Consider the following 230,686-nt stretch of genomic DNA (forward strand, 5'->3'; position numbering starts at 1 on the left):
GTCAAGCGCGAGACTCTCGGTCGCGTCCTTGACCAGCACCGCGTTCGCGATCGGGAACGACTCGTAGCCGACGCCGGCCGCGTCCAGCTCGGCAGCGACCGTCGCCAGCGACTTCTCGGCGGTCTCGGTCAGCGCGTCGTAGACGAACTGACCGCGTTCGGTCCAGTCCGCGATGCGCGCGGCGGGCGCCAGGTCCGCCCTGTCCTCGAACCGGAGCCAGAGCTCGGCGGTCCGGTCGTTCCGGAGCGACGCCCGCAGCTCCGGCTGGATCTTGTCGGCGGACTCGACGGAGTCAGCAGTCGGCTCAGGTGGCGGCGTGGCCGCCCACGTCGGTGGCGCGGCACTCAGGCTGAGGCCCGCCACCAAGGTCAACGCTGCCGTGACGGCAGTCAGTCTCACTGGGGCATGGATCATGGGGCCTCATGCTCCGGTGGTCGTGCGTGTCGTCGCTATCCTGCGGATACGTCATTGTTCACGAAAAGTCGGCATATTGTTCACGACGCGTCGGCGACGGGCCGCTCCTGCGAGAGCACACCGCTCTCGACCGCCACGACCGCCAGCGCGGTCCGGGAGGTGACCTTCAGCTTGCGCATCGCCGCGCGCAGCTGCTGGTCCACGGTGGCCGGCGACTTCGCCAGGATCTTCCCGATCTCCCGGTTGGTGTGGCCCTCCACCACCAGGCGGACGACCTCGAGCTCGCGGGGCGAGAGGCTGTCGCCGTAGCCCCGCCGGCCGCCGCGCCACAGTCGCGGGACGTCCGCGCCGAGGTCGCGCAGGCGGCGCGCCACCCGGTCCGCGTCACCTCGCGCGCCGAGCCGGAAGAGGTCCTCGTACTGGCGCGCCATGAGCTGCTGGCCCTCGTGCGCTCGTCCCGCCGCGAGGAGCGCCTCGGACTGCTGCTCGCGGGCCCGCAGCGCGTCGTACGGTCGCGGCAGCGCGGCCCAGGCCCGGGCCGCTCGCGCGTACGCGGCCGCTGCCCGGTCGTGGTCCCCGGCCGTAGCGGCAAGGTGGGCGCGGCAGAGCGCGAGAGCTGCGCGCGGCCCAGGAGCGGAGCGGCCGCGAAGGCCTCTCGCGAGCTGAGCGGTCAGCCGTCGCGCCGCCGTGTGTTCCCCGACGGCGAGCTGCGCCTCGACCCGCGCGGGCACGATATCGGTCGCCCACACCCATACGCCCTTGCTCTCCAGGGCGTCCATCGGTCGGTTCGTCACCCGCAGCGCCCGGCCGGGGTCGCCGTCCGCCAGCCAGAGCCGGGCCAGCGCCGCGGCGGGCTCCATGGTGTCGTCGACGGCGCCGAGCCGAACGGCCTCCTCGAGAACCAGCCGGAACTGCTCTTCCGCGGCGCGCGGGCGTCCGGCCGCGGCAGCCAGCCGGGAGGCCAGCCGGACGCTGGCCAGATAGATGGTGGGCCGGTCCCGGTCGGCGTCCGCAAGAGCGGCACCACGTTCTGCCAGCCCGTCCCACCGACCGGTGTGCCAGTCCAGGTTGGCCTGTTCGATCTCGACGTTGTACCGCAGGCGGGCCGCCTGCTCGGTGTCGGCAAGCCGCAGGGCGACGTCCAGATGCTGCTCCGCGTCGGCGTACCGGCCCCAGATCAGGGCTCCGGTGCCGATGTTGGCGTGGATGCGGGCCAGGTCGAGCCGCTCGGCCGAGCCTGCCGCGTCGAGCGGCAGGTCGGTGATGACGTCCCAGGCGCTCTCCTCGCCGAGCATGAGGAGTGCGGCCGCGCGGTTGCCCGCGAGGTTCAGCCGGTCGGCCGGCGACGCGACCTGGGCCGTCATCTCGGCAGCGCGCTGCAACCATCGCAGGTGGGTCTGCGCCGGCCACGGTCCCGCATAGGCCCAGCCCAGGTACGTCATGGCCCGGGCAGCCTCGACCGGCTCGTGGTCGAGGCCGGCCACCGCCTGCTCGAGCTGGGCCAGTGCCGCGGTCGCCTCGCCGCCGAGGATCAGGAGCCTGCCGAGCGGGTTGCGGATCCCGGCCTTCTGCCGGTCGGACAGACCCGGGGAGCCGAGCACGGCGCGCAGGGTGCGGATCACCCGGTGGTAGAGCTCGTCCACCGGCTCGCGTCTGCTCAGCGCGGCGGTCGCGGCGGCTCGTGCGACGCGGGCCAGGTCGTGCGGTGGGAGCTCCATGGCCGACAGGACCTCGTCGAGCAGGACGGCCGCCGTGGTGTGGTCGCCCGAGGCCACGGCCTGCTCCGCGGCCTGCTCGGAGTACCGGAGCCACGGCTCGGCCTCGCCGGCCTGACGAAAATGGTGCGCGAGACGCGCGGCGGGCAGCGGATGGACGCCCTCCAGCACCCGACCGGCTCGCAGGTGCAGAGCCTGCCGGACGGCACGCGGGATCGCCTCGTAGACGGCCTCGGCGGCCAGCCTGTGCCGGTACCGCCAGCGGCCGCGCCCGTCACTGTCGAGCACTGCGGCGTCGGCAGCCTCCGCGATTCCGGCTCTGGCCACGTCCGGAGCCAGGTCGGCGGTGGTCGCGATCGTCGCATCGGACGACGGATCTGCCAGCGTCGCCGCAGCCCAGAGCACGTGTCGCGCCGGCGGTGAGAGCCGTCCCACCCGCTCCCGCGTGCAGTCACGCACCGTCGGCGGCATCGGCAGCTCACCCGAGGTCTGCCTGCCCCACTGCCCGTCGCGGACGACGAGGTCCGCGCGGTCGCACATGAGCCGCACCGACTCCTCCAGCGCGATCGGGATCCCGTCGGTCCGCTCGTGCAGAAAGGTGCTGAGCTCGGCCGGTACCGGATGACCGCCGAGCATCGACGACACCATTGCGGCTGTGTCCGCCGGGCGCAGCGGCGACAGGACGATCCGTGCCTTGGCCACACCGGCGGCCGTCCGCGACGTCAGACGCAGCAGGTGCGAGTCGGTGCCGACCTCGTCGGGCCGGTAGGAGATCACGAGGCTCGGTCCGAGCGTCTGCTGACGGGCAGCGACGAACAGGAGGAACTGCAGGGTCACGTCGTCGGCCCAGTGGGCGTCCTCCACGACGAGGAGGTCCACGCCGAGCGCCCGGATCACCTCGTCCAGGGCGCGAAACAGCCGATGCCGTGCTGATCTCGCGTCGGACAAGGGCTCCGGGGCCGGCGGCAGGGCGGCCGACCACTCCGGGAACAACGGGCGCAGTGCGCCGGCGAGCTCGGTCAGTACCAGGTCCTGGACCGGCACGTCGATCCCGCGGAACGCATCGACGACCGGGCCAAGGGTCAGCGGCTCCCGAAGCGGCGGGCACACCGAGAACAGGGTCTTGCCCGGGCGCTGCGAGTCCGTGGCGAGCCACTCCTCCAGCAAGCGGCTCTTGCCGATGCCCGCTTCGCCCTCCAGCAGCACGATCGCCGGTGGCCGGTGCAAGGCACCGCTGAGTGCCGCCAGCTCCCTCTCGCGCCCCACGAGCTGTGGCGCGGACACCGCCGGAGAAGATCCGTCGTCGGGTGGCGCGCGGTGGGGCATGGGTGATGATCTCGCTGTCGTCCGCCGAACACAAGCATCGGCCTTCGCCGGCACCCTGGCCGGGTCCGATCACGATGCGCACCCTCGCGTCGAGGTCACCGGCTCCCGTCCGGGTGGTCGACGTCGTCCCCGCCGCCCAGGTCCGTGCAGTCGACGGCGAGGGCGCCGTGCGCACGTAGGTACGGCCCTGCGCCGGTGTCCCGGCGCACCGCAGCACCCAGGGGCTGCCAGTGCGCGCGGCCCACCAGCACGGGATGTCCGGGCCTGCCGTCGTAGGTGGCACGGGCGAGCGCGCGGCGGGCCTCCGGCTGCGGTGCGGAGTCCAGGACCCGGCGTACGGCGTCGGGCCGCAGGCCAGGAAGGTCCACCAGGGAGACGACGGCGACTTCCGCGCCCGCCCGGTCAGCGGCCGCGAGGCCGGTGCGCAGCGACGCAGCGATACCGCTGCGCCACCCCGCGGCGACCACCGGCCGGGCGTGGGCGGGGACCAGCTCCTCGGCCTCGTCGGCCCGGGCACCGAGCACGACGACGACCTCCCCGCAGCCGCCGGCGACCAGCGCCTGGCAGGCCAGCTCGAGCCACGAGGTTCCGGCATCGGTCCTGGCCAGCGCCTTGGGCATGCCGTAACGAGTACCGGCGCCGGCCGCGAGCACGAGCCCGACCGCTGTCGTGCCGCTCACCGACGTCTCAGCGCAGGGCCTGGGCGCCGATGACGGACAGGACCTGCAGCTTCTCGTAGCTCTCGGTGCCGGGCACTGCGGTGTAGACCATCAGCGAGTGGGCCTGGCCCGGGTCGACCAGCCGCTGGCAGTTGAGCTCAAGGGCCCCGACCTCCGGGTGGACGAAGTGCTTGACCTCGTGCGGGTGGATCCCGATCTCGTGGTCGTCCCACACGCGCCGGAACTCCTCGCTGCTGTCCAGCAACAGACCGGCCAGGTACGCGGCGCGGGACTCCGGACCCCGGAGAGTGACCAGCCCGCGCAGCCCTGCCGCGTACATCCTGGTCAGGAACGCATGCTCCTCCGGAGCGTAGAGGTCCCGCGCGGTCGGGTCGGTGAACCACCGGTAGCCCGTGCTCCGGGCAGGTCCCGTGTACCGGGTCGTGTCGCCGGTGAGCGCGACACCCATCGGCGTCTGCCGCAGCGTCTCGCCGACCTCGGTGACGATCTCAGCGGGCGTGTCCTCCAGCCGGTCCAGGATGCGCAGCAGCCCGGGGCTGATGTGCTCGCTGGAGGAACCCCGAGGCGGCGGGTTGTGCCCGGCCAGGCGGAACAGGTGGTCACGTTCGTCGATCGACAGGTGCAGCCCCTGCGCGATCGAGGCGAGCATCTGCGGCGAGGGCTGCGGTCCACGCTCCCGCTCCAGGCGGGAGTAGTAGTCGGCCGACATGTTGCACAGCGTCGCGACCTCCTCGCGGCGTAGCCCGCTGGTCCTGCGGCGTTGCCCGCGGGGCATGCCGACGTCTTCCGGCTGCAGTGCCTCACGCCGGTTGCGCAGAAAGCCGGCCAGCCCGGTGCGGTCGATCATGACGCTCCCCTTTCCTTCAGTACTGCCTCGTTTCTATCCCGTGCGGAAGAAACTAGCCACGGCCTGGCGATCCCCCCTTGTGGATCGCAGGCCTGACCTGACGAGCCTGTGATCGGGAGGTCCTGGATAGGTCTCGGCCGCCCACCAAGGATCGGTGCCATGGCCGGGCACTCGGCCCACCAGCCCGATCGCAAGGAGCAGAACGATGCCACGTACACCGATCGACATCACCCTCCCCGACCTGTCCGGAAAGCGCGCGCTGGTCACCGGCGCCAGCGACGGCATGGGCCTCGGCATCGCCGGGCGCCTGGCCGCCGCGGGCGCAGAGGTCCTCATGCCCGTACGCAACCCGGCCAAGGGCGAGGCCGCGCTCAGCAGGATCAACCGGGCCGCCCCCGGCGCGAACGTCTCGCTGCACAGCCTCGACCTGGCCTCGCTCGCGTCGGTGGAGGCCCTCGGCGACACCCTGCGCAAGGAAGGGCGCCCGATCCACCTCTTGATCAACAACGCGGGCGTCATGCGCCCGCCGCAGCGGCTGGCCACGGTCGACGGGTTCGAGGTGCAGCTCGGCACCAACCACCTGGGCCACTTCGCCCTGGTCGCCCACCTGCTGCCCCTGCTGCGCGCCGGACGGGCCCGGGTGACCTCCCAGGTCAGCATCGCCTCGTCCAGCGGCTCCATCAACTGGGGCGACCTGAACTGGGAGCGCAGCTACTCCGGGATGCGGGCCTACATCCAGTCGAAGATCGCGTTCGGGCTGTTCGGCCTGGAGCTGGAGCGGCGCAGCACGGCCAACGGGTGGGGCATCACCAGCAACGTCGCCCACCCCGGTATCGCCCCCACCAGTCTCATGGCCGCCCGTCCGGAGATCGGCCGCAGCCAGGACACGCCCAACATCCGCCTGACCCGTAGGCTCTCGGCCCGCGGCATCCTGGTGGGCACCGCCGAGACCGCCGGGCTGCCCGCCCTCATGGCCGCGACCGACCCGGCCGCCAAGCCCGCCACCCTCTACGGTCCCGGCGGCCCGGGCACCCTTGGCGGTGCGCCGGCCGAGCAGCGGATGCACCGACCGCTGCGCAGCCTCACGGAGGCCGTCCGCGTCTGGCAGGTCTCCGAAGAGCTGACCAAGACCTCCTTCCCGACCGCGTGACCGCACAGCCGACGACCGCGTGCCCCACGAGCCGAGCCGCAGGAGAAGCCACATGAGTTCTGTCACCCAGCCCGACCCCCGCCGCCGAAGCCCCTGGTGGGTGGTCATCGGTGCCGGCACGGCGAACGCCGTCGGCCCTCAGATGTACATGGCCACCACCGGCCTCTTCGTCCTGCCGATCGTCGAGGACACCGGGTTCAGCCGCACGACGGTCACCGGCGCGTACTCGGTCGCCGCGGTCGGGATGGTCATCGGCCTGATCATCGCCAGCCGGCTCGTCGACCGGTACGCCGCGCGCTACATCCTCGTCCCCGCGTTCGTGCTGTTCGCCGCCTCGATGGCCACGATCGGCCTGATGCCGCCCGTCGAGGCCATCTACTTCATCCCGTGCTTCTTCGTCGGGTTCTTCGGTGGCGGGACGGCGGTCCCCGCCACCCGCGCCGTCGTGAGCTGGTTCGACAACAACCGCGCGCTCGCCGTCGGCGTCGTCACGGGCATCATCGGCCTCGGTGCCGCCCTCGGCCCGATCCTGGCCGGCGCGCTCATCGAGAGCGTCGGCTGGCGGCAGACCTACGGCTACCTGGCCCTGATCGCCGTCCTCGTGTCCGTCACGATGATCACCCTGTTCGTCCGGGGACGGGCCGAGCGGCACGTCCGCGGGCGGCTGGTCCAGGCGACCCACGTCGGGGACCGCGACGTCAGCCTGGAGCTCCCGGGCCTGACCTTCGGCGAGGCGCTGCGCACCCGCCAGTTCTGGGGCATCGCGCTCGGCCTCGGCATGGTCGGCCTCGTGATCATCGGGCTCCAGGTGCACCTCGTGCCGATGATGACCGACCGCGGGCTGAGCAACGACCAGGCGGGACAGCTGCTCGTCATCTTCGGTCTTGCCTCGCTCGTGGGCCGAGTCGTCGGCGGCTTCATCATCGACCGCGTCCACGGCTCGATCGTCGGCCCGATCGTGATGCTCGCCCCGATCGCCGGGATGTTCTTCCTCGAGCCGCCGTTCTCCACCGCCGCCCTCGCGGTCGCGTTCATCGGTGTCGCGTTCGGCATCGAGGGTGACCTGCTCGCCCTCCTCATCACCCGCTATCTCGGCATGCGCAGCTTCGGCCAGATCATCGGCCCGGTCCAGGCCATGTTCATCCTCGGCAGCGCCGTCGGGCCGCTGCTGCTCGGGTTCGGCTACGACCAGCTGGGCTCCTACGACCCTGTCATCCCGGTCCTGATGGGCATCCTCGTGATCGGCGCCGTCCTCATCGCGACGCTCGGACGCTACGTCTACCCGGCCGTCGACGGCTTCGACCGGCTCGCCGCCCGGGACGAGCTCGCCGCCGCCGAGGTGCTGAGCGGCATCGCCGAGAGCGACGACACCCGCGCCCCGTCAGCAGCGAGAACCTGATGCACGCGAACGAGCACGACACGGGCCCGGACCACAGGGCAACGGTCCACAAGGACACGTTCTACGTGAACGGGCGCTGGGCGCCGTCGCACGGCACGCGACAGGTGGTGGTGACCGACCCGGCCACCGAGGAGCCCCTCGGGTACGTGACGCTGGGTGACGTCACCGACGTCGAGGCGGCGGTCGACGCCGCCCGTCAGGCGGCACCGGGCTGGGCTCGGACACCCGTGCCCGAACGCGCGGCGCTGCTGCGTGCCGTCGCCGCCGAGCTGACCGCTCGTCATGACGAGATCGCGCAGCTGGAGACCGCGGAGATCGGCACTCCGATCGGCCTGTCCCGCCGAGCGCACGCCGGCAGCCCGATCCACTTCTTCGGCTCGGCCGCCCACCTCATCGAGCGGGCCGAGCCGGACCGGACGATCCCGGGCGCGACGATCCTGCGCGAGCCGTACGGGGTGGTCGGCGCGATCACACCGTGGAGCTACCCGCTGCACCAGAGCGCGGCCAAGATAGCGCCGGCGCTGGCGGCCGGGAACACGGTCGTCCACAAGCCCAGCGAGGTCACTCCCCTGGGCGCCTACGCGCTGGCCGAGGCGATCCACTCCGCCGGCCTGCCGCCCGGCGTGTTCAACATGGTCATGGGTGACGGGCCGACCGTCGGCGCGCGTATCGCCGGCCATCCCGACGTCGACCTGGTGTCGTTCACCGGTTCCACCCGCGCCGGTATCCAGGTCGCGACGGCGGCCGCGGCCACCGTGAAGAAGGTGTCCCTGGAGCTGGGCGGCAAGAGCCCCGCCGTGATCCTGCCCGGCGCACCGCTCGAGCCGGCCCTGCGGCAGGCCCTGCGATCGGGGTTCCTGAACTCCGGTCAGACCGGTATGGCCCTGACCCGGATCCTGGTGGAGCGCGGCCGCCTCGCCGAGGCCGAGGCGATCGTCCAGGAGGTGGTGGCCGGGTTCGTCGTGGGCGACCCGTCCGCCCCGGACACCGACTACGGGCCGCTGGTGTCGCGGGCACAGCAGGAGACCGTGCAGGGCTACATCCGCCGCGGCCGGAAGGAAGGGCTGCGGCTGCTGACCGGCGGCCCCGACCGCCCGGCGGCGCTGAGCCGCGGCTACTACCTGCCGCTCACGGTCTTCTCCGACGTCCCTTCGCACTCGGCCCTGGTGACGGACGAGATCTTTGGCCCGGTGCTGGTGATCCAGGCCTACGACACCGTCGACGACGCCGTCGGCCTGGCGAACCGGACTCCCTACGGGCTGTGCGCCGGCGTGTGGGGTGCCACCCGTGCCGAGGCCGTGGCCGTGGCCCGGCGGATCCGGGCCGGCCAGGTCTTCATCGACGGCGCCGGGTTCAACCCGCGTGTCCCGTTCGGCGGGTACAAGCGGTCCGGCACCGGCCGGGAGCACGGACGGTACGGCCTGGAGGAGTTCCAACAGGTCAAGGGACTGGTCTTCGACGACGGCGCGGGGCGAGCCCCGGCCGACGGCTGACGGCCACAAAGGGGGATCGACAGGCCCTGAATAACCGGCCGGAGATACACGACAGTGAGAAACAACAAAGCCAAGAACATTGTCACCATCAAGGAGCACGGAAAATGGCACGCACCCCGATCGACATCACCATCCCCGGACTTTCCGGCAAGCGCGCCGTGGTCACCGGGGCCAGCGACGGCATGGGCATCGTCATCGCCCGGCGTCTTGCCGCTGCTGGGGCCGAGGTCGTCATCCCCGTCCGGAACCCGACCAAGGGTGAGGCCGCTATCGCGAAGATCAAGCAGGACGTCCCGAACGCCAACGTCTCGCTGCGCAGCCTCGAGCTGTCCTCCCTCGCGTCCGTCGCCGCCCTCGGCGAGACCCTGCGCGCGGAGGGCGCGCCGATCCACCTTCTGATCAACAACGCTGGCGTCATGACCCCGCCCGACCACCAGACGACCGCCGACGGGTTCGAGCTCCAGTTCGGCACCAACCATCTGGGCCACTTCGCTCTCGTCGCGCACCTGATGCCGCTCCTGCGCGCCGGCGGCGCGCGGGTGACCTCTCAGATCAGCGTCGCCGCCCGCAGCGGCGCCATCAACTGGGACGACCTGAACTGGGACCGCTCGTACGCCGGGGGGCGCGCCTACAGCCAGTCGAAGATCGCGTTCGGCCTGTTCGGCCTGGAGCTGGAGCGGCGCAGCAAGGCCAACGGGTGGGGCATCACCAGCAACCTCTCCCACCCCGGCGTCGCACCGACCAACCTGCTCTCCGCCCGCCCCGAGCTGGGCCGCGCGCAGGAGACCGTCGGGCGAAGGATGATCGGCTGGCTCTCCACCCGCGGCATCCTGGCCGGGACGGTCGAGAGCGCGGCGCTGCCCGCGCTCATGGCGGCCACCGACCCGCAGGCCAAGCCGGGCGCCCTGTACAGCCCCAGCGGGTTCGGCAACACCAGCGGCGCGCCGACCGAGCAGCGGATGTACCCCACGCTGCGCAGCGCCGAGGAGGCCGCACGTGTCTGGGACGTCTCGGAGCAGCTGACCAGGACCGCCATCTCGGCCGCCTGACAACCTCACTCCGGTGTGAAGACTTCGTTGAGCGCGCTGCCGAAGTTGCCGCCCACCTCGGTCCCCCCGCCGAAGGTGTAGATGGCATCGCCGACGGTCGCGGCGCCGAGCCCGTGCCGCGGCGTGGGGAGGTTCCCCGCGGCGGCCCACTCGTCGGCCTCCGGGTCGTAGCGCCAGACGTCGTCGTAGACCAGCGGTTCGGGGTTGTGCTGCTCGCCGCCGAACACATAGATCGAGCCGTCGTGCACAGCGGCGGCCAGCCCGCCACGCGCCTCGGGGAGCGGGGCAACCGTCTCCCACGCGTCGGTGGCCGGGTCGTACACCTCGACCGTCGCGACGTTCTCCTGGACGGCGGAACCGTCCTCGGCGAGCGAGAACTCCCGGCCGCCGATCACGTAGATCCGGTCGTCCACGACGGCCGACGCGGCACTGTTCCGCAGGGTGGGAGCCGGGGCAAGCGTGGTCCACGTGCCGGTGGCCGGGTCGAACATCTCGTTCCTGTCGCTGTCGACGTGGGTCGTGAACGTCGTGGCGCCAGGTGTCTCACGGACCCTGCCGCCGATGACGAACAGCTGGTCACGCACGCTCTCGATCACGAACTCGGCGCGCGGTTCCGGCAGGTCGACGCCGGTGGACCAGGTGTCGTCGTCCGGCGAGTAGACGAAGGTGTCGGATTCTGCTCGCCACTGGGGAAACCCGCCGCTGAATCCGCCGGCGGCGTAGAGAGAACCGTCCGCTTCCGCAAGGCCGATGTGATGCCTGGCCTGCGGGAGCGTCGCCAGCCGTGCCCAGGCGTCGGCGACGGGGTCGTAGGCGTCGAAGTGTGCTGACACGCCGGTGTTGGGGTTGAGCAGTCCCCCGGCGACGTAGATCCGGTCGTCGACGACCTCGGGGTAGAGCTCCTGCCGTTCCAGAGCCATGGGCGCGCGCTCCTGCCAGGCGTCCACCTGCTCAGGGGTCGCTTCGGACGACGAGGCGGGCGCGGTGGTGCACGCCGTCGTCAGCATGGCGCCGACCGCGAGCGCGGCAACGGTCGCGCGGTGACGGGGGAAGACAGGATGTCTGGTCACGGTGGATCCTTCGTCTGTTCGGTGGGGGACTGCCCCCACGTTCCAGGACTCCGGGCACGTGAACCAGGGGATGCCGTCCCCTGTTCCCGCCTCGCCGCTCGCGCGACACTGATGGCATGAGAGCCTCCGGGTACGCCGAGCTGGGCGCATTCCTCCGCTCCCGCCGCGAACGAATCCGGCCAGAGGACGTCGGGCTGATTCCCGGTCCGCGGCGCCGGGTGCCCGGTCTGCGGCGAGACGAGGTCGCGCAGCTGGCGGGCGCTTCCGTGGACTACTACAACGAGCTCGAACGCGGTGCTGGCTCCCAGCCGTCCGAACAGATGCTGGCGGCGCTCGGCCGGGCGCTGCGGTTGACCGACGACGAGTGGAACCACCTCTACCACCTGGCCGAGCGGCCAGTGCCTCCCCCGGGCGGGGCGGCATCGCACGTGCAACCCGGGATGCTGGACCTGCTCACCCGCCTCGCCGCGACGCCCGCAAAGGTGATCACCGACCTGCACGTGACGCTGGTCCAGAACCCGCTCGCCGTCGCGTTGCTGGGCGATCAGTCGCACTTCACCGGCAGGCACGCCAGCTTTGCCTACCGCTGGTTCATGGACCCGACGGCTCGCGCCATCTACCCCGAGGCCGACCACGACGCCCAGTCACAGGCCTTCGTCGCCGACCTGCGCGCGGGGGCCGCCCGCCGGGGCAGCAGGGACACCGAGGCACGATCCATGATCGCCGAGCTGCAGGGGGGCTCTGCGGAGTTCTCCGAGATATGGGCAAGGCACGACGTGGCATTTCGCCGCCGTGACCGCAAGCGCATCAACCATCGCGACCTCGGCCTGCTCGACGTCAACTGTCTCAACCTGTTCAGCGAGGACGGCCGGCAACGACTGCTCTGGTTCACCCCCACGCCCGGCACAGGCAGTGCCGAGCTGCTCGAGCTGCTCGCCGTGATCGGCACGCAGGCGCTCACCGGGCGGCGCCCGCGGGCACGTACCACCGGATAGGCGACGAGCCGATGCGTCGTGGGTGGGCGTCCCAGCGTTGCCGCCTGTCGTAAGGATGTGGGCGATCAGATAGGGAACGCATGGCGATCGACCGGACCGGGCTCGCCGAGTTCCTCCGCCGGCGCCGCGAGTCGCTGCAGCCCGAGGACGTCGGCGTCCCGCGCGGACGGCAGCGTCGGACCAGCGGGCTGCGACGGGAGGAGGTCGCCACCCTCTGTCACATGTCGACCGACTACTACGCGCGGCTCGAACGCGCGCGCGGACCTCAACCATCCGACCAGATGGTCATCTCCATCGCGCAAGGCCTGCGCCTCTCCCCTGACGAACGCGACCACCTGTTCCGGCTCTCCGGGCACAACCCACCGGCACGCGGGGCAGCCGGCGAACACATCAGCCTCGGCCTGCTGCGGATCCTCGACCGCCTGGACGACACTCCCGCGGAGATCGTCACCGAGCTCGGGGAAACCCTCCGGCAGAGCCCGCTGGGCATCGCGCTCACCGGCGACCGGACCCGATACACCGGACCCGCCAGGAGCATCGGCTACCGCTGGTTCACCGACCCCGCCACGCGACAGCTCTACGACCCCGACGACCATCGGCTGCTCACCCGCAGGTTCACCTCTGGCCTTCGCGAGGTGGCGGCACTTCGCGGCCCCGGTTCCCGGGCGGCGCAGCTCGCTGACCTCCTCCTCGCCCGGAGCGAGGAGTTCCGCGAGGCGTGGAACCTGCACGAGGTCGGCGTGCCCCCGCTCGCCGTCAAGCGCCTGGTGCACCCAGAGGTCGGCGCCCTGGAGCTGACCAGTCAGTCCCTGCTCGACCCGGACCAGTCGCACCGCCTGCTCGTCTTCGCGGCAGCCCCGCACTCCGAGAGCCACAAGAAGCTGCAGCTGTTGTCCGTCAGCAGTCCGCAGACGCTTCGCTGACACCCGGCGACCTCAGCCCCTGACACCCGGACGGCCCCAGCCTCGGATCGTCAGGTCCTGGATGTCCCCCGCGGCAGTGTCCAACCTTGGAGCAGCACCGAGCCCGGAGACCACACGGATGGTCACGGCGCTGTCCTTCCCTGCCCGAACGTGCGATCAGCCAGGAGAGACCCGATGAATCCAGAGAACGATGCGGGACACGGCCGTTCGGGCGTGTCCCGGCGAAACTTCCTGGGCGGCGGCCTGGTCGCCGCCGCCGTGACCCCCCTGCTCACCGGACAGGCCGAGGCCGCGGCGGCCGCCTCGGCACCCACCATGGACGGCGTGACACCGGTGACGGTGCGGGCCGCCGTCAACGGCACCCCGGTCTCGCTGCGGGTGGACCCGCGGGCCACCCTGCTGGACACGCTGCGCGAGCGGCTCGACGACCTCAAGGGCACCAAGAAGGGCTGCGACCGCGGCCAGTGCGGGGCCTGCACCGTGCACGTCGACGGGCGGCGCGTGCTGTCGTGCCTCACGCTGGCCGCCACCGTGACCGGCCGGGAGGTCACCACGATCGAGGGCCTCGCCGACGGTGAGCGGCTGCACCCCATGCAGCAGGCGTTCGTCGAGCACGACGGCCTGCAGTGCGGCTTCTGCACCCCCGGCCAGATCATGTCGGCAGTCGCCATGGTCGACGACGAGGGCGGCGCGGACTCGGACGACGAGATCCGCGAGCGCATGTCCGGCAACATCTGCCGGTGCAGCGCCTACCCCCGCATCGTCGACGCGATCCGCGACGCGCAGCAGGTGATGCGCTGATGCGTCCCTACACCTACGCCCAGGCCCGCACGATCCGCGAGGCGGTCCGGGGCACCGGCGAGGAGACCGCGTTCCTGGCCGGTGGCACCACCCTGGTCGACCTGATGAAGCTGGAGGTGATGAGCCCCGACCGCGTCCTGGACATCAACCGGCTCCCGCTGGACGGCATCACCCTGGACAACAAGGGCCTGCACATCGGCGCTCTGGAGCGGATGAGCGACGTCGCCGCGAACCCCCTCGTGCGGGAGCACTACCCGGTCATCGCCCAGGCGCTGGAGCTCAGTGCGTCGGCCCAGCTGCGCAACATGGCGAGCATCGGCGGCAACCTGCTGCAGCGCACCCGCTGCGGGTACTTCCGCGACGTCAGCACCCCCTGCAACAAGCGCGAGCCTGGCAGCGGCTGCTCCGCGCTGGAGGGCATCAACCGCGGCCACGCCGTCCTCGGCACGAGCGACGCCTGCATCGCCACCCACCCCAGCGACCTCGCCGTGCCGCTGGTCGCACTCAGCGCCGTGGTGCACCTGGCCTCGGCGCGGGGCAACCGCAGCGTGCCGCTGGACGGGTTCTACACCCTGCCGGGTGCCACGCCCGACGTCGAGAACGTGCTGCGGCCGGGCGAGCTCATCACCGGCATCACCGTGCCTCGTGCCCCCTACACGGCGCGCTCGCTCTACGTGAAGGTCCGCGACCGGCAGTCGTACGAGTTCGCGCTCACCTCGGCGGCCGTCGCGCTTCAGCTGCGCGGCGGCACCATCACCCAGGCGCGGATCGCCGCCGGCGGCGTGGGGACCCGGCCGTGGCGGCTCCCCGCCGTCGAACGCGCGCTGGCCGGGCGGCCCGCGACCGCCGCCACGTTCGAGGCCGCCGTCACCCGCGCGGCGGACGGTGCCCAGCCGCGCGAGTACAACGGGTTCAAGCCCGCGCTGCTGCGCCGCACCCTGGTGCGGACCCTGACCGAGCTGGTGGAGGGCCGATGAGCGACCGGTCCGACGGCGCGGGGGCGGGCGGCCGCCGTGCTTGAGCTCGCCGCCCAGCTGCTCGGACGCGCCCGCGGCGGCACCCCGTTCGTGACCGCCACCGTCACGGGCGTGGCCGGCAGCGCGCCCCGCCAGCCCGGCTCGTCGCTGGTCGTCGACGCCGACGGGGCGGTGCTGGGCAACGTGTCCGGCGGGTGTGTCGACGCGGCCGTGCACGAGGCCTGCCAGCAGATGCTGGCCGGGGACCGCACGCCGCAGGCCCTGCGGTTCGGGTACTCCGACGCCGACGGGCTCGGCGTCGGCCTGACCTGCGGCGGCACCATCGAGCTGCTCCTGCGCCACCACGACCCGGGCGCCGAACCGGAGCTCGAACCGGCCCTCGCCGACGCCGCGAGCGGCCAGGCGGTGGCCGTGGCCACGATCGTGCGCGGCCCGGACGCCCATCTCGGGCGGACCATCGTCGTGCGCCCGGGCCGGCCGCCGCAGGGATCCCTCGGCGACGAGCTGCTCGACCGGGTGGCCGAGGCGCACACGATCGACCTGCTGCACGCCGGGCAGACCAGCACCGTCAAGGTCGGGGTGGCCGACAGCTACTGCCGCGAACCCATGACGCTGCTGGTGGAGTGCAACGTCCCGGCGCCACGGATGCTCGTGTTCGGCGCCATCGACCACGCCGCCGCGCTGGCGCGCGTCGCCGCGTTCCTCGGTTACCGGGTCACGGTCTGCGATGCCCGGACCACGTTCGCCACCCCGGAGCGGTTCCCGGACGCCGAGGTGGTTGTCGACTGGCCGCACCGTTATCTCGGTTCCCAGGCCGAGGCCGGGCTGCTCGACCAGCGCACCGTCGTCTGCGTGCTGACCCACGACCCCAAGTTCGACCTGCCGCTCCTGACCGCCGCCCTGCGGCTGCCCGTGGCGTACGTCGGGGCCATGGGGTCACGCCGCACCCACGAGGAACGCCTGACCCGGCTCCGCGAGGCGGGCCTGAGCGATCACGAGCTGGATCGGCTCCACTCACCGATCGGGCTCGACCTCGGGGCCCGCACGCCGCACGAGACGGCCCTGTCGATCGCCGCGGAAATCGTCGGCGACCGGCACGGCGGCACCGGTGCGCCGTTGAGCACCGGGGTCCCCATCCACCGCGGCATCCGGTCGCCGCACCCACTCACGTACAGCAGCTAGAGGAGTCACGATGCCCCGTTCCCCCGTAGGACGCGAGACCGACCGCGTCGACGGCAGACTGAAGGTCACCGGCGCCGCCGAGTACTCCGGCGACTACCTGGCCCCCAACCTGGCGCACGCGCACCTCGTCACCAGCACCATCGCCCGAGGCAAGGTCACCGGGTTCGACACGGCGGCCGCGCTCGCCTCACCCGGGGTGCTGCACGTGCACACCGCGCCGAACAACCCGCTCAGGCTGTACGAGACCACCGGCCAGGCCGCCGCCTTCTCCGAGAACTACATCCCGCTGAAGACCGACGTGGTCCACTTTCACGGCCAGGCCATCGCGATGGTCGTCGCCGAGACCCCCGAGCAGGCACGCGATGCCGCCGCGCTCGTCACCGCCACCTACGAGGTCCAGCAGCCCCGCACCTCGGTCACCGACGAGCCACGCGTGCCGGCCGGCCCCACCATCAGCGGCGCACCGAGCAGCCTCAACATCCTGGCTCCCGGTGTCGGGTCCATCGACGCGGCGCTGGCCGCCAGCGACGTCGTCGTGGAGGCCGAGTTCCACCAGAACGTGCAGCACCACGCCGCGATGGAGCCGCACGCGGTCCTCGCCGTCTGGGAGGGCGACGACCGGGTGACCCTCCATGCCGGCGCGCAGATCCCCGCGGCGTACGCGCTCGGCATGGCCCAGCGGCTCGGCGTGCCCGCCCCGAACGTCCGGCTGATCACGAAGTACGTGGGCGGCGGCTTCGGCGCCCGCGTCGTCCTGTGGAGCGACACGCCCCTGGCCGCCGCGGCGGCCCGCGAGCTCGGCCGGCCGGTCCGACTGGTCCTCACCCGGGAGCAGATGTTCACCCTGACCGGCCACCGTTCGCACCTCACGCAGACCGTCCGGCTGGGCGCCTCCCGCGACGGGGTCCTCAACGCGCTCAGCCACCGGAGCGTCGCCGAGCGGCCCACCACCATGTCGTTCACCATGACTCCGGCCCACTCGATGTCGGACGCGCTCTACCGCACGCCGAACCTGCACGTCGACGCGCAGCTGGCCGTCCTCGACATCCCCGGGAGCCGGGCGATGCGTGGCCCCAACGAGGCTCCAGGGGGCTTCGCCCTGGAGACGGCGATGGACGAGCTGGCCGTCGCCACCGGCGTAGACCCCGTGGAGCTGCGGCTGCGCAACTACGCCGCCACCAGCCCCTCCACGAACCTGCCCTGGTCGAGCAAGCACCTGGACGAGTGCTACCGCGTCGGGGCGGAACGCTTCGGCTGGGCGGACCGCAGCGCCACACCCCGCGCACGCGTCGACGGGCAGTGGCTCTACGGCACCGGCATGGCCACCGCCATCTACCCCGCGGCCCGCCGGGCCGGGTTCGCCGTCGGGATCCGGCTGCGCGAGGACGACACCGCGGTGGTGTCCACCGGCGTCTCGGACCTCGGCACCGGCGGCGGGACCGTGGTGGCGATCTCCGGCGCCGACGCCCTGGGCATCCCCATGCAGCGGATCACCCCGGAGATCGGTGACACGTACCTGCCCCCGGGCGCACCCGCGGTGGGCTCGAGCAACACGCACGCGACCGTACCGCTGGTCGTGGACGCCGCCAGGAACGTGATCGCCGAGCTCAAGCGGGTGGCCGTCACCGCGAACAGGTCCCCCTGGCAGGGTGCGGAGGTCTCGGACCTGCGCTACGAGCGCGGCATCCTGCACGGGCTCGGCCGCTCGATGACCTTTGGCCGCCTGCTGGCCGCCATCGGGTCGCCGGGCATCTACATGGAGTCCTCACCTCTCGGCGCCCCCATCCCGGGGGTCGTGCACCACAGCTTCGGCGCCCACTTCTGCGAGGTCCGGGTCAACCGGTTCACCGGCGAGGCCCGCATCACCCGGTTCACCACCGTCGCCGACGTCGGCCGCGTCATCAACGCCAAGGCCGCCCGCAGCCAGCTCGTCGGCGGCGTCATCTTCGGCATCGGCCATGCCCTCCTGGAGGAGAACCACCTGGAGCTCGCCACCGGACGCCTGGCGAACAGCACGCTGGCCGACTACCTCGTACCCGTCAACGCCGACATCCCCGACATCGACGTGCACATGCTCGACCGGCCCGACCCCCTGCTCACCGGGCCGCTCGGCGACGGCACCGAGGAGGTCGGCACCGCCAGCCTCGGCGCCCGAGGCCTCGGCGAGATCGGCACCGTCGGCTCGGCCGCCGCCGTCGGCAACGCCGTCTACAACGCCACCGGCATCCGGGTGCACAACGTGCCCATCACCCCCGACAAGCTGATCGAGCACCTGTAGCCGCCGACGCGCGGAACCTGCCGGTCACGACGTCGCCCGCGGCGCGGGCGAGCAAGGCCAGCAGGATCCGCCGGAGCTCCGTGCGGTCGCGAGGCGCGATCAGCGCCAGCCTCCGGTCGAACTCCTTCGCGAGCGCGGCGAGCGCGCGATCCGCGCCGCCGCGCCCGTCGGAGGTCAGCACGAGGCGGTGCCGCCGCGGTCGAGCGGCCGGCTTCTGCTCAGCGCACCTGTAGCCGGCTCACGGGGCCGTGACGTGGTCCTGGTAGGCGGCGCTGGCGCCGCCGAGGGCCGCGATGATGCCGCGGAACGCACGCGTACCGTCCTCCACGGCTTCCGCTACGGCACCGGGAACCTGCAGCTGGTAACGACGCGCCTTCGCCTCCCCCGCCGCGAGCAGCGGAAGCACGGCCGTGACGGGCGACTCCTCGATGCCGAGCGCAGGGGCGGCCTCGCCGTGGTAGCGGCCGGCCAGGGCGTTCAGCAGGTCGCGCCAGCCCGACGCGTTCATCGGCGACTGCGGCACAGCGGCGAGATTGGTGGCTGCCGCGTCGAACAAGGCCCCGACCAGGGCCCGGCTGTTCTCGTCCGGCGCGGCGGAGGTCGAGTCGAGCAGGTCGAGCAGCTCACCGGCCTGCACGTGGTCCTCGATCCCGACAAAGAACTCCTCGTCCAGACCCAACAGGTGACCCACGTACCACCAGTAGCGGTACAGGCGGGACTGTTCCTCCTCGGTGAGCCGGTAGCCGACGCCCTGCAAGAACGTGAACGGCACGACCGTGAAGTCGAGCCAGGTGCGCGCGACGTCGGCCTGGTTGATCGGGACGCCCCACCGGTCGGCGTCCCATCCGTGCGCCATCGCCGACGCCCGCACGCGCGCGTGCAGCAACCGGACCTGCACGGTCTGCACGTAGCCGGGGGCACCCTGGCGCAGGCCGCCGGGCAGGACCACCGATGCGTTCCACAGCCCGGTCTCGGCCAGCCGGCGCGGCGCGGTCGAGGTCAGCCGACCGGTACCGACGAGCAGCCTCGCGATCGCCGGCGACCGGTAGGTGTGAGCGAGCGAGCCTCCCGCAAAGGCGAGGCCGCGCCAGTGCGGCGGCACGGCGAGCGACGTCCGGTCCCCCTCGTCCAGCAGCTCGGGCGAGACCCAGCCGGGCACGGCCTCGGCATGGGCGAGCAGCGCGTCGACGGCCGGCGGGGCCTCCGGCACGCTCGCCCTGCCCTCGGTGAGACCACGCTGGAGCGCGGTGCGGGCAGAGCGGCCGAGGGCGTCGAACTCGGCGATCACGGCGTCGGCGACGGGGTCCCCCACCTGCAGCGCCCGCAGCATGAGGTCGACACGGTCACCGTGCCGGGTCCGGGCCGCAGCAAGGTTGACGGCCCGGTCGGGCACCAGCGAGGAAAGGTTCGAATCGTTCATGAAGCCATCCAAGCGGCCTCACCGAGCAAGAACCACGGCCTACCGATCCCCCTCTAGGGCCACGGGAACGCGCAGTGCGCCCGTGAGATCACGCCTTGTCGCGGCCAGCGAGGTGACCTGATCCGGGGGGCACAGCCTCCTCAGCCGACGTTGTAGACGACCATCAGGGCGAGCCACGCGCTGACCGTCGAGACCGCGGTCCACGCGATGATCGCGATTCCCTGCCAGAGCAGCACCCAGGACTTGGACACGCCACCAGCGACCAGCAGCGCGGCGGTGAACTGGGTCGGCATCGCGAGGGGACCGAGAAGGCTCGCCCCGGGCACCCCGAACCGAGTGAGATAGCGCCTGAAACGCTCCTTACCCTTCGACTCCGGCTTCGACTCCGGCTTTGCCTTCGCCGGTTCCTCAGCGACCGCATCGCCGCCCGGCTCCGCCGAGCCCACCGGCACACGCACCGCCTCCCGCCGCGCCCGCCGCGCAAGGGTCGCCGTACGCGCACGGCTGCTGAGGGTGACGATCAGGAAGACGCAGAGAAAGTTGCCGCCCGCTGCGGCGATCCCGGCGACGATGGGGTTGAGGCCACCGAGCACACCGACCGTCGTCGCGAGCTCGCCCTCGACGAAGGGCACGGCTCCGGCCAGCGCGATGATCAGTGGTTGGACCACGTCTGGAACGTTTGCGACAAGGTCTCGGAATCCCTCGACCAGTGGTTCGACCGGATTCATGGTGTTCTCTCTTTCAGCGATGATCTGCGCGCTCGTCGTCCGGACGCGTGGTCCGGGCGCACCGAATGCGCGTGGGTCGTGACGGGTGGTCTGCGCAGGTCGCTCGAGGGCGCTGCGACTCTTCCGACTGCGGGGGTGATCAGTCGGGCTGCGCGAGCGTCGCCAGGGTCGTCGCGAACGCGGTCCCGACGACCTGCACGACCAGGGTGCTCAGGATGGCGTCGGAGGCGGCCTTCGCGCCCCAGTCGCCGCGCTCGAACTTCTTGCCGCGGGTATAGATCTCACCGGACCAGGGGATGTCGGCATGCATCGCGGCCAGGTTCTTGCTTGCCGAGAGCAGCGCAACGAGTGTGGCGGTCCGGGCATCGGGATCGACGCCGTCCACCAGCGCCGACCGAACTGGCCTGAGCAGCCGGTCGCGCGTGCCGGTGTCTCCGCCCCTGAGGGCGTGTGTCGGGATGAAGCCGAGGAGACGGCGTGGCTCCTGACGGATATCGCCTCGCGCAACGAGCCGGTTCAAGGTGCTTTCTCGGGACCGGACACCGATATCGATCGTGAGCCCCCTGATTCCTGTCGCGGTCTCCGGGACCCGTTCCCATGCTCCACGTAGCAGCAGGTCTTCAGGAGCGTGGCCGACGGCGCGAACGCGGCGCTGCTTGTCGTCGAGCTCGAGGTGTCCTCGCGCGGCGAGCTCGATGAGCATCGCTCCGCCGAGCGTGTACAACAGCGACTGGCCCTCGCCTGCGATGGTGCCGCTGCGGGGATCGAAGAGGAGAAGCATGACGGCCTCCGGTAGCGTCACGTCCGCCCTGCGGGCGTCGGCCGCGCCCGTCGAAGCACCTTCCGCTGCGTCCGTCACTTTTCTCCTCCGCCAGTCGTAGCGATCTCGTGTGCTCGACGCAGCACCTCGAGCTGAGCGAGGTGGTACAGATCGCCGAGCGCCTGGGAGACCGTGCTGGCCGTGCGCTCGGGGCTGTGCGTCGAGAACTGGGCGACGTCGTCGACCACCGGAAATGCGGCCTGTGCCGCGGCGAGCGGACCTGCCATGCGTTCGGCAAGGTCTTGTATCGCCGCTTCGTCCGCGTCCACCGGGAGCGCGTCGAACTCGTCGTCAATGGGATCTCGCCGGCTCAGTAGTGCACGGAGCTCGCCCATCGCGTTCTCGTCGAGGACCTGGCCATAGACGAGGAGCATCGCGCGGTCCCTGTCCGAGAGGTTCTGCATGACCGACTCAAATCCACGGGGAACATCTATCGGAGCGCGATGACGCAGGATGACTGCCAGCTCTGCCCGAACCCGCTGCAGCCGATCGACCGTCGCTGCGAGTTCCGCATCGATCAGCCGAATCGCTTCGTCCGGCATCTGATCGGCGCGATCCATGGTGGCGATCTGTGAGAGCGGAAGCCCGAGATCGCTCAGCCTCTTGATCTGCAGCAGCCGGATGAGGTGCGACGTCTCGTACTGCTTGTAGCCGTTCCCCGTGCGGTGCGGCTCATCGAGCAGTCCCAGCGCGTGATAGTGCCGTACAGCCTTGATCGTCGTTCCTGCGAGCTCCGCGAGCTGCCGTGTGCTCCAGGCCATCGTCCCACCGCCGTTCCGTTGAGAACCAGTGAAAACCATGCCCTTGGGGCACAGTCAACCGGAACTCTGGAACTTCCGCCGTTCGAGGGTCGGCGCGGCCGCGCGAGGGTCGCACCGCCAAGCTGCTCGAGCGTGTTCCACGGCCTGGCCGCGACCCGCCGCGTGGACATCCAGGACCTCACGACCCGTGGACGGCCGGGCGCGTCACAATCGGCCGAGCTTGTCCGGGCCGGCGACCAGCCAGACCTGCCTGACCGATTCCTGTAGCACCTCAGCGGCAAGGAAGCCGACAGTGAGCTGGTCGTACCGTCCGACGAGCCAGGGCACTCGATCGACGAACGTCAGTTCCAGTGCCGGCGGCTCGTCACCCACGATGTCGTTCAGGAGGGCTGCGACCTCCCTCGGTCCGTGGACAGGTACACGCAGGCGCCCTGAGTCCGGGCCGCCGTTCGTGAAGATCTCGACGTCGGACGAGAAGAGCTCGGCAACAGCGGCGCCTCGGTCCCCATCGAGCCATGCCGACCGCAGACGCCTGAGCGCTCTGATCGGCTCTGTCACCGTCGCGGCACGGTCGCGTCGCAGCCTCGTACGAGCGGTGGCGAGCAACCCCGGCAGGTCGCTCTCCGAGCAGCCCACGAACTTTGCCACGAAGCCTGTGTCGTGGGGGAAGGCACCGTGCAGGATCAGTGCGGCAGTCTCCCGGGGCTCCAGCGACTGCATCGCGGCACGTACCACGTACTCGAGGATCGCCATGTCGTGGCCGCCATCTCCTCCACCGGGGGCGGTCATGGGTTTGCCGGCGAACCGACGTCGGCCGTGGCGCCTGCTGCGCGTCGGTCCCGGGCCGCTGTGAGCAGGATGACCCCGATCCCCAGGAGCGCGACCACACCGTTGGCGATGTTCAGCGCGATCGCCTCGCCGAGGGTGAAGTTCTCCATGTTGTTCAGGTGAAAGAAGAAGTGCGGCACGGCGAAGATCGAGTAGGCGAGCGCGGCGGGGACCACGAAGTGGGCCTTCGGCCGGACCATGGCGATCCCGAGCAGCAGGGCGATGCCAAGAGTGGCGCCGCCGAAGTCCGTCGCGTAGTGCTCGCTGAACGGTGGGGTCAGGTCCGCCGTCGGGAAGTGGGTGTAGAAGGTCTCCGGCGAGACGAGATTCCACCCTCCGACGATCAGCTCGTCGAGGAACAGCACGGCCAGTGCAATGCGAATGATCAACGTCACAGTTCAAGGCTCCTTGGTTGGCCTGTCTCGCCCGCACATCACCGAGATGCCGCCGTCTTCGGCGCCTCCGGGGCACGAACTTGCATCGAAGACCACGCAGCGGCCCCGGTTCGTGACAGAGCGGGTGTCACGAACCGAGGCCGCTGCGTGGTCTGGGTTGGGAGACCTGCCGCCACTGCGGCCTACGACAACAGCCACCTACGGGGGACGGACCGATGAGCGAGCGGATACCTGTCGGGCTCGGCCTGCTGGCCCTCGTCGCCCTGTCGGTTCCACTGCTGGGCGCAGTGCCGGCCTCGGCGCACTCGTCCGTCGCCTCGGCGCAACCGTCGTACAACCAGGCCCTCGACGGGCCGCCGGCCTCGGTGGTGCTCGCCTTCACGTCCGAGATCCGGACGGACGCCGTCACCGCGACCGTCGTGGTCCAGGACGAGGATGACCACGACTGGGCCGACGGCGCCCTGGAGGTCACCACGACGGGGGTCGGCCAAGCCGTCGACCCTGCGATGCCCGACGGGCGTTACCAGGTGCGCTGGAGCGTGGTGTCCGCCGACGGCGCCCCGCTCGAGGGGAGCTACCGGTTCACGGTCGGTGACTTCCCGCCCGAGTCGAACCCCCTGAACGCCCCATTGACCGAGCGCCGATCGGACTGGTTCCGAGCCGTGACCCACGCACTGGTGGGTGCGTTGCTCGGCCTGACCACCTACGCCCTCTGGACGACGTATGGCCGCAAGGCTCCCACCGGCCCGGCGCCCGCATCGGCAAACGCCCCACCAACGAACAACGAGGACAACTCATGACTATCAGAGCCCTGGTCGCCGCTCTCGGGTCGACCGCGCTTCTTGTCGGCCTCAGTGCTTGTGGCAGCCCGTCCGAGGCCGCCTCCCCGACCGAAGGCCAGGCCCAGCCGATGCAGGCCGACACCGTCCGGACCAGAGATCTGTGGGTCAAGGCCGTCGACGGCGGAATGAGTGCGGGCTTCGGCAGGCTGACGAACACCGGCTCCGCCGACGTCGTACTCACCTCCACGGCGTCGAACATCTCCAGCGACATGGAGCTGCACGTGACCGGCCCCGACGAGGAAGGGCAGATGGTGATGTCGCCCCACGAGGCCGGCTTCCTCATCGCTCCGGGCGACACGCTGGTGCTCGAGCCAGGTGGCGACCACCTCATGTTCATGGAGGTCCAGAAGCCGGTCGGTCCGGGCGACACGGTCGACCTCACGCTCACCTTCGAGGACGGATCGGCGGTGGACGTCACCGCCCCGGCCAAGGACTTCACAGGCGCGGACGAGGAGTACGTGCCCGGGACCCACGAATGAGACGACCGGCGGACCGCGGCGTGTCACGGCGCGGCTTTCTGATGGGCGGCGCCGCCGCCGGCGTCGGTGCGGTGGGCGGCATGAGCCTCAGCCTGCTCACCGACCCGCACGCGTCCGGTCCCGCACCTGCCGACGCCCCGCCTCCCACGCCGCCCACCGCGGCGACGCCGGAGGGCAGGCGACGGGTCGCCTTCCACGGCCGGCACCAGCCCGGGATCACCACACCACCCCAGGCCGCCATCACCTACGTCGCGCTCGACCTGGACGAGACCACCGATCGCGCCGCCCTGCGCCAGCTCTTGCAGCTGCTGTCGGACGACGCGGAGCGGCTGATGCGGGGCGAACCGGCCTTGGCCGACCTCGAACCCGAGCTGGCCGCTCCCGAGGCGAGCCTGACGGTGACCTTCGGGTTCGGACCGGAGCTGGTCCGACGCGTCGCGGGTGACTCCGCGGTCCCAGGATGGCTACGTCCCTTGCCACGATTCGCGATCGATCGGCTCGAACCAGGGTGGTCTGGCGGCGACCTGCTGCTGCAGGTCGGGTCCGACGATTCCCTGACGCTGGCGCACGCCGTCCGCGTCCTGCTCAGGGATTCTCGTGCTTTCGCCCGACCACGATGGACGCAGCACGGCTTCCGCAGGCCGCCCACCACGGGGATGATCGGAACCAGGAACCACTTCGGTCAGGTCGACGGGACCAGCAACCCCGTACCTGGGACTGCGGACTTCGACGCCGCGGTCTGGACCCATGACGGCCCCGGCTGGCTGGCCGACGGCACGAGCCTGGTCCTGCGGCGCATCCGGATGGACATGGACGGGTGGGACAAGACCGACCGCCACTCCCGCGAGCAGTCGGTCGGGCGGTCCCTGGCCACCGGCGCGCCGCTGACCGGCGCCACGGAGATCGATGACCCAGACCTCGACGCGGTCGGCCCTACCGGGTTTCCCGTCATCCACGACCTGGCGCACGTGCGGAGTGCCCGCGTGAACGCAGCCGAGCGCCGCATCTTTCGACGTGCGTACAACTACGCGGAAGGTCCCGACAGCTCGTCCCCCGGCCAGCTGTTCGCTTCCTACCAGGCCGACGTCGACCGCCAGTTCGTGCCCATCCAGGAACGCCTGTCCGCAGCCGACCTGCTCAACCAGTGGACGACACCTGTCGGGTCTGGCGTCTACGCCCTTCCCGGGGGTTGCCGACCCGGCAGCTACGTCGGCGAACCGCTCTTCGCCACGGGCGTCTGACCGCGCACCGCTATGCACAACATGTCCACCGACCGCAGACTCGTCAATGACCTGCACGACCGGGATACTGCTGTCACGACGGAAAGGGCGACGGTGTCACAACTGAGCCAGGCGGCCGACGTTTTCCAGAGTCACCGGCGGCGGCTGTTCGGCATCGCGTACCGCATGCTCGGCACGGTGGCTGACGCCGAGGACGTCGTCCAGGACGCGTGGCTGCGCTGGCAGGCGGTCGACCGGTCGGTGGTGCTCAACACGGAGGCGTTCCTGGTCACCACCACCACCCGGCTGTCGATCAACGCCGCGACGTCTGCCAGGGTGCGCCGGGAGACCTACATCGGCCCGTGGCTTCCAGAGCCTGTCCCGTCCGGTGACGACCCGTCGCTGGGGGCCGAGCGCGCCGAGGCGCTCAGCGTCGCCATGCTGACCCTGATGGAGCGCCTCTCGCCCAACGAACGAGCCGTGTACGTGCTGCGTGAGGCGTTCGACTACCCCTTCCGGCAGATCGCCGAGGTCCTCGACACCACCGAGGCCAACGCCCGGCAGCTCGCGCGGCGCGCCCGCGACCACCTGGCGGGCGAACGGCGGGCGCCTGCCCGGCCGCAGGAGATCTCCCGCCTGCTGGACGCGTTTCTGTCCGCGGCCCGCTCGGGCAACCTCGACGAGCTCGAACAGCTCCTCGCGAAGGACGTCGTCAGCGTCTCCGACGGTGGGGGCAAGGTGACCGCGGCCCGGCACCCGGTGACCGGCCGCGATCACGTGGCTCGTTTCCTGCTCGGCGCCCTGCGCCAGTTCGGGCAGGACGCGACCTACGAGATCGCCGATGCCAACGGCGGCTCCTGCCTCGTCATCACCCGGGGCACCGAGGTGCTGTGCGTGGCCACCGTCAGCATCGACACTGATGGGATCAGTGGCATCTACCTGGTCCGCAACCCCGACAAGCTGGGGATGCGGCAATCTTCCTGAACCCGACGGCCTCATCGGGCGACGTCGTCGAGCCACACCTCGAAGGACTGCCGGCTCTGCCGCGTGCCCGGGGCCGGCAGGAACGTGCCGCTGCGCATGCCGCGCCCCCAGGCACCGGGGACGAACACCTCCAGCACCGGGCGGGACTTGCCGGTCGCGCGCAGGTAGCGGCGGACCATGTCGCTCACCCGTTCTTCGCGCGGGCCCGCGAGGTCTCGCACCAGCCCCCGGGGGGCACCCAGCGCGATGCTCACCAGCTCGGCCGCAACCTCGGCCGCTGCGATCGGCTGCGCCCGCATCTGCGGGACGACCCGGAGCGGGCCGACGTGGTAGTTGTCGACGAGGAACTCGGTGAGCTCGTGGAACTGAGCGACGCGCAACAGCGACCAACCACCTGGTTCCGCCATGATCACCCGCTCCTGGGCAGCCTTGCCCGCGTAGTAGCTGGCGCCGACCCTCTCCGCACCGATCACGGACAGCGCGACGTGGTGGCCCACGCCGGCCTCGCGCTCGGCTCCGAGCAGGTTGCGGGTGACGGTCTCGAAGAACCTCGTCGATCTCTTGGCCGACGCGGTGCTGGTGGACGAGACGTCGACCACGGCCTCGACGCCCTGGAGCGCGCCGGCCAGGTGGGTGCCGTCGAGCAGGTCGACGCCCGAAGCGCGGGTCAGCACGACCGGTTCGTGTCCCGCCGCACGCAGCAGGTCCACGACGTGACGTCCGACGGTGCCGCTGCCCCCGGCGACGGCGACCCTCAGCTCTCGGAAGGGAATGTTCATGCCTAGAAAGACGACGCGGCCCCCTGGGATGTCAGGCGTCTCCCTGACATCGTGTCGCGCTGTCCCCTCGTCGCCGGGAAGGACGCCGCGATGACCGACGACGAACCGGCCATCGCCCAGGTACTCGCCGAGCGGCGGCATCTGATGACGCTCGCGTTCCGGATGCTCGGCACGGTCGCCGAGGCCGAGGACGCGGTCCAGGAGACCTACGTGCGCTGGTGGCGCATGGGCAGGGTGGAACGCGAGGCCGTCCAGGCGCCGCACTTCTGGCTGCAGCGCGTCACGAGTCGCATCTGCCTGGACATGCTCGGCTCGGCGCGTGCCAGGCGCGAGCAGTACGTGGGGCCCTGGTTGCCCGAGCCCTTGCCGTCCCAGGTGTTCGCCCACCCTGACCCGGACCCGGCCGACCAGGTCACGCTCGACGACTCGGTGAGCTCCGCGCTGCTCGTGGTGCTCGAGACGATGACGCCCGCCGAACGAGTCGCCTTCGTGCTGCACGACGTGTTCGCGGTCCCGTTCGACGAGATCGCGGCCACGATAGGCCGCAACCCGGGCGCCTGCCGCCAGCTGGCCTCCTCCGCCCGGCACCGCGTCGAACAGGCACGAGACCGGCGCGCCACGCGACGCGAGCACGACGACGTCGTGCGGGCATTCGCCTCGGCCGCACGGAGCGGGGACGTCCAGGCGCTGATCACGGCGCTCGACCCCGACGTCGTCCTGAGATCCGACGGCGGTGGGATCGTCACCGCGGCCCGCAGGCCTGTCGTCGGTGCCGAACGGGTGGCCCGGTTCATAGCGGGCGTCGTGCACAAGTACCCCGGCCGCGACGTGCTGGAGCGGGAGACGCACGACGGGCTCGGCCTCGCCGTCCGGGACGAGGGCCACATCATCGGCGTCGTCACCCTCGACGTCTCCGACGGGGTGGTGACGGACGTGCGGATGGTGCTGAACCCGGAGAAGCTCTCGCTCTGGAACACCCCATAGTGTCCTGAGTACGCGGCCGGGGGGCCGAGGTGCGCCTGGACGAGCGCACCCCGGCCCCGGCTGAGGACCTTCCCGGTCAGTGCTGGGCGTTCACCGCCTCCAGCGCGTCCTTGTACTCCTTGAGGTCGGCCTTCGTCGCGCCCGCGTCGAGGCGTGCGGCCTCGATGGCGTACAGCAGGTCGCCGACCGTGCCGCCCCCGACGACCGGGTCCTCCAGGGACACCGAGCCCGCCGCGACGTTGAGCCACACACCGAGCAGCTGCCGGTCGAAGACGTCGACCCACTCGTCGTGGTTGGCCGCCCACAGCACCTGCACGGCGTCGTCCAGCGTGGCCAGGTCGACCACCTCGTCGAACACGTCGCTCTGCGTGCGCGTGCTGATGAGGAAGCACAGCAGCTCGTCGGTCGTGTGGTCCGGGTTGCTGACCTGTCGGTACTCCGACGACCAGTACCCGGCGCCGCGAGCCACGGGCTCCGGTGTCGGCTGTCCGCCGCTCGGCGTGCCGTAGATCTCGAGCTCGTAGAGGGAGAAGCCCCACTGCGTCGCGCGCTCGGTGGCGTAGAGGCGCACGTGCCGGCCCGTGCCTGAGAGGTCGATGTCGTCGAAGAGGCCGTCACCGTCGGTGACGGTATGCACCGTGGTCCAGGTCTCGCCGTCCGGTGAGGTCTGGATCTCGTACCCCGACGCGAACGCGGTCTCCCAGTCGATCACGACGCGGCTGAGGTCGTAGCTCGCGCCGAGGTCCACCGCGATCCATTCCGGCTCGCTCCACCGGCTGCCCCACCGGGTGCCTGCGTTGCCGTCCACCGCCATCTCGCCGGTGCGAGCGGGGTCGTCGATGCTGGACGTCGTCACCGGCCGGCCCAGCGCCAGCGACTCCCCGTCCTCGACGCCGCACTGGTCGTCGCCCTCGTCCTCGGACAAGTAGCAGCGCAGGTACTGGTAGGACTCCGCAGAGGACTCGAACGACGGCGCGTAGTCCCACTCGTAGGTGTAGTACTCCACGTACGGCTCGGCTGCGGCGATGATCGCCGGTAGGTCGAGCTCACCGTTGCCGAGGGCGACCTGCCTCGCGTCGCCCTCTGCGTTGACGTTCACGGCGTCCTTGATGTGGAGGAGCTCGATGCGGTCCCCGTACTCCTCGATCCATGCCGGGACGTCGATGCCGGCGTCCGCGGCCCAGCCGACGTCGAGCTGGAACGTGACGTAGCGCGGGTCGGTGTTCGCCTCGATGACCTGCCAGGGGCTGACCATCTCACCCGTCTCCGGGTGGGGGTAGCGCGTGGTGAACTCGCTCTGGTGGTTGTGCAGCACGATCTTGTTCGCGCCGTTCTCGTGCGCGTACCGGCCGAGCCGGTTGACGTACGCCGCGGTCGCGAGCGCTTCCTCGTAGGTGCCGTAGTTGCCGGCCATCCCGCCGGTCCCGATGTAGTCCTGACCCAGTGCGACGGCGTAGTCGACCGTCTCGGGCCACGTGTCCCAGTCCGTGCTGCCGTGGCTCGAGGACACCTCGAGGCCGTGCCTGTCGAGGATCGCCTGGTACTCGTCGACGGGCATCGAATAGGGCTGGCTGAAGGGCTCGATGTTGGTGAAGCCGGCGTCGGCCACCTCGCCGAGCACGCGGTCGATCGTCTCGGGGGCCGGTGTCCCGGACCCGAGCTCGTTGACGTGCGTGTACAGCTGGATGGAGATCTTGGAGTCGGGCAGCCCGTCGTCCTCTCCACATGCTCCGGCTGCCGTGGTGGTCGGTGCGGGGGCTGCGACGGTGGAAGGGGCGGCGACGGCCGGGCCTGCGGCGAGCGTGCCCACGAGGAGCGCGCCGCCCGTCAACGCTGCGCTGAGGCGCCGCGCGCCAGGCGAATGTCGTGAGATCTGCATGGGTGCTCCGATTGACGACTCTGTCGGTTGATAGCGGCAACCATGCGACTTATGCCGCCATGTGATCAAAAGTAGGATGCTGGTCGACCGATGCCATGTCAAGAGCGGACAAGCCTTGGCGTTCTGGTGTTCGCTTCGCCAGTTTTGTTCAGATATTCGGCGAGTCGTTCGAGGACCTCGTCGCAACGGCCTGTGTGACGAGCGCGACTGCCAGATCCGCTCCTCGGCCCTGACACCTTGGTGAACCACGTCGTCCTTATATGTGAGGCGCACTCCTGCCTCACCGAGACGAAGGGTCGCCCATGAAGAAGCCGCTGAGCCCGCAGGGCCACGCGGACGTCGACGGCATCACGGTGGACGCCGCGCTCGACGCACAGGTGCGCCCCTGGCGCCCCGAGGTCGCCCGGATCTCGGGCCGGCTCGCCGCTGCAGGGGCCCCCGGCGCCGCCCTCGGACTCCTGCACGTCGCCTGACGGCAACGATCCACACCAGGCAGTACCCGAAAGGAATGCCCATGCCGGCACCAGCCAGGTCGACCGTAGCGACCAGCACACGTCGACGGACCTCGCGCACCAGCGAGGCACAACGAGCCAAGCTCGAGAACTACTACCGGCAGATGCTCCTCATCCGCCGGTTCGAGGAGCGGGCCCAACGGTCCTACCTGCAGGCGTACATCGGTGGCTACTGCCACCTGAACCTCGGCGAGGAGGCCGCGATCGTAGGCCTGCTGGACGCGCTCGACCCACAGGACTACCTGTTCACGAACTACCGCGAGCACGGGTACGCGATCGCCAAGGGCATCGAGCCCGAACGGGTCATGGCCGAGCTCTACGGTCGCACCGACGGCGTCTCCAAGGGCTGGGGCGGCTCGATGCACATGTTCGATGTCGAACACCGACTGCTCGGCGGCTACGGCATCGTGGGCGGCCAGCTGCCGATCGCCACCGGCACAGCCCTCGCCCTGCAGTACCAGGACCGCTCCGAGGTGGTCATGTGCACCATGGGCGACGGGACCACGGCCATCGGCGCCTTCCACGAGTCGCTCAACCTCGCGGCGCTGTGGGAGCTGCCGATCGTCTACGTGATCATCAACAACGGCCTGGGCATGGGCACCGACGTGGCGCACGCGTCTGCCGAGCCCGAGCTGTACAAGCGGGCCGCCGCCTACCGCATGCTGTCGGCGCGCGTCGACGGCGCTGACCCCGAGGCGACCGCCTCAGCTGCGCTCCAGGCCGTCGAGGCGGCCCGGGGCGGCAAGCCTTACCTGCTCGAGGTCATGACCGAGCGGCTGCGGGGTCACTCCGTCGTCGACCCGGCCAGGTACCGCTCCGCCGACGAGACGGCACGACTCAAGGGCGCCGACCCCGTGGCCCTGTTCGCCGCACGACTGCTCGAACGTGGCGTGCTCGACCAGGCCGCGCTCGACTCGATGGACGCCGAGGCCACGACTCGCATCGACGCCGTCGCCCAGTTCGCGGAGGCGAGCCCGGAGCCCGACGTCTCCACCCTGTTCGACCACACCTACGCGACCCCGGTACCCAACGACTCCCGCCGGCTGCCGGGCCGCCCTCTCTTCGCACCGGCACCGTTCCCGGGGAGGCCCTCATGAGCGTCATCACCTACCGTCAGGCTCTGCACGACACGCTCCGGGCCGAGCTGGCACGCGACGACAACGTGTTCCTCATGGGCGAAGAGATCGGCCTCTTCGAGGGGTCCTACAAGATCACGGCGGGCCTGCTCGACGAGTTCGGCCCCCGGCGCGTACGCGACACCCCCATTGCCGAGGAGGGGTTCACGGGCGCCGCGATCGGTGCCGCGATGCTCGGGCTGCGTCCCGTCGTGGAAATCATGACCATCAACTTCTCGCTGCTGGCGTTGGACCAGATCGTCAACCACGCGGCCAAGATCCACGGGATGTTCGGCGGGCAGCTGGCCGTGCCCATGGTCATCCGCACCCCGGGTGGCGGAGGACAGCAGCTCGGCGCCTCGCACTCCCAGAACATCGAGCTCTACTACTCCTTCGTCCCCGGACTGAAGGTCGTGGCGCCCTCCACCCCTGCCGATGCCAAGGCCCTGCTCCTTGCGGCGATCCGTGACGACGACCCTGTCCTGTTCCTGGAGAACCTCGCCCTGTACAACACCAAGGGCGAGGTACCGGAGGACTGTGCTCCCGCCACCATCGGCAAGGCACACGTCAGCCGCGAGGGCACCGACCTGACCCTCATCGGCTACTCCCGGATGGCTCATGTCGCCCGACAGGTGGCCGAAGAGCTCGCGGCTTCCGATGGCCTCGACATCGAGGTCGTCGACCTGCGCAGCCTGCGCCCGCTCGACCGCGACACGGTGATCGCGTCGGTGCGCAAGACCAGCGCCGCCGTCGTGCTCGAGGACGACTGGCTCACCTACGGCATCGGCGCAGAGATCGCCGCGTCCATCTCCGACGGTGCCTTCGACCATCTCGACGCCCCCGTGCGTCGCGTCGCGATGGCCGAGGTGCCGCTGCCCTACGCCAAGTCGCTCGAGACCGCCGCGCTGCCGTCCCACGACGACGTCGTCACCGCCGTGCACGAGACGCTCGCCGCTGTCGGGCGCCGGCGCTGACGTGACGAAGAAAGGGATCCGATGATCCAGATCACCATGCCGCGCCTGTCCGACACCATGTCCGAAGGCGCCATCTCAGCCTGGTTCAAGAAGCCGGGCGACCAGGTCGATGTCGGTGACCTCCTGGTCGAGATCGAGACCGACAAGACCACGATGGAGGTCGAGGCGTACGACGCCGGGCGGCTGACCGCGATCCTCCAGCCCGAAGGCGCCGTGGTACCCATCGGCGCACCCATCGCCGAGCTCGACGGCACCGACGCGCCCACGCCCGGCGCCGCGGAACCAGCACCGGTGCCCGCATCGGCGGCGAGCGCCACCGACGACGAGCCCCCGGCGAAGCCGAAGGCCGTCGACCACGCGGTCGAACCACGGCCGGACGGTGAACGCGTCCTGGCCACACCTCTCGTGCGCTCGATCGCACGTGAGCACGACATCGACCTGAGGACCGTCGCCGGCTCGGGGCCGGGCGGCCGCATCACCAAGGTGGACCTGACCGGGCTGCTCGACACCGGCGCACCACGCAAGACCGTCCCGACGACGCCGGATGTCGCCGCCCCGGCCCCAGAGCCCCGGTCGGCGCCGGCCTCCGGCGACACGGACCGCAGGGACCCGCAGGAGGTGCCGCTCAGCCAGGTACGGCGTGTCATCGCGCGCCGCCTCGCCGAGAGCTCCCGTAGCATCCCCCACTTCACCGTGACAGCCGTCGCCGACGTCGAAGAACTCACCTCGCTACGAGCCCAGCTCAACGCGCGGCTCGCCGCCTCCGGCCGCGGGAAGGTCAGCGTGAACGACCTCGTCGTCCGAGCGACCGGGCTCGCACTGCGCCGGCACCCCGACGTGAACGCGAGCTACCGGGGAGACGACGCGACAACCAGCTACATCCACCGTCGCGTCAACATCGGGGTGGCCGTCGCGTCGCCGCACGGTCTCGTCGTCCCGGTCATCGAGGACGCCGACCTCAAGACCGTCACCCAGCTCGGCGCCGAGACGAAGCAGCTCGTCGCGCTCGCCGACGACCGCGCGCTCACCCCGGCGCAGATGAGCGGCGGGACGTTCACGATCAGCAACCTCGGCATGTTCGGCGTCGAGGAGTTCACGGCCATCATCAACCCGCCCGAAGGCGCGATCCTGGCCGTCGGAGCCACGCGCCGCGAGGCCGTGGTCGTCGGCGACGAGGTGACCGTGCGTCACCGGATGCGGCTCACGCTCTCGGCGGACCACCGCATCATCGACGGCGCCCTGGCCGCCCAGTTCCTGCAGACGCTCACGGGCCTGCTCAAGGATCCCTGGACCGTCCTCGCATGAATCTTCGAGCGGGCCGACCTCGATCACACCAAAACAGCCAATCCAGCAACACAGAGAGCAGCAGATGAACATCACTGAACGACGCATCTCGACCACCGTGCTCGTGATCGGCACCGGCGGGTCGGGCCTGCGCGCCGCGATCGAGCTCGCCGAACAGGGAGTCAGCGTCCTGGCGGTCGGCAAGCGGCCGCGCATCGACACACACACCTCCCTGGCCGCAGGCGGCATCAACGCCGCCCTTGGCACGATGGATGCCGAGGACTCCTGGCAGCAGCATGCCGCCGACACGATCAAGGAGAGCTACGGTCTGGCCAACCCGCACACCGCCCAGATCGTCGCGAAGGGGGCAGCACAGGGTATCGCCGACCTCGAGCGGTACGGCATGGCCTTCGCGCGAGAGGACGACGGGCGCATCTCCCAGCGGTTCTTCGGCGCGCACACGTACCGCCGTACCGCGTTCGCCGGCGACTACACCGGCCTGGAGATCCAGCGCTCCCTCGTGAACCGGGCGGCTCAGCTCGACGTCCCGATCCTCGATTCCCTGTACATCACGCGGATCCTGGTGCGCGACGGCGTCGTGTTCGGTGCGTACGGGTTCGACCTGGCTGATGGGACGCCGCATCTGATCCACGCCGACGCCGTGATCCTCGCGGCGGGCGGCCACAACCGGATCTGGCGGCGCACGTCGTCGCGGCGCGACGAGAACACCGGCGACTCCTTCCGGCTCGCCGTCGAGGCCGGCGCACGACTGCGCGACCCGGAGCTGGTCCAGTTCCACCCGTCCGGCATCATCGAGCCCGAGAACGCGGCGGGCACCCTGATCTCAGAGGCGGCCCGCGGCGAGGGCGGCATCCTGCGCAACGGTCTGGGCGAGCGGTTCATGAAGAACTACGACCCCGAGCGGATGGAGCTGTCCACCCGCGACCGGGTCGCCCTGGCCGCCTACACCGAGATCACCGAAGGACGGGGCACCGCCAACGGCGGCGTCTGGCTCGACGTCTCCCACCTGCCCCGGGAGACGATCATGACGCGCCTGCCGCGCGTCTACCAGACGATGCTCGAGCTGCAGATGCTCGACATCACCGCCGAGCCCATCGAGATCGCCCCCACCGCCCACTACTCCATGGGCGGCGTGTGGGTCCGACCGGAAGATCACAGCACCGAAGTGGCAGGCCTGTACGCGATCGGTGAGGCATCTTCCGGCCTGCACGGTGCCAACAGGCTCGGTGGCAACTCGCTGATCGAGCTGCTGGTGTTCGGCCGGATCGTGGGACGGGCGGCGGCAGAGTACTCAGCGGGTCTGGAGACGCAGCGGCGTTCGCGCGACGCCGAGGCGCAGGCACGTCACGAGATCAGCGAGCTGCTGGCTGCCGACGGACCCGAGAACGTGCGCGCTCTGCAGCGCGCTGTCCGCAATACGATGACCGAGCATGCAGGGGTCGCTCGCGACGAGGCCGGGCTGTTGACCGGATTGCGGGAGCTGGACGAGATCACCGAGCGCACCGACAAGGTCGGGATCCATCCCGACATCGCCGGCTTCGGCGATCTCGCGCACGCCTTCGACCTCAAGGCGTCCCTGATCGCCGCTCGCGCCACGCTCGAAGCGGCCCGCGAGCGCCGCGAGACCCGCGGGTGCCACAACCGCTCGGACTACCCCGACCTGGACCCGGCTCTGCAGGTGAACCTGGTCTGGTCCCCGACCGACGGTGTGGTGCGCGAGGAGATCCCGCCGGTGCCGGACGAGATCGCCGAGCTCATGGTCGACGTCTCCGCCGACGGCAAGCTCGTCGAGTAGCCGGCAGGCCTCCAGCCCTACTGAACAGCCCGTCACGACCCTCCGCGAACAGCGCGGCACCCAGGCATTCCTGGGTGCCGCGCTTTCGTGACGAGCGCCATATCACGTCTGCTCGCGCTGGGCGGTCTACCTGATGAGAGCAACTGGAGGCTGACATGCGAATTCTCATCATCGGCGGCGGGTACGCAGGGTTCTACACGGCGTGGCGGCTGGAGAAGCGGCTACGTCCGGGCGAGGCGGAGGTCACCGTCGTCGACCCCCGCGGGTACATGACCTACCAACCGTTCCTGCCCGAGGTCACGGCAGGGTCGGTCGAGGCGCGGCACGTGATCGTCTCCCTACGCAGTCACCTGCGTACCACTCGCATGATCGCCGGGCACGCCACCGCCGTCGACCACGCCCACCGGACCGCCACCGTCCGGACGAACGCCGGTTCCATGCTGTCCATCGGGTACGACATGCTCGTGATCACCGCGGGCGCTGTGACACGCCGGTTGCCGATCCCCGGGGTAGCCGAGGAAGCCATCGGCCTCAAGCAGGTCGAGGAGGCTGTCGCGATCCGCGACCGGCTCCTGGCCGCGTTCGACGAGGCTGCCGCGCTCCCGCCGGGCCCTGAGCGCACCCGCTTGCTGACCGTCACCGTCGTCGGTGGTGGCTTCACCGGAGTCGAGACGTTCGGCGAGCTGCTCTCCCTGGCGACCTCGCTCCTGCGTTCCTACCCCGAGATCACCTTCCCGGACCTCTCGTTCCATCTTGTCGAGGCGCAGGCACGGATCCTGCCCGAGGTCACCGACGGGCCCGGACGCTGGGTCGTCCGCCATCTCGAGCAGCGTGGTGCTCAGGTGCACACCGAGGCACGAGTCACCTCCGCACGAGGCGGCCGCATCGAGCTGTCCACCGGGGAAGCTTTCGACACCAACCTGCTGATCTGGTCCGCGGGCAACGGGAGCAATCCCGTGATCGCCCAGCACACCGACCTACCCGTGGACGACCGGGGCCTGCTGCGTGTCCGCGCCGACCTGCGCGTCGGTACCGACGAGACACCCGTACCGGACGCCTGGGCCGCCGGCGACAACGCGGCCGTCCCGGACCTTGCCTCCACCGCTCCCGGGGCGTTGACCGTACCCAACGCCCAGCACGCCGTCCGGCAGGGCAAGCACCTGGCCGCCAACGTCGTCGCACACCTGCGGGGCAAGACGGTGCGCCCCTACGTCCATCACAGTCTCGGCACCGTCGCGACCCTTGGCATGGGCAAGGGCATCTTCCAGTACCGCCGGCTGGTGATCAGGGGCCCGTTGGCGTGGTTGATGCACCGCGGCTACCACGTCCTGGCCATCCCCACCTGGGAACGCAAGCTGCGCGTCCTGCTCGTCTGGATCAGCGCCGTGCTGTTCGGGCGGGACATCGTTGCCCTGCCCGGCGTGGAGCGGCCTCGGGCCGCGTTCCTGGCTGCCGGCGACCCCGACCTGATCCAGTCCTCGCGTGGACCCATCGGGTCCGAGACCGGCACCGGTGCGCGTGAGCTGATCGGAGCCGGCCATGCCCGTTGACCGCCGCCACCGCACCACCGCACGCCACCGCGCCAAGGTGTTCGTCGCGCAGGTCGACCGGAGACTGCGCCGGACGCTCGGGCAGCAGCGTGTCCACCTGCACTGGGCGAACCTGTTCGGCGTCGTGTCGGTCGCCTGCATGCTGGTCCTCGCGATCACCGGCATCCTGCTGACGTTCACCTACACCCCGTCGAGCGAGCTGGTCACCTACGACGGGCCGCATCAGCCGCTTGTCGGGACCCGGGTCAGCAAAGCCTTCGACTCCACGATGGAGATCTCGTTCGAGCAGGCCGGCGGCATGCTGATTCGCCAGACCCACCACTGGGCAGCGCTCGTCCTGCCCGCCGCGATGATCGTGCAGATCCTGGCCCTGTTCTTCACCGGAGCATTCCGTCGCCCACGGCGTGCAAGCTGGGTGCTGCTGACGCTCGCGTTCATCGCGGTCCTCCTGGCCGGCTGGAGCGGGTACGCCCTGCCTGACGACATGCTGTCGGGAACCGGGCTACGCATCGTCGAAGGCGTCATGCTCGGCATCCCTGTGATCGGCACCTGGCTCGTGTCCTGGATGTTCGGCGGCCGGTTCCCCGGCGAGATCATCGAGAACCTCTACCCGGTCCACGTAGTGATCGCCCCGATCCTGGTCGTCGTCCTGCTCCTGGTCCGAGCCCGGCTCGGATATCGGCACGGGTCGCCCGGGCCCGCAGGCACAGGGACCGCGATCCAGCCCGCGCTCGGCCTACGGTTGTGGCCCGACGCCGTAGTACGCGCCGCCGGAATGACAGCGATCACCAGCGCCGTCCTGGTGCTGCTCGGCGCCACCTCCACCATCAGCCCCATCTGGGCCTACGGCCCCACCGCCGCCGGAGATGTCGGCGCCGGCAGCCAACCCGACTGGTACATCGGGTTCCTCGACGGTGCACTGCGTCTCGTCCCGGTCGGCTGGGAGACCGAATGGTTCGGCTGGACGTGGACCTTCGCCATCCTTGCCCCGCTCGCCATCATCGGCGTCTACTTCGTCCTGGTCATCGTCTACCCGTTCCTCGAGTCCTGGATCACGAACGACACCACCGAGCACCACGTGCTCGACCGGCCCCGGAACGTCCCGGCCCGCACCGGGATCGGCGTGGCCGGCGCGCTCTTCTACGGGATCCTGTGGGGCGCGGCGAGCGCCGACATCGTCTCGACAGAGTTCAGCATCAGCTTCGAGACGATCATCACGACGCTCCAGGTGGCACTGATCGTCGGCCCGGCCCTCGCGTTCGAGGTCACGCGCCGGATCTGCGTGGGGCTGCAACGCAAGGACCGTGAGGTCCTGCTGCACGGGCACGAGACCGGACGGATCGTGCGGATGCCGAACGGCGGCTACGTCGAGGTCCACCAGCCGGCCGACGCCGCCGAACGCGCCCGCCTAGCCGTGGTCCCTGACCCCACCAGGCCCGCACGACCCGACCAGGACGGCCGTCTGACCGGCAGCGAGCGGCTGCGTGGCGTCCTTGCGAGGCAGTTCGGGACCGGGCGGGTCTCGATCGCACCACCCCAGGCAGAACTGCCACCAGGCGAAGACCAGTCACCCGCACAGGACGTCAGTGGGCCCCAGATGATCGTCCCGCCCACGGCCAAGGACTCACCCACCGAGCATGCACACACCACGGACGGCGTCGCGCGCCGGCCCTGATCGCCCTCGATGACCGCCGCAGGTCCGAGGCGGCGTCGACGAGCAACGGCCGTCGGGTGGATCGCCCGCCGACCGGGACGGAGCGCCGAGGATCTCACGGCACTGCATCCACGAGTCGACAACGATCTGCTCGCCAGTGGTCGCGACACGGTGAGCATGAACGACCTGATGGTGCGCGCAACCGCATTTGCCTTGCGTTCCATTCCCGACGTGAACATCTGGTGATCGCCATGAAACCTTCCGCACCGACAATGCCGAGCATCCGGTGGCGCACGACCATTGTCGTGGAGCTGTCGCCTCGGTATCAAACCCCCGGACTCGACGAACAAGCCGGGCCGCCGAGATTGTCGGCGAGCCCGGCCTGTGGTCCCGGGTCATCGTCCCCGGGTGGCGGATCGTGCTTTCGTTCAGGCCGGAGCCCGCACGTCGCGGAGCGCCTCGCCCCACGACACGAGATCAGTCAGCATGGCCGACATCATGGGCTCGTGCTTGGCCCGGGGAGCGAATCCCGTGTGGTCCTGGAAGTCGTCCGCCAGGGTGAGTGCGACCTGGGGACCGACCGTAGCCACCCGCACCATCGACAGGACGCCGCGCATGTGCTCTACCGAGCGCACGCCGCCATCGGAGCCGTAGCCGACGAACCCGGCCGCCTTGTTGTTCCACTCGGTGTAGAGGTAGTCGATCGCGTTCTTCAGCGAGGCCGGGATCCCGCGGTTGTACTCGGGCGTGACGAAGACAAAGCCATCGAACCCCGCGATCTGCTCCGCCCACCTCACGGTGTGCGGCTTGGTGCCCGCCGCCATCATCGGCACAGCCGTCTCGTCGAGGATCGGCAGGGCGAAGTCCTCGAGGTCGACGAGCCTGAACTCTGCCCCGCCGTGGTCCAACGCCTTCTTGTACACCCACTCCCCGACTCCTCGACCCACGCGTCCGGGACGGGTAGATCCGATGATGATTCCGATTGTGAGCATTTCCATCCTCCATTCGTGCAGGTGCTTTGACTCATTAAGGATGTGCGATGCCGGGGGCGCCGGTCGATGCCTGAAAATCCCGTCGTGATGCGTAATCGTCTTCGCTTGCCAAACGAAATGCCGAGGCTCGAAATGGACGTTCTCACTCAGATGGTCGCTGCCATGACGACCGGAAGGCCGCGGTCCTTCCTGGTCGAGGGACACCCGCCCTGGGGCCGGCGCTTTTCCTCAGCGCCCGGGGCAGGAGTACACGTGATGCTCGAGGGCCGCACGACGCTGCTCCCACCAGGAGGCGAGCCCGTGCGCCTTGATGTCGGCGACGTACTCCTTCTTCCGCGCGGCGCCGGGCACGGTCTGGCCAGCGGTCCAGACGTGCCACTGATCGATGTGGAGCATCCCGGCCAGCGCTACGTCTCCGGCCCGGTGACCATCGGACCGGACCGACTGTCCGCGCATGGTCCCCGTTCTCGCATGCTCTGCGGAACCTACCGCCTCGACACGTCCCGGCAGGCCCCGCTCCTGCGCCGGCTGCCGGCATCGGTCGTCCTGGAGACAGGCGCTGGGCGTCACCCCGAACTGTCAGCAGTCGTCGCTCTGCTGGTCCGCGAACTCACACAATCTGCGCCCGGTGGGCCTCTGGCCGTCGGGTCGCTGCTCGACCTTCTCCTTGTCGAGACGTTGCGAGCATGGTTCCGCCAGCACCCCTACGAGAACTGGGCGGCCGAGCCGTCGGACCCGCTGATCACGGACGCACTGCGGCATCTGCACGACTACCCACAACGCTCGTGGACCGTCGCGGAGCTGGCGGAAGCAGTCGGGCTGTCTCGTGCGGCGTTCGCCCGCCGATTCACCGACCGGGTCGGGCAGCCACCCCTCGCCTATCTCACCTCCTGGCGCATGTCGATGGCCAGCAGACTGCTCAGAGACGAGAACCGCGTGCTCGCGGACATCGCACACTCGGTCGGATACTCCTCGTCCTACGCGTTCTCAAACGCCTTCAAGCGTGTGCACGGCGTTGCGCCAGGTACCTACCGGCAGAACTCGGCGATCTATGCACGGCCGAGCTGAGGTGCCGGTCAGGCTCCGACCAATCTCGGCACCACGTACTTCCGCAGCCATCAGCGTTGTGTCACGAATCGGGGGTCCTGTGTGGTCTCCCCAGTGAGCCACAGCCGTCGCGGGCACCGAAGGGGCCTCGCTGCCCCGGCCTGCGAAAGCTCAGAGAGCAAGGAGCCCCGAACAGTGACATGGATCGTCCGCATCCCGTTGACGCTGTCGTCGATCGACGAGCTCGCCGTAGGCGGGTGGAAAGCCGTCTCGCCATCGACGTTCTTCACGCACTTCCCCACCGATGAGGCCTCGCCCGTCACGACGGCGGCCCACGCATGAGCGCCGCGAGCACCGCGCGCGGCGCCCCTCTGGTCAGGGTGCTGGTCCTGGGCGGCGGATACAGCGGGATCATGGCAGCCAACAGGCTCGCCGGGAAGGTCGGCAAGCGGGTCTCGATCACGATGATCAGCCCGAACGACTCGTTCGTCGAACGCATCCGCCTGCACGAGGTCGCCGCACGACACGACACGGAGACCGCCTCCCGGTGGGCGCTGCGCGACCTGGTGCACCACGACGTACGTCTTCGCACCGGCACGGTGACACGGATCGACCCGGACGCCCGCGTGGTGCACGCGCACGACTCCATAGCCAACGAGCCGTGGTCCGAGTCGTATGACCGCCTCGTCTACGCGGTCGGTAGCGGTACTGCGGTCACGGCTGTCCCGGGATCGGAAAGCTACGCCCACTCGATCACCAACCTTGCCGCAGCCCGTGACCTGCGTGCCAGGTTGGACGACCTGTCAGACAGCGGCTCGGTGCTGATCGTCGGCGGTGGGACCACGGCAATCGAGCTCTCCACGGAGCTCGCAGTGGCCCGGCCGCACCTGCGCCTGCGCCTGGTCACCTCTGGACTCGTCGGCCCGACCCTGTCGGAGCGAGGACGCGACTACCTCCGTAGATCCCGGGCGTTTGCCGGCATCGAGCTGCACGAGAACACTCGCGTCGCCGAGGTGACCCAGGAGGGTGTCGTCACGCAGGACGGCCGAACGATCCAAGCCGACTGCGTGGTGTGGGCGGCGTCGTTCGCCGTGCCCTCACTTGCCCGAGACAGTGGCCTCGACGTGGACAGGGCCGGGCGGCTCGTCGTCGACGACACCATGCGCTCCACGATCGATCCCGAGATCCTCGGCGCCGGCGACGGGTGCGTCATCACGTCGCCCAGCAACAGTCACCTGCGCATGGCGTGCGCGACCGCGGCGCCCCAGGGCGCCCATGCCGCTGCCACCATCGTCGCCGAGATCACCGGCCGACCGGCGCCATCGTTCCGGCTTGCCTACCTGGTCATCGCGATGAGCCTCGGACCCGACGACGGCCTTGTCCAGCGCACCCGACCGGACGACACCGCCAGCGACGCCGTCATCACCGGGAGGCTGGGAGCCTGGTTCAACGAGCTCAACAACAGGTACGCCCGCCAGATCCTCGCGTGGGAGCGGCAGCGCGCCGGTGCATACCACTGGGCCAAGCCACCCAAGCGGCAGGCAGAACGGGTCGGATGAGCACACAGCCCGCGGTGCTTGGCATCGTCGACCTCGCTCGCGACTACCAGCCACGCGGCGCCAGACCCCGGACATGACAATGGCCCGAACCCATATTTCATGGGTTCGGGCCATTCCGATGTCTTGCGACATCTACTTGTAGCGGGGGCAGGATTTGAACCTGCGACCTCTGGGTTATGAGCCCAGCGAGCTACCGAACTGCTCCACCCCGCGGCGGTAACCCCTACTTTACGCACGCCCGGGGGCTGAGTGCAAACCGGGTCGGGCGGTAGAGATGCAGGTCACAAGCGATCGAACCGATCCGGCCGTGGAACGATCGTACTCATGACGACGGAGCTGAGCGATACCACCCTGACCGCCGACAGGATCGTCCACCTCACCGACCAGCTGTCCGCCCTTTCCCACCTGCGGCCGGACCCACGCACGAACGCACTCTTCGGCGATCTGGTGCAGGCGATCCTCTCGGCGCCCGACCGCCAGTCCCGCGAGATCCTGGCGCACCCGGGGGTCGACGACCGCCGGGGCGCCATCCGGGACCTCTCCGCGCGCGGCGAGACCGCACTCGAGCACGCCTGGGCCGAGCACATCGCCACCGCGCACGACCCGGTGGCCACGCTGGCCACGTTCCCGTACCTCGACAACTATGACCGGCTCACGGCCCTCGAGGCGCGGCTCCTCGTCCACGCGGGCGGCACGCCGAAGTCGGTGGCGGTGCTCGGCTGCGGACCACTCCCCCTGAGCACCCTTGGCTACGCCGACGCGCTGAGCTGCCCCGTCGTCGGCCTGGACCGGGATCCCACGGCAGTCGCGCTGGCCCGACGCGTCGCCGCCCGGATCGGGCCCACCGCGGTGCGGTTCGAGGAGGCCGACGCCGCCGACGTCGGCCTCACGGGATACGACGCCGTGGTGCTCGCGGCACTGGTCGGCGAGACGCCGTCGGCCAAGGCCGCGATCCTGCACCAGGTGGCCGGCGCCATGCGGCCCGGCGCCATGCTGCTCGCGCGGAGCGCGCGCGGCCTGCGCACCCTCCTGTACCCACCGGTGGACCTCGGCGCGATGCAGGGCTTCGAGGTGCTGGAGGTCGTGCACCCCACTGACGACGTCATCAACTCGGTCGTGGTGGCCCGCAGGCGCGCCTGAACGCGGTCGTCGGCCGGCACGTTCCTCGTACGACAAGGCTCCCCGGTGCGAACACCGGGGAGCCTTGTCTGACATGTACCGCGCGCTCAGCGCACGACGGGCGAGCTAGCCCGCCGAGCCGCCCTGCGCCTGCTCGGCCGCGATCGCGTCCTCCAGCGCCTGCTGGAGACGGTCCTGCGCCTCGCCGTAGGCGGCCCAGTCACCCTCCCGCTGGGCGGCGTTGGCGTCCTCCATGGCGGTAGCCGCCTCCTGCAGCGCGGCGTCCAGCTCCGTGGACCCCGTGTCGCCCGGCTCTTCCGTCGCCGGCTCGGAGGGCGCACCTGACGGCTCCGTGCCCGGGTCGGTACCCGGCTCCGTGCCCGCCTCGCCGTCGGGCGGGGTGATCGGCGCCTGATCCTCTGCCGTGCCCGCGTCACCGGCCTCGATGCCCGAGTCTCCACCGAACACCTGGTCCAGGGCCTCGTCGAGAGTGTCGGCGAAGCCGATGTTGTCACCGAAGGCCACCAGCACCTTGCGCAGCAGCGGGAACTGCGTGCCACCGGTCGACTGGATGTACACCGGCTGCACGTACAGCAGACCACCGCCGACCGGCAGGGTGAGCTGGTTGCCGCGCCGCACCGTGGAGGCACCGATCTGCAGGATGTTCAGCTGCTCGGAGATCGTCGGGTTCGAGTCGAAGTTGTTCTGCACCTGGCCGGGGCCCGGCACCGTCGTATCTCGTGGCAGCTCCAGCAGGCGTAGCTTGCCGTAGTCCTCGGCCACCTCGCCGTCCTTGTTGCCCGCATCGGCGTCCGCGGCGAGGAAGCCGGTGAGCACCTCACGGTCCGTGTTACCGCCGGGGATGAAGGTGGACGTCAACGAGAACGCCGACTCCTCCTGTCCAGGCATCTGCAGCGTCAGGTAGTACGGCGGCTGCAGCGGCGCGGTGGCCGCGTCCGAGGTGGGGTCCGTCGGGTTGTTCCAGAAGTCCTGGCCCGAGAAGAACTCCGCTGAGTCCGTCACGTGGTACTGGCTGAGCAGGGTGCGCTGCACCTTGAACAGGTCCTCCGGGTAGCGCACGTGGCTCATCAGGTCACCGGAGATCTCCTCCATCGGCTTGACCGACGTCGGGAAGACGTTGGTCCAAGCCTTGAGGATCGGGTCCTCGGCGTCCCACGCGTACAGGTCGACCGACCCGTCATAGGCGTCGACGGTCGCCTTCACCGAGTTGCGGATGTAGTTGACTTCTTCCGGCAGCTCGATGGGAGCGCCACCCTGCTGCTGGGTGAGCGTGTCCGCCACCGCCTCGTCGAGCGGTGTCGACGACGAGTACGGGAAGGCGTCGGTCGTGGTGTACGCGTCGACGATCCACTTCACGCGGCCGTCCACGACGGCCGGGTAGACCTTGTTGTCGAGCGTGAGCCACGGCGCGACCTTGCTGACGCGCTGCTGCGGGTCGCGGTCGTACAGGATCTGCGACTCGCTCGTCACGCGGTCGGAGAACAGGAGCTGCTCCTCGCCGAACTTCAGCGCGTACAGCAGCTTGCTCCCGAACGTACCGACATCCGGCCCGGCGTCACCGGTGAAGGTCGTGTTGACCTGACCACCGTTCTCCTGGTCGTCGGCCTGGTAGTCGAGCTCCCACGCCTCCGTGCCCTCAGGCGCCCCCACGATCGAGTAGGTGTCGGTGCTCGGGCTGAAGTAGATGCGCGGCTCGTACCCGTCCTCGATGTCGCTGATGGCTCCCTGCGACGGGATGCCACCCTCGAAGAAGGCCGGGCGTCCGTCCGGGCCCGGCTGCTCGCCGAACGCGGCCACGACGCCATAGCCGTGCGTGTACACGGTGTGGTCGTTGACCCAGTTGCGCTGGTCCTGACCCAGGCCGTCGAGGTTCAGCTCACGCACCGCGATCACGGTGTCGCGGGACTCGCCGTCGATCTCGTAGCGGTCCACCGACAGGGAGTCGTCGAAGTTGTAGTACTGCTTGTTCTGCTGCAGCTGGCGGAACGACGGCGACACGATCTGCGGGTCCAGCAGGCGGATCGACGCGGCGGTCTCGGCATCCGACCGCAGGGCGCCTTCCTGCGCCTCGGTCGTGGCGTCGTACTGTTCCTTCTCGACGTCGTCGATGCCGAACGCCGACAAGGTCGCGTCGATGTTGCGCTGGATGAACTCGCTCTCCAGCTCCTGCGCGTTCGGGTTCACCTGGAAACGCTGCACGACCGCGGGGTAGATACCGCCGATCGCGATGGCGGAGACCACCATGAGCCCGACGCCGATGGCCGGCAGGCGCCAGTCGCCGCGGAACGCGGTGACGATGAACAGCGCGGCGACGAAGATCGCGACGACCGTGAGGATCCCCTTGGCCGGGATCACCGCGTGCACGTCGGAGTACGAGGCACCGTCGAACCGGGCACCCGTGTTCGTCAGCAGCGAGTACCGGTCCAGCCAGTAGTTCGCGGCGATCAGCAGCAGACCCACCGCGCCGACGACGGCCAGGTGGATGCGGGCGGCAGAGGTCGTGCGAGGACCGCCGGCTGCCGCGGGGCCGACCCGGAGCCCGCCGTACAGGTAGTGCGTGATCAGCCCGGCGATACCGGCGATCACGACCACCGAGATGAGGAACCCGACGCTGAACCGCAGCATGGGCAGCGTGAAGACGAAGAACCCGAGGTCCATGTTGAACTCGGGGTCGGTCTCACCGAAGGACTCGCCGTTGAACGCCAGCAGCACCGTGCGCCACTGCGCCGACGCCGCGAGGCCAGCGAAGAAGCCGACGAGCACCGGTGCGGCGATCATCACGACCCGGCGCAACGGCTCGACGGCCTCGCGGTACTGGTCGAGCGTCGCCTGCTCGGGCGTGCTCGGCGCGTAGATGGGGCGGGACCGGTAGGCGGCGGTGAAGGACCAGAACACGGCGCCTGCCATGATCAGGAACCCGGCGGCGAACAGGGCTGCGCGTGTGCCCCACTCGGTCCAGATCACCCGGGAGAACCCGAGCTGCCCGAACCACATCACCTCGGTCCAGAACTGGGCTAGGAGAAGCAGCGCCGCGATGACGACGGCGACCGCGACTACCGCCACCCCCAGCGGACTGCGTCGTCGGGCTCGGGGGGCGCCGCCGCCGGAAGGGCGACGAGGTGCTGCGGCGAAGGACACGACTGCGTTACCTCACGTCATCAAATGGTTGGGCCGTACCAAGATGGAACGGCCGGGCTCTGCTCAAGGTTCCCAGCACAAGGTTCCCACATCCTCCAGATGTGCAACACACGGTCAACAGCAGCACCGGGAGGTCAGGAACACGTCGGGAGGTCGTCGCCCTCGCCGCGCCCGATCTGCTCGACGGCGTCACGGGCCTCGGCGAGGGTCGCCACCCGGACCACGTTGAGCCCGTCGGGCACGTTCCCCACCACCTGCGCACAGTTGTCCGCCGGGGCGAGGAACCAGCCGGCCTCGTCCCGGACGGCCCCGTACAGCTTCTGCTCGATGCCGCCGATGGGCCCCACCGTGCCCTCGGGGCTCATGGTCCCCGTACCGGCGATGACCTGCCCGTTCGCCTCGTCCTCCGGGGTGAGCTTGTCGATGATGCCGAGCGCGAACATCGTGCCGGCGCTCGGTCCGCCGATGTTCTCGATCTCGATCGAGACGTCCACCGGGAAGTCGTAGTGCGGGTCGATGAAGACGCCGAGGACCGCACGCTCCCCGTTGCCCGACGTGGTGATGTCGACATCCATCGAGCGCTTGCCGCGCTGCACGCCGAGCGTCACGTCGTCGCCGGGGCTCGTCTCGGCGAGCCCGTCGATGAGGTCCGCATAGGTGCCGACCGGCGCGCCCTGGAAGCCGGTGATGACGTCGCCCTCGCTGAGCTTTCCCTCGGCCCCGGAGCCCGGCTCCGTCCCTGCGACGTCGAGGACGGCCGGCACGTCGTAGCCCAGCTCGGTCAGTGCCGCCGCCGTCGCCGACTCCTGCGACGACACCATCTCGGCCTGGCTGACCTCCTGCTGCTGCTCCTTGGTGGTCGCCTCCGGGAAGATGGCCTCCACCGGGAGCACGGATCGCTGCGGGTCCAGCCAGCCCTGGATCACCTGCCCGGAGAGCATCGGGTAGCCCGGCCCGCCCAGCACGGAGACCGTCGTCAGGCGCAGCTCGCCCGTCGACTCGTACGTCCGGGCGCCGTCGATCTGGATGAGGTTGCTCTGCAGCGTGTCCTCGGTGGGCCCGGGCGAGCGCATCGCGTAGGGCGTAGGCACCACCAGCGCCACGGCGGCGAGCACGGCCGTGGCCAGCAGAGAAACGCCCAGCGTCACGGTGCGGCGCGTAATCGGTGCAACGGCCGGCGCGTCACCGAAGGGCGACGGCTCGGGCTGCGGGGCGTGCTGGAGGTCGCGCATATCGGTCACCGGCCCATCATTCCTCACTTGGCTGGAGGTTCGGTGAAAGCAGCCCGACGGCGACGTAGGCGCCTGCTCGCACCAGCCCAAGCACTACGCCGTCGGGCAAAGAATTTCCACTTGAACGGTGTGTTATAGCCCACGTCACGCCGATAACACGCTACGGTCGTGCCGTGGCCCACGACGCCCTGACGTCCGTGGAGGTGCGCCGGAGCCGCCGTCGCACCGCCACGGTGAGCGCATATCGCGACGGTGGACGAACCATCGTCGCCATTCCCGCGCGCTTCTCTCGGGCACAGGAACGAGAGTGGGTGGCCAAGATGGTAGCCCGGCTCGAGGACAAGGAACGGCGCCGCCGTCCGTCCGACCAAGAGCTGATGGACCGTGCCTGCGAGCTCTCCGTCAAGTACCTCGACGGCAGGGCCAAGCCGTCGAGCGTGCGCTGGTCGTCGAACCAGGGCCGGCGCTGGGGGTCGTGCACGCTGCTCGACGGATCCATCCGGATCTCCACCCGGGTCCAGGGCATGCCGTCGTGGGTGCTCGACTACGTGCTGCTGCACGAGCTGGCCCACCTGCTGCACGCGGGCCACGGCCCGGAGTTCTGGAAGATCCTTGAGGTCTACCCCAGGACCGACCGGGCGCGCGGCTTCCTGGAGGGTGCGTCGTTCGCGCAGGACGACCCCGGCCAGATCACCTCCGACGACGAGGACGAGTGACGAGTCGCGACGGGCGAGCCGCCGATACGACGGAGGCCGCTGCGCAGCTCTGACCGCCGCGCAACGGCCTCAGCCGATGGTGGGCGGCCGGCGCCCCTGCGGTGCAGACGGCGCTCGACACCGGCCGGGTCAGGCCTGTCCCTCGCCCTTCGCCCCGCCAGCAGGTCCGTCCTCGTCGGCAGGGCCGTCCTCTGCGGCAGGACCGTCCTCTGCGGCAGGGCCGTCCTCGTCGGCGGGCGTATCGCCGGAGCCCGTGTCGCCGGTGGGCCGGTCGTCGCCCACCGTCTCCTCGCCGAAGATCTCCTTCAGCGCCGCGTCCACGTCGGCGTGCTCGTTCTCCGCGGCCTCACGGCGGACCAGGTAGCCCGACGGGTCGTCGAGGTCCTGGGTACCGGGCAGCAGGTCTGGGTGGTCCCACACGGCGTCCCGCCCCGTGGTGCCCTGGGCACGCGCCACTATCGAGAACAGGGTCGCCGCGTCGCGTGACCGGCGCGGCCGCAGCTCCAGCCCGACCAGGGTCGAGAACGTCTGCTCGGCGGGCCCGCCGGCGGCGCGCCGGCGTCGGATCATCTCCCGCAGCGGGATGGCGTGCGGCAGGTGCGGCAGGGTGGCGACGGCGCTGACCTCGTCGACCCAGCCCTCCACCAGCGCGAGCGTGGTCTCCAGGTTGAGCAGCACGGCCTTCTGCTCGTCCGTGTTCTGCAGTCCGAACACCCCACCGGAGAGTGCGCTGCGCAGCGCGTCGGAGTCGGCGAGATCGATGTCTCGCACCTGCGACTCGAGCGCGTCGAGGTCGATGGTGATGCCGCGCGCATAGCGCTCCACGATCGACAGCAGGTGCGACCGGAGCCACGGGACGTGGGTGAACAGCCGGGCGTGGGCGGACTCGCGGACCGCCAGGAACTGCCGGACCTCCTCGATCGGAGCATCCAGCCCCTCCGCGAACGCGGTCACGTTGGTGGGCAGCAGCACGGTGTCAGGGCTGTCCAGCAGCGGCAGACCGACGTCGGTGGCGCCGAACACCTCGTGCGAGAGAGTGCCAGCGGCCTGGCCGACCTGCATGCCGAACACCGCCGAACCGAGCCGGCGCATCATCTGGGCCGGGTCGATCGAGCCGCCGAGGCCGTGCAGCACGCCGGCGGGCATCCCCGGGATGGCCTCCCCGTCGTCGATGCCTTCGGGGAGCTGGTCACGCAGCACGGTGGCCAGCGCGTCCGAGACGGAGGAGGCGACGGGCGCCGCCAGCTCGTTCCACACCGGCAGCGTGGCCTCGACCCACTCGGACCGGTTCCAGGCACGCCTGGTCCCGCCGGCGGGCGGCAGGTCCGTGACCGCGTCGAGCCAGAGCTCTGCCACGGCCAGCGCGTCCGTCGCGTCCTTTGCCTGCCTGCCCGTCAGGGACGGGTCGCCCTCGCTGACGGCCACCTGCCGGGCGACGTCGTGCGCGACGTCCGCGTTGACCGGCCCGGTGCCCTCGGCCGAGAGCATCTTCTGCACCTGGGCCAGCGCGTACTGCATCATCACCGGGTCGGGCGGTCCGCCGAGGGCGGTCGGGTCGATACCCCGCTCGCGCATCTCGGCCATCACTTCGTCTGCGCCGTCGCCGAGCATGGAGCGCAGCATCTCCTCCCACGACTGGGGAGTCTCGCCGGGCTGGTGCTGGTCGCTCATAGAGTCACCGTAACCGGGTCGGCAAGATCTGCGCCGTCCATTTGGCTCTGGGCGCACACGGGAACTTCCGGCTCCCGCGATGCTTTGGATATACCTCTGGAACTGTGGACGAGCGACCACGGCGACCGGCGCCGTCGGGCATCGTTGTGGGCATGAAGCCCCCACCCCTCCTCCGGCTGCGGCCGGGCACGCCGGTGCTCAGCCGCGGCGGCGGCCAGATGCAGTGCGGCTCCGACCCGCGCTGGTCGTTCGTCCTGTCGGGGCTCACCCCCGCAGAAGAGACGTGGCTGGAGGAGCTGGCCGAGCGCCGGCACGTGACGGTGGAGCAGTCTGCGGCACGGTGCGGTGTGCCCGCCGAACGGCGCGACGAGATCATGACCACCCTGGTCCGCGCGGGCGTGCTCGTCCCCGTGCAGGGCACCGTCGGTGCGGTGACCGCCCCGGCGGACGGCGCTGCCGACGCGACGGTGCTCGGCATGCTGCGTCCCGACGGCGCGGGCCTCGCGACCCTGGCCGACCGTGCGCAACGCATGGTCGGCGTGGTCGGTCTCGGGCGGCTGGGGACGGCCGTCGCCCTGCACCTGGCCACGGCCGGCGTCGGCAGGCTCCTTCTGCACGACCCCCTGCCGGTGCAGATCACCGACGTCGGGCTGGGTGGCCTGCGGACGGTCGACGTGGGGCAGACGCGCGACGCCGCTGTGCAATCGCTCCTGGCCGAGCGCTCACCACGCGTAGCCGTGCGGGTGGACGACAGCGGGGCCGGCGGCATCGGCCTGGACCCGACGGCTCTCGACGTCGTGGTGGTCACCGAGCCGCACGCCGCCCACCCCGCGCGGTACCAGCGGCTGCTCGGCCTCGGGGTGCCGCACCTGCCGGTGGTGGTGCGGGAGGCCGACGTGGTGGTGGGGCCGTTCGTCCGGCCGGGCCGGTCGGCGTGCGTGACCTGCGTGGATCTTGCTCATGCCGACGCCGACCGCGAGTGGCCGGCGCTGGCGACCCAGCTGCGCGAGACGGCGGAGCCGACGCACGAGGCGACGCTCGCCGCCGTGGCAGCGGCGACGGCCGCCGGCCAGGTGCTCGCCCAGCTGGACGGGCACCGGCCGGCGGCCGTCGGTGCGTGCCTGGAGATCTCGCTCCCGGCCGGGCTCCCCCGAGCCAGGCCGGCGGACCCGCACCCGCGCTGCGGCTGCGTGGTCCTGCCTGCCTGAGCCGGAGCGGAACCGCAGGCTCAGGCAGTACGAGTAGAGCCTGAGTCCCCCGTTGAGTGCTGGGTATCTGTTGGTTCAGGGCTGCTTGCCCGACACATACCCAGCACTCAACGCGGCGGCTTGGTCAGGCCGCGGTTGCGTTCTCCGACTTGCGGGGCCTGCCACGGCCACGCTTCCGAGCGACGACGGCGCCGTCGACGAAGACCTCGCCGCCCCAGACGCCCCAGGGCTCGTTGCGCTCGAGGGCACCGGCGAGGCAGCCCTCCACCAGCGGGCAGGTGCGGCACAGGGCCTTGGCCTGCTCCACCTGGGTGCTGTGCTCGGCGAACCACAGCTCCGGGTCGTTGGTACGGCACGGCAGCAGTGTGTCCATCAGCCGGTTGAACTCCGCCGAGTCCGAACCGGTCCCGCTCGTGGCGGGGTGTTGAGGCGGGTCCCAGGGGCCCGAGCCGCCCTGGGGAAGAGTGTCGAGGAGCGCAGTGAGGCGCACGGTTGTCTCCTGTGTCCTGTAAGGATGAACGTTTCGTCGGTGAACGTCTGGGGGAACAGGACCCCGGGCTAGATCTCTGCCGGCCGACCCCTGGCGGGGCCGGGTCTCCGGGCAAAAACTAAGGCCGCGGGTCCTAGGTGGACTCCGCGGCCTGGATGACTCGGTCGTTAGACCGGCGAGTCTCCTGGAGATGCGGAGTCGGGTGCGAGAGCGGACGGCTTGCTGCCTCCGCGGTGAGTGCGCGCGCGGAAGGACAGAGCTGCGCCGGTTGCCGGGACGTGCTTGTTGCCGAGCACGTACGCGCACACCTGCAGATCTGCCTGTGAAATCTGGTTCATCTCCAAGACACCCACCTCCTCACTCGAATCCGGGCCAGACCTTAAGGTCTCGCCCACTGCCGTCAGGGACATGTGAACACTATGCCGGGCCGCCGTGGCGAGCCAACTCTTTTTCCAAACTTTCTTGAGAAGTTTTTCGGACCGGTCGGGAGGGCTCGCTGGACTGCCATCCCGGACGAGCCGAAACCACTCGAAAGTTCCTCGTCCGACCGTCCGACGAGCCGCTCAGCGACTCGGCTCGGCCGGTGCGCTCGCCACGATCGCGAGGATCGTGGCGCCGTACTTGTCGATCTTCGCGGGACCGATCCCGTCCACGCGAGCCAGTTCGGCTATGGCCGAAGGTCGGATCTCCGCGATGGCCGCGAGCGTCGCGTCCGTGAGCACCGTGTAGGCGGGCTTGTCCGTCTCCCTGGCCACCTCGAGGCGCCAGTCGCGTAGGGCGTCGAAGAGCACGGCGTCGTGCACACCCGTCAGGAGCGCGCGCGCCCGGCCCTTCGGAACGCTGCGGACCCGCTGTGCGCGCGGCTCGTCCGGCCACAGGCCGTCGAGGAACCTCGTGCGCTTGCGCGTCGCCCGCCCGCCCGGGTTGCGCGCGCGGCCGAACGACAGCTCCAGGTGCTCGCGGGCGCGAGTGATCCCCACGTACAGCAGGCGACGTTCCTCGTGCACCGCGTCGTCGGTCTCCGCGAGCGAGATCGGCATGAGCCCCTCGCTCATACCGGCGAGGAAGACGGCGTCCCACTCCAGGCCCTTCGCCGCGTGCAGCGAGGCGAGCGTGACGCCCTCGACGGTCGGCGCGTGCTGCGCGGAGGCGCGCTCGTCGAGCTCTGCGACGAGCCCTGCGATCGTGGCCGGGGTATCCGGGGTCGCCGCGGCGGCCAGGTCGTCGGCGAGCGAGACGAGCGCCTGCATGGCGTCCCACCGCTCCCGGGCGGCGCCGCGTGCGGCGGGCGGCTGGTCGGCCCAGCCTGCGGTGGCGAGGACATCGCGCACCTGGTCGGGCATGGGCAGCTCCGGGTCGGCCGACCGGGCGGCACCGCGCAGCAGCAGGATCGCGTCGCGTACCTCCTTGCGCTGGAAGAACCGCTGCCCGCCACGCACCAGGTAGCCCACACCGGCGTCGGCGAACGCCGCCTCGAAGGCCTCCGACTGGGCGTTGGTGCGGTACAGCACCGCGATCTCGCTCGGCTTCACGCCCGACTGGATCAGACGCGCGGCCCGGGTGGCGACGCCCTTGGCCTCGGCCTCGTCGTCGTCATAGGCCGTGAAGGCGGCCGCGGGACCTGGGTCTCGCTGTGCGACGAGCTCCAGCGCCTGGTGGGCACCGCCCGCGCGGCCCGCCCGCTTGAGCACCTCGTTGGCGAGGTTCACCACCTGGGGCGTCGAGCGGTAGTCGCGCACGAGGCGGATCTCCTGCGCCTCCGGGTAGGTACGCCGGAACTCCAGCAGGTGGCGCGGCGAGGCGCCGGTGAAGGAGTAGATGGTCTGCGACGGGTCGCCCACCACGCAGAGCTCCTTGCGGCCGCCGAGCCACTGGTCAAGGAGGAACTGCTGCAGAGGCGACACGTCCTGGTATTCGTCCACGACGAAGCGCCGGTACTGCGAGCGCACCTCGTCCGCCACGTTCTTGTGGCTGTTCAGCATGTCCCCGAGCATGAGGAGCACGTCCTCGAAGTCGATGACCTCGCGTTCCGTCTTCACGTCCTCGTACGCCGTGATGAGACGCGACACCGTCTGCGCGTCGTAGCCCGACGGCGCCTCACGGCCGGTCGCGGACGCCGCCTTCTCGTAGTCGTCCGCCGTGATCAGCGAGACCTTCGCCCACTCCACCTCGCTGCTCAGGTCGCGGACGGCCACGCGGTCCACGCTGAGACCGAGCCGCCGTGCCGCCTCAGCGATGATCTGTGCCTTGTGCTCCTGCAGCCGGGGTGGGGCGCCGCCCACGACGCGCGGCCAGAAGTACCCGAGCTGGCGCAGCGCCGCGGAGTGGAACGTACGGGCCTGTACGCCCTGGACGCCGAGCTCACGCAGGCGGGTGCGCATCTCTCCGGCCGCGCGCGCCGTGAAGGTCACGGCCAGCACGCTGGTCGGCTTGTAGGCGCCGATGCGGACGCCGTACGCGATGCGGTGCGTGATGGCGCGCGTCTTGCCGGTACCCGCTCCGGCGAGCACCACCACCGGCCCGTTGAGGGCGAGGGCAACCTCGCGCTGCTCGGGGTCGAGGGCGGTCAGGATCGCGTCGGGGCTCATCGGTCCAGGATGATTCGAACCGGCGGCGGAGTTGGTCTGGGTGAGCATCGTCTGCGATTCTCGCAGCAACCACTGACAAGGAGTACAGATGTCCGAGTCGACCACGCTTGTCCCCGAGGACGGCACCGTCCTGATGTACTCGACCACCTGGTGCGGGTACTGCCGTCGGCTGCGTACGCAGCTCGACTCGGAGGGCATCGGCTACACCGTCATCGACATCGAGCAGCAGCCCGAGGCGGCCGCCTATGTGGAGCAGGTCAACGGCGGCAACCAGACGGTACCCACCGTGGTGTACCCGGACGGCTCCGCAGCGACGAACCCGAGCCTCGCGGCCGTGAAGCTCGCGCTGGCGAACTGATCCCAGAACCGGCCCCTGCCTGGTGATCGGTAGAACGTCAGATGGTCGGTAGAACGTCAGGTGATCGGTACCCCGGGGGTGCCGATCACCTGACGTTCTACCGACCATCTGACCCTGTCAGTCCTCCAGCCGGCCGCCGAACCACTCCTCGATCAGGGAACGCGCGATCGAGGCGCGCCCGGGCAGGCCGAGGTCACCGTCGGCCACCGCCGCGGCCACCTCGTCACGGGTGAACCAGTCGGCCTCGGCGATCTCGTCCTCCTGCCGCACCAGCCGCGTGGTGGACGCACGGGCGCGGAACCCGAGCATCAGGGACGCGGGCAACGGCCAGGACTGGCTGCCGCGGTACTCGACCGAGCCGGGGTCGACGACGACGGCCACCTCCTCCATGGTCTCGCGCACCACCGCCTGCTCAAGCCCTTCACCCGGCTCCACGAACCCCGCCAGCACCGACCGGCGGCCCGGTCCCCACTGCGTCCCGCGGGCCAGGAGCAGCCTGTCGTCCACGTCGGTGATGGCCATGATCACGGCGGGGTCCGTCCGCGGGAACTGGTTCGTGCCGTCGGCCGGGCAGTGCCGGACCCAGCCGCCCTGCGTCACCTCTGTCCTCGTGCCGCACCGAGGGCAGTGGGTGTGCACGGCGTGCCACTGGGACAGTGCGATGGCCTCGACCACGAGCCCCTGAGCCAGGTCGGGCTCGTCGATGGTGCGCAGGCCTGCCCACTCGACGTCGAGGTCCGGCTCCGCGTCGGCGTCGGCAAGGGCCGCCGCGAGGTAGGCGACGCCGTCGGCCTCCCCGAGGAAGAGGTACGTGCCGACGGCGAGGTGCGCGACGGCGTCGGGTGCGAACAGCGCGACCTGCTGGCCGGCCATCGCCGCTCGGTTCCCGCGTATCACCAGGACCCGGGTGCCCGGCTCCGTGAGGAGGCCGTCGACGAGGCCGGGCTCGGCGCGTCGGTGCGCGGCTCGGTAGTGGGCGGCACGGGCGAGGGGGAGGTCGAGAACTGGCACAGGGCGACCCTAGTCGCCCGTCGCGACGCCCGATCCGGGCCGGACCGCCGGAGCACCGGGTCCACGCAGGACCTGGGACACACCACCGCCCTGTGCCATGGCGCCGTCGCACTGCAATACGGTGAGCACGTGTCCCGCACGCCCCTCGCTCTCGCCGCCCTCTCGACCGCCGCCGTGCCCGGTCTCGACGCCCAGTCGGTGCGCGTCGGTGAACTTGCCGGCGACTACGACGTCGCCGTCGTCACGGGTCAGGACGACCAGGAATGGGTAGTTCGTGCACCGCGGACCACGGTGGCCGGCGCGGCCCTGGAGGCGGAGATCGAGCTGCTCGACGCACTGCGCCTGTACATCGACACGGGCGTACTCCCGTTCGTCGTGCCGCAGGTCGCCGGCTACGCCCTGCTGCCGGAAGGTGGCCGGGCGGTGGTGCACCGGCGGATCATCGGGAGCAACCTCGACGTCGAGGCGCTGGAGCCCGGCCCCGGCCTGGCCGCCGACCTGGGCCGGGCCATCGCCGCCATCCACGAGCTGCCGATCTCCGTCGTGGAGACGTGCGGTCTGCCCAGCTACACGGCCACCGAGTACCGCGAGCGGCGGCTCACCGAGGTGGACGAGGCCGCGAAGACCGGGCGGGTGCCACCCACGCTCCTGCGCCGCTGGGAGGCGGCGCTCGAGGACGTGTCCCTCTGGAAGTTCAAGCCGGTCGTCGCGCACGGGGACCTGGCTCCCGACCAGCTGCTCGTGGACCGGCAGCGGGTCGTGGCGGTCTCGGGCTGGTCGGAGGCCCGTGTGGCCGACCCCGCCGACGACCTCGCCTGGCTCATCGCCGCCGCCCCGATCGAGGCTGTCGACTCGATCATGGAGGCCTACCAGCTGCGCCGCACCGAGCTGAGCGACTCACGCCTCGCGGAGCGCGCGATGCTCGTGGGCGAGCTGGCCCTCGCACGGTGGCTGCTGCACGGTGTGCGACACCGGCTGCCCGAGGTCGTCGAGGACGCGACCTCGATGCTGGAGGACCTGGACGAGGCGACCCTCGAAGAGGGCGCGTAGGCGTTCCGTCGGCCAGGCTCGCGTGGCCGACGGCGCGCACTACTCGCCCCGGATGAGCGCCTCCAGCTCCGCCTCGTCGAGCAGGCGATCTGGCCGGACCGTGGTGTCGGAGCCCACGTAGTAGAAGGCAGCGCTGACCTGGTCCAGCGGCAGCCCGGTCCAGCGCGACCATGCCAGCCGGTACACGGCGAGCTGGACCTCGCGGGCGGCCCGCGCCGCGGCATCGAGGGGCTCGCGACCCGTCTTCCAGTCCACGACCACCACGGCGTCCGGCCCGTTGGGCGGGTCCCGGAAGACGGCGTCCATGCGGCAGCGCAGCATGACGCCGGCTACCGGCGTCTCGACGTCGACCTCTACCGCCACCGGCGTGCGGGCCGACCACTCGGACCCGAGGAAGGTGTCGCGCAGCTTCTCGAGGTCCGTGTCCTCCGGGAGGTCCTCGTCCTCGGCGCTGGGTAGGTCGTCGACGTCGAGCAGCGTGGCCGACGTGAAGAACTGCTCCACCCACTCGTGGAACCTCGTGCCCCGCCGGGCGTGCACGGTGGGCTGCGTCGGTACGGGGCGGCGCAGCTGCAGCGCGAACGCTTCGCGGTCCGCGGCCAGCCGCACCAGTCCGGACGCCGACACGTGCGCGGGAAAGGCGACCTCCCGGTCCGCGTGCCGGTCGCGCTCGGCCAGGAGCATGCGGGCGAGGTCGACGAGGTCGTGGCCCGCCGCATCGGTGAGGGCACCCTGCGGCGCGGTGAGCGCGTCGGTGGGGAGCCGCATGGCGGCGAGCGCGACCAGACGCTCCTCCGCCGCCTCGTCGACCAGCTCGGCCGTGGCGCGCAGCACGTCCCTGGCGGCCCGTGGCTGGCCGCCTGCCGCGCCCTGGTCGGTCGCGGGCTGGTCGGCTCCGGACTGATCAGCACCGGACTGCTCGGAGCGCCCGTCCTGCGCGGGCCAGACCGCCGTGAGCTCTTCCGCGTTGCGGGGGTTCTCGGCGTCCGGGTCCGGCATGGGTGCCCAGAGGTCGGTCGCGACCAGGCCCGCCTCAGCCAGCTCGGCGAGGAACGGGGAGACGCCGCGCGGGCGGCTCGCGGTGCCCCACCACGAGGCCGTGAGGAAGAGCTCGCGCCGGGCGCGCGTGAACGCCACGTACGCCAGCCGGCGCTCCTCGGCGAGGCGGTGCTCGCCGCAGTCGAGCTTGAACTCGTCCCGCAGCGCGACGAGGTCCTTGGTGTCGGAGGCGTGCTCCCAGTCGAAGGTGGGCAGGTCGTCCGCGTCGCCGCGCAGGTGGTACGGCAGCTCGCCGAGGTCGGACAGCCAGCCCGACGACGACTCCCCCGACCGCGAACCCCTGTCCCACGTGGGAAAGGCTCCGTCGGCCAGGCCAGCCACCGCCACCGCGTCCCACTCCAGGCCCTTGGCGGCGTGCGCGGTGATCACCTGGACGGCGTCCGGGTCGGGCTCGCGCACGGGCATGTCGAGGCCGCGCTCCTTCTCGCCCGCGACGCCGAGCCAGGCGAGGAACGCACCGAGGGTCGCCGTGTCCGACGACTGCGCGAACGACGCGGCAACGTCCCGGAACGCGTCGAGGTGCTCGCGCCCGCGATCACTCACGGCACCCCCCACCCCAGCACCCGCCAGGGCGAGCGCAGTGGCTGCCTCGACGTCGAGCCCGAGCGCGTGCTCCGCCTGGACCACCAGCTCGGGGAGCGAGAGGTACGTGAGGCCGCGCAGGTCGCGCAGCAGCCGGGCCAGCGCGGCCAGCCGCTGGTGGGCGTCCTCGGACAGCACCCGCCCGTCACGGGCCGGCCTTCCTGGCACCGGAAGGTCGTCGAGCGCGTCGATGATCGAGCGGTGGTCGGAGACGTCGCCCTCTACCACTCGGGGATCCTCGTCCGCACCTCCGTCGGCAGCCTCCGCACCGTCGCTCACCGGGGCGGCGGCAGCCGCCGCCCGGCGCGGGTCGTCCATCCGCGCCAGGTCCGCCGCCCAGGAACCCAGCGCGTGCAGGTCCGCGGCGCCGAGGTTGAGGCGCGGGCCGGTGAGCAGGCGCAGCAGCGAGTCACCACGGGACGGGTCGTGGGCCGCCTGGAGCAGCGCGACGACGTCGACCACCTCTGGCGTGGACAGCAGGCCACCCAGGCCCACCACCTCGACCGGGAGTCCGCGGCGGCGCAGCGCCACCTCGATGGTGGCGAACTGGGCCCGCGCCCGGCAGAGGACCGCCGCGGTGGACCGGCCGTCCGGGTGCGCACCCGAGCGCCAGCGCGCCGCCACCCACTCGGCGACGGCGTCGGCCTCCTCCTCCAGGGTGGCGGCGACGTGCGCGGACACCACGCCCTCGCCCGCTCCTGGGCGCAGGTCCAGCGGGGGTACCAGGACGTTCATACCGGCACCAACGTTCGTGCCGGCGCCCGTCCGCGAGCGCAGCGGGCCGGACACGACGTTGGCGGCGGAGAGCACCGCGGCATCGTTGCGCCAGGACGTCGAGAGGTAGTGGACGGCTGCAGGGACGCCGTCGTCGCGCTGGAAGCGGCCGGGGAAGCGGGCGAGGCCCGCCGCGGAGGCGCCGCGCCACCCGTAGATGGACTGGTGGGGGTCGCCGACGGCGGTCACGGGATGCCCGCCGCCGAAGAGGCCGGACAGGAGCTCGACCTGGGCGTAGGACGTGTCCTGGTACTCGTCGAGCAGGACCACCTCGAACCGGGCGCGCTCGGCGGCTCCCACGAGAGGCACCTCGCGGGCGAGCTGTGCGGCGAACGCCACCTGGTCGCCGAAGTCGAGGGCCTCGGCGATGCGCTTGCGGCGCCGGTACTCGACGACGAGGTCCACGAACCGTGCCCGTTCGGCGACCGAGCCGATGAGCTTGTCGACGTCCTTCGTGCGCTTCTTCTGCCGTGGCGCGAGCGGGACGGACTCGAGGTGCTCGGCCATCTCGGTGAGCCGGTCGCGGGCATCGGCCGGGTCGACGAGGTGCTCGCCGAGCGCGCCGGACAGCGCGACGACGGCACCTGTGACGGTGCTGACCGCCTTGTCGGTGCCGAGGTCCTCGTCCCAGGACTCCACGACCTGGGAGGCGAGCTGCCACTGCTCGGCCTGGCCGAGGAGGCGGGCGCTGGGCTCGACGCCGAGACGCAGGCCGTGGTCGGCGACCAGGGAAGCGGCGTAGGCGTTGTAGGTGGCGACGGTGGGCCGGTCGAGGTCCAGGCCGGCCAGCGCCTCGCCCGACTCCTCACCGAGCGCCCGGTTGAGCTGCGCGAGCCGGGTCTGGACGCGCTGGGTGAGCTCGCCGGCGGCCTTGCGCGTGAACGTGAGTCCGAGCACCTGCTCGGGCTGGACCAGCTTGTTGGCGATGAGCCAGACGACGCGCGCGGCCATGGTCTCGGTCTTGCCCGAGCCAGCGCCTGCTACGACGAGCGCCGGCTCGAGGGGTGACTCGATGACGCGGACCTGCTCGTCGGTGGGTTCGTGACGGCCGAGCAGCCGTGCGATCGCTCGCGCGGACAACCGGATCTCCGGCTCGTGCCCGGTCACTCGACCACCTTCCGTCCTTCTGGCTGCAGCGGGCAGGATCGCCGCACCGGACACATCTCGCAGAGATCGTTGTTCTTCGCCGCGAACCGAGCGGCGGCCATCGTGTCGGCGGCACCCTCGACGGTGTCGCGCGCCCAGCTGTTGCCGTCGGGGTCCGGGACCAGGGCCGGCTGGTTCCGCACGCTCGCCGTCACCGTCTCGGTGCCGACGTAGACGAGGCTCGCGCCCTTGCTGACGGTGCCCTCCGGCAGGTCGAGCGCTCCCTGCTCCACCGCGAGCTGGTACGCACCGAGCTGCGGGTTCTCGGCCGCCTTGTCCTTGCTGGCCGCGGACTTGCCGGTCTTGAGGTCGGCAACCGTCACGGCGCCCTCCCCCGCGTCCTCGACGCGGTCGACCTGGCCGCGCAGCCGTGCGCGCCCCACCTCCAGGTCGAAGTCGGCCTCGACGAGGAGCGGCTCTCCCGAGTCGGCAAGGTAGCCCGCCAGCCGCTCCACCATGCGCTCGGCACGCTTGCGAAGCTGTAGCGACGGCCACCCGTCGGGCAGCGCGAGCTCCGGCCAGCGCCGGTCCAGCTCCTTCTTCAGGTCGGCGAGCGAACCCTTGGGGTGGCTCTGCGCTATCGAGTGCAGCAGCGTACCGAGCGTCTGGTGCGTGTCGTCCGGCTTGGTACCGCCCGCCGCCTCGAACGCCCAGCGCAGGGCACACGTGGTCACCGTCTCGACCTTCGACGGCGACACCGTCACAGTGTCCTGGGCCCCCCACAGCGGCACCTCGCTCGACACCCCTGCCACGCCGTACCAGGTGCTCGGTTCCGCCTCCGCGACCCCTGCGGCCGAGAGGTCTGCGAGGAGTGCGGCGGCGGGCTGGTTGCCCGGCACCGACAGTGCGGCCGCCCGCACCAGGTCCGAGCGGGCCGCGGCCACCACGCCACGCAGGTCCAGCGGCGGGCCGACCGGCACCCGCCGCGGGTCGGGCCCGTCGCCGCCGTCGTCCCGCGGGGACACCAGGTCGCAGAAGACGCTGGGGGCCTCCTCCGTGTCTTCGACCGCGGTGACCAGGAGGCGCCGCCGGGCACGGGAGACCGCCACCGCGAAGGCACGCAGCTCGTCCGTGAGGACCTGGCGCCGGGCCTCCGCACCGACCACCCGACCGTCCTCCGACCGGCCGGCGATGAGCTCGACGAGAGCCTGTGAGCCGAGCAGGGAGTCACGCAGGCGGAGGTCGGGCCAGACGCCGTCCTGCACACCGGCGACGACCACGACGTCCCACTCCCGCCCTGCGGCGCCCGGGGGCGTCAGTGCCTCCACCGCTCCCGCACCCTGGGCGGACGCGGCCAGGGAGTCGGCGGGGAGGTCCTGCGACGCGAGGTAGTCGACGAACGCGGCGACCGGCGCACCCGGCATCCGGTCCACGAACGTCTCGGCAGCGCGGAACAGGGCGAGCACGGCGTCGAGGTCGCGGTCGGCCCGCAGGCCCGCCGGGCCACCGGTGAGGGCGGCGGCACTCCACCGCTCGGCCAGACCGGTCGCCGCCCACACGGCCCAGAGCACCGTCTGCGCCGTGGCGCCGGGCTCACCGGCGGCCTCACGCCCGGCGGCGAGCACCCGGGCCACCGCGAGCGGCCCGCGTCGCACCTGGGTGGGGAGCAGCGCAGCGCGTGCCGGGTCGGCCAGGACCTCCACCAGCAGCGCGTCCGAGGTGCGGCCGCCGCCGGCCGACAGCTCGTCCGCCCGCAGGGCCCGGCGCAGCCGGCGGAGCGCCACGGCGTCGAGGCCACCGATCGGCGAGATGAGCAGCAATGCCGCTGTCTCGGGGTCCAGCACGGGCCCGTCTCCGTCGAGCTCCTCTGCGATCAGCGCCTCCAGGCTTCCCCTGGGCGCGCCGGCGCAGGTCTTCACGGCCGCCAGCAGCGGCGCCACGGCGGGCTCGTCACGCAGCGGCAGGTCCGACCCGAGCAACGCGACGGGCACCGACGCCGACACCAGCTCGCGTCGCAGCGCCGCGAGCCGCGTGCCGCTGCGGGCGACGACCGCCATCCGTTCCCAGGGCGTGCCCCGCAGCAGGTGCTCGGCGCGCAGCTCGCGCGCGATCCAGGCGGCCTCCTGTGCCGCGCCGGAGAGCACAGCCACCTGGACGGACGGTGCGCCGTCCGCCGGCGCGGCCGCTGCAGCGGGCGCCTTGCCCTCGGGCTCGGCCGGCTCGTCGACGGCCGGCACGTCGACGGACCGCTCGCCGACAGACGGGTCGCTGGCAGACCGCTCATCGGCAGACAGGTCGGCCGTGTACGCCGTCGCGCGCCGATGCAGCGCGCTCGCCGACACCGGGATCCGGTTCGTCACCGCACGGGTGACCGCACGCAGCTCCGACGACTGCCGCCAGACCGTATCCAGCACCACGGTCTCGGCGTCGAAAGCGCCGAAGGCACGGCCAGGGCCGGCCGGCGCGGCGGCCCGGCCGGTGAGGCCCGGTGCGGCGCCGCGGAAGGTCTGGACCGCGGAGTCAGGGTCGGACAGCAGGACCAGGCGCGCACCGTCGTCGTGCAGGACGCGCAGGAGGCGGACGGTCGCGGCCGTTGCCTCCTGGTAGTCGTCCACCACCACCAGGTCCCACGTCGGACGGGCCATGCCAGGCACCTCGTCCGACCAGGAACGCAGGGACTCGGCGGCCTCGTCGATCACGACCGCCGGGTCGTAGCGCGGCCCCGCGTCCGGCGTGGCGAGCCGCAGCGCCATGGTGTCGAGGTACTCCTCGTAGAGCTGCGCCGCCATGACCCACTCGGGGCGATCGTTGGTGCGCCCCATCTCGTCGAGCTCGACCGGGCCGAGGCCCCGCTCGGCGGCACGCATCAGCAGGTCACGCAGTTCCTGGCGGAGTCCGCGCAGACCGAGCGACTCCTCGGGCAGACCCGCCGGCAGCGCGAGCGGCCGCCCTTCCCCCGCCACATGGCCGGCGAGCAGCTCGGCCAGCACCAGGTCCTGCTCGGGGCCGGAGACCAAGGTGGGGGTGGGCTGCTCGAGCGCCGCCGCCCGCTTGTGAAGTACCGCGAACGCGGCCGACGACGCCGTCCGCACCATCGGCGCGCCGACCGTCCGCCCTGCCCGGGCCGCCACCTCGTCCCGCAGGCGTGCCGCCGCACGCCGCGACGACGCGAGGACCAGCACACGCTCCGGCCGCATCCCTGAGTCGAGCGCCCGCACGGCGACCTCGCAGGTCACGGTGGTCTTGCCCGAACCGGGAGCACCGAGAACCAGCGTCGCACGGTGGCTCAGCGCAGCCTCGACGGCGGCCGCCTGGGTGTCGTCGAGCGGTACGGGGACGGCCGCGTCGGGACGGGTCCCTGGCGACGTCAGCCGAGGTACGAGAGCAAGGGTCGGTGTCACGCGGACGATCGAACCACGAGCCACTGACACTCCCCGACGCCCCGCGCGGAGGCGTCACGAATGCCCGGTTCGTCCGCTGAGGGTGTCCTCAACCCGCGTCGGGCGCCGGCCACGGCTCCGGGATGCACCCGCTCGTCGTGGTGGTCTGCTGCACCATGACCGTCGCGTGCTCCCCCTCGCCGGCGCACAGGTCGTGCCGGTACCCGATGACGTGGCCCACCTCGTGGTTCACGAGGTACTGCCGGTAGCGGGCGGTGTTCTCCCACGCCTGGGACCCCTTGGCCCAGCGCTTGAAGTTGAGGACAGCGGTGTCCTCGATGCCGCACGAGAGCTCGCCGATCGTGTCCAGCGGGAGGCAGAGCTCGTCGGTGGTGTCGGGGCTCGCGAGCACGACCCGGGCGTCATAACGCTCCGAGTCGGTCCAGGCGAAGGTGGAGCCGTCGGCCGCATTCCAGCCGCGCGGGTCGTTCAGGGTGGCCAGCACCGCCTCCGCGAACACCTCCGGATCCACCGGCAGCCCCTCCTCGACGGCGATCTGGACCCGCCAGACCTTCCCGTCGGCGGGCGCGGGGCGGGACCCGCTCGCCACGACGAGCTTGCCCGACAGCTTCTGCTCGACGGCGAACTTCGCACCGACCAGGCCGGAACCAGGCTCCGGCGTCGGCCCATCACCGGAGCTGGGGCTGGGACTCGGGCTGGGGCCGGGCGACGGCGGCGTCGACTTCTCGGGGGACGAACCGCCCGCCGACGCCGAGGCCACGGGCTCCGGCAGCCCAGGTGGCTCCGGCTCCGGCAGCCCCTCCGAGCCGGCGGCGGCACCCACCCCGGCCCCCGTGCCCGAGGCGACGTCCGCCTCCGCGGCGGCCTCCGCGGACAGGGCCTGCGCAGGAGGAGCCGTGCGGTTGCCGGACCTGGCGGCCTCGTACACGTTCCGCACGGCCTCGCCCGCCTCGACGCCCAGGCTGTCCTCGACCGCGCCGGCCACGACGGCGGCGGACGCGTCCGGCTCGGTGCTCATGGTCGCCGCGATACCTCCGCCCAGCCCCACCGCAAGGCACAGACCGAGCGCGATCGCCGCGCGCCGGGGGTTCTGAGCGGGGCGGCTGGAGCGCCGAGCCGCGGAGCGACCGACGCCCTCCGACCAGGGACCGGCAGGCACGCCTCCAGTGGCGTGCCTGCCGGCGCGCCGGGGGGAGGACGGACTACTCACGTCGTCCATGGTGCCACGCACACGCCCGCGAGCCCATGCCTGTGTCCACAGGGAGTCCCGCGACCGCGCGCGTCCGTCCGGTCAGGTGGACCACCGTGCGCACATCCTGTCGGCTCACGGCGAAACCGCGGGCCGACGGCGCCGGAGCGTGACTAGGATCGTCAGGCCGGGTCCCCGGACCACCGGGCATCCGGCGCAATCCCCGACCGAACTGGAGTAAACGTGGACGTCACCATCGGTGTGCAGCACCTGCCGCGCGAGGTCGTGGTCGAGACGGACGAGAGCGCGGACGCCGTCGCGACAGCCGTCAAGAAGGCCCTGGCCGGTGGCCCGCTCGAGCTCACCGACTCCCGTGGCCGCCAAGTGATCATTCCCGGCGCCGCGATCGGCTACGTCGAGATCGGCTCCGAGGAGCAGCGCAAGGTCGGCTTCGGCGCGGTCTGAGCGAGTTGTCCCCGACGCCAGGTGGCGGACGGCCCGCCCGCAGGGGCCGTCCGCCACGTGGCGTTCATTACTAACGGGTTAGTTGACGTGTTTCGCTAACCGCACGGAAACATCGTGCGCGTACCATGAAAGGCGTACATCGGTTGCCCGGTCGTCACGTTCCGACCCCCGAGCCTGTGCTTCGGTCTCCGCAGGAGGCCGCCCCGACAGGACGCGCAGCCTGGGTCAATCCCGGCGCGCGATGATTTTCACGATCGGCTGCCGCACGAAGGCGCGATCGCCGGGCCATGAGGGCCCACCGCGCCGCGAGAGATGAAGGCGCCAGTGACTACCACAGACACCCCGGCCGCAAGCGCGGCTACTGACACCAGCCCCGAGCCGATCACCGACTCGGGGCCCGACTACTCCAGCCCGTCCGCCATCCAGGCGCAGAACGTCACGTTCGCGGACTTCGGCGTCCGCCCCGAGATCGTCGCAGCGCTCAACGACTCGGGCATCACCCACCCGTTCCCCATCCAGGCGATGACCCTGCCCGTCGCGATGAGCGGGCACGACATCATCGGCCAGGCGAAGACCGGTACCGGCAAGACGCTGGGCTTCGGCGTTCCGCTGCTGCACCGCGTCGTCGCTCCGGGTGAGCCCGGCTACGACGAGCTCGTCGCCCCCGGGAAGCCGCAGGCCGTCGTCGTGGTCCCCACGCGCGAGCTCGCGGTGCAGGTCGCGAACGACCTGAGCACTGCGTCCTCCCACCGCAACGTCCGGATCGTCCAGGTCTACGGCGGCCGTGCGTACGAGCCGCAGATCGAGGCAATGAAGACCGGTGTCGACGTGGTGGTCGGTACGCCCGGCCGCATGATCGACCTGCTCAACCAGGGCCACCTGACGCTGCTCCGCGCGGCGACGGTCGTGCTCGACGAGGCCGACGAGATGCTCGACCTCGGGTTCCTGCCCGACGTCGAGAAGATCCTGGCCCGCACCCCCGCGCAGCGGCACACCATGCTGTTCAGCGCGACCATGCCCGGCGCGGTGGTGTCCATGGCCCGCCGCTACATGAAGCAGCCCACGCACATCCGGGCCGCCGAGCCGGACGACCAGGGCGCGACCGTCAAGAACATCAAGCAGGTCGTGTACCGGGCCCATGCCCTGGACAAGATCGAGGTGCTGGCCCGCCTCCTCCAGTCCGAGGGCCGCGGCCGCAGCATCGTGTTCGCACGCACCAAGCGAACGGCCGCCAAGGTGGCCGACGAGCTGCAGACCCGCGGCTTCGCCTCCGGCGCCATCCACGGCGACCTGGGTCAGGGCGCCCGCGAGCAGGCGCTGCGCGCGTTCCGCAACAACAAGATCGACGTGCTCGTCGCCACCGACGTCGCCGCCCGCGGCATCGACGTCGACGACGTCACCCACGTGGTGAACTACCAGTGCCCCGAGGACGAGCGGATCTACCTGCACCGCGTGGGCCGTACGGGCCGCGCAGGCAACACCGGTACCGCCGTCACCTTCGTGGACTGGGACGACGTGCCGCGCTGGTCGCTCATCGACAAGGCGCTCGAGGTCGGGTTCCCCGAGCCGGTCGAGACGTACTCCACGTCGCCGCACCTGTTCGCCGACCTGAACATCCCCGAGGGCACGAAGGGCCGCCTGCCGCGGTCCGCGCAGCACCTCGCGGGGCTGGACGCCGAGGACGTCGAGGACCTGGGCGAGACCGGCAAGCGCAACAGCGCTCCGCGCTCCGGCGGCGGACGCTCCGGCGCCCCTCGCTCCTCGAGCGCCCCTCGCTCCGGCGGGCGGCAGGGCGGCTCGCACAGCGAGCCGCGCACCACCACCCGGCACGACGGCGGTGCCCCGGCCGCCAGCAGCACCGCCTCGGGTGAGCACCCGGCGCCGAGCGGCGACGACGAGGCCGGCCAGCGCCGCCGTCGGAGCCGCAGCCGCCGCCGCACGCGTGGCGGCCAGGCACAGGACTGACACCTGCGGCTGACCAGCCGTGGTGACGAGTTCGGTCGGACGGGATGAGATCGGTCGGTTGATTGACCGATCTCATCCCGTCCGACCGAACTCGTTGGGGCGGTGTGCCTGCGGGTCACGGCGTAGGTTGCTGCCGTGCAGATCGAGTTCACGGCTCCCCTGTGGCAGTGGCAGGTGCGTACCGACTCCTGGTGGTTCGTCACCGTGCCGCCAGAGCATTCCGACGAGCTGGCCGACCTCCCGTTGCCCCCGCGCGGGTTCGGCTCGATCCGGGTGCGTGTGACGGTCGGGAAGACCACCTGGACCACGTCCGTCTTCCCCAGCGACCGCGACGGCGGCTATGTGCTGCCCATGAAGAAGAAGGTGCGGCAGGCGGAGGACCTGACTCCGGAGCGGCCGGTGACGGTGGTCCTGGAGACCATCGACATCTGAGGAGCCCGCCGTGCTCCGGGCGGAACCCGTCGACCATCAGGTCACCTGAGTACTTCGAGCGCTCCCTGCGCGGCGATCGCCTCGAGCACGTCCGGCTCGGTCGTGTTCTCGCCGAGGCGGTTCTTCTTGCCCTGCCCGTGGAAGTCGCTCGAGCCCGTGACCAGCAGGTCCAGCGACTCGGCGATGTCGCGCAGCCGACGGCGCCGGTCCGGGGTGTGGTCGCGGTGGTCGACCTCGAGACCCGCGAGGCCCGCCGCGGCGAGCTCCTCGATGGTCGAGTCGGGCACCACCCGGCCCCGCGCGTCGGCCCCGGGGTGCGCGAAGACCGGCACCCCGCCGGCGGCACGGATCGCCCGGACCGCGACGACGGCGTCGGGCGCATAGTGGCCCACGTAGTACCGGGTGCCTGGACGGAGCATCGTGGCGAACGCCTCGTCCCGGCTGGGCACCACGCCTGCTGCCACCAGCGCGTCCGCGATGTGCGGGCGGCCGATGGTGGTCCCCGACTTCGTCTGGGCGAGCAGGTCTTCCCAGGTGATCGGGTAGTCCTCACCGAGGAGGTCCACCATGCGCCGCGCCCGGGACGTCCGGTCGTCGCGCGTGCGGTCCGTCTCGGTCAGCAGGTCGGGATGCGTCGGGTCGTGCAGGTACGCGAGCAGGTGCACGCCCGTTCCCCACCCGGGGGTGCTGGCGAGCGCCGAGATCTCGGCACCGCGCACCAGGCCGATCTGGTGCCGGCCGGCCGACTCGGCGGCCTCCGGCCAGCCCGACGTCGTGTCGTGGTCGGTGATGGCCAGTGTGGTGACGCCGGCCAGTGCCGCGACCTCCACCAGGCGCGCTGGCGAGTCGGTGCCGTCTGACGCGGTGGAGTGCGTGTGGAGGTCGATCACTCCACCAGCGTAGAGATCCCCCGGCCGGGCCGTGGTCCCGGCGGGGTCGCGGCAGGCGTGAGGTGCGGCACCCCCGCCGGTACCCGACGCGCGGGCAACAAGCCCACACAGCACGTTCACGGGCTGTTCTGCCGTCGTACGCCGCCTGCCCCAGCCGATCGCGCATCATCGAAGGGATGAAGAGCTGCAACCAGAACCCGCAGGACGCTGCCACCAGCGTCGTCTTCGTGCACGGCGTGCGCAGCTCCGGCGCGATCTGGGAGAACCAGCTCGCGCACGTGCGCGCCGCCGGCCACGAGGCCGTCGCCGTCGACCTGCCCGCACACGGCTCGCGCCGGCACGACCGGTTCAGCATGGACGGCGCCTTCGAAGCGCTGGACGACGCCGTCGCCGGCCTCCCGCCGGGACCGGTCGCGATGGTCGGCCTGTCCCTCGGTGGCTACACGTCGCTCGCCTGGGCTGCCCGCCCCGACACCACCGACCGTCTGGTGGGCGTGCTCGCGGCCGGCTGTACCTCGGACCCGAAGGGCAAGCCTCTGCGGCTGTACCGGGACGTCGCCAAGAGCGTGGCGAACGCCGCCTACTTCACGCGCCGCGTGACCGGCCGGGTGGTGCACCCGCGCACCCACCGCGCACGCCTCTCCGTGCCCTCGCTCCGCCCGCTCCGCAGCGCCCCCGGTGGCGCTGACCTGCGACAGGTCGAGATCGCGCCGCACCAGGCCGCAGAGATGTACCGCCCGGCCTGGGACGTCGTCACGGACGCGCTGACCCACCTCGCCGGACGCTCCTCGATCGCCAACGTCCGTGCGGCGCGGGTCCCCCTCTGGTTCGTCAACGGAGCCCGCGACGCGATGCGGATCGAGGAGCAGCGGCACCTCGCCGCGGCACGCGACGGATCGCTCGTGGTCGTCCCCGGCGCCGGCCACGACGTCAACATGGAGGCGCCGTCGATCTTCAACCGCGTGCTCACCAGGGCGCTTGCGGACTTCCGGCGGCGTGCGTGAAACACTGGGGCGCATGAGCGAGCCCACCACCACTTCGCAGCCTGACGAGCAGGGAACCGCTGACCGCGGGTCCAACCGTTCACACCGTCCCGCCTCCACCGCGTTCAAGAACTTCGTGATGTCGCAGTGGGCCCCGCGCGCCGAGCTGGGCCTGACGGCGTCGCCCGCCGCGCCGTACACGGTCTCGCGGCGGACCGCGCTCTCCGAGCGCCTGCCCGGCGTGCGCCTCGTGATCCCGGCGGGCTCGCTCAAGACCCGATCCAACGACACCGACTACCGGTTCCGGCCGCACTCGGCGTTCGCGCACCTCACGGGGCTGGGCACCGACCGCGAGCCGGACGCCGTCCTGGTCCTGCACCCGGTCGAGAACGGCTCCGGCGACCACGGCGCGAACCATCACGCGGTGCTGTACGTGCGCCCCCTCGCGCCGCGCGACAACGAGGAGTTCTACGCCGACGCCCGCTACGGCGAGTTCTGGGTCGGCGCCCGCCCGTCGCTGGCCGACGTCGAGGCGCTCACCGGCATCGAGGCCCGGCACATCGACGAGCTGGGCGACGCCCTGGCGAAGGACGTCGGCGACGGCGGTGTGCACCTCCTCGTGGTCACCGGCGCCGACGACGCGATCGAGGCGCTCGTCGAGGAGCTGCGCCTCGAGGCCGGCGAGGACGAGGACGCGCTGACCGACGAGACGCTCGTCGAGGCGACCTCCGAGCTGCGCCTGATCAAGGACGAGTACGAGATCGAGCAGATGCGCGAGGCGGTGGCGCGCACCATCGAGGGCTTCGAGGCCGTCGTCCGCGCACTGCCCGCTGCGAAGGAGCACCGCCGCGGCGAGCGCGTCGTGGAGACCACCTTCGACGGGCACGCCCGTCTCGAGGGCAACGCGGTGGGCTACGAGACGATCGCGGCCTCGGGCGAGCACGCCACGACGCTGCACTGGATCCGGAACGACGGCGAGGTCCGTGCCGGCGACGTCCTGCTGCTCGACGGCGGCGTCGAGGTCGACTCGCTCTACACGGCCGACGTGACGCGCTCCCTGCCCGTCGACGGCGAGTACAGCGACGTGCAGCGCAAGATCTACCAGGCGGTGCTCGACGCGGCCGACGCGGCGTTCGCCGTCACCAAGCCGGGGGTCAAGTTCCGCGACGTCCACGCTGCGGCCATGGAGGTCATCGCGGCCCGCCTCGAGGAGTGGGGCTTCCTGCCCGACGGCGTCACCGCCGCCGACGCCCTGGCCGACGACGGTCAGCAGCACCGCCGCTGGATGGTGCACGGCACCTCGCACCACCTGGGCCTCGATGTCCACGACTGCGCTCAGGCCCGTCGCGAGCTCTACCTGGACGGTGTCCTGGAGCCGGGCATGGTGTTCACCATCGAGCCGGGCCTGTACTTCAAGGCCGACGACCTCGCCGTGCCCGAGGAGTTCCGCGGCATCGGCGTGCGCATCGAGGACGACGTGCTGGTCACCGCCGATGGCAACGAGAACCTCTCTGCGGCGCTCCCCCGCCGCCCGGAGGACGTAGAGGCCTGGATGGCGTCGCTGCGCTGAGCCCTTGTGGCATGGAAGTGAGTTCGGTCGGATGGGATGAGATCGGTCGGTTGACTGACCGATCTCATCCCATCCGACCGAACTCATGGGCGCTACGGGTCAGGTTGGGGGCAGGCGGGGGTCCATCCGGGCCGCCGCGACGATCTGCCGGGGCAGATGCTGGGTAAACCTGGCGAGCATCGCCGCGACGTCGCTCTTGTCGGAGGCGCTGGCCCGCTCGAGGGCGACACCGGACCGGCGGATGGCATCGGCACGGTCCTTCTCGTTCAGGTACTCCTGAGCAGGGTCGTGTCCGCGGCGAACGCCGTCAGGCCGGTACTTGACCCGGCCGTCGAACTCGATGCCGAGCGCCCACTGCTCGTACCCGAGGTCGGTGTGAAAGGTCCCGACGTCGGTACGGACCGGCATCTGAGCGGTCGGCCGGGGCAGGCCGGCCCGCAGCAGCTCGTACCGGACCCAGGTCTCCCAGGCCGACTGTGCTCCCGCCTCGGCCAGCTCGATCACCAGCCGCGCTCGCTGCTTGCCCCGGTGCCCGGGCTGGGCATCGAGAATCTCGAACAGGACCGCTCGTTCGACGCCAAGGGCCAGCGCGGAGTCGGCGATGACCAGCGCCTCCAGCGGGTGCATGGTGCGCGCGCAGTCGACGACGGCGCGGGCGAGCGAGGTGACCGGCAGCCCCGCCGCGACGTCGACCTCCTCGGGCGTCAGGGTCCAGGAGTGTCGCGCGACGTCGTCCGACGCGTGACCTGACGCGCGATAGCGCTGGTAGAGGTGGGTGTTCCTCGGCGCGGTCCAGACGAGGCACCCGTGGAGCAGCGCGGCGGTCGAGTGGCTGAACACGTGCTCGGCCCTGAGCTGGACGTGGAGCGCAGCAGCGCGGGCAAGAGCCCGCAAGCGCTTCTCGCGCGGGGCGCTGGACGGCCCGTCGACACGGAGATCACCGGGAACGCAGTAGGCGCCACGGCGGACGCGGAGCACATCGCCGGCGCGAGCGGCGGCGGACAGCTTGTTGCGACTCTGCTCGAGCGCGAGCGCGACGGCGGGGATGTCTACCTGGACCATGTACCGACGGTGCCCGACCAGCGGCGTGGCGGGTGCCTCGACGCCGCGGACCTGTGCACGGAGGTCGAACACACAGGTCTGTGGTCGTGCTCGGATCCCTGGGACGTCGCCGAGCGGGTCGGTGGGCGACACATACGCCTTGGCGCGGGAGATGCCGAGCATGACGTCGGTCGGCTGCGCTCCACGGAGGGTGACTTCGGTCGGCTGCCCGCTCCACGGAGGGTGGCTTCGGTCCGATGCACTCCATAGAAGGTGACTTCGGTCCGATGGGATGAGTTCGGTCGGTTGACTGACCGAACTCATCCCATCGGACCGAAGTCACTGCCGGCACCGTTCACATGACCGAAGTCAGTGCCGGCATGGGCACGCGGTGTGCTACTTCTGGTCGTCGTTCGGCGGCGCGTACGGGTTCGTGTAGCGGGTGCGCGACGTGGGCGAGTCGTCCGGGCTGCTCGTCGTGTCCTGGCCCTGGTCGCCCGGAGCGGGTGCTGCCTGGTCGGGCGAGGTCGGCGGTACCGCCTGCGGGTCTGCCGGAGCGTCCGGGGCCTGCGCCCCCGACGGCGGCGCGTCGACCGGCGCGTCAGCCGGTGCACCCGATGGAGCGCCGGGGGACGGCGCACCGGCAGGTGCACCCGACGGCGTCTCGGTCGGCGCCGCTGCACCCACACCCGGCCGCATCGCGCCGTACCGGGGCTCACCCGTCGACGTGACCCAGCGCGGGTCGGTCGGGCGGGCGGGCGGGCCGGCCGGCTGCGTGGGATCGGCACCCGGCGCCTGAGCACCGGGGCCCTGAGCGACCGGTGCGTGCGGGGCCGTGGGAGCCGGGACTCCCACCGTGGCGTTACCGCGCGACTTGCCCAGCCCGCTCGGCGAGCGCATCAGGAGCGCCCGCGCGTCGCTCGCGTGCTCGTGGCCACAGAGGATCGCGTAGGTAGCGGCCACGATCTGCGACGACGACGTGAAGTCCCGCCGCCCGCGGGTGAACGTGTACGACAGGATCGAGAACAGCAGGCCGAAGCCTGCACCGAGCGCGATACCGGCGAACATCACCTGGAAGCCCGCCTCGCCCGCGAACAGCGTGATCAGCAACCCCACGAAGAAACCGAACCAGGCGCCGGAGAGAGCGCCCGCGAGCGCCACCCGGCCGTACGTGAGGCGCCCCGTGACGCGCTCGACCATGCGCAGGTCGGTGCCCACGATGGTGACGTTCTCGACGGGGAACTTGTTGTCGGAGAGGTAGTCGACTGCTTTCTGCGCCTCCAGGTAGGTGGAGTACGCGGCGACCTCGTCGCCGGCCGGCAGGGTCGGGACCTTCGGGACGGCACCCGGGCGAGACATGCTCATACCCCATAGTCTCCCCTACCTTGTCGCTGGTGGCGAGGAGCGTGCCACAGGAGCGGGCCGTAGGCTGACCAGCGTGAGCGCCAGCACCAGGGTTTTCGTCGCACGCCTGGCAGGCACGGTGGTCTTCGACCCGATCGGTGACCAGGTGGGCCGGGTTCGTGATGTCGTCGTGCTGGTCCGGGCCAAGGGCGCGCCGCGTGCGGTGGGTCTGGTGGTCGAGGTCCCGGGCCGGCGCCGTGTCTTTCTCCCCCTGACTCGCGTGACCAGTATCGACGCGGGCCAGGTGATCAGCACCGGCCTCGTGAACCTGCGGCGGTTCGAGCAGCGGACCATGGAGTCGGTGGTGCTGGGCGAGCTGCTGGATCGGCGCGTCCAGCTCAAGGACGGCTCGGGCGAGGTGACCATCGAGGACGTCTCGATCGCGCAGCAGCGCACCGGTGACTGGCTGGTGGACCAGCTGTTCGTGCGCCGCCGGTCCGCGCGGGGCTCGACCCGGTTCCGCCGGGGTTCGACGCTGACGATCCCGGTCGACGCCGTGCAGGACCTCACCCGTACGTCGGTCGAGCAGGGCGCCGCTCGTCTGCTGGAGGCGTACGAGGACATGCGGGCGGCTGACCTCGCGGACGTGATTCACGAGCTGGGGACGGAGCGTCGGCTGGAGATCGCCAGCGCGCTGAACGACGAGCGCCTCGCCGACGTGCTGGAGGAGCTGCCGGAGGACGCTCAGGTGGCGATCCTGTCCGGCCTGGACCGGGACCGCGCGGCGGACGTGCTGGAGGCCATGGAGCCCGACGACGCGGCCGACCTCCTGAACGAGCTGCCCGACGAGCAGGCCGCCCAGCTCCTGAACCTCATGGAGCCGGAGGAGGCGGCCGACGTCCGGCGGCTGCTGGAGTACGCGGAGGACACGGCGGGCGGTCTGATGACCACGGAGCCGGTGATCCTCGGCGCGGACGACACCATCGCCACCGCTCTGGCGCAGATCAGGAGATCCGAGCTGCCCCCGGCGCTGGCATCCATGGTGTTCGTGGTGCGGCCCCCGCAGGAGACGCCGACCGGCCGGTTCCTCGGCGTCGCGCACTTCCAGCGGTTGCTGCGCGAACCGCCGCACGCCGCTGTCGCGTCGGTGCTGGACGCCGAGACCGAGTGGCTGACGCATGACGCATCGATCGGTCAGGTGACTCGCCTGCTCGCGGCCTACGACCTGCTCGCGCTGCCGGTGCTCGACGCGCAGCGCCGGCTGCTGGGGGTGGTCACCGTCGACGACGTCCTCGACCACATCCTCCCCGACGACTGGCGGGGGAGCGACGACGAGCATCTCGAGTCGATCGAGGCGCAGTCCGCCCCCGCGAAGCGGCACCAGGCCGGCCGACGGGAGGCAACCCGTGGCTGACCGCTTGGACACGCCGCTCGCGCAGCGCCGCAGCCTCGTACCCCGGTTCCGGATGGAGCAGGACGCCGTCGGCAAGGCCACTGAGGGCATCGCCCGGTTCCTTGGCACGCCACGGTTCCTGATCTACCTCACGGTGTTCTGCGTCCTCTGGCTCGTGTGGAACGCGTGGGGCCCGGAGGGTCTGCGGTTCGACAGTGCCGCGAACGGGTTCACCGCGCTCACCCTGATGCTGTCGCTCCAGGCCAGCTACGCGGCCCCGCTGATCCTGCTGGCGCAGAACCGGCAGGACGACCGCGACCGCGTCACGGCAGAACAGGACCGACGGCGGGGCGAGCGCAACCTCGCGGACACCGAGTACCTGGCGCGCGAGATGGCGGCGCTCCGGATCGCCCTCTCGGAGGTCGCCACCCGCGACTTCGTGCGGTCGGAGATCCGCAACCTCCTGGAGGAGCTGGAGGAGAAGGACCGCGGTGACGATTCCACCGAGCCTCAGTCGCAGCGACGGTCGTCCGGCACCTCGGACCCGCACAGGTAGAAGTCCCAGTCGTTCAGGTAGAAGTCCCAGTCGTTCCGGATGGCGCGCTGCTCCCCAGCTTGTCGTGGCAGGGGACGTCGACCATCAGACCGACAACGCCCTACCTGGTACGCAACGAAGCAAAGTCGCCCTTGCGTGTCGTGGTCAGGGCTCCACGTCGTCGTGGACCACAACGCGCGACAGCTCGTAGGTACCGCGCGGCAGCTTCCAGTAGTGCAGCCTGCGCGCCGACGGCGTGTTGACCTGGAGCGACACCCGCCAGCACGTGGCACCGTCGTCGCGCTGGCGGACCGGGTCGTCACCGCCCGATCCCGTGCGCAGGCGGTGCACCTGCAGGCCGTTCATCTCGGGCGCGTGGCCGGTGAGCACCATGACCAGCGTCCAGACCACCCGGTCCCTGCTCACTCCCTCGACGTCGGCGAGGGAGCCGAGGAACCGCGGGCCGAGCGTGTACTCGGCCAGGGGGCGGCCGGGCTTCTCAGCGGCCGGGATCGCGCGGGCCCACTCGGCCAGGACCTCGAACCGGAGCTGTTCCTCGTCGTCGAGGAAGTAGCGGTCCTCTGGCTCCTCGACCCCGGCGTCGCCGAGCCGACGGCGCAGGCGTGCGGCCTCCTGCCGTGCCTTGCGCAGGGCCGTCCCCTGCTGCTCTGCACGCCGCTCGCTGCGTTCGAGCCGTTCCGTGAGCTCGCCGACCCGCCCGAGCAGGCGGTCGACCTCCAGCTCGACCTGGTGCCGCTTGACCTTGTCGTCCAGCAGCTCCTTCGCGAGCGCCGTCACCTGGGCCTTCGCCGCGTCGAGGGAGAGGCTGAGGTCGCGTGCCGCCTTGCCCGCCGGTTCCGCAGGGGACTCGGACGCCGCGGGTGAGGGCAGGGCATCGTGCCCGCCGGCGTGCCACGCGGCGACGTCCCCTGGCGTCGGGGCGCGCTGGCCGCCCGGGAGTGTCGGGACGGGACCGGTGTCGCCGCTGGACGCGGGTCGCTCGGCGCGCGCCCGGTCGGGGCCCGGTTCGGCGGGGCGGACGCCGAACAGGTCGGCGGGGGTTGGCGGGGTGCCGTCGACCCTGGTCTCGTGAGGCTCGGCCAGCGAAGCAGGCCTGATCTCGACGGTGCCGACCAACGAGCGGCGGGCCTCGACGGGCTCTGCCACGGGGAGCGGCACGGCCGACGGCAGCGGCGGCTCGAGCCACGGCGGCCCACCGGCCAGCAGCGAGATGGCCGGGACTGGCCGGTCCTCGGACTCGTCGACGTCGTCCAGCCGCAGTGCCAGGCCGTCGAGGGGTGCGGGCATCCGGCGAGCCGCGACCACCTCGCCGGCGGTGAAGAGGTCGCTCAGCAGGTCGAGGTCGTTGCCGGTGATCTCCGCGCGACGCACTCGCACGAGGACGCCGGGCGCCAGGGCGATGCGGACGGCATCGTGCTCGACCGCCTCGACCCTGCCGAGGACGACCTGGCCCACGCGGTAGGCGGCGTTCACGGCCCGGCGCAGCGCGTCGACGTCGGGCAGCATGCAACGGATGTCGAGGAGGCGGCGCGCCGGGTCGAGCACCCCGGTGACCCGCATGCCCGGGGCGAGCACCTGCCCCAGTGCGACGTCGGCGAAGACGAGCTCCTCGGCGATCGTGGCCTGGCCGCCGTCGTCGGTGCTGATGAGGGCCCGCGTGCCGAGCACCCCCAGCACCTTCCCGTCGGTGGGGGCCGCGTCCGGAGCGGACCGCGCCGAGCCGACGGTCCCCGCCCGCACCGCGAACCGCATGACGTCGCCGACCAGGCGGTCGCGCACGCGCACGTCCTCGTCCGCGGAGTAGGCGAAGTGCAGCGGCGAACGACGGGGATGGTGCACCCACTCCAGGTCCGTCCCGTAGACGCGGGACGCGCCGCCGTAGACCTGGGTGTCCGGCGGCATGCCCGACGAGAACGCCCACGACACGTCGCCCGTGGGGATCACGACCACCTCGGCGAGCCCGGCGACGTCGTCGAGCACCCGCTGCGGGTCCACGAAGGGGGCGTCGTGCCCTGCGGGCGTCGAGATGACCACCACCGGGCTGTCGCGGCCCGGCCGCTGCAGCGCGGCGGCGAGCTCGCGGGCCTGGTCCTCTGAGGCGACACGGCGAACTCGCGTGGGAACGCGTGGCTCGGTCATGGGGCCTCCTCACCCTTGGTGGTGACGCAGCGTACCGTTTTCAACGGACCTTCATTGCAAAGTCATGAAAGACCCCTCTGATTCCGGAGCACCTGGACCTCCCCCATAGGATCGAATCATGACCCCAGTCGACTCCCCCACACTCGAGACTCGGGTGCGTGACGCACTGACCGGTGTGCTCGACCCCGAGATCCGGCGCCCCATCACCGACCTGGGCATGGTCCGGTCGGTGGACGTGTCGACAAGCGGGCACGTCGCGGTCGGCATCGACCTGACCGTTGCAGGCTGCCCGATGAAGTCGACGCTGATCAAGGAGGTGACGGCCGCCGCGACGGCTGTCGAGGGCGTTGCGGGAGTCGACGTCGAGCTGGGCGTCATGACACCCGAGCAGCGCTCCTCGCTGCGGTCGATGCTGCGCGGCGGCGCGGGCGACCCCGTCATCCCGTTCTCGCAGCCGGGTTCGATGACCAAGGTGTACGCGGTGGCGTCGGGCAAGGGAGGCGTGGGCAAGTCGTCGGTCACGGCGAACCTCGCGGTGGCGCTGGCGGCGGACGGCCTGTCGGTCGGCGTGATCGACGCCGACATCTACGGCTTCTCGATCCCCCGCATGCTGGGCGTGGACCGGCAGCCCACCCGCGTGGACAACATGCTGCTGCCGCCCATCGCGCACGGCGTCAAGGTGGTCTCGATCGGCATGTTCGTGCCGGCCGGGCAGCCCGTGGTCTGGCGCGGGCCCATGCTGCACCGTGCGCTGGAGCAGTTCCTGGCCGACGTGTTCTGGGGCGACCTGGACGTGCTGCTCCTCGACCTGCCGCCCGGCACCGGCGACATCGCCATCTCGGTGGCACAGCTGCTGCCGTCCTCCGAGATCCTCGTGGTCACGACGCCGCAGGCCGCCGCCGCCGAGGTCGCCGAGCGTGCCGGGTCCGTGGCCACCCAGACGCAGCAGGGCGTGGTCGGCGTGATCGAGAACATGTCGTGGCTGGAGCAGCCCGACGGCACGCGGCTGGAGATCTTCGGCGAGGGCGGTGGCGCACGGGTCTCCGCCCGGCTCACCGAGATCGTCGGCAAGGACGTGCCGCTGCTCGGCCAGGTGCCGCTCGACGTCGCCGTCCGCGAGGGCGGGGACGACGGCACCCCCGTGGTCCTGACCGCCCCGGACTCCCCCGGCGCACGGGTGCTGGCCGAGGTCGCCAGGGGGCTCGCGAAGCGCCGCCGCGGCCTGGCGGGTCGCAGCCTAGGGCTCGCGCCGGTCTGACGCGCGACCACGCAGGGCGGCGCGCGGCCTGACGGCGGCGGGCATAATCTCGACTTCGGCAGGGCCGCTCCGGTACACCACCGGTCGGCGGCAGGTGAAAATTCATCGAGTTGTACGGTGGGCAGCGCCCAGAGCCCTCGACGAAGGAAAACATGAGCACCCCGGCGAAGACCGAGCACCTGCCCGCAGCAGCCGACGGCCCGTCCGACGGGCGACGACGGCACAGCGGTATCAATCCAACGGTGTTCTTCGGGTCGGCGACGCTGATCCTCGTGGTCGGCCTGGTGGCGATCATCTGGCCGGCGCAGACCGAGCAGTACATCGGCGTCGTCGTCGCCGGGATCTCCGACTGGTTCGGTGCCTACTACTTCATCGCAGCCGCCGCGTTCCTGGTGTTCGTCATCGGTGTCGCCCTGTCGAGGGCGGGCCGCATCAAGCTCGGCCCGGAGCAGTCCAAGCCCCAGTTCGGGCTCTTCACCTGGTCCGCGATGCTGTTCGCCGCCGGCATCGGCACCGACCTGATGTTCTACTCGGTCGCCGAGCCCGCGTCGCAGTACCTGGCCCCGCCCGTCGGCGACGGCGGCACCGTCGAGGCCGCCCGGATGGCCGTCGTCTGGACGCTGTTCCACTACGGCGTCATCGGCTGGGGCATGTATGCCCTGATGGGCATGGCCATCGCCTACTTCGCGTACCGGCGCAACATGCCGCTGAGCATCCGCTCCGTGCTGCACCCCCTGTTCGGCGACCGCGTATGGGGCAAGCTCGGCGACGCCGTGGACATCGCCGCGGTGATCGGCACCATCTTCGGCCTCGCCACCACGCTCGGGATCGGCGTCGAGATGCTCAACCGCGGGCTCTCCGACCTGTTCGGGGTGCCGATCGGCATCGGCGCCCAGGTCGCGCTGCTCGCGCTCGCCGTGGTGATGGCGACGCTGTCGGTGATCTCCGGCGTGCAGCGTGGTGTGCGGCGCCTGTCCGAGCTCAACGTCGTGCTCGCCCTGCTGCTCGTGCTGTTCCTCGTCGTCACCGGCAAGACGACGTTCCTGTTCAACGCGCTGGTGATGAACGTCGGCGACTACGTGTCCCGGCTGCCGGGCATGACGCTGAACACGTACGCCTTCGACGCGCCCACCGACTGGATGAACGCCTGGACGCTGTTCTTCTGGGCCTGGTGGGTGGCCTGGGCGCCGTTCGTCGGCCTGTTCCTCGCGCGCATCTCGCGCGGCCGGACCATCCGCCAGTTCGTGGTCGGGACGCTCACGATCCCGTTCGTGTTCGTGCTGCTATGGGTGTCGATCTTCGGCAACAGCGCGCTCGACTACATCCGGAACGGCGGTGCCGAGGGCGCCGCGTTCGGCGATGCCGCGATGAACGACCCGGCGTCGGGCATCTATGCCCTGCTCCAGCAGTTCCCCGCTGCCCCAGCGACCATCGGCCTGGCGATCTTCATCGGCCTGCTCTTCTACGTGACGTCGGCCGACTCCGGCGCGCTCGTCCTGTCCAACCTCACCTCCAAGCTGCACCAGGCGGGCGACGACGGGCCGATCTGGCTCCGCGTCTTCTGGGCGGCGGCCACGGGCCTGCTCACCATGGGCATGCTGCTCGCGGGCGGCATCTCGACGCTGCAGTCCGGCACGATCATCATGGGGCTGCCGTTCTCACTCGTGATGATCTGCGTGATGTTCGCCCTCTACAAGGTGCTCCGCACCGAGGGACAGAAGTTCGACACCCTGCGCACGGCCCTGCCCTCGAGCCTGTCCGGCCGCATCGGGCACGCCGGAGCGCCCGGCTGGCGACAGCGCCTCACCCGGCTCGTCAGCTTCCCGGACCGTCGGCACGCCCTGCGCTTCATCGACAGGACGGTCCGCCCCGCCCTGACCGAGGTCTCCGCCGCGCTGGAGGAGCAGGGCATCTCGACCTCCTGCACCGAGGCCCCCGTCGGCGACAGCGGTCTGCCCGCCATCACGCTCACCGCAGAACATGGCGACGAGGACCAGTTCACCTACACGCTGTGGCCGCAGGCGCACCCCACGCCGACGTTCCGCATGAACACCTCGGACCAGGACGACACGTACTTCCGCGTCGAGGTGCTGCTCGCGGAGGGCACCCAGGGGTACGACGTCACCGACTACGCCAAGGAACAGCTCATCGCCGACGTCCTGGACCAGTACGAGCGGCACCTGCTCTTCCTGCACGCGAGCAGCTCGCCGACGCACGACACTGAACAGATCGAAGGCTGACGACCGCACACCCGCACGTCCCGACCGGAGCACCACCATGAGCACACCGACCACCCTGTACATCGACGGCATCTGGGCGGCAGCGGCTGCCGGCGGCACCCGTGAGATCCGTTGCCCGGCGGACGGCTCGCTCGTCGCGGAGGTGTCCGAGGCGACCGCCGCCGACACCGAGCGGGCGATCTCCGCGGCACGGCGCGCGTTCGACACCGGCCCGTGGCGCGCCACCACCGCGCCAGAGCGTGGCGAGCTGCTGCATCGAGTGGCGGAGCTGCTCACCGAGCGGGCGGAGGACTTCGCCCGCGCCGAGTCCCGCGACACGGGCAAGCGCCTGGTCGAGAGCCGCATCGACATCGACGACTGCATCGCCTGCTTCCGCTGGTACGCCAAGGTGGCCGGCGTCGACGCCGGCAGGGTCGTCGACGCGGGCAGCCCGGACGTGCTCAGCCGTGTGGTGCACGAGCCCGTGGGGGTCTGCGGCCTGATCTCGCCGTGGAACTACCCGCTGCTGCAGGCCGTGTGGAAGGTGGCCCCCTGCCTCGCCGCAGGCAACACCTTCGTGCTCAAGCCGAGCGAGCTCACCCCCCACACCGCGGTCCTCCTGATGGAGGTCCTGACCGACGCAGGGGTGCCCGCCGGTGTGGCCAACCTGGTGCTCGGCGCAGGACCAGAGGCGGGCGCTCCGCTGTCCTCGCACGCGGACGTCGACATGGTGTCGTTCACCGGCGGGCTCGCTACGGGCCGCATCATCGCGGCGAGCGCAGCGGCCACGGTCAAGAAGGTCGCGCTGGAGCTGGGCGGCAAGAACCCGAACATCATCTTCGCCGACGCCGACTTCGACGCCGCCGTGGACAACGCGCTCAACGGCGCGTTCGTCCACTCGGGCCAGGTGTGTTCCGCCGGGGCGCGGCTGCTGGTCGAGGAGTCCGTCCACGACCGCTTCGTCGACGAGCTGGTGCGCCGCGCCCGGCAGATCCGCCTGGGCGGCCCGCTGGACGAGTCGGCCGAGACCGGCCCGCTGATCTCCGCCGCGCACCGGGACAAGGTCACGGCGTACGTGGACAGGGCTGTCGAGGAGGGCGCCGTCGTCCGGTGCGGCGGCGAGTGGGGCACCGGCGAGCTGGAGAAGGGCTTCTTCTACCTGCCGACCGTGCTCGACGGCGTCCGGCGCGGCAGCTCCGCCGTCGTCGAGGAGGCGTTCGGTCCCGTCGTCACCGTCGAGACGTTCGGCACGGAGGACGAGGCCGTCGAGATCGCCAACGACACGATCTACGGCCTCGCCGGCGCCGTCTGGTCGCAGGACGCCGGCAAGGCCCAGCGGGTCGCGAACCAGCTGCGGCACGGCACGATCTGGATCAACGACTACCACCCCTACCTGCCGCAGGCGGAGTGGGGCGGCTACGGGCAGTCCGGGTTCGGGCGGGAGCTCGGTATGGCCGGCCTGGCCGAGTACCAGGAGTCCAAGCACATCTACCAGAACCTGCGCCCGGCGGTGACCGGGTGGTTCGGAGACACCGATGACTGAGCTGCCCGCGAAGCGACCGACCGAGCAGGCCACCGCACGGACCGACGAGCGCTCCTTCGACTACGTGGTGATCGGCGGCGGTTCCGCCGGCGCCGCCGTCGCGGCCCGGCTCAGCGAGGACCCTGCGGTCTCGGTCGCCCTGCTGGAGGCTGGCCCGTCCGACGTCGGCGACGACGCGATCCTGCGGCTCGACCGCTGGATGGGGCTGCTGGAGTCGGGCTACGACTGGGACTACCAGATCGAGCCGCAGGCCCGGGGCAACTCGTTCATGCGGCAGGCGCGCGCCAAGGTGCTCGGCGGGTGCTCGTCACACAACTCGTGCATAGCGTTCTGGGCGCCCGCGGAGGACCTGGACCAGTGGGAGGCGCTGGGCGCGACCGGCTGGCGTGCGCAGGAGTCTCGCCCGTACTACACGAAGCTCGAGAACAACGACCAGCCCGGCGTGCACCACGGCCAGGACGGCCCCGTGCGGATCCGGCAGGTCCCGTCGACCGACCCGTGCGGGGTCGCGGTGCTGGACGCCTGCGAGCAGGCGGGCATCCCCCGCGTGCAGTTCAACGACGGCTCCACCGTCGTCACCGGCGCGAGCTTCTTCCAGATCAACGCACGGGAGGACGGCGTCCGCTCGTCGTCGTCGGTGAGCTACCTGCACCCGATCCTCGACCGGCCGAACCTGACGATCCTCACCGAGCACCGCGCCAAGCGGCTGACCTTCGACGGCACGCGGTGCACCGGTGTCGAGGTGCTCGGCCCGGACCTGATCCACCACCGGACGTTCACCGCGCGGCAGGAGGTGATCCTGTCCGCCGGCGCCATCGACTCGCCCAAGCTGCTCATGCTGTCCGGCATCGGCCCGGCGGAGCACCTCGCGGAGGTGGGGATCGACGTCCTGGTCGACTCCCCCGGCGTCGGGTCGCACATGCAGGACCATCCCGAAGGGGTGATCCAGTGGGAGGCGAAGCAGCCGATGGTCACCTCCTCCACGCAGTGGTGGGAGCTCGGCATCTTCGCGGCGACCGAGCCGGGCCTGGACCGGCCGGACCTGATGATGCACTACGGCTCGGTCCCGTTCGACATGCACACGGCGCGGCAGGGCTACCCGACCACGGAGAACGGGTTCTGCCTCACCCCGAACGTGACGCACGCCCGGTCGCGTGGCACGGTCCGGCTGCGCTCCCTGGACTTCCGGGACAAGCCGATGGTGGACCCCCGCTACTTCACGGACCCGTACGACATGACGGTCATGGTCGAGGGCATCAAGCTCGCCCGGAAGATCGTGGCCCAGCCCGCGATGGCCGAGTGGGCCGGACCCGAGCTGTACCCGGGACCGGACGTGCAGACCGACGAGGAGATCGCTGACTACATCTCCCGCACCCACAACACCGTCTACCACCCGACCGGTTCGGTGCGGATGGGCGCCCCCGACGACGACAGCTCGCCCCTCGACCCGCGGCTGCGGGTCAAGGGCGTCACAGGGCTGCGCGTCGCGGACGCGTCGGTGATGCCGGAGATCACGACGGTCAACCCGAACATCACCGTGATGATGATCGGTGAGCGGTGCGCGGACTTCCTCAAGGAGGAGCGGGCGGCGCTGGTCGGCTGAGGCCGGCCGGGTGCAGCCGGTGACGGCTGAGGGCCAGCCGGTGACCGCCGAGTGAGCCGACGGCACCAGGGGAGCGTCAGACCATCCTGCTGCCCGTCCTACAGGCCCCGCGCGAACTGCGAGATCAAGGACGGGACCGCCGCGTCGAACCCCGCGACGTCGAGCATCCCCGGGTCGGACGGGTCCGCGATCGAGAACTCGGTGGCTGTCATGCCCACCACCACAAGCCGCGCCGGGATGCCCGTACGCTCCCGGTACTGCCGCAGCGCCTGGTGCGGGTGGACGTCACCGTGCCACGTCTCGTTGTCCGTGTAGACCACGAACGTGTCGACCTCCAGGCCGCGCTCGGCCGCGTACAGCATCGGCTGGGCGCAGTCCGTGCCGCCCATCGGCATCTCGTCGACCACGCGCAGGGCGTCGTCGAGCCGGCGCCGCGGCGAGATGCGCAGCGGCTTCAACGCCGACGACTGCCAGCTTCCGCCGGCGCCCGTCGTGAACCCGACCGCCGACGAGTCCGGTTCGGTCGCGAGCTGGACGAGTGCCAGTGCCGCCGATGCCTCGCGGGCCGTGAGCGGCATGCCTGCGACGGAGACGCCCATCGAGCCGGACACGTCCACAGCGAGCAGCATCCGCTTCCCGGCCGGCTCGATGGCACCGAACGCCGCGTAGAACGCGGCATCCAGGGCGTCGACGATGCGCTGCGTCGGCTCCCACGAGCCGGCACCACGGGCTGACCGCCCCGACGCATAGGTCCGCTGCGCCACCAGCACACTCACCGGGTGTACGCGGGCACGGCGCAGCCGTTCGGAGTCCGCGAGCAGGCTCACGACCTCATCGGTGCGTCCGCCGACAGCGGGCAGCAGCCCGAGCCGGGTGAGCCGCGGGAGCTGACGCATCAGCGCCGTCGCGGGCATGCCGACATCGAGCAGGGCGTCCCACACGGCGGGCTCGGCGAGCGCGGCGTCCGGAAGCATCTCCCAGGTCAGGCCTGCCTCGCGGACGAGCAGCGACCAGGTCGCGGGATCCGTGGCCTCCCGCGCCTTGAGGAACCCTTCGACCAGGGCGGGAATCTGCGCGCCCGTGGTACCGCGGACCACCCAGTCGAAGGTCGCCCGGAGCGCTGGGTCAGCCGTGACAGGGTGCGCCAGACGCAACAGGTCCCGGTGCGACCAGCCCTCACGCTGCCGGTACTTGACCGCCTGGTAGGCGACGGCGTCGGCAGCCTTGGCCGTGTACCAGCCGCCGACCGCGCGACGCAGCCCACGGCCCCAGCCGCGGAACTGCTCGACGTAGCCGGCGAACAGGAACAGGTGCGTGCCGGTGCGCGCTACCTGGGGCAGCGCGGCGAGCGCGAGCGCCGCGGACTCGGGGACCGACGCCGCGTACGCGAGCGCGAACAGGGCCGGGTTCTGCTTGGGAGCGACACCGCTGGTCGACACCTCGACGATCGTTTCGACCAGCGTCGCCGGATCCGCGGCCGCCATGCGGGCCACGACCTGGGCGTTGTCGCGCGCCAGCGTCCCCGCCGCGGCGTAGTACGTGCCGCCGTCGACGCCGAGCGTGAGGAAGCGGCGCAGGCGTGCGGTGTCGTCGAGCACGAAGATGTAGCCGCCGGCGGAGTTCGCCTCCTGGCGCGGGTCGGCGGGCTGGTTCTGGGGGGTCCGACGGCGGTTGATGGCGCGCAGGACGTCCATGGCGAAAGCTCCTCTCGGGCGGGTCGTACCGGCGACGGACAGAAGAGCGGTGGCGGGCGTGCCCGCCACCGCTCTCTCGCGTGGAAGCACAGGCGGGCGTGTGAGCGACGGCCGAGCAGTCTCATGCTCTATCCGCTGAGCTACACCGCCCGTGAGCAGTGGCGGGAGTTGAACCCGCACCTTGAGATCCGATAACCGACCGTCTCCGGCCCACCCGTGCTACCGCAGTTCTGTTGTCGAGTCAGGACCCTAGGGGGCTGGTCTCGGACTGACCAGGCAATATCCGGAGGAACGCCGATAGCGAGGTCAGTGCCGAACAGCCGCCAGCACCTCCTGCTCCTCTTCGCGGGTCAGGCCCGTGACCTTGGCGTCCGGTGTGGCGCTCAGCCACACGAGGGTGTCGCGGGCGGTCTCGGCGAACGGCCGGATCTGCAGGCCCGCCTCCAGGGAGGACGTGACGTCGTGCGCCATGAAGCCGGCGTCGACCAGGTCGGCGGCCCAGAACGGGATCGACCGGGGCCCCGACCACGGAACCACCTCGTGCTCGGCGAGGACCTCCGGAGCAACGGCGACCAGCTCGGGATCGGCCCCTGCGCCGACGGCCACCTGGGCGAGCAGCTCCGACCTGGGCATCGGCGGGCAGACGGCGTCGAAGTCCCCTGTGGTGCCCTGCTCGGCCGCGGTCACGATCCACTCGGCGAGGTCGCGGACGTCGACGAGCTGGACCGGGTCGTCCACCGGCTCCGGGACCAGGACCGGCAGGCCGTCTCGCGCTGCCTCCGCGAACCGGGCCGGCCAGTAGGCGAACCGGCCGCTCGGGTCGCCGGGCCCCACGATCAGGCCGGGCCGGATCACGAGCGCCGCCGCCGTACCGGAGCGGACGGTGTTCTCGCAGGCCACCTTCATGGCGCCGTAGACGTCGGGGTCGGACCCCGAGTCGTCGTCGGTCTCGATGGGGTCGAGCAGCGCAAGCGTCGCCGGCGTGCCGCCGAGGGTGGCGGTGTCCGCGTAGACGTTGATGGTCGACACGAACGTCCAGTGCGCGTCCCGGAAGGCCGCCACTGCCTCGCGCACGTGCGAGGGGATACGGGAGACGTCGACGACGGCGTCGAACTGCGCGCCGACCAGCTCCGACGGCACCGCCTCCGCACGGTCCCAGCGGACGAGCGAGACGCCGTCCGGCACCCTGCCGCTCACGCCGCGGGCAGCGCACGTGACGTCGTGGCCGTGGGCAAGCGCGGCCTCCGCCACCGCACGGGACAGGAAGACCGTTCCACCGAGAACCAGGATTCGCATGGCCCCACCGAACCGCATTCCAGCGCTGGCGGCACCCGGATCTGCTCGTGGCGGATCTCCCGAGGGCAGACAGGTGTTAATTGCTGGCCAAGGCACAGTGTCGCGCTCTATGGTCCTGACTCGAGAACAGAACACTGGAACGAGCACGGGTGGGCCGGAGACGGTCGGTTACCACTCTCCATGGGAAAACGCGGGTTCGAATCCCGCCGGCGCCTTCGGGCGACGTAGTTCAGCGGCCTAGAACGTCAACCCGGCTGTCGCACACATGCCCACCTGTGCCTCGTAGAGCGGGCCGGAGCTTCTTCGGTTACCTGGTAGATGGCAGTGCGGGTTCGACCCCCGGCCCGGCAACGGGTTCTGCTCGGCGGCACAAGCCGCTGTTCCGGAGGGCACACACACGCCCGCTCGTCCACGTGACGAGAGAGGTGGCGGGCTGATGCCCGCCACCTCTTTCACGTCCAGCAGTACATCGATGCAGGGGACAGCACTCCAGTGCCGGGAAGCGTATTCCCACGCGCGCGTCGAGGACATACCGTTGTCTCGGCACCCACGGACGAAACGCCCCCGACCCTGGACAAGGAAGTCCTCATGACGCACAGCACACACTGCAGGCGCGCCCTCGCGGGCGGTGTCGCCCTGGCCGTAGCGCTGACGACCGCGGGCCTCGCGATCGGCCCTCCGGCAGCCGGTTACGGCGAGGCCGCGATCGAGCCCGTGGAGACCGACCTCGCGGGCAAGGACTGGGTCACAACCCACGCCACCAGCAACGACGCCGACTCCGGCCTGGCACTGGACGGCGACCGGAGCACCGCGTGGCGGCCGGCCGCGCCGACGTCGGGCGACCGCCATGGCCAACGGGACCAGGCCCTTACCGTCGACCTCGGCGAGCCAGGCACGTTCACCGTCCACGGAACCACGGAACACGGCCCCGTCGAGGCCACGATCCACGTCCACCCCTGACCCTTGAAAGGACCCCCTATGGCCGAGAATTCGCGGTTCGTGCCCGGACCGCAGTACGACGGGTGGCTGACCGGCGTCGAGCAGATCAGCTACGGCGGCGACTACAACCCGGAGCAGTGGCCGGAGGAGGTCTGGGCCCAGGACGTCCGGCTGATGAACGAGGCGGGCGTGAACCTCGTCAGCCTGGGCATCTTCAGCTGGGCGTTGCTGGAGCCGCGTGAGGGCGAGTTCGACTTCGCCTGGCTGGACCGCGTGATCGAGCTGCTCCACGAGGGCGGCGTCCGGATCCTCCTCGCGACGCCGACGGCGGCCCCGCCGGCATGGCTGTACGCCGCCCACCCCGACGCCCGGGTCGTGGACCGGACCGGCACGCCGATGGGCCCGGGCGGGCGCGGCCTCATGGCTCCGACCGCGCCGGCGTACCGGTCCGCGGCCCTGCGCATCACCACCGAGCTGGCCAAGCGGTACGGCACGCACCCGGCCGTCGCGGGGTGGCACGTGCACAACGAGTACGGCGCTCCCGTCGCGCTCGACTACTCGGTCAACGCCCAGCGCGCGTTCCGTACGTGGCTGCGCGAGCGGTACGACTCGCTGGACAGCCTGAACGCCGCGTGGGGCACCGCCTTCTGGGGCCAGCACTACGCGGACTGGGAGCACGTGCAGGTCCCCGCCGCCGCGCCCGAAGCGGTGAACCCCGCCCAGCAGCTCGACTTCGCGCGGTTCTCGGACGCCGCCCTCCTCGCCTGCTTCGTCGCGGAGCGGGACGCCGTCCGCGAGCACTCGACCGCTCCGGTCACCACGAACTTCATGGCGGCCAGCTGCCCGGCCACGGACCTGTTCGCGTGGGGCAAGGAGGTCGACATCGTCTCGAACGACCACTACCTGCAGGCCGCGGACCCACGCGGGTATGTGGGCCTCGCCCTGGCCGCCGACCTGACCCGGTCCGTCGCCGGCGGCAAGCCGTGGCTCCTGCTGGAGCACTCGACATCGGCCGTCAACTGGCAGCCCCGGAACGTCGCCAAGCGGCCAGGGGAGCTGGCCCGCAACTCCTTCTCCCACCTGGGCCGCGGCGCGGACGCGATCATGTTCTTCCAGTGGCGCGCCTCCCGCTCCGGCGCGGAGAAGTTCCACTCGGCGATGCTCCCCCACGCGGGCACCGGTTCGCGGGTGTGGCGCGAGGTGACCGAGCTGGGCGCGAACCTGGGCCGCCTGACGGAGCTGAGCGGCTCCCGTGTGCACGCGGACGTCGCCATGCTGTGGGACTACGAGTCGTTCTGGGCGCAGGACCTCGAGTTCCGGCCGAGCCAGGGCGCGCGCCACCGCGAGCGCGTCGACACCTACTACGACCGCCTCTGGCGCGACGGGCACACCGTCGACCTGGTGCGGCCGAGCCAGGACCTGTCGGGGTACAAGCTGGTCGTCGCACCGGCGTCGTACCTGCTCACGGCGGACGACGCCGCGAACCTCACCGCGTACGTCGAGGCCGGCGGCACGCTGGTGGTGAGCTACTTCAGCGGCATCGTCGACCAGAACGACGCCGTGCACCCCGGCGGCTTCATGGCGCCGCTGCGGGACGCGCTCGGGGTATGGGTCGAGGAGTTCCTGCCGCTCCGCGAGAACGACTCGCTCACCGTCGCGTACGGGGCGGGGGCCGCTGCGGCCGGCGCCGCGCGCCTCGGCACCACCGAGCTCACCGGCACGGTCTGGGCGGACGACCTGGTGCTCGCGGGCGCCGAGCCCGTCGGCACCTACGCCGACGGCCCCAAGCCGGGTGGCGCCGCGATCACACGGCACCGCCACGGCGCCGGCACCGGCTGGTACGTCTCGACGAGCCTGGACGTCGAGGCCCTCGCCCCGGTCATGGCCGACGTGTACGCGGGCGCCGGCCTGGCGCCGTCGGGCATCGTGGAGGGACTCGAGACGGTGCGCCGCACCGGGGAGGCCGCCGACTACACGGTGGCGATCAACCACACGGACGCCGCCGTGAAGCTTCCCATGGACACGTCTGCCACGGACCTGCTCACCGGCGATACGGTCTCGGGCGGCGCCGACATCCCGGCCGGCGCGGTCCGGGTGCTGCGCACCACCAACCGCTGACGTCGAGAGACAATGTTTCCCATGACTGAACCGCAGTGGCTCGAAGCCTGGACCGCCGAGGACGGCGCGCACCGGGTCGACGAGCTCTTCACCAGTTCGTTCGACGGCTCTCCCGAGGGCGTCTGGTCCGCCCCCGGGCGGGTCAACCTCATCGGCGAGCACACCGACTACAACGCGGGTCTGTGCCTCCCCACCGCCCTGCCGCACCGCACCTACATCGCGCTGCGCCCCCGCGAGGACGACCAGGTCCGCCTGGTGTCGGCGCAGGCGGAGGGTATGTGGGAGGCGCGCCTGTCCGACATCGCGCCCGGCGCGGTGAACGGCTGGGGCGCCTACGTCGCCGGCGTCGCCTGGGCCCTGACCGAGGCCGGCCACAAGATGGGCGGCTTCGACGCCGCCGTCGACTCGTGCGTGCCGTTCGGCGCCGGGCTGAGCTCGTCGGCGGCGCTGGAGGCCGCGGCGGCGGTCGCGCTGGACGCGGTAGCGGGCCTCGGCCTCGCGGCGTCCGACGCCGGGCGCGCCGAGCTGGTCGACGCGACCCGCCGCGCGGAGAACGAGATCGCCGGTGCGCCGACGGGCGGCCTGGACCAGTCGGCGTCGCTGCGCTGCCGCGAGGGCTACGCGCTGCTGCTCGACTTCCGCCCGGGCCTGAAGCCGCTGGAGTCCGGCGTGCCCGTGCCGTTCGACCTGGCCACGGCCGGCCTGACGCTCCTGGTCGTCGACACCCGGGCCGAGCACTCGCACGTCGACGGCGAGTACGGCGCGCGCCGCGCCGCGTGCGAGCAGGCCGCGAACCTGCTGGGGCTGGGCTCTCTCCGGGAGATCGCCCCGACCCTCGGCGGCATGGGCATCGACCGGGCGCTGACCGAGCTCGAGCCGCACGACCCCGACGGCGTGCTGCGCCGGCGCGTGCGGCACGTCGTGTCAGAGATCGACCGCACCGCGCGCTTCGCCGACCTCGTGCGGGACGGACGCGCGGCCGACGTCGGCCCGTTCATGCTTGCCTCGCACATCTCGCTGCGGGACGACTACGAGGTCTCCAGCCGCGAGCTCGACCTCGTCGTCGACTCCGCCATGGCGGCGGGCGCGCTCGGCGCGCGCATGACCGGAGGCGGGTTCGGCGGCAGCGCCATCGCGCTGGTCCGCCTGGCCGACGTCGACGCGGTAGCCCAGGCCGTCGCGGACGCGTTCGCGGGGGCGGACCTGACTCCCCCGGCGTTCCTGCTGGCCCCGCCCTCCGCCCCGGCGGCATAGCCCACCTCTTGCTGTGGGCGTGATCATTGCGCCTCGGACGGACGCAACGTCGCAACGATCACGCCCACACAGAAGAGGCCTGGGCCCGCGCTATCGCGCATCGCGGAGTAGTGTGTGTCGCGCGGCAGCGGGCCGGTGCCCCAGCGAGTCACCCGCTCCGCGCAAAGTCTTGGCTTCACCCCGCACTTTCATCCCGTCACTCCGTCGACCTGCGCTAATGTCCGCCGGGCTGCCAGTCCGCATACCCCAATGTCCCCGCCGCGAGGAGCCCACATGGGTGCCGTCCGCCAGTACGTCTTCCCCACCGCCCGGATCATCATCTGGGCCGTGATCGCCGCAGCGCTGGTCGCGCTCGCCCTCAAGGGCGCCGAGCTGGACCCGCCGGACGCGCTCCAGCCCACGGGCGAGATCACCGAGTCGGTCATCGCCGTCGAGAAGGGCTCCGTCACCAACGCGGTCACGGTGCCGGCCTCCGTCGTCTCCGACCCGCCCGTCGAGATCAAGGCCACCGCCGACGGCGTCATCGCCGAGATCGAGGTGGACGACGCGAAGGTCGGCAAGGACAGCCGCGTCCTGTGGATCAAGAGTGAGGAGCTCGTCGAGCCCGTCGTCGAAGTGGACGAGAAGACCGGCGAGGAGACCGTCACCGAGCAGGAGCCCAAGGTCACCTGGACCTCAGCCCTCGCGCCCGTCGACGGCACCGTCGACATCACGGTGCTCAAGGACCAGGCGGTCACCGTCGGCGAGGTCATCGGCACCGTCTCCCCCGGCACGCTGTCCGTCTCGGGCACGCTCACGGCCGACCAGCAGTACCGGCTCGTCGGGGCGACCGGGAAGGCTCAGGTCACGCTCAAGGGCGGCCCCGCGCCGTTCACCTGCACCGGGCTCACCATCGGCGAGGCACCTGGCGGTGCCGGCGGCGCCGAGGGCGGCAACGAGGTGATGGCGGAAGCCTCTGCTGAGGCCACCGGCGCCGTCAGCTGCTCCATCCCGTCCAAGATCAAGGCGTTCTCCGGCCTCGGCGGGGAGATCGAGATCACCAACGGCAACGCCAAGGACGTCGTGGTCGTCCCGATCAGCGCGGTGCTCGGCACGTCGCAGACCGGCAAGGTGTGGGCGGTCGCCAGGGAGGGCGCGGAGCCCAAGGCCCGCGAGGTGACTCTCGGCCTGACCGACGGCCTGCAGGTGGAGATCACCAAGGGACTGAAGCCTGGCGAGGAGATCCTCGAGTTCATCCCGGTCGACGACGGCACGGAGGGCGGCGTCGACTGCGACGACATGGCCGCCTACGAGCAGGCGTCGATGGACGGCGACATGGAGACGATGCAGGCGTTCGAGGAGGAGTGCTTCGGATGACCGCCATCCCGCTCGTCGACCTGCAGGGCGTCACCCGGCACGTCGAGCTGCCGAACGGCAGCACCCTCGAGATCCTCCGGGGTGTCGACCTGACGGTCGGGCCGGGTGAGCACGTCGCGATCGTCGGGCGCTCCGGCACCGGCAAGTCCACGCTCCTGAACATCCTCGGCCTGCTCGACTCCCCCACCTCCGGCGAGTACCTCCTGGAGGGCGAGCCGGTCGGGCGCCTGCGCAGCCGGGCCCTGGCCCGCCGCAGGGGCGACGACTTCGGCTTCGTGTTCCAGCAGTTCAACCTGCTGCAGGGGCGTACGGCTCTCGAGAACGTCGCAGCGCCCCTCCTGTACGCACGCGGCAAGCAGTTCTGGAGCCGGACGAAGCTCGCCACGCAGTCCCTCGAACGGGTCGGTCTGGGCGAACGGCTCGACACCCGGCCGGAGAAGCTCTCCGGCGGCGAGCAGCAGCGTGTCGCCATCGCCCGGGCACTCGTGCGCGGGCCGCGGGTCATCCTCGCCGACGAGCCGACCGGCGCCCTCGACGTCGAGACCGGCCAGGCCATCATGACCCTCCTGGACGACGCCGCGAGCGAGACCGGGTCCGCACTGGTCACGATCACGCACGACCTGGCGATCGCTGCTCGCGCCGACCGCCAGTTCCGGCTGGCCGACGGCGTCCTGGTCCCCATCCACCTCGACGCGCCCGCCGCGGTGGCCGAGAACGCGGCGGCCGCGACCATCGCCGTCGCCGAGACGGCGAGGCTGACCGCATGACCGGCATCGTCGGTGCGATCCTCGAGGCCTGGGACGAGCTACGGATCCACCGGGTACGGGTGCTGCTCGCCCTGATCGGTGTGGCGTGCGCGGTCACCGCCATCACCGGCATCACGGCGGCCGTGACGATGGTCGGCCAGGCCATGCAGGAGGAGACCGAGCGCATGTCCGGCCGGGACACCACCCTCCAGGCCTGGTCCATGGGCGGCGGGGAGATGTCGGCGGCCGAGGTGGACGCCCTCGTCGACGGTGTCGCAGCACGCCACAAGATCTCGTACCACTCCGTGCAGGCGACCGCAGACCTGAAGGTCCGTGGCGGGCAGAGCGGCGACTACACCGAGTGGTCGGCCGTCGACGTCGACAACGGCACCATCACCCGCCAGGACATGGAGGACGGGCGCTGGTTCACCGACACCGACACCGAGCGGCTGGCTCCCGTCCTCGTCGTCAACCAGGCCTTCCTGGACGCGTACGCCGACGGTGCCCCCGCCACCACGCACCCGACGGTGGTGATCGACGGCGAGACGCCGGTCGCCGCCACCGTGATCGGCGAGGTACCGGTGCAGTGGAACGGCGAGGGACCGCGCGCCCTGATGCTGTTCGACCAGGCGATGCACTGGTTCCCGGACCGGCTGATGGCCGACAGCTACCGGTTCTGGGTGCCGCCGGAGCTCGCCGACGAGTTCGCAGCGGTGCTGCCGCGCGACCTGGCTGCGGCGGGCCTGCCGTTCGACGTGCAGCCGCCGCAGGAGGACCCGTTGGTGATCGACCGCGTGCTGCAGTACCTGGTGCTCGGCGTGGGCGGGTTCGCGCTGCTCCTGGGCGGGCTCGGCCTGCTCAACATCGCGCTCGTCACGGTGCGTTACCGCATCCGGGAGATCGGCATCCGCCGGTCGTTCGGGGCCACGAGCGGGCGGGTGTTCTTCGGCGTCCTCATGGAGTCGGTGGTCGCGACGACGGTCGCCGGCGTGGTCGGTGTGGTGGTCGCCGTGGCGATCATCAAGAACATCCCGATCGACCGCATCTTCGGCCGCCCGATCGACGACCTGCCGGGTTTCCCCTTCGACGCCGCGCTGGTCGGCATGGCGTGCGCCGTCGGTATCGGCGCCCTGGCCGGCCTGATCCCGGCGATCTACGCGGTGCGCGTCAAGGTCATCGACGCGATCCGCTACTAGTCCTCCGCCCTCGTTGAGTGCTGGGTATTTGTGGCCCGGGCGGTCTCACAAATATCCCGCACTCAACGAGGCAGGTCGGGTGGGTCAGAGCTCGTAGGTGGCCACTACCGGGGCGTGGTCGCTCCAGCGCTCGGCATAGGTGGGCGCGCGGTCGACCTCGATCTTGCGGCACGCCGCGGCCAGCGACTGGTTGGCAAGCTGGTAGTCGATGCGCCAGCCTGAGTCGTTGTCGTACGCCTTGCCGCGCCAGGACCACCAGGTGTACGGGCCGGGCCCGTCGCCCGCGTGCACGCGCCCGAGGTCGGCCCACCCGTGCTCGTCGAGCCAGCGGGTCACATAGGCCCGCTCCTCCGGCAGAAAGCCGGCGCTCTTCAGGTTGCCCTTCCAGTTCTTGATGTCCGCGTTGTGGTGGGCGATGTTGAGGTCGCCCGCCACCACTGCCGGCGCCGACGCCACCGAGAGCTCCGCCAGGCGCGCCGTGACCTTCTCCAGGTAGGCGTACTTGGCCACCATCGTGTGCTCCTGGCCCGGATTGGTCGACCCGGAGTGCAGGTAGGCCGAGACCGCGGTGAACGTCCCGCCGCCGGGCAGCTCGACGTCGGCCTCGATCCAGCGGCCGGTGTCGGCGCCGGCCTCGACCTCGCCGCCGGCCCCGTAGGCCGTCAGACCCGTCCGCACCTCGCCGAGCGGCAGCCGGGACGCCACGAGCACCCCGGCGCGTCCCTTCACCTCGCTCTCGGCGTGGGCCACGTGCCAGCCGTCGAGCAGCTCGCGGGCCAGCTTGTCGGGGGCGCGCACCTCCTGCAGCAGGAGCACGTCGGGCGTGCGAGTAGTGATCCAGGTGTCCATACCGCGGCGGACGGCCGCGCGGATCCCGTTGACGTTGGCGGTAGCGACGATCAGAGGCACCAGAAGAGCCTAACGGCCACCTCTGACAGGGACGGATCACGCACCTCGCTCGGGCTTCGCCTCGACGCGCTCTTGTCCAGCCATGCGACATGCAATATATTGCATGCACGATGCGTTACGCGGGGGGACGAAGACACCAGTCTTCGAAGAAGCAGGACCGATCCGAGAGAGGTCATCATGAACACCACCGCCACGAAGCAGACCATCGTCCTGGTCCACGGCGCCTACGCCGACTCGTCGAGCTGGAACGGCTCGATCACGGCGCTTCGCCGGGCCGGCCACCGCGTGATCGCGGTCGCCAACCCGCTCCGCGAGCTGGAGCAGGACGCGCAGTACCTGCGTGACGTACTGAAGACGATCGACGGCCCCATCGTCATCGCCGGCCACTCCTACGGCGGGCACGTGATGAGCCACGCGGCCGAGGGCAACCCGAACGTGACCGCTCTGGTCTACGTCGCGAGCTTCCTCGCGGAGCCCGGCGAGAGCCTGGTCGACCTCGTCGAGAAGTTCCCCGGGGCCAAGCTCGGCGGCGCGGCGCAGCCGTTCCCGTACACCACGCCCGAGGGCAGGACCGCCACGGAGCTCTACATCGACCCGGCACAGTTCCACGAGCTGTTCGCGGGCGACGTCGACGCGACCACGGCGGAGCACATGGCGGCCACGCAGCGTCCGCTCGGGCTCGCCGCCTTCGAGGCGGCCGCCAGCACCGCGGCCTGGAAGTCGATCCCGTCGTGGGTTCTCTCGGCGACGAAGGACCTCGCCGTCCCCGCGGAGCTCTCGCGCTTCATGGCCGAGCGCTCTGCCGCCACGCTCGTCGAGGTCGACGCCTCGCACGCCGTGACGGTCTCCCGGCCGGAGTCCGTGACGAACGTGATCCTCGAGGCCGCACGGTCCACCGCGCGCTGACCGATTCCGCCGGTCCCGGCACGCCCCGCACGGTGCGCGACGGGACCGGCAGCCGGGCACGGCGCTCGTCGGCTTCGGAGTAGCGCTCAGCGGGAGCCTGCTGTGACGACGCGGACCCGTTGAGCGGCCTACGCGGCGTCGTGGGCGGTCTGCAGTGCCGCGACGTCGATCTTGCCCATCTTGAGCATCGCGTTCATCGTGGCGATCTCAGCAGGCGTCGAGTACGTGCCGGACAACTGCTCGAGCTCCTTGGGGATGACCTGCCACGAGACACCGAACTTGTCCTTGCACCAGCCGCAGGGGCCCGGGGAGCCTCCGTCGGCGGTGAGGAGGTTCCAGTAGTGGTCGACCTCTTCCTGACCGTCGACGCGCAGGTAGAACGAGAACGCCTCGTCGAGCGTGAGATCCGGTCCGGCGTTCAGGCCGATGACGGGCATGCCCGCCACCGTGAACTCGACGACGAAGTCGGCGCCCGCCGTCGCGCCAGGGACGCCCTCGGGGGCCTTGAGCACGCTGTCCACGGAGGAGTTCGGGATGTGCTCGGCGTAGAACGCGGCGGCTTCGCCGGCCCTGTCGTTGCCGAACCAGAGGTGCGGTCGAACGGTAACCATGATCTGCTCCTGGGTTGCTCGGTGGGCGCCAGCGGCCCCTTCACCTGATCCGACCCCCCGCCCTCCGGAAACTCATCGGCCGGAGCACCCCGGCGCCCCGGCGGGCCGACGCCCTCTGCGGGCGGTGTCAGCGCGCCAGCACCCCGGCGTGCGGCATCTCCCAGGCTTCGGCCAGGCGAGACGGCCTGACCACCGAGCCGCCGCCGAAGAACTCGCAGAACTTCATGATCAGCGGGTCCCAGCCCACCGGGTCCACGTGCTGTGTCCCGGGGATCACCAGCTCCTCAGCGACATGGCTGCGCAGCACACGGACCTGGAAGACCGCCGCCCCGGCGCCCGGCAGACCGAGCGGAGTCTCCTGGACCAGCGCGCACTCGAGCTGCACCGGGCACTCGGCCACGCGCGGCGCCTCCACCAGGGCGGACGCCTGCTCCGTGACACCTGCCAGGGCGAACTTGTCGCGGACGAACTCGTACCCCATCGCTGCCTTGCGGGGCGACAGGTCAGGCTTTCCGGTGGTGAGCGCCAGCCGGTCCACGACATCAACCATGTCGGACGGGACGAGATTCAGTACGCACTCGCGTTCGCGGTGCAGGTTCGCCGAGGTCTGGGCGGAGTCGCCCAGGCCCAGCACGCAGTGGTCGCCCAGCCACCACGCGGACGACATGGGCGCGAGGTTCGCCGACCCGTCGGGGTTCCGTGTCGAGATGAGCACTACCGGCGTGCCGAAGTACATGACCTTGAGGTCGAGAGTCCTGTGCATGCCCTCAGCCTGATGTCACCGGGGCAGAAGGGTCTGGCGGAAATCCGCCGTCGCGTGACGCCGGTCGGCGCCTACAGGACAGCCGAACGTAGGCTCAGTCGCCTTCAACCGCCTCATGCCGCGACTACTCCTACGTTCGGCGGCTCGGTCGCGGGCCGTGTGGACGACCGACGCCGGGGCGCGCCTCCCGTACGGAGGTGCGCCCCGGCGTCAGGGAAGGCACGGGCGAGGTCAGGCAGTCAGCGCCCGCTCCGCCGACTCCACGACGTTCGCCAGCAGCATCGCCCGCGTCATCGGGCCGACGCCGCCCGGGTTGGGCGACACCCAGCCCGCCACCGCGGCGGCCTCCGGCGACACGTCGCCGACGACGCGCGACTTGCCCGTCTCCGGGTCGGTCTCGCGCGAGACACCGACGTCGATCAGCACGGCGCCCGGCTTCACCATGTCGCCGGAGACGATGCCCTTGACGCCCGCGGCGGCCACCACGACGTCGGCCCGCCTGACCAGCCCGGCGAGGTCGGTGGTGCCCGTGTGCGTGAGGGTGACCGTGGCGTTCACGGCGCGGCGCGTGAGCAGCAGGCCGATCGGGCGACCGACGGTGACGCCGCGGCCGAGGACCACGATCTCCTTGCCGGCGAGCTTGATGCCGTGCCGCTCGACGAGCTCGATGATGCCGCGCGGCGTGCACGGCAGCGACGAGGTGACGTCCTCGTTGACCCGCAGCACGAGGCGCCCCAGGTTGGTCGGGTGCAGCCCGTCGGCATCCTTGTCGGGGTCGACGAGCTCGAGCACCCGGTTGGTGTCGATGCCCTTCGGCAGCGGCAGCTGGACGATGTACCCGGTACAGGCCGGGTCCTCGTTCAGCCGGCGCACCGCGGCCTCGATGTCCTCCTGCGTGGCGTCGGCCGGGAGGTCCTCCCGGATCGACGAGATGCCGACCTCTGCGCAGTCGCGGTGCTTGCCCGCCACGTACCACTGCGACCCGGGGTCGTCGCCGACCAGGAGCGTGCCGAGCCCCGGCACCACGCCACGCTCACGGAGCGCCGTGACACGCTCCTTCAGCTCCGCCTTGATCGACGCGGCGGTGGCCTTCCCGTCCAGGATCTGAGCCGTCATAGGTCAGAGCCCCGGGTAGAGCGGGAACTGGGCGGTCAGCTTGGCCACCCGGGCGGACATGGCGTCCACGTCCGTCGCGGCGCCGTCCTTCAGGGCCGTCGCGATGATGTCGGCGACCTCCGTGAACTCGGCGTCGCCGAACCCGCGGGTAGCGAGCGCCGGCGTACCGATCCGCAGGCCCGAGGTGACGCGCGGCGGGCGCGGGTCGAACGGGACGGCGTTGCGGTTCACGGTGATCCCGGCGTCGTGCAGGAGGTCCTCTGCCTGCTGGCCGTCCAGGTTCGAGTTCCGCAGGTCCACCAGCACCAGGTGCACGTCGGTGCCGCCGGTCAGGACGGACGCGCCGGCTGCCGCGACGTCGGGCTGGGAGAGACGCTCCGCGATGATCGAAGCACCCCGCAGCGTGCGCTCCTGCCGGTCCTTGAACGCCTCGGTCCCCGCGATCTTGAACGAGACCGCCTTGGCGGCGATCACGTGCATGAGCGGGCCACCCTGCTGGCCAGGGAACACGGCGGAGTTGATCTTCTTCGCGTACTCCTCCTTGGAGAGGATGAACCCGGAGCGCGGCCCGCCGATCGTCTTGTGCACGGTCGAGGAGACGACGTCGGCGTGCGGCACCGGCGACGGGTGCAGCCCGGCCGCGACGAGACCGGCGAAGTGCGCCATGTCCACCCACAGCTTGGCACCCACCTCGTCGGCGACCTCGCGGAAGGCGGCGAAGTCGAGCTGACGCGGGTAGGCGGACCAGCCGGCGATGATGACGTCGGGCCGGTGCTCGAGCGCCTTCTTGCGAACCTCGTCCATCTCGATGCGGTAGGACTGCGGGTCGACGCCGTACGAGCCGACGTCGTACAGCTTGCCGCTGAAGTTGATCTTCATGCCGTGCGTGAGGTGGCCGCCGTGGGCCAGCTCGAGGCCGAGGATCTTGTCGCCCGCGTTGATCAGGGCGTGCAGCACTGCCGCGTTGGCCTGGGCGCCGGAGTGCGGCTGGACGTTGGCGTGCTCGGCGCCGAACAGGTCCTTGGCACGGGAGATCGCGAGGTTCTCCGCGATATCGACCTGCTCACAGCCACCGTAGTAGCGGCGGCCGGGGTAGCCCTCGGCGTACTTGTTGGTCAGGACCGAGCCCTGGGCCTCGAGGACTGCGCGCGGAACGAAGTTCTCGGACGCGATCATCTCGAGCGTGTCGCGCTGGCGGGCCAGCTCTCCGTCCAGGACGGCGGCGATCTCGGGGTCGAGCTCGGCGAGCGGGGTGGCGAGCGGGTCGGGAGTCGATGCGCTCATAGCTCCTCGATTCATGCGGGACGGGGATTAGTCGGACGGCGGTGGAAGGCACACGCACCGCGACATCCTGCCCGGGCGCACACCTAGCACGAGGTGACCCAGGGCCCAGGCGAACGACCCGTCGTCAGCATGACTCGTCGCTCCCCGGTGGTGATCCACCTGACGCCAGTCGCGACCCGAAGATCGTAGCAGCGGCCGTCGAAACTCGTGCCAGGAGACCGCCCGACGACTCCACCATCGACTCCACCCTGGACTCCGCCGTCGACCGTGAGGCCCGTGATCACACCGAAAGTACCTGAGACCCTTTCGCAATTCACCCGTACGTCGCTATGGTGCCGCCCATGCCCTACCCCGTGTCACCGGACGCAGGTGTGCCGGAACACCAGCCAGCACGTCCCGGCTCCGGCCAGTTCGCCACCCGTTCCCAGTCCCCCCAGCCGCCCGGCCCTCAGCGGCCGGCAGCCGATCGCGCCAGGAGCGGCGAGGGGGGCGGACGCAGGACCGGCGGCCGACGGGACTGGATCTGGTCCCTCGTCGCGTTCCTGGTCGCCGCCGGTGTCATCGGAGCTGTCGGCGTGCACTTCTTCGGGCCGGACGCCACCGAGGAGACCACGGCCGTCTGGGCGGTCGACGCGTGTGCCGGACCTGACCCGACGGCCAAGGACGCCGGCGCCGCCACGGACACCTACCGGCCTCTGACCTGCGACGACGCCGAGGCCACCGTCACCGTCCTCGACATCCAGGACGCCGTGTCCGTCGGGCAGGCGCACTGCCCGACCGGTACCGACCTCGTGTTCCAGAAGGACGGCAAGGCCGGCGGCGTGACCCAGGCGGTGTGTGCCCGCAACCTGTCGGACGACCACCCGGGCGATCCCGGGATGGGCGGCGGCCAGCTCGTGATCGGCGACTGCGTGAACGAGGACGGCCAGGAGGCGAAGTGCTCGGCGGAGGACACGCGCAAGGTCGCCGGCCTGACGATCGGCGGCAGCAAGTGCCCGGACGGGACCAGCGACCGGCTCGAGCTCGGCTTCGACGCGCAGCGTAGCTACGAGACGATCTGCCTCGGGGAGTAGCGGTGGCGCGCGTCGGTGGGCGCCTGCGCGGACCGGGCCGCACCTCCGCACGCCGACTCGTATGCCTGACCTGCGCCGTCATCTGTCGCTCATCCGGCGGAAACCAGCGGTCCCCGCACAGTGGCTAGATTCGCGGCATGACCCGTCTCCAGCAGACCGTCTTCGAGCGCAACGTCCCGGCCCGGGCAGTCGTCGACCATGCCCTCGGCGAGGCCGGCCGTTCGGTGCTCTGGCTGGAAGACCTGGCTGAGCGCGTCGATCGTCCCGCTCTGTCGGCCTCGACCCGGGCGGACATCGCGGTGGTCGGCGGCGGGTACACCGGCCTGTGGTCGGCGCTGCGCGCGAAGCAGCGGCACCCCGGCGCACGGGTCGTGCTGGTGGAGAGCCGTTCGGTGGGGTGGGCGGCGTCCGGGCGCAACGGCGGGTTCTGCGGGACGAGCCTCACGCACCGCGCCGGTCACGGCCGCGGCCGCCCGCCCGACGACCCCGAGGCCCTCGTGCGCCTCGGTCAGGAGAACCTCGGCGCCATCGCGTCGGCGGTGAGCGACCTGGGCCTGGGCTGCCAGTGGGAACGCACCGGCGTGATCGACCTCGCGACCGAGCCGCACCAGATCGACTGGCTGCAGGACGCGGCAGCCCAGGCCGCCCGGACCGGCGCCCCGCACACGTTCCTCGACCGCGCGAAGCTGCGCGCAGAGATCGCGAGCCCCACCTATGAGGCAGGCCTCGTCCGGCCCGACGACGCCGCACTGGTGCATCCCGCGCGCCTGGCCACCGAGCTGGCCCGGGTCGCGAGCGAGCTCGGCGTGGAGATCTTCCAGCGGACCCGGGTGACCGGGCTGACCCGTGCGGGCCGCGGCGCGACCGACGCCGTCGTCCTGCGCACGACGTCGCCGGCCGGCGAGGCGACCCTGCTTGCCGACAGGGTGCTGCTCGGCACCAGCGCGTTCCCGTCACTGTTGCGGCGCTACCGGCGCCACACCGTGCCCGTCCGCGACTACGTGATCGCGACGGAACCGCTGTCCGCCGACCTCCTGGGCGCGATCGGCTGGCGTGGCCGGCAGGGCCTGGCCGACCTGGCGAACCGGTCCCACTACTACCGGCTGACGGCCGACCACCGGATCGTCTTCGGTGGGCACTACGGCGCCTCCGGCGGGCACGGGACCAGGGCGCACGAGGAGCCCCAGGCCTACCGGCGGCTCGCCGAGCACCTGCTGACGACCTTCCCGCAGCTCGAGGGGGCCCGGCTGACGCACCGGTGGTCCGGGGTGGTCGACCTGTCGATGCGCTCCGGTGCGTTCTTCGGCCAGGCGGCCGGCGGCCGAGTGCAGCACGCGGCCGGCCTCGCGGGCCACGGCGTCGCGGGGAGCCACTTCGCCGCGCAGGTCATGCTGGACCGCCTCGACGTCCTCGACGGTGCTCCCGCCACCGACCGCACGGCGCTGGCGATGGTGCGGCGGACACCGGTGCCGTTCCCGCCGGAGCCCGTAGCCGCGCTCGGAGTACGCGCCACCCACCGGGCCCTGGACCGGGCAGATCGCCAGAGCGGGCGACGCAGTGGCCTGCTCCGGTCGCTCGATGCACTTGGCCTGGGCCTCGATACCTGATTGGCTGCTCTGACCGTCCGACGTCGAAGGAGCACACAGTGGCCATGCCCCCGGTCCCCGAGCACATCGCGCAGATCCTCCAGCAGCCGAACCCCGCCGTCATGGCGACCGTCCGACCCGACGGCGCGCCCGTGTCGGTGGCCACCTGGTACCTGTACGACGACGGCCGGGTGCTGTTCAACCTCGACGGCACCCGCAAGCGTCTGGACCACCTGCGGGCTGACCCCCGGGTCTCTCTCACCGTGCTCGACGGCGAGAGCTGGTACCGCCACATCAGCCTCCGCGGCCGCGTGACGATCACGCCCGACGTGGACCTGGCCGGCATCGACAGGCTCTCCACGCACTACACGGGCAACCAGTACCCGGACCGCGTCAGCCCGCGGTTCGACGCGTGGATGGAGATCGAGTCGGTCCACGCCTGGGGCTACTGAGCTACTTGTCCTGCGACACCGGCTGCTCCGGCGACACCGGCTGTGCGCCCGCGGCGCCGAGCACCCGGCGCAGGTAGGTGTACGTCAGGTCGCCGGCCGCCTTGTCGTACTGCTCCTCGTAGCCGTGCTTGGTGTACATCGCGAGGTTCTGCTTGGAGTCCTTGCCCGTGAAGACCCAGATCTCCTTGGTCTGCTCCGGCAGGTACGGGAGCACCGCGAAGAGCATCTCCGTGCCGATGCCGCGGGCCTGCTTGTCCGGGGCCACGGCGAGCCGGCCGAGCGTCGCCTTCTCGTCCTCGATCTCGACGCGCACCGAGCCGATCATCCGGTGGCCCTCCCACGCCCCGATCGTGACGACGTCGTCCCGCGCCAGGTCCTCCCGCAGCTCCGCGAGCGTCTGCGTCAGCGGAGGGATGTGCGGGTCGTCGTACAGCTGGGCCTCGGTCACGAACGCGGCGCGCCGCAGCGTGAGAAGCTCGCCGGCGTGGTCGTCCTCGACCAGCGCGATCGTCGTGGTGGAGTTGCTCATGGGTCCATCGTGTCAGAGGTGACGCGCCCGGGTCGACGGTGACCGCGTTCCAGACGGCCGTGTCCCTCGCCGTCCCGGAACCGTGTCAGTGGTTCGGCGTAGGTTCGGCACATGGGGAACCAGAGAGCCCGCTGGCCGGACGGGCCCGACGTCCGGATCGAGGTGCGGTCAGCGGTCGGGCGCTACGACGACTTCTACGAGATCATCGGGGTCAAGAAGCCGGGTGGTAAGGGCTGCTGGTGCATGGCCTACCGGGACAGCCGCGTCTCCAACGCGGACTCCCCCGGGTACATGCGCAACCTCTGCGAGTCCGATCCCGGCCCCGGCGTGCTGGTCTACGTGGACGACGTCGTGGCCGGCTGGTGCTCGATCGCTCCCCGGTCCACCTATCGCCGCCTCATGCACTCGCGCACCATCCCGTTCGTCGACGACCGGGACGCCTGGTCGGCGGTGTGCTTCGTGGTGCGCACCGGCTTCCGCAAGCACGGCCTCATGCACCACCTCCTGGCCGGGGCCGTCGAGCACGCGCGCGCCCACGGCGCGGAGGTCGTCGAGGGCTATCCGGCCGACACGGGACCCGACCGCGTCGACGTCATCAGCGGCTACGTCGGGACGGTGCGCCTGTTCGAGGCCGCAGGCTTCGAGCGCGCGGCGGAGACCGGCGGCGTGAGCGGCGGCCGACGGCGCTGGGTGATGCGTCGGGAGCTCGCGCCCGCGGAGAGCCCGGGCGCCGCAGCGGGTTAGCCTGTCGGCGTGAACGACGCGACCGCAGCCACCCACTGGATCATCACCCTGTCCTGCCCGGACCAGCCGGGAATCGTGCACGCGGTCGCGGGGATGCTCGCGGAGCACGGCGGCAACATCACCGAGTCGCAGCAGTTCGGCGATCCGACGTCCGGCCTGTTCTTCATGCGCGTGCAGGTGGAGTCGAGAGCGTCCCGCGACGAGCTCACCACCGCGATGTCGCAGGTCGCGGACCAGTTCGCGATGACGTGGACGCTCGACGTCGTCGGACGGCGCATCCGCACGCTGGTGATGGTCTCCAAGGCGGCGCACTGCCTCGTCGACCTGCTGTACCGGGAGCGGTCGCAGCGCATGCCGGTCGACGTGGTCGGCGTGGTCGGCAACCATCGCGACCTCGAGGACATCGCCGCGTTCTACGGCAAGCCGTTCCACCACGTCCCGGTCACCAAGGACACCAAGGCCGAGGCGGAGGCGACGCTTCGCGGCCTGGTCAAGGAGCTGGACGTCGAGGTGGTGGTCCTTGCCCGGTACATGCAGATCCTGTCCGACGAGCTGTGCCGCGACCTGAGCGGGCAGATCATCAACATCCACCACTCCTTCCTGCCGTCCTTCAAGGGCGCAGGGCCGTATCGGCAGGCCCATGAGCGCGGCGTCAAGATCATCGGCGCGACCTCCCACTACGTGACCGGTGACCTCGACGAGGGGCCGATCATCGAGCAGGACGTCGAGCGCGTGGACCACTCCCGCACGGTCGAGGACCTGGTGGGCATCGGCGAGGACGTCGAGCGGCGCACGCTCGCCCGCGCCGTCCGCTGGCACGCGGAGCGCCGGGTGCTCCTGGACGGCCGCCGCACGGTCGTCTTCCGCTGACCGGAGCGGCCGCCGTGGCGCCGACCGTCCGGAAGGCTCTCGGGCTCACTTCTCCGGGCTATTGCCCGTCGCATGCCCAGGATAGGCCTCGCAATACCGCGCCTACCAGTGCCTTGCAGCCGTTGCGTATATGCAACAGCTGGTTGCCGCGCGGCGAGGGCTTTGGTGTATGAAGATTGCGGAATGTCCTCCGAGCCGCCCTCGCCCAACGCTGATGACTTCCGCCTCCATGCATGGGTCGACGAGTCGATGCGAGCAGCGCAGAACGACACGGATGGGATCTATCTCATGGCGGCTGCCATCGCTGATCCGTCCGCGTGTGACGAGGTACGCGATGGCCTGCGTGCGGTAACGGAGAAGAAGGCCGAGCGATTGCACTGGCGCCACGAGACACCGGAACGTCAGGCCAAGATTGCGGCGACCATCGGAAACCACGACGTCGTCAATCTCGTCGTCGTCGGAACGCCCCTCGATGCCCGGCGGCAGGAGCGGGCGCGCCGAATCTGCACCGAACGTCTCTTGTACGAACTCGACGCCCTAGGCGTCGCACACGTGTGGCTCGAAGCCCGTCATCCCGCCCTCAATGAACGCGACCTGCGCCTGGTCAAAGCTCTGCGAGGTAAGCGTTCGATCAGTTCGTCGATCCGAGTCGACTTTGCCCGTCCGAAGGACGAGCCGATGCTGTGGATCCCTGACGCAGTCGCTGGTGCGGTCAACGGTGCGCTGTCGGGTGCGGCCAGCGTCCTCGCTGACATGGGAATCATCGACCTCATCGAGATCAATCTGCCCTAGAACTGCGCGATGCCGGGCTCCTGACGTCCATCAGGGGGTCCCGGCTTCACTTCCGACACTCCACGCGGGAGGCGGCTACTCACACATTACCTCGCTCTCGACCGGTTGCGCGAGCGATCCCGACCAGCTGAGCGGTGATCGAAGAGAACCCCGCGCCGCCGCCCAGAGATCGGGCCCACATCTGGTGCTGCGTGTGGGCCCGATCTCTGGGCGGGCCGGGTTCGGCGGCGGCCCGTACCTCAGCCCTTCACCGCGCCCGCCAGCGCGAACGCCGAGCCCGAGATCCGCGTGACCAGCACGTACAGCCCGAGCACTGGCGCAGCGTAGAGCAGGGAGTACGCGGCGAGCTGCCCGTAGGCGACCGACCCGTACTGCCCGAAGAACGCGAAGATGCTCACAGCGGCCGGCTGCTTCTCCGGGGAGAGCAGCAGCACGAACGGGACGAAGAAGTTCCCCCACGCCTGCACGAACACGAAGATGAACACGACCGCGATGCCCGGCCGCATGAGCGGCAGCACCACCTGCCGCAGCGCCTGCATGGCCGACGCCCCCTCGGTCCAGGCCGCCTCCTCCAGCGAGATCGGCACGGAGTCCATGAAGTTCTTCGTCATCCAGATCGCCATGGGCAGCGACGTCGCCGCCATGAAGAAGATGGTCCCCGGCAGGGAGTCCAGCAGGTTGAGCTGCACGAACAGCGCGTAGACCGGGACCATGATCGCGGTGATCGGCAGGCACGTCCCGAACAGCACCGAGTAGAGGAAGTACTTGCCGAACCGCATGCGGTACCGCGACAGCGGGTACGCCGCGAGCACCGCGACGACCACCGTGATCGCTCCCGCGCCGAAGGACAGCACGAACGCGTTCCACAGCGGCAGCCACGTCAGCTCCGGCGTCATGATCGCGGCGAAGTTGTCCGTGGTCAGCGCGTCGGGCACCCCGAAGGAGAGGGTCGCCTCCGCGTCGAACGACGCGACGAGCACCCACGCCATCGGGAGCACGAACAGCACCGCGATGGCGAGCAGCACCGCGTTCGCCGCGACCTTGGTCGCCTTGACGCGCGGCCCCGCCAGCTGGCTGGTCGTACCGGCACGTCTCGTCTGCACGGCGGGCGCCGTCATCTGGCCGGCCATCAGTCCACCTCCGGTCGGAGCGCGCGGATGTAGATCACGGAGAAGACCGCACCCACGATGATCATCACTGTCGCGATGGCCGTGCCGTAGCCGACCTGCGCGAACTTGAACGCCTCCTGGTAGGCCAGGATCGGCAGCGTCGAGCTGTCGGTTCCGGGCCCACCGCCGGTCATCACGTAGATCAGCGTGAAGACCGAGAGAGTCTGCAGCGTGGTCAGCATCAGGTTGGTCGAGATGCTGCGCCGGATGACCGGCAGCGTGACCCACGCCATCCGTTGCAGGCCGTTCGCGCCGTCGAGCTGCGCGGCCTCGGTGAGCTCCGGCGGCACCTCCGCGAGCGCCGCCGAGTAGACCATCATCGAGAAGGCCGTGCCACGCCAGATGTTGGCGAGGATCACCGCGAGCATCGGGGTGGAGTAGAGCCAGTCGGGCCCGGTGACCCCGATGCCGGCGAGCATCGTGTTGAGCGTGCCCTCGGAGTGGAAGAACGCGTACGCGGCGAACGCGGCGACGATCTCGGGCAGCACCCACGCGGCGACCACGACGGTCGAGGCGATGGACCGCACAGGCTTGACGGCCGACCGCAGCAGCCCGGCCAGCAGGATGCCCATCACGTTCTGCCCGACGACGGCGGACAGGAACACGAAGACGACCGTGAGCCAGAGCGACTTCGGGAAGTCGGGGTCGCTGAACAGGGCCGTGTAGTTCTCGACCCCGATCCACTCCGGGTTCAGGGCGGCGGGGCCCGTGAGCGCGGCGTTCGTGAACGAGCCGTAGAACGACCAGACCACGGGGCCCAGCATGAAGAGCGCAAGGAGGATGACGGCGGGCGCGAGTGGAACCACCCGCGCCGCGCCGCGGGACGTGACGGCCATCGAGTCAGCCCTGGGTCGTGTTCTCGTCGCCGACGATGCCGGCTACTGCTTCGTCGTAGACGGCGGCTGCCTCCTCCGGCGTCTGCTGTCCGGTCATCACGGACTCCATCGCGACCATGATCTCGTTGGAGACCTTCGGGTAGTCAGAGGTGGCGGGCCGGAAGTTGGTCACGTCGACCAGGCCGGTGAAGAACTCGGTGGTGGGATTGGTCTTGGTGTACTCGGGGTCCTCTGCGACGTCGGTCCGCACCGCGATCTGGCTGTTCGCGACGTCGAACCAGAGCGAGTTCTCGCGGTTCAGGGCCATGGAGATGAACTCGAACGCGGCATCCGGGTTCTCGGAGCCCGCGCCCATGGCGAGGGTCCAGCCGCCCGACATGCTCACGGCACCCGGGTCGGCACCGTCCTGGGTGGGCATGGGAGCCGTGCCCATCTTCTCGGACCACTCGGGCCAGGGCGCGACGCCGGACTCGAGCCAGTTGCCCGCCACCCAGGAGCCGTCGAGCGCGATGCCGACCTTGCCCTCGGGCAGCCACTCGGCCTGCACCGTGTTACCGATGTTGGTGTCGAGCGCCTGCTGCGGGGTGGGCGCGAGGCCCTCGGTGAACACCGTCTCGATGAACTCGAGGGACTCGATGAACCCCTGGGACCCGAGTACCCACTTGCCGTCCTCGTAGAGGGTGTCGCCGGTACCGTAGAGCAGCATCTCGAAGCCCTGCATCACCGCCGCCTCGCCCTGGGGCTTGCCGGAGTACATGTTGAACGGGACGACGTCGGGGTCGGACTCCTTGATCGCCCGGGCCGCCTCGAGCAGCTCGTCCCACGACGTCGGTGCCCAGTCCTCGGGGAGGCCCGCCTTGGCGAGCACGTCCTTGTTGAACCAGAGGCCGCGGGTGTCGGTGCCCATGGAGACGCCGTAGGTCTTGCCGTCGTCGCCGGCGCCGGCTTCCTTGGCGCTGTCGACGAACTGGTCCCACTCGTCCCACTCGGCGAGGTAGTCGTCCAGCGGCTGGAGGTACCCGGCCTCGACGTCGGACTTGATCATGTACGTGTCCTCGTACATGACGTCCGGCGCGGTGCTGGGCGACCGGTTCATCAGCGCCAGCTTGGTGAAGTAGTCGTTCTGCTGCGCCTCGATGGGCACCAGCTCGACGGTGATGTCCGGGTTCGCCTCCTCGAAGTCCGCCTTGACGTCCTTGAACAGCTCGTCGGCCTGCGTGAAGTTGCCGAACTTCTGGTAGGCAACCTTGATCGTGGCTGCGTCGGACCCACCGCCGCCGGAGCCGCAGGCACCGAGCGAGAGGGCGAGCGCCGCTGCCGTGACGGGTGCGATGAAGAATCGTGCCGTGCGCATGAGGCTCCCTTGCGTCGTGCGAAGCCCGGCAACCCTGCCGGACAAGCTGAGGCACACGATTCACCCCTGGAGGGCGCGAGTCAAGGGACTCTCCGGAGCATTTGTCAGCGCTGTCAGGTTGTCGGCTCCCCGGAGGGGTCCACGGGCGCCGGAAAGGGTGTCCGGCGGAGCACCGACAGGCCCCGGCGCGCGAGTGCAGACTTGGTCGCCGCCCCGTCCGCCGAGTGCAGAGCTGGTTGCGGTAAGAGCGCTCCTCACCGCAACCAACTCTGCACTCGGCGCAGGCGGCCGCGACCAAGTCTGCAGTCGGGGATCAGCCCCACCGGGAATCAGCCCCGCCGGGAATCAGCCCCACGGGGGATCAGCCCCCACCGGGGATCAGCCCTGGAGATCAGCCCTCCTGATCAACCAGGACCGCTACCGTCCGTCCCGGTACCGTCGCTGTCCCTGCGGCGGGGTCCCACTCCGTCCGCTGCACGACGGCGTCCGCCCCGCCCGCCTGCACCGGCGAGAGCGCGTAGTCGCGGCCCGCGAGCTCCGGGACATCGACCGACGCAGGCTCCGGCGATGCGTTGAACACCACGAGCACGCCGTCCAGCGCCGGGTCGACGTCGGCGGAGCCCGCGAGGTCGTCGACCGACATCGTGATGACGCCGGGGACGGCGTCCGGCCCGGAGCCGGGGAACGTGACCTTCTGCGAGATCAGCTCGGCGGACCCCAGCCGGAACAGGTCGGTCGAGTGCCGCAGCTCCAGCAGCTCGGCCGCCTGCGCGGCCGCGAACCCGATGTCGTCGGGGCCCGGCTCGAGCGCGGCGTCGGCCAGCAGGGGCTGCTGGTACGGCCACTTGTCCTCGTTGTCGGCGGCCATCGGAAGTCCGCGGCCGAACCCGTTGTCCTGCCCCGACCAGTCGATCGCGTTGAACCAGTCGCCGGAGTCGTAGGAGTTGCGGTCCAGCGACTTGGAGCGCAGCAGGTCGGTGCCCGCGTGCCAGAACGAGGGAGACTGCGACAGCGCTGCGGTCGCCAGCGACACGGTGTTCATCCGGACCCGGTCCGGCATCGGGGTGTCCGCGGGCAGCTTGAGCGCGAGCAGGTCGAACAGCGTCTCGTTGTCGTGCGCGTCGACGTAGTTCACGACCTCCTCCGGCGAGTCCGCGTAGCCGGCGGGCGAGCCCCGGTAGTCCAGGTCCTCGCCCCTGACCCGCTCGCCCGATGCGGTGGTGACCTCGTAGGACCGTAGGTTGCCGGCCAGCCCGAGCTTCACGAGGTCGCTCTGGTGCGCCAGGTCCGCCGCCTCGTCGGCCCCGCCGTCGTTGACCGATGCCGGGTCGCCGAGCCGGGCGTCGTTCCCGTTGGGGTCGGTGAACAGTCCGGTCCCGAAGCCCTGGGTGAACAGGGACGCGCCGTCGACCGGCGAGCCGCCGTGCACGGCGTCGCGCAGGCGGTCGCTGAACGTGCCGATGCCCGTGCCGCCGAGCTGACCCTGCGTGGCCTGCTCGAAGCGGGCGTTGCCGGCCACCTCGCCGAAGTCCCAGCCCTCGCCGTACAGGTACACGCTCGCCCCGTCGACCCCGTCGTCCTCCAGCGTGAGCTCGTCGAGGGCCGCCCGGACCGCCTCCATGTTCGCGCGGGAGTGGTGGCCCATGAGGTCGAACCGGAAACCGTCCACGCGGTAGTCGCGCGCCCAGGTGACCACGGAGTCCACCATCAGCTTCTGCGCCATGGCGTGCTCCGTCGCGACGTTCTGGCAGCAGGTGCTGGTCTCGACGTCGCCGCTGACCTGGTTCTGCCGGTGGTAGTAGCCGGGCACCACGCGGTCCAGCACCGACCTCGGGTCCTGGCCCGACGCCGCCGTGTGGTTGAACACCTGGTCCAGCACCACCTGCAGCCCGGCCCGGTGGAGGTTGCCCACCATCGAGCGGAACTCCGCGACACGTTCGCCGCCGTCCGCACGCACCGCGTAGGAGCCCTCCGGCGCCATGAAGTGGTACGGGTCGTAGCCCCAGTTGAAGCCGTCCTGGCCCTGGATCTCCGCGACGGCGGCCTGCTGCTCGGTGCCGTCGGGCGCGAAGCCCGAGAGGTCACCCGCCGTGGCCTGGTCCGCGCGGTCCTCGGGGATGGTGGCGATGTCGAACGTGGGCAGCAGGTGCACGGTGGTGAGCCCGGCGTCGGCGAGCGAGCGCAGGTGCGTCATCCCGTCCGAGCCGTGCACCCCGAACGCGCCGTAGGTGCCGCGCTGCCGCTCGGGCACCGTCTCGTCCGCGATCGAGAAGTCCCGCACGTGCAGCTCGTAGATCGTCTGGTCCACCGCACGCTCCACGACCGGTGAGGGAGTGGTGCGCCAGGCCTTCGGGCGCCACTCCTGCGCGTCCAGGTCCACCGCCACCGAGTGCGTCGAGTCGAGCGTGAGGCCCACCGAGTAGGGGTCCGTCACGACGTTGGTCTCCACCTGGCCGGTGCTCGGCACGTACACCTCGACCGCGTACCGGTAGCGCGCGCCCTGCCAGCCACCACGCTTGTCGAGCGCCTTACCTCCGTCGAACGTCCAGGCGCCATCGCGCTGCCGCTTCATCTCGAAGGTCCGCGGCTCGGCGTCGAGCGACGTACCCGCAGGCCAGGCCTGCAGCGTCACCGTGTGGGCGGTAGGCGCCCACAGCGCGAACGACGCCCGCTTGCTGCCCTGCCACGTCACGCCCAAGGCGCGGTCGGTCGCGAACAGGTCGTCCAGCACGCCGGGGATCTGCACGCCCGTCGCGGCGGTGAGCGTCTCGCCGTCGTGCCGGGTGAGCCGCAGCGGACCCCGCAGGGCCGATTCCGCCGCGGCCCGGTCCAGGCCCTCGACCTCCAGGGCGAGGTGGTCCGCGAGGTGGGGGAAGCTCTCGGCAACGTCAGCAGGCATCTCGCCCGGGACAAGGCGGTACGACGTCGGGGCCTCCGGCGAGCCGGTCACCAGCGCCCAGCTGTCGCCGGCGCCGAAGCCGTCGGCCGGCACCAGGACCAGGTCCTCGCGCACCCAGTGCGCTGCCTGCTGGCCCTCCCCCGGTGTGCCCGGCGTGCCGACCTGGACGGTGGGCACCTTCGTCTCCGGGTCCCAGGTGAACGTGACCGGCCCGCCCCCTGTCGAGTACGGGATGTTGGCGCCGTCGCGGGCGCCGTCGGCCCCGTAGTTCTCGGCCCAGGACCCGTTGAGGGCCACCTTGAACTCGTACGACCCTGCGGGCAGCTCGAACGTACCGGTCCAGGTGCCGTCGTCGGCGAGGGTCAGGCGGGCGGCCTCGCAGTCCGGGGTCCAGTCGCCGGCGCAGCCCATCTCGCTGTTGTGCGAGCCCGCGACCGTGACCATCTCGATGTCGGGATCGGTGCCGTCGTCGACCACGCCGCTCACGTCGATGCCCACCGACGCGTACGAGCTGGCGGCGGCGCGGTCGCCGTCGGCGTCCTGGGTGACCGTGCGGTACTCGACCAGCGTGCCCTCGGGCAGGTCGGCGCCGTCGGGCCCGACGTCGTGGAAGACCCGCGGCGTCGTGTCCTCGGCGGTGCCGAGGTGATGCCAGTCCGCCGTGCCGACAGCGCGCCAGGCGAACGAGGTCTCCGCCCACGCGTCGTCGATCCCCGCGGCCACCGGGGCCACGCCGGACACCGCTGCGCCCGGCCGGGCGCTCGTGCCCGGGACCACCGTGACGGTGCCCGCCGTGTCCGCACCCACCGTCCGGTCAGCGACCAGCGCGAGCGCGGAGCGTGCCGGGACGGTCAGCGTCACCGCGCCGTCGTCGTCGGCCGTGAGCGTCGTGTCGGTGCCGTACAGCGGGGCGAACGTCGCGCCAGGGGTGAGGGTGTCGAGGGTGACGGTGCGCTCGGAGCCTGCGTTGTTCGCGGCGACCAGGTGCTCGACCTGCTCGTCGCGGTGCACGCGGGAGAACGCGTAGACACCTGCGCCGTCGTCGGCGTAGCGCTCGACCTGGGCGCCCGTGGCGAGCGCGGGGTGCTCCTCCCGCAGGTCGGCGAGCGCCGCGATGTGCTCGTACAGCGGCGCGTCGGTGCCGTACCGGTCGACGCTGCCCGCCTGCTCTCCGGTCACCAGTGGCTGGTCCGCGTACTCGTCGACCTGGGTGGCGAACAGGGTCTGCCGGGCGTCCTTGTCACCGCCGGTGCCCGCGAAGCCCTGCTCGTCGCCGTAGTAGACCACCGGCTGGCCGCGCGTGAGGTACATGAGCTCGTGCGCCAGCTCGTCCCGAGCGAGAGGGTCGTCCGTGCCGGCCAGCATGTAGCCCACGCGGCCCATGTCGTGGTTGCCGAGGAACGTCGGCAGGGCCGACCCGCTGTTGCGCGGCGTGGTGTACAGGTCGTCCGATGCGTAGAGGTCGGCGAGCCGCTGGGCGCTGTTGCCGCTGGCGTAGCTGGTGGCGGCAGCCTGGAACGAGAAGTCGAGCACGGAGCTCATGTCGGTGCGGCGCACGTACGGGGAGGTCTTGGCGGCGTCGGCGTCGTACACCTCACCGAACGTGAAGAACTCGTCCTTGCCCTGCGCGTGGGCGTACTCCTCGATCTCGGCCGACCACTCCTCCCAGAACTCGAAGTTCACGTGCTTGACCGTGTCGATGCGGAACCCGTCGATGCCCAGGTCGATCCACGCCTTGTAGATCTGCTCGAAGCCGTCCACCACGTCCGGGTGCTCGGTCATGAGGTCGTCCAGGCCGCTGAAGTCGCCGTACGTGACGGACTCGCCCTCCCACGTCGAGTTGCCGCGGTTGTGGTACAGGGTCGGGTCGTTCAGCCAGGCCGGTACCTTGACGTCCTGGTCGGCCGGGTCGATCACGGGCGTGTACGGGAAGCTCGTGGCGGCGTCGAGCTCCGGTAAGCTGCCCGTCCCGGCGTGGTCGGCCGGGTCGAACGGGTTGCCGGTGGCGTCCTGGTACGGCGCGGTGGCCTGGTCCACGTAGTCGTAGACGCCCTCGGCGTAGTCGACGACGTCGGCCGTGTGGTTGGTGATGATGTCGAAGTAGACCTTGAGGCCGCGCGCGTGGGCGTCGTCGATCAGCGCCTCGAGCTCCGCGTTGGTGCCCAGGTGCGGGTCGATCCGCGTGAAGTCGGTGATCCAGTAGCCGTGGTAGCCGGCGCTCACGTCGGCTCCGGAGCCCTGCACCGGGCGGTTGAGGAAGCTCGGGGTGAGCCAGATCGCCGTCGTGCCGAGGCCCTCGATGTAGTCAAGGTTCTCGCGCAGGCCCGCCAGGTCGCCGCCCTGGTAGAAGCCCTTGTCCTCCGGGTCGAAGCCGGTGTCGAGGCGGTCGCCCGTCAGGCTCCCTTCGTCGTTCGACGGGTCACCGTTGGCGAACCGGTCGGTCATCACGAAGTAGAAGCGCTCGTCGCTGCCGGCCTGGCGGACGGGCTCGTGCACCAGGGCTTCGTCGGACTCGGTGTAGTCACCAGCCAGGGTGAGTGGCGTCAGGGTGGTGCGGTGGGTCGCGTCGTCGTACGCGACGCGCACGGTGGCGGGGCCTTCGAGGTGGAGCGGGGCGTTGTCCTGGCTGCCGTCGCGACCGTAGGCCTCGTCCCACGAGTCGTTCAGCGCCACCTTGTACTCGTAGGTACCTGCCGGAAGCTCGAACTCCGCGCGGAACGTACCGTCACCCTGCGCGACCAGCTCGGTCGCGGCACAGGCCGGGTCCCAGTCGGCGGCGCAGCCGAGCTCGTCCTGGAGGCTGCCGACGAGGGCGGCGGTGCGGTCCTGCGCCTCGTTCGCGGTGAGCGCCTTGTTCGCGGTGGGCGCGGCGGGCGCGGCGGGCGCGGCGGGTGCGGCGGGTGCGGCGGGTCCGGCCCTACCGGGTGCCGCCGATGCCGATGCGGCGAGCCCGACCGAGGCCGCGAGGGCGATCGCGACGGCTGCTGCGCCGAGCTGTGTGGGGCGCGGGCGCGCGGTGCGATACATGGAAGACCCCTTCGTCGTCCGGAACCCAGTGTGAACCGAACGCGACTGTAACGCTTGCAGAACTTTGCAGCAAGGCTTCTCGGCGTCGAATCTGCCGCCCCGGGCCGAGGCAGCAGAAAGTCCGCTTCCACCATGCAGCTGGGCCTGCTGCGCGGCCCGAAACCGTGCGCACCTGCATGGTGGAAGCGGACCTTCGCGGTGCGAGCGTCAGAGCGGGAGCTTGAAGCCCTCGTGCGACTGCTCGTAGCCGAGGCTCCGGTAGAACCGGTGCGCCTCGGGCCGCTGCTTGTCCGACGTCAGCTGGGCCAGCACGCAGCCCCGTTCCCGGCCGCGCTCGTGGGCGTGCTCCATCAGGAGCCTGCCGATGCCCTGGCCGCGCAGCTCGCTGCTCACCCGCACCGCCTCCACCAGCAGCCGGGAGGCCCCGTTGCGCGAGATCCCGGGAATGAACGTCAGCTGCATCACGCCGATCACCGCACCGTCCGACTCCACGACGACCAGCTCGTTGTCGGGGCTCGCGGTGATGGCCTCGAAGGCCCGGAGGTGCGGTTCGCCGTAGGTGCCGGTGCGCCGGGCGGCGACGGCGTCGTCGGCGATGAGCTCGACGACCCGCTCGAGATCATCGAGCCTCGCCTCACGAAAGATCAGTTCCATGCGCCCACCCTAGGGAGTACGCCCCCTTGCCCGTGGGCGTGCGCCTAGGATCTTGTGGTTGTCCCGTCCCTCCGAGAGGCGCACTTCCGTGACCAGCTCCCCCGCGCCCGCCACACCGGACGCGACCCCGCGCAGCTCCTGGATCGCGCTCGCGGTACTCATCCTCGGCGTGTCGATGGCCCTGCTCGACACGACCATCGTGAACGTCGCGCTGCCGACGATCCGCACGTCGCTCGACGCGTCCGAGGGCACGCTCTCCTGGATCATCTCCGGCTATGCGCTCGCCTACGGCCTGGCGCTCATCCCCGCCGGCCGGATAGGTGACCGCGTGGGCCACAAGTGGGTGTTCGTCGTGGGCCTGGCCGGGTTCACCCTCGCCAGCCTCTGGTGCGGCCTGGCGGACGGCTCCACCGAGCTGATCGTCGCCCGCGTGGTCCAGGGCCTCTGCGGCGGGATCTTCTTCCCCGCCGTGACGGCGCTGATCCAGCTGATGTTCGCCGGCCGCACGCGCGGCAAGGCGTTCGCCGTGATGGGCGCTGCCATCGGGTTCTCGACGGCCCTCGGGCCGATCGTCGGAGGGCTGCTCATCGAGGCGTTCGGCGAGGCAGAGGGCTGGCGCTCGATCTTCTTCGTCAACCTGCCGTTCGGCGTGATCGCGGTCGCCGCGGCGGCCGTGCTGCTGCCGCGGATCGTCGTCGGGGGCACCTCGCGCGGGGTCGACGGCGTGGGCCTGCTGCTGGTCTCGGTCGCGCTCGTCGCCGTCCTGGTGCCGCTCATCGAGGGCGAGGACGCCGGCTGGCCGTGGTGGACCTGGACGTCCCTGGTTGGCGGGCTGCTGCTGCTCGTCGCGTTCGCGCTCTGGGAGCGCCGGTTCGTCGCACGAGGCGGCAACCCCCTCGTCCCGCCGCACCTGTTCTCGCACCCCGCCTTCACCGGCGGTGTCATCCTCGCTCTGGTCTACTTCGCCGCGTTCACCAGCATCTTCTTCACGGTCTCGATCTTCTGGCAGTCCGGGCTCGGCCACTCGGCACTGGCGTCCGGGATCGTGTCGGTGCCGTTCGCCATCGGGTCGATCGTCGGCGCGACGCAGAGCGAACGCCTGGCCCACCGCCTCGGCCGGCTCGTGCTCGTGATCGGCACCGGCATGGTCGCCGTCGGGCTCGTGTCGCTGTGGCTCGTGCTCTGGCTGGTACCGGCCGGCGACCTGACCAGCTGGACCCTGGCGGCGCCGCTCCTGGTCGGCGGCGTCGGCAGCGGCCTGTTCATCGCGCCGAACGCCCAGTTCATCGTCGCCACCGTCGACCGGTCGGAGGCGGGGGCGGCCTCCGGCGTGATCGGCACCATGCAGCGGATCGGGTCGGCAGCGGGGATCGCCGTCATCGGCTCGGTGCTCTTCGGGTCCCTGCAGCTCCCGCCCGGCCGCCCGACGGCGGAGGTGGTCGCCGACGCCTTCGCCCACGCCGCGACCATGGCGATGGGCACGAGCGCCGCGCTCTCGGTGGCGGCGTTCCTCCTGGTCTTCGCGCTCCCCCGCCGGGTGGCCCCGGCACGGTAGCTCCAGGCCAGCCGTGTTGTGAGCGTGATCGTTGCGATTCGGTGCCCGTTTTAGGCGCAACGATCACGCCCACACCACAGTGTGCGGGTTACTCCTCCGGGAGCTGGCCGACGGCCTCCTCGTAACCACCGGTCGGCGGGTCGGGGTCCGGCGTGTACACCAGGTACACGAGACCCGTCCTGAACGGCGTGGCCGACACGAGCTTCATCGGCCGCTCGGGGTCGCCGTCCTGGAACAGCCTGAGCCCGCCACCCGCCGTGGCCGGGTGCACGAACAGGTGCAGCTCGTCGAGCAGACCCGCGTCCAGCAGCTGGCGCACCACCGAGATCGACCCGGACAGGCCGATCTTGCGGATCGACGGGTCTTCTTTCAGCGCCGTGACTGCCGCGACCAGGTCTCCCTGCAGCTGCTCCGAGTTGCGCCAGGTGAGCTCGAGCGGGCTCCGGGACGCGACGATCTTGCGGATGTCACCGAGCCGCTTCGCGAACCCGGCGTCCTCCTCGCCCGCCGTCTCACGGTCGGGCCAGGCACCCGCGAACGAGTCGTAGGTGACCCGCCCGAACAGGAAGACGTCGGTGTCATGGGTGTCGTCGACCGCAGCCCCCAGCTCGTCGTTGAAGTAGGGGAAGTGCCAGTTGCCCTTGTCCGGCTCTACGACACCGTCGAGCGCCATGAACAGGCTGGACACGATCTTGGCCATGCGGGTCTCCTCGTTCGCTCCGTCGCGGTGGTTCTCACAGTGCTGGACGACGTCCAGCCGGCAAACTCATCGCCCTCGCCCGGGCCGGGCCCCAAGAATCCACCCGCTCCTTTCCTGGCGCACCGCGCAGGTGACCGATACCTTCCGGACCATGGCGGAAGCGTCCGCACCACCTGACCCTGACCTGGCGTCGGTGCGCCCTTCCGACGCCGAGCCCGCCGACACCCGGCCCGCTGTCGCGTGGGGTCCGGTGGGCGCAGCGGTACTGGCCCTCGGTGCGCTGCTGACTGCGACCAGCACCTGGTACGGATACCACCGGGACGAGCTGTACTTCCGCATGCTCGACCCGGCCTGGGGGTACGTGGACCAGCCGCCGCTGACCCCGTGGCTGGCACGGACGTTCTCCGAGCTGTTCGGCGACACGCTCCTGGTCATGCGGATCCCGGCGACGCTGGCCCACCTGGCCGCGATCGTCGTGATCGCGCTCGTCGCCCGCGAGCTGGGCGGACGCACCGGAGCACAGGCCCTGGCCGCATGGGGCTACGGCACGGCAGCCATCCCGCTGGCGTTCGGGCACACGTTCCTCACCGCGAGCCTCGACCTGGTGGTGTGGCCCGCAGTGCTGCTGTGCACGATCCGGGCCGTGCAGCGCGACCCCCGCTGGTGGCTCGCGGCCGGGCTGGTCACGGGCGTCGCGCTGTACAACAAGCTGCTCGTGGTGGCGTTGCTCGCCGGAATTCTGCTGGGGCTGCTGGTTGCCTGGCCGTGGCGGGCGCTGCGCGCGTCTGACGCCGCCACCCGCTGGCCGCTCGCGACGCCCTGGCCATGGGCGGGCGCGGTGCTCGCGCTGCTGGTGGGTCTGCCGAACCTGGTCTACCAGGCCACGAACGGGTGGCCGCAGCTCGCGATGGGCGCGGCGCTCGGCGAGAACAACGCCGCCGACGTCCGTTCCGAGATGTGGCTCTTCCAGCTGCTCACGCTCGGCCCGCCGTTGGCCCTGGTCTGGATCGTCGGGCTGGTGTGGGTCTGGCGGCGGCGGCCGACGCTGCGGTTCCTGGTGGTCGCGTACCCGGTGCTGCTCGTGTTCACCTACGCGGCCGGATCCCAGACGTATTACGCGACGGGCCTGCTGGCCGTCCTGTTCGCCGCGGGATGCGTTCCCGTCGCGGCCTGGGCCAGGACGGCGTGGCGGCGGGTGGTCGTCGTGGCAGTCGTGCTGCTGAACGCTATCTCGTGCCTGGTCATCAGCCTGCCGCTGATACCGGTCGAGGAGCTCGGCGAGACGCCGATCGCCGACATCAACGCCTCGGCCCAGGACGCTGTCGGCTGGCCCGCGTACGTGCGGCAGATCGCCGACGTGCACGCCGCGCTCCCGGAAGCCGACCGGGAGCAGTCGGTGATCCTGACCCAGAACTACGGCGAGGCAGGCGCGGTCGACCGGTTCGGCCCTGACCTGGGGCTCCCTCCCGCCTACTCCGGGCACAACCAGCTGTGGGCGTACGGGCCGCCCCCGGACTCGGCGACCGTGGCCCTGGTGCTCACGGAGAGCCCCGGCGCCTGGGACGGCCGCTTCGCGACGTGCGCGGTCCAGGGGCAGCTCGACAACGGTGTCGGCGTCGACAACGAGGAGCAGGGCGTGTCGATCCTCGTGTGCCGGGAACCCGTTGGCGGCTGGGCCACGCTGTGGCCGGAGCTGCGGCACCTGGACTGACTCCACGCCGACGCCGGCAGGCCCCTCGACGGTCAGCCGGCGAGGTGGCTCCACCGCGGCGCGATGCCGACCCACGGACCGACGTCGACGACCTTGCCGTCCATCAGCACCACGACGCGGTCGGCGCGCGCCAGTGCCGCACGCTTCGACGTCGCACCCACCACCGTGGTGCCCCGCTCGCGCAGGGCGGCCCACAGCTCGATCTCGGTCGAGGCGTCGAGCGCGCTGGAGACGTCGTCCGCCAGCAGGAGCTCCGTGTCCGCCGCGAGCGCCCGGGCCAGCGCGAGCCGCTGCACCTGGCCACCGGACAGCCGTACGCCCCGGTGCCCCACGAGGGCGTGCGGGCCGCCTGCTTCTGCCATGTCCTGTGCGAGACGGGCGCCCTGCACCGGGCCGGCGATCTCGCGCGCATGGTCGAGCTGGACGTTGTCCGAGAACGTGCCCGACAGCACCCGTGGCACCTGGGCCACGTGCGCCACCTGACCGGGACGCAGGAACACCTGGGCGTCGGTCACCTCGGTACCGTTCCAGCGGACCTCTCCGGTGTGCTCCATGAGCCCGGCCAGCGCGGACAGCAGCGACGACTTGCCCGACCCGACCTGCCCGAGCAGGAGCACCAGCTCGCCACGACGGATCTCGAGGTCGACGCCCGAGACGCCGATCGTGCCGTCGTCGTGCACGGCGGTGAGGTTACGCAGCTCCAGGCGGTCGAGGGGCTCGCGCCGGGTCGACTCGGGCGCGGGCGCGGTGCCCGCCACCAGGTCCACACCGGACTCCCGCGAGACGAGGTCGACGCCGCCCGCGAACCGTGCCGTCGCCACCTGCCAGGCACGAGTTCCAGGCGCCTCGGTGACCACGGCCCCCGCGACGACGCCGAACCAGGCAAAGCCCATCACGGCGCTCGAGACGAGCAGGGTCGTGGCCAGGTCCCACCGGTCCGTCAGGAAGAACGTCCACGCAGCGACCACGCCGACGTACAGCGTCACCAGCGGCACCGAGTCGAGCACGGCCTGCACCCGGTGCTCGAAGATCGCGGCATTGACGCGACCCGAGTCGACCTCGCCGAGGTGCCTGCGCACGTCGGGCGTCCGTGCGGCCAGCTTCACCGTGCGGGCCGAGTCGAGCGCGGAGACCAGGGCGCGACCGAACCGGGCGCGTGCCGCCGACGAGCCGGCGGCCGAGCGGCCGGCGATCGGCCGGCCGATCGCCGAGGCCGCCGCCGACACCACCATGACGGCGAGCAGGACGGCGCCGGCTGTCCAGGTCCCGCTGATCAGCGCCGTCACCGCGACGATGGCGAGGCCGTTGACGAAGTCGACCCAGCGGTCCGCGTACCGCACGAAGCGGTCGGCGTCCATCGAGCGGGCCACGACCTCGCCGGGTGGCGTGGCGGGCAGCCGGTGCTGCCGGGTCTGCCCGTGCATGACCGACATCCGGATCCGCAGCAGCACCTCGACCCACCAGCGCGGGTACACGCCCAGCGCGCGGGAGATGAACAGTGGCTGCAGCAGCAGCAGCACGGCAAGCGCAACCAGCAGGTTCACCGGCAGCTCGCCGGTGCCGACCTGCTCGACGGTGCGGCCCCACAGGAACCCGGTGAGTGCACCCTGGGCCGCTACGAGGCTCGCCAGGAGGAACAGGAGTGCCCCGAACAGGCCCCACTTGGGGCGCACGAACAGGGCGTGCAGCACGCCGCGTGCGAGGCTCGGCCCGTCACCGGGCGGGGTCAGGTCGGGCGGCGTCCCTGCACGACGACGGCCACCGACCGCATCGGGCTCGGCGGTGCCGGGTTCGGGTTCGGTGCTGCGGGCGGGATCTGTAGCGGCTGCGCCAGCGTCGGGCACGCTGCCGTCGGCTGCCGGAGCCGTCACCGACCGGGCACGCGCCTCGGCCGCGGCGTCGGTCTCGTGACCAGCACCGGCGCCGTCCAGGGACCCGTCGCTCGCACCGGCCTCCAGCAGCGACCGGAAAGGACCGGGCGTGCGGGCGAGGGTCGCACGCGGGCCCTGCTGCACGACGCGGCCGTGGTCGAGGACCGCCACGAGATGAGCCCGCTCGATGGTGCCGAGCCGGTGCGCGATCAGCACGCCCGTGCGCCCGCTGAGCAGCCGGTCCGACGCCGCGACGACACGCGCCTCGGTGAGCGGGTCCATCCGCGCGGTCGCCTCGTCGAGCACCACGAGCTGGACGTGCCGGACGAGGAGCCGCGCGAACGCGACAAGCTGCTCCTCCCCTGCGGACAGCGTGGTGCCGCCAGGGCCGAGGAGGGTGTCGAGGCCGTCAGGCATGCCCGCGGCCCAGTCGGTCAGCCCGAGCTCGCGCACGGCGCTCTCGATGTCCGAGCGCGGGACGTCGGAGAACAGCGCGATGTTCTCCGCGAGCGTTCCCGCGATGATCTCGGTGCGCTGCGTGACCACGCCGACGGCGCCGCGCAGCTTCTGCAGGTCCAGGTCGCGCACGTCGGATCCGCCGAGGAACACCGACCCGCGCTCCGGCTCGACGGCGCGCGACAGCAGCGCGGCGAGCGTGGACTTGCCCGAACCGGTGCGGCCGACGAGCGCGATCGTCTCGCCGGCGGGGACCGTCAGCTCGACGCCGCTCAGGGCGAACGTGCCCTCCGCGTAGGCGAAGGACAGGTCCCGCAGCTCGAGGCCGAGCGGCCCCTCCGGCAGGTCGTCGCCGCCGTCGGGCTCCGGCTCGACGGACAGCATCTGCCGGATGCGCAGGACTGCGCCGAGGCCCTCCTGGATGTCCGGCAGGTGGTGCACCAGGTTGTCCATCTGCCCCACGAACATGGCGGTGACCAGGAACAGCGTGACGAGCTGGTCCACCGACAGGCCCCCGTCGGCCGCGACCACCGCGCAGACGACCGCGGTCCCGGCGAGCAGGGCGTACATGACCAGCCCGGCCCGGCGCAGCAGGCGCTCCTCGACGCGCACCACCGCGCGGAACTTGTCGTGCACGACCGCCGACAGCTGCGCCACGCGGCGCACGGCGAATGCCTGTCCCAGGCTGGTGCGCAGGTCGTTCCGCGCGGCGACGGCCTCCTCGAAGGCTGCTGCGTGGTCGGTCCACGCGGCCTCCTCGATGACCTTGCGGCGCGAGATCTCGCCGAGCAGAGGCCGGGTGAGCAGGGCGACGATCCCGCCCAGCACGGGGAACAGGAACCAGGCCGGCCACCAGGTGACGCCCGCGATGATCCACATGGGCACGACGCCGACGACCGTGCGCCCAGCGCCCCAGAGCTGACGGCGCACGAGGGTGCCGACGGCGTGCGTGTCGTCATCGACCCGGTCGAGCACCTCTCCGACCGCCTGCTCGGACAGGGTCGCCAGCGGCTGGCGGAGCGCCGCGCTGAGCAGGTCGCTCCGGAGCTTGCCCTCCGCGCGGTCCACGACACTGGCCCAGACCACCTGCCCGACGCCGTCGAACAGCGCACCACCCACCACGCACGCGGCGAGCAGCATCAGCCCCACGAGCGTGGCGTCCGCCGCCAGCTGCCCGGCCGCGACCGTGCCGAGGGCCTGGCCGATGGCACCGGCGGTGAGGGCGAGGAGCGCGACGACGGCAGCCGCACCGCGCAGCCTGCGCCAGTCGAGCCGGCGTGCCGGATCGTCCGTCAGGAGGTGTGCAGGGCGAGGCGACGCCTCCGGAACGGGCGCTGTCTCGTGGGTCTGCGGTGCGTCGATCATCGTTTCCTGAGGCTACGTCGAGACACCGACAGTCCCCGCCTCTTTTTCCACGGAGCGACCAAGCTCACGCCACCGGCTCCCCGGACATGTCAGACCCCCAGGTCACTCCGGTGACCTGGGGGTCTGACACATCGGCAGGAGATCAGAGAGACGCGAGCGCCTCGTTGAAGGTCTTGCTCGGGCGCATCACCGCGTTGACCTTGGCCTCGTCCGGGCGGTAGTAGCCACCGATCTCGGCAGGCTTGCCCTGGACCGCGAGCAGCTCCTCCACGATCGTCTGCTCACCGGCGGCCAGCGCCTCGGCGAGCGGCTTGAACGTGGCGGCCAGCTCGGCGTCGTCGGACTGCGTGGCCAGCTCCTTGGCCCAGTACAGGCCGAGGTAGAAGTGCGAGCCACGGTTGTCGATGGTGCCGAGCTTGCGGCCAGGGGAGCGGTCCTCGGCGAGGAACGTCCCGGTGGCCCGGTCGAGCGTGTCGGCGAGGACCTGGGCCCTTGCGTTGCCCTCGCTCGTGGCGAGGTGCTCGAAGGACGCCGCCAGCGCGAAGAACTCACCGAGCGAGTCCCAGCGCAGGTAGTCCTCCTCGACGAGCTGCTGCACGTGCTTCGGCGCGGAGCCGCCGGCACCCGTCTCGAACAGGCCGCCGCCGTTCATCAGCGGCACGATCGACAGCATCTTCGCCGACGTGCCGACCTCGAGGATCGGGAACAGGTCGGTGTTGTAGTCGCGCAGCACGTTGCCGGTCACCGAGATGGTGTCCAGCCCCATGCGGATGCGGGCCAGCGAGTACGCCGTCGCCTCCGCGGGGTCCATGATGAGGATCTCGAGGCCGTCGGTGTCGTGCTCCGGCAGGTACTGCTCGATCTTCTTGATCAGGTTGGCGTCGTGCTCGCGACGCGAGTTCAGCCAGAACACCGCCGGGGTGGCGGAGGCGCGGGCGCGGGTGACGGCCAGCTTGATCCAGTCGCGGATCGGGGCGTCCTTGGTCTGGCAGGCGCGCCAGACGTCGCCGGAGCGGACCGCGTGCTCCATGACCACGTCGCCCGCACCGTTGAGGATCCGGACGGTGCCGTCGGCTGCGATCTCGAACGTCTTGTCGTGCGAGCCGTACTCCTCGGCGGCCTGCGCCATGAGGCCGACGTTCGGGACCGAGCCCATCGTGGCCGGGTCGAGCGCGCCGTTGGCACGGCAGTCGTCGATGACGGTCTGGTAGATGCCCGCATAGGACGAGTCCGGGATCACCGCGAGGGTGTCGGCCTCTTCGCCCTCTGGGCCCCACATGTGGCCGCCGATGCGGATCATGGCGGGCATCGAGGCGTCGACGATGACGTCCGACGGCACGTGGAGGTTGGTGATGCCCTTGTCGGAGTTCACCATCGCCATCTTCGGGCCGTCGGCAAGGGCCGCGTCGAACGCGGCGCGGATCTCGGCGCCGTTCGGCAGGGCGCCGAGCCCGGTGAAGATGCCAGCCAGGCCGTCGTTGGCCGACAGCCCGGCCGCTGCAAGGTCCTGGCCGTACTTCTCGAAGACCGGCTTGAAGAAGGCCTTCACCACGTGGCCGAAGATGATCGGGTCGGAGACCTTCATCATCGTGGCCTTGAGGTGCACGGAGAACAGCACGCCGTCGGCCTTGGCCCGCTCGATCGACTCGACGAGGAACGTGTCCAGCGCGGCGGCGTCGAGGAACGTGCCGTCGACGACCTCGCCCGCGAGGACGGGCAGCGACTCCTTGAGCACGGTCACGGTGCCGTCAGCGGCGACGTGCTCGATGCGCAGGGTGTCGTCGGCCTCGATGACCACGGACTTCTCGTTGGAGAAGAAGTCGTCGTGGCCCATCGTCGCGACATTGGTCTTCGACTCCGGCGACCACGCGCCCATGCGGTGCGGGTGGGCCTTCGCGTAGTTCTTGACCGACGCGGGGGCACGGCGGTCGGAGTTGCCCTGACGCAGCACGGGGTTCACGGCGGAGCCCATGACGCGGCCGTAGCGCTCGCGCGCGTCCTTCTCAGCGTCCGTCCCGACGCTCTCCGGGAAGTCCGGGAGGTCGTAGCCGAGGCTCCGCAGCTCCGCGATGGCAGCCTTCAGCTGCGGCAGCGACGCCGAGATGTTGGGCAGCTTGATGATGTTGGCCGACGGGTCGTGCGCCAGCTCGCCCAGCTCGGCGAGCGCGTCGGGCTGACGCTGCTCCTCCGTGAGACGCTCCGGGAACTGGGCGATGATGCGGCCGGCGAGCGAGATGTCGCGGGTCTCGACGTCCACACCGGCCTTGGCCGCGTACGCCGAGACGATCGGCAGGAACGAGTAGGTCGCAAGAAGCGGGGCCTCGTCCGTATGGGTATAGATGATCTTGGACATGGGTGTGGCTGACTCCCCGGGTGTTGGAAATGTGCCGATCTCTCGACATCAAGATACCTGAGTCCCCCGCACCCTCCAGAATCGCGAGACGCACCTCACGCTCGCGAGCGCGCCTGCTTGGTTGTGGGCGTGATCGTTGCGACTACGCGCCGGTTTTAGGCGCAACGATCACGCCCACAACCAAGCACCTCAGATCAGGCCGAGCGAGCGGACCGCGTCGCGCTCCTCCGACAGCTCTGCGACGCTCGCGTCGATGCGGCCACGGGAGAACTCGTCGATCTCGAGGCCCTCGACGATCTTCCACTCGCCGCTGCCGTCCGACGTCACGGGGAAGGACGAGACGAGCCCCTCGGGAACGCCGTACTCGCCCGAGGACCACAGCCCCGCGGACGTCCAGTCCCCCTCGGGCGTGCCGTGGGTCCAGTCGCGCACGTGCGCGATCGCCGCGCTCGCGGCCGACGCCGCCGACGAGGCCCCGCGCGCCTGGATGATCGCGGCCCCTCGCTTGGCAACGGTCGGGATGAAGTCGTCGGTGAGCCAGGCGGTGTCCGCGGCGATCTCGGCACCAGGACGGCCGCCGACCTCCGCGCGGAACAGGTCGGGGTACTGCGAGGCGGAGTGGTTGCCCCAGATGGTGAGCTTCTTGATGTCCGCGACGGCGGTCCCGGTCTTGGCCGCGACCTGCGAGAGGGCGCGGTTGTGGTCCAGGCGGGTCATCGCGGTGAACCGGGTGGCCGGCACGTCCGGCGCGTTCGACGCCGCGATCAGCGCGTTGGTGTTGGCAGGGTTGCCGACCACGAGCACCCGGACGTCGGCGGCGGCACCCTCGTTGATGGCGCGACCCTGCGGGCCGAAGATGCCGCCGTTGGCCTCCAGGAGGTCGGCGCGCTCCATACCGGGGCCGCGCGGGCGGGCACCGACGAGGAGCGCCACGTTGACCCCGTCGAAGGCCTTGACCGGGTCGTCGAAGATCTCGACGCCGGCCAGAGTGGGAAAGGCGCAGTCGTCGAGCTCCATCGCGGTGCCTTCGGCGGCGGCGACGGCCTGCGGGATCTCGAGGAGGCGGAGCCGTACTGGCGTGTCCGCGCCGAGCATCTCGCCCGCAGCTATGCGGAAGAGCAGCGCGTACCCGATCTGGCCAGCGGCTCCAGTGACGGTGACGTTCACGGGTTCAGTCATGGCACCACTCTCGCATCGACCGACCCGCCTCGCCCAGCCCCCACGCGACATCGGCCGACCTTGCTCAACGACTGCCGCCGACCCACCGCAGGAAATGCGGTCAAGGGCTGCGCGGGTACGGTGAAGAAAATACCTGCGTCCATTCAGGTTTTGCTCAGCCAGGTAATGGCAGGATGTGCGCGACATCGCACGCACGCCGCCATGACGCGCACCGAATGGTGTGCCACTGAAAGGATCTGACTTCATGTCCCAGGACCTCGCCGCGACCCGCGGCGTCTCCGAGGTCGAAGAGCGGTCTTCGAGCCTGCTCTCCCGCCTGCTCGCCGAGACCTTCGGCACGTTCCTGCTGACGCTCGTGATCGTGGGTGTGCTCGTCTACAGCCCGCTGAACACCGTCGGCGGGCTCGGCATCGCACTCGGTGGCGCCTTTGCCTACATCGCGGGTGCCGCGGCCGTCGGTCGTGTCTCCGGCGCGCACTTCAACCCGGCGATCTCGCTGGGCGCCTGGCTCGGCGGGCGGATCTCGATCACCAGCATGTTCAGCTACTGGGGTGGGCAGCTCGTCGGCGCCGTCCTGGCCGCTGCCGTGCTCTTCGCGACGATCCCCCAGCCGCTCGTCGAGCTCCTCGGCAAGCAGAGCACGTCCGACGTCTTCGACTCGGCGGTGAACGGCTTCTCGACGCGCTCCCCGCTCTACCTGCAGACGCAGGGTGGCGCGCAGTTCGACTGGCTGCCCGCGCTGCTCGTCGAGATCATCATCTCCGCGGTGCTCGTGGGCGTCTACCTGGGCGCCAACGACCCGCGCCGCAGGATCGGCTACGCCCCCGTCGCCGTCGGTAGCGCCATCGCCGCACTGACCCTGGTGTCGTGGTTCGTCACGAACACCGGCATGAACCCGGCCCGTTCGACCGCGGCAGCGGTCTTCGCCAACGAGTGGGGCCAGCTCTGGCTGTTCTGGGTCGCCCCGCTGGTCGGTGCTGCCCTGGCCGCGCTGTTCTACCGCGCATTTGCCTCTGGTGAGGCCGAGGAGCTCGAGGAGCTCGACGAGGACGACGACGAGGACGAGGGCAAGGACGACGAGGAAGCCTTCTCCACCGTGACGCCGACCCCCGAGACGTCGACCCCCGAGGCCGAGGCCGAGACCACGGCGACGGACGAGGCGACCGAGCCGGAGTCCGAGCCCGCGAAGAAGACCGAGCCCGCGAAGAAGGCCGACGACAAGGCCTGACCGCCGGCAACCGCTCGCACGACGGCGGGGCCGCACCTTCCGTACGGGAGGTGCGGCCCCGCCGTCGTGCGGGCGTTGTGTCCCGCTTGCGTAGACCGTGCGCCGATCAGCCGCCGTTTGCCGGAGCGCCACCCCACGGCGATACGATCCCGCATCATGGCCGACACGAAGCAGACGCCCGGGGAGGAACCGGAGCCCGTTGCCCCCGCAGCGGAGCCGGCCACCGCATCAGCACGGTCGAAGACCGCCCAGAAGGCTCGTCCGGCCGGGTCGGGGCACGGCCCAGCCTCCGGCAAGAACGGCTCCTCCCCCGCAGAGGACGCACGGGACGCGGAGGGCGCGGCACCCGCACAGGACGCCGACGGCGCGGCCGAGGACGACGCTCCCGCCACGGACGGCCCCGCCACGGACGGCCCGGTCCCGGACTCCGAGTCCGACTCCGTCGACGACGCTGACGCTGACGCTGACGACACCGACGCCGACACCGACGACGACGACGTCGACGTCGACGTCGACGTCGACGTCGAGGACGACACCACCGCGGAAGGCACCGCGGTCGAGTCGGGCAACGACCAGGCAAAGGGCCCTGAACCCGAGCTTGCCGGTGAGGACGACGCTCCCGCAGGCCCCTACCCGACCCGGGTGGGCTGGGTGGTCGCCGCGTTCCTGTTCTTCTGGCCCCTCGCGATCCCTGCGCTCGTGCTGTCGATGCGGACTGCCGAGGCCAACGGCACGGGAAACACGCGCCGCGCGAAGAAGTCCTCGGTGCGCGCCCTCGACTTCGCCCTGGGTGGCGTCGTCATCGGTGCGCTCGGCATCGTCGGGCTGGCGGTCGGCATCGCTGCCGCGCCGACGTACGCCTCGTCGCTCCCGGCGGGGTTCGTCTCGACGGTCAAGTCCTTCGTTCCGCCGGCTCTGGCGGCCCCGCTCGGCATCACGCAGCCTGACGACGACGCAGAGCTCGCCGCTCCGACGTCGTCCCCGACCCCGAGCGACGACCCGTACGCGACGGCCGACCCGTACGCCCCGGAACCGGACGCGGACGGCCCGATCGCGTTGCCGACGCCCGAGATCGGGGACCAGGCGGGCTCGACCGACGAGCCGACGTCGTCGTCGGACCCTGCGGCCACGACCGGCGCAGAGATCCCGGACCTGGCGGTGGGCGACTGCTTCGACACGGCGGCGACGTCGGGCCAGACCACGCTGTACCGGATCCCGGTGGTGCCGTGCACCACGGCACACGGCGGCGAGATCTACGCGGAGACGACGGCGCCGGACAGCCTCGCGAAGAACGGCGAGACGCCCACCCAGCAGGAGCTGTGGGACGCGGCCGACGCGTACTGCTACCCGGAGTTCACGAAGTTCGTCGGCCTGCGATGGGCCAAGTCGGAGCTGCAGTACTGGCCGATCGCACCGTCGGAGCAGAGCTGGGCCGAGGGCGACCGGCGCATCCTGTGCGTCGTCGAGTCGGAGGAGCCGGTGACCGGCTCGCTGGAGGGCGCGGAGCGCTGACGGGCGCGGCGCCGAGAGGCGCGGCGCCGCCGGCGACCGGCCGTCAGATGCTGGGCGTCGCCACGGCGAGCACGCCGATCAGGACCGCCGTGGCGCCGTACAGCACGATGTCCACCGTCCGCGTCCGGATCACCAGGCCCACCGGGCTGTCGAGCACCGCGCGGAAGATCGCACAGACCACCAGGACCACGCCGATCCCGATCGCGCCGGCGCGCGCCCCTGCCGTCATGCCGAGCAGGACCGAGATGACGACGCCGACGAGGACGAGCCAGATGGCGAGGTTGCTGCGCTGCAGCTCCGGCATCATGTCGAGACTCTCGCCGCTGGATGGCTCACTGCGGTCGAGCTCCTGGCTGGTCGTCGTGGTGGCCGTGGTCGGACTGGCCTCTCTGGTGCGTTCGAGCGTAGCTGTTCCGGCCGAGCCCGGCTCGAGGAGCGTCGTAGCGCCACCCGGTGCGCCGGGGGCAGTCCGCGTCTCACTGAGATCCACGGGACGAGGGTACAACCGAAACGTCGCGATTCTGGAGAGCCGTGACCTGCTTGCAACCTGAATGACAGCGCGTTCCCAGGTTGGCGGCCCGCGGGCTACCGTGAGGTCCATGCCCGCGACTTCAGCACAGGTCCTCAGCAGCGTCGTCATCGTGGGTGCGGGACTGGCGGGAGCCCAAACCGCCGCAGCGTTGCGCAAGCACGGATTCGAGGGCCGGGTGACGGTGCTCGGCGCGGAAGGACTGCCGCCCTACGACCGTCCCCCGCTGTCCAAGGAGCTCCTCAAACGCACCGAACCGGTATGGCTCGCCGACGACCTCGGCGTCGACCTGCCCGCGCTCGCCGACGATCTGCGGCTCGCCGACCCGGCGGTTCGCCTCGAGGTGGACCGGGAGCGGGTGGTGGTGCGGACGACGTCGGGCGACGACGTCACGGCCGACGCCGTGGTCCTCGCCTCCGGCAGCGAACCCGTCCGGCCGGCGGGCTGGGATGCCACCGTCACGCTGCACACGTCCGCCGACGCCGAGCGGCTGCGCGCGGCCCTCGTGCCCGGCATGCGGCTCGTCGTGGTGGGCGCCGGCTGGATCGGCGCGGAGGTCGCCGGGGTCGCCGCTGGGGCCGGCGCACGCGTCACGGTCGTGGAAGCGGGCCAGGTCCCGCTGGAGCGGCAGCTCGGCCGCAAGGTGGGCAACCTGCTCGCCCCCTGGTACGACGCCGCCGGGGTCACCCTGGTCACGGGCGTCGCCGTCGACCAGGTGCTGCCTGGCTCGCACGACGAGGCGCCGGACGGCGCGCGCGTGACGCTCGCCGACGGCAGCGTTCTGGAGGCCGACCTCGTGCTGGCCGCCGTCGGTGCGCGGCCGGCGTCGGGATGGCTCGCCGGCTCCTTGCCGCGCGAGTCGAACGGCGGGCTGCGGGTCAACCGCGCGGGCCGGTTCATGGGGCTGCGCTCCCCCACCGACCCGGCGGGCGGACTGCACCTCGACGCGCTGCGCCGTGTCTGGGTGGTGGGCGACCTCGCGACGCGCGAGCACCCGGTGTTCGGGCCGGTCCCCGGCGGTCACTGGTCGGCGGCGCTGCACGACCCCGACGTCACCGTGCGGGCGCTGCTCGGCCTCGACGAGCGCGCAGCAGAACCCGAGCACGTGCGGGCGCGGCTCGGGCTGGCGCCCATCCCTGCGCACGCGCCGTACGTCTTCTCCCAGCAGCTGGGGCACGACCTGGCGCTGTTCGGCGTGCCGTCCCCGTTCGACGAGGTGGTGCTGCGGGGCGACCCGGGCTCGGGCGGCTGGGCCGCGCTCTACCTGGAGAACGCGCTGGACCGGCACCCACGCCGCACCTCGGACGGTCACCGGGTGGTGACCGTCCGGGCGGTGCTGCTCGTCGACTCCCCGCGTGAGGTGGGGCAGGTCCGCAAGCTGATGAACCGCGACGTCCCGCTCAGGGTCGACCTGGACCGTGCTCTGAACCCGGCGACCAAGCTCAAGGACGCGGTGGTCTGAGTAGCCAGGGCTCACTCCCTCACCCCCGATCCCCTGTGAGACCGAGGTTTCTCCGCTGTGGACCGGCCCAAAGCGGAGAAAGCCAGGTCTCGAAAGAGAGTGTCAGTGGGCGAAGTGGCGGGTGCCCGTCAGGTACATCGTGATGCCGGCCGCCTCGGCAGCCTTCACGACCTCGTCGTCACGGATCGAGCCGCCCGGCTGCACGACGGCGGCGACCCCGGCGTCGAGCAGCACCTGCAGGCCGTCCGCGAACGGGAAGAAGGCGTCCGACGCCGCGACGGCGCCCCGGGCGCGCTCGGCGCCGTCGGCCAGGGTGTTGGCGCGCTCGACCGAGAGCCTGCACGAGTCCACGCGGTTCACCTGGCCCATGCCGATACCAACGGCGGCGCCGTCCCTGGCGAGCAGGATCGCGTTCGACTTCGCGGCGCGCACGGCCTTCCACGCGAACTCGAGGTCCGCGAGCACCTCGGGCGACGCCGCCTCTCCGGTCGCGAGGGTCCAGCTCTCCGGGGCGTCGCCGTCGGCCTGGAACCGGTCCGTGGCCTGCATGAGCAGCCCGCCCGAGATCGGCCGGGTCTCGACGGTGCCGGACGGAGCCCTGGGCACGACCAGCAGCCGGATGTTCTTCTTGGCCCGCAGGATCTCGAGCGCCTCCGGCTCGAACCCGGTCGCCACCACGACCTCGGTGAACACGGGGGCGATCTGCTGCGCAGCGGCAACCGTGATCACGCCGTTGGCCGCGATCACGCCGCCGTAGGCGCTGACCGGGTCCGTCGCGTGCGCCTTCGCGTGCGCTGCGGCGATGTCGCCACCGACGGCGATCCCGCACGGGTTGGCGTGCTTGATGATCGCCACGGCGGGGCCTTCGTGGTCCCAGGCGGCCCGCCACGCGGCGTCGGCATCGACGTAGTTGTTGTAGCTCATGGCCTTGCCGTGCAGCTGCTCGGCCTGGGCCAGGCCCGTGACGCCGTCGCCGCGCGTGTACAGGGCGGCACGCTGGTGCGGGTTCTCACCGTAGCGGAGGACGTCCGCGCGCTCCCAGGTTCCGCCGGCCCACGCGGGGAAGCCGGTCGAGACGGGTCCGTCGGCACCGTCCACCACGTCGGTCGGCGCGAGCACCGACCCCATCCAGGACGCCACGGCGACGTCGTACGTCGCGGTGTGCACGAACGCCGCGGCGGCGAGCGCCTTGCGCTGGGCATAGGTGAAGCCGCCGGCCAGGACGGCGGCCACGACGTCGTCGTACCGCGCGGGGTCCACGACGACGGCGACCGACGGGTGGTTCTTCGCCGCGGCGCGCACCATGGACGGCCCGCCGATGTCGATCTGCTCGACGACGGCGTCCGGCTCGGCCCCCGACGCCACGGTCGCGGCGAACGGGTAGAGGTTCACGACGACGAGCTCGAACGGCGCGATCTCCAGGTCCGCGAGCTGGTCGAGGTGGTCCTGCTTGCGGGTGTCGGCCAGGATGCCCGCGTGCACACGGGGGTGCAGCGTCTTGACGCGGCCCTCGAGACACTCGGGGAACCCGGTCAGCTGCTCGACGGGGGTGACAGGGATCCCTGCGTCGGCGATCCTCGACGCGGTGGAGCCGGTCGAGACGAGCTCGACGCCCGCGCCGTGCAGCGCGGTGGCGAGCTCGATCAGGCCGGTCTTGTCGTAGACGCTCAGCAGCGCGCGCCGGACGGGGCGCTGCGAGTCGTCGGTGAGCTGGACATCAGGTGTGGACGGGGCGCCGGACATGGCGGTTCTCCTCGGAGGTAGCTTCGCGGAAAACCCTGGCACCCAGGCGGGCGGCGCGCATCACGGGTCGCTCGGCCGCTCCCCGGTGGTGACCCACCCTCGCCAGTCACGGCCACCGGCAGTCTAGCCGCGCGCCGTCGGACGGCGAACCGAACCCTGGCCGGGGTGGTCGGGGCACCGACCCCGACCACCCCACGCGGCTCCGGGAGCTCCGGTCAGTACGTGTAGCGGTGCACCGTCTCCGGGTGGATGACGACACGGACCTGCTCGCCGGCCAGGATCGCGGCGAGGTCGCCCGCCCGCACCTGGTCGTCGAGGTCCCAGTACCGCGCGGCGAGGCGGGCGGCCAGCTCGTGCGCCCCGTCGGTCTCGACCGTGGCGCGGCCGGCGACCGATACCCAGCGCTCCCGCTCACCCACCGGTGCCGCGACGACCAGCGAGGCGCGGGGGTCGCGGCTCAGGCGCCGCAGCTTCAGGGAGCCGGGCTCGGTGAAGATCTGGACGGTTCCCTCCGCCGTGGCCTCGAACCACACGGGCCGGGGCTGCGGCGGCTGTGTCCCGCCCGCGACGGACAGGAACCCGTGCAACGGGCGCCCGAGGAACTCGAGGTCCTCGGCGGTCAGGTTCGTACTGTTGCTCATGACGGCGAGTCAACCCCACCTCGACGGACGGGTCCATGGGTAAGAACCCTGATCACCTTTGTGATCGTCTTACGATCCGTTCGCCGGCAGGTCCGAGAGGTCCAGGACGAACCGGTAGCGCACGTCGTTCGCGGCGAGTCGTCGCATCGCCGTGGCCACCTCTGCGGACGGCAGCACCTCGACGTCGGCGGTGATGCCGTGCTCACTGCAGAAGTCGAGGAGCTCCTGCGTGCGCGGCCGGCCGCCGCTCCCTGCCGACGCCAGGCTCTTGCGGCCCACGAGCAGGTCCATCGTCTCGAGCGAGATCGGCCCCAGGTGGCCGAGCGAGCAGAGGGTGCCGTCGAGCGCGACGAGGCGCAGCAGCTGCCCGAGGTCGTGCGGCGCGGAGATCGTGTCGATCAGCAGGTCGATACTGCTCGCCACGCGCGCCAGGTCCTGCTCGTCGGTGGTGACGACCACGTCGTCGGCCCCGAGGCTCCGGGCGTCGGCCGACTTCCCGGACGTCCGGGTCAGCACCACCACCCGAGCGCCCAGCGCCTTGGCGAGGCGCACCGCGAGGTGCCCGAGGCCACCGAGGCCGGCCACACCGACCGTCATGCCGGGTCCGGCGCCCCATCGGCGCAGCGGCTCCCAGACCGTCACGCCCGCGCACAGCAGTGGCGCGACGGCGGCCGGGTCGAGGTTCTCCGGACGGTGATAGGCGAAGCTCTCGCGGACCACGTACTCGCCGGAGAACCCGCCGAGCGTCGGCGTGCCGTCGTGCCGGTCGCGACCGCCGTAGGTGAGCGTCGGGAACTGGACGCAGAAGTTCTCCTGGCCCGCCCGGCACATGGCGCAGACCCCGCAGGAGTCGACGATGTTGCCGACGGCCACCTGGTCGCCGACCTGGAACCGCGTGACCTCGGGCCCTGCGGCGACCACCTCGCCCACGAACTCGTGGCCAGGAACCAGCAGGTCGCCCCCGGCCCCGTGCGAGTGCGCGCGCAGCGCCGACAGGTCGGTGTAGCAGACCCCGCAGTAGGTGACGCGCACGGCAAGGTCGTCCGGGCGCAGCTCCCTGCGCTCGATGGTCCGGAGCGTGAGCTCTTCCTCGGAACCCAGTGCCCCATAGCCGGTGGTGCTGCGCATGTGCGCTCCTCAAAGTAAACAGACTGTTCTGTCTGTTTCGACAGTACGGCACTCGTGGCGAGGCAGGCAAGCGAGCGGACGGTATGGTCGCCACGTGGCAGACAGGAAGCCCCCCACCGCCCGCGGTGCGGCGACATGGGACCGGATCCTGGACGCGGCGACCGCCGAGTTCGCCCAGCACGGCTTCTCCGGCGCCCGGATCGACCGCATCACGAGCACCGCCCGGACGAACAAGGCGCAGCTCTACGGCTACTTCGGCACGAAGGACGAGCTGTTCGACGCCGTCCTGGCCGCGTCGTTCCGCCAGATCATCGACCTGGCCACCATCGACGCGAACGATCTGCCAGGCTGGGCGGTGCGGCTCTACGACGAGTACCTGGCACACCCCGACATCGTCCGGCTGGCCACGTGGTCGCGGCTGGAACGGAGCCCTCGTGGGCACCTCGTGGCAGAGGCCGAGCGCCAGGACGGGGAGAAGCTGGCCGCGATCGCCGCCGCCCAGCAGGCCGGCGCCGTCGTACCCGGCGACCCGTTCGACGTGATGGCCATGGTGATCGGCATGTCCATGGCCTGGTCGCCGGTCAGCAACGTGTACGCGGCCCACGCCGGCGAGGCCCAGGCGGAGCACCGGCGACGGCGGGAGTTCCTGCGCGAGGCGGTCCGCCGCGCGGTCACCCCTGGCTGACCGCGCGCATCGGGCCGGGCCCGGTCACGCAGGCGCGGCCTTCAGGCCGACGCCGCAGGAATCCGCACGCCGATGCCCAGCAGCTCCCAGGCACGGGTGGCCCTGCGCACCCGGCCGGCCTGTCCGACCCCGGACAGCCCGCCGGCCACCATCGAGACGGCGAGCAGCAGGTCCTCCGACGTCGTCCCTGGTGGCACCTCACCTGCCGTGAGCGCATCCTCCAGCCGGGTCCCCAGCACGACGGCGACCCGCTCGCCAAGGGCGCCGAGACGCCCGTCGGGCGCCTCCGACCGGACCAGGTCCACGAAACCGACCGAGTCGACCGCGTGCCGGGTGACCAGCCCGAGCAGGTCGGGCAGCCCCGCGCCCGGGTCCGCCGCGAGCTGCTCGACGGCGGCCACCTGCTCCTCGAAGACCGCCACCACGAGGTCCAGCCGCTCCGGGAAGTGGCGGTAGAGGCTGCCCTGCCCGACGCCCGCCCGCTTGGCGACAGCACTCAGCGGTGCGCTGGTCCCCACGGACCCGAAGACCTCGCGGGCCGCCGCCAGCAACGCCGCCCGGTTGCCCGCCGCTGCCCGCGGACCGAGGTTGGGCGCTCCCCCGCGACGCGCTGGAATGCGGGGAACGTCACCGCGTCGAGGGTCGCGAAGCACACCGGTCATGGACCTATCCTAGATACCGGACACTGTTGTCCGGTATCGATGTCCCCGGCCGAGGAGCACGCATGGCACTGACCGTTCATTCCACCGTCGGCGACTGGCTCGACCACCCCGTGGGCGGCCGGATCCTCGCCGAGCTGCTCGCGCAGGGCGGCACCACGCCGGAGTCCCTCACCCCCGCCCGTGGCCTGCCGCTGGAGCAGCTCGTGGCCCTGTCGGGCGGCAAGCTCCCCGCCGAGGCGCTCGACGGCCTCGTCGCCGCGTACCGGGAGGCCGCTCCCGACGAGGTCGCCGAGGCGGGCACCGAGCGGCGGCCGGCCGGCTGGATCGAGCAGATCACCCCCGGCCGCTTCGCGGGCCAGACCGTCGTCGTGACCGGCGCCGCGTCCGGCATCGGCAGGGCCGTCGCGTCCCGGGTCGCCCGCGAGGGCGGCCGCGTCGTCGCAGCGGACCTCTCCGGCGACAAGCTCGGCGAGCTCGTCGCAGCGCTCGCCGACCTTCCCGCCGGCGCCGAGGTCGTCCCCGTCGCCGGTGACGTCTCCGACCAGGCCGACGTCGCCCGCATCGTCCTGGCGGCCGGCGACCGGATCGACGCCCTGGCCAACGTCGCCGGGATCATGGACGACATGTCCGCCGTCCACGAGGTCAGCGATGCCCTGTGGGAGCGCGTGCTGCGCGTGAACCTCGAGGGCACGATGCGGCTCACCCGCGCCGTCGTGCCGCACATGCTGGAGGCGAAGGAGGGGCGCATCGTCAACGTCGCGTCCGAGGCCGGCCTGCGCGGCTCGGCCGCCGGGGTCGCCTACACGGCGTCGAAGCACGCGGTCGTCGGCCTGACCAGGTCGACCGCCGTGATGTACGCGAAGAGCGGCATCCGGACCAACGCCGTGGCGCCCGGCGGCGTCGCAACGGGCATCCCCGTACCGGGCCAGGCGGAGTTCGGCGCTCCGGTCCTGCGGCCCCACCAGGTCAACATCCTGAGCCTCGCGACGGCAGAGGAGCTCGCCGCCTCCATCACGTTCCTCCTGTCCAGGGACTCGGTGAACCTCAACGGGGCGATCGTCGCCTCGGACGGCGGCTGGTCGGCGGTCTGACGCCGGGCTTCAGGTCCGGCCGGCTACGAGCGGCTCTCGATGTGCTCAGCCACGCGCTCCGCGAACCATTCTCGCTGTTTCCTCTGCCGCACCTTCTGCTCACGCAGGAGAGCCTTGGCGGTGGAGACGGCCAGCAGCACCAGCACGACGCTGAACGGGAGCGCCAACAGGATCGCCATGGTCTGCAACGCGCTCAGCGGATCGATGCCGGCGTCCGGATTGGCGGCGGCCGCCCGAGCGCCCACGACGAGCAGCACCGCCGCGACCGCACCCTCGACACAGCCCCAGAACGCACGGCTCCACTTGGGCGGGTCCGGGTTACCTCCCGAGGCGAGCATGTCCACCACGAACGACGCCGAGTCGGAGCTCGTGACGAAGAAGACCACGATCAGCGCGATCCCGAGCACGCTCAGGATCGTGGACCCGGGAAGAGTGTCGAACAGCTGGAACAGCGCGGTGTCGGTGCTGACGGTGCCGTCCTCGGCGATCATCCCGCCGCCGCCGAAGATCTCCTGGTACAGCGCCGAACCGCCGAGCACCGAGAACCACAGGAACGTCACCAGGGTGGGCACGAGGAGCACGCCCATCACGAACTCGCGGATCGTGCGGCCCTTGGAGATGCGGGCGATGAACACGCCGACGAACGGCGCCCAGCTCATCCACCAGCCCCAGTAGAACGTGGTCCAGCTGCCGAGCCAGGCCGCGCCGTCCTCCTGGAACGGGCGGGCGTTGAACGTGAGGATGAAGAAGTTCTGGAGGTACGAGCCGATCTGGGTCAAGAAGTCGCTCAGGATGAACACCGTGGGACCCGCGATGAGCACGAACGCGAGGATCGCCGTGGCGATGCCCATGTTGATGTTCGAGAGCCATTTGATGCCTTTGTCCACGCCCGTGACCACCGAGGTCACCGCGAGCGCCGTGATGACGATGATGAGCATGACCAGCAGCCAGGTGGTCGGCTCGTCGATGACCTCGAGATAGGCCAGGCCGGCGCCGATCTGGGTGACCCCGAGGCCGAGCGAGGTCGCGACGCCGAACAGCGTGCCCAGCACGGCGATCACGTCGATGACGTCGCCCCAGAAGCCGTTGATGCGGTTGCCGAGCAGCGGCCTGAGCGCCCAGCGGATCGAGACCGGGTTGCCGAGGCGGTGCACGGAGTAGGCGATGGCGAGGCCGACGACAACGTAGACGGCCCAGGCGTGCAGGCCCCAGTGCAGGAACGTGACGTCCATGGCCGCGCGGGCGGCGGCGGCCGGCGTGTCGGCGATGGCGCCAGGCGGTGTCACGCTGAAGTGGTTGAGGGGCTCCGCCACTCCCCAGAAGACGAGGCCGATTCCCATTCCGGCCGCGAACAGCATGGCGAACCAGGAGCCGAGCTTGAACTCCGGCTCGTCGTTGGGGTCCTTGCCGAGCACGATGCTGCCCATGGGCGAGACCGCGAGCCAGATGGCGAAGAAGACGCAGCCGGCGACCAGCCCGATGTAGTACCAGCCCAGGTCCTGGACGACGGTCTCGTTCGCTGCTGCGATCAGGTCGCCCATCTGCTCCGGGACGATCGCGGTGATCACCACGAAGGCGAGCAGCAGACCAGCCGCGGGGTAGAAGACCCGCGGCCCGTGGATCAGCCGGCGCCTGCCGACCCTGTCGGTAGGAGCGCCCTTTGTGCCTGTCTTGTGGTCAGACATGTGCGGCCTTTCGCTGTGAACATTTCTCAATCAATCGGATTCATTACCGACTTGTCACAGTCCAGAGCCCTTCTACCGTATCGAGGCTCGCGCTTCCTTGCTTCTTGAGCGCCGCGGGCGACGGCTACTCGAGCGCGTCGTCCGGCCACGTGTCGGGCCGCCCGATCCGCATCAGCGGTCGCACGAAGCAGAGAGCCACGACGACGCACGTCAGGGCACCGACCATCACCCAGAGCGTGGTGGCGATGCCCCATCCCTCGAGGAGCGCGCTGCCCACGACGGGCGCGGCCGGCGCGGCGATGAGCCCGGTCAGCCCGAGCAGGGAGGTGGCCCGGCCCATCATGCGGTCCGGCACGATCACGGTGAGGTAGCCGGTGAAGCCCGCGTTGAGCGCTGGGTAGAGGAACACCCCGACCGCCAGCATGGAGACGAAGACCCAGTAGGTCGGCGCGAGCGCCATGACGACCAGCGCGGCGACGAGCAGGCCGATGGTCAGGATCCCGAACCGGCCGACACGGGTGCGCCGGACCATCGGGCCCGCGAGAATCGCACCGGCCAGCATGCTGAGGCCCGCGCATGCGTCGACCAGCCCGATGAGTCGCGGATCGGTGCCGGTGCGCACCAGCTCGAGGTTGATCGCGACGATCAGGGCGATCGAGGTCAGGTTCAAGAGCGTGATCAGAACGAGCACCGCCCGGAACAGCGGAACGGCCCCGACGAACCGCAGGCCCTCGCGGAGGTCGGCCAGGGGACGCGTCCGCTCGGTCCGTTCGCGGTTGAGCGGCCTGCGCACGAACGAGACGGCGACCGCCTCGATCGCGTGCCCCACCACGGAGGCAGCGAACGGCAGCACGTGGGCCATGCCGTAGAGGAGCCCGCCGATCGGCCCGGCGAACAGGCCCACCGCAGCCATCCGCCCCTGGTTCACCGCCATCGCGTTCGCCATCTGCGCCGCGGGCACGACGGCACGCAACGCCCCGCCCGACGCCGGGTTCACGAACGCGCTCACCATCGAGGAGCCGAACAGCACCGCCGCCAGGTGCCAGGCGCTCAGGGATCCGGCGAGGCCGGCCACCAGGACCGTCGCCCAGAGGCCGGCGCCCGTCGTGGCGGCGAGCACCAGGAGCCGACGGCGGTCCACCCGGTCCGCGACGACGCCGGCAGGCAGCGTCGCGGCCAGCGCACCGACCTGTCCGATGCCGCTGACCAGGCCGGCCTGCGCCACCGAGCCGGTGACCTCGAACGCCAGCAGCGGCACCGCGAACGTGCCCACCCCTGCACCGATCGCCTGGGCGAACCGTCCGGTGGTGAGGAGCAGGTAGGCGCGGTTACGCCGCAGCGGGATGTCCGGCATCCCTGGGCCCGACGGCGGCACCTGCTCGGGCGGGACGTCCAGCGGGGCATCCGGTTGCATCTCTGGCGGGGTGACAGACGGGGTGTCCGGGTCCGGAGGGGCATCCGGGCGCAGGTCCGCCGGGGCATCCGGGTGCAGGTCCGCCGGGGCGTCCTGGGGCAGGTCCGCCGGGGCGTCCAGCGGGGCGGCAGTCATCGCCGCCCGAATCTCTGCGTTCACGCGGCACAACGTAGTGGCCGGGCACAGCAAGCGGGTGAAATGTCCACCCGCGCGTCGACACTGCGGTCAATCTCGGGCAGGTGTGCCCAGAGCCCAGCCCCACTCCCTGGCCGACTGCAGACTTGGTAGCGGCTCGTCGGCGCCACTGCAGAGTTCGTCGCGGTGACGGGCCCCGAAACAGCAACCAACTCTGCACTCGTCGATTGGCGGGGCAACCAAGTCTGCAGTCGGCCGCCCGGGGCCGACGGCAGGCTGCCCTAGCAGGGCCGGGCAAGTCCCGGCAGGGCACCTCCGGGCAAGTTCCGGCAGAACGACAGAACCGGCCCGGCAAGTCTCAGCAGAACCAGATCCCAGCAGGACAACCGCAGCGCAACCGCCCCCCGGCCTCAGCGGCCGATCGACGCCTTGCGGCCCGCCACGTAGAGCCCCTCGCGGGCGATCCGGCCGACGGTCTCGACCAGCAGCGCGCGCTCGGCGACCTTGATCCGTTCGGTCAGGGTCGGCTCGTCGTCGCCGTCGAGGACCGGCACCGCCGTCTGCGCGATGATCGGGCCGGTGTCCACGCCGTCGTCGACCAGGTGCACCGTGCAGCCGGTGACCTTCACGCCGTGGGCGAGCGTGTCACGGACCGGGTGCGCTCCGGGGAAGCTCGGCAGGAGGGCCGGGTGGGTGTTCATCATCCGGCCCTCGAACTTCCGCACGACGCTCGGGGCGAGGATGCGCATGAACCCCGCGAGGATCAGGTAGTCGGGCTGGAACACCGACACCGCTTCGAGGATGCCGTCGTTCCAGCCCGCCCGGTCGTCGAAGTCGTTCATGGCGACGACCGCGGACGCCACCCCGGCGTCGCGCGCCAGGTCGAGCGCTCCCGCCGTCGGCCGGTCCGTGACGACGCCGACGACGCGCGCTCCGTAGGACGCCTCCTGCTGGGCGGCGAGCAGGGCGGCGAGGTTGGATCCACCGCCCGAGGCGAGCACCACCAGGCGCTTGGCGGAACTGGACTCGACGGAGTGACCGGAGGGCGTCTGCACGGGCCCCAGCCTACTTTCCCGGACCGGTCCCGCGTGCCTCGCCCGGCGGATCGTGCGCAGGTCCCGGCGCGGGCGCGACGGCCGGGTCGGCGCCCGGTGCGCCCGACGGTTCGGCGTCGGAGGCGTCCGCGGCCTGGTCCAGCCCGAGCTCCGCTGCCAGGTCGGGCACCTCAGGTGCCGGTCCGCGGGGCTCGTCGGGGGCCTGCTCGGCGTCCGGCCGCTCGGGCTCCGGCCGGCGCAGCCATGCCGTCAGGTCCTCCCCGATGATGCCGCGCCGGGACACCACGTCGAGCTTGGCGCCGAGCAGCACGGCGGCGGCTCCCCCGCCCACCTCCGCCGCCACCAGGCCGGCGGTCGCCAGCGGGTTCGCGCCGACGTCGGACAGCCGGCCCGGGCCACCTGCTCCCGCCGCCGCCCACTGCCCCAGCAGCATGACGACGCCCGGCGTGACGACGATGCCGCAGAGCACCCAGCCGACGTCGGACCAGCGGACCAGCGTCGGTTCCAGGCGACGCCACGTGAACAGGCCCGCCGCCACTCCGCACGCCACCACGAGCACCGGGGTCCACGCACTGACCGGGTTGGCCCAGTCATCCCCCGGCAACGCTCCGAGGAGCGGGATCGCGGGCAGCGGACCGGAGATCGTGCCGAACGGAGTGAAGCTGGTCCCCACGCCGACGGCGAAGCCCGGTCCGGCGAGCCAGGCAGCCGCCCACAGGACGAGGTTGGGCAGCAGGGCGAGCTGGGCCACCGCGAACACGATGCCGCCGGTCCAGCCCGGTTCGAGGGCGGTGATGATGTCCGACGAGGTGGCACGGCCCGCCAGCGCCCACCCCGCGACCAGGAGCGCCGCCCCACCGATCAGCAGCGCGACGGCCACGGCACCGCCCCGTAGCCCGAGCCGCAGCGTCGCAGGCACGAGGTCGATACCGGTGAGCCTTCTGGTCACCACCTCCGCCCGTTCGCCGAGCTCGACGAGGGTCGGGGCGTCGGGGCGGGCCAGGATCCCGAGCAGCATCCCGGCCCCGCCCATCACCAGGCCGGCGAGGGCCGCCGTCGGGAGCGACCAGCCGGGGGCGGTGCCCGCCATGGCCGCCACCGCCGTCGTGCCCAGGGCGTACGTGACCGCGCCCGCCGCCCAGGCGCGCACGGTCGTGGTGGCGAAGCGCTTGGCCGAGACGTACGTGGCGAACAGTGCAAGGGTCGCGACGCCGAGCGGTGCGAGGGTGACGGTCACGGCGTCGGCCGTGAGCGGGACGCCGTGGCTCAGCAGCCAGATACCCATCGCGACGTCGACCGCCGAGCCCACCTGGGCGTCGTCGTCAGGGGCGCCCGTCGGCGTGGCGAGCGTCGCCGTGCCGACGAGGTAGGCGACCACCGCGGGGAGCACCACGACGGCGAGCGACAGAACCAGGGCCTGACCGGCCGAGACGATGCCGGCGACGATGTCGGACAGCCGGGCCGGACGGGGCTCCGCCGGCGTCGGCTCCTCGACCAGCCGGCTGCGGCGGGCGGTCGACCGGCTGGCCGGGCGACTCGTCCGGGCGCCGGGGGTGCGGGTGGCCGCGCTCGGGCGGGGTGGTGCGCTCACGAGCCAATCTTCACCCGCCCGGTGCTGTCACACCGGGGACCCGCCTCGGCGTGGCCCGGGTGAAGTTCGGGAAAAATCACGGCGAGACATGGATTTGTGCGCGGGTCCTGGTGTAAATGGGCCAATTCGTCGAGCGCGGGGCAGGTGGTGGCTCAGCGACGTGAACCACCACCTACCCCGCACTCAACGAAGGGTGCAGACCGTCAGAGAGACTGCAGGATCTCTCGCATGAGGTCAGCGGTCTCGGTCGGCGTCTTGCCGACCTTGACGCCGACGGCCTCGAGGGCCTCCTTCTTCGCCGCGGCGGTGCCGGACGAGCCGGACACGATCGCACCGGCGTGACCCATCGTCTTGCCCTCGGGGGCGGTGAAGCCCGCGACGTAGCCGACGACCGGCTTGGTGACGTGCTCCTTGATGTAGGCCGCCGCACGCTCCTCGGCGTCGCCGCCGATCTCGCCGATCATCACGATCGCCTTGGTCTCCGGGTCGTTCTCGAAGGCCTCGAGCGCGTCGATGTGCGTGGTACCGACGATCGGGTCGCCGCCGATGCCGATGGCGGTCGAGAAGCCGAGGTCCTTCAGCTCGTACATCATCTGGTAGGTCAGCGTGCCCGACTTCGACACGAGACCGATCGGGCCCTTGCCCGTGATGGTGTGCGGGGTGATGCCGGCCAGCGACTCACCCGGGGTGATGATGCCGGGGCAGTTCGGCCCGATCATCCGGGTCTCCTTGCCCTGGAGGTAGGCCCACACCTCGGCGGTGTCCTGCACCGGCACGCCCTCGGTGATGACCACGAGCAGGCCGATGCCCGCGTCGATGGCCTCGATGGCCGCGTCCTTGGTGAAGGCCGGGGGCACGAAGACGACGGAGACGTCCGCGCCGGTCTCGGCCATGGCCTCCTTGACGGTGCCGAAGACGGGCAGCGTGACGTCGTTGCCCTCGTGGTCCTTGTGCTCCACGGTGGTGCCGGCCTTGCGGGCGTTCACGCCACCGACGATCGTCGCGCCGGAGTCGAGCATGAGGGCGGTGTGCTTGGCACCCATGCCACCCGTGATGCCCTGGACGATGATCTTCGAGTCCTGGTTCAGGTAGATCGACATTGTCTTCTAATCTCTGCTTTCGAAGTCTTCGCGGGCGATCAGGCGTTGGCCAGCTGGGCGGCCTTGTCGGCGCCGCCGTCCATGGTGTCGGCAAGGGTGACGAGCGGGTGGTTGCGCTCGGTCAGGATCTGGCGCCCCAGCTCGACGTTGTTGCCGTCGAGACGGACCACCAGCGGCTTGGTCGCGGTGTCGCCCAGCAGGTCGAGCGCGCCCACGATGCCGTTGGCCACCTCGTCGCACGCGGTGATGCCGCCGAAGACGTTCACGAACACTGCCTTGACCTGCTCGTCGCCGAGGATGACGTCGAGCCCGTTCGCCATGACCTTGGCGTTCGCGCCGCCGCCGATGTCGAGGAAGTTGGCGGGCTTCACGCCGCCGTGCTTCTCGCCGGCGTACGCGACGACGTCGAGCGTGGACATGACCAGGCCCGCTCCGTTGCCGATGATGCCGACCTCGCCGTCGAGCTTGACGTAGTTGAGGTCGTTCTCCTTGGCCTTGGCCTCGAGCGGGTCGGCGGCGGCCGAGTCCTCGAGCTCCGCGTGGTCCGCGTGACGGAAGCCGGCGTTCTCGTCGAGCGTGACCTTGCCGTCGAGGGCGACGATCTCGCCGTCCTCGGTCTTGACCAGGGGGTTCACCTCGACGAGCGTGGCGTCCTCAGCCTTGAACACGGTCCAGAGGCCGCGGATGACCTCGGCGACCTTGCCCTTGATGTCGTCGGCGAAGCCGGCGGCGTCCACGATCTCCGCGGCCTTGGCCTCGTCGATGCCGACGGCCGGGTCGACGGCGATGCGGGCCAGCGCCTCGGGGCGCTCGACGGCCAGCTGCTCGATCTCCACACCGCCCTCGACGGAGCACATCGCGAGGTAGTTGCGGTTCGACCGGTCCAGGAGCACGGAGAAGTAGAACTCCTCGGCGATCTTGGCACCCTGCGCCACCATCACGCGGTGCACGGTGTGGCCCTTGATGTCCATGCCGAGGATCTCGCCGGCCTTCTCAGCGGTCTCTTCGGGCGAGTGGGCCAGCTTGACGCCGCCCGCCTTGCCACGACCACCGGTCTTGACCTGGGCCTTCACGACGACAGTTCCGCCGCCCAGCTTCTCGGCGCCTTCGCGAGCCTCTTCGGGGGTCGTCGCGACAACCCCACCCAGCACGGGCACGCCGTGCTTCTCGAAGATGTCGCGCGCCTGGTATTCGAACAGGTCCACCCTGCTGCGTCCTTCCATCGGGATGCGGCCCTCGGACGTCGTAGGCGCCCGGAGCCCGGCTGAAGCGATGTCTCGACGTCAAGACATCCCGGTACAGGGTAGCCCTGGATCGCCCGTGGTTCCGAACGAAGCGGCGGTATTCCGCGGTTCGTCGCCAGCCGGCCTCCGACCTGTGGCGCATGTCTCGGCAACGAGGGGTCAGACGCCCGGTCCAGCCGGGTGCCTCGTGCCTTCGTCACGTCGAGAGCACGTCAACTTGGGTTGACAGATGTGGCTTCTGTCAACCATGGTTGACACATGAGCCAGCAAGCACTCGTCGCATCCGCCGCCGGGGACGACCCCGCCGACGGGCTGCGCGCCGTCCGGGCCCTGCGCGAGCTGGCCGATCGCCTCGAGGCGCTCCAGGTGGAACGCGCGCGGCGTCTCGGCTGGTCGTGGCAGGAGATCGCCGCCGCCCTCGGCGTGTCCCGGCAAGCCGTCCACAAGAAGCACAACAGGAGGATCTGATGTTCGAGAGATTCACGAAGGACGCCCGCTCCGCCGTCGTCGATGCCCAGATGGTTGCCCGCTCCGCGCACAGCGACCAGATCGACAGCCGCCACCTGCTCGTCGCGCTCGCCGAGAGCGAGGGCCCTGCCCGGACCGCCCTGTCCGACGGCGGCCTCGACGTGGCCGACGTCGTCACGCGTGCCAGGGCGAGCATCGAGGCGGGGGACGCACTCGACCCCGGCGCGCTGGCCGCCGTCGGGATCGACCTCGACGAGGTCACGCGCAGGACCGAGGCCACCTTCGGCAAGGGCGCGCTCACCCGCGCCGGGCGCATCCTGCGCGGGCGCCGCAAGCACATCCCGTTCACCGCGGACGCGAAGAAGTCGCTCGAACTCTCGCTGCGCGAGGCGATCCGCCTGGGCTCCAAGGAGATCAACGGCGGGCACCTGCTGCTCGGCCTCACGCGCGCCGAGTCCCCGGCCCGCAACCTCCTGTCCGACGCCGGCGCCGACGTCGAGCGGGTCCGTCGCCTCGCGGAGGGCACGGGCAAGGCGGCGTGACGGCCGTGCACTCGACCGAACTCATCGACTTCGGTCGGTTGCCCTGAGATCGGTCCTTCGATTGACCGATCTCAGGGCAACGGACCGATCTCATCTGCAACGAGCTCATCCTCGATAGGCACGTGCCCTCGGCGCTACGCTCGGACACGTCCGGGACGTCCCGCGGCAGAACCCTCTGGGGATCCCATGCCACGAGCACGGAGACGTGCCTCGCTCGCCCCGATCACGCTCGTCGCCCTCCTGGCAGCGTGCACTGACTGGCAACATCCAGAGGTACAGCGTGCCGACGGATTCATCGCGATGATCCGTACGACGCCCATCGACGAGGACAGTGACGCAGAGGTTGGTGGGGAGCTCGTCACCAACGATGCCGGCTGTGCCGGCATTTCGAGGGGTGACACTTTCTATCCGGTCCTGTGGCCCGAGGGCACCTCCGTATCCGAGGAGGGACTGACGTTCCCCGACGGCACAAGCGTCGAGCCGGGTGGCACGTGGAGCGGCAGCGGCGGAGAGGGCTTCCTCCCTGCCGAAAACTATCCGGACATCCCGGAAGAGTGCGTAGGCAGCCCCGAGACGATGACGGTCGTCGCGAACACGGCGTCCGGCTCGTAACGAGCACAGCTCAGTCGAGCAAGCCGCGTAGTCACCAAGCCGAGTGGTCACCGCGCGACAGCTTGCGGAATGCCTGCAAATTACCCGCTTTGCACCGCTACGATCATGCGCCATGAAGCATGCCCGCAATGCCGGCCCCGACCTCGCGTTCCGGCTCGGCCGGCGCGTGATCACGGCGGTCGCCGACGACATGTCGACGACGCAGCGCGTCGGGGCCGGCGTGGTCGCGGCGCTCGTCGCCATCTCCCCGTTCGGAGCGTGGAGCGAGGTGGAGGCTCAGGCCGACCCGCTGACCGCCGGCACGCCCGTCGAGGTGGGACCGTTCGAGGTGACCGTCGTCAGGGCGGCTACCGCCGATGAGCTCGGCCACCTCGTGCCGCAGCCGGGCAACCGGATGCTGGCCGTCGTCGCGGACGTCACCAACACCGGCGACGTCCCCGAGTACGGCGTAACCCTGAGCAGCGCCGTCCCGGCTCCCCAGGGTGCAGGGATCGTGCCGGAGGAACCGCTCACGGGCCTTGGCGCCGATCCTGCGACCGACAGCGGCGCGGGCGCCGCGCCCGACGGGGAGGCCGGTCCCCCGGCGGAACCGTCACCGGCCGCCTCCCCCGGCGAGCCGGGCGCCTCCGAGGAGCCCGAGCTCCCGTCCGCGACGATCGTCAACATCGAGGACGGCACCAGCATCAGCATCCTCAACCCGGGGGTCACGCACCGGGTCGCGCTGATCTGGGAGCAGAGCGGCACGTGGTCGGGTACGGAGCTGCCGCTCGAGCTGGTCGAGCTGGAATGGGTGGAGGAAGACCCGCTGGGCCTGGACGACGGGCACTGGTTCGCGAACGAGATCGCCTTCCAGGGGCAGATCCCGGTCCAGCCCGCCACGCCGGACGCCGACGCCGACGAGCAGGGCGCGAGCAGCGAGGCGGGTCAGCAGTGAGGCACGGACGCCGCCGGATCACGTGGAAGGGCACTGCGCTCGTCGTCGGCGCGGTGACTGCAGGCTGTGCGCTCGTGACGTACGTGCCGCAGGGCGAGGGCGTGGACGCGCCGTTCCTCGTCGAGGGCGAGGTCGGCCAGACGCTCGATCTCACGTATGCCGAGCTGACCGTGACCGACGTGCGGGTCGCCGACGTCCTGACGAGCCCCGCCGAAGCGGCGGCCGCCGCCGGCACCTTCCTCGTGGTCGACGCGACCTGGCGCGCCACGCAGGGCGAGACGACGTTCAGCGGGGCCGAGGTCACCGACGAGCAGGGGCGCAGGTTCTGGCCGAGCACGCGAGGCGGCTGCTCGACGTCGGCCAGCGCCCAGCCGGGCTACGCGTGGCGCACCACGTACTGCTTCGACGTGCCGCGCGACGCGCTGGAGGGGGCGACGGTGCGCCTCGCCCGCGGCGACCAGACCGAGGAGCACGGCGGCCAGCGGCGCGACGCCGTCGCCGTGGTCGATCTCGACATCACGCCGGGCAAGGCGGACCAGCTGTGGGACGCGGCCGAGACGGTGTCGCCGGAGGCGCCGGGCTACGCCGCGGCGAGCACGGGAGGTGCCGAGGAATGACGACTCTCGTGACCCCTGCGGCGCCGGGCCCCGGCCACGGAGCTCCGCCCGGAGCGGCTCCGAGCCTGCGGCCCGGGATGCTCCCCGGGAGCGTCCCGCCCGACCTTCCGGCGCCCGCGCATCGCGCGGGCTGGTGGCGGCGCAACGCCGTCTGGCTGGTGCTGCTGCCGGTCGCGGTCGTGGTGGCCGCTGGAGCGTCGTCGTTCCGGGTCTGGGCGTACTGGTGGCCCGTCGGCCTGCACCACGAGGTGGACCGGGTGACCGTCGGTGAACCGGCACACCTGGCCGGCGAGTACTACGACCTCGGGTTCGACGTGCCGGAGCGGGCGAACACCACGGTGCTGCGGGAGATCGACGCGACGGTGACGGGCATCGAACGGGTGGAGCGGCTGCCGGCGCCCAGCTACGGCGACCCCGTCCTGATTCCCGACGGGTCCGTCGCGTACGAGGTGCAGGTCCACTTCGCTGCCGACCCGCAGACCGACGTCTCGCTGTGCCAGATCATCCTCGTGGCCGAGGACGGCACGCGGTACGGGGAGTCGACGACGGACGTGCTGGGCAGCTCCAACCGCTGCTCGACGCCGGAGGCGGAGGGCTTCGTCAGCGAGCAGCCCGAGTGGGACGTGTCGTCGTTCGTGCTCGCCGATCCCGGCGCGGAGATCACGCAGGTGCGACTGGGGTTCGGCGGGCCCGAGTATGTGACGGTCGATCTGCCGTAGCCGCCTCCTCCTCGCGCACCACGAGCCCGCGCTCGACCAGCACCTCGACGGTCGCGGCGATCAGTGCAGCGGCCAGCGCGAGGGAGAGGGCGAGGCCGGCGGCCGCCTCCATGGTGCTGAACGCCAGCCAGGTGTTGGTCTCGACGGGTCCGGTCACGGCGCGTACGAGCCAACCGACGGCCTGGGGCACCCGCATCAGGACCAGATAGCCGAGACAGAAGACGAGCATGGGGCCGAGGCCGCCCTCCACGATCATCTTCACGCCGTTCCACAGGGCGGAGAAGCGGGCCCGCAGGTCGTCGGTGAGGGACTCCAGGACCGCGCGCAGCCCGGACGGCAGCCAGGTCATGCGGTCGAGCCAGCGGTGCTCGGTCGACGGCGGCTCCATCAGCTTGTGTCCCAGCACCACGGCACCGATCGCGAGCCACGCCAGGGGCGCGACGAGGACGACGTCGAGCGACTCGAACACCGTCACCGCCCCCTCCGCCGCGAACGCGACCGCCTCGTTGCCGGTCTCGCCCACCGCCTCCTGGGCGACGCCGACCGTGCCGACGGCAGCCGCCACGAGCTGCCGGTCCGTCGCGACGTCCCACAGGCCCAGCTCGATGGCTTCGATCTGGCCGGCGACCTGGCTGGTCCAGTAGATCTCGAGGCACCCGCCGAGCACGGCGAAACCCAGGAACCGCAGCTTGCCCTCGAGCCTGCCGAGCAGCCAGCGCAGCAGGAACGCGACCACCACGATGCCGACGAGGGTCCAGCCGGACCAGACACCGAGCCGGGAGGTCCAGTCGAGGCCGCCAGGGGTGAACAGGTCGTTGAACAGCTCGTCGGCCGAGGCCTCGTTGATGAACCGGTCCCGGTCGGCGTCCATCAGGCCTTCGACCTCGTAGACCAGGAGGAACGGGACCAGCACGGACAGCGCGACGTCGATGAGGCGCCGTTCGCGCCGTTCCGACGGCATCATCGGGGCGCCGTGGGCGGGAAGCATGCCGGGGACCGGGCCGGCGGTCCCGGGCGCCGGCCCGACGGCCCCGGCTCCCTGGCCGGGCGCCGCGCTCAGGTGCGGCAGGGACTGGCGGCAGACCCACAGCATCCCGATGACGGGCATCAGGTACCCGAGCGGGCTGATGATCAGCAGGAGCTGCGCCACGAACGAGTTCCACTGGCTCAGCTCGACGGCGCCCCACATCGCTCCGTTGCGCACGGCGACGCCGAGCAGCCCCAGCGTCAGGAGCGCGGGCCAGTGCGCCACGAACAGGCGGCCGGCGGAGACCAGGATCCTCATGGCGACACATAGTGGCCTAAAGCGGGAGGTAGGCGCCAAGCATGGTCATTCCCGCAGCAGTGGTCAGCCGCTCCGCGCAAGGACACCCTCGAGCGCCATCGTGACCAGGCGCTCGGCCTCCTGGGGCCCGGACTGCTGTGCGGCGAGCGAGATCGCGTTGACCAGCGTGAGCAGGTCCGCCGTCGTGACGTCGCGCCGCACCGCCCCTGCATCCACCGCGCGGCGGCGCAGCGGCTCGCCCGCCGCGACCAGGTGCGACTGACACGTCTCGCTCTCCTCGGCCGGCGCGTTCAGGAGCGAGGCGGCGAGCCCGCGCGTCGTGGTCGAGTAGACCGCCACCTCTCTCAGCCAGGTCGTCAGGCCGTCGAGCGCGTCCGGCGCGGCACCCAGCTCCGTCGCGCGGTCGAAGAGGCAGCCGATGCGCTCCGCGAAGACAGCCTCCATGAGCGACCAGCGAGACGGGAAGTGCCGGTGCAGCGTGGCCGAGCCCACGCCGGCGGACCGGGCGATCGCCTCGAGCGACGCCTCGGCTCCGTCGCGGGCGATCGCCTCAGAGGCCGCGCTCACGATGCGGGCGTAGTTGCGTTGTGCGTCTGCTCTCATGATCCGCCGTTGCCAAAGTGGGGTGGTGCCCCATATGTTAGCCGAGACAAGAACCGGGGGCCTACCCCACTTATTACAGGAGGACTCTCATGGCCGTACTCGTCATCGGAGCGACGGGCAACCAGGGCGGGGCGACGGCGCGGGCGTTGCTGGACCGGGGGGTCGGGGTGCGCGCGCTGGTCCGCGACCTGGGTTCGGACAAGGCTCTGGCGCTGCGCGAGCGCGGCGCGGAGCTGGTGACCGGGGACCTGGACGACCTGCCGTCGCTGATCACGGCGGCCGAGGGGACGGATGGCGTGTTCTCCATCCCCTACCCCGACGTGAACGACCTGGGAGGCGACGCCGAGGTGGTCCGGGGGCGCAACGTCGTCGAGGCCGCCCGCAGGGCAGGGGTGACGCACCTGGTGCACAGCAGCGTCTCCGGCGCGGGCGACTTTCACCGCACGCAGCCCGGCTGGGCCGAGGGCCGCTGGGACAAGCACTACTGGGAGAGCAAGGCAGCCGTCGACGAGGCCGTGCGTACCGGCGGCTTCGAGCATTGGACGGTGCTCAAGCCGGCGACCTTCATGGAAAACCTGCTCGGCTGGTCGTACCTCTTCGGAGACTGGTCCAGCGGCACGATCATCACCGGGTTCGCGGCGGACACCCTGATCCCCTGGACCGCCGTCGACGACATCGGCGAGGCCGCGGCGATCGCACTCACGGAACCGGGCCGGCTGGACGGCCTGGACGTCGAGCTGGCCGGCGAGCTGCTGACGATGACCCAGACCGCCGAGATCCTCGGCGAGGTCACCGGCCGGACGATCGCGGCACCCGTGCTCACGCCGCAGGAGGCCGTCGACCGGGGCATGCTGCCCGCCATGATCAACGCCGTCGAGCAGATCAACGAGAACGGCGCGCCCGCTCGTCCCGAGGACGTCCGGGCGCTCGGCCTGCCCACCACCGACTTCCGCACCTGGGCACGCCGGAAGCTCGCCTGACCGCCCGCGCCTCCGGCCGAGCCGCCGGAGGCGCGCGGCCTCAGAGCTTGGTGACCGCCGTGTACTTCAACGCGATGCGCTTGGTGCCGTTGCTGCCGAAGTCGATCTTGACCACGGAGTTCGCCTCGACGTCCACCACGGTGCCTAGCCCGTAGGAGTCGTGGGTGACGCGGTCACCGATCTCCAGGTTCGGGATGCTCTTCTGGACGTTGATGCCGCCGAACCCGCTCTTCGCGCCCGCCTTCTTCTCCGGCGCGAACGGCTTGCTCCCTCCGGCGCCCGACGACGTCGCGGTGCCGGTGCGTGCATTACCGGACCGGCCTGCCGACCACGTCGACCCCGTGCCCGAGCCGCGCCCGCCGGAGCCGTAACCGCCCGAGCCGTAGCCACCGCTCCAGCCACCACGGCCGGCGCGGATGGCCGCCGTCGACGACTCCCGGCGCCGCCAGTCCCACAGCTCCTCGGGGATCTCCTGGAGGAACCGGCTCTCCGGGAACTCGTTGGCCATGCCGAAGGCTGCCCGGACCGAGGACCGGGTGATGTACAGGCGCTCGCGCGCCCGGGTGATGCCCACGTAGGCGAGGCGACGCTCCTCGGCGAGCTCGGAGTCGTCGTGCAGGGAGCGCATGTGGGGGAAGGTCCCGTCCTCCATGCCCGTGAGGAAGACGACCGGGAACTCCAGGCCCTTCGCCGTGTGCAGGGTCATGAGGGTGACGACGCCCTGGTCCTTCTTGGGCGCCTCCTCGGCCGCGCCGTCGGCCACGTCCTCGTCGGGGATCTGGTCGCTGTCGGCGACCAGCGAGACCCGCTCCAGGAAGTCCGCCAGCGAGCCCTCCGGATCGGTCTCGCCGAAGTCGACGGCCACCGCGTGCAGCTCGGCCAGGTTCTCGACCCGCCCCTCGTCCTGCGGGTCCTCGCTCGCGCGCAGCTCCGCGAGGTAGCCCGTGCGGTCGAGCACGGCGCCCAGCACCTCGGCGGGCGGGGCGCCCTGGTCGACCAGGGCTCGCAGCTCCCGCATCATGTCGCGGAAGACGAGCAGCGGCTTGAGCGAGCGGTTGGTCATGCCGGGGATCTCGTCGGCGCGTTCGAGGGCGGCGCCGAACGAGGTGCGCTCCCGGTCGGCGAACGACGCGACGAGCGACTCCGCACGGTCGCCGAGACCGCGCTTGGGCACGTTGAGGATGCGGCGCAGGTTCACGTCGTCGTCCTCGTTCGCGAGCGCACGCAGGTAGGCCACGGCGTCCTTGACCTCGCGACGCTCGTAGAACCGCGTGCCGCCCACCACCTTGTACGGCAGACCGACGCGGACCAGCACCTCCTCGAGCGCACGCGACTGCGCGTTGGTGCGGTAGAAGATCGCGACGTCGCCCGGCCGCACTCCGTCGGAGTCGCCCAGCCTGTCGATCTCGTCTGCGACGAACCGCGCTTCCTGGTGCTCGTCGTCCGCCACGTAGCCGATGACCTTTGCCCCGGCCCCCGAGTCGGTCCACAGGCGCTTGGGCGTGCGGCCCGCGTTGCGGGAGATCACCGCGTTGGCGGCGCTCAGGATGTTCTGCGTGGAGCGGTAGTTCTGCTCCAGCAGGATCGTGGTCGCGTCCGGGTAGTCTTCGCCGAACTCCAGGATGTTGCGGATCGTGGCGCCGCGGAAGGCGTAGATCGACTGGTCGGAGTCGCCGACGACGGTCAGCTCGGCCGGGTCCAGCCCGCTGTCCTCCTCTGTTCCGACACCCGCCAGCTCGCGGACCAGCGTGTACTGCGCGTGGTTGGTGTCCTGGTACTCGTCCACCATGATGTGCCGGAACCGGCGGCGGTAGTGCTCCGCGACGTTCGGGAACGCCTGGAGCAGGTTCACCGTGGTCATGATGATGTCGTCGAAGTCGAGCGCGTTCGCCTGCGCGAGGCGCGCCTGGTAGCGGGTGTAGACGTCGGCGAGGACCTGGTCGAACTTGGGTGCCGCCGTGTTGCGCTCCTCGGCCGACTGTCCGCCCCACGGCCTGCGGATGGCGCCGGACTCCGCCGCTGCGGCCTCCGCGAGCGCTTCCTGGGTGGCGTTGGCGCCGGTCTGGCGCGCGTAGGTCTCTGGATCGACCAGCTCGTTCTTCAGGTCGCTGATCTTGTTGGACAGCCCCCGCGCCGGGTACTTCTTGGGGTCGAGGTTGAGCTCGCGCGTCACGAGGGTGATGAGCCGCTGGCTGTCCGCGGCGTCGTAGATGCTGAAGCTCGACTTCAGGCCCAGCGTGGTCGCCTCACGGCGCAGGATCCGCACGCAGGCCGAGTGGAACGTGGAGACCCACATGCGGCCTGCCGCTGGTCCCACCAGGCCTGCGACCCGCTCGCGCATCTCGGCCGCTGCCTTGTTGGTGAACGTGATGGCGAGGATCTCGCCCGCTCGCGCCCTGCCGGTGGCCAGGAGATAGGCGATGCGGTGCGTCAGCACGCGCGTCTTGCCCGACCCGGCGCCTGCCACGATGAGGAGCTGCCCGCCCTCGTGCACCACCGCTGCTCGCTGCTGCGGGTTGAGGCCGTCCAGCAGCTCGTCCGGGTCGAGGTGGGCGTACGCGCCGCGGGCGCGCGGTGCCTCCGACTCGTGCGGCAGGCCCGCCAGCCAGTCCGGCTCGGCGGGAACTGCCGCCTCGCCCGGGTCACCGGCGCCCGCCGCCCCGTCGTCGTCCCACTGCGGTGCCGTGCTCGGCAGGCGCGAGATCGGTCCGGGCGACGCGGGGTCGAGGCCGGGCAGGGAGAGGCTGTCGAAGAGGGAAGTCATCGTCCCTAAGCCTAGGCGGGCTCACCGACACTACGGACGGGCCGCGCGGTCCACCCTGCGAGCGGTCACAAAACCGAGGGCTGCCCGGTCGAGGGTGGGTACGGGTCTGTTCGTCGGGTCGGAAGGGGAATCCGTCATGAGGTTCGCACCTACCAAGGGGGCTCCCCCGCCGGGCTCCGGTACCGCGCTCCCTGGGTCGTCCAGCCTCCCCACCGGGCTGGCAGGCCTGCCCCGCCCCGTCGCAGCGGTGGTCGGTGGCGGTGGCGTGTACGGAGCGACCCAGGTCGGCCTGCCGCCCTCGATCGAGGACCTGGCGATCCCCTCAGGAGGCCGTCGATGAGCACCATCGCGTTCCTCAACATCGGCATGCACGGATACGTCAACCCGACGCTCCCGGTCGTCGCGGAGCTCGTCCGACGCGGGCACACGGTGATCTACCACTCGTCCCCGGCGTTCGCGGGACCGCTCGAGGCCGCTGGGGCGAAGGTCCACCTCTACTCCGGCCCGGACCAGCCGGCGCTGGACCCGCCGATCCCCCTGGCGATGCTGGGCGGGCTCGCGCAGACCGCCGTCGACCTGCTGCCCTCCGTGCTGGCGGACCTCCGCGCCGCCCGGCCGGACCTCGTGGTGCATGGTGCGGCCTGCCCGTGGGGCGCCGTCGTCGCGCGAGAGCTCGGGGTGCCCGCCGCCTCGACGTTCACCACGTTCGCGTTCAACCGGCAGGTCCCCAGCCCCTGTCGCGCCTCCGGAGAGCTGCTGGCCGCCGCTGCCGCACGGCCCCATCTCGCGCGGGGCTATCTCCGGGCGCGGAGGGCTCTGCGCCGCGGCTACGACACCAGCGGGCTCCCGCTGATCGACCTCATGAACGCGCGGGAGCCACTGAACCTCGTCTTCACGTCCAGGTCCTTCCAGCCCGGCGCCGACGCCTTCGGCCCGTCCTACCGGTTCGTGGGGGCGAGCGTCGGCGCCCGCCCGACCGACCCGGCCTTCGCGCCGGACCGGCTGGCCGGGCCCGTGCTGTACGCGTCCCTCGGCACCGTGTTCGACGCGAAGCCCGCGCTGCTGCGCTCCTTCGTCACCGCGCTGGCACCCCTTGGCCGCACGGTCGTGCTCGCCACCGGGCACACCGACCCGGCGGTGCTCGGCCCCCTGCCCGACCACGTCGTCGCCCGACGGTCCGTGCCGCAGCTGCAGGTGCTGTCCCAGGCTGCGCTCTTCGTCACCCACGGCGGCATGAACAGCGTCAACGAGGCGATGCAGGCCGGCGTACCGACGCTGGTCGTCCCCCAGGGCGCCGACCAGCCGCTGGTGGCCCGGCGCGTCACCGAGCTCGGCGCCGGCCTCACCGTCAGCACGGAGGACGCCACCGCCGAGCGGGTCAACGCGCTCGCCCGCCGCCTGCTGGACGAGCCGCACTTCCGGGAGGCGGCAGGCGTCCAGCGGGCCGCCCAGCAGGAGGCGGGCGGCTACCTGCGCGCTGCCGACGAGCTCGAGCGGTACCTCGAGCGCGTCGGCGGCGCTCCGGCCCGCCGTCCGGACCGGCCGGCGGGCCCGGCAGCAGGCCGGTCACCGGGCCTGGCAGAGGAGCGCTGACCGATGTCGACGACCGTCGTGGCCCTGCTGGTCCTCGCAGGGTTCTCCGAGACCGTCGGCCGGGTGCTGCCCATCATGGCGCGCCGGGCCCAGCTCTCCCGCCGCCTCGCGGCCGGCCTGGTGGTGACGGGTACCGCGGTCGAGGGCACGGTGATCGCCCTCTGGCCGCTGGCCGCCTGGACCGTCGCCGACCTGGTGCATCCGTCGCTGCCCGGCACGAGCGGGCTGGCCTGGACCCCTGCCCTGGTCGCCCCGCTGCTGCTGGCCGCCGTGCTCGCGTTCCCGCTGCTCGGGCCGCTGCTGCACTTCCTGCTCGTCGCGGGGGTCGGGTGGGGGCTGGTCGACCTGCTCGCCGAGGCGACCGGCCTCGGCTGGTGGGTCGCCGCCGGGTGCGTCGCCGCAGCGGGGATCGGCCTCGGCGCGACGGTCGACGTCGTGCGTCGGCTGATCGGCAGGGCCCTGGCCGGGCTCCGCAGGCCCGTCGGACCGCGGGAGCTGGTCGCATGAGCGAGTTCCTCCTGCTCGTCGTGCTCCTGGCGCTCGGCCCGGTGCTGCTCGCCGAGGGCCTGCTCGCGCGCTACGAGCTGCTGTTCTATGCGGTCGGCTGGCGGGAACCGGCGACGAAGCTTCCTGCGGACCTGCCGTACGCCCGGGGCGCCGCCCCCGACCGCCCGCCGGCCGCCTACCTCGTCTACCTCGACGGCATCGGCAAGCGCCGGTTCACCGACACCCGCGACGGCGGACAGCTCGTCAAGGCGGTCATCGACGGCGCGCCGGAGCTCCGCGTGCTCGGCCAGGTGCAGCCGTACTCGCCGCTGGCCGACCCCCTCGTCGGGCGCCCCGTGTGGGACTGGCTGCGGCACCACGTCGGCATCGTGCTGTTCCTGCACAACGTGATGCAGATCTTCGTCGCAGCGGATCACCGGTACCGCCCCCTGTACAACCGAGCGGTGGGCGCCCAGATCGCCGACCAGCTCCGGCTCGCCGGCTACGAGGCGGACAGCGGCATTCCCGTGGTGCTGCTCAGCTACAGCGGCGGGGCCCAGGTGGCGACCGGTGCGGTCGACGAGCTCTTCGCCGAGCTGCGGGCACCGCTCTGGCTGATCACGCTGGGCGGCTTCCACAACGGAGCGAACGACCTGACCCATGCGCTGCACCTGCACCGGCTCACCAGCTCGAACGACTGGATCGAGCGGGTCAGCACGCGGCTCTTCCCCGAGCGCTGGCGCCTGTTCCGCCGCAGCGCCTGGAACCGGGCCGTCCGCGCGGGGAAGGTGACCGCCCACGCGCTGGACCCGGCCGACCACATCGGGCCGGAGAGCTACATCAGCCCGACGGCGCACCTCGCCGACGGGCGCAGCTACCTCGACCGCACCACGGAGGCGGTGATCGGGATCATCCGCCGCGAGTGCGCGACCTACGCGGCGCGGGACGCGGCGGCGTGAGGAGGCGGGTCGGCGGTGCCGCCCCGGCCGACGACGCAGCGCCGCCGGCCGCCGTCAGACCTTCTCCCAGACCGAGACCTGCTTGGTGCTCTCGTGCTCGAACGGTGACCGGTCCCAGCCTGCCCAGCGGTGCTTGAGCCGCATCCCCGCGATGCGCGCCATCAGATCCATCTCGGCGGGCCACGCGTACCGGAACGGGATCGCGCGGAACCGGCCACCGTCGGCCGTCACCGTCACGTGGTTCGACGTGAAGAGCTGCGTCGCCACGTCGTAGTGGTCGAAGCCGACGTACCCACCGTCGTCGTCCGGGGCCACGGAGACAGGGACCGTGTCCTGACCGGGCGGCATCCGCCGCAGGTCCGGGATGCCCACCTCGATCAGGAAGAGTCCGCCGGGCCGCAGGTGAGCCGCGGCATTGCGGAAGACGTCGACCTGCCCGTCCTGCGTGGTGACGTTGCTGATCGTGTTGAACACCAGGTACACGAGCGAGAACTCGCCAGGTACCCGGGTGGAAGTCATGTCGCCGATGGTGACGTCGATGTGCTCGCCGCCCGGCTTGTCCCCGATGCGGTCCGCCATGGCCCGGCTCAGCTCGATCCCCCACACAGGAACTCCTCGCGCGGAGAGCGGCACGGCGATCCGTCCGGTCCCGATCGCCAGCTCCAGTGCCGGACCGCCGTCCGCAAGGTCGGCCAGGAGGTCGACGGCGGGGTTCACGACCTCGGGCGCGCTGGAGCCCTCCGGGTCGTCGTAGTCGGCGGCGATGCTCTCGGGGAACCAGCCGTCGCTCGGGTCGTCGATCGCGCCGTCGCGCATGGTGTCGGTCACGCCCTCGACGTTAGGCCCGACGGCGGTGTCGGCACACGCTTTTTCGCCCCGTGCCGGACATCGGCCGCGCCCTGACGGTCGGCCGCCGGGGATGCCCTCCTGTCGGTCACAGGCAACGCGACCGTCCACCTGATCGTGGTGCGGTCCCCGGGTGAGAAACGCAGTTCACCCGTCCCGGACCCGCCGGGGCAGGACACGCCCGCCGTAACCTGAACAGGCCTGTCCCACCCCTCTGCATCAAGATCGCTGGAGCCTCATGTCTGGTCTCGTCCGCGCCGCACCGGAAGGGACGGGACCCACGGCCAGCGCCTCCGGCAGCCGGCCGAGCAAGCGGTCGGGCGACGCACGACGGCGCGCCGGGCGGGTCCCCTCCACCGTGGTGACGCTGGGCGTGGTGAGCTTCCTGACGGACGTCTCCTCGGAAGCCGTCATGGCGGTCCTGCCGTTGTACGTCACCGCGGCACTCGGCATGTCGGTGGTCGCGTACGGCGTCGTCGACGGGCTGGTCCAGGGCGCGGGCGCGCTGGTCCGGGTGGCGGGCGGTTGGGCGGCCGACCGCACCGACCGGCCCAAGTGGGTGGCGGCCGTGGGCTACGGCCTGTCTGCACTGACCCGGGTCGGGCTGCTGTTCGCGGCCGGTCTGCCCGCCATCGCGAGCCTCGTCGTGGCGGACCGCATCGGCAAGGGCATCCGCACGGCCCCGCGCGACGCCCTGATCGCCGCCGCGGCGAACCCCCGCAACCTCGGGCGCTCGTTCGGGGTGCACCGGGCGCTCGACACGGCGGGCGCCACGCTGGGGCCACTGCTCGCGTTCGCGGTCCTCTGGGCCATCCCCGACGGCTGGACGACGATCTTCGTCATCTCGCTCGGCGCGGCGGTACTCGGGGTCGGCGCCCTCGTCCTGCTCGTCCCGGACCTGCGGCCACGCCAGGCGGCCTGGCTCCGGACCCACCGGACTCGCCAGGACCGCGGGCTGCCCAAGTGCAAGGGGTGCACGTGCGACGCCTCGGGCGGCCTCGAGCTCGCCGGGCGGCCCTTCTCGTGGAGCTTCCTGCGGGGCGGCGCCACTGTGCGGCTGCTGGTCGTCGCGGGGATCCTGGGGCTGCTGACCGTCGGCGACGGGTTCGTCTACCTCGCGCTGCAGGACCGCGACGGGTTCGCCACGCACTGGTTCCCGCTGCTCTACGTCGGCACGAACGCCACGTACATGCTGCTCGCCGCGCCGGTCGGCCGCCTGGCCGACCGCGTGGGCCGGGGCCGGGTCCTGGTCTGGGGGCACGCCCTGCTGGCCGCAGCCTACGTGTGCGCAGCCCTCCCGTTCCCGGGGGCGGCCACGACCATCGCCGCCCTGGTGCTGCTCGGCGTCTTCTACGCCATGACCGACGGCGTGCTCGCCGCGCTGACCAGCGCCCTGGTGCCCACCGCTGTCCGGGCCACGGCCATCGGGACCGCGCAGACCGTCACCGCGGTCACGCGGATGGTCGCGTCCGCCGGGTTCGGCGTGCTCTGGTACGCGTTCGGCAGCGTGGAGGCGCTGTGGATCGCGGCCGGCGCGCTCGTGATCGCCGTCCCGGTGTGCGCGTACCTCGTGCGCGGCGACCGCCTGCGACAGGACCCCGTGGTCGAGGAGGTCGCGGCGTGACCGGCAGCCCCGCCCTCCGCCGTCGGGTGGCGTTCGCCGTGCTGGTCCTCGTCGTGCTGGCCGGCACGGCCTGGTACGCCGCGGCGGAGTTCCAGCGCGCGCGGGCGGAGCAGAACGCGCCGAGCCGGGTCGAGGTGACCGAGGACGTGCTGGACGGTCCCCACGTCCTGTTCCGGGGCACGGCCCCCGGAGAGCTGTACGGCCACGTGGCCGCCGTCGCGCTGGACGACCTGTCCGGTCCGCGCGAGGTGACGCCCGCCGTGTGCGACCGGGTGTCCTCGGACGGCCGGACGACGGTCTGCCTGCGCACGAGCCGGGGCGTCGTCACGACGTACGAGGCGGAGGTGCTCGACGCCGAGTGGCGGACCACGGCCACATGGCCGCTGCCCGGCATCCCGAGCAGAACCCGGCTGTCACCGGACGGGCTCGTGGCCACCACCGCGTTCGTGACGGGCCACTCCTACTCGCAGACGAGCTTCTCCACGGAGACGACGGTGCGCGACGTGGCGGGCGCGGAGGTGTCCGGCAACCTCGAGGACTTCACGCTCCTGCACGACGGCGAGCGCGTCGCCCCGGTCGACCGGAACGTGTGGGGCGTGACCTTCGTCGACGCCCGCTTCTTCTACGCGACGGTGCAGTCGCAGTCCCTCGGCCACACCTGGCTCGTGCGCGGCGACCTGACCGAGCGCACCCTCGTCACCGTGCTCGACGGCGTGGAGTGCCCCTCCCTGTCCCCGGACGGGACCCGGATCGCCTTCAAGCACGACGCCGCGGCCGACGGCGCGGCGACCCCGCACTGGACACCCGCCGTGCTCGACCTGGACACCCTCGAGGTCACCGTGCTGAGCTCCGAGGAGCGGACGGTCGACGACCAGCTCACCTGGCTCGACGACACGACGCTCCTCTACGGGCTGCCCCGCGCCGACGAGCCGGCGACCACCGACGTCTGGTCCCTGCCCGCCGACGGCACGGGCACGCCGGCCGTGGCGATCCCGCAGGCCTGGTCCCCGAGCGTGGTAGGGGGCTGAGCCGACCTACTCGGCGGACAGGGCCGCGAAGACCGTGACGTCGCACCCGGCGTCGGTACGCGAGGCACCCAGCTGGACCGTGCCGTCGTCACGAGCGAGATCCACCGTGGTGCGGCCCGGACGCGCGGTCGTGTCCGTCTCGGCGAAACCGCCGGTCGTGAACCACGCCCGGTAGGCGAGCACGACGGCGTCGCAGGCGTCGTCCACCGCCGCGTCGAGCGTCACCTGGTAGCGGCCGTCCACGCCGGTCACGGAGCTGGACGCCACCTCGGTGCCCGCGGGCACCAGGACGACGTCGTCGGGGAAGCCCGCCACGAGTTCCGCCGCGGTGCCCGTCCGCTGCTCGCGGGTCAGCCGGCCCGCCGCCGGGCCGGCCGAGTCGCCCAGGCTGTCGCCCTTCGACCGGTCGGGTGTCGGCGGGGCGAGCTCGCTGCCCTCGGCTCCACTCTGCCCGCCACTGCGTCCGTCCGGTGCCGCTGAGCCGGCGGTCTCCGGCTTCTTGCCCTTGCCATCGGTCTTCGGCTTCCCGTCCGGGCCAGGGGTAGCGCCGTCCCCGTCGTCCGGGGTGGGGGCGGGCGTGCCCTCCGCGGTGGGGGCGGGCGTTCGGGTCCCCGATGCCGACGAGGTCGGTCCGGCGTCCGGTCCCGGACCCTGCGTGCACGAGGACAGCACCAGGGCGGCGGCCAGGAGTGGCGCGGCGAGACGGCCCCGGACCGGGACGACGGACGTTCGTCTGCGGCTCATGTCACGTGGCCGGTCACTGGTCGGTGAACACCGGCTCCACCCAGTACCCGGTGCCCTGCCACGAGTACTGCGGGAAGCCGCCGCCGTAGGCGTAGCGGCCGGCGTCCACCGGCGTCGTCAGCGGGCCGATGACGCGCTGCTGCGCGAAATACCCCGCACCGGCCGCGTAGCCGCCCTGCGGCGCGAGATAGGACACGACGTAGGTGGTACCGGCCGTGATGGCCACCGGATCGGGCAGCGGAACCGTCTGCCAGCCCTCGCCCCCGCCCGAGGGCGCCTCCGCGGAGGCCAGGGGCGCCCCGGTGTCGGACCACAGGGTCACCGTGTGCGGCCCGGGGTTGTTCGGGCCCCGGTAGAAGCGAACCGCTCCGACGACGCCGTCCCGGGCCGCGGAGAACTGCGTGCCGAGCTCGACGGCCGCGCCGTCGTCCGCCGACGCCATCGGCGGCACGTCACCGCCGAAGATCAGGCACGGGCACGCGCCGGCCGCGGCCTGCGTGGTGAACGACCACGTGGTGGGCGCGATGGTGCCTCCGTCGGTGGTGGTCCCCGCGAACCGGGCCGTGTACGTGGTCCCGGCCAGGAGGTTTGCCGCGGGGTCAAGGGTCGCCGTCGTGCCGTTGATCGCGAGGCTGCCCGGTACGGCCTGGCTGCCGGGTCCGGTCAGCGTCAGCGTGCCGCCGGCCGCGAGCGGCCGTGAGGCAGTGACCGAGACGTCGGTGCTCGCCTGCACGTCGAAGGCGCCGGCGGACGGCGTCCGCGAGACGACGGTGGGGGCGACGGGCGACGGCGTGTACGCCACGTCCACGAGGTAGCTCGAGGAGGTCGACGTCGTCGGGCGGCCCGAGCCGTAGAGGTACACCCCGGCGTTCTGCGGCGTGCTCAGGTCCCCGACGGTCCGGGGGGCGGCGAGCGCACCGAGGGTTGCCGGGTAGCGGCCGGTCGGCGCACGGTAGCCCACCGTGTACTCCTGCCCGGCGGTCACCGCCACGGGCGCGTCGAACTCGACGTCCTGCCAGCCCCGCGCGACGGGGTGCGTGATGGTCGCCTGGGCGACGAGCTGCCCGTTCTCGGCCCACAGGGAGGCCACGAACGGCCCCTGGATCTCGGCCGACTTCCAGAACTGCAGCCCGGAGACGTGGCCGGCCAGGCGCGGCGAGAAGCGCATGCCGAGCACGACGGCGTCCGGGTCGGCGGCGGCCGCGAGGTCCGGCACCGTCGTCTCGTCGTAGATGCCGCACGGGCAGGTCGCTGACGGCGGGCGGACGGTCCGGAAGCTCCAGGTCCCGCCGTCGGACAGCTGTGCTCCCTCGGCGGACCGGGCGGTGACCACAGCGGTGTGCTGGGCGAACCCGGCCAGCGGCGCGGACGGCGTGAAGGTGGCCGTCCGCGTGGGGGCGTCGTAGGAGACGCTGCCCGCCACCGCGTTGCCCGCCTCGTCGGTCACCGTGAAGCCGATGGTCGACGCGACCGCGGGCTTCGAGAACGTGATGCGCACCCGGCCGTCCAGGGGCACGCTGACCTCGCCGGCGACAGGTGCGTGCGCGGTGCCCACCAGCGGGGAGTCGTCGATGTACGTGAACACGGGGTCCACGTAGTAGGCGGTGTTTTCCCAGGACTGGGTAGGGACGGTACCTGCCGCGCCGAACAGGCCGGCCGGCGCGGCACCGAACCCGCCCTGGACGGTGAGCGGCCCGGCGGCGCGCCCCTGGGCCTGGAACGCCCAGGGTGTGGCGGTGTAGCCGCCGGAGGGCGCGGTGTACGACACCACGTACGTCTCCCCCGCGACGACGGGCACCGGGCGGACGAACGACGCCTTCTGCCACCCTGTCGCCGACTCGCCCGTGAACTCCACACTGGCCAGCGGCTCGCCGGCCGCGCTCCACAGCGTCCCGCGGTGCACGCCGGTGTTCGCAGCGCCCTTGTGGAACCGGACGCCGCTGACGTAGCCGTCGGCCGCCGCCACGAACCGCATGCCCAGCTCGACCGCCGACGAGTCGTCGGCCGGCGCGTTCGTCGGGGGCGTGGTGCCGAACACCGTGCACGGGCAGGTCACCTGGACACCCAGGGACGCGGCGGCCCCGATGTTCGCGGAGTCGTCGACCGCACGGGCACGGATCCCGACGGCTCCCGAGCCGAAGATCTGCCCGGTGTACGTCCAGCTCGCGCGGCCCGTGGCGGGGTGCCAGGTCTGGCCGCCGTCGAGCGACACCTCCACGCCGGCCACCCGGCCGGCGGCGTCGGAGGCCGTACCGGTGACGGTGACGCTCGACCCGCCGGCGAACGACTGCTGCGCGGCCGGGCTCTGGATCTGGGTGCTCGGCCCGGTGGCGTCCGTCGTCCGCGTCGCCGGAGTGATGCCGGACGCGAGGGTGTCCGGCTGGACGCCCATGTCCGCGAACAGGTTGACCGTCGCCTGGCGCATCCGGGAGTCCGCGGGGGCGCCGTCGCCGTCGTGCTGCTGGTCCAGGCCCCAGGACCACTGCACCGTGCCGGCGGAGAACACCAGCGCGCCGCTCGCGGCCTTGTACATCGTGATGTTGTGCCTGGTGGCGCCGGGCGCCACGGTGTTGCCGAAGTCCTGCAGGTACTCGGGCACGTCGCCGACGGTCGTCGACATGCGGATCAGGCCCTTGGGCCGGAAGCCGTTGTCGAGGTCCTCGTTCGACTCGTACCCGACCGTGTGCTGGGCGAGCGCCTGGGAGGTCCCGGTGGGAAGCGAGGTCAGCGTCGTGCCGCGCCAGATCCGCAGCTTGCCCTCCTCCGCGGTGACCGTCAGCGGCAGGTCCGAGTAGTTGACCATGTACTGGGTTCCGATGAGCTCGCCCTCGGGGCGCCCGGCCCCGGCGGCGGTGCTCGCGTACCGGGGGTCGCGCCACGTCCCGGTCCACTCGCTGGACGGGTCGATCTTGGCGCGGCTCCAGGTCTCCTTGTACGAGACGAGCGTGCGGTGGTTCGTCGACGGTCCGGCCACCGACGGCTCCCAGCGCGTGCGCCAGTACATCTCGTTCCCGGCGAAGAAGGCCAGGTGCACCCCGGCGTCGCGGGCCTGCTCGACGGCGGTCCGCTGCGGGCCCGACCAGTACTCGTCGTGCCCGACGGACAGGAAGGTCTTGTGGTTCAGCAGCCGGGCTCCGTCGCGGTGGGTGTCCGCCCCCGCGATGTAGGTGACGTCGTAGCCGTTCTGCTCCAGGAACCGCACCATCGCGTACTCGGCGCTGAAGTAGAAGTCCCGGCCGCTCGCCAGCCCGCGAGTGTTGAACGGGCGGTTGTAGCTGAGCTTGTAGGCGCGCTGGTTGGCGCCCCCGGAGTAGAAGCTGGAGCCGCCGTAGGTGTTGTAGGCCTGCCAGGTCGTGTCCGCGGTTTGGAAGACCAGGTCGGAGGTGGAGCCGTCGTCACGCACGATGAACGTGATGTGGCTCTGGCCGCCGGTGTCCGTCCGGGTCAGGTGCGCCACGTAGACGCCGGACACCGCGGTGGCCGGGACGTCCCATCCCGCCGACACCGCCCAGCTCCCGCAGTCGACCAGCTCGACGGGCTCGGACCAGGCGCACTCGGGCTGCGTCTGCGGCAGCGTCACGCTCGGCGTGACCTGCGCGACCTTGCGCGCGCCCAGCCCCTGGTACCAGCCCGTGCGGTAGATGTCGATCGTGTAGGCCCGTGCGTTCGTGTCGATCTTGAACGAGACCCGGCTGCCCGTGTCGACGCTCATCTGGGTGGCGAACCCCTGGATGCTGGGGTCGCCCGCGCCGTCGATCTCCCAGACCTGCGGCTCCGTGCCCGGCTTCGAGTTCTCGCACACGACCGGATTGCCCCCGGGATCGCACGGGGCGGCCTCGGCGGTGGTCGCAGGGGCCACGGCAACCAGGCCCGAGGACAGAGCGAGAACTGCGACGGCGAAGACCGCCGGGACGCGACGTACGCGACGGGACCGGGCTGCTGGACGCGCTGGGAAGTGGCCCATGTTCGTCACTGTAAGGACGTCGACAGCAGTCAGGCAGAGCCAGGAAGGGTTCCTCACCCCCGGTTCACCCGTTTGCACGAGGCGTGCCGGCTCTCTGCCAGGATGCTCCCACCGACACGGAGGTAGTCATGGAGGACCTGGTCGTCATCGGTGCCGGCATCGTCGGCCTCGCCACGGCGCGCGAAGTGCTCCGACGTCGTCCGGGAGCAGGCGTCCTCGTCCTGGAGAAGGCCGACGACATCGCGAGCGCGCAGACCGGCCACAATTCCGGCGTCATCCATGCCGGGCTCTACTACGCGCCCGGCTCGCTCAAGGCCAGGCTGTGTCGGGCCGGGCAGCGGGCAACCAAGGAGTTCTGCGACGAGCACGCCATTCCGTACAAGACCATCGGCAAGCTCGTCGTGGCGACCGACGAGGTCGAGGTCGACCGGATGGAGCGGCTGGCCGTGCGTGGCGCCGAGAACGGGATCGAGCTCGAGCGTATCGACGGCGGCCGGCTCGCGGAGATGGAACCCAACGTCCGCGGGCAGGCCGCACTGCTGTCCCCGGCCACCGGTGTCGTCGACTTCCGCGAGGTCGCCCGGGCGATGGCCCGGGACGTCGCCGAGCTGGGCGGACGGGTGATCACCCGGTCGCAGGTCCGCTCGATCCGTGAGGTCGCGGGCCCCTCGGGCGAGGTGGTCGTCGGCTCCGACACGGGCGAGTACCGCACACGGAAGCTCGTCGCGTGCGCCGGCCTTCAGGCCGACAGGATCGCAGCCATGGGCGGGCTCGCTGTGGATTTCCAGGTCATCCCGTTCCGCGGGGAGTACTACCAGCTACCGCACGACCGTTCCGACGTCGTGCAGCGGCTCATCTACCCGGTCCCTGACCCCGGCCTGCCCTTCCTCGGCGTCCACCTGAGCCCGACGATCGACGGCAGGATCACCGTCGGCCCCAACGCCGTGCTGGGCTTCTCACGCGAGCGTCATCCCCGCGGTTCCGTCACGGCCCGCGACGTGGCGGAGTACCTGACGTTCCCGGGCATGTGGCGGTTCGCGAAGTCGAACATCCGGACCGGGGTGGACGAGATGCGCAGCTCGCTCTTCCCGCAGGGCTACCTCGAGCTCGTCCGCAAGTACTGCCCTGAACTCCGCCTCGAGGACCTGCGCCCTTACCCCGCCGGCATCCGGGCGCAGGCCATCATGCGGGACGGCACCTCGGTCGAGGATTTCTTGCTCCGTTCGACGGAGCGTCAGCTGCACGTGTGCAACGCGCCGTCGCCGGCCGCCACGTCTGCGATCCCCATCGCCGGTCTCATCGCTGACAAGTTCGCGACCGCTGCCTGAGCAGCTCTCGGGACCACGGCACGAAATGGAGGCGGTGGTCGCCCACGCTGAACGAGGTCAAGGGCGGATGAAATATCGAGGGCGCTTTTTCGACCGGCACGATCAGGGCGGAAGAAAATGCAATCCGAGCAGCGGATGAGATTACGGGTGACCTTTTCCGGAAAACCCGCCGACCACCTTCGGGTGAATACCCCTGTTCACCCCCTCCACGGGTTTCTGCAATGTGTCGGGGACGTAAGACTTCCCTCATGCATTCCGCCGCTCCACACGTTCTGGTGATCATCCAGAACCTGCCGTTCCGGCTCGACCGCAGAGTGCGGTCCGAGTGCCGCGCCCTGACGGACGCCGGCTACCGGGTGAGCGTCATCTGCCCGCAGGAGGACCCGGACGAGCCCGCCCGGTTCCAGATCGACGAGACCACCGTCCACTCCTATGCGCCCCCGCCGGACTCGCACGGGCTCGCGGGCTACGTGCGCGAGTTCGTCGTCTGCTGGTGGCGCACCGCACGCGTCTCAAGGCGTGTGCACAGGGATGCCCCGTTCCAGGTCATCCAGGCGTGCAACCCGCCGGACACCTACTGGCTGCTCGCACTGCTCTGGCGCCTGCGGCGCGGGGTGCGGTTCGTCTACGACCAGCACGACCTGTGCCCAGAGGTGTACGTCGCGAAGTTCGGCCACCGGGGCGCGCTGTACCGCGCCCTGCTGCTGCTGGAGCGCGCGACGTATCGCACCGCGGACCATGTCATCTCGACCAACGGCTCCTACCAGGCGATCGCGCAGGGTCGTGGCCGGGTCGACCCGCTGCGCAGCTCCGTCGTGATGAGCACCCCCGACGCCGACCTGATGCGGCGCGGCGAGCTGGAGCCGGGAGCGCGCGACCAGGCAGAGCACCTCGTGGCCTACGTCGGCATCATGGGTTCGCAGGACGGCGTCGACCGGCTGCTGGCCGCCGTCGACCACGTGGTGCACCAACGCGGGCGCACCGACGTGCGGTTCGCGCTCCTCGGGTTCGGGGACGCCCTGGCGGACCTGCGCGCCGACTGCACACGGCGCGGCCTGGACCCCTGGGTGCACTTCACCGGACGGGTGGACCACGCGGCGATCGGCCGCTGGCTGTCGAGCGCCGACCTGGGGGTCACGCCCGACCCGCCCAGCGAGTTCAACGACCGCTCCACCATGAACAAGACCCTCGAGTACATGGCGCACGCGCTGCCGGTCGTGGCGTCGGACCTGACCGAGACCCGCCGCAGCGCGGGCGAGGCGGCGTCGTACGTCGCGGGCACCGACCCTGCGGCTTTCGGCGACGCGATCCTCGAGATCCTCGACGACCCGGAGCGGGCCGGTTCCATGGGCGCGGTCGGCCGCGCACGGATCGAGGGCGAGCTGTCCTGGCACCGACAGGCCGCAACCTACCTGGGGGTGTTCGACGGCCTCACCGGGCGCGCCGGGACACCTGCCGAGACCCACGCGTAAAAACCCGGCAACTGCATTTCATCCTGCATTTGTCTTTCACCCCGGGTGAAATAGGCCCGCGGGTGAATAAAGAGCGTCCGCAGGGTGATTTCGAATCACACCGGCCGGTACGGCACAGGGCCGGGACGTACATTGATTGGAGCCAGGCACTTGACTGTCCGGGCCGATCCGAGCTGAAACCGGAAGAAGGCAGCATGGACCACAAGACCTTGCGGGCGGCCGTCGTGGGCGCCGGCTACTGGGGCCCCAACCTGGCACGCAACTTCGCGGCGTCGGACCGCTGGGAGCTCGCTGCGGTGTGTGACCTCGACGCCGACCGCGCCGCCCGGGTCGCCGGCGCGCACGGTGGAGCCGACGTCGAGACGTCGCTCGCTGCGCTGCTCGACCGGGACGACATCGACGCGGTGGCCATCGCCACCCCTGCCGGAACGCACCACGCGATAGCCATGGCCGCGCTGCGGGCCGGCAAGCACGTGGTCGTCGAGAAGCCGATCGCCGACAGCGCCTCCGCAGCGGACGAGATGGTCGATGAAGCCCACGCACGGGGCCTGGTCCTCATGACGGACCACACGTTCTGCTACACGCCGGCGGTGCGCAAGATCCGCGATCTGATCGCGGACGGAGAGCTGGGCGACATCCTGTACATCGACTCGGTGCGGATCAACCTAGGCCTGGTCCAGCCCGACGTCGACGTGTTCTGGGACCTCGCCCCGCACGACCTGTCAATCGTCGACTTCGTGCTGCCCGGCGGGCTGCGGCCCGTGTCGGTGGCAGCGCACGGCGGAGACCCGCTCGGCACCGGCAAAGCCTGCGTGGGATATCTCTTCCTGCCGCTGGGCAGCGGCGCTGTGGTCAACGTGCACGTCAACTGGCTCAGCCCCACCAAGATCCGGCGGATCACGATCGGCGGGTCCAGGCGGACCCTCGTCTGGGACGACCTCAACCCGCAGCAGCGGCTCAGCGTCTACGACCGGGGCGTCAACTACGAGCAGATCGCCGCCGACGGCGAGGAGCGCCGGGCGGCCACTGTCTCGTACCGCCTGGGCGACACCTGGTCGCCTGCGCTGCCCGAGCAGGAGGCGCTCGGCCTGATGGTCGCCGAGCTGGCCGACGCGATCACGCAGGCACGGGCGCCGCTCACCGACGGCCGCGCCGGGCGCCGGGTCCTCGGCGTTCTCGAGGCAGCGTCGGCGAGCCTCGCCTCCGGCGGCGCCGCCGTCATCCCCGATCCCCACCGAGATCTGGAGCTCTCCGCATGAGCACACTGCAAGGCGCCGATGTCCTCGTCACGGGAGGCGCCGGGACCATCGGGTCGACCCTCGTCGACCAGCTCCTCGACGCGGGCGCCGCTCACGTCGACGTACTGGACAACCTGGTTCGCGGCCGGCGCGCCAACCTCGACGACGCGCTCACCGACGGGCGGGTCACCCTCGTCGAGGGCGACATCCGCGACCGGGACCTGGTGCACGCTCTCACTCGCGGCAAGGAGCTGGTGTTCCACCAGGCCGCGATCCGCATCACCCAGTGCGCTGAGGAGCCCCGCCTGGCCCTCGAGGTGCTCGTCGACGGCACGTTCAACGTGGTCGAGGCCGCGGCAGAGCATCACGTGAGCAAGCTCGTGGTGGCGTCGAGCGCGTCGGTGTACGGCCTCGCCGAGGAGTTCCCCACCACGGAGCGGCACCACCATCACGACAACGACACGATCTACGGCGCTGCCAAGACGTTCAACGAGGGCCTGGCCAGGTCGTTCCGTGCGATGAGCGGCCTCGACTACGTGACGCTGCGCTACTTCAACGTGTACGGCCCCCGCATGGACGTGCACGGCCTGTACACCGAGGTGCTGGTGCGCTGGATGGAACGGATAGCCGACGGGCGTCCGCCCCTGATCTTCGGGGACGGCCTGCAGACCATGGACTTCGTCTGTACGCCGGACATCGCCCGGGCGAATGTGCTCGCCGCGGCCAGCGACGTCGCCGAGGGCGTGTACAACATCGCCAGCGGCACGGAGACGAGCCTGCTGGAGCTGGCCCAGGCCCTGCTGCGGGTCATGGGGTCCGACCTACCCGTGGAGCACGGCCCGGAGCGGGCCGTCAACGGCGTGGTGCGGCGCCTGGCGGACACGACGGCGGCACGCGACGACCTGGGCTTCGAGGCGACGATCGGGCTGGAAGAGGGCCTGCGTCTGCTCGTCGACTGGTGGCGTCCGTTGCGCGAGGAGATCGCCGCCGGGCGGTCTCTGCCCGAAGCGCCGACCCTGGCCGCCGGCGCGGTCGGGGGCGCGTCATGACCGCCGTCACGCCGTCGCGCATCAACGTCATGCAGCCATGGCTCGGGGCCGAGGAGGTCGCGGCGGTCACCGAGGTGATCGAGTCGGGCTGGGTGGCACAGGGGCCGCGCGTCGCCGAGTTCGAGGCCGCGTTCGCGAGCGCGATGCAGGCCCGCGCCGCGGTCGCGACGTCGAGCTGCACGACCGCGCTGCACCTCGCCCTGGTCGTCGCGGACATCCGCCCGGGGGACGACATCGTCGTGCCGTCCTTCTCGTTCGTCGCCACGGCCAACGCGCCCACGTACGTGGGCGCACGGCCGGTGTTCGCGGACGTTGACGCCGTCACCGGCAACGTCACCGCCGAGACGGTCGCCGCGGCGCTCACACCCGCCACCCGCGCCGTGATCGCGGTGGACCAGGGCGGCGTGCCGGTGGACCTCGCACCGATCCGGCAGCTGTGCGACCCGCTCGGCATCGTGGTGATCGAGGACGCTGCGTGCGGAGCAGGTTCGACCTACCTCGACCGTCCGGTCGGGGCGGGCGCCGAGATCTCCGCCTGGTCCTTCCATCCCCGCAAGCTCCTCACCACCGGCGAGGGCGGGATGCTCACCACCAGCCGCCCGGAATGGGCCGCCCGCGCACGCCGCCTGCGGGAGCACGCGATGAGCGTCTCGGCCGCCGATCGGCACAGCTCCCTCGTGTCACCGCCGGAGGAGTACGGAGAGGTCGGCTTCAACTTCCGCATGACTGACCTGCAGGCCGCCGTAGGCCTGGTGCAGCTCGGCCGCCTCCCCGAGATCGTGGTCCGACGGCGGCAGCTCGCCGACCGCTACCGCGACGAGCTGTCCGGTGTGCCCGGCCTGCGGCTCGTCGAGGACCCGTCCTGGGGCACCAGCAACGTGCAGTCGTTCTGGCTGGAGGTGCTGCCCGCGTACGGGACGGACCGCGAGGGTCTGCTCCTGTCGCTCGCCTCGGCGGGCGTCTCCGCGCGGCGCGGCATCATGGCCGCCCACCAGCAGCCCGCGCACGCGGGGCGGGACCACGCTCCGTTGCCGGTGACCGAGCGGCTCACGTCCGGCACCCTGATCCTCCCCCTGTTCCACCAGATGACGGACTCCGACCTGGACCGCGTGGTCGACGTGGTCCGCGGCCACGGGAGCCAGTGACATGACGGTGGCGGGGGGGACGACGGCCGGGGGCGGGCCGCTGCTGCTGGTAGGTGCGAGCGGGCTGGCTCGCGAGGTGCTGGCCCTGGCGGCCGAGACGGGACGTCCCGTGCTCGGCGTGCTCGACGACCGGCACGCCGACCTGCCGCCCACGGTCGGCGGGGTGCCGGTCCTTGGCCCGGTGGCGCAGGCCTCGGCATATCCCTCCGCTGATCTGCTCCTGTGCATCGGGCCGAGCGCGTCCCGTGCCGCGGTGCTCGCACGGCTGGATCCCGGGTCACGGTTCGCCGGCGTCGTCGACCCCTCGGTGCGCAACCCCGCGGGGTGCCCCGTCGGGTCCGGGTCCATCCTCCTGGCCGGTGTGACCATCACCGCCGACGCCCGCGTCGGTGCGCATGTCGTGGCGATGCCGGGAGTGACCGTGACCCATGACTGCTGGGTGGACGACCTCGTCACGCTCGCCGCGGGGGTGTCGCTCGGCGGCGGGGTGCGGATCGGCCGGGCCGCCTACATCGGCATGAACGCCGCCGTGCACCCGGCCGTACGGATCGGCGCCGGCGCGATCGTCGGCATGGGTTCCGTGGTGCTCCGCGACGTGCCGGACGGCGAGACGTGGGCCGGCGTGCCCGCCCGCGCCCTGGCCCCTCGTCCTGCCGTGGGGGGCACGCGATGAAGATAGTCGTGTACGTGCACCACATGGAGATCGGCGGGAGCCAGCTCAACGCGCTGGAGCTGGCCCGTGAGACGGCGGCCCGTGGGCACGACGTCGTGGTCCTCGCACCTCCCGGGGGCGCGCTGTGGGACGTGGCCCGCGGGTTCGGGCTGGACCTGGAAAGGCTGCCGACGCACCTGACCTGGCCGTCGCCCCGCAACATGGCGCACGCCGTCTCGGCGGTGCGCCGTCTGCGCGCCGACGTGGTGCACGCCTACGAGTGGGGCCCTGCGATCGACGTCGCCCTCGGTCCCCACCTGCTGCTCGGTACGCCGGCAGTGGTCACCACGCTTTCGATGTACGTGTCGGGCTATATCCCGCGGCACGTCCCGCTGATCGTGGGTACACGCCGGCTCGCGCAGGAGGCCGCGGCGAGACACCGCGACGTGCGGCTCATGGAGCCGCCGATCGACACCGCGGCGAACGTGCCGGGGAGCGCCGGCGGCACCAGGGCGCGCGACCGGTGGGGTTTCGGTCCCGAGGACGTGGTCCTGTCCGTGGTCTGCCGCCTGTCCGACGACCTCGACAAGACCGCCGGGGTGCTCGAGGCGATGTCCCTGGTCGAGCGCGAGGGCTGGAGCAGCGCACTGACCCTGCTCGTCGTGGGCGACGGTCCTCGGTACGACGACGTCGCCGCACGGGCTCGCGCGATCAACGCGATGGTCGGACGGCGCGCCGTCGTCGTCGCCGGTGCGCTGGACGACCCGCGGCCGGCGTACGCCGCCGCCGACGTCGTGCTGGGGATGGGCAGCTCTGTGCTCAAGGGGATGGCGTTCAGCAAGCCGGTGGTGGTCCAGGGTGAGCGCGGCTTCTGGCAGCGTCTCGACGAGGAGAGCCTCGGCACGTTCCTGGAACAGGGCTGGTACGGATCCGGCGGACGCGGTGTGGCGGCGCTGTCGGACGCCCTGGGGCCGCTGGTCCGCAAGCCCGGGCTGCGCGCGACCCTCGGTACGTTCGGACAGCGGATCGTCACAGAACGTTTCTCCCTGACGTCGGCGGCCGCGGACCTCGAGCAGGTCTACCGCGAGGCCCCGGCCGCCGGGCGCCGCTCGGCGCCGTCGCTCGCCCGGACCTTCGCCCTCGTCGCACGGGACACCGCGCGCGGCCGCCTGCGGGAGCGGCCCGCACATGGCTGACGGGCAGGCTCTGAGCGGCCGGGTCGGACGTGCGCTGCGCTGGAGCACCACCGGCACGCTGGTGGTGCGCCTGGGCAACCTCGGCCTCGGGATCGTCATCGCGCGCATCGTGTCTCCGGAGGAGTTCGGCCTGTACGCGATCGCCCTGACGGTGCAGAGCGTCGTCATGTCCCTCGCGGACCTCGGACTGAGCGCCGACCTGGTCCGTAGCCCCGACTTCGCCCGGCGCGCGGGACCCGTCGCGGTGCTCGGGCTCGCGACCGGCAGCGTCCTGGCCGTGGCCACGGCCCTGTTCGCGCCTGCGCTCGCCACCGCGATGGGCGACTCCGGAGCGGCCGGGCCCATCGCCATCCTTGCGGGTACGTTCCTGCTCGCCGGCGTGGGCGTCGTGCCGTTCGCCACGCTCCAGCGCCGCCTGGACCAGCGTGGCCTGTTCCGGTCCAACGCCGTCGACTTCGGCGTCGGCGCGGCGGTGACGCTCGTGCTGGCGGCTCTGGGCCACGGCCTGATCGGCCTGGCCGTCGGCCGGGTGGCCGGACTGGCGTGCGGTGTCGCCGTACAGTTCTGGCTCGCCCGGACCGGTCTGCGACTCTCCTGGGACCCGACGGTCGCGCGCTCCGTCCTGGCGTTCGGCCTGCCCGTCGCTGCGGCGAACCTGCTGTCCTGGGTGCTGCTGTCGGTCGACCGCGTGGTGCTCGGGAACGTCGCGGGCGCCGTCGAGCTCGGGTACTACGTGCTCGCCGCCAACATCTCGACCTGGCCCATGACCCTGGTGGGGCAGGCCCTGCGGTCGGTGACGCTGCCTGCCTTCTCCCAGGTGCGGGAGCGTGCCCGAGCCGTGTTGGTCCCGCTGGTCGCGCCGGTGTGGTGGGCGGTCGCCGCCGCGGCGGCGATGCTCGCCTCGCTCGCCCACCCGGTGGTGGTGCTCGTCTACGGGGCCCGGTGGGAGCCTGCGGCCCAGATCCTGGTGCCGCTCGCCGTGGTCGGCGCCGTGCGCGTCGTCGCGGACGTCCTCGCCGGCTACCTGTACGCGCTCGGCCGTTCGCGCGGCGTGCTCGTGGTCCAGATCGTCTGGCTCGTGGCCCTGATCCCTGCCGTCATCGTGGGTGCCAGGCTCGACGGGAGCGTCGGCGTCGCCGTGGCCCAGGCCGCCGTGGCCGTCGCTGTGCTGGTACCCGCCTACCTCGTGCTGCTGCGCAGGTCCCGCGACGAGGTGGGCGCACTGGCCCGCACGCTCGCGGTGCCGGGCGTGGCGGCGGTGTGCGCCGTCCTCGCGGGCGTGCTCGTCGCGGACCGGGTGGGTGACCCGCTGTGGGGCGGCCTGCTCGGTGGCGTCGCGACGCTCGGCGTCTACACGGCAACCACTCTCGCCTGGGCGCTCCCGCGCCTGCGCGCCGTCCGGGCCACGCTCGACGGCCCTGACACCCCTGACACCCCCGACCCACCAGAGACGGCCGAGATGGCCGAGGCGGATACCGGCCTGGCCGGCCGGCCGAGAGGAACAACCCGATGACCGAAACCATGACCAGCACCTCCGCGGCGCCGCCCCGGCTACCGGTGCCGTTCCTGGACCTCGGTGTCCAGACCGCCGAGGTCGAGGCGGAGGTCCGCGAGCGCTGGGACCGGATCCTGAGCACCTCGGGCTTCGTCCTGGGGCCGGAGGTCGAGCGCTTCGAGAGCGAGTTCGCCGCCTACTCCGGGGCGCGGCACGCCATCGGCGTCGGCAACGGCACCGACGCCCTCGAGATCGGCCTGCGGGCCGCGGGGATCGGCGCCGGCGACGAGGTGATCGTCCCGGCCAACACGTTCTTCGCCACGGCGGAGGCGGTGCTGCGCTGCGGCGCCGGCCTCGTGGTCGCCGACGTCGACGACGACTACCTGCTGGACCCGCTGGACGTCGCCGCCCGGGTCACGCCGCGGACCCGGGCGGTCGTCGCCGTCCATCTCTACGGGCAGATGGCGCCCGTGGCGCGGCTGCGCGAGGTGGTGGGCCCGGACGTCCTCCTGGTCGAGGACGCCGCGCAGTCCCAGGGCGCCCGCCGGGACGGGTTCCGCTCGGGCGGGACGGGCGACGTGGCGGCCACGAGCTTCTACCCCGGCAAGAACCTGGGCGCGTTCGGCGACGGGGGCGCGGTCCTGACCTCGTCCGACGACATCGACCAGCGGGCACGCCGCCTGCGCAACCACGGTGGCGTCAACCGGTACGAGCACCTGGAGGTCGGGACCAACTCCCGGCTCGACGCCCTGCAGGCGGCAGTCCTGTCGGTGAAGCTGACCCGGCTGGACGGCTGGAACGCCCAGCGATCGGCAGCGGCCGCCCGGTACGGGGCGCTGCTGGCCGACGCGTTCGCGGACGTGCCCGAGCTCGTGGTGCCGCGCGAGCTGCCCGGCGCGGCGCACGTGTGGCACCTGTACGTGGTGCAGGTCCCGGACCGGCCGGCGGTGTCGGCCGCGCTCGGGGCTGCGGGGATCGGGCACGGCATCCACTACCCGGCGCCCGTCCACCTGCTCCCTGCCACTGCCCACCTGGGTCTCCGCGCGGGACTCGCGCCGCGCGCCGAGGCCCACACCGACCGGATCCTGTCGCTGCCGATGTTCCCCGGCATCACCGCGTCGCAGCAGGAGCACGTCGTCCGGACCCTGCACAGCACGGTGACGGGCCGGACCGCACCGTCGACGGTGATCCCGTGAGCACCGGAACGCTCGACCGGGCGGCCACGGCGTGGCGCGCGTGGGTGGACCGACACGCCACGGGCGGTCCGACCGCCGGTGGCCGGCTGGTCCCCTGGCTCGCCGGCTGGGTCCGGTCGCCGCTGGCGCCCCAGGCGGTCCGCCGGCTGGCGCCGTCGGTCCCCCACACCAAGCCTCGGGTCTCGGTGGTGGTGCCGTGCTTCGGCTACGGCCGGTTCCTGGAGCAGACCGTCGGCAGCCTCGTCACCCAGACGGGCGTCGACGTCGAGGTGATCATCGTCGACGACGCCTCGACGGACGACAGCCTGGCCGTAGCCCGCGCGCTGGCGGAGCGGCACCCGGCGGTGCGCGTCGTCGCGAACAGGCACAACGTCGGTCAGGTCGAGTCCTTCAACAAGGGCTGGGCGGTGAGCACCGGGGAGTTCGTCGTGCGGCTGGACGCCGACGACATGCTGCCGCCTGGCGCGCTCGCCCGGGCGGCCGCCGTCCTGGAGCGGCACCCCGAGGTGGGCCTGGTCTACGGGCATCCGCACCATTTCGACGACGGGACCGTTCCCGAGCCCGCGCTGGGTGAGCTGTCCTGGACGATCTGGAGCGGGCGAGCGTGGCTGGCCGAGCGGTGCCGCACGGGGGTCAGCTGCATCACGTCACCCGAGGTGGTGATGCGTTCCGCCCTGCTCAAGGAGTTCGGGCCGCTGGACCCGGCACTCCGCTTCACCATGGACGTGGAGATGTGGCTGCGGCTCGCCGCCGTCAGCTCCGTTGCATACGTGGGCGGAGCCGATCAGGCCCTGCACCGCGAGCACGCGGCCAGCCTGAGCGTCAACGAGGGGTCGGGCGCGCTGCTGGACCTGCGCGCCCGCGCCGACGCCTACGACCGGCTGTTCGCCAACGTCGGGGACCGGCTGTCCGACGCGACCGATCTGCACGACCGGGCGCGGGCAGCGCTGGCAAGGGACGCGCTGCGGTACGCGGCGGCGGCCGCCGACCGGAACGAGCCGCCGGACGCGTACCTCGGCTTCGCCGCCGACGTGTGGCCGATGTCGAAGAGCTGGCGATCGACCCAGCGCGTGCAGCAACGGGCCGAGGTGGCCGAGCGGCCCGGACCGTCCCGCGCGCCGAGGGTCGGCGCCGCCGTGCGGCGCGCCGCACGGCGGGCCCGCACCGAGCTGCTGTACCTCCGCTGGGCGACGTCCGGCCTGTGACCAAGGGGACCTGCTGATGAACCGGCTGACCAGAACCACCGCGACGATCCGCCGCCTGCGCCGTGCGGGCGTGCACGGAGTGGCCCAGCGGGTGGCCGCGCGTGCGTACCGGGCCACCGACGCGGTGGCGCTCAGCTTCCAGCTCGATCCCGCTGACGTCGCCGGCACGGTCCCGGACGCGCTGCCGACGCCAGAGGCCGCGCCGCCCGGCCGGCCGCTCACGGTGGGCTGGGTGACGTCGCCGCCCGCGGCGGGCTCGGGCGGGCACACCACCCTGTTCCGCATGGTCGAAGGGCTGGAGGCGCGCGGCCACGCCTGTGTCGTGTTCCTCTACGACCGGCACGGGCTCGACGTCGCCCAGCGCACCGCGGCGCTGCGGCACGGCTGGCCGGGGGTGCGGGCAGAGGTCCGGGACGCGCGCGCGGGCATCAGTGGCGTGGACGCCGTCGTGGCGTCCTCGTGGGAGTCGGCCCACGTCCTGCTCGCCTACGACGCCGAGCCCGCACACCGGCTGTACTTCATCCAGGACTACGAGCCCTACTTCTACCCGCGCGGGTCCGAGTACGAGCTGGCGGCCATGAGCTACCGGTTCCCGTTCCGGCGCATCGCGCTCGGCGAGATGGTCGCGGGATGCCTCCGCTCCGAGCTGGGTCAGCACAGCGACGTCGTCCCCTTCGGGTGCGACACCGGCGTCTACCACCTGCCGGAGGCCGAGACCCCCCGGTCAGGGGTGGTGCTCTACGCCAAGCCGGACGTCGGCCGCCGCGGCTATCTCCTGGCCCGCCTGGCGCTCGAGCGCTTTCACCGCACGCACCCGGACGAGGAGATCCACGTCTACGGGTCACGGCCCACAGGCTTGCCGTTCCCGGTGTCGTACCACGGGAGCCTCACGCCGGCGGAGCTCAACGAGCTGTACGGGCGCGTCGTGGCCGGGCTGGCGATGTCCTTCACCAACATCTCGCTCGTGGCGGAGGAGATGCTCGCCGCCGGCGTCGTGCCCGTCGTCAACGACTCCCGGCTCGCCCGCGCCGACCTGCCCAACGCGTACGTCGGGTGGGCCGAGCCGACTCCGGCGGGCATCGCCGCTGAGCTCGCGGCCGCCGTCGACCGGCCGGACGGCGCCGCCTACGCTGCGAAGGCCGCCGCGAGCGTCATGGGGCGGTCCTGGGGGCCGGCACAGGAGCTGGTGGCGCAGATCGTCGAGGACGAGGTGTGGCGCGGTGGCCGCGCGTAGCGGGTCGGCGCCCGCGTGCCTCGAGCACCGCGATGACGGCGAACGTGGCGGCCGCGCCGAGCACGCCCGCCATCCCGACGCTCCGGGCGCGCGAACCCTTCACCTGGTGCACCACCGTCGACTCGGGGGCTACCGTCACGGTGATGTCGTTGACGGGCGCCACCCCGGCATCGCGCTGGAGGCGGTCCAGCTCCTCGGCGATCTGCGCGATGATCTCGCCCTGCCGCGTCGCGGCCTGGTCGGCGGTGGCCGCGACGACCTCGACGTACAGGACCTGCTCGGCGAAGTGGGGGGCCCACTGGCCGCCCGTGTCGGGCAGGCGGATCGACCAGCCGTCACGTACCCCCTCGCCGACCAGCGTCGCGTCCGGCGAGGCGTACTTGGTGACCGCGTCCGGCCCCGAGATCGACTTGGCGACCACGCCCGCCGTGATGATCAGGTCCTCGGAGGTGGTGCGCAGAGAGTTCGGGTAGTCGGTGCTCGGGGGCGCGAGGAAGACGACCTGCGTGCGGCTCCAGAAGACGCCGTCGTCCAGCGTCGTGGAGTACATGAGTCCGAGCGTGGCCACGGCGCCCGCCACCAGGACGGTCCAGCGTCGCAGCGCCGCTCGCACCAGGTCCCACACCGTCATGGCATCTCCGCTATTTCTCTTCAGCGGGCGAAATTCACGCCAGAATTCCTTGACTCGTTCCTTTCCCCGCCCTCGCACGATACCTTTGTCGAGCGCGGCGTGATACGCCCGGAAAGGGTGAACAAATGTCATTCCTCGAGGTGATCGCAGCCCTGGGCCGCCAGTGGATGGTGACGGTCGCCGGGCTCCTGGCGACCGCCGCACTGGTCTGGGGGGCCGCCGTCGTGGAGCCGCCCGTCTACACAGCGCGTGCCCTGGTCCTCCTTGTGCCCTCCGAGCAGGCCGTCGGCAAGGGCGGCAACCCGTTCCTGGCGCTCGGCGGGCTCGACCTCCCGGCGCGTGTGGTGGTCGCGTACTACGAGAGCGACGGCGCCAAGGCCCAGTTCACCTCCGGCTCCCCCGACGCCGAGTACGTCGTGGCCATCGAGGAGTCGACCCGCGGACCGGTGATCGCCGTCGACGTGACGGACGCGACGCCGCAGCGCGCCCTCGAGACCCTCGAGCTGCTCACCTCGTCGATCCCGGTCGAGCTGGAGCGGCTCCAGGCCGAGGTCGACGCGCCGCGGAACGCCGTCGTGTCGACGCTCGTCCTCGCCAAGGACGAACGGGCGGAGATCGACACCAGCGGCACGGTGCGGATACTCATCGCTGCCGCCGGCGTCGGGCTGGTGACGACCGTCGTCGGCGCCGTGGCGACCGACGGGATGCGCCGCAGCCGGGCCCGGAGCCGGGTACCGGTCACGGGGCCGCCGGTCCTCAAGCCGCCGGACAGCGGTCCGCCCTGGAACAACCCAGCCCCCGACACCCGCGACCGCCGGAGGGACGACACGCCCGCCCGGGCGTCCACAGCGGAGTCACGGTGACGCAGGCACGGCCCGCCGCGACCCACCGGCATGCGGCGCCGGCACGGGCCACGTTCCGGCGGGCCGTGCCGTTCGACGTCGTCACGTGGCTCTCGATCTACCTCGTCCTGCTGTTCGCCGTGCCGTCGAAGCTGGTGATCGGGCCACTCGGCAGCGCGGGGGCGCCGTCGATGGTGGCAGGCCTCGCGAGCCTGCTGCTGTGGGTACTGATCGGCGTCGGCGCGGCCGGGCCGACGCTGAGCCGTCCCCGGCAGGTCCGGGTGGCGCTCGGGCTGTTCCTGTTCGGCGTCGGGGTGTCGTACGCCATCGCCATGTCGCGGCCGGTCGTGTCGGGTGAGGTGAGCCCCGCCGACGTCGGGCTCCTGTCGCTGCTCGCCTGGTCCGGCATGCTCCTCCTCGCGCACGACGGGATCAGGTCCGCCGCGCGACGCGACCAGCTGGTGTGGCGGCTCGCCCTCGCGGGCGGTGCCCTTGCCGTGCTGGGGCTCGCTCAGTTCGTCGTCGGCGAGCTGTTCGTGGACCGGATCTCCCTGCCCGGGCTGACCCTCACGTCGCCGTACGAGCTCGGTGAACGCAACGGACGCGTCCGCCCGCAGGGCACAGCGGCCCACCCGATCGAGTACGGCGTGCTGGTCACCATGCTCTTGCCGCTGGCGCTGCACGTCGGTTTCCAGCACACCGAGCGCCGGGCCCTGGTGCGCTGGGCTCCTGCGGCGGCATCGCTCGCGCTGGTGCCCGCGACGGGTTCCCGCTCGGCCTACGTGGGGGCCGCCGTCGGCCTCGTGATCATGCTCGTCGGCTGGAGGGGATCGCGGCGCCGCGTGATGCTCGGCGTCACCGCGGCGGGCACGGTCGCAGGACTGGTGGTCGCCCCTGGAATGCTTGCGTCGATCCTCGGCCTGTTCACCGGCGCCGCCGACGACCCGAGCGTCGCCTCAAGGACCGGGTCGTTCGCGCTGGCGGGCGACTTCATCGCACGAGACCCCCTGTTCGGACGAGGGCTGGGCACCTTCCTGCCCACCTACCGGATCTTCGACAACCAGTACCTGCTGCTCCTGGTGACCATCGGCGTCGTGGGCACAGCTCTGTTCTGCGGCCTCGGCGTGGCGGCGGTCCGGGTGCTCATGCGGGCGCGCGCACTCAGCGCGGGCACCGACGCCAGGTCCCACGACCTCGCGCTGGCCCTCATCGCCTCGGTCGTCGTCGGGTTCGTCAGCCTGTTCTTCTTCGACGCGTTCGCGTTCCCGATGACGATGGGCGCCCTCTTTCTCCTGATAGGTCTGACGGGGTCGCTCCGCGCCCCGGCATAACCGCGCCGGCCTGTCCGTCAATCACCCGGATATTCACCCTCCACCGTATTCCGCGCCGGTACTTCTTCGTTCACGATAAACAAATGATCAATCTCTGCTTTCACGGTATCGGGACGCCGCCCGACGGTGTCCCCGCAGAGGAGGCTTCCTACTGGATCGGTGTCGACACGTTCCGCCGGGTCCTTGACCTGGTCGCCGAGCGCCCGGACGTGCGGATCAGCTTCGACGACGGCAACGCCTCCGACGTCACCGTCGCGCTGCCGGACCTGCTGGAGCGGGGGCGGGTCGCCGAGTTCTTCGTCATCGCGGGCCGTGTCGGGGACTCCGGCTCGCTGTCCGCCGACGACGTGCGCCGGCTGCGCCTCGCCGGGATGGGTGTCGGGTCGCACGGGATGCACCACCGCGTGTGGCGCAGGCTGAGCCCCGCCGAGCAGCACGAGGAGCTCGTGGTCGCCCGCCGGCGGCTCGAGGAGATCCTGGGCGAGCCGGTGCGCACGGCCGCGTGCCCGCTCGGCCGGTACGACCGCGTGACCCTGGCCGCGCTGCGGCGGCTGCGGTACACCCGCGTCTACACCAGCGACCGGGCACTGGCCCGGCCCGGTACCTGGCGGCAGGCCCGGTTCAGCCTCCGCGCCCACGACACGGCCGACGACGTCGCCGGCTGGCTCCGGCACGGCGACCGCTCCACCACCCGGCTCGCCGACTCGGCACGCACCTTCGTCAAGGGGCTGCGCTGATGGGGGCAGAGGTCGCGGCGGTCATCGTGACCTACAACAGCGCCCGGCACGTCGGCGCCCTCCTGGACAGCCTGCCCGACGCCTTCGGCGACGTCCCGTACACGGCGGTGGTCGTCGACAACGGGTCCACCGACGGGACACCGGCGCTGCTGCGGCGCCGGGGCGACTGCGCGGTCGTCGAGAGCGTGAACGACGGCTACGGGGCCGGCATGAACCGCGCGGTGCGCCACGCACCGGAGACGGCCGCGATCCTCGTGCTCAACCCGGACGTGGAGCTCGACGCCGATGCGGTGCCGCGGATGCTGAGCGTGCTCCGCAGACGAGAGGCCGGCATCGTGGTTCCCCGCACGCGCGAGGCCGACGGGAGCCTGTCCCCGACCCTGCGGCGCACGCCGACCGTGGCTCGCGCCGGAGGGCTCAGCTTCACCCGCGTGCCGTTGCTCGCGGAGCGGATCGATGACCCGCGGGCCTACGCCACCGAGCACGCCGTGGACTGGGCGGTCGGCGCGATCTGGCTCGTGGACCGGGAGTGCTTCGACGCCGTGGGCGGATTCGACGAGTCGTACTTCCTGTACTCCGAGGAGACGGACTTCGCGCTCCGGGCGAGGGACCGCGGCTGGGTCACGGTCTACGCGCCGACGGCGGGCGGCATGCACATCGGTGGCGGGTCCGGCACCAGCCCCGAGACCCACACCATGCAGATGCTGAACCGGGTGCGCCTGATCAGGCGCCGCCGCGGCACGGGAGCCGCCTGGCTGTACTACGCGCTGACCTTGCTCGTGGAGCTCCGCCGCGGCCTCCTGGGCCACCGGGCGTCCTGGCCGACGCTGCGGGCGCTCGTGCGCCCGGCCCTGCGCCCGGCCGCGCTCGGGGCGAGCGACGCGGTGCTGCCGCGATGAGCCCTCCGGGGGACGATGTGGCGCCGGGGGCGCCGCTCGCATCCGTCGTCATTCCCGCCCATGACGAGGAACGCACGATCGGCCGCCTCCTTGAGGCGTTGTGCGCCGAACCCGGCAGGTTCGAGACGGTCGTCGCGTGCAACGGGTGCACTGATGAGACGGCGCACGTGGCCGCGCGGTACCCGGTGTCCGTGCTCGACCTGCCTGAGCCGTCCAAGACGCGCGCCCTGCGCGCCGCCGACCAGGTGGCCCGGACGTTCCCCCGGGTGTACCTCGACGCCGACGTCGAGATCAGCGCCGACGGCGTGGCTCGGCTCGCGGCCGCCGTCGGCCCTGGGCGCGCGGCCGTCGCGGCACCACGGCGCGTGATGCCCCGCACGGGGGTCACCGTGCTCGCCCGCTGGTACTACGACGTCTGGGAGGCGTTGCCCACCGTGCGTTCCGGCCTCTTCGGGCGCGGGGTCCTTGCCGTGTCCGAGGACGGCGCGCACCGGGTCGGAGCGCTGCCCGAGATGATGGCCGACGACCTCGTGCTCTCCGAGACGTTCGCACCGGCCGAGCGCGTCATCGTGCAGGACGTCACCGTCGTGGTGCACCCGGCGCGCACCCTGCGCGACCTCGTCCGCCGCCGTGCACGGGTGACGACGGGCAATGTCCAGGCCGACCGGTCCGGGCTGCGCGGCGCCGACGCGCGCACGACGCTCGGCGACCTCTGGCAGGTCGCGCGCGAGCGGCCGGGCCTGGCACCGCGGATCCCCGTGTTCCTCTGCGTCGTGCTCGCCGGGCGCGCCCGCGCCCGTGCGGCCGTGCGCGCGGGCGACTTCACCACCTGGGAACGCGACACCAGCTCCCGGTGACCGGCGCCGTCAGGGCTCCGGTCTAGGTGCCGCTTCCGGTGCACTCGATCGCGGCGCCAGGAGTCGTCAGACCGTCGCTCACCGTCACGACGTGTGCCTGCCAGCTGGTCAGCGCCGAGCACAGGACGTCGACCGGCCCGTAGCCCCAGCTGTCCCGCACCACCTGCAGGTCGCGCACGGTTCCTGGCGTGCCGGCACGGAACGGGTAGCCGCCGCCCTCGACCAGGAGCCCGTCGATGGTCAGCGACGTGTTGCCCTGGCCGCTCGGGTAGAAGAAGGGCGCGGTGCCAGAGCAGTCCTCGCGCTCGCGCATGATGATCCAGGTCCGCCGGACGGTCACGCTGCCGCCGCCGTACCCCTGGATACCGTCGCCGTGCCAGTCCGGACAGACGTCGGGCGGGGTGATCCGGACGAACGAGTCCTCGACGACGACGTCGCCGCACTGCTTGGCGCCCACCCGGATCCCCTCGGGCACACCGTCGATCACCACGTCCCGTACCGTGAACCCGCCGTTCCCGATGACCGGCAGGTCGGTGTCGTGCGTCGGCGCGGACCCCGCGACGAACAGGGACTCCTCGACCACCAGGCCGGACCCGCAGGTGTCGCCGGCGTCGTTCACCACCTTGGCCCCGACGGCGTGCACCCGCCGCAGCGTGACGTCCTGCGCCGCGACATGGATGACGCCGTCCGTGATCCGCAGGTCCTCGACCACGGTCCCCGCCGTGCGGATCCAGAGGTCCCCCGTGTGGGTACGTCGCGGTGACCACCCGGCGGGCAACCCGGCGGTCTCGGCCGTCGGGAACGTGATGGGCGTTGCCGCAGCGACGGACGAGGAGACGTCGCCGGCTGCCGTCGACCCGGCGGCGTCGCCCGACGGCCCGGACGCGGTGGAGTCCTCTGGCGGCGACGTCAGAGGTGCCGGACCGATCGTGGTGAGCGCAGTGGCGACCAGCGCGCCGACGAACCACCGGAGCGCCACCCGCCAGGACGGGGTGCCCATGCGACCCATCCTGGCACGCCGGTCCTCGTCGCTCATCCTGGCACCGGGCCGGCGCCCGTCGCGCGCGAGGCGGCGACCTGCTCGTAGAGGTCCGTCATGCGCTCGATCCGGCGGTCCCACAGGTGGGTCGCCGCCACGTGCTCGCGGGCCGCGTCGCCCATCCGCAGCCGCAGGCCCGGGTCCGTGACCAGGCGGCGGACCGCAGTGGCCACGTCCCGTGCGAGCTGTGCCGGTGACTCGGCCGGCAGCCGGACCGCACACGCGTCGGACACGTTCGCCCCCGGACCACCGCGGCCGCACACGACGAGCGGCAGCCCGTGCGCCATGGCCTCGAGCACGACGGCGCCGCCCGGCTCGCGGTAGCTCGGGAAGACGAAGACGTCGGCACGCTCGTAGAAGTGGTCGACCTCAGCGCGGGACACCGCGCCGTGGACCAGGACGCGGTCCTCGAGCCCGAGGTCACGCACCAGGTCGGCGCACGCAGCGCGGTCGGGCCCGTCCCCGACGACGTCGAGCACCACCGGGAGGTCGCGCAGCAGCGTCATGGCACGGATCACGTCCCTGGCTCCCTTGGTACGCACCAGGCGCCCGACATGCAGCAGGCGGACCGGACCGGGACGGCCCGACCGGTCGTTCAGGGGCGGGACCGCGTGGACGGCCACGTCACCGAGCTCCTCGAACCGACGGAGCCGCAGGTCGCCCAGGAGCTCACGCACGTAGGGGGCGATGCCCACCACGCAGTCGGCGCCCTCGTAGGTCGCGCGCAGGAGCGGATCCCGCCTGAGCCGGAACCGGTCGAGCCCACGGAGCCGCTGGTACCAGGGCGTCGCCCCCTCCTCGAGGGCGAACGCGGGCGGGGACTCCAGGCTGCCGCCGACCGGCCCCACCACCAGAGGGACACCCAGGCCGACGACGGGTGACGGGTAGCGCAGCGCCACGGGCGTCACCTGATGTGCCACGTCGAACCGGTCACCCGCCGCGAGGCGCCTCCTGACGTAGCGCCTTGCGCGCACGTAGAACGGCACGTACGCCGGCTGGAGCAGGCTGTTCAGCCGCTCCGCACGGTGCACCAGCGGTGGCTCTGCCCATTCCACGACCCGGACCGCCGGGAGCTGCCGCGACGGCGGCACGTGGCCCTTCTTGTACGTCGACAGGAGGGTGACGTGAAACCGCTGCGACAGCAGGTGTGCCCACTGGTACGCGAGCCACGACTCCCCCACGTCCTCGCCGTCGCACGCCGGTGCGACCAGCAGCACGTGAGCCACGCTGGAGGAACCCGCCGATCCGTTGACGACCACCACCCGATAGTGGGTGCTGGCGCATGGCAAAGGCACCCTTCGAACGGGTGAACGCAGGGGTGAGAAATACACCGGCCACCACGCAGCGGGGAATTCCGGGATGAAATTCGACCGTCCCGGCGCTTTCACCCCGCACGCGGCCGGACACCGCGATTTCACGGGGCCATACTGCGAACGTGGCACATTCGAACAAGGTCGGGCTCAGCCCGATCACACCGGATGATCTTTCCCGCGTGGGCGAATTTCTCAGCGCGCACCTGGACAACACCCTGACGCCCGAGCGATGGGCGCGATCGCTGCGCCCCACGTGGACCACGAGCCACCCCGACCACGGGTTCCTGCTCGAGTCCGACGGCCGGGTCGTCGGCGTGTACGCAGGGGTCTACTCCGAGACGGGCGGTCCCGGCCGGCAGCGGGCGGTTTGCAACCTCGCCGCGTGGTGCGTCCTGGACGAGTTCCGCCAGCACTCGCTGCGGCTGGCGCGCGCGATGCTCACCCAGCGTGACCGCGAGCTCACCGACCTCTCCCCGAGCGGGACGGTGGTGCCGCTGAACGAGCGCCTCGGCTTCCGCCACCTGGACACGTCCGGTGCGCTGGTCGTCAACCTTGCCCTGCCCACGCGGCCCGGTGTTCGCCTGGTCACGGGGCGGGCAGACATCGAGGCCGTCCTCACGGGCGCCGACCTGGCCGCCTACCGGGACCACGCGGACTCGGCCGCTGCACGGCACGTCGTGGCCGTCGCCGACGGGCGACCGTGCTGGGTGGTGTTCCGCAGGGTGCGGCGCAAGCGGGTCGGCCTGTTCGCCTCGGTGCTCCATGTGAGCGACCGAGACGTGTTCGGCATGGTCGCGCCCGCTGTGTACCGGCACATCCTCCTGGCGCACGGGCTGCCGTTCACCCTGGTGCAGACCCGGGTGTGCGGCCATCGCCCGTGGCACTCCGTACCGCTGTCCGAGCAGCGACCGATGATGTACCTGAGCCGGGCCGGGGAGCCACCGGAATCGGTCACGTACCTCTACAGCGAGCTCACCCAGGTCCCGTGGTGAATACGGCGGGAACATTTCACCCGACCAGTGGGACCGGAATCCGACCGGGCTGCAAGAATTCACCTCCTTGAATTCGCCGTGTCGATTTCGCCGGATGATTCAGGCCGACCAGGACCGGACCGCCAGAACCACCCCCGGCCGTTTTTTTGATTCACCCGTTCTTCATGCCCATTCACCCTCTTACGGCCTGCCGGAAATGGCGACCCCCGCCGTACCGTGAACTTCGTGACAACCTCGATCCATCAGCACGTGGAGCACCAGGCCCGGGTCCGGCCCGACGCACCCGCGCTGTCCTCCCGGGACTCGACCCTGACGTATGCGCAGCTGTGGCGCGCCGCGCGGCAGGCGGCGGCACAGCTCGGCGGGCTCGGCGTGGCCCGCCACGACCGGGTGGCGGTCTACCTGGAGAAGCGGTTCGAGACGGTGGCGGCACTCTGGGGCACCTCGGTCGCCGGCGGCGTGTTCGTCCCGGTCAACCCGCTGCTCAAGGGCACGCAGGTGGCGCACGTCGTTCGCGACTCCGGTGCCCGGGTCCTGGTCACGTCGTCGGGCAGGCTGGCTGCCGTGCGCGACAAGCTCGCCGACACCGGGCTCAGCGCCGTGCTGCTCGTGGACCAGCCGGAGGGCGCTGAGGACGCGTCTCCGGCCGACGACCTGCCGGGCGTGACGGTACACCGCTGGGCATCGGCTCCCGGAGCCGGCGCGAACCCCGTCGGCGCCCCGCTGCCCGGCACCCCGCAGGCGGGACCCGACACCGACGTCGCGGCGATCCTGTACACGTCGGGCAGCACCGGGGCGCCCAAGGGCGTCGTCCTGTCGCACCGGAACCTGATCGCCGGCGCGGCCAGCGTGTCCGGCTACCTGCGCAACACCGCCGACGACGTGCTGCTCGCCGTGCTGCCCCTGAGCTTCGACGCCGGTCTCAGCCAGCTCACGACCGCGTTCGCCGTCGGCGCCCACGTGGTGCTCCTCGACTACCTGCTCCCGCGCGACGTCACCGCAACGTGCGAGCAGTACGGCGTCACCGGGATAACGGGCGTGCCGCCGCTGTGGACGCAGCTCGCTGCGGCCACCTGGCCACCCGACGCACGATCCTCGCTGCGGTACTTCGCCAACACCGGCGGGCGGATGCCACAGGCCCTCCTGCGCGAGCTGCGCGCCGTGTTCCCGACGGCGGTGCCCTACCTGATGTACGGACTGACGGAGGCGTTCCGCTCCACGTACCTGGACCCGGCCCAGGTCGATCGCCGACCGGACTCGATCGGCAGGGCCATCCCGAACGCGGAGGTCCTGGTGCTGCGACCGGACGGCACCCGGTGCGCCGACGACGAGCCGGGCGAGCTGGTGCACCGCGGCAGCCTGGTCGCGCTCGGCTACTGGAACGACCCGGAGCGGACGGCCGCGCGATTCCGTCCGGTACCCGGGTACGACGAACCGTGGCGCGCCGCCCCCGAGCCGGCCGTGTGGTCGGGCGACACCGTGGTGCGGGACGCCGAGGGATACCTCTACTTCGTGGGCCGGGCGGACGAGATGATCAAGACCTCCGGGTACCGCGTCAGCCCCACCGAGGTGGAGGAAGCGGCCCTCGGCACGGGCCTGGTGCGCGAGGCGGTCGCGCTCGGCGTGCCCGACGCCCGCCTGGGCCAGCGGATCGTCCTGGTCGCCGCGGCGCCCGGCGCGGCGGGCGCGAAGGGCGCCGGCGACGACCCGGTGGACCTGGACCGCCTGCGCAAGGAGATGCGGCAGGTACTGCCCGCCTTCATGGTCCCTGCGGAGGTCCACCTGGCCGCGTCCCTGCCCCGTACCCCGAACGGCAAGCTCGACCGGACCGCGATCCGCGACCAGGTCGCGGCGCAGGTGACCCCGTGACCGCGCAGCCGCTCACCGCCCCGCACCCTGCCGTCGCCGCCGTGCCGGTGTCAGGAGACGAGATCGTCGTGGGCGGGGTGCCCCTGGGACGCCTGGCCGCCCGCGTCGGGTCCACGCCGTTCTTCGCCTACGACCGGAAGCGCATCACCGACCGGGTGCACGAGGTCCGGGCCGCGCTCGGCGACGCGGTGCGCCTCGGGTACGCCGTCAAGGCCAACCCGATGCCTGCCGTCGTCCAGCACCTTGCCGGGCTGGTCGACGCACTGGACGTCGCCTCCACGCGGGAGATGCACACCGCGCTGGACACGGGCACCGACCCAGGGCACGTCAGCTTCGCAGGCCCCGGCAAGACGCCGGACGAGATCCGGTCCGCCGTCGCGGCGGGCGTCCTGCTCGAGCTCGAGTCGGAGACCGAGGCACGCCGCGTCGTCGCCGCTGGCGACGAGCTCGGCGTCGTCCCGCGCGTCGCGGTCCGCGTCAACCCCGACTTCGCCGTGCGCGGCTCGGGGATGCGCATGTCCGGTGGCCCGCAGCAGTTCGGCGTCGACGCCGAGCAGGTGCCTGGCCTGCTGGACTACCTGGCGGCAACCGGGGTCGACCTGACCGGTTTCCACGTCTTCGCGGGATCGCAGAACCTCGACGCGGAGCTCATCGCCCACGCCCAGCGCGCCACGGCCGAGCTCGTCGTCGCGCTCGCCGAGCACCTGCCCGGCCCCGTGCGCTACGTGAACCTGGGCGGCGGCCTCGGCATCCCCTACTTCCCGAAGGACCGGCCGGTCGACCTCGGCCGCGTCGGCGAGAGCCTCGCGGCCGTGGTGAGCGAGCTGATCGCGCCCGCCTTGCCCGAGGCAGACGTCCACATCGAGCTGGGCCGCTACCTCGTCGGCGAGGCCGGCTGCTACGTGACCCGCGTGATCGACCGCAAGGTCTCGCGCGGACGGACGTACCTGGTGGTCGACGGCGGGATGCACCACCAGCTCGCCGCGTCGGGCAACCTCGGGCAGGTGATCCGGCGCAACTACCCGGTGCTCGTCGGCAACCACATGGCAGCAGCCGAGCGGGAGCAGGTGACCGTCGTCGGCTGCCTGTGCACGCCGCTCGACGTCCTGGCGGACGACGTCTCGCTCCCCCAGGCGGAGCCCGGCGACCTGGTCGTGGTGCTCCAGGCCGGGGCCTACGGCCTGACCGCGAGCCCCACCGGATTCCTCAGCCACCCGGCACCCGCCGAGCTGCTGGTCTGACCGCCCCGACAGGAGAACACGATGAGCAGCGACGTGACACACAGCCCGTCCGGCACCGCGACCGGCGGCGAGGTAACCCTCGCTGCCGTGCTGGACGTGCTGGGCACCACCCTCGGGATCGAGGAGCGCGTCGGCACGTTCGATGCCGCAACGCCTCTCTTCGGCACCCTGCCGGAGCTGGACTCGCTGGCCGTCCTCGAGCTCCTGACCGCGCTGGAGGACCGGTTCGGGATCACGGTCGACGACGACGAGCTGACGGGCGGGCTGCTCGAGACCGCAGGCAGCCTGCACGCGTTCGTCCGCGACCGGGCTCGCTGACCTACCGAGCCCACCATGACCAGCAACGGGTACCCAGCGCGCGTCGAGGCGTCGGCGGACGTCGACGAGCGCGCGACGATCGGCGAGGGCACCACTGTCTGGCACCTCGCCCAGGTGCGGGAGGACGCCGTCGTCGGCGCCGGCTGCATCGTGGGGCGAGGCGCCTACGTCGGACCGGGTGTGCTGCTGGGCGACGGCTGCAAGCTGCAGAACTACGCCCTCGTCTACGAGCCGGCCGTGCTGGAGGACGGCGTGTTCGTCGGCCCTGCCGCCGTGCTGACCAACGACCTGTACCCCCGGGCGGTGACCCCGGACGGCACGGTCAAGACGGGCGACGACTGGAACGCGGTGGGCGTCACGGTCAGGACCGGTGCCTCCATCGGTGCCCGGGCGGTGTGCGTGGCCCCGGTGACGATCGGCCGGTGGGCCACGGTCGCCGCCGGCGCTGTGGTGACGGCCGACGTGCCCGACTTCGCCCTCGTCGCCGGGGTGCCCGCACGGCGCATCCGGTGGGTAGGGCGTGCCGGCGTGCCGCTGGAACGCATCGGTCCGGACCGATGGCGCTGCCCCGCGACCGGTGACGAGCTCACGGAGGCGGACGGGGTGCTGAGCGAGTCGTCGTCGAGCACTTCTTTTCACGGGTGAAGCGAGCTTGACCGATTTTCTCCAGGGCAGGAGAGGGATTCCGGATGAAAAACATTCATGACCTTTGATTACTCATTTTTTCGCCCATTTCTTGCTGAGGGTGAAGCTCTGGGTGAAAGGGATCCAATTAAGGCGACAGTACGCCTTTCCCGTTTTATTATTGTGTTCAGAGACCAATGATCCACGGGCCCAGGGCCCGCCCAGGATCAGCCCTCCCAGGGCTGGACGAGACAGTCCCATCATCTTTTGGCGCCTTGTCGCGCCACCATCGAGCGCGCCCGACGACGCGCAATTCTTGCCCGAGGTAGGAAGGGATTTCGACGTGGCAAGCCAGACACTCGGCGGCGGATTCGAAATTCACCCCACGGTGGCAGGTTTCCGGGTCAGGAACTACGCGCCCCGTGGGTTCCACAGCATTCGTGCGTCGCTCGCCATGCCGCTGTGGCAGACCCGGTACCGCACGCGGCTCCGCCTCACCGACGCCCTGGTCGTGGTCGGTGCGGCGGTGACGGCGTTCGCGCTCGACGCGGCCCTGCCTGCCGGCCCCTCGGGCTACCCGGGCCTGGTCGGCTCGCTCACGGTTCCCGTCGTGGTGGCCATGGTCTGGATAGCCGCGCTGGTGGCGGAGGGCTCGTACGACCTGCGGATCCTGGGCCGCGATCTCACCGAGTACCGGCGGGTCCTCGGCGCGACCCGGACGGCGGTAGGCCTGCTCGCCCTCGTCGCGTGGCTCACCACGCTCGTCGAGGTGCGGGACGTGCTCCTGCAGGCCATCGCGTTTCCACTGGGGCTCGCCGGGTTGATCACGTCACGGTACGGCTGGCGGCGGTGGGTGCTGCGCAGCCGGCGCCGCGGCACCGGCTGCATGACATCGATCCTCGTGGTCGGGCACCGGGAGCGGGCCGAGCGGGTGATCCGCCTGCTCAACGACTCCCCCGAGCAGGGGATCGTGGTGGTCGGCGCCTGCCTGCCGACCGACGAGGCGCCGTCCGGCGACGGCACACGGTCCGGTCCTGTCGACGCCGTTCCCGGGGACGAGGTGGGCGGCGTCCCGGTCCTTGGCGACCTGTCCCGGGTGGGCGAGGCGGCGGCCCTGGTCCGCGCGAGCGCGGTGGCGGTGAGCGCGTCGGACCGGATCACGACCGATGTGGTCCGCCGGCTCGGCTGGCAGCTCGAACGGGTCGGGGTCGACCTCATGCTCACGACCGAGCTGGCCGACGTCGAAGCCTCCCGCGTCACCCTCGCCCCGGCGTCGGGACTCTCGCTGCTGCACGTGGCAGCGCCCCGGTTCGACGGACAGAAGTTTCGCGTGAAACAGGCCATGGACTGGTTGCTTGCCGCGCTGCTGACCCTGCTCGTGCTGCCTGTGCTGGTCGGCGTGGGGGTGGCTGTCGTACTGACCAGCAAGGGCGGGCTGTTCTACCTGTCGGAGCGCGTAGGGCGCGACGGCCGGATCTTCCGGATGGTCAAGTTCCGCACCATGCACATCGGCGCCGACCGTGGGGTGCCCGCGCTGGCCGCGGCGAACGAGGCGGCGGGTCCGCTGTTCAAGATGCGCAACGACCCCCGCGTCACCCGGGTGGGGCAGGTGCTGCGCAGATACTCGCTCGACGAGCTGCCCCAGCTCTTCAACGTCCTGTGCGGGCACATGAGCCTCGTGGGCCCGCGGCCGGCGCTGCCGCACGAAGTGGCCGCCTACGAGGAGCGCATGCAGCGCAGGCTCCTGGTCAAGCCCGGTATGACGGGCCTGTGGCAGGTCTCCGGCCGGTCCGACCTGCCCTGGGACGAGGCGGTACGACTTGACGTCTACTACGCCGAGAACTGGACGCCGTTCCTCGATCTGCTGATCCTCGCCCAGACCGCCCACGCCGTCGTCTCGGGCCGCGGCGCCTACTGAGCGACGCGACGGGGTGACGTTCGGGTGAAAATGCGCCGATCGGCTACTACCGGACATAAGCCCACGGCATGCTTGACCCGACATGGCCACGACGATCCTTGCGGTGTGCACGGGGAACATCTGTCGTTCCCCTGCCTTGGCGCGCCTGCTCACGGCCCGCACCGACGGCACCGTCGAGGTCGACAGCGCCGGCGTGCGGGCGCGGGTGGGCGAGCCCATCGCGCCCCGCATGGCGAGCCTGCTGCAGGGGCGCGGGCTGGACAACGCGCCGTTCGCCGCCCGCCAGCTCACACCCGAGATGATCCGCTCGGCAACCGTCATCATCACGATGTCCCGTGGGCAGCGCTCGGCGGTCGTGCGGGCGGTACCCGATGCGGTCCGGCGCACGTTCACGCTGCTGGAGCTCGCACACGTCCTGAGCACCTCGCCCGGGCCCCGTTCGGCGACGGACGACGCAGGCCGGTGGGCCAAGGTCCCGGAGCTGGTGAGCCTGGAACGCCTGAACCACTCGGCGTGGAACCGCGAGCTCGACATAGCGGATCCGTGGGGGCGCAGCGAGAACGCCTTCCGTCGCGCGTTCGAACGGATCGCGGCGGCCACCGACACCGTGTGCGGTGTGCTCGGCACGGGGAGGCAGCCCTGGCTCCTGAGCCCACCGACCCCCCGTAACGGCGTGCAGCTCCCTCGTACCGGCATACAGCTTCCCCAGCCGCGGCACTCATCGCAGCCAGGCCGACCCTGAGCCACACGGACCGCGCCGCACAGGACAACCAGGCCACACGGACAACAGAGAGGCAGGGCGTGGAACTCGCCGAATACGCGAACGTGCTGCGACGGCGCTGGCCGGTCATCGTCGGCTCAGCGCTCCTCGCGGCCCTCGCCGCCTTCGGCTGGGCCTGGACCACGCCGCCGTCCTACACCGCGACGGCCAAGGTCTACGTGTCGCTCAACACGGGCGAGTCCACCAGCGACCTGCTGCAGGGCTCGACGTATGTCCAGAACCTGATCGAGTCCTACGCGGCCCTCACCGACATGCCGGTGGTGCTCGACCCCGTCGCCGACGACCTCGGCCCGGACATGACCGGTCGCGAGCTCGCCGAAGCGGTCTCCGCCGATTCACCGCTCAATACCTCGATCATCGAGATCAGCGTCGTCGACGGCGCTCCGGACCGTGCGGCGGACATCGCCGACGCCGTCGCGCAGCAGCTCTCGGCCACCGTCGTCGACCTGTCGCCCGCCACCTCTACGGGGGGCCAGACCATCGCCGTGACGGTCGTGTCGCCTGCGGAGGTTCCCCAGTACCCGTCCGCCCCCAGGACCCGCCTCCTGACGGCGGCCGGAGGTGCCGCCGGCCTCGCACTGAGCATCGCGATCGTCCTGCTCTGGACCGTCCTCGACACGCGGATCCGCTCGGCCAAGGACCTGGAGCTGGTGTCGGAGGGCACCGCCCTGCTCGGCTCGATCCCGGTCGTCAAGCGTAAGGCTGCCCGGGTCCCGGCCACCCAGGACCCGCTGAGCACCCGCGCGGAGGCCTACCGTCGCGTCCAGACGAACCTGTCGTTCGTCGACGCGACCACGCCGGCCCGGGTCCTCGTCGTGACCTCGAGCGTCCCCGCAGAGGGCAAGTCGACCACCGCCATCAACCTCGCCTCCACCTTCGCAGAGAGCGGCAGCCGGGTGCTGCTGATCGACGGCGACATGCGGCGCCCGTCGGTCGCGCCCACCCTGGGGCTGGAGGGCGCCGCAGGGCTCACGACCGCCCTGGTCGGCCGGGCCACCATGGCGAACCTGGTGCAGCGGTACGGGCCAGGACCGCTCGACATCCTCCCGCTCGGCCCGATCCCGCCCAACCCGCACCAGCTCATCGCCTCGGACGCCACCCGCGACCTGCTCGCCGCGGCGCGCTCCGCGTACGACGTGGTCATCATCGACGCCCCGCCGCTGCTGCCCGTCTCGGACGCCGCGGTCCTGTCGACCATGGCCGACGGCGTTGTCGTCGTCGTGGGTGCCCGACGGGTGCGCCGGCAGCAGCTCACGCAGGCACTGCACGCGCTCGCCGGGGTCGAGGCCCCGGTGCTCGGGCTCATCCTGACGTTCGCGCCCCGGTCCGGCCCGGGCGGCACCTACTACGGCTACCGCACGACACGGCCCCGGTGGTCCAGCGTCCTCCCGGGAAGCCGCGGGCACGACCCGCTCGACCTGCCGTCGACCACCGGTGCGATCACCGTCGTCCCTGGCTCCGGCAACGCGCTCCGGCCCGGCGTCGTCCCTCGTCCCGGCGGTATTCCCGGGCTGAGCAGCGGGCCTCGTCCTGCGGCCGTCCCCGCGACCAGCGCGCTCACCGGCACCGGCACCGGCACCAAGCCCGGCGCGGCCGGCACGGCCGGTCCGGCCAGTACCTCTGGCTCGCCCGGCGCGCCTGGTCCGCCCGACGTTCCCGGCCCCGGCACGGCATCGGGTGCCACGTCCGGGTCCGTACCCCGGGCAGGCGCCGCCGTCGGCTCCGACCCCGGACAGGCCGATGAGCGAGCCGGATGAGGCTCGGGCGCGTGCCGTGCGCGTCTACAAGACGCTCCGCACCGCCCACCTCGAACGGGCACTGGAGCTCCCCCCTGCCGACATCCTGTATCAGGAGAGCCGCTACGACTTCGACGAAGGGCTCGTCGCACAGGTCCGGCCCCAGCAGGTAGGCGATCTGCGCTGCGCGTGGCTCGTCGCCCGGCACGGGTACGAGACCGTCGAGATCAACGAGCCGGCCGCTGTCGACTGTGTACGCCGATCCGCCCTGGTACTGGCGGCAGCGCTCGTCAACGACCTGCTCCGACGCCGCCACACCCGGGTCGTGACCTACGCGATCGGCAACATCGACCCGCACACCCTGCCGAAACCTGCCCCCTGGTGGCCCCGCCTCGGCCGGCGCCTGGACCTGGTGCTCGCCCACTGGGTCTGGCGGCGCGTCGACCGGGTCGTGTTCGGTACGGAGACAGCGCGGCAGCTCTACGGGACGGTCTTCGGTATCGCCGAACAGCGTGGGCTGCGCTGGACCACCATGGAGGCGCTCCCCGCCGAGTGCAGCTGCCTGGCCGACGGCGGGAAGACGCCGGGCCGCCTGCTGTTCCTGGGCGACCTCTCGCAGCGCAAGGGGTTCGACTCGGTCCTGGCCGCGTGGACCACGGTGCGGCACCGGGTGCCCGGCGCGGTCCTCACTGTGGTCGGGCGCGGTGCGCTGCTCGACGACGCCTACGCCGCCGCCCGCGCGGACAGCAGGATCCACGTGATCGCCGACCCACCGCGCGAGGTCGTGCACGCGGAGCTGCGGCGGGCGTCCGTGGTGGTGCTCCCGTCCCGTCGACAGGGCGCGTGGCGCGAGCAGGTGGGACTGCCGATCGTGGAGGGGCTCGCGCACGGCTGCACCGTCGTGACGACCGACGAGACCGGCATCGCGGGCTGGCTCGCCCGGAACGGGCACGGCGTGGTGCCGGCCGGCTCGGTGGCCGAGCTGCTGGCACCGGCGCTCGCCGAGGCGGTGACGCGACCGCTGGACGCGGGCACCGTCCGCGCCTCGCTGCCCCGCCGGGACTCCCGGCTGGAGTCGGACGCGTGGCTGTTCGCGCGCGAGGTCATCGCGGTGCGGACGTAGGAGGTCCGCGCCGTTCCCTCTTCGCATGGACCGGCCCTGAGCCGGTCGCTACGGTAACCCCATGCCGACCGGCCCTCAGCTCGCCGCCTTCCTCGCGGCGTCCATCGTCTTCATCGCCCTGCCCGGGCCCAGCGTGCTGTTCGCGATCGGCCGTGCCCTGACGGTGGGCCGCCGGGACGCGCTCCTGTCGGTCACCGGCAACGCAATGGGCCTGCTCGTCCAGGTGGCCTTCGTGGCGATCGGCCTTGGCGCCCTCGTCGAGGCGTCCGCCACCGCCTACACCGTGCTCAAGCTCGTGGGCGCCGGTTACGTGATCTACCTCGGGATCCAGGCGATCCGGCACCGCGCCGACGCCCGGCTCTCGCTGACCGCACCCGACAAGGCCCGCACGGCGAGCCCGTGGCGCGCGGTCTGGGCCGGGTTCGTGGTGGGTGGGACCAACCCGAAGACGATCGTGTTCTTCGCGGCGTTCCTCCCGCAGTTCATGAACGACGCCGCCCCCGCCACGCCGCAGCTGCTGTTCCTCGGGCTGCTGTTCGGCCTGCTGGCCCTCTGCCAGGACTCGATCCTTGCGCTGCTCGCCAGCCAGGCCCGCACGTGGTTCTCGCGCAGCCCGAAGCGGCTCGACCACCTGAGCGTCACCGGCGGGGTCGCGATGGTGGGCCTGGGTACCGGGCTCGCGCTCGAAGGCTCCGTGGTCAGGGCCTAGGTGTCCATCCGGGCCTAATCATCCTGCCTGGACCGAGAGCTTGGCTGCCGGTCGAGGTGCGCGTGCTGCCACCGGCGCCAGCAGCGCCACACCCAGCACCAGCGTCGTCAGCGCGCTCTCCGCAGGCGAGAACATCAGGTCCCACACCGCCTTGACGCCAAGGAACAGCACGAGCGCGGATGCGGAGCGCGCCGTCGCGAGCATCGCCACCCGGCTCACGAAGAACACCGCCAGGACCACCGCGAGGACCAGGCCCGCCAGCCCGTACCAGGCCCAGAGGTCGCCGACCACGGAGTGCAGCTCGATCCCCGCACCGAAGAGGTAGTTCTCGACGTATCCGTTGTTCGGGTCGTACCCGAGACCTGCCATGCCGGACTTGGCGATCTGCAGGTCGTGCATGGACGGCATGGTCCCGCCGCCGAACCCGGCCGGCTGGGCCCCCATGAGCGCCGTCGTGGCGCCGAGCTCGGGCCGACCGCCCGCGATCAGGGAGCCCGAGGTATCGAGCTGCATCAGCGTGCGCTCCCTGGCCTCGTCCCCCATCGCGCCGTCCAGGATCGCCGCCTGCAGCGCGAAATAGGTGCCGACCGCCAGTGTGCCCACGAGCAGCACCGTGCGGAGGGCGGCGCCCCTGGACGTCGTCGGCCGCTTCATCGACTGCCACACGACGAGGACCAGGACCAGGAGCAGGACCGCCGCGCCGGACCGGGCGCTGCTGAGCGCGGACACCCCGGCGAGCCCCAGGAGCGCGATCACCTCGACCCAGCGGGAGCGGACCCGCATCGCGAGGGCGAGGACGAGGATCGTGACCGGCAGGGCGAACCCGAACTTCCACGGGCTGACCGGGAACAGCTCGGAACCGGGGTTGACGGACAGCAGCAGTCCCAGGCCGAACAGCACGCCGATCCCCCAGTCGGGCATGAGCTTCCGGGCCCAGAGGATCCAGCCGATCCCGAAGGCGAGGGAGACCAGGAGGAACACCGACTCGAAGAAGGCGACCCGGGAGAACACACGACTGTCGGACATCCATGCGGACAGCGCGACGTCGGCGACGAGGCAGGCGGCGAGCAGCACGAAGACGGCCACCGTCCACCGGGATCCACGGACGCTGCTGAGCCACAGCGGGAGGAAGGCACCCACAAGCAGTGCCCCGGCCGTCAGCCCGAGATAGACGTCGAGGTCGAGGCCGACGAGCAGTATCCCGAGCCCGGCCAGCCCTACCGTGACAACGGCCCAGCCCTCCCGTCCCTCAGGGGACGGGAGGGCCAGGGCCGGTGCGACAGGGCTCGAGGTCACGGCGTGGGCGGCCCCGCCCACAGGTCGTCCAGCCGGACGACGTTCGCACCGGTGGTGACGCTGCCGGCCAGGCTCAGCGAATAGCCGACGCCGCCGGCGTCCTGCAGCTCGGGCGTCGAGTCGGTGGCAGTCAGCTGCCAGCCCGCAGGCTCGGTGGAACCCGCCTTCCACACCTTGCCGCGCAGCGTGGTCGGCGAGGAGCCGGTGAGCTGCATCCGCACGGCGAGCCGTTCGCCGGCCGTCACGCTCAGACCGGCGATGTTCGCGGCAGCCAGGGTGGTCTCGCCCGACTGGAGGGAGACGAGCTGCAGCTGGACCGCCCCGGTCGACTTGACCCAGACCTTGGCCCGGTACTCGCTGGAGAAGCCGTCCGTGCGCCCGACCAGCGAGACGAAGGTGCCGCTGCCGTCGGAGATCTCGTCGAGCGAGAGCACACCGCTGAGCTCGACGTCCACGGCGGACACGTCCCGCAGCTGGGCCTTGGTGTTCGCGCTCGGTGCACTCAGGGTCATGGCGCCCTCGCCGTCGACGACGGAGTAGTTCGACGCCGGTCCGAAGAGGGTCCAGGGACCACCCGCCGCAGCAGACCCCCAGCCGTCGGTCACGGAGCGGGCGAAGTCGTCGGTGGCGAACTCGGTGGGCGCCGAGGCCTCGACCTGGACGGTGTCCCGTGCGGTGGCGCCCTCGTCGTCGGTCACCGTGAGCGTCACGGTGTACGTACCCGGGGCGGCGTAGGTGTGCGTGGCCTGCTGGCCGGTGGCCGTCGTTCCGTCGCCGAAGTTCCAGGCCCAGGACGCGATGGTGCCGTCGGGGTCGGTGGAACCGCTGCCGTCGGCCGTGAGGTCGAAGCCGTGGATGTTCGCCGCAGCCTCCGCGACCGGCGCCTGGTTCGGGCGCCCGCCGTTCGCGGCGACGGTGTAGTGGTCCGAGACCTTGGCGGCGGACAGCACCGTCGGGTAGATCGCGACGTCGTCGACCGCCCCCGTGTACCGGTCCCCACCGAGCAGCGAGCGGTTGGGCCACCCGCTCAGGGTGTCGGCGCCGATGCGCCAGTAGCCGTCGTAGGCCCGGCCCTGCGTGACGTCGGCCCGGTTGGCGACCCGGGCACCGTCGACGAAGAGCTGCATCCCGCCCGACCCGAGTGTGGCGACCACGTGGTGCCAGGCGCCGTCGTCCACCCTGCCCGGCGAGCGAAGCGTGTCCGCACCGCCGTCGTGCACGCCGAACGTGAGCCGGCCGCCGGAGTCGACGTAGAGCAGGCGGTCGGTGATGGTAGATGTACCGGTCGCGCTGTTGTTGTTGCCGAAGCCGACGATGCGGCCGCTGCCGCCGCCCCGGATCCAGGTCTCGATGGAGAACGTGCCGGGCGCGGCGATGTTCTGGGTCGAGGCGAGCCTGCTGGACGAGGAGTTCCGGAACGTCGCTGCGGTGTTCGGGTCGCCGGTGATCGCTCCGGCCGTGCCGAGCTGGACGTTGGACGGCACCGTCAGGTCGTCGCCACCGGCCCAGTCATAGGTGCGGGTGGAGCCGGCCGGCTCACCGAGGCGCCACAGGTGCGCAGCGCCGTCCTGCACGGCGGTGTCGGCGTAGTCGCTGCGGGGCGCGTCGGAGACCGTGGCGTTCACCCACTCCGACCGCTTCACGTTGCCCGACGGGTCCGTGACGGTGAGGCGGTAGCGGTGCTCCGAGCCGGCTGCGAGGCCGGTGTCCTTGGCCGTCCGCTGCAGCGGCTTCCAGAACTTGGCCGCGATCGTCTCCTCGAAGACCGGTGCCGCCGCCTCGGAGTCGCGGTAGATCCGGTAGGTGAGGGCCTCGTCGTCGCGGTCCCACGTGGTGGTCAGGTTGATCCGGACGGTGCCGGCCGAGACCGACGCGACCGTCGGGTTGAGGGCGGCACCGGAGTCGACCGGACCGGAGTCGTTCGGCGCGACGCTGCGCTTCGCGTACCGGACCAGGCCCTGCTGCCCGACACCGTTCACCCGCGGGAACTCGCCCCCGTACAGCACGTAGTCCGCGTTGCCGGTCACGGTCCAGGTGGCCTGGTTCTGACCGCTGTACGTGCCGATCTCGGTCCGCGGGTACCAGGTCAGGAGGTCGGGGCGCGGCGTGCCGGGGTGGTCGGGGTAGCCGTAGATGTCCTTGGTGTTGGTGCCACGCACCTCGTCCGTCCACGCGGTCGAGTGGTAGAACGACCAGGGGTTGGTCTGGGGGAACCCACCGCTGTTGCCGCAGTAGTGCTTGTGGCTGGCCGTGTAGACGACGTCGCCCACCGGCGCCACGTCATAGGTGTCGCCATGGCAGTCCTCGAGCCAGATCAGCGCTCCGTCGTCCCAGCCGACCTTGAAGGTCCCCTCGGTCGTGCCGCCCTTGCCGAAGTGCCAGCCGACGCCGTACCAGCCCTCCTCGCCGTCGGTCGCGAGCCGCATGACGCTGGAGTTGTCGCCGGCGTTGCGGATCCGCGCGTTGACCGGCAGCGGGCGGTTCGCGCCGGTGGCCGCATCCAGCCAGGCAAGGCCGTAGGCGTTGGCGGAGTCGGAGTTCACCGACGTGAAGGTGCCGGAGATCATCACGGACTGCTCGTCCGGCGACACGACGATCGACTGGACCTGCCGGTCGTCGACCACCGGCACGAAGCCAGGGCGGAGGACACCGTTCGACGCGTTGATGGCCGCGACGCGGTAGCGCGTGTGGCCGTTCACCGCGGAGAAGTACCCTCCCGCGTAGACCGTCGTGTTCGTGGCGGCCACCGACTTCGTGTTGCCGTTCATCTGCGGGGCGAACGAGGTGTTCAGCGTGCCGGTCGGCAGGTTGAACGCGGCGATACGGCTGCGGGCGGCGCCGTCGACCGTCGTGAAGTTGCCGACCGCGTAGAGCCGCGTCCCGTCCGGCGAGGCCGCCAGGTCGGTGACGTTGCCGTTGAGCGTGTGGTTGAACGACGTGATCAGCTCGCCGGTCGTCAGGTTGTAGGCGAGCAGGTTGGTCCGCGGTACCAGGTTGGTGCCGGGGGCGGCCCCGGCAGGCCGGGCATTCGCGAACTCACCGCCCACGTACACGGTGTTGCCGACGATGACCTGCTTCCACACGATGCCGTCGACCTGCACTGTCGGCAGGGCGTCCGCGGACACGGTGGCCGGGTCGGCAGTCGGCTCGGCGACGTCGGCGGCCACCTGGGGGACCTCGGTCGCTGAGGCAGACGGGGTGGCGACGGCCGCCGCGACGACGAGAGTGATGCTCGCGAAGACAGCGGAGAGCCGCCGGCCGGGCAGAGTGCGATGGGACACTAAAACCTCACTGGGGAGACATGGACCCGCCGGACCGCTGAGCCGCCGGACGATATGGACCTGTGGATCGACCGCTCAATACGCTAATAGCGGACAGGACGGTCGGCGTGGTCAGGACAGGGTGAACTCTGGGTGATCTCGGCGCGCCTCAGGCGCCCGTGAAGATCGCGATCGCCTTGCCGACGCCCGCATCGACCTCGAGCTCTACCTGATCCTGGAACTCGGTCGGGACGCTGAAGACGAACGCCCCGCCGGCCGATCCGCCGACGGCAACCTCCGGCTCGAACGCCTTGCCACCGGGCTTGAGCAGCGGCGTGGCCGGCGTGCGGTCGGGCCCGTAGTAGGCGTTCACGACGACGGTCCGCAGGTCGAGCACCTTGCCCGTGCCGTTGGTGAGCTCCACCGCGAACCGGAGCGCCGGGCCGCCCACCTCACCGGGAACGTTCGCCTCGCCGGTCACCTCCTTGACGGACGGCACCGTCACGCTGACACCTGGCTCGGGCGTCACCTCGGTGCCGAAAGGCGCCGGGTCGAGGGTCTCCCGGGGTTCGGGGGCCGTCGCCTTGTCGGTCGCAGTGCCTGGCTCGGCATCGCCCTCCTCCGACGTCACCGGGGCGGCCGGTTCGGAGCCGTCATCGCCCGGCGTGTCGGCTTCGGGTTCGACCTCGTCGTCGGCACCAGCACCCGACGTCGTCGTCGGGCTGGCCGAAGGCGACGCGGCAGCCGCCGGGTCGGCAGTGGACCGCAGCGTCACCGCCGCCACGACGGCCGCGACCGCCAGGACGAGGACGACGAGGGCCAGCAGGAGCCGACGCCGGGTGACGAGAGGGGAAACAGGCATGATCCCGGAGCGTAACGGCGGGCCGTGTCGCACGGCCTGCGTTCCTCCGGAGTTCACCCCTACCGGGCGTACGGCAGCATCACCCTCCCGCAGGCCGCGAGCAGCTCCCCACGCGCTCTGGCGAGCGCGCGCCGGCCACGCGCGTCCCCTGCGACGTCGCCGCGCACCACCGCCTGCGCCACCTGCAGCGAGCCGAGCATGCCCCGCGCGACCCCGACCGCCAGGGTGCGCGCCCGCAGGGCGGCACGTCGACCCCGGCCCGGCGTGAGCATGAGCGCCACGCGCGCCGACGCATTGGCCAGGCCGGCGCTCCGGGCGAGGAGGTACGAACGGGTCAACCGGTCAGCGGGCACCACGTCGGACACGACCGCCTCGGCGCACCAGACGATGCGCCCACCGGCCCTGGTCAGCGCGCTGGTGAAATGCGTGTCCTCGCCGCCCGACAACCCGAGCGCCGGGTCGAAGGCCGTGCCGGTCCGCCGGACCACACGCAGGTCGAGCAGAAGATTGTTGGTCGCGGCGACCGGGATGGTGGACCCGGTGGGCAGCCCGCGGCGATGGGCACGGTCGTAGAACCCACCGGCGACCACCCACGGCTCGGGCTCGGTCGCGTACCGGGACACCACCGCCCCGGCGACGGCGTCTGCGCCCGTCGCTCGGTAGGTCGCGTACAGGGTGGCGAGCCAGCCGGGGTGCGGCACCTCGTCGTCGTCCACGAATACGAGCAGGTCCTGATCGCTCGAGGCGTGCAACGCCCGGTTACGTGCGGCAGAGATGCCCGGCTCCGGTTCGATGACGACGGTCACCGGGCACGCCGGACCGGCACCGGGCCGCACCGGGCCGGTGAGTCCATCCACCGCGGCGAGACCCGTGCCAGCCGCGTCGTTGTCGACCACCAGCACGCTCACGTCGACCCCCTCGACGCGGCGCGCCAGATCGGCTGCTTGTTCCACGAGCAGCGGCACGAGGACCGCGATTCGCTCGGGTCGGCGGTAGGTGAGCACCGCGACGACCAAACGCTCCATCGCGACTTCACCCACCACAATCACCCCTTCGACGGCACCACGGCGGCTGATCCGGCAGTTACCGTAGCGTGGCCCGCCCCCCGAGAGCACCGGAGAGTCGAGACTCGTGCAGCAGGTTCACCCGCGCGTCCTGACCTCGAACCCTGAGCCGCGCAGCACCACCAACCCGTACATCACGATGCTGACCGCGGCCCTACGCCGGACCCCGGGCGTCGAGGTAGTCACCTTCTCCCCCCGGGCTGCCTTGTTCGGCCGGTACGACGTCGTGCACCTCCACTGGCCGGAGACGATCCTCGGCCTGGGCGGCCGGCGGTCTTCCGCGCGGTTGGCGCGCTGGGTGCTCACGGCGCTCCTGCTGGCTCGGCTCACCCTCACGCGCACACCAGTGGTCCGCACCGTGCACAACGTCGAGCACCCGGCCGACGCCGGTCCGCTCCAGCGGCTCCTGCTGCGGTGGTTCGACCGCCTGACGACGCACCGGATCCTGCTGAACGACCGCACCGAGTGCCCCGGACCGACGACCACGATCCCCCACGGCCACTACCGCGACTGGTACACCGGTCCCCGCTCTCCGGTGGTCCCCGGCAGGCTCCAGTACGTCGGCCTGGTCCGGCGGTACAAGGGGGTCGAGGGCCTGGTCGAGGCCTTCCGGTCCATCGTGGACGACTCGCTCACGCTCGGGATCGCCGGGGCTGCGTCCGCACCGGAGCTGGCGGCCACCGTCAGTGCACTGGCAGACGGCGACCCGCGGGTCACCCTGCGCTTCGACTTCCTGTCCGACGACGAGCTCGTCGCGGCCGTGACCGCCGCGGAGCTCGTGGTGCTGCCCTACCGGTTCATGCACAACTCGGGCACCGTCCTGGCTGCGCTCTCGCTCGACCGGCCGGTCCTCGTCCCGGACACGGCGGTCAACGCCGACCTGGCCACAGAGGTCGGCCCGGGCTGGATCCACACCTTCACCGGCGACCTCACGGGCCCGGACATCGAAGCGGCCCTGTCGGCCGCCCGCGCACCCCGCGCGGCGTCCCCGGACCTCGGCGCACGCGAGTGGGCCGACGCAGGGCACGCGCACCTGGCCATCTATCGCCTGGCTCTGTCCCGCGCGGTATCCGGGGTGCGCACGTGACCGAGACCCGGGTGGCGCGCGCGCCATGGCGTTCAGTAGGGCACAGCGCGATCGTCCAGGTGGTCGTGACGGGCCTGTCGGGGCTGCTCGGCATGGTGACCGCGCGCCTGATCATCGAGCAGTTCGGCGTGGCCCAGTACGCCCAGTACGGACTGCTCGCGTCCCTGCCCGCGCTGATCCCGTTCGCCGATCTCGGCATGGCCGCAGTGGTGGTCAACGTGCTGGCCTCCTCGGACCGGGCGAAGACCGATCCCGTGGTCCGTCGGACCCTGACCAGCGCCTTCCGGATCCTGGTCTGCTCCGGCCTCACCATCGCGGCGGTCGGGATGCTGCTGGGCGTGCTCGGCTGGTGGCCTCTGGTCCTCGGCCCGGGACTGCTGGATGGCGGCGCCGTGGCCGCAACGGTGTGCGTGACGGTCCTCGGCCTCGCGCTGCCTTGCGGTATCGGCGCCCGGATCCTCGTGGGGCTCGGTCGCAACCCGCTCCAGACGGCGCTCACCGGGCTCACCGCTCCCCTGGTCATGGCAGGCGTGCTCATCGTCCTCGCGCTGGGCAAGGGTTCGGGGTCTTTTCTCGCCGTCGCGTCCTACGCGGCGGCGGCGATCGTGGCGGTGGTCCTCCTGATCACCGCGGCCCGCCTGGTCCGACCCCAGGTCGGCGCCGCACTCCGGGACGTGCCCCGGCTGCGGGCAGTGCCCGGGGTCCGGGTCTTCGACGTCGCCTGGCCGATGCTGGTGCAGATGATCTCGCTGCCCGTCGCCATGCAGACCGGCCGGATCCTGCTCAGCCATCAGGGCACGCCACTGGACCTGGCGCGGTACAACCTCGCCGCGCAGCTCTTCGGCGTCGTCCTCGCCGCCGTCTCGACGGCAGGGCTCGCGCTGTGGCCGCACTTCGCACGGGCCCGCAGCCAGTCGGTCAAGGCCTCGCCGTTCCGGGCGTCACTGGTCTTCGTCGCGGCGGGCATCGTGCTCGCCCTGCTGCTCGCGGTGCTGCTTCCGATCCTGGTCCCGCTGGTGACCGACGGTGAGTTCGGCCTCTCCCTGCCGCTGGTCGCGGCGTTCGTGGTGTTCACGATCGTCCAGGCCGCCAAGTACCCGGTGGGCATGTACATGACCGACGCCGCGGGGCTGCGCGCCCAGGTGCTCCCGATCGTGCTGATGGTGCCCCTGAACCTCGGCCTGGCATGGTGGTCGATCCCCTACCTGGGCGCGGCCGGCCCGGTGTGGGCGACGTCCGCCTCCGTGCTGGTGTGCCAGGTGATCCCGAACGCGCTGTGGGTGCGCCGTCGGTTGCGCGAGCGGGGGTGAGCGGACCGCTCCACTCGGTCTGCCACCCGGGAGAGTCACTACCTCTGCGGCTTGTGTTGCTCTGCGTAGACGGTGTCTACCCAGAGCAACACAACCCGAATTCCTACTGTCACCCCGCCCCCGCTCGACGCTTCAGGGGGCCGAGCGCCTCCGCCACGCCCCGCGCGACGCCGCGCCACGGCCCGATCCCCTCGACGAACTGTCTGCGCCCGCCACGCAGCGCCACTGCCCGTGCGGCCCGCGGCAGGGTACGACGCCACCGCCGCACGTCCGTGGGGCCGAGGTTCTTGCCCGCGAACAGCATCCGGTTGCGGATGTCGTACCGGTAGTACGTCTCGCTCTTGGCCCGGCCCCGGGACTCCTGGGTGCCGCCCTCGTCGTGCACCACGCGGGCGCCGTCGACCACCTCGAGCCGGGCCCCGAGCGCCAGGGCCCGCCACGACAGGTCGACGTCCTCCCAGTAGAGGAAGTAGTCCTCGTCGAACCCGCCGAGCTCGCCCCAGAGCCCTGCTCCGACGGCCAGGCAGGCGCCGCTGAGCCACGGCACGTCGTCCTGCGATGTGCTGCGACCACTCATCGTGCCGTCCGCGCGGCGCAGGTAGGTGAGGCCGCGCGAGTACACGCTGCCGTCAGGCCGGTGGATGCGCGGGGCGACGAGGGCCCGGCCCCCCGACCGCACGGTCGCAGCGAGCGCCGCGAGGCCGGTGGGGTCGGTCCAGGCGTCCGGGTTGAGGAAGACGAGCACCCGGGCGCCGGCCGCCAGCGCGTGTGCGGCGCCGAGGTTCGAGCCGCCACCGAACCCGACGTTCGTGTCCGGGGTGAGGAGGTCCCAGCCGTGCTCGGCGGTCAGGCCGGTGACGGCCGCCCGTTCCCCCGTGCCGCTGAAGCTGTCCACGACCACGACCCGAATGCCGCTGTCACCGACCGTCCGCGGCAGGTTGGTCGCGAGCAGGCCGGAGGAACCGTAGTTGACGACGACAAGGGCGACGTCCGCGAGCCTGGTCGCCGCCCGCGAAGCTGCTCCACCGTCATCCACAGGAATCCCCCTCATCGCACGTCGCTCCTGCCTGCCACACCGCCCTCGAGCAGCTCCAGCGCACGCCGCAGGACCGTGCTGGAGGTGTGCACCGTGTACGGGAAGTACACGACGTCCACCCCGACATCGGCGAACCGGCGTTCCAGGTCACGTCCCTTGGCCGTGCCCTTCCAGTCGTCGCCCTTGAAGAACACGTCGAAGGGCCGCCGGCGCCAGGTCTCGATCTTGTCCGGCTGTGTCTCGACGAACACCTCGTCCACGTACACGACGTGGCGCACGATCTCGGCCCGCTCGATCACGGGCACCACCGGGCGGCGTCCCTTGGCGAGCTCCAGCATGTCGTCGTCGACCACCCCGGCCACCAGGTAGTCGCAGCTGCTCCGGGCATGCCGGAGGACGTTCAGGTGGCCCACGTGGAACATGTCAAAGGCGCCCGGTGCGTAGCCGACGACGCTCACAGGTCGCGCACCTCGCGGAACCACTTGACCAGGGCGAGTGCCAGGAACGCCGTCGTGCAGGCGGTGATCGCCGTGTACACCAGCAGGAAGACGGTCGGCGCGCCGAGCAGCAGGAACGTCCAGCACAGCACGCCGTAGTCGGTGGGCAGCACCAGGACGGACCGAAGCCACGGGAACCGGCCGTCGGTCGGTGCCTGCGACTGCACGCCGTGCGCCCGGCGGATCTGGTCGGTGAGGATCATCGCGAAGAACAGGACGCTGCTGGTGATCGCGGAGACAAGAGGGACGAGCAGCCAGGCCGGCGCCACGACGTCGTGCACCGCGAGGCCGACCGCCAGCGCGAGCGGGAGCGTCACCACCTTGACCGCGTCGACCGCGTGGTCGAGCCATTCGCCCGCGGGGCTGCCGAGGCCGGTCAGGCGGGCAACCTGCCCGTCGGCCGAGTCCCAGGCGTAGCCGAGGACGAGCAGCACGGCGACGGCAGCGCCCTGACCCCACGAGGGCGGCAGCGCGATCAGCAGGGCGATGCCGCTGAACGTGAACAGCGCGCTCACGCCCGTGACCGCGTTCGGGGAGAGCCCCGCCCGGTATGCCACCGCCGCGAGGTATCTGCCGATGCGGCGGTTCACGAACCGGGAGTATGCCGGGGCTCCGCGGGCGGCGCCCTTCTGCGCTGTGCCGAGCCGGGCGAGGACCTCGCCGTACGGCTCACGGATGGCTGTACTCATCAGACCTGTCCCCTCAGGATCGCTCGGCGGGAACGTCGGCGGGAGCGCCTGCCGGCTGGTCCACCGGGATGGTGGGTGCGGACCATGCCCACTGCGCGGAATGCCTGCGCCGCGCGAACGGCTTGGGACCGGGTGTGCTGCCGTCGGCCAGGTCGAACGCGAGCCGCTCGTAGCCGTCGGTGACGTCGTCCCAGTCGTACAGGGCCGCTCGCTCGGCCAGGGCCTGGCCCCGGTCCGCGCAGTCCGCTGGGTCGCTCTCGGCCTCGGCGACACGCGCGCCGACGTCGTCCGCCGTGCGGAAGTACCGGCCGGCGCCCCCGAGGACCTCGCGGTTGAACGCGACGTCGTACGCGATCGTGGCGGTACCGCCCCCGATGGCGCGGAGCAGTGACGGGTTGGTTCCGCCGACCGAGTGCCCGTGCAGGTACGTGAAGGCTCCCACGTAGAGCTGGTCGAGGAGCCCCTGGTCCCACACACCGCCCAGGAGGCGCACCCTCCGGTCGCCCTCGGCGAGCGCCGAGATCCGCTCGGTGTACTCGTGCGCGTAGGGCGCTGACCCGACGACGACGAGCGGCCGCTCCGCGGCGCTTGCCACGTACCCCTCGACGATCACGTCGACGTGGTTCTCCGGCTCGAACCGGGCGACCACGAGGTGGTAGCCGCCGGGTGTCAGGCCGAGCTCGGCGAGACGCTCGTGCCCGACCCCGGTCAGATCGGGTGATCCGTAGGTGATGAGGCGGCTGTCGGCGTCGTACTCGTCGCGGTAGTAGTCGGCGATGCCCGGCGCGTCCGCGATGAGGGCGTCCGAGAGCGCCACGGCCGCCGTCTCGGCGGCCCGGTAGTACCTCCGGCCGGTCGGCCCCCACTTGGCGCGGCGCCATTCCAGACCGTCGACGTGCGTGGCGACCGGGATGCGCACCGCGCGCAGCACCGGCAGCAACGGCGCATTGGCCGCGTTGAACACGAAGGCCACGTCGGTGCGGCGCGCCGCCAGGTGCGCGACGGACAGCGCGGTGTGACTCAGCGTCTCCAGGGTGCGGCGACGCAGGGCGGGCAGGGTGACGAGCTCCATGCCCAGGTGGTGCGTGAGCGGAGCGGCGTTGTCCCGCACGGTGTGGTCCTGCCGGCAGTAGACGCGGACCCGGTGCCCGCGCGCCGCGAGCCTCGAGCCGATCTCCTCCACCGCCGTCTCGAACCCTCCGTAGCGTGCTGGGACACCGCGTGTACCGACCATCGCGATGTGCAGGGTTCTCGGGGGCATTCCGGGAGCGTAGAGCGCCCCAGATGCGTGGAACAGCCCAAGACAACCATTTCACCCCTATAACGCACGCTTTTGTTCGCTGTGGCACATCAACGAGGTATTTCCTTTTTTAACCCGGACGCCTCTTGCCCGGCACCATTCGGACGACAGTCCGCCGGACCACCAGCAGCCGCCCCAGCTGCGCCCGGTACCGCTGGGCGCCGAACCGCACTCCCGCGTCCTGGCGTCCCGCGTCCGCCAGGGCAGCGGCGCGCGCCGGGTCGTCGAGGAGCGCCGCGATCGCGTCGGCGAGCGCTGCGGGATCGCCGGGCGGCACGAGCAGGCCCGTCTCGCCGTCGCGGACGATCTCCGCCAGCCCCTGGGTGCGGCTCGCGACCACGGGCCTCCCGGCGAGCATCGCCTGGACCGCCACGTTCCCGAACGGCTCGACCCGCGACGGCACCACGACGACGTCGCCGCGCGCGAACCACGCCCACGGGTCCGCGTACCCCACGAGCTGGACCGCTCCGGCGAGGTCGTCCTCGTCCGCCCTGGCCCGGAGCTGGTCCTCGAACCACTCGTAGCCGGCGAACACCGAACCGCACAGCGTCAGCCGCACGTCCCGGCCGGTCCGGCGCAGGCGTGCCACGGCCTCGAGCGCGACGTCGGACCCCTTGCGGGGCGACAGACGACCGACCAGCACGACGTGCGCCGATCCGGACGCCGGGCCCGCGTCGTTGTCGGGCTCCGGGGAGGCAGGCGGGCCCGGCACGCCGTTGTAGACCACCCGTGTCCGCCGGCCCAGCGCGGGCACCGCCGAGACCACGACGTCACGCGCCGCCGCCGAGTTGACCACGACGTCGCGCGCGAGCAGCAGCGGAGCGGCCAGACCGACCCGGACCACCCAGCGCGCGTCCGCCTCCGCCTCGTGCACGTGGCACACGGGCGCCACTCCGGCGAGGCGGGCCGCGACCAGCCACGCGGGGATCGTGAGGGTGTTGACCAGGACCGCGTCCGGTCGCAGTCGCCGGATCAGCCCGGTCATCGGGGCAAGGGCCCGCAGCGTGCGGACGCCCAGGCCCAGGATCCCGCGGGGCGTCAGGTGCGCCTTGCGCAGCACCGGCACCTCGAAGGTCTCTACCCGTGCGCCGACGGCGCGCATCCGCTCGGCGAGCGGCCCGTCGCTCGGCAGCAGCACGACGACGTCCGCGCCCGCGTCGAGGCAGCCGACCGCGGTCTCGACCAGCTGAAGGTCGGAGCCGTAGAGGTCCGCGGAGGCGTGCGCGAGCAGAACCGTTGTCATGGTCGCCAACTGTGCCAGCCCGGCATCACGCGGGAGATATCGGACCGGGTGAACTCGACCCGACCACGAGGAGGGGTGAAATATCCACTCTTCTCCGGAAATAACCTCTGGCCAGGGTGAAAGATGCGAGGTAGCGGGTGACTTCTGCGGGTTCACACCTCGTTGTCCGTGACTTCACCGTACGTTGTCACCAGCCACCGGCGCCAGGTCGCCCGGAGAGCACGCACTACACCCCACGTCACGACCCACGACGCCTTGGGCGCCGTGCGAAGCATGCGTCCGGGCACCAGCCACGCCAGCAGGAACCGAAGGGATCGAGCGTGACCACACACTCGGTTGACGGTGAGCCGCCACTTCTCTTTCCCGTGCGCGACGGCTTTCCAGTGAACCCTGGTGCTTCGACCACTGCGGAGGACACCTCCGCCCGCCCGCTCCGCGTCGTCTCCGCCCCGCGTGCCCGGACCGGTTGGCAGGCCGGGTACCGGGCACGGCTCCGGCTGACGGACGCCACGGTGATCGGGGCGACCCTGGTCATGGCGTACGGTCTGCAGCTCGCGCTCGACGCCGCGTCACGCTGGTCCACCACGGGCCTGATGCTGCACACGGGCGCCGTCGTGCTGCTCGCGATCGTCTGGCTCGCGGCGCTGGCCACGAACGGCGCCTACGACGTGCGCTTCTTCGGCCGCGGGATGTCCGAGTACCAGCGGGTCCTCGACGCCACCTGGAAGTCCTTCAGCGTGATCGTCCTGCTCGCCTGGATCACCGCGTACTCGGAGGCCCGCACCCTGCTGCTCGTCGCCGCCCCGCTCGGCATGATCGGCCTCGTCGCCTCGCGCTACGGCTGGCGGCAGCACCTGCTGCGGCAGCGCCGGCGCGGCGAGGGGGGCCTGACCATCGTCCTGGCGATCGGCGGCCGGGAGCAGGCCGCACGACTGATCCGGCTGTTGAACGGCTCGCCAGAGCAGGAGTTCGTCGTGGTCGGCGTCTGCGTCCCGACCAGCGGTGTGCGGCCCGGCGAGAAGGTGAACGGTGTCCCCGTCCTCGGCGACCTCGACCGCGTCGGGCAGACGGCGCACGCCGTGGGGGCGGGCGCCGTCGCGGTGTGCAGCTCGCACGAGGTGACCGCCGACGTCGTACGGCGGCTGGGCTGGGAGCTCGAGCGGTACGGCGTCGACCTGATGCTCACCGCCGAGCTGGCCGACGTCGCAGTCCCACGGATCACCGTGTCCCCGGCTCCGGGGATGTCCCTGCTGCACGTGGACACGCCCCGGTTCGAAGGCCCCAAGTTCTCCGTGAAGCAGGTCATGGACTGGGGACTCACCGCCCTGCTGACGATCCTGGCCGCGCCGGTCCTGCTGTTCATCACGCTCGCGGTGGCGCTGACCAGCAGGGGCCCGGTGTTCTACCTGTCGCACCGCGTGGGCCGGGGCGGGCGCATCTTCCCGATGGTCAAGTTCCGCACCATGTACGTCGGCGCCGACCGGGACGTCGTCTCTCTCACCGCCGCGAACGATGCGGCCGGCCCGCTGTTCAAGATGCGTGCCGACCCGCGGGTCACGCGGGTCGGGCGCGTCCTGCGCCGGTACTCGCTCGACGAGCTGCCGCAGCTCTTCAACGTGCTGTGCGGGCACATGAGCCTCGTCGGCCCGCGCCCACCGCTGCCCCACGAGGTCGCGGCCTACGAGGAGCGGATGCGGCGCAGGCTGCTGGTGAAGCCGGGCATGACGGGCCTCTGGCAGGTCACGGGGCGGTCAGACCTGTCCTGGGAGGAGTCGGTGCGGCTCGACGTCTACTACGCCGAGAACTGGACGCCGTTCCTCGACCTGCTGATCCTCGCCCAGACGGCCCGCGCGGTCGTCTCGGCCCGCGGCGCCTACTGACCCTTTGTTGTGGGCGCGATCGTTGCGCCTAAAACGGTCACGTAGTCGCAACGGTCGCGCCCACAACCAAGAGAGCCGTCAGCCTCGGACCAGGCGCATCGGCGTGTGGGGGATCCCGTCCTCCAGGAACTCCTCGCCGTCCTGCCCGAACCCGTGCTTGCCGTACCAGCGCGTCAACGGGGACTGGGCGTCCAGCACCACGTCGCGGTCGTCGCCGGCGTCGTCGATGTACTTCAGCGCCGCACGCATGAGGTCGTCGGAGTGCCCCTTGCCTCGCGCGCCCTTGACCAGGGCCACGCGGCCGATGCGCCAGACGTCGCCGTCGTCGAGCACGCGTGCGGTGCCGAGCACGCGGGTCCCGCCGTCGGACACCGAGTCGGGCGCCGCCTCGCCGAGACCGACGACCTGCACGGTGGTGGGCTCGAGATCCCGTCCGTCGAGATCCTCGTACGGGCAGTCCTGCTCGACGACGAACACGTCCTGGCGCAGCTTCCAGACCCCATAGGCGATGACGGCGTCGAGCTGGGCGAGCGGGGTGGTGATGATCTGCACGGGGACGATGCTCTCATCCCACCGGCAGGTACCGCTTCCACCAGTCCAGGATCAGGCCGAAGCGCTGGTGGCGGTGCCGGGGCCGCCCGGTGCGGGACAGCTCGTGGTTCTCCCCAGGGAAGACCACCAGCTCCGTCTCCACGCCGTGCCGCTTGAGCGTCGAGTAGTAGCGCTCCGCCTGGGACAGCGGGCAGCGCAGGTCCAGCTCGGAGTGCATGACCAGCGTCGGGGTGCGCACCTGCCCCGCGACGGCCTGCGGCGACTGCGCCGCCACCTGCTCAGGGGTCTCGCCCACGTACTCGAGGCCGAAGAACGAGCCGATGTCGCTGGTCCCGAAGAACCCCTCGGGGTCGAGGAAGCCCCGCTCGACGATCGCGCCGGCGAAGCGGTGGTCGTTGGCGACGGCCCACGCCGTGAGGTACCCGCCGTACGAGCCGCCCAGCACGCCCACGCGGGACCCGTCGAGGCGCCCGTCCGCCGCCACAGCGCCGTCCAGGAAGTCCAGGACGTCGTTCAGGTCGACGGTGCCCATGGCCTGCCGGATCGCTCGGCCGTGCGCCTGCCCGTAGCCCGCCGAGCCGCGCGGGTTGCAGTAGACGACGGCGTACCCGGCGTCGACCAGCACCTGCGTCTCGTCGAACAGCCCGACGCCGTAGGACGCGTACGGGCCACCGTGGATCATCAGCAGCGTCGGGTGCGTGCCGGTCCCCTCCGGCACGGCCAGCCAGCCGTGCACCGGATACCCGTCGCGTCCGTCGACCGTGAGCTCGACCGGGGTCACGATGCCCGTGGCGCGCAGCGGCGCGGAGAAGTCGGTGCACCGCAGAGGCTCGCCTCCCGCGGCCAGGTCGACGACGCCGACGTCGCCGTAGCTGCCGGGGTCCGCGTACGAGACAGCGAGCGTCCCGCCACCCACGCCGAACTCGGAGACGACGACATCACCGCTGGTCAGCTGGGTTGTGACACCGTCGTCGGCCACCCGGACCACCTGCTGCGTGCCGCGGCTCGCGAGGGCGAGCAGCACGCCGCCGTCCGGCAGGGGCACCGGCTCCCCGCCGACCTCCTGCGTCTCGGGATCGGTGAGACGGCGGGGCTCGGGATCGGCCCACGCGGACAGCACGTACAGCGCGGCGTTGCGGGCCACGAAGTCCTTGCCCTGCGGACCGAGGTCCTGCGCGAGGACGTACAGCTCGCCGCCCGGGCCGAACGCGATCGACTGCGGGGCCAGCGTGCCGAGGTCCACCTCGGAGCCGCCGCCTGCCGGTGCGGCGAGCGGCAGCACCCGGACGGTCCCGCGCGCCACCTGGCCCGCACCCTGCTCGCGCTCCGCGATCACGCCGATCGAGCCGCCGTCCGGCGTGAAGGCGATCGCGCTGTGGTCGACGTCGTCGGTGGTCATCCGCCGTGGCTCCGGCACCGCTGGACGGGGCTCCGCCTCGCCCCGCGCGGTCGGTGCAGGCTGCTGCACCGGCTCGGCGGCCACGTCGGGCACGTCCACGACGAACACGTGCTGCGGTCGCGGTGGTAGCCCAGGCCGTTGCGTGTCCAGCTCCACCCGGTGATGCGGCGCGGTGCCTCTGCACCCGGCGCGATGCCCTCGACCGAGCCGTACCGGCCCGGCTCCGGCTCGCGGCTCAGGAAGGCGAGCCGCCTGCCGTCCGGCGACCAGCGGAAGTCGGTCACGCCCAGCGTGCGGTCCGTGACCTGTACGGCCTCGCCTCCGCCGGTCGGGAGCACCCAGAGCTGCGACGCGGCCTGGGGCTGCGCGCGCAGGAAGGCGACGAGGGTGCCGTCGGGCGAGGTGCGCGGGGCGGTGTCGCGGAATCCTCGGGTCAGGCGGCGGGGTTGGCCGCCGGCGTCGCTGGACGCACCGGGCTCGGGCCCGGGCCCGGTGGTCGAGCCCGTCGGGACCAGCGGCACCCGCCAGAGCTGCCCGACGGTGGCGTCGGCGTCGAGGTCGGGGCGGGTCACCGACACGACGGCCCAGGTGCCGTCCGGGTGGACGGCGGGGCGCGAGACGGTACGGATCAGCGGGAGGTCGGTGGCCTGCATGAGCCGGACATTACCCTTGCCGGCATGCCCGAATCACAGCAGCCCGCTGCCCCGGCGGCCACGCCAGAGGCCTGGGGCGAGCCGCGCACCCGCGACCTGACTTGGTACGACCCGATGCAGCTAGCGGCCAAGGTGCCGGGGATGTCCGGCATCGAGTTCCTCGGTCAGATGCGTGACGGTGTCATCCCGCCGCCCCCGATCGCCGCGCACTTCGGCCTCGACATCGACGTCGTGGAAGAGGGCCGGGTGACGTTCACGTGCACGCCGGACGAGTCCGGCTACAACCCGATCGGCACGGTTCACGGCGGCGTCGTGTGCACGCTCCTCGACACGGTGTGCGGCTGCGCCATGCAGTCCGTGCTGCCCCAGGGCAAGGGCTACACGTCGGTGGAGATCAAGGTCAGCTACGTCAAGGCCGTGCGCGGCGGCGGCGGCCCGCTCACCGCTGAGGGCACTGTGGTCAAGGCGGGCTCGCGCGTCGGCTTCACCGAGGGCGTCGTGCGGGACGCGACGGGTGCGGTCATCGCGACGGCGTCGAGCACGCTGCTGGTGTTCGACATCCCGGGCGCGTGAGCCCGGGTGGCTCGCACGGGAAAGGTCCGCCTTGAGAATGTGATCCGGCACGGTTTCGGGTGGGAAACCGTGCCTGATCACATTCTCAAGGCGGACCTTCGCGCTGCGTCACGTGATCAAGAGGCCGATGACCCAGGCGCCCGAGGCCAGCAGAGCGCCGACGAGCTGCACGCCGATGGTGATCAGCGTGGCCTGGACCGCGGTCTTGGTGGACTTCCAGGCCGCCGGCACGTCCTTGTGCCGCGCCCACTCCAGCAGGAAGATCGCGCCGACGAAGAACAGGAACAGGCCGATCACCGGCACCACGAAGAAACCGATGATGCCGGCGATGCCGCCGACGGCGAGGGTCAGCCAGGGCACCTTGGCCTTGCGCATGTGCTTGCCCGCGATCACCCACTGGGCCACCTCAGCGATGACGATGGCGACCGCCGCGATGCTGAACACGACCCAGGCCTCGACACCGCCGGTCATGATCGCCCACACGAGGATGCCGCCCAGCACGAGGACCGCCCCCGGCAACACCTGGACGACGATGCCGATCAGGCCCACCAGGACGGCCACGCCGACGAGTACTTCTCCGAGAACGCTCACGGCCGCACCCTAACGGTCGGCGATCAGTTCCAGAACACTGCGACCAGGATGTTTACCAAGGTGAGGCCGAGCACGGAGCGCTTGAGGCCCGGGGAGACGTCCTCGCCCTTGCGGACGGCGAGCACGGCCAGCACGGCGACGGCGAGGGCAATGACCAGCTTGACGCCGATCTTCGCCATGTCCAGCTCGCCACCGCCGAAGGGCCCGGCCATCTCGGCGATGCCGACCATGATCACGCCAGCCACCACGGCACCCATGGCGCCGTGCGACACGCCCTTGTAGAGCGCCTTGGTGCGCAGCGACGCGATCGAGCCGCCGAACACGAGAGCCCAGCTCGCGAAGTGCAGGAACACGAAGACGTTGTAGAGGAACTCCATGCCTGGATGCTATATGCCGGGCTGGTGCGGGAAACGCCAGATCAGGGTGGTCAACCTCACCAGTACCCCACTGAACGAGTAGGGATACACATAGGAAACATCGATGCGAGCAATAGGCATCCACTATGTGGACGTGGCCTTCCGCCCGTCACCAACGGGGGTTAACGTCTTCGCCATGACCAAGGCAGCGCGCATCTTCCTCGTGACCACTCGTCACGAGATGCCCATGTGTGCCATGCCGACCGGTGCCTGCGACTGCTGTCGCAGCTGTCAGCTCTGACGCGCTCCCTCGCCCCTGCACGCTCGCCCCCGCAAGGTCGCCACCCGCCGTCGAACCGCAGCACCGAGTCCCTGGTCCATCCCCGGGAATCGGCTTCCTGTGCCCGCACGACGCGCACCACTCCCCCAGCACTCGCTCCACGCCCGCGCGCCCCGCATGAAGCCCCGCACGAACAGGACCCCACACATGGTCAACACCGCACCTGCCCCGACCAAGACCGCGAAGCGTCCCACCCGCCCGAACGGCCAGTGGAAGGTCGACGGCCCTGCCCCGCTCAACCACAACGAGGAGTTCAAGGCGGAGTCGGACCCGCTGGAGGTCCGCGACCGCATCGAGCGCATCTACGCCAAGGAAGGTTTCGACTCCATCCCCGGCGACGACCTGCACGGGCGTTTCCGCTGGTGGGGCCTCTACACGCAGCGCAAGCCCGGGATCGACGGCGGCAAGACCGCCACGCTCGAACCGCACGAGCTCGAGGACAAGTACTTCATGCTGCGCGTCCGGATCGACGGCGGAGCGCTGAGCACCGAGCAGCTGCGCACCATCGCGGGCATCAGCACCGAGTTCGGCCGAGGCTCCGCTGACATCACGGACCGGCAGAACATCCAGCTCCACTGGATCGAGGTCGAGGCGGTACCGGAGATCTGGCGGCGCCTCGAAGCCGTGGGACTGAGCACCACGGAGGCCTGCGGCGACGTGCCGCGCGTCATTCTCGGCAGCCCGGTCGCCGGTGTCGCGAAGGACGAGCTCATCGACCCGACGCCGGTGATCGAGGAGATCCAGCAGCGCTTCATCGGGGACCCCGCACTGGCGAACCTGCCCCGCAAGTTCAAGACGGCGATCACTGGCCACCCGAGCCTCGACGTCGTGCACGAGATCAACGACGTCTCGTTCGTCGGCGTCGAGCACCCCGAGCGCGGCATCGGCTACGACGTGTGGGTGGGCGGCGCCCTGTCGACGACGCCCCGCTTCGCGGAGCGGCTGGGCGCCTTCGTCTCTGCGGAGGAGGCGCCGGAGGTGTGGCACGGCGTGGTCCGCATCTTCCGCGACTACGGCTACCGCAGGCTGCGCAACAAGGCCCGCCTGAAGTTCCTGCTCGCCGACTGGGGCGTCGAGAAGTTCCGCGAGGTCCTCGAGTCGGAGTACCTGGGCTACCGGCTGACCGACGGCGACGCCCCGCCCACCCCGGCCGAGCTGGGCCTGGCCGAGCGCGGTGACCACGTGGGCGTCCACGAGCAGCACGACGGCCGGTTCTACGTGGGCGCTGCGCCGACCGTCGGCCGGGTCTCCGGCGAGAACCTGGCGCGGCTCGCCGACGTCGCCGAGGCGCACGGCAGCGGCAGGGTCCGGCTGACGCCGCTGCAGAAGCTGCTGGTCCTCGACGTCGCGGAGGACGAGGTCGAGCCCCTCATCGCCGACCTGGACGAGCTGGGCCTCCAGGCCCGGCCGAGCCTGTTCCGCCGGAACACGATCGCCTGCACGGGCATCGAGTACTGCAAGCTCGCGATCGTCGAGACCAAGGCCACGTCGGCAGAGGCGATCACGCAGCTCGAGGAGCGGCTCGGGGACCTCAAGGACCTCAAGCCGCTGACGCTGCACGTCAACGGCTGCCCCAACTCCTGCGCGCGCATCCAGACGGCGGACATCGGCCTCAAGGGTCAGCTCGTGATGGACGACGACGGCAACCAGGTGCCCGGCTTCCAGGTGCACCTCGGCGGCGGGCTCGCCTCGGTGGAGCGGGACGACGCCGGACTGGGCCGCACGGTGCGCGGCCTCAAGGTGACGGCCGACGGCATCGGTGACTACGTGGAGCGCGTGGTGCGCCGGTACGACGCCGACCACGACGGCACAGAGACGTTCGCGCAGTGGGCGCACCGCGCCGACGAGGAGGCCCTGCGATGACCACGGTCGAAGCAGCACCGACGTCCTCCGTCTCGCTCTCCGGGCACGGCGCCGTGGTGAACCCGCGTCTAGCGCGGGTGCGCGCCAGGGCCGCCGCCCGGGAGAGCATCCGGGCGATGCGCCCGACCGCCCGGGCCAGGCGCCGTCGTCGCACGCCCGAGGAGCTGCGCGCCGTGGTGGAGCGCGGTCAGGCCCAGCTGAACGCGTGCGGGAGCACGCCGGAGGCGGACGCCCAGGCGGTCATCGCGTGGGCGGTGCGGGAGTTCGGGCCGTACATGGCCGTGGCCTCCTCGATGCAGGACACCGTGCTGTCGCACCTCGTGGCGGAGCAGTTCCCGTTCGTGGACGTGCTGTTCGGCGACACGGGCTACCACTTCGCCGAGACGCTGGGCACGCGCGGCGCCGTGGAGATCGAGCTGGACGTCAACGTCGTGGACGTGCGCCCGGAGCTGACCGTGGCCGAGCAGGACGCCACGTACGGGCCTCGCCTGCACGAGCGCGACCCAGAGGCCTGCTGCGCCATGCGCAAGGTGGCGCCCATGCAGAAGGCGCTGGAGGGCTACGAGGCGTGGGCCACCGGCGTGCGCCGCAGCGAGACGGCGGCGCGTGCCAACGCGCCGCTCGTGAGCTGGGACGAGCGCAACGGTGTGGTGAAGATCAACCCGATCGCCGCATGGACCGACGACCAGGTCGCTGACTACGCCGACCGGCACGGCCTCGTCGTGAACCCGCTGCTCGCCGACGGCTACCCGTCGGTCGGCTGCGAGCCCTGCACCGCTCGGCCGCTGCCGGGCGAGGACGCGCGCTCCGGCCGGTGGGCCGGCCGCGACAAGGACGAGTGCGGTCTCCATGTCTGACATCTATCCGCTCGGGCTGAAGGTCGCCGGCAGGCTCGTCGTCGTGGTGGGCGGCGGACCCGTCGCCGCACGCCGCGTCCGCTCGCTGGTCGACGCGGGGGCGCGCGTCCGCCTCGTCGCGCCGCACTCCGTGCTGGCCGAGTCCGGGATCCCCGTCGCCGTCGAGACGCCGGAGCCCTCGGCCGGCCCCGGGCCGGCCGAGGTGGAGTGGGTGCGGCGGGACTACCGCACCGGCGACCTCGCCGAGGCGTGGCTCGTGCACACGGCCACCGGTTCCGCCGAGGTCGACCGCCAGGTCTCCGACGACGCCGAGCGCGCCAGGGTCTTCTGCGTCACCGCAGGCGACGCGTCGGTGGGCAGCGCGTGGGTTCCGGCGGTGGCCCGCACCACCCTGACCGACGACGCCGAGGTGACCGTCTCGGTGACCGCCGGCCGCGACCCGCGACGGGCGGGGGCGATCCGGGACGCGGTGGCGGCACAGCTCCAGTCGGGCCGGCTTCCGCTGCGCCGGCAGCGGCCCAGGTCACCGGGCGACGGCCTCGGTCGTGTCTGGCTCGTCGGCGGCGGCCCCGGCGACACGGGCCTCGTCACGGCGCGCGGCCGCTCGATCCTCGCGCAGGCCGACGTCGTGATCGTCGACCGGCTCGGTCCCCGTGCCCTGCTGGAGGAGCTCTCCCCCGACGTCGAGATCGTCGACGTCGGCAAGACCAGCGGCAACCACCCGGTGCCGCAGCACGAGATCAACGCCCTGCTGATCCAGCACGCCCAGGCGGGGAGCGACGTCGTGCGCCTCAAGGGCGGAGACCCGTACGTGCTGGGCCGCGGCGGCGAGGAGCTCTCGGCCTGCCGCGCGGCGGGCATCGAGGTCGAGGTGGTGCCCGGCGTGACGTCGGCGGTGTCCGTACCCGCAGCGGCGGGCATCCCGGTCACGCACCGCGGCGTCGCGCGCGGCTTCAGCGTCCTGACCGGGCACGACGGCGCCGCCGAGGTGCCAGGCGGCGCGGACCACACGCTCGTGCTGCTCATGGGCGTCACCCGCCTGGCCGACACGGCCGCAGCGCTCGTGACGGCCGACCGCCCGGCCGACACCCCTGTCGCCGTCGTCGAGGACGGCTACGGACCAGGGCAGCGCGTCACCGTCGGCACGCTGGCGAACATCGCCGAGCGGGCCGCAGAGGTCGGCGTCCGCCCGCCCGCCGTGATCGTGGTCGGCGCGGTCGTCCGCCTCTCCCCGTCCTGGCCCCACCAAGCTCGTTGAGTGCTGGGTATCTGTTGGCGCGAAGGCCATCAACCCGACAGATACCCAGCACTCAACGGATTTCTTCCGGGTGAATTCGCCTGCCGATGTGGGAAAAAGCCCGCACTCCCCTTTCTTCGTAGATCAACTTCCGGTAGGCATGCGAATGCCGCGATTTTTCCGCGGCCTTCTGCCCTGCCGTCACGCCACCAATGTTGACGGCCTGATCTGGGAGAACGCATGAGAACACACACACTACGTGCGCTTCGGTGCACGGTGGCCGCGATACCGGTCATCGCGCTCACCGTCGCCGGGCTCGGTGCGACCGGAGGGGCGACGACGGCGTCGGCCACCGGCAGCGCTGCACCAGCCGTCGAGAATTCCGAGCACCACATCAACTACGCCGACGTCGTCGCCCAGCCCGAGGTCGGCGACGACGTCGAGATCACGGCCGACGGCCGCACCATCGTCCACAAGGCCGAGGGCAGGACCGGCGTCGGCATCGACGCCTCCGTCCAGGCCGCCTCGGACGAGCTCGACAAGAAGTACTCCGACGGCAACCCGGCGGCAGCGGAACAGCTGGCCAGGCTCGAGAGCCAGGCCATCCGCACGGGCAAGAGCCCCAAGGAGATCAAGGAAAGTCGCTACAAGAGTGCGCCTCAGACCCAGGAGGCTCGCCTCCTGACCATCCTGGTCGAGTTCGACGAGAACGCCGACGACGACTTCACCGACCAGATGGTGCCGACCTTCTGGGGCTCGTCGGAGTGCATGCCGGGGAACGTCCAGAACGGCCCGCTGCACAACAACATCCCGAACCCCGCCGAGGCCTCGCAGCCCGACAACAACACGATGTGGGTCGAGGACTTCTCGTCGGAGCACTTCAACAAGATGCTCTTCACGGAAGAGGGCATCACCGAGCGTGTCCGCCCGGACCTCACCGGACCTGATGGCCGTCCGGGCATCGATATCTCCGGCTACACCATGAAGAACATGTACGAGGAGATGTCGCGCAACGCCTACACCGTCTCGGGTGAGGCCACGCCCTGGGTGAAGGTGCCGCACTCCGAGGCCTGGTACGGCGCGCAACGCTGCTTCCTCAACGACGAGGGCGAGTGGGAGGCCGGCGCCTACCAGACCATGAACGGGCACCCGGACAACCCCAGCGGTCCCGGACAGCTTCCGATCGACGCCGTGGCGAAGCTCGCCGAGATGCAGCCCGACTTCCCGTGGGACGACTACGACATCGAGGACCAGGGCGACGCCGACGGTGACGGCAACCTGTTGGAGCCGGACGGCGTCATCGACCACGTGGTCCTCGTGCACGCGGGTGAGGACAAGTCCGGCGGTGGCGGCGAGCAGGGCACGTACGCCATCTGGGCGCACTCCTCGGACGTTCCGGGAGGCGCACCCATCCCCGGCACCGACCTGCGGCTGTCGAACTACATCGTCCAGCCGGAGGACTCCGGTGTCGGCGTCTTCGCCCACGAGTACGGTCACGACCTCGGCCTGCCCGACCTGTACGACACGGCCAGCGGTGGCGACTCCGACGTGGACTTCTGGGACCTGATGAGCTCCGGGTCGCACTCCGGGCCCATCTTCCAGTCGATGCCCACGCACATGGGCATCTGGGACAAGTGGGTGCTCGGCTGGGTGGACCCGGTCGAGGTGAACCCGGGCGACGACGAGCTCGCCGTCAAGGTGGGTCAGGCCTCCCGCCCCCTGAGGGGCACGGAGGACGGCGTCAAGGTCAACCTGCCGGACAAGGAGATCGAGCTCGGCGAGCCGCACAGCGGCGAGGCCATGTGGTACACGGGATCGGACCAGAGCTGGGCCGACGTGCGGCTGAACCGCACCCTCGACGTGCCGGCCGACGCCACGTTCTCGTTCTGGGCCGACTATGCGATCGAGGCGGACTGGGACTTCGGGTTCGTGGAGGTCTCGACCGACGGTGGCGCCACCTGGGAGGAGCAGAAGGTCTTCGACGACGCCGGAGCCGAGGTCACCACACCGGACGGGTATCCGGACCCGGAGGGCCGCATGGCCGACTACGGCAACAAGAAGTACGGCCTCACCGGCACCACCGAGGGCTGGACCCACCTGAACGTGGACCTGGGGGCGTTCTCGGGGCAGACCGTGCAGCTGCGTCTGCGCTATGCCACCGACGCGGCGTTCGAGGACCGCGGCTGGTTCTCCGACGACTTCGAGCTCACGAGCGGGACCGAGGTCGTGTGGAGCGACGACGTGGAGTCGGGCGAGGCGGGGTGGACCCCCGAGGTCTCGACCTTCACGGACTCCACGGGCAACGGCTGGCACATCTACTCGGGCTCGTCCGTCCAGGAGCACTTCTACCTGGTCGAGTGGCGCAACCTGGACGGTTTCGACGAGGGTCTGAAGTACGGGTACGACTCCACGTACGCGGCTCCGCAGACCGACGCGTGGAAGGTCGAGAAGGTCGCCTACAACGCGCCGGGCATGCTCGTCTGGTACCGGGACACGACCTTCGGCCGGCAGAACCACGTGCTGAACAACCTCGCGGAGCTGCCGAGCACCGGAGCGAAGGGTGGTCTGCTGCTGGTGGACAGCCACTTCGACCCGCTGCGTCGCGACGAATCGGCCACGCCGGACACGTCGCCGCTGAAGAACGTGCCGTCCCGTGCGCAGTCCTCGAACGTGGCGTTCGGCCTCCAGCCGACGTACCCGTTCACCGAGTGCATCACGGGTGACGACACCACCGTGGAGTTCTGCACGGACTTCGAGGCACAGGCGCCGGTGCGCACGTTCACCGACGACGCAGGCTGGTACCCCGGGATCGAGCTCAACAACGGTGGCCTGTTCTACCGCGACAACGACGCGTCGACCGTTGTGCCGTCCGTCGACAACTCGCCCTACACGGTGCGGATGGTCGACGAGCAGGGAGAGTACGTGCCGGACCTGTTCGGCGAGGACTTCGGCATCGGCGCCATCACCGGCACCGGGAACCCTGCGGACGACGGCGTCGGCTACGGCACCGTGATCCACCTCAAGAAGGCGTTCAAGGGCAACACCTCCGCCCTGATCCAGATCACCCCGCCCCTCTCGGGGCAGTGATCGACGCCGCCGGGCACGCAGCACCGCTGTCCGGACGGCACTAGCCGCAGAACAGGGGCGGGACCACCAGCCAGGTGGTCCCGCCCTCTGCCGTCCCCGTCAGCGGGCGCCCGGCGCTCAACGGATCTCCTCCGCTCGCGCCAGCACGTAGCGGAGCAGGTCGACGTCGGCTGTCGGGACCGCGACGCTCCAGGCCCCGGACCGTGAGGCGCCTTCGAGCTGTGTGTACGCGGACCGGTCGAACACCCCGCGCGCGGGCGGCTGCGTGCCGAACACCCGGTGCGGTGCCGCACCCAGCACGGCCTCCAGCGACGCCACGGACGCGTCGTCCAGCCCGACCCGCAGCGAGACCCGGCGGACCTTGCGCTCCATCAGGTAGGCGACCACCAGCACGGCGCCGCCGCTCGTCACGATCGCCAGGTCCTGAGCCGGGGTGGTTGCGCGACCGGAGGCCAGGAGGTTGTCGAGCACCCCTCTGGAGCCCGCACTGCGCCGGACCCCCGATGCAACGTGAGACCCGCGTGTGCGAGGCCTGGCGCCCCGGCTCTCGCGAACGCTCAGCACGAGCCACTCGGCGACGGCGGCGATCGTCAGGGCACCCGCCGCGATCCGCAGGACGAAGTTCACGGGGTCCCAGGTGTTGGACGGGTTCGCATAGGTGCTCGCCATCCAGATGATGGCGGCGACCAGCGCAATCATGAGGCTGACTAGTCGACTGGTCCGCATGGAGGTTGGTTTCTTCGTCTCGGTCGGTCGGGCCAGCCGTCGTCTGCTCGGCATCAGCAGCGCCATTCCGCCGAGACCCTGCACGACGAATGCTCCCCGCTGGGGGCACAGAGCGTACCAACGCCGACCGCGAGGTCGAACCGACTTCACCTGCTCTGCCGGGTGAGTGCTGGATGTTCGCCGTTTTGAGGCCATGACGAGGGCGGATATCCAGCACCGACGGACGGGGTCAGAGGAGGCGGCGCGCTACCGCCCAGCGGGTCAGCTCGTAGCGGGACGAGAGCTGGAGCTTGCGGAGCACCGCGCTCACGTGCGTCTCCACGGTCTTGATCGAGATGAACAGCTCGCTCGCGACCTCCCGGTAGGAGTAGCCGCGCGCGATGAGGCGCATGACCTCCTGCTCGCGCTTCGAGAGGCGGTCGAGCTCGTCGTCGGCCACGGCGATGTCGTTCGCGGACGCTCCGAACGCGTCCAGCACGAACCCGGCCAGCCGCGGAGAGAAGACGGCGTCGCCGCCGGCCACCTGTACCACCGCCGACGACAGGTCGGACGGCGCGATGTTCTTGGTGACGTAGCCGCGAGCGCCTGCCCGGATGACGGCGACGACGTCCTCCGCGGCGTCCGACACGGAGAGGGCGAGGAATCGCACGCCCTCGGCGAGCAGGTCGGCACAGCGCTGCACCACCTCGGCGCCCCCGCCGCCGTTGCCGCCGGGCAGGTGCACGTCGAGGAGCACGACGGGCGGGCGGTGCTGGTGCACCTGTGCCACCGCGGTGTCGACGTCGGACGCCTCGCCCACCACGATCACCCGGTTGTCCAGGGAGGCCCGCACGCCGGTGCGGAACAGGTGGTGGTCGTCCACGAGCACCACGGGTACCGGGATGGTCACGGTGCCCTGCGTGCTGCCCGACGGCGTCGCGTGGGTTGTCATCTCGTCGCACCTTCCACAGTGGTGGGTGCAGTGCCGGGGGCCGTCGTGGCCCGCGCTCTGCCGTTCTTCTCGGTCTTCTTCTCGCCGTTCACCGGCTTGTCCAGCGGCATCCGGAGCCGCACCTCGGTGCCCCAGCCGGGCCGGCTCACGACCTCGGCGGTGCCGCCGCGACGGCGGACCCGGCCGAGGATCGACTCGCGGACGCCGAACCGGTCCTGCGCGATCTCGTCGAGGTCGAAACCGTCCCCGCGGTCACGCACGAACACCTCGGCTACCGCGTCCGTGACCTCAAGGTATACGGACACGGGTGGTGCGCCGTGCTTGAACGCGTTGAGCAGGGCCTCGCGGGCTGCCTGCAGCAGTGCGGAGGTGCACTCGGTGGGCGAGGCGTCGCCCACCACGACGGTCTCGACGGTGAGCGGTGCCACGGCGTCCTCGATCTCGGCGACCAGCTCCTTGAGCTCAGCGGCCACGGAGGTGCCGGGTTCCTGCCGGTCGTCGTAGAGCCAGCCGCGCAGCTCGCGCTCCTGGGCGCGCGCCATGCGGGACACCGCCTCGGGGTCGGACGCCTGCGCGCGGATCAGGGCAAGGGTCTGGAGGACGGAGTCGTGCAGGTGGGCCGCGATGTCGGCGCGCTCGGACTCGCGGGCGTGGGCGGCGCGCTCGTCGCCGAGCTGGCGGACCAGCCGGAACCACCACGGCAGCGAGACGAGCGCGATGCCGGCCACCATGGCCACGGACGCGATGGTGGCCTGCATCAGCACGCTCACGGGGGTGTCCTGGCCCACCAGCATCAGGACGCCGAGCATGGTGAGCACGACGCCGCCGGCGAGCCGGAGGAGCGCGGTGCGCGAACGCATGCCGGTGGTGGTGCCGTCCACCCACCGGTCACGCTCGGTGGCGTCGATCTGGCTCCAGGCCAGGGCGACGCCGCCGAGGCCGAGGAGGGCGGGCAGCACCCAGGACGCGACCGGGTCCCAGTCCGCGCGGAACGCGAGCATGAGTGCGGCGCTAGACAGCAGGACCACACCGATCCAGATGTCGCGGACGGCGAGGCGGGACACCGGTCCGGAGAGCCGGACCCGCTCGGCGAGCGACTTCGTCCGGTCCGCGGCACCGGCGTCGGCGCCCGCATCGGTCGTCAGGCGCGGGGCGAGCCGCCTGCGGTCGGCGGGCAGCGTGTCGGCCATGGTGGGGATGCCGGTGGGGACCGTGATCCACCAGAAGACGTAGGCCACCAGGCCGGCGCCGGCGAACCAGACCAAGATGAGGAACCCGAGCCGGATCAGCCATACGGGCACACCGACGTGCGCGGCCAGGCCGGCGGCGACGCCCGCCACCCAGCGGCCGCTGTATCCCGGTCCCGCCGCGGGCGGTCGGCGGAAGGTGAGTCTCTGGTTCACACCACGATCGTCACATGTCCGGGCTCCCCTGAACACGCCTGAGCCTGGATCTCAGGGTCCCGCGCGGGCCTAACCAGGGTTGGTTCAGGGCAGGTCCCGATGCCGGATCGGCCGCCGGTCGACCAGCATTGTCACCATGAGCACCGACGAGACGCGTCCAGAGGGCGCAACGAGTGAGCCAGGCGGCTCGGCCGACGCCGGGTCGGCCAACGCCGGGCCGGTCGGCCCGGACGCCAACCACGACGCCGGCCCGGCCTTCGAGCCGGCTGCCGATCCAGCGACCGGCCCGACGGCCGATCCTGCACCCGTCCCACCCGGGCAGAAGCCCTACCCGGAGTCCGGCTTCTTCGCGTCGATCCGTCGCGGCCTGTTC

General features: G+C 71.5%; 189 protein-coding genes, 1 tRNA gene, 1 pseudogene and 2 riboswitches (2 of these 193 cut by a window edge). Of the genes and pseudogenes, 109 read left to right on the plus strand and 82 right to left on the minus strand.

Annotated features, from left to right (window positions below; translation table 11 throughout):
* From ACFS27_RS26235 to ACFS27_RS26250, 4 genes are all read right to left on the minus strand, one after another.
* Positions 1 to 399, minus strand: the 5' end (the start) of a protein-coding gene (locus ACFS27_RS26235; RefSeq protein ID WP_377189795.1) for a S8 family serine peptidase. It extends 5,802 nt beyond the left edge of the window; 399 of the gene's 6,201 nt are visible here — the first part of the coding sequence; the start codon lies at positions 397 to 399; its stop codon lies off the left edge, out of view.
* Between the two features lie 95 nt (positions 400 to 494).
* Positions 495 to 3,413: an ATP-binding protein gene (locus ACFS27_RS26240; RefSeq protein ID WP_377189798.1), complete on the minus strand. Its 2,919-nt coding sequence runs from the start codon at positions 3,411 to 3,413 to the stop codon at positions 495 to 497.
* 137 nt (positions 3,414 to 3,550) lie between these two features.
* Positions 3,551 to 4,135, minus strand: coding sequence for a nucleotidyltransferase family protein (locus tag ACFS27_RS26245; protein WP_377189801.1), 585 nt, complete (start codon positions 4,133 to 4,135; stop codon positions 3,551 to 3,553).
* Between the two features lie 7 nt (positions 4,136 to 4,142).
* Positions 4,143 to 4,982 carry a helix-turn-helix transcriptional regulator gene (locus ACFS27_RS26250; protein WP_377189804.1) on the minus strand — a complete coding sequence of 280 codons (840 nt, stop codon included), beginning with the start codon at positions 4,980 to 4,982 and terminating at the stop codon, positions 4,143 to 4,145.
* Positions 4,983 to 5,187: 205 nt separating this feature from the next.
* Here ACFS27_RS26250 and ACFS27_RS26255 point away from each other — a divergent pair, with 205 nt between their 5' ends.
* The 4 genes from ACFS27_RS26255 to ACFS27_RS26270 all read left to right on the plus strand — a co-directional run bounded on the left by ACFS27_RS26255 (position 5,188) and on the right by ACFS27_RS26270 (position 10,073).
* Positions 5,188 to 6,132, plus strand: a complete 945-nt coding sequence (locus ACFS27_RS26255) for an SDR family oxidoreductase (RefSeq protein WP_377189807.1) — start codon at positions 5,188 to 5,190, stop codon at positions 6,130 to 6,132.
* Between the two features lie 52 nt (positions 6,133 to 6,184).
* The gene (locus tag ACFS27_RS26260) at positions 6,185 to 7,531 is read left to right on the plus strand and encodes an MFS transporter (protein WP_377189810.1); all 1,347 of its coding nucleotides are present in this window, start codon (positions 6,185 to 6,187) and stop codon (positions 7,529 to 7,531) included.
* Positions 7,531 to 9,024 carry an aldehyde dehydrogenase family protein gene (locus ACFS27_RS26265; protein WP_377189813.1) on the plus strand — a complete coding sequence of 498 codons (1,494 nt, stop codon included), beginning with the start codon at positions 7,531 to 7,533 and terminating at the stop codon, positions 9,022 to 9,024. The genes ACFS27_RS26260 and ACFS27_RS26265 overlap by 1 nt, the downstream gene beginning before the upstream one ends.
* A 104-nt stretch (positions 9,025 to 9,128) precedes the next feature.
* Positions 9,129 to 10,073 (plus strand): SDR family oxidoreductase, encoded by a 945-nt coding sequence (locus tag ACFS27_RS26270; protein WP_377189816.1) that lies wholly within the window; start codon positions 9,129 to 9,131, stop codon positions 10,071 to 10,073.
* A 5-nt stretch (positions 10,074 to 10,078) separates the two neighbouring features.
* Here the strand turns inward: ACFS27_RS26270 and ACFS27_RS26275 are convergent, their stop codons facing one another.
* Positions 10,079 to 11,143, minus strand: a complete 1,065-nt coding sequence (locus ACFS27_RS26275) for a Kelch repeat-containing protein (RefSeq protein ID WP_377189819.1) — start codon at positions 11,141 to 11,143, stop codon at positions 10,079 to 10,081.
* Positions 11,144 to 11,259: 116 nt separating this feature from the next.
* On the opposite strand from ACFS27_RS26275, the gene ACFS27_RS26280 reads away from it, so the two are divergent.
* From ACFS27_RS26280 to ACFS27_RS26305, 6 genes are all read left to right on the plus strand, one after another.
* A complete protein-coding gene (locus ACFS27_RS26280) occupies positions 11,260 to 12,138 on the plus strand; it encodes a helix-turn-helix transcriptional regulator (RefSeq protein WP_377189822.1) in 879 nt (292 codons plus the stop codon).
* A gap of 80 nt (positions 12,139 to 12,218) precedes the next feature.
* Entirely contained in the window at positions 12,219 to 13,061 is an 843-nt protein-coding gene (locus ACFS27_RS26285) for a helix-turn-helix transcriptional regulator (RefSeq protein WP_377189825.1), read from the plus strand.
* 174 nt (positions 13,062 to 13,235) lie between these two features.
* The gene (locus ACFS27_RS26290; RefSeq protein WP_377189827.1) at positions 13,236 to 13,862 is read left to right on the plus strand and encodes a (2Fe-2S)-binding protein; all 627 of its coding nucleotides are present in this window, start codon (positions 13,236 to 13,238) and stop codon (positions 13,860 to 13,862) included.
* On the plus strand, positions 13,862 to 14,839 hold the full coding sequence (locus ACFS27_RS26295; RefSeq protein WP_377189830.1) for an FAD binding domain-containing protein: 978 nt from the start codon (positions 13,862 to 13,864) through the stop codon (positions 14,837 to 14,839). Before ACFS27_RS26290 ends, ACFS27_RS26295 begins: the two co-directional genes overlap by 1 nt.
* A gap of 36 nt (positions 14,840 to 14,875) precedes the next feature.
* The gene (locus ACFS27_RS26300) at positions 14,876 to 16,021 is read left to right on the plus strand and encodes an XdhC family protein (protein ID WP_377189832.1); all 1,146 of its coding nucleotides are present in this window, start codon (positions 14,876 to 14,878) and stop codon (positions 16,019 to 16,021) included.
* 10 nt (positions 16,022 to 16,031) lie between these two features.
* A complete protein-coding gene (locus tag ACFS27_RS26305) occupies positions 16,032 to 18,299 on the plus strand; it encodes a xanthine dehydrogenase family protein molybdopterin-binding subunit (protein WP_377189835.1) in 2,268 nt (755 codons plus the stop codon).
* On the opposite strand, the gene ACFS27_RS26310 is transcribed toward ACFS27_RS26305, so the two are convergent.
* The 7 genes from ACFS27_RS26310 to ACFS27_RS26340 form a co-directional block, all read right to left on the minus strand.
* The gene (locus ACFS27_RS26310; protein ID WP_377189836.1) at positions 18,268 to 18,480 is read right to left on the minus strand and encodes a hypothetical protein; all 213 of its coding nucleotides are present in this window, start codon (positions 18,478 to 18,480) and stop codon (positions 18,268 to 18,270) included. The genes ACFS27_RS26305 and ACFS27_RS26310 overlap by 32 nt on opposite strands.
* A 57-nt stretch (positions 18,481 to 18,537) precedes the next feature.
* Positions 18,538 to 19,719 (minus strand): oxygenase MpaB family protein, encoded by a 1,182-nt coding sequence (locus ACFS27_RS26315; RefSeq protein ID WP_377189839.1) that lies wholly within the window; start codon positions 19,717 to 19,719, stop codon positions 18,538 to 18,540.
* Between the two features lie 140 nt (positions 19,720 to 19,859).
* Complete coding sequence (locus ACFS27_RS26320) at positions 19,860 to 20,387, minus strand: small multidrug efflux protein (protein ID WP_377189842.1); 528 nt, start codon at positions 20,385 to 20,387, stop codon at positions 19,860 to 19,862.
* Between the two features lie 199 nt (positions 20,388 to 20,586).
* Positions 20,587 to 21,306 carry a GOLPH3/VPS74 family protein gene (locus ACFS27_RS26325; protein ID WP_377189845.1) on the minus strand — a complete coding sequence of 240 codons (720 nt, stop codon included), beginning with the start codon at positions 21,304 to 21,306 and terminating at the stop codon, positions 20,587 to 20,589.
* Positions 21,303 to 22,028, minus strand: a complete 726-nt coding sequence (locus ACFS27_RS26330) for a helix-turn-helix domain-containing protein (protein ID WP_377189847.1) — start codon at positions 22,026 to 22,028, stop codon at positions 21,303 to 21,305. The genes ACFS27_RS26325 and ACFS27_RS26330 overlap by 4 nt, the downstream gene beginning before the upstream one ends.
* A gap of 204 nt (positions 22,029 to 22,232) precedes the next feature.
* Positions 22,233 to 22,781, minus strand: a complete 549-nt coding sequence (locus ACFS27_RS26335) for a hypothetical protein (RefSeq protein ID WP_377189850.1) — start codon at positions 22,779 to 22,781, stop codon at positions 22,233 to 22,235.
* 32 nt (positions 22,782 to 22,813) lie between these two features.
* Complete coding sequence (locus ACFS27_RS26340; RefSeq protein ID WP_377189853.1) at positions 22,814 to 23,251, minus strand: hypothetical protein; 438 nt, start codon at positions 23,249 to 23,251, stop codon at positions 22,814 to 22,816.
* Between the two features lie 215 nt (positions 23,252 to 23,466).
* On the opposite strand from ACFS27_RS26340, the gene ACFS27_RS26345 reads away from it, so the two are divergent.
* The 4 genes from ACFS27_RS26345 (at position 23,467) to ACFS27_RS26360 (ending at position 26,776) form a co-directional block, all read left to right on the plus strand.
* A complete protein-coding gene (locus ACFS27_RS26345) occupies positions 23,467 to 24,051 on the plus strand; it encodes a copper resistance CopC family protein (RefSeq protein WP_377189856.1) in 585 nt (194 codons plus the stop codon).
* Complete coding sequence (locus tag ACFS27_RS26350; RefSeq protein ID WP_377189858.1) at positions 24,048 to 24,572, plus strand: copper chaperone PCu(A)C; 525 nt, start codon at positions 24,048 to 24,050, stop codon at positions 24,570 to 24,572. Before ACFS27_RS26345 ends, ACFS27_RS26350 begins: the two co-directional genes overlap by 4 nt.
* Positions 24,569 to 25,813, plus strand: coding sequence for a Dyp-type peroxidase (locus tag ACFS27_RS26355; protein WP_377189861.1), 1,245 nt, complete (start codon positions 24,569 to 24,571; stop codon positions 25,811 to 25,813). Before ACFS27_RS26350 ends, ACFS27_RS26355 begins: the two co-directional genes overlap by 4 nt.
* Positions 25,814 to 25,906: 93 nt before the next feature.
* Entirely contained in the window at positions 25,907 to 26,776 is an 870-nt protein-coding gene (locus ACFS27_RS26360; protein ID WP_377189864.1) for an RNA polymerase sigma-70 factor, read from the plus strand.
* 11 nt (positions 26,777 to 26,787) lie between these two features.
* Here ACFS27_RS26360 and ACFS27_RS26365 read toward each other — a convergent pair whose 3' ends face one another.
* A complete protein-coding gene (locus ACFS27_RS26365; protein ID WP_377189867.1) occupies positions 26,788 to 27,555 on the minus strand; it encodes an SDR family oxidoreductase in 768 nt (255 codons plus the stop codon).
* Between the two features lie 90 nt (positions 27,556 to 27,645).
* Between ACFS27_RS26365 and sigJ the strand changes: the two genes are divergently transcribed.
* Positions 27,646 to 28,539, plus strand: a complete 894-nt coding sequence (gene sigJ / locus ACFS27_RS26370) for an RNA polymerase sigma factor SigJ (protein ID WP_377189869.1) — start codon at positions 27,646 to 27,648, stop codon at positions 28,537 to 28,539.
* Between the two features lie 76 nt (positions 28,540 to 28,615).
* Here sigJ and ACFS27_RS26375 read toward each other — a convergent pair whose 3' ends face one another.
* Positions 28,616 to 30,418 carry a galactose-binding domain-containing protein gene (locus ACFS27_RS26375; RefSeq protein WP_377189872.1) on the minus strand — a complete coding sequence of 601 codons (1,803 nt, stop codon included), beginning with the start codon at positions 30,416 to 30,418 and terminating at the stop codon, positions 28,616 to 28,618.
* Positions 30,419 to 30,720: 302 nt separating this feature from the next.
* Here ACFS27_RS26375 and ACFS27_RS26380 point away from each other — a divergent pair, with 302 nt between their 5' ends.
* The 7 genes from ACFS27_RS26380 (at position 30,721) to qcrB (ending at position 39,344) form a co-directional block, all read left to right on the plus strand.
* Positions 30,721 to 30,891 carry a hypothetical protein gene (locus tag ACFS27_RS26380; RefSeq protein ID WP_377189875.1) on the plus strand — a complete coding sequence of 57 codons (171 nt, stop codon included), beginning with the start codon at positions 30,721 to 30,723 and terminating at the stop codon, positions 30,889 to 30,891.
* A gap of 41 nt (positions 30,892 to 30,932) precedes the next feature.
* Positions 30,933 to 32,027, plus strand: a complete 1,095-nt coding sequence (pdhA, locus tag ACFS27_RS26385) for a pyruvate dehydrogenase (acetyl-transferring) E1 component subunit alpha (RefSeq protein ID WP_377189878.1) — start codon at positions 30,933 to 30,935, stop codon at positions 32,025 to 32,027.
* Entirely contained in the window at positions 32,024 to 33,019 is a 996-nt protein-coding gene (locus ACFS27_RS26390; RefSeq protein WP_377189881.1) for an alpha-ketoacid dehydrogenase subunit beta, read from the plus strand. Before pdhA ends, ACFS27_RS26390 begins: the two co-directional genes overlap by 4 nt.
* Before the next feature lie 21 nt (positions 33,020 to 33,040).
* Entirely contained in the window at positions 33,041 to 34,324 is a 1,284-nt protein-coding gene (locus ACFS27_RS26395) for a dihydrolipoamide acetyltransferase family protein (protein WP_377189884.1), read from the plus strand.
* Positions 34,325 to 34,388: 64 nt separating this feature from the next.
* A complete protein-coding gene (locus ACFS27_RS26400; RefSeq protein WP_377189887.1) occupies positions 34,389 to 36,119 on the plus strand; it encodes an L-aspartate oxidase in 1,731 nt (576 codons plus the stop codon).
* Positions 36,120 to 36,274: 155 nt separating this feature from the next.
* Positions 36,275 to 37,669 carry an NAD(P)/FAD-dependent oxidoreductase gene (locus tag ACFS27_RS26405; protein WP_377189890.1) on the plus strand — a complete coding sequence of 465 codons (1,395 nt, stop codon included), beginning with the start codon at positions 36,275 to 36,277 and terminating at the stop codon, positions 37,667 to 37,669.
* Positions 37,659 to 39,344, plus strand: coding sequence for a cytochrome bc1 complex cytochrome b subunit (gene qcrB / locus ACFS27_RS26410; protein WP_377189893.1), 1,686 nt, complete (start codon positions 37,659 to 37,661; stop codon positions 39,342 to 39,344). The genes ACFS27_RS26405 and qcrB overlap by 11 nt, the downstream gene beginning before the upstream one ends.
* A 407-nt stretch (positions 39,345 to 39,751) precedes the next feature.
* Here qcrB and ACFS27_RS26415 read toward each other — a convergent pair whose 3' ends face one another.
* Entirely contained in the window at positions 39,752 to 40,315 is a 564-nt protein-coding gene (locus tag ACFS27_RS26415) for an NADPH-dependent FMN reductase (RefSeq protein WP_377189896.1), read from the minus strand.
* A 162-nt stretch (positions 40,316 to 40,477) separates the two neighbouring features.
* Between ACFS27_RS26415 and ACFS27_RS26420 the strand changes: the two genes are divergently transcribed.
* The 3 genes from ACFS27_RS26420 to ACFS27_RS26430 all read left to right on the plus strand — a co-directional run bounded on the left by ACFS27_RS26420 (position 40,478) and on the right by ACFS27_RS26430 (position 42,921).
* Positions 40,478 to 41,383, plus strand: a complete 906-nt coding sequence (locus ACFS27_RS26420) for an AraC family transcriptional regulator (protein ID WP_377191194.1) — start codon at positions 40,478 to 40,480, stop codon at positions 41,381 to 41,383.
* A gap of 174 nt (positions 41,384 to 41,557) precedes the next feature.
* Positions 41,558 to 41,704, plus strand: coding sequence for a hypothetical protein (locus tag ACFS27_RS26425; RefSeq protein WP_377189899.1), 147 nt, complete (start codon positions 41,558 to 41,560; stop codon positions 41,702 to 41,704).
* The gene (locus tag ACFS27_RS26430) at positions 41,701 to 42,921 is read left to right on the plus strand and encodes an NAD(P)/FAD-dependent oxidoreductase (RefSeq protein WP_377189901.1); all 1,221 of its coding nucleotides are present in this window, start codon (positions 41,701 to 41,703) and stop codon (positions 42,919 to 42,921) included. The genes ACFS27_RS26425 and ACFS27_RS26430 overlap by 4 nt, the downstream gene beginning before the upstream one ends.
* 139 nt (positions 42,922 to 43,060) lie before the next feature.
* Here the strand turns inward: ACFS27_RS26430 and ACFS27_RS26435 are convergent.
* A tRNA-Met gene (locus ACFS27_RS26435) sits at positions 43,061 to 43,134 on the minus strand.
* Positions 43,135 to 43,245: 111 nt separating this feature from the next.
* Here ACFS27_RS26435 and ACFS27_RS26440 point away from each other — a divergent pair.
* A complete protein-coding gene (locus tag ACFS27_RS26440; RefSeq protein ID WP_377189904.1) occupies positions 43,246 to 44,061 on the plus strand; it encodes a nicotianamine synthase family protein in 816 nt (271 codons plus the stop codon).
* A 105-nt stretch (positions 44,062 to 44,166) separates the two neighbouring features.
* Here the strand turns inward: ACFS27_RS26440 and ACFS27_RS26445 are convergent, their stop codons facing one another.
* Positions 44,167 to 47,199: a UPF0182 family membrane protein gene (locus tag ACFS27_RS26445; protein WP_377189907.1), complete on the minus strand. Its 3,033-nt coding sequence runs from the start codon at positions 47,197 to 47,199 to the stop codon at positions 44,167 to 44,169.
* A 134-nt stretch (positions 47,200 to 47,333) separates the two neighbouring features.
* Complete coding sequence (locus ACFS27_RS26450; protein ID WP_377191196.1) at positions 47,334 to 48,431, minus strand: YlbL family protein; 1,098 nt, start codon at positions 48,429 to 48,431, stop codon at positions 47,334 to 47,336.
* 173 nt (positions 48,432 to 48,604) lie between these two features.
* On the opposite strand from ACFS27_RS26450, the gene ACFS27_RS26455 reads away from it, so the two are divergent.
* Positions 48,605 to 49,147 carry a SprT-like domain-containing protein gene (locus tag ACFS27_RS26455; RefSeq protein WP_377189909.1) on the plus strand — a complete coding sequence of 181 codons (543 nt, stop codon included), beginning with the start codon at positions 48,605 to 48,607 and terminating at the stop codon, positions 49,145 to 49,147.
* A gap of 129 nt (positions 49,148 to 49,276) precedes the next feature.
* On the opposite strand, the gene ACFS27_RS26460 is transcribed toward ACFS27_RS26455, so the two are convergent.
* Positions 49,277 to 50,818 (minus strand): zinc-dependent metalloprotease, encoded by a 1,542-nt coding sequence (locus ACFS27_RS26460; protein ID WP_377189911.1) that lies wholly within the window; start codon positions 50,816 to 50,818, stop codon positions 49,277 to 49,279.
* Between the two features lie 152 nt (positions 50,819 to 50,970).
* On the opposite strand from ACFS27_RS26460, the gene ACFS27_RS26465 reads away from it, so the two are divergent.
* Positions 50,971 to 52,026: a ThiF family adenylyltransferase gene (locus ACFS27_RS26465; RefSeq protein ID WP_377189913.1), complete on the plus strand. Its 1,056-nt coding sequence runs from the start codon at positions 50,971 to 50,973 to the stop codon at positions 52,024 to 52,026.
* Between the two features lie 124 nt (positions 52,027 to 52,150).
* Here ACFS27_RS26465 and ACFS27_RS26470 read toward each other — a convergent pair whose 3' ends face one another.
* Together ACFS27_RS26470 and ACFS27_RS26475 are read right to left on the minus strand one after the other, a co-directional pair.
* Positions 52,151 to 52,516 (minus strand): WhiB family transcriptional regulator, encoded by a 366-nt coding sequence (locus ACFS27_RS26470; RefSeq protein ID WP_377189916.1) that lies wholly within the window; start codon positions 52,514 to 52,516, stop codon positions 52,151 to 52,153.
* A gap of 563 nt (positions 52,517 to 53,079) precedes the next feature.
* A complete protein-coding gene (locus ACFS27_RS26475; RefSeq protein WP_377189919.1) occupies positions 53,080 to 55,104 on the minus strand; it encodes an ATP-dependent helicase in 2,025 nt (674 codons plus the stop codon).
* Positions 55,105 to 55,192: 88 nt separating this feature from the next.
* On the opposite strand from ACFS27_RS26475, the gene ACFS27_RS26480 reads away from it, so the two are divergent.
* Positions 55,193 to 55,462 carry a mycoredoxin gene (locus ACFS27_RS26480; protein WP_377189922.1) on the plus strand — a complete coding sequence of 90 codons (270 nt, stop codon included), beginning with the start codon at positions 55,193 to 55,195 and terminating at the stop codon, positions 55,460 to 55,462.
* Between the two features lie 117 nt (positions 55,463 to 55,579).
* Here the strand turns inward: ACFS27_RS26480 and nudC are convergent, their stop codons facing one another.
* Entirely contained in the window at positions 55,580 to 56,473 is an 894-nt protein-coding gene (gene nudC / locus ACFS27_RS26485) for an NAD(+) diphosphatase (RefSeq protein WP_377189924.1), read from the minus strand.
* Between the two features lie 129 nt (positions 56,474 to 56,602).
* Here nudC and ACFS27_RS26490 point away from each other — a divergent pair, with 129 nt between their 5' ends.
* Positions 56,603 to 57,523, plus strand: coding sequence for a macrolide 2'-phosphotransferase (locus ACFS27_RS26490; protein WP_377189927.1), 921 nt, complete (start codon positions 56,603 to 56,605; stop codon positions 57,521 to 57,523).
* Positions 57,524 to 57,562: 39 nt separating this feature from the next.
* Here ACFS27_RS26490 and ACFS27_RS26495 read toward each other — a convergent pair whose 3' ends face one another.
* The 3 genes from ACFS27_RS26495 to ACFS27_RS26505 all read right to left on the minus strand — a co-directional run bounded on the left by ACFS27_RS26495 (position 57,563) and on the right by ACFS27_RS26505 (position 65,443).
* On the minus strand, positions 57,563 to 61,045 hold the full coding sequence (locus tag ACFS27_RS26495) for a UvrD-helicase domain-containing protein (protein ID WP_377189930.1): 3,483 nt from the start codon (positions 61,043 to 61,045) through the stop codon (positions 57,563 to 57,565).
* Positions 61,042 to 64,425 carry an ATP-dependent helicase gene (locus tag ACFS27_RS26500; RefSeq protein WP_377189933.1) on the minus strand — a complete coding sequence of 1,128 codons (3,384 nt, stop codon included), beginning with the start codon at positions 64,423 to 64,425 and terminating at the stop codon, positions 61,042 to 61,044. Before ACFS27_RS26500 ends, ACFS27_RS26495 begins: the two co-directional genes overlap by 4 nt.
* Positions 64,426 to 64,513: 88 nt before the next feature.
* The gene (locus ACFS27_RS26505; RefSeq protein WP_377189935.1) at positions 64,514 to 65,443 is read right to left on the minus strand and encodes a DUF3152 domain-containing protein; all 930 of its coding nucleotides are present in this window, start codon (positions 65,441 to 65,443) and stop codon (positions 64,514 to 64,516) included.
* Between the two features lie 414 nt (positions 65,444 to 65,857).
* Between ACFS27_RS26505 and ACFS27_RS26510 the strand changes: the two genes are divergently transcribed.
* The 3 genes from ACFS27_RS26510 (at position 65,858) to ACFS27_RS26520 (ending at position 68,476) form a co-directional block, all read left to right on the plus strand.
* Complete coding sequence (locus tag ACFS27_RS26510) at positions 65,858 to 66,079, plus strand: DUF3107 domain-containing protein (protein WP_377189938.1); 222 nt, start codon at positions 65,858 to 65,860, stop codon at positions 66,077 to 66,079.
* A gap of 312 nt (positions 66,080 to 66,391) precedes the next feature.
* Positions 66,392 to 68,044, plus strand: coding sequence for a DEAD/DEAH box helicase (locus ACFS27_RS26515; protein ID WP_377189941.1), 1,653 nt, complete (start codon positions 66,392 to 66,394; stop codon positions 68,042 to 68,044).
* Positions 68,045 to 68,179: 135 nt separating this feature from the next.
* Positions 68,180 to 68,476: a DUF1905 domain-containing protein gene (locus ACFS27_RS26520; RefSeq protein ID WP_377189943.1), complete on the plus strand. Its 297-nt coding sequence runs from the start codon at positions 68,180 to 68,182 to the stop codon at positions 68,474 to 68,476.
* 41 nt (positions 68,477 to 68,517) lie between these two features.
* Here ACFS27_RS26520 and ACFS27_RS26525 read toward each other — a convergent pair whose 3' ends face one another.
* Entirely contained in the window at positions 68,518 to 69,366 is an 849-nt protein-coding gene (locus ACFS27_RS26525; RefSeq protein ID WP_377189945.1) for a PHP domain-containing protein, read from the minus strand.
* A gap of 176 nt (positions 69,367 to 69,542) precedes the next feature.
* Here ACFS27_RS26525 and ACFS27_RS26530 point away from each other — a divergent pair, with 176 nt between their 5' ends.
* Both ACFS27_RS26530 and ACFS27_RS26535 read left to right on the plus strand, forming a co-directional pair.
* Complete coding sequence (locus tag ACFS27_RS26530) at positions 69,543 to 70,370, plus strand: alpha/beta fold hydrolase (RefSeq protein WP_377189947.1); 828 nt, start codon at positions 69,543 to 69,545, stop codon at positions 70,368 to 70,370.
* A gap of 13 nt (positions 70,371 to 70,383) precedes the next feature.
* A complete protein-coding gene (locus tag ACFS27_RS26535) occupies positions 70,384 to 71,919 on the plus strand; it encodes an aminopeptidase P family protein (RefSeq protein WP_377189949.1) in 1,536 nt (511 codons plus the stop codon).
* Between the two features lie 99 nt (positions 71,920 to 72,018).
* On the opposite strand, the gene ACFS27_RS26540 is transcribed toward ACFS27_RS26535, so the two are convergent.
* Both ACFS27_RS26540 and ACFS27_RS26545 read right to left on the minus strand, forming a co-directional pair.
* The gene (locus ACFS27_RS26540; protein WP_377189951.1) at positions 72,019 to 73,143 is read right to left on the minus strand and encodes a hypothetical protein; all 1,125 of its coding nucleotides are present in this window, start codon (positions 73,141 to 73,143) and stop codon (positions 72,019 to 72,021) included.
* Between the two features lie 213 nt (positions 73,144 to 73,356).
* Positions 73,357 to 74,325: a general stress protein gene (locus ACFS27_RS26545; RefSeq protein WP_377189953.1), complete on the minus strand. Its 969-nt coding sequence runs from the start codon at positions 74,323 to 74,325 to the stop codon at positions 73,357 to 73,359.
* Between the two features lie 73 nt (positions 74,326 to 74,398).
* Between ACFS27_RS26545 and ACFS27_RS26550 the strand changes: the two genes are divergently transcribed.
* Entirely contained in the window at positions 74,399 to 75,718 is a 1,320-nt protein-coding gene (locus ACFS27_RS26550; protein ID WP_377189955.1) for a magnesium transporter MgtE N-terminal domain-containing protein, read from the plus strand.
* Positions 75,711 to 76,253: a DUF1003 domain-containing protein gene (locus tag ACFS27_RS26555; RefSeq protein ID WP_377189957.1), complete on the plus strand. Its 543-nt coding sequence runs from the start codon at positions 75,711 to 75,713 to the stop codon at positions 76,251 to 76,253. Before ACFS27_RS26550 ends, ACFS27_RS26555 begins: the two co-directional genes overlap by 8 nt.
* Before the next feature lie 144 nt (positions 76,254 to 76,397).
* Here the strand turns inward: ACFS27_RS26555 and ACFS27_RS26560 are convergent, their stop codons facing one another.
* The gene (locus tag ACFS27_RS26560; RefSeq protein ID WP_377189959.1) at positions 76,398 to 78,392 is read right to left on the minus strand and encodes a hypothetical protein; all 1,995 of its coding nucleotides are present in this window, start codon (positions 78,390 to 78,392) and stop codon (positions 76,398 to 76,400) included.
* Positions 78,393 to 78,510: 118 nt separating this feature from the next.
* Between ACFS27_RS26560 and ACFS27_RS26565 the strand changes: the two genes are divergently transcribed.
* From ACFS27_RS26565 to ACFS27_RS26580, 4 genes are all read left to right on the plus strand, one after another.
* Positions 78,511 to 79,650 (plus strand): Mrp/NBP35 family ATP-binding protein, encoded by a 1,140-nt coding sequence (locus ACFS27_RS26565; protein WP_377189961.1) that lies wholly within the window; start codon positions 78,511 to 78,513, stop codon positions 79,648 to 79,650.
* 152 nt (positions 79,651 to 79,802) lie between these two features.
* Positions 79,803 to 81,890: a choline BCCT transporter BetT gene (gene betT / locus ACFS27_RS26570; protein ID WP_377189963.1), complete on the plus strand. Its 2,088-nt coding sequence runs from the start codon at positions 79,803 to 79,805 to the stop codon at positions 81,888 to 81,890.
* 37 nt (positions 81,891 to 81,927) lie between these two features.
* Entirely contained in the window at positions 81,928 to 83,412 is a 1,485-nt protein-coding gene (locus ACFS27_RS26575) for an aldehyde dehydrogenase family protein (RefSeq protein WP_377189965.1), read from the plus strand.
* Complete coding sequence (locus ACFS27_RS26580) at positions 83,405 to 85,015, plus strand: GMC family oxidoreductase (protein WP_377189967.1); 1,611 nt, start codon at positions 83,405 to 83,407, stop codon at positions 85,013 to 85,015. The genes ACFS27_RS26575 and ACFS27_RS26580 overlap by 8 nt, the downstream gene beginning before the upstream one ends.
* A gap of 98 nt (positions 85,016 to 85,113) precedes the next feature.
* On the opposite strand, the gene ACFS27_RS26585 is transcribed toward ACFS27_RS26580, so the two are convergent.
* On the minus strand, positions 85,114 to 86,709 hold the full coding sequence (locus ACFS27_RS26585; protein WP_377189969.1) for a TROVE domain-containing protein: 1,596 nt from the start codon (positions 86,707 to 86,709) through the stop codon (positions 85,114 to 85,116).
* Positions 86,710 to 87,015: 306 nt separating this feature from the next.
* Complete coding sequence (locus ACFS27_RS26590; RefSeq protein WP_377189971.1) at positions 87,016 to 88,005, minus strand: NAD-dependent epimerase/dehydratase family protein; 990 nt, start codon at positions 88,003 to 88,005, stop codon at positions 87,016 to 87,018.
* 588 nt (positions 88,006 to 88,593) lie between these two features.
* Between ACFS27_RS26590 and ACFS27_RS26595 the strand changes: the two genes are divergently transcribed.
* The 6 genes from ACFS27_RS26595 to ACFS27_RS26620 all read left to right on the plus strand — a co-directional run bounded on the left by ACFS27_RS26595 (position 88,594) and on the right by ACFS27_RS26620 (position 95,614).
* Positions 88,594 to 88,965 carry a hypothetical protein gene (locus tag ACFS27_RS26595; protein ID WP_377189973.1) on the plus strand — a complete coding sequence of 124 codons (372 nt, stop codon included), beginning with the start codon at positions 88,594 to 88,596 and terminating at the stop codon, positions 88,963 to 88,965.
* Between the two features lie 18 nt (positions 88,966 to 88,983).
* Positions 88,984 to 91,062 (plus strand): beta-galactosidase, encoded by a 2,079-nt coding sequence (locus tag ACFS27_RS26600; RefSeq protein WP_377189975.1) that lies wholly within the window; start codon positions 88,984 to 88,986, stop codon positions 91,060 to 91,062.
* 21 nt (positions 91,063 to 91,083) lie between these two features.
* Positions 91,084 to 92,316, plus strand: coding sequence for a galactokinase (gene galK, locus ACFS27_RS26605; RefSeq protein ID WP_377189977.1), 1,233 nt, complete (start codon positions 91,084 to 91,086; stop codon positions 92,314 to 92,316).
* A gap of 273 nt (positions 92,317 to 92,589) precedes the next feature.
* Positions 92,590 to 93,672 (plus strand): secretion protein HlyD, encoded by a 1,083-nt coding sequence (locus tag ACFS27_RS26610; RefSeq protein WP_377189979.1) that lies wholly within the window; start codon positions 92,590 to 92,592, stop codon positions 93,670 to 93,672.
* Positions 93,669 to 94,439 carry an ABC transporter ATP-binding protein gene (locus ACFS27_RS26615; protein WP_377189981.1) on the plus strand — a complete coding sequence of 257 codons (771 nt, stop codon included), beginning with the start codon at positions 93,669 to 93,671 and terminating at the stop codon, positions 94,437 to 94,439. Before ACFS27_RS26610 ends, ACFS27_RS26615 begins: the two co-directional genes overlap by 4 nt.
* Positions 94,436 to 95,614 (plus strand): ABC transporter permease, encoded by a 1,179-nt coding sequence (locus ACFS27_RS26620; RefSeq protein WP_377189983.1) that lies wholly within the window; start codon positions 94,436 to 94,438, stop codon positions 95,612 to 95,614. The genes ACFS27_RS26615 and ACFS27_RS26620 overlap by 4 nt, the downstream gene beginning before the upstream one ends.
* 84 nt (positions 95,615 to 95,698) lie before the next feature.
* Here the strand turns inward: ACFS27_RS26620 and ACFS27_RS26625 are convergent, their stop codons facing one another.
* Complete coding sequence (locus tag ACFS27_RS26625) at positions 95,699 to 96,523, minus strand: exodeoxyribonuclease III (RefSeq protein WP_377189985.1); 825 nt, start codon at positions 96,521 to 96,523, stop codon at positions 95,699 to 95,701.
* Between the two features lie 177 nt (positions 96,524 to 96,700).
* On the opposite strand from ACFS27_RS26625, the gene ACFS27_RS26630 reads away from it, so the two are divergent.
* A complete protein-coding gene (locus ACFS27_RS26630) occupies positions 96,701 to 97,429 on the plus strand; it encodes an alpha/beta fold hydrolase (RefSeq protein ID WP_377189987.1) in 729 nt (242 codons plus the stop codon).
* 128 nt (positions 97,430 to 97,557) lie between these two features.
* On the opposite strand, the gene ACFS27_RS26635 is transcribed toward ACFS27_RS26630, so the two are convergent.
* From ACFS27_RS26635 to glyA, 4 genes are all read right to left on the minus strand, one after another.
* Positions 97,558 to 98,040, minus strand: coding sequence for a VOC family protein (locus ACFS27_RS26635; RefSeq protein WP_377189989.1), 483 nt, complete (start codon positions 98,038 to 98,040; stop codon positions 97,558 to 97,560).
* Positions 98,041 to 98,167: 127 nt separating this feature from the next.
* Positions 98,168 to 98,803, minus strand: a complete 636-nt coding sequence (locus tag ACFS27_RS26640) for a flavin reductase family protein (RefSeq protein WP_377189991.1) — start codon at positions 98,801 to 98,803, stop codon at positions 98,168 to 98,170.
* A gap of 231 nt (positions 98,804 to 99,034) precedes the next feature.
* A complete protein-coding gene (locus tag ACFS27_RS26645) occupies positions 99,035 to 99,919 on the minus strand; it encodes a bifunctional methylenetetrahydrofolate dehydrogenase/methenyltetrahydrofolate cyclohydrolase (protein ID WP_377189993.1) in 885 nt (294 codons plus the stop codon).
* 3 nt (positions 99,920 to 99,922) lie between these two features.
* Positions 99,923 to 101,203: a serine hydroxymethyltransferase gene (gene glyA / locus ACFS27_RS26650; protein WP_377189995.1), complete on the minus strand. Its 1,281-nt coding sequence runs from the start codon at positions 101,201 to 101,203 to the stop codon at positions 99,923 to 99,925.
* 96 nt (positions 101,204 to 101,299) lie between these two features.
* Positions 101,300 to 101,386: riboswitch (ZMP/ZTP riboswitch) on the minus strand.
* Between the two features lie 158 nt (positions 101,387 to 101,544).
* Here glyA and ACFS27_RS26655 point away from each other — a divergent pair.
* The 3 genes from ACFS27_RS26655 (at position 101,545) to ACFS27_RS26665 (ending at position 104,314) form a co-directional block, all read left to right on the plus strand.
* Complete coding sequence (locus ACFS27_RS26655) at positions 101,545 to 102,276, plus strand: hypothetical protein (RefSeq protein WP_377189997.1); 732 nt, start codon at positions 101,545 to 101,547, stop codon at positions 102,274 to 102,276.
* Positions 102,277 to 102,413: 137 nt separating this feature from the next.
* On the plus strand, positions 102,414 to 103,883 hold the full coding sequence (locus tag ACFS27_RS26660) for an NAD(P)/FAD-dependent oxidoreductase (RefSeq protein WP_377189998.1): 1,470 nt from the start codon (positions 102,414 to 102,416) through the stop codon (positions 103,881 to 103,883).
* Positions 103,884 to 103,927: 44 nt separating this feature from the next.
* Entirely contained in the window at positions 103,928 to 104,314 is a 387-nt protein-coding gene (locus ACFS27_RS26665; protein WP_377191198.1) for a PPOX class F420-dependent oxidoreductase, read from the plus strand.
* Between the two features lies 1 nt (position 104,315).
* Here the strand turns inward: ACFS27_RS26665 and ACFS27_RS26670 are convergent, their stop codons facing one another.
* On the minus strand, positions 104,316 to 104,843 hold the full coding sequence (locus ACFS27_RS26670) for a GNAT family N-acetyltransferase (RefSeq protein WP_377190000.1): 528 nt from the start codon (positions 104,841 to 104,843) through the stop codon (positions 104,316 to 104,318).
* Between the two features lie 111 nt (positions 104,844 to 104,954).
* Here ACFS27_RS26670 and ACFS27_RS26675 point away from each other — a divergent pair, with 111 nt between their 5' ends.
* The 3 genes from ACFS27_RS26675 (at position 104,955) to ACFS27_RS26685 (ending at position 107,249) form a co-directional block, all read left to right on the plus strand.
* Positions 104,955 to 105,587 (plus strand): GNAT family N-acetyltransferase, encoded by a 633-nt coding sequence (locus ACFS27_RS26675; RefSeq protein ID WP_377190002.1) that lies wholly within the window; start codon positions 104,955 to 104,957, stop codon positions 105,585 to 105,587.
* Positions 105,588 to 105,596: 9 nt separating this feature from the next.
* Entirely contained in the window at positions 105,597 to 106,457 is an 861-nt protein-coding gene (purU, locus tag ACFS27_RS26680; RefSeq protein WP_377190004.1) for a formyltetrahydrofolate deformylase, read from the plus strand.
* 183 nt (positions 106,458 to 106,640) lie between these two features.
* Complete coding sequence (locus ACFS27_RS26685; RefSeq protein WP_377190005.1) at positions 106,641 to 107,249, plus strand: hypothetical protein; 609 nt, start codon at positions 106,641 to 106,643, stop codon at positions 107,247 to 107,249.
* Positions 107,250 to 107,488: 239 nt separating this feature from the next.
* Here the strand turns inward: ACFS27_RS26685 and ACFS27_RS26690 are convergent, their stop codons facing one another.
* The 5 genes from ACFS27_RS26690 to ACFS27_RS26710 form a co-directional block, all read right to left on the minus strand.
* Complete coding sequence (locus ACFS27_RS26690) at positions 107,489 to 108,379, minus strand: carbohydrate ABC transporter permease (RefSeq protein WP_377190007.1); 891 nt, start codon at positions 108,377 to 108,379, stop codon at positions 107,489 to 107,491.
* Positions 108,379 to 109,254: a carbohydrate ABC transporter permease gene (locus tag ACFS27_RS26695; RefSeq protein ID WP_377190009.1), complete on the minus strand. Its 876-nt coding sequence runs from the start codon at positions 109,252 to 109,254 to the stop codon at positions 108,379 to 108,381. Before ACFS27_RS26695 ends, ACFS27_RS26690 begins: the two co-directional genes overlap by 1 nt.
* A gap of 4 nt (positions 109,255 to 109,258) precedes the next feature.
* Positions 109,259 to 110,608 (minus strand): extracellular solute-binding protein, encoded by a 1,350-nt coding sequence (locus ACFS27_RS26700; protein WP_377190011.1) that lies wholly within the window; start codon positions 110,606 to 110,608, stop codon positions 109,259 to 109,261.
* Positions 110,609 to 110,999: 391 nt separating this feature from the next.
* Entirely contained in the window at positions 111,000 to 116,534 is a 5,535-nt protein-coding gene (gene pulA, locus ACFS27_RS26705) for a pullulanase-type alpha-1,6-glucosidase (protein WP_377190013.1), read from the minus strand.
* A 207-nt stretch (positions 116,535 to 116,741) separates the two neighbouring features.
* Positions 116,742 to 117,188, minus strand: coding sequence for a GNAT family N-acetyltransferase (locus ACFS27_RS26710; RefSeq protein WP_377190015.1), 447 nt, complete (start codon positions 117,186 to 117,188; stop codon positions 116,742 to 116,744).
* Positions 117,189 to 117,276: 88 nt separating this feature from the next.
* Here ACFS27_RS26710 and ACFS27_RS26715 point away from each other — a divergent pair, with 88 nt between their 5' ends.
* Positions 117,277 to 118,743, plus strand: coding sequence for an MFS transporter (locus ACFS27_RS26715; RefSeq protein ID WP_377190017.1), 1,467 nt, complete (start codon positions 117,277 to 117,279; stop codon positions 118,741 to 118,743).
* Positions 118,744 to 118,831: 88 nt separating this feature from the next.
* Here the strand turns inward: ACFS27_RS26715 and ACFS27_RS26720 are convergent, their stop codons facing one another.
* Complete coding sequence (locus ACFS27_RS26720) at positions 118,832 to 119,443, minus strand: dihydrofolate reductase family protein (protein WP_377190018.1); 612 nt, start codon at positions 119,441 to 119,443, stop codon at positions 118,832 to 118,834.
* Positions 119,444 to 119,594: 151 nt separating this feature from the next.
* Here ACFS27_RS26720 and ACFS27_RS26725 point away from each other — a divergent pair, with 151 nt between their 5' ends.
* A complete protein-coding gene (locus tag ACFS27_RS26725; protein ID WP_377190020.1) occupies positions 119,595 to 121,154 on the plus strand; it encodes a glycosyltransferase family 39 protein in 1,560 nt (519 codons plus the stop codon).
* A gap of 32 nt (positions 121,155 to 121,186) precedes the next feature.
* Here the strand turns inward: ACFS27_RS26725 and ACFS27_RS26730 are convergent, their stop codons facing one another.
* From ACFS27_RS26730 to ACFS27_RS26740, 3 genes are all read right to left on the minus strand, one after another.
* On the minus strand, positions 121,187 to 124,846 hold the full coding sequence (locus ACFS27_RS26730; protein WP_377190022.1) for an ATP-binding cassette domain-containing protein: 3,660 nt from the start codon (positions 124,844 to 124,846) through the stop codon (positions 121,187 to 121,189).
* Positions 124,847 to 124,988: 142 nt separating this feature from the next.
* Positions 124,989 to 127,199 (minus strand): NADP-dependent isocitrate dehydrogenase, encoded by a 2,211-nt coding sequence (locus ACFS27_RS26735; protein WP_377190024.1) that lies wholly within the window; start codon positions 127,197 to 127,199, stop codon positions 124,989 to 124,991.
* Positions 127,200 to 127,388: 189 nt separating this feature from the next.
* On the minus strand, positions 127,389 to 128,378 hold the full coding sequence (locus ACFS27_RS26740; protein WP_377190026.1) for a malate dehydrogenase: 990 nt from the start codon (positions 128,376 to 128,378) through the stop codon (positions 127,389 to 127,391).
* A 244-nt stretch (positions 128,379 to 128,622) separates the two neighbouring features.
* Here ACFS27_RS26740 and ACFS27_RS26745 point away from each other — a divergent pair, with 244 nt between their 5' ends.
* Both ACFS27_RS26745 and ACFS27_RS26750 read left to right on the plus strand, forming a co-directional pair.
* A complete protein-coding gene (locus ACFS27_RS26745; protein ID WP_377190028.1) occupies positions 128,623 to 129,606 on the plus strand; it encodes an MIP/aquaporin family protein in 984 nt (327 codons plus the stop codon).
* Positions 129,607 to 129,762: 156 nt separating this feature from the next.
* Positions 129,763 to 131,118, plus strand: coding sequence for a septum formation family protein (locus ACFS27_RS26750; RefSeq protein ID WP_377190030.1), 1,356 nt, complete (start codon positions 129,763 to 129,765; stop codon positions 131,116 to 131,118).
* A gap of 43 nt (positions 131,119 to 131,161) precedes the next feature.
* Here the strand turns inward: ACFS27_RS26750 and ACFS27_RS26755 are convergent, their stop codons facing one another.
* A complete protein-coding gene (locus tag ACFS27_RS26755) occupies positions 131,162 to 131,608 on the minus strand; it encodes a DUF3017 domain-containing protein (protein ID WP_377190032.1) in 447 nt (148 codons plus the stop codon).
* 109 nt (positions 131,609 to 131,717) lie between these two features.
* Here ACFS27_RS26755 and ACFS27_RS26760 point away from each other — a divergent pair, with 109 nt between their 5' ends.
* A complete protein-coding gene (locus tag ACFS27_RS26760) occupies positions 131,718 to 133,109 on the plus strand; it encodes an NAD(P)/FAD-dependent oxidoreductase (RefSeq protein ID WP_377190034.1) in 1,392 nt (463 codons plus the stop codon).
* Between the two features lie 102 nt (positions 133,110 to 133,211).
* On the opposite strand, the gene purH is transcribed toward ACFS27_RS26760, so the two are convergent.
* From purH to ACFS27_RS26775, 3 genes are all read right to left on the minus strand, one after another.
* Complete coding sequence (gene purH / locus ACFS27_RS26765) at positions 133,212 to 134,852, minus strand: bifunctional phosphoribosylaminoimidazolecarboxamide formyltransferase/IMP cyclohydrolase (protein ID WP_377190036.1); 1,641 nt, start codon at positions 134,850 to 134,852, stop codon at positions 133,212 to 133,214.
* Between the two features lie 33 nt (positions 134,853 to 134,885).
* Positions 134,886 to 134,972, minus strand: a riboswitch (ZMP/ZTP riboswitch).
* Positions 134,973 to 135,067: 95 nt separating this feature from the next.
* Positions 135,068 to 135,493 carry a pyridoxamine 5'-phosphate oxidase family protein gene (locus ACFS27_RS26770; RefSeq protein ID WP_377190038.1) on the minus strand — a complete coding sequence of 142 codons (426 nt, stop codon included), beginning with the start codon at positions 135,491 to 135,493 and terminating at the stop codon, positions 135,068 to 135,070.
* 69 nt (positions 135,494 to 135,562) lie between these two features.
* Positions 135,563 to 136,621 carry an NAD(P)-dependent alcohol dehydrogenase gene (locus tag ACFS27_RS26775; protein WP_377190040.1) on the minus strand — a complete coding sequence of 353 codons (1,059 nt, stop codon included), beginning with the start codon at positions 136,619 to 136,621 and terminating at the stop codon, positions 135,563 to 135,565.
* Between the two features lie 94 nt (positions 136,622 to 136,715).
* Between ACFS27_RS26775 and ACFS27_RS26780 the strand changes: the two genes are divergently transcribed.
* On the plus strand, positions 136,716 to 137,306 hold the full coding sequence (locus tag ACFS27_RS26780) for a TetR family transcriptional regulator (protein ID WP_377190042.1): 591 nt from the start codon (positions 136,716 to 136,718) through the stop codon (positions 137,304 to 137,306).
* Positions 137,307 to 137,347: 41 nt separating this feature from the next.
* On the opposite strand, the gene ACFS27_RS26785 is transcribed toward ACFS27_RS26780, so the two are convergent.
* Positions 137,348 to 137,968: a TetR/AcrR family transcriptional regulator gene (locus ACFS27_RS26785; RefSeq protein WP_377190044.1), complete on the minus strand. Its 621-nt coding sequence runs from the start codon at positions 137,966 to 137,968 to the stop codon at positions 137,348 to 137,350.
* 62 nt (positions 137,969 to 138,030) lie between these two features.
* On the opposite strand from ACFS27_RS26785, the gene ACFS27_RS26790 reads away from it, so the two are divergent.
* Positions 138,031 to 139,059 (plus strand): SDR family NAD(P)-dependent oxidoreductase, encoded by a 1,029-nt coding sequence (locus tag ACFS27_RS26790; RefSeq protein WP_377190046.1) that lies wholly within the window; start codon positions 138,031 to 138,033, stop codon positions 139,057 to 139,059.
* Positions 139,060 to 139,082: 23 nt separating this feature from the next.
* On the opposite strand, the gene ACFS27_RS26795 is transcribed toward ACFS27_RS26790, so the two are convergent.
* The 6 genes from ACFS27_RS26795 to sucC all read right to left on the minus strand — a co-directional run bounded on the left by ACFS27_RS26795 (position 139,083) and on the right by sucC (position 147,244).
* The gene (locus ACFS27_RS26795) at positions 139,083 to 140,744 is read right to left on the minus strand and encodes a BCCT family transporter (RefSeq protein WP_377190048.1); all 1,662 of its coding nucleotides are present in this window, start codon (positions 140,742 to 140,744) and stop codon (positions 139,083 to 139,085) included.
* Between the two features lie 124 nt (positions 140,745 to 140,868).
* The gene (locus ACFS27_RS26800; RefSeq protein ID WP_377190050.1) at positions 140,869 to 142,317 is read right to left on the minus strand and encodes an MFS transporter; all 1,449 of its coding nucleotides are present in this window, start codon (positions 142,315 to 142,317) and stop codon (positions 140,869 to 140,871) included.
* 386 nt (positions 142,318 to 142,703) lie between these two features.
* On the minus strand, positions 142,704 to 143,348 hold the full coding sequence (purN, locus tag ACFS27_RS26805) for a phosphoribosylglycinamide formyltransferase (protein WP_377190052.1): 645 nt from the start codon (positions 143,346 to 143,348) through the stop codon (positions 142,704 to 142,706).
* Between the two features lie 10 nt (positions 143,349 to 143,358).
* Positions 143,359 to 144,939, minus strand: coding sequence for a cell division protein PerM (locus tag ACFS27_RS26810; RefSeq protein ID WP_377190054.1), 1,581 nt, complete (start codon positions 144,937 to 144,939; stop codon positions 143,359 to 143,361).
* A 203-nt stretch (positions 144,940 to 145,142) separates the two neighbouring features.
* Positions 145,143 to 146,039 carry a succinate--CoA ligase subunit alpha gene (gene sucD, locus ACFS27_RS26815; RefSeq protein WP_377190056.1) on the minus strand — a complete coding sequence of 299 codons (897 nt, stop codon included), beginning with the start codon at positions 146,037 to 146,039 and terminating at the stop codon, positions 145,143 to 145,145.
* A gap of 38 nt (positions 146,040 to 146,077) precedes the next feature.
* Positions 146,078 to 147,244: an ADP-forming succinate--CoA ligase subunit beta gene (gene sucC, locus ACFS27_RS26820; protein ID WP_377190058.1), complete on the minus strand. Its 1,167-nt coding sequence runs from the start codon at positions 147,242 to 147,244 to the stop codon at positions 146,078 to 146,080.
* 297 nt (positions 147,245 to 147,541) lie between these two features.
* Here sucC and ACFS27_RS26825 point away from each other — a divergent pair, with 297 nt between their 5' ends.
* From ACFS27_RS26825 to ACFS27_RS26850, 6 genes are all read left to right on the plus strand, one after another.
* A complete protein-coding gene (locus tag ACFS27_RS26825) occupies positions 147,542 to 147,751 on the plus strand; it encodes a helix-turn-helix domain-containing protein (protein ID WP_253868885.1) in 210 nt (69 codons plus the stop codon).
* Positions 147,751 to 148,293, plus strand: coding sequence for a Clp protease N-terminal domain-containing protein (locus tag ACFS27_RS26830; RefSeq protein WP_377190060.1), 543 nt, complete (start codon positions 147,751 to 147,753; stop codon positions 148,291 to 148,293). The genes ACFS27_RS26825 and ACFS27_RS26830 overlap by 1 nt, the downstream gene beginning before the upstream one ends.
* 300 nt (positions 148,294 to 148,593) lie before the next feature.
* On the plus strand, positions 148,594 to 148,905 hold the full coding sequence (locus ACFS27_RS26835; RefSeq protein WP_377190062.1) for a hypothetical protein: 312 nt from the start codon (positions 148,594 to 148,596) through the stop codon (positions 148,903 to 148,905).
* Positions 148,906 to 149,017: 112 nt separating this feature from the next.
* Positions 149,018 to 149,839, plus strand: a complete 822-nt coding sequence (locus ACFS27_RS26840; RefSeq protein ID WP_377190064.1) for a hypothetical protein — start codon at positions 149,018 to 149,020, stop codon at positions 149,837 to 149,839.
* A complete protein-coding gene (locus ACFS27_RS26845; protein WP_377190065.1) occupies positions 149,836 to 150,456 on the plus strand; it encodes a hypothetical protein in 621 nt (206 codons plus the stop codon). The genes ACFS27_RS26840 and ACFS27_RS26845 overlap by 4 nt, the downstream gene beginning before the upstream one ends.
* Positions 150,453 to 151,175 carry a hypothetical protein gene (locus tag ACFS27_RS26850; RefSeq protein WP_377190067.1) on the plus strand — a complete coding sequence of 241 codons (723 nt, stop codon included), beginning with the start codon at positions 150,453 to 150,455 and terminating at the stop codon, positions 151,173 to 151,175. The genes ACFS27_RS26845 and ACFS27_RS26850 overlap by 4 nt, the downstream gene beginning before the upstream one ends.
* On the opposite strand, the gene ACFS27_RS26855 is transcribed toward ACFS27_RS26850, so the two are convergent.
* Entirely contained in the window at positions 151,117 to 152,460 is a 1,344-nt protein-coding gene (locus ACFS27_RS26855) for a hypothetical protein (RefSeq protein WP_377190069.1), read from the minus strand. The genes ACFS27_RS26850 and ACFS27_RS26855 overlap by 59 nt on opposite strands.
* A 63-nt stretch (positions 152,461 to 152,523) precedes the next feature.
* The gene (locus ACFS27_RS26860; protein WP_377190071.1) at positions 152,524 to 153,027 is read right to left on the minus strand and encodes a TetR/AcrR family transcriptional regulator; all 504 of its coding nucleotides are present in this window, start codon (positions 153,025 to 153,027) and stop codon (positions 152,524 to 152,526) included.
* A gap of 125 nt (positions 153,028 to 153,152) precedes the next feature.
* Between ACFS27_RS26860 and ACFS27_RS26865 the strand changes: the two genes are divergently transcribed.
* Positions 153,153 to 154,043 (plus strand): NmrA/HSCARG family protein, encoded by an 891-nt coding sequence (locus ACFS27_RS26865; RefSeq protein ID WP_377190073.1) that lies wholly within the window; start codon positions 153,153 to 153,155, stop codon positions 154,041 to 154,043.
* A 40-nt stretch (positions 154,044 to 154,083) separates the two neighbouring features.
* Here ACFS27_RS26865 and ACFS27_RS26870 read toward each other — a convergent pair whose 3' ends face one another.
* Positions 154,084 to 156,807, minus strand: a complete 2,724-nt coding sequence (locus ACFS27_RS26870; RefSeq protein ID WP_377190075.1) for a UvrD-helicase domain-containing protein — start codon at positions 156,805 to 156,807, stop codon at positions 154,084 to 154,086.
* A gap of 136 nt (positions 156,808 to 156,943) precedes the next feature.
* Between ACFS27_RS26870 and ACFS27_RS26875 the strand changes: the two genes are divergently transcribed.
* From ACFS27_RS26875 to ACFS27_RS26890, 4 genes are read left to right on the plus strand one after another with little or no spacing between them, the layout of a single operon-like run.
* Positions 156,944 to 157,147 (plus strand): hypothetical protein, encoded by a 204-nt coding sequence (locus ACFS27_RS26875; RefSeq protein WP_377190077.1) that lies wholly within the window; start codon positions 156,944 to 156,946, stop codon positions 157,145 to 157,147.
* Positions 157,144 to 158,400 (plus strand): macrolide family glycosyltransferase, encoded by a 1,257-nt coding sequence (locus ACFS27_RS26880; RefSeq protein ID WP_377190079.1) that lies wholly within the window; start codon positions 157,144 to 157,146, stop codon positions 158,398 to 158,400. The genes ACFS27_RS26875 and ACFS27_RS26880 overlap by 4 nt, the downstream gene beginning before the upstream one ends.
* Before the next feature lie 3 nt (positions 158,401 to 158,403).
* The gene (locus ACFS27_RS26885) at positions 158,404 to 158,907 is read left to right on the plus strand and encodes a hypothetical protein (protein ID WP_377190081.1); all 504 of its coding nucleotides are present in this window, start codon (positions 158,404 to 158,406) and stop codon (positions 158,905 to 158,907) included.
* Positions 158,904 to 159,845, plus strand: coding sequence for a hypothetical protein (locus ACFS27_RS26890; protein ID WP_377190083.1), 942 nt, complete (start codon positions 158,904 to 158,906; stop codon positions 159,843 to 159,845). Before ACFS27_RS26885 ends, ACFS27_RS26890 begins: the two co-directional genes overlap by 4 nt.
* A gap of 54 nt (positions 159,846 to 159,899) precedes the next feature.
* Here ACFS27_RS26890 and ACFS27_RS26895 read toward each other — a convergent pair whose 3' ends face one another.
* A complete protein-coding gene (locus tag ACFS27_RS26895; RefSeq protein WP_377191199.1) occupies positions 159,900 to 160,661 on the minus strand; it encodes a class I SAM-dependent DNA methyltransferase in 762 nt (253 codons plus the stop codon).
* A gap of 268 nt (positions 160,662 to 160,929) precedes the next feature.
* Between ACFS27_RS26895 and ACFS27_RS26900 the strand changes: the two genes are divergently transcribed.
* A complete protein-coding gene (locus ACFS27_RS26900; RefSeq protein WP_377190085.1) occupies positions 160,930 to 162,315 on the plus strand; it encodes an MFS transporter in 1,386 nt (461 codons plus the stop codon).
* Complete coding sequence (locus ACFS27_RS26905; protein ID WP_377190087.1) at positions 162,312 to 163,343, plus strand: hypothetical protein; 1,032 nt, start codon at positions 162,312 to 162,314, stop codon at positions 163,341 to 163,343. The genes ACFS27_RS26900 and ACFS27_RS26905 overlap by 4 nt, the downstream gene beginning before the upstream one ends.
* A 6-nt stretch (positions 163,344 to 163,349) precedes the next feature.
* Here ACFS27_RS26905 and ACFS27_RS26910 read toward each other — a convergent pair whose 3' ends face one another.
* Together ACFS27_RS26910 and ACFS27_RS26915 are read right to left on the minus strand one after the other, a co-directional pair.
* Positions 163,350 to 164,087, minus strand: coding sequence for a hypothetical protein (locus ACFS27_RS26910; RefSeq protein ID WP_377190089.1), 738 nt, complete (start codon positions 164,085 to 164,087; stop codon positions 163,350 to 163,352).
* Between the two features lie 13 nt (positions 164,088 to 164,100).
* A complete protein-coding gene (locus ACFS27_RS26915) occupies positions 164,101 to 168,051 on the minus strand; it encodes a DUF4082 domain-containing protein (RefSeq protein WP_377190090.1) in 3,951 nt (1,316 codons plus the stop codon).
* Positions 168,052 to 168,179: 128 nt separating this feature from the next.
* On the opposite strand from ACFS27_RS26915, the gene lhgO reads away from it, so the two are divergent.
* The 11 genes from lhgO (at position 168,180) to ACFS27_RS26970 (ending at position 181,261) form a co-directional block, all read left to right on the plus strand.
* The gene (gene lhgO / locus ACFS27_RS26920; RefSeq protein ID WP_377190092.1) at positions 168,180 to 169,379 is read left to right on the plus strand and encodes an L-2-hydroxyglutarate oxidase; all 1,200 of its coding nucleotides are present in this window, start codon (positions 168,180 to 168,182) and stop codon (positions 169,377 to 169,379) included.
* 248 nt (positions 169,380 to 169,627) lie between these two features.
* Positions 169,628 to 170,851 (plus strand): glycosyltransferase family 4 protein, encoded by a 1,224-nt coding sequence (locus tag ACFS27_RS26925; RefSeq protein WP_377190094.1) that lies wholly within the window; start codon positions 169,628 to 169,630, stop codon positions 170,849 to 170,851.
* 194 nt (positions 170,852 to 171,045) lie between these two features.
* Positions 171,046 to 172,110, plus strand: coding sequence for a Gfo/Idh/MocA family protein (locus tag ACFS27_RS26930; RefSeq protein WP_377190096.1), 1,065 nt, complete (start codon positions 171,046 to 171,048; stop codon positions 172,108 to 172,110).
* Positions 172,107 to 173,138 carry an NAD-dependent epimerase/dehydratase family protein gene (locus tag ACFS27_RS26935; protein ID WP_377190098.1) on the plus strand — a complete coding sequence of 344 codons (1,032 nt, stop codon included), beginning with the start codon at positions 172,107 to 172,109 and terminating at the stop codon, positions 173,136 to 173,138. The genes ACFS27_RS26930 and ACFS27_RS26935 overlap by 4 nt, the downstream gene beginning before the upstream one ends.
* On the plus strand, positions 173,135 to 174,283 hold the full coding sequence (locus ACFS27_RS26940; RefSeq protein WP_377190100.1) for a DegT/DnrJ/EryC1/StrS family aminotransferase: 1,149 nt from the start codon (positions 173,135 to 173,137) through the stop codon (positions 174,281 to 174,283). Before ACFS27_RS26935 ends, ACFS27_RS26940 begins: the two co-directional genes overlap by 4 nt.
* A 1-nt stretch (position 174,284) precedes the next feature.
* On the plus strand, positions 174,285 to 174,956 hold the full coding sequence (locus tag ACFS27_RS26945) for an acetyltransferase (protein ID WP_377190101.1): 672 nt from the start codon (positions 174,285 to 174,287) through the stop codon (positions 174,954 to 174,956).
* The gene (locus tag ACFS27_RS26950) at positions 174,953 to 176,131 is read left to right on the plus strand and encodes a glycosyltransferase family 4 protein (RefSeq protein ID WP_377190103.1); all 1,179 of its coding nucleotides are present in this window, start codon (positions 174,953 to 174,955) and stop codon (positions 176,129 to 176,131) included. The genes ACFS27_RS26945 and ACFS27_RS26950 overlap by 4 nt, the downstream gene beginning before the upstream one ends.
* The gene (locus tag ACFS27_RS26955) at positions 176,124 to 177,644 is read left to right on the plus strand and encodes an oligosaccharide flippase family protein (RefSeq protein WP_377190105.1); all 1,521 of its coding nucleotides are present in this window, start codon (positions 176,124 to 176,126) and stop codon (positions 177,642 to 177,644) included. Before ACFS27_RS26950 ends, ACFS27_RS26955 begins: the two co-directional genes overlap by 8 nt.
* On the plus strand, positions 177,641 to 178,822 hold the full coding sequence (locus tag ACFS27_RS26960) for a DegT/DnrJ/EryC1/StrS family aminotransferase (RefSeq protein WP_377190107.1): 1,182 nt from the start codon (positions 177,641 to 177,643) through the stop codon (positions 178,820 to 178,822). The genes ACFS27_RS26955 and ACFS27_RS26960 overlap by 4 nt, the downstream gene beginning before the upstream one ends.
* Entirely contained in the window at positions 178,819 to 180,027 is a 1,209-nt protein-coding gene (locus tag ACFS27_RS26965) for a glycosyltransferase family 2 protein (protein WP_377190108.1), read from the plus strand. Before ACFS27_RS26960 ends, ACFS27_RS26965 begins: the two co-directional genes overlap by 4 nt.
* 16 nt (positions 180,028 to 180,043) lie before the next feature.
* Positions 180,044 to 181,261, plus strand: a complete 1,218-nt coding sequence (locus ACFS27_RS26970) for a rhamnosyltransferase WsaF family glycosyltransferase (RefSeq protein ID WP_377190110.1) — start codon at positions 180,044 to 180,046, stop codon at positions 181,259 to 181,261.
* Here ACFS27_RS26970 and ACFS27_RS26975 read toward each other — a convergent pair.
* Positions 181,179 to 181,892, minus strand: coding sequence for a hypothetical protein (locus tag ACFS27_RS26975; RefSeq protein WP_377190112.1), 714 nt, complete (start codon positions 181,890 to 181,892; stop codon positions 181,179 to 181,181). The two genes, ACFS27_RS26970 and ACFS27_RS26975, sit on opposite strands and share 83 nt — an antisense overlap.
* Before the next feature lie 125 nt (positions 181,893 to 182,017).
* Here ACFS27_RS26975 and ACFS27_RS26980 point away from each other — a divergent pair, with 125 nt between their 5' ends.
* The 5 genes from ACFS27_RS26980 to ACFS27_RS27000 all read left to right on the plus strand — a co-directional run bounded on the left by ACFS27_RS26980 (position 182,018) and on the right by ACFS27_RS27000 (position 186,558).
* Positions 182,018 to 182,755, plus strand: coding sequence for a hypothetical protein (locus ACFS27_RS26980; protein ID WP_377190114.1), 738 nt, complete (start codon positions 182,018 to 182,020; stop codon positions 182,753 to 182,755).
* Complete coding sequence (locus ACFS27_RS26985; RefSeq protein ID WP_377190116.1) at positions 182,752 to 184,065, plus strand: O-antigen ligase family protein; 1,314 nt, start codon at positions 182,752 to 182,754, stop codon at positions 184,063 to 184,065. Before ACFS27_RS26980 ends, ACFS27_RS26985 begins: the two co-directional genes overlap by 4 nt.
* Positions 184,066 to 184,148: 83 nt before the next feature.
* A complete protein-coding gene (locus tag ACFS27_RS26990) occupies positions 184,149 to 184,802 on the plus strand; it encodes a polysaccharide deacetylase family protein (RefSeq protein ID WP_377190118.1) in 654 nt (217 codons plus the stop codon).
* Positions 184,802 to 185,701: a glycosyltransferase gene (locus tag ACFS27_RS26995; RefSeq protein ID WP_377190119.1), complete on the plus strand. Its 900-nt coding sequence runs from the start codon at positions 184,802 to 184,804 to the stop codon at positions 185,699 to 185,701. The genes ACFS27_RS26990 and ACFS27_RS26995 overlap by 1 nt, the downstream gene beginning before the upstream one ends.
* Complete coding sequence (locus ACFS27_RS27000; RefSeq protein WP_377190121.1) at positions 185,698 to 186,558, plus strand: glycosyltransferase; 861 nt, start codon at positions 185,698 to 185,700, stop codon at positions 186,556 to 186,558. The genes ACFS27_RS26995 and ACFS27_RS27000 overlap by 4 nt, the downstream gene beginning before the upstream one ends.
* Before the next feature lie 22 nt (positions 186,559 to 186,580).
* Here the strand turns inward: ACFS27_RS27000 and ACFS27_RS27005 are convergent, their stop codons facing one another.
* Positions 186,581 to 187,558, minus strand: coding sequence for a hypothetical protein (locus ACFS27_RS27005; protein ID WP_377190123.1), 978 nt, complete (start codon positions 187,556 to 187,558; stop codon positions 186,581 to 186,583).
* A gap of 32 nt (positions 187,559 to 187,590) precedes the next feature.
* Positions 187,591 to 188,856, minus strand: coding sequence for a glycosyltransferase family 4 protein (locus tag ACFS27_RS27010; RefSeq protein WP_377190125.1), 1,266 nt, complete (start codon positions 188,854 to 188,856; stop codon positions 187,591 to 187,593).
* A 176-nt stretch (positions 188,857 to 189,032) separates the two neighbouring features.
* Here ACFS27_RS27010 and ACFS27_RS27015 point away from each other — a divergent pair, with 176 nt between their 5' ends.
* From ACFS27_RS27015 to ACFS27_RS27060, 10 genes are all read left to right on the plus strand, one after another.
* Positions 189,033 to 189,902, plus strand: coding sequence for a hypothetical protein (locus tag ACFS27_RS27015; RefSeq protein ID WP_377190127.1), 870 nt, complete (start codon positions 189,033 to 189,035; stop codon positions 189,900 to 189,902).
* A 225-nt stretch (positions 189,903 to 190,127) separates the two neighbouring features.
* A complete protein-coding gene (locus tag ACFS27_RS27020; RefSeq protein ID WP_377190129.1) occupies positions 190,128 to 191,771 on the plus strand; it encodes an acyl-CoA ligase (AMP-forming), exosortase A system-associated in 1,644 nt (547 codons plus the stop codon).
* A complete protein-coding gene (locus ACFS27_RS27025; protein ID WP_377190131.1) occupies positions 191,768 to 193,012 on the plus strand; it encodes a pyridoxal-dependent decarboxylase, exosortase A system-associated in 1,245 nt (414 codons plus the stop codon). Before ACFS27_RS27020 ends, ACFS27_RS27025 begins: the two co-directional genes overlap by 4 nt.
* A gap of 21 nt (positions 193,013 to 193,033) precedes the next feature.
* Positions 193,034 to 193,330 carry an acyl carrier protein gene (locus ACFS27_RS27030; RefSeq protein WP_377190133.1) on the plus strand — a complete coding sequence of 99 codons (297 nt, stop codon included), beginning with the start codon at positions 193,034 to 193,036 and terminating at the stop codon, positions 193,328 to 193,330.
* A gap of 15 nt (positions 193,331 to 193,345) precedes the next feature.
* The gene (locus ACFS27_RS27035) at positions 193,346 to 193,975 is read left to right on the plus strand and encodes an acyltransferase (RefSeq protein WP_377190135.1); all 630 of its coding nucleotides are present in this window, start codon (positions 193,346 to 193,348) and stop codon (positions 193,973 to 193,975) included.
* 322 nt (positions 193,976 to 194,297) lie between these two features.
* Positions 194,298 to 195,872: a sugar transferase gene (locus tag ACFS27_RS27040; protein ID WP_377190137.1), complete on the plus strand. Its 1,575-nt coding sequence runs from the start codon at positions 194,298 to 194,300 to the stop codon at positions 195,870 to 195,872.
* Between the two features lie 82 nt (positions 195,873 to 195,954).
* Positions 195,955 to 196,614, plus strand: a complete 660-nt coding sequence (locus tag ACFS27_RS27045; RefSeq protein ID WP_377190139.1) for an arsenate reductase/protein-tyrosine-phosphatase family protein — start codon at positions 195,955 to 195,957, stop codon at positions 196,612 to 196,614.
* A 59-nt stretch (positions 196,615 to 196,673) separates the two neighbouring features.
* Positions 196,674 to 198,410, plus strand: a complete 1,737-nt coding sequence (locus tag ACFS27_RS27050) for a polysaccharide biosynthesis tyrosine autokinase (RefSeq protein ID WP_377190141.1) — start codon at positions 196,674 to 196,676, stop codon at positions 198,408 to 198,410.
* Complete coding sequence (locus ACFS27_RS27055) at positions 198,394 to 199,512, plus strand: glycosyltransferase family 4 protein (RefSeq protein WP_377190143.1); 1,119 nt, start codon at positions 198,394 to 198,396, stop codon at positions 199,510 to 199,512. Before ACFS27_RS27050 ends, ACFS27_RS27055 begins: the two co-directional genes overlap by 17 nt.
* A 61-nt stretch (positions 199,513 to 199,573) precedes the next feature.
* Positions 199,574 to 200,221, plus strand: coding sequence for a LysE family translocator (locus ACFS27_RS27060; RefSeq protein ID WP_377190144.1), 648 nt, complete (start codon positions 199,574 to 199,576; stop codon positions 200,219 to 200,221).
* Between the two features lie 18 nt (positions 200,222 to 200,239).
* On the opposite strand, the gene ACFS27_RS27065 is transcribed toward ACFS27_RS27060, so the two are convergent.
* The 4 genes from ACFS27_RS27065 to ACFS27_RS27080 form a co-directional block, all read right to left on the minus strand.
* Positions 200,240 to 201,517 (minus strand): hypothetical protein, encoded by a 1,278-nt coding sequence (locus tag ACFS27_RS27065; RefSeq protein WP_377190146.1) that lies wholly within the window; start codon positions 201,515 to 201,517, stop codon positions 200,240 to 200,242.
* A complete protein-coding gene (locus tag ACFS27_RS27070; protein ID WP_377190148.1) occupies positions 201,514 to 204,798 on the minus strand; it encodes a PKD domain-containing protein in 3,285 nt (1,094 codons plus the stop codon). Before ACFS27_RS27070 ends, ACFS27_RS27065 begins: the two co-directional genes overlap by 4 nt.
* Before the next feature lie 148 nt (positions 204,799 to 204,946).
* A complete protein-coding gene (locus ACFS27_RS27075) occupies positions 204,947 to 205,639 on the minus strand; it encodes a hypothetical protein (RefSeq protein ID WP_377190150.1) in 693 nt (230 codons plus the stop codon).
* Positions 205,640 to 205,698: 59 nt separating this feature from the next.
* Complete coding sequence (locus ACFS27_RS27080; protein ID WP_377190151.1) at positions 205,699 to 206,679, minus strand: glycosyltransferase family 2 protein; 981 nt, start codon at positions 206,677 to 206,679, stop codon at positions 205,699 to 205,701.
* 91 nt (positions 206,680 to 206,770) lie between these two features.
* Between ACFS27_RS27080 and ACFS27_RS27085 the strand changes: the two genes are divergently transcribed.
* Both ACFS27_RS27085 and ACFS27_RS27090 read left to right on the plus strand, forming a co-directional pair.
* Positions 206,771 to 207,790, plus strand: a complete 1,020-nt coding sequence (locus ACFS27_RS27085) for a glycosyltransferase (RefSeq protein WP_377190153.1) — start codon at positions 206,771 to 206,773, stop codon at positions 207,788 to 207,790.
* Positions 207,787 to 209,100, plus strand: coding sequence for a lipopolysaccharide biosynthesis protein (locus tag ACFS27_RS27090; RefSeq protein WP_377190155.1), 1,314 nt, complete (start codon positions 207,787 to 207,789; stop codon positions 209,098 to 209,100). The genes ACFS27_RS27085 and ACFS27_RS27090 overlap by 4 nt, the downstream gene beginning before the upstream one ends.
* Before the next feature lie 109 nt (positions 209,101 to 209,209).
* Here the strand turns inward: ACFS27_RS27090 and ACFS27_RS27095 are convergent, their stop codons facing one another.
* From ACFS27_RS27095 to ACFS27_RS27115, 5 genes are all read right to left on the minus strand, one after another.
* Positions 209,210 to 210,151, minus strand: coding sequence for a glycosyltransferase (locus tag ACFS27_RS27095; protein ID WP_377190157.1), 942 nt, complete (start codon positions 210,149 to 210,151; stop codon positions 209,210 to 209,212).
* Positions 210,148 to 210,594, minus strand: a complete 447-nt coding sequence (locus tag ACFS27_RS27100; protein ID WP_377190159.1) for an adenylyltransferase/cytidyltransferase family protein — start codon at positions 210,592 to 210,594, stop codon at positions 210,148 to 210,150. Before ACFS27_RS27100 ends, ACFS27_RS27095 begins: the two co-directional genes overlap by 4 nt.
* On the minus strand, positions 210,591 to 211,322 hold the full coding sequence (locus ACFS27_RS27105) for a CDP-alcohol phosphatidyltransferase family protein (RefSeq protein WP_377190160.1): 732 nt from the start codon (positions 211,320 to 211,322) through the stop codon (positions 210,591 to 210,593). Before ACFS27_RS27105 ends, ACFS27_RS27100 begins: the two co-directional genes overlap by 4 nt.
* 13 nt (positions 211,323 to 211,335) lie before the next feature.
* Positions 211,336 to 212,583, minus strand: coding sequence for a DUF1972 domain-containing protein (locus ACFS27_RS27110; protein ID WP_377190162.1), 1,248 nt, complete (start codon positions 212,581 to 212,583; stop codon positions 211,336 to 211,338).
* A gap of 109 nt (positions 212,584 to 212,692) precedes the next feature.
* Positions 212,693 to 213,865 carry a glycosyltransferase family 4 protein gene (locus ACFS27_RS27115; protein WP_377190164.1) on the minus strand — a complete coding sequence of 391 codons (1,173 nt, stop codon included), beginning with the start codon at positions 213,863 to 213,865 and terminating at the stop codon, positions 212,693 to 212,695.
* A 320-nt stretch (positions 213,866 to 214,185) separates the two neighbouring features.
* Here ACFS27_RS27115 and ACFS27_RS27120 point away from each other — a divergent pair, with 320 nt between their 5' ends.
* A complete protein-coding gene (locus tag ACFS27_RS27120; RefSeq protein WP_377190166.1) occupies positions 214,186 to 215,745 on the plus strand; it encodes a sugar transferase in 1,560 nt (519 codons plus the stop codon).
* A 78-nt stretch (positions 215,746 to 215,823) separates the two neighbouring features.
* Here ACFS27_RS27120 and ACFS27_RS27125 read toward each other — a convergent pair whose 3' ends face one another.
* Together ACFS27_RS27125 and ACFS27_RS27130 are read right to left on the minus strand one after the other, a co-directional pair.
* A complete protein-coding gene (locus ACFS27_RS27125; protein ID WP_377190168.1) occupies positions 215,824 to 216,297 on the minus strand; it encodes a GNAT family N-acetyltransferase in 474 nt (157 codons plus the stop codon).
* Positions 216,298 to 216,310: 13 nt separating this feature from the next.
* Positions 216,311 to 218,349, minus strand: a pseudogene (locus tag ACFS27_RS27130) (prolyl oligopeptidase family serine peptidase).
* Between the two features lie 24 nt (positions 218,350 to 218,373).
* Between ACFS27_RS27130 and ACFS27_RS27135 the strand changes: the two are divergent.
* Positions 218,374 to 218,922 (plus strand): PaaI family thioesterase, encoded by a 549-nt coding sequence (locus ACFS27_RS27135; RefSeq protein WP_377190169.1) that lies wholly within the window; start codon positions 218,374 to 218,376, stop codon positions 218,920 to 218,922.
* Positions 218,923 to 219,030: 108 nt separating this feature from the next.
* Here ACFS27_RS27135 and ACFS27_RS27140 read toward each other — a convergent pair whose 3' ends face one another.
* Both ACFS27_RS27140 and ACFS27_RS27145 read right to left on the minus strand, forming a co-directional pair.
* Positions 219,031 to 219,513 carry a DUF456 domain-containing protein gene (locus ACFS27_RS27140; RefSeq protein WP_377190171.1) on the minus strand — a complete coding sequence of 161 codons (483 nt, stop codon included), beginning with the start codon at positions 219,511 to 219,513 and terminating at the stop codon, positions 219,031 to 219,033.
* 23 nt (positions 219,514 to 219,536) lie between these two features.
* Positions 219,537 to 219,890, minus strand: a complete 354-nt coding sequence (locus tag ACFS27_RS27145; RefSeq protein ID WP_377190173.1) for a hypothetical protein — start codon at positions 219,888 to 219,890, stop codon at positions 219,537 to 219,539.
* Between the two features lie 466 nt (positions 219,891 to 220,356).
* Between ACFS27_RS27145 and ACFS27_RS27150 the strand changes: the two genes are divergently transcribed.
* The 4 genes from ACFS27_RS27150 to ACFS27_RS27165 all read left to right on the plus strand — a co-directional run bounded on the left by ACFS27_RS27150 (position 220,357) and on the right by ACFS27_RS27165 (position 227,253).
* The gene (locus tag ACFS27_RS27150) at positions 220,357 to 222,072 is read left to right on the plus strand and encodes a nitrite/sulfite reductase (RefSeq protein WP_377190175.1); all 1,716 of its coding nucleotides are present in this window, start codon (positions 220,357 to 220,359) and stop codon (positions 222,070 to 222,072) included.
* Complete coding sequence (locus ACFS27_RS27155) at positions 222,069 to 222,929, plus strand: phosphoadenylyl-sulfate reductase (RefSeq protein WP_377190177.1); 861 nt, start codon at positions 222,069 to 222,071, stop codon at positions 222,927 to 222,929. Before ACFS27_RS27150 ends, ACFS27_RS27155 begins: the two co-directional genes overlap by 4 nt.
* Positions 222,922 to 224,187: a uroporphyrinogen-III C-methyltransferase gene (cobA, locus tag ACFS27_RS27160; RefSeq protein WP_377190179.1), complete on the plus strand. Its 1,266-nt coding sequence runs from the start codon at positions 222,922 to 222,924 to the stop codon at positions 224,185 to 224,187. The genes ACFS27_RS27155 and cobA overlap by 8 nt, the downstream gene beginning before the upstream one ends.
* A 219-nt stretch (positions 224,188 to 224,406) precedes the next feature.
* A complete protein-coding gene (locus tag ACFS27_RS27165; protein ID WP_377190181.1) occupies positions 224,407 to 227,253 on the plus strand; it encodes an immune inhibitor A domain-containing protein in 2,847 nt (948 codons plus the stop codon).
* A gap of 117 nt (positions 227,254 to 227,370) precedes the next feature.
* On the opposite strand, the gene ACFS27_RS27170 is transcribed toward ACFS27_RS27165, so the two are convergent.
* From ACFS27_RS27170 to ACFS27_RS27180, 3 genes are all read right to left on the minus strand, one after another.
* A complete protein-coding gene (locus ACFS27_RS27170; RefSeq protein ID WP_377190183.1) occupies positions 227,371 to 227,952 on the minus strand; it encodes a hypothetical protein in 582 nt (193 codons plus the stop codon).
* Between the two features lie 256 nt (positions 227,953 to 228,208).
* Complete coding sequence (locus ACFS27_RS27175) at positions 228,209 to 228,910, minus strand: LuxR C-terminal-related transcriptional regulator (protein ID WP_377190185.1); 702 nt, start codon at positions 228,908 to 228,910, stop codon at positions 228,209 to 228,211.
* Positions 228,907 to 230,313: an ATP-binding protein gene (locus tag ACFS27_RS27180; RefSeq protein ID WP_377190187.1), complete on the minus strand. Its 1,407-nt coding sequence runs from the start codon at positions 230,311 to 230,313 to the stop codon at positions 228,907 to 228,909. Before ACFS27_RS27180 ends, ACFS27_RS27175 begins: the two co-directional genes overlap by 4 nt.
* Positions 230,314 to 230,449: 136 nt before the next feature.
* Here ACFS27_RS27180 and ACFS27_RS27185 point away from each other — a divergent pair, with 136 nt between their 5' ends.
* On the plus strand, positions 230,450 to 230,686 hold the start of the coding sequence (locus ACFS27_RS27185) for a PspC domain-containing protein (RefSeq protein WP_377190189.1). Its footprint extends 1,509 nt past the window's final position; the window shows 237 of its 1,746 coding nt (coding positions 1–237); the start codon lies at positions 230,450 to 230,452; its stop codon lies off the right edge, out of view.

It is taken from the genome of Promicromonospora vindobonensis (genome assembly GCF_042685865.1).
GTDB lineage: Bacteria > Actinomycetota > Actinomycetes > Actinomycetales > Cellulomonadaceae > Promicromonospora > Promicromonospora vindobonensis.

Bases quoted from the DNA above. Each gene is read 5' to 3' on its own strand.
- ACFS27_RS27135 (WP_377190169.1), top strand. From the start codon at position 218,374: ATGCCCGAATCACAGCAGCCCGCTGCCCCGGCGGCCACGCCAGAGGCC.
- ACFS27_RS26400 (WP_377189887.1), top strand. From the start codon at position 34,389: ATGAACATCACTGAACGACGCATCTCGACCACCGTGCTCGTGATCGGC.
- ACFS27_RS26515 (WP_377189941.1), top strand. From the start codon at position 66,392: ATGAAGGCGCCAGTGACTACCACAGACACCCCGGCCGCAAGCGCGGCT.
- sucD (WP_377190056.1), bottom strand. From the start codon at position 146,039: ATGTCGATCTACCTGAACCAGGACTCGAAGATCATCGTCCAGGGCATC.
- ACFS27_RS26855 (WP_377190069.1), bottom strand. From the start codon at position 152,460: ATGAGGATCCTGGTCTCCGCCGGCCGCCTGTTCGTGGCGCACTGGCCC.
- ACFS27_RS26830 (WP_377190060.1), top strand. From the start codon at position 147,751: ATGTTCGAGAGATTCACGAAGGACGCCCGCTCCGCCGTCGTCGATGCC.
- ACFS27_RS26505 (WP_377189935.1), bottom strand. From the start codon at position 65,443: ATGAGCACCGAGCCGGACGCGTCCGCCGCCGTCGTGGCCGGCGCGGTC.
- ACFS27_RS26885 (WP_377190081.1), top strand. From the start codon at position 158,404: ATGTCGACGACCGTCGTGGCCCTGCTGGTCCTCGCAGGGTTCTCCGAG.
- ACFS27_RS26840 (WP_377190064.1), top strand. From the start codon at position 149,018: ATGAAGCATGCCCGCAATGCCGGCCCCGACCTCGCGTTCCGGCTCGGC.
- ACFS27_RS27055 (WP_377190143.1), top strand. From the start codon at position 198,394: ATGAGCGAGCCGGATGAGGCTCGGGCGCGTGCCGTGCGCGTCTACAAG.
- ACFS27_RS27105 (WP_377190160.1), bottom strand. From the start codon at position 211,322: ATGAGTACAGCCATCCGTGAGCCGTACGGCGAGGTCCTCGCCCGGCTC.
- ACFS27_RS26925 (WP_377190094.1), top strand. From the start codon at position 169,628: ATGCATTCCGCCGCTCCACACGTTCTGGTGATCATCCAGAACCTGCCG.
- galK (WP_377189977.1), top strand. From the start codon at position 91,084: ATGACTGAACCGCAGTGGCTCGAAGCCTGGACCGCCGAGGACGGCGCG.
- ACFS27_RS26335 (WP_377189850.1), bottom strand. From the start codon at position 22,781: ATGGCGATCCTCGAGTACGTGGTACGTGCCGCGATGCAGTCGCTGGAG.
- ACFS27_RS26980 (WP_377190114.1), top strand. From the start codon at position 182,018: ATGTCATTCCTCGAGGTGATCGCAGCCCTGGGCCGCCAGTGGATGGTG.
- ACFS27_RS27145 (WP_377190173.1), bottom strand. From the start codon at position 219,890: ATGGAGTTCCTCTACAACGTCTTCGTGTTCCTGCACTTCGCGAGCTGG.
- ACFS27_RS26700 (WP_377190011.1), bottom strand. From the start codon at position 110,608: ATGCGCACGGCACGATTCTTCATCGCACCCGTCACGGCAGCGGCGCTC.
- ACFS27_RS26295 (WP_377189830.1), top strand. From the start codon at position 13,862: ATGCGTCCCTACACCTACGCCCAGGCCCGCACGATCCGCGAGGCGGTC.
- ACFS27_RS27155 (WP_377190177.1), top strand. From the start codon at position 222,069: ATGACCACGGTCGAAGCAGCACCGACGTCCTCCGTCTCGCTCTCCGGG.
- ACFS27_RS26725 (WP_377190020.1), top strand. From the start codon at position 119,595: ATGGCGGAAGCGTCCGCACCACCTGACCCTGACCTGGCGTCGGTGCGC.
- ACFS27_RS26380 (WP_377189875.1), top strand. From the start codon at position 30,721: ATGAAGAAGCCGCTGAGCCCGCAGGGCCACGCGGACGTCGACGGCATC.
- ACFS27_RS26440 (WP_377189904.1), top strand. From the start codon at position 43,246: ATGACGACGGAGCTGAGCGATACCACCCTGACCGCCGACAGGATCGTC.
- ACFS27_RS26835 (WP_377190062.1), top strand. From the start codon at position 148,594: ATGATCCGTACGACGCCCATCGACGAGGACAGTGACGCAGAGGTTGGT.
- ACFS27_RS26590 (WP_377189971.1), bottom strand. From the start codon at position 88,005: ATGCGAATCCTGGTTCTCGGTGGAACGGTCTTCCTGTCCCGTGCGGTG.
- ACFS27_RS26465 (WP_377189913.1), top strand. From the start codon at position 50,971: ATGAAGCCCCCACCCCTCCTCCGGCTGCGGCCGGGCACGCCGGTGCTC.
- ACFS27_RS27000 (WP_377190121.1), top strand. From the start codon at position 185,698: ATGAGCCCTCCGGGGGACGATGTGGCGCCGGGGGCGCCGCTCGCATCC.
- ACFS27_RS26415 (WP_377189896.1), bottom strand. From the start codon at position 40,315: ATGCTCACAATCGGAATCATCATCGGATCTACCCGTCCCGGACGCGTG.
- ACFS27_RS26580 (WP_377189967.1), top strand. From the start codon at position 83,405: ATGACTGAGCTGCCCGCGAAGCGACCGACCGAGCAGGCCACCGCACGG.
- ACFS27_RS26270 (WP_377189816.1), top strand. From the start codon at position 9,129: ATGGCACGCACCCCGATCGACATCACCATCCCCGGACTTTCCGGCAAG.
- ACFS27_RS26665 (WP_377191198.1), top strand. From the start codon at position 103,928: ATGCCCCCGGTCCCCGAGCACATCGCGCAGATCCTCCAGCAGCCGAAC.
- ACFS27_RS26660 (WP_377189998.1), top strand. From the start codon at position 102,414: ATGACCCGTCTCCAGCAGACCGTCTTCGAGCGCAACGTCCCGGCCCGG.
- ACFS27_RS27095 (WP_377190157.1), bottom strand. From the start codon at position 210,151: ATGAGGGGGATTCCTGTGGATGACGGTGGAGCAGCTTCGCGGGCGGCG.
- lhgO (WP_377190092.1), top strand. From the start codon at position 168,180: ATGGAGGACCTGGTCGTCATCGGTGCCGGCATCGTCGGCCTCGCCACG.
- ACFS27_RS26740 (WP_377190026.1), bottom strand. From the start codon at position 128,378: ATGACTGAACCCGTGAACGTCACCGTCACTGGAGCCGCTGGCCAGATC.
- ACFS27_RS27060 (WP_377190144.1), top strand. From the start codon at position 199,574: ATGCCGACCGGCCCTCAGCTCGCCGCCTTCCTCGCGGCGTCCATCGTC.
- ACFS27_RS26390 (WP_377189881.1), top strand. From the start codon at position 32,024: ATGAGCGTCATCACCTACCGTCAGGCTCTGCACGACACGCTCCGGGCC.
- ACFS27_RS26635 (WP_377189989.1), bottom strand. From the start codon at position 98,040: ATGGTTACCGTTCGACCGCACCTCTGGTTCGGCAACGACAGGGCCGGC.
- ACFS27_RS26610 (WP_377189979.1), top strand. From the start codon at position 92,590: ATGGGTGCCGTCCGCCAGTACGTCTTCCCCACCGCCCGGATCATCATC.
- ACFS27_RS26405 (WP_377189890.1), top strand. From the start codon at position 36,275: ATGCGAATTCTCATCATCGGCGGCGGGTACGCAGGGTTCTACACGGCG.
- ACFS27_RS26535 (WP_377189949.1), top strand. From the start codon at position 70,384: ATGAGCGAGCCCACCACCACTTCGCAGCCTGACGAGCAGGGAACCGCT.
- ACFS27_RS26575 (WP_377189965.1), top strand. From the start codon at position 81,928: ATGAGCACACCGACCACCCTGTACATCGACGGCATCTGGGCGGCAGCG.
- ACFS27_RS26970 (WP_377190110.1), top strand. From the start codon at position 180,044: ATGAACCGGCTGACCAGAACCACCGCGACGATCCGCCGCCTGCGCCGT.
- ACFS27_RS26745 (WP_377190028.1), top strand. From the start codon at position 128,623: ATGTCCCAGGACCTCGCCGCGACCCGCGGCGTCTCCGAGGTCGAAGAG.
- pulA (WP_377190013.1), bottom strand. From the start codon at position 116,534: ATGTATCGCACCGCGCGCCCGCGCCCCACACAGCTCGGCGCAGCAGCC.
- ACFS27_RS26620 (WP_377189983.1), top strand. From the start codon at position 94,436: ATGACCGGCATCGTCGGTGCGATCCTCGAGGCCTGGGACGAGCTACGG.
- ACFS27_RS26695 (WP_377190009.1), bottom strand. From the start codon at position 109,254: ATGGCCGTCACGTCCCGCGGCGCGGCGCGGGTGGTTCCACTCGCGCCC.
- ACFS27_RS27175 (WP_377190185.1), bottom strand. From the start codon at position 228,910: ATGACAACCCACGCGACGCCGTCGGGCAGCACGCAGGGCACCGTGACC.
- ACFS27_RS26600 (WP_377189975.1), top strand. From the start codon at position 88,984: ATGGCCGAGAATTCGCGGTTCGTGCCCGGACCGCAGTACGACGGGTGG.
- ACFS27_RS26420 (WP_377191194.1), top strand. From the start codon at position 40,478: ATGACGACCGGAAGGCCGCGGTCCTTCCTGGTCGAGGGACACCCGCCC.
- ACFS27_RS27030 (WP_377190133.1), top strand. From the start codon at position 193,034: ATGAGCAGCGACGTGACACACAGCCCGTCCGGCACCGCGACCGGCGGC.
- ACFS27_RS26365 (WP_377189867.1), bottom strand. From the start codon at position 27,555: ATGAACATTCCCTTCCGAGAGCTGAGGGTCGCCGTCGCCGGGGGCAGC.
- ACFS27_RS26305 (WP_377189835.1), top strand. From the start codon at position 16,032: ATGCCCCGTTCCCCCGTAGGACGCGAGACCGACCGCGTCGACGGCAGA.
- ACFS27_RS26875 (WP_377190077.1), top strand. From the start codon at position 156,944: ATGAGGTTCGCACCTACCAAGGGGGCTCCCCCGCCGGGCTCCGGTACC.
- ACFS27_RS26480 (WP_377189922.1), top strand. From the start codon at position 55,193: ATGTCCGAGTCGACCACGCTTGTCCCCGAGGACGGCACCGTCCTGATG.
- glyA (WP_377189995.1), bottom strand. From the start codon at position 101,203: ATGAGCGCATCGACTCCCGACCCGCTCGCCACCCCGCTCGCCGAGCTC.
- ACFS27_RS26995 (WP_377190119.1), top strand. From the start codon at position 184,802: ATGGGGGCAGAGGTCGCGGCGGTCATCGTGACCTACAACAGCGCCCGG.
- ACFS27_RS26910 (WP_377190089.1), bottom strand. From the start codon at position 164,087: ATGAGCCGCAGACGAACGTCCGTCGTCCCGGTCCGGGGCCGTCTCGCC.
- ACFS27_RS26865 (WP_377190073.1), top strand. From the start codon at position 153,153: ATGGCCGTACTCGTCATCGGAGCGACGGGCAACCAGGGCGGGGCGACG.
- ACFS27_RS26945 (WP_377190101.1), top strand. From the start codon at position 174,285: ATGACGGTGGCGGGGGGGACGACGGCCGGGGGCGGGCCGCTGCTGCTG.
- ACFS27_RS26850 (WP_377190067.1), top strand. From the start codon at position 150,453: ATGACGACTCTCGTGACCCCTGCGGCGCCGGGCCCCGGCCACGGAGCT.
- ACFS27_RS27115 (WP_377190164.1), bottom strand. From the start codon at position 213,865: ATGACAACGGTTCTGCTCGCGCACGCCTCCGCGGACCTCTACGGCTCC.
- ACFS27_RS26285 (WP_377189825.1), top strand. From the start codon at position 12,219: ATGGCGATCGACCGGACCGGGCTCGCCGAGTTCCTCCGCCGGCGCCGC.
- cobA (WP_377190179.1), top strand. From the start codon at position 222,922: ATGTCTGACATCTATCCGCTCGGGCTGAAGGTCGCCGGCAGGCTCGTC.
- ACFS27_RS26255 (WP_377189807.1), top strand. From the start codon at position 5,188: ATGCCACGTACACCGATCGACATCACCCTCCCCGACCTGTCCGGAAAG.
- ACFS27_RS26775 (WP_377190040.1), bottom strand. From the start codon at position 136,621: ATGCGCAGCACCACCGGCTATGGGGCACTGGGTTCCGAGGAAGAGCTC.
- betT (WP_377189963.1), top strand. From the start codon at position 79,803: ATGAGCACCCCGGCGAAGACCGAGCACCTGCCCGCAGCAGCCGACGGC.
- ACFS27_RS26720 (WP_377190018.1), bottom strand. From the start codon at position 119,443: ATGGCCAAGATCGTGTCCAGCCTGTTCATGGCGCTCGACGGTGTCGTA.
- ACFS27_RS26530 (WP_377189947.1), top strand. From the start codon at position 69,543: ATGAAGAGCTGCAACCAGAACCCGCAGGACGCTGCCACCAGCGTCGTC.
- ACFS27_RS26595 (WP_377189973.1), top strand. From the start codon at position 88,594: ATGACGCACAGCACACACTGCAGGCGCGCCCTCGCGGGCGGTGTCGCC.
- ACFS27_RS26960 (WP_377190107.1), top strand. From the start codon at position 177,641: ATGACCGAAACCATGACCAGCACCTCCGCGGCGCCGCCCCGGCTACCG.
- ACFS27_RS26825 (WP_253868885.1), top strand. From the start codon at position 147,542: ATGAGCCAGCAAGCACTCGTCGCATCCGCCGCCGGGGACGACCCCGCC.
- pdhA (WP_377189878.1), top strand. From the start codon at position 30,933: ATGCCGGCACCAGCCAGGTCGACCGTAGCGACCAGCACACGTCGACGG.
- ACFS27_RS26280 (WP_377189822.1), top strand. From the start codon at position 11,260: ATGAGAGCCTCCGGGTACGCCGAGCTGGGCGCATTCCTCCGCTCCCGC.
- ACFS27_RS26630 (WP_377189987.1), top strand. From the start codon at position 96,701: ATGAACACCACCGCCACGAAGCAGACCATCGTCCTGGTCCACGGCGCC.
- ACFS27_RS26350 (WP_377189858.1), top strand. From the start codon at position 24,048: ATGACTATCAGAGCCCTGGTCGCCGCTCTCGGGTCGACCGCGCTTCTT.
- ACFS27_RS26730 (WP_377190022.1), bottom strand. From the start codon at position 124,846: ATGATCGACGCACCGCAGACCCACGAGACAGCGCCCGTTCCGGAGGCG.
- ACFS27_RS26955 (WP_377190105.1), top strand. From the start codon at position 176,124: ATGGCTGACGGGCAGGCTCTGAGCGGCCGGGTCGGACGTGCGCTGCGC.
- qcrB (WP_377189893.1), top strand. From the start codon at position 37,659: ATGCCCGTTGACCGCCGCCACCGCACCACCGCACGCCACCGCGCCAAG.
- ACFS27_RS26260 (WP_377189810.1), top strand. From the start codon at position 6,185: ATGAGTTCTGTCACCCAGCCCGACCCCCGCCGCCGAAGCCCCTGGTGG.
- ACFS27_RS27165 (WP_377190181.1), top strand. From the start codon at position 224,407: ATGAGAACACACACACTACGTGCGCTTCGGTGCACGGTGGCCGCGATA.
- ACFS27_RS26560 (WP_377189959.1), bottom strand. From the start codon at position 78,392: ATGACCGAGCCACGCGTTCCCACGCGAGTTCGCCGTGTCGCCTCAGAG.
- ACFS27_RS26795 (WP_377190048.1), bottom strand. From the start codon at position 140,744: ATGTCTGACCACAAGACAGGCACAAAGGGCGCTCCTACCGACAGGGTC.
- ACFS27_RS26735 (WP_377190024.1), bottom strand. From the start codon at position 127,199: ATGTCCAAGATCATCTATACCCATACGGACGAGGCCCCGCTTCTTGCG.
- ACFS27_RS26545 (WP_377189953.1), bottom strand. From the start codon at position 74,325: ATGAGCATGTCTCGCCCGGGTGCCGTCCCGAAGGTCCCGACCCTGCCG.
- ACFS27_RS26915 (WP_377190090.1), bottom strand. From the start codon at position 168,051: ATGGGCCACTTCCCAGCGCGTCCAGCAGCCCGGTCCCGTCGCGTACGT.
- ACFS27_RS26950 (WP_377190103.1), top strand. From the start codon at position 174,953: ATGAAGATAGTCGTGTACGTGCACCACATGGAGATCGGCGGGAGCCAG.
- ACFS27_RS26540 (WP_377189951.1), bottom strand. From the start codon at position 73,143: ATGCTCGGCATCTCCCGCGCCAAGGCGTATGTGTCGCCCACCGACCCG.
- ACFS27_RS26655 (WP_377189997.1), top strand. From the start codon at position 101,545: ATGCCCTACCCCGTGTCACCGGACGCAGGTGTGCCGGAACACCAGCCA.
- ACFS27_RS26450 (WP_377191196.1), bottom strand. From the start codon at position 48,431: ATGCGCGACCTCCAGCACGCCCCGCAGCCCGAGCCGTCGCCCTTCGGT.
- ACFS27_RS26675 (WP_377190002.1), top strand. From the start codon at position 104,955: ATGGGGAACCAGAGAGCCCGCTGGCCGGACGGGCCCGACGTCCGGATC.
- ACFS27_RS26475 (WP_377189919.1), bottom strand. From the start codon at position 55,104: ATGAGCCCCGACGCGATCCTGACCGCCCTCGACCCCGAGCAGCGCGAG.
- ACFS27_RS27170 (WP_377190183.1), bottom strand. From the start codon at position 227,952: ATGATTGCGCTGGTCGCCGCCATCATCTGGATGGCGAGCACCTATGCG.
- ACFS27_RS27035 (WP_377190135.1), top strand. From the start codon at position 193,346: ATGACCAGCAACGGGTACCCAGCGCGCGTCGAGGCGTCGGCGGACGTC.
- ACFS27_RS26330 (WP_377189847.1), bottom strand. From the start codon at position 22,028: ATGGCCTGGAGCACACGGCAGCTCGCGGAGCTCGCAGGAACGACGATC.
- ACFS27_RS26670 (WP_377190000.1), bottom strand. From the start codon at position 104,843: ATGAGCAACTCCACCACGACGATCGCGCTGGTCGAGGACGACCACGCC.
- ACFS27_RS26890 (WP_377190083.1), top strand. From the start codon at position 158,904: ATGAGCGAGTTCCTCCTGCTCGTCGTGCTCCTGGCGCTCGGCCCGGTG.
- ACFS27_RS27075 (WP_377190150.1), bottom strand. From the start codon at position 205,639: ATGCCTGTTTCCCCTCTCGTCACCCGGCGTCGGCTCCTGCTGGCCCTC.
- ACFS27_RS26585 (WP_377189969.1), bottom strand. From the start codon at position 86,709: ATGGACGTCCTGCGCGCCATCAACCGCCGTCGGACCCCCCAGAACCAG.
- ACFS27_RS26880 (WP_377190079.1), top strand. From the start codon at position 157,144: ATGAGCACCATCGCGTTCCTCAACATCGGCATGCACGGATACGTCAAC.
- ACFS27_RS27045 (WP_377190139.1), top strand. From the start codon at position 195,955: ATGGCCACGACGATCCTTGCGGTGTGCACGGGGAACATCTGTCGTTCC.
- ACFS27_RS26895 (WP_377191199.1), bottom strand. From the start codon at position 160,661: ATGCGCGACGGCGCGATCGACGACCCGAGCGACGGCTGGTTCCCCGAG.
- ACFS27_RS26770 (WP_377190038.1), bottom strand. From the start codon at position 135,493: ATGAGCAACAGTACGAACCTGACCGCCGAGGACCTCGAGTTCCTCGGG.
- ACFS27_RS26990 (WP_377190118.1), top strand. From the start codon at position 184,149: ATGATCAATCTCTGCTTTCACGGTATCGGGACGCCGCCCGACGGTGTC.
- ACFS27_RS26375 (WP_377189872.1), bottom strand. From the start codon at position 30,418: ATGCAGATCTCACGACATTCGCCTGGCGCGCGGCGCCTCAGCGCAGCG.
- ACFS27_RS26430 (WP_377189901.1), top strand. From the start codon at position 41,701: ATGAGCGCCGCGAGCACCGCGCGCGGCGCCCCTCTGGTCAGGGTGCTG.
- ACFS27_RS26710 (WP_377190015.1), bottom strand. From the start codon at position 117,188: ATGGAACTGATCTTTCGTGAGGCGAGGCTCGATGATCTCGAGCGGGTC.
- ACFS27_RS27005 (WP_377190123.1), bottom strand. From the start codon at position 187,558: ATGGGCACCCCGTCCTGGCGGGTGGCGCTCCGGTGGTTCGTCGGCGCG.
- ACFS27_RS26395 (WP_377189884.1), top strand. From the start codon at position 33,041: ATGATCCAGATCACCATGCCGCGCCTGTCCGACACCATGTCCGAAGGC.
- ACFS27_RS26460 (WP_377189911.1), bottom strand. From the start codon at position 50,818: ATGAGCGACCAGCACCAGCCCGGCGAGACTCCCCAGTCGTGGGAGGAG.
- ACFS27_RS26640 (WP_377189991.1), bottom strand. From the start codon at position 98,803: ATGCACAGGACTCTCGACCTCAAGGTCATGTACTTCGGCACGCCGGTA.
- ACFS27_RS26900 (WP_377190085.1), top strand. From the start codon at position 160,930: ATGTCTGGTCTCGTCCGCGCCGCACCGGAAGGGACGGGACCCACGGCC.
- ACFS27_RS26250 (WP_377189804.1), bottom strand. From the start codon at position 4,982: ATGATCGACCGCACCGGGCTGGCCGGCTTTCTGCGCAACCGGCGTGAG.
- ACFS27_RS26265 (WP_377189813.1), top strand. From the start codon at position 7,531: ATGCACGCGAACGAGCACGACACGGGCCCGGACCACAGGGCAACGGTC.
- ACFS27_RS26940 (WP_377190100.1), top strand. From the start codon at position 173,135: ATGACCGCCGTCACGCCGTCGCGCATCAACGTCATGCAGCCATGGCTC.
- ACFS27_RS26930 (WP_377190096.1), top strand. From the start codon at position 171,046: ATGGACCACAAGACCTTGCGGGCGGCCGTCGTGGGCGCCGGCTACTGG.
- purH (WP_377190036.1), bottom strand. From the start codon at position 134,852: ATGTCCGGCGCCCCGTCCACACCTGATGTCCAGCTCACCGACGACTCG.
- ACFS27_RS26870 (WP_377190075.1), bottom strand. From the start codon at position 156,807: ATGACTTCCCTCTTCGACAGCCTCTCCCTGCCCGGCCTCGACCCCGCG.
- sigJ (WP_377189869.1), top strand. From the start codon at position 27,646: ATGACCGACGACGAACCGGCCATCGCCCAGGTACTCGCCGAGCGGCGG.
- ACFS27_RS27110 (WP_377190162.1), bottom strand. From the start codon at position 212,583: ATGCCCCCGAGAACCCTGCACATCGCGATGGTCGGTACACGCGGTGTC.
- ACFS27_RS26565 (WP_377189961.1), top strand. From the start codon at position 78,511: ATGACCCCAGTCGACTCCCCCACACTCGAGACTCGGGTGCGTGACGCA.
- ACFS27_RS26615 (WP_377189981.1), top strand. From the start codon at position 93,669: ATGACCGCCATCCCGCTCGTCGACCTGCAGGGCGTCACCCGGCACGTC.
- ACFS27_RS26345 (WP_377189856.1), top strand. From the start codon at position 23,467: ATGAGCGAGCGGATACCTGTCGGGCTCGGCCTGCTGGCCCTCGTCGCC.
- ACFS27_RS27150 (WP_377190175.1), top strand. From the start codon at position 220,357: ATGGTCAACACCGCACCTGCCCCGACCAAGACCGCGAAGCGTCCCACC.
- ACFS27_RS26690 (WP_377190007.1), bottom strand. From the start codon at position 108,379: ATGGCCGGCCAGATGACGGCGCCCGCCGTGCAGACGAGACGTGCCGGT.
- ACFS27_RS26355 (WP_377189861.1), top strand. From the start codon at position 24,569: ATGAGACGACCGGCGGACCGCGGCGTGTCACGGCGCGGCTTTCTGATG.
- ACFS27_RS26290 (WP_377189827.1), top strand. From the start codon at position 13,236: ATGAATCCAGAGAACGATGCGGGACACGGCCGTTCGGGCGTGTCCCGG.
- ACFS27_RS26645 (WP_377189993.1), bottom strand. From the start codon at position 99,919: ATGACGGCTCAGATCCTGGACGGGAAGGCCACCGCCGCGTCGATCAAG.
- ACFS27_RS26750 (WP_377190030.1), top strand. From the start codon at position 129,763: ATGGCCGACACGAAGCAGACGCCCGGGGAGGAACCGGAGCCCGTTGCC.
- ACFS27_RS26975 (WP_377190112.1), bottom strand. From the start codon at position 181,892: ATGACGGTGTGGGACCTGGTGCGAGCGGCGCTGCGACGCTGGACCGTC.
- ACFS27_RS26935 (WP_377190098.1), top strand. From the start codon at position 172,107: ATGAGCACACTGCAAGGCGCCGATGTCCTCGTCACGGGAGGCGCCGGG.
- ACFS27_RS26685 (WP_377190005.1), top strand. From the start codon at position 106,641: ATGTCCTCCGAGCCGCCCTCGCCCAACGCTGATGACTTCCGCCTCCAT.
- ACFS27_RS26315 (WP_377189839.1), bottom strand. From the start codon at position 19,719: ATGAACGATTCGAACCTTTCCTCGCTGGTGCCCGACCGGGCCGTCAAC.
- ACFS27_RS26760 (WP_377190034.1), top strand. From the start codon at position 131,718: ATGCCCGCGACTTCAGCACAGGTCCTCAGCAGCGTCGTCATCGTGGGT.
- ACFS27_RS26790 (WP_377190046.1), top strand. From the start codon at position 138,031: ATGGCACTGACCGTTCATTCCACCGTCGGCGACTGGCTCGACCACCCC.
- ACFS27_RS26785 (WP_377190044.1), bottom strand. From the start codon at position 137,968: ATGACCGGTGTGCTTCGCGACCCTCGACGCGGTGACGTTCCCCGCATT.